Origin of the sequence: Pseudomonas sp. FP215 (assembly GCF_030687795.1) — a bacterium.
GTDB classification, from domain to species: Bacteria; Pseudomonadota; Gammaproteobacteria; order Pseudomonadales; family Pseudomonadaceae; genus Aquipseudomonas; species Aquipseudomonas salmasensis.
In genome coordinates this window covers 5,438,566-5,667,712 of sequence record NZ_CP117447.1, presented here as the reverse complement: position 1 = coordinate 5,667,712, position 229,147 = coordinate 5,438,566, and the positions used below count along the sequence as shown (strand labels likewise).

General features: G+C 58.9%; 201 protein-coding genes, 5 tRNA genes, 3 rRNA genes and 9 pseudogenes (1 of these 218 cut by a window edge). 142 read left to right on the top strand and 76 right to left on the bottom strand.

The features are described from left to right. Positions 1-104 precede the first annotated feature (104 nt). From carB to PSH76_RS25670, 3 genes are read left to right on the top strand one after another with little or no spacing between them, the layout of a single operon-like run. Positions 105-3,326 (top strand): carbamoyl-phosphate synthase large subunit, encoded by a 3,222-nt coding sequence (gene carB / locus PSH76_RS25680; RefSeq protein WP_003194205.1) that lies wholly within the window; start codon positions 105-107, stop codon positions 3,324-3,326. Further along, positions 3,323-3,799 (top strand): transcription elongation factor GreA, encoded by a 477-nt coding sequence (gene greA / locus PSH76_RS25675; RefSeq protein WP_003194203.1) that lies wholly within the window; start codon positions 3,323-3,325, stop codon positions 3,797-3,799. Before carB ends, greA begins: the two co-directional genes overlap by 4 nt. Positions 3,800-3,827: 28 nt before the next feature. Further along, positions 3,828-4,232, top strand: coding sequence for an MFS transporter (locus PSH76_RS25670; RefSeq protein ID WP_305493103.1), 405 nt, complete (start codon positions 3,828-3,830; stop codon positions 4,230-4,232). A 9-nt stretch (positions 4,233-4,241) separates the two neighbouring features. Here the strand turns inward: PSH76_RS25670 and PSH76_RS25665 are convergent, their stop codons facing one another. After that, a complete protein-coding gene (locus PSH76_RS25665; RefSeq protein ID WP_003176146.1) occupies positions 4,242-4,550 on the bottom strand; it encodes a YhbY family RNA-binding protein in 309 nt (102 codons plus the stop codon). A gap of 107 nt (positions 4,551-4,657) precedes the next feature. Here PSH76_RS25665 and rlmE point away from each other — a divergent pair, with 107 nt between their 5' ends. The 16 genes from rlmE to PSH76_RS25585 all read left to right on the top strand — a co-directional run bounded on the left by rlmE (position 4,658) and on the right by PSH76_RS25585 (position 20,874). After that, entirely contained in the window at positions 4,658-5,308 is a 651-nt protein-coding gene (gene rlmE / locus PSH76_RS25660; protein ID WP_003194199.1) for a 23S rRNA (uridine(2552)-2'-O)-methyltransferase RlmE, read from the top strand. 200 nt (positions 5,309-5,508) lie between these two features. After that, on the top strand, positions 5,509-7,419 hold the full coding sequence (gene ftsH / locus PSH76_RS25655; protein ID WP_032895273.1) for an ATP-dependent zinc metalloprotease FtsH: 1,911 nt from the start codon (positions 5,509-5,511) through the stop codon (positions 7,417-7,419). 8 nt (positions 7,420-7,427) lie between these two features. Continuing rightward, positions 7,428-8,279: a dihydropteroate synthase gene (gene folP / locus PSH76_RS25650; RefSeq protein ID WP_032895274.1), complete on the top strand. Its 852-nt coding sequence runs from the start codon at positions 7,428-7,430 to the stop codon at positions 8,277-8,279. A gap of 16 nt (positions 8,280-8,295) precedes the next feature. Next, positions 8,296-9,633 (top strand): phosphoglucosamine mutase, encoded by a 1,338-nt coding sequence (gene glmM, locus PSH76_RS25645; RefSeq protein WP_003194195.1) that lies wholly within the window; start codon positions 8,296-8,298, stop codon positions 9,631-9,633. 66 nt (positions 9,634-9,699) lie between these two features. Further along, the gene (gene tpiA, locus PSH76_RS25640; protein WP_003194193.1) at positions 9,700-10,455 is read left to right on the top strand and encodes a triose-phosphate isomerase; all 756 of its coding nucleotides are present in this window, start codon (positions 9,700-9,702) and stop codon (positions 10,453-10,455) included. A 4-nt stretch (positions 10,456-10,459) separates the two neighbouring features. After that, the gene (gene secG, locus PSH76_RS25635; protein WP_003194191.1) at positions 10,460-10,843 is read left to right on the top strand and encodes a preprotein translocase subunit SecG; all 384 of its coding nucleotides are present in this window, start codon (positions 10,460-10,462) and stop codon (positions 10,841-10,843) included. Positions 10,844-10,865: 22 nt separating this feature from the next. After that, positions 10,866-10,951: transfer RNA gene (locus PSH76_RS25630), tRNA-Leu, on the top strand. Positions 10,952-11,047: 96 nt separating this feature from the next. Then, positions 11,048-11,124 (top strand) — tRNA-Met (locus PSH76_RS25625). A 140-nt stretch (positions 11,125-11,264) separates the two neighbouring features. After that, positions 11,265-11,723, top strand: a complete 459-nt coding sequence (gene rimP / locus PSH76_RS25620) for a ribosome maturation factor RimP (protein WP_032897769.1) — start codon at positions 11,265-11,267, stop codon at positions 11,721-11,723. Between the two features lie 47 nt (positions 11,724-11,770). Next, positions 11,771-13,252, top strand: coding sequence for a transcription termination factor NusA (gene nusA / locus PSH76_RS25615; RefSeq protein ID WP_003194187.1), 1,482 nt, complete (start codon positions 11,771-11,773; stop codon positions 13,250-13,252). Between the two features lie 27 nt (positions 13,253-13,279). Continuing rightward, entirely contained in the window at positions 13,280-15,796 is a 2,517-nt protein-coding gene (gene infB / locus PSH76_RS25610) for a translation initiation factor IF-2 (protein WP_003194185.1), read from the top strand. A gap of 159 nt (positions 15,797-15,955) precedes the next feature. After that, positions 15,956-16,351 (top strand): 30S ribosome-binding factor RbfA, encoded by a 396-nt coding sequence (gene rbfA, locus PSH76_RS25605; RefSeq protein WP_098950351.1) that lies wholly within the window; start codon positions 15,956-15,958, stop codon positions 16,349-16,351. 3 nt (positions 16,352-16,354) lie between these two features. Then, positions 16,355-17,272, top strand: a complete 918-nt coding sequence (gene truB, locus PSH76_RS25600) for a tRNA pseudouridine(55) synthase TruB (RefSeq protein WP_014719950.1) — start codon at positions 16,355-16,357, stop codon at positions 17,270-17,272. A 115-nt stretch (positions 17,273-17,387) separates the two neighbouring features. Next, the gene (gene rpsO / locus PSH76_RS25595) at positions 17,388-17,657 is read left to right on the top strand and encodes a 30S ribosomal protein S15 (protein ID WP_003177875.1); all 270 of its coding nucleotides are present in this window, start codon (positions 17,388-17,390) and stop codon (positions 17,655-17,657) included. A 195-nt stretch (positions 17,658-17,852) separates the two neighbouring features. Then, on the top strand, positions 17,853-19,958 hold the full coding sequence (gene pnp / locus PSH76_RS25590; RefSeq protein WP_003194180.1) for a polyribonucleotide nucleotidyltransferase: 2,106 nt from the start codon (positions 17,853-17,855) through the stop codon (positions 19,956-19,958). Positions 19,959-20,253: 295 nt separating this feature from the next. Further along, complete coding sequence (locus PSH76_RS25585) at positions 20,254-20,874, top strand: BON domain-containing protein (RefSeq protein WP_278917871.1); 621 nt, start codon at positions 20,254-20,256, stop codon at positions 20,872-20,874. Between the two features lie 887 nt (positions 20,875-21,761). Here the strand turns inward: PSH76_RS25585 and PSH76_RS25580 are convergent. The 13 genes from PSH76_RS25580 to dksA form a co-directional block, all read right to left on the bottom strand. Continuing rightward, the gene (locus PSH76_RS25580; protein WP_138761957.1) at positions 21,762-24,683 is read right to left on the bottom strand and encodes a DUF748 domain-containing protein; all 2,922 of its coding nucleotides are present in this window, start codon (positions 24,681-24,683) and stop codon (positions 21,762-21,764) included. Between the two features lie 88 nt (positions 24,684-24,771). Continuing rightward, complete coding sequence (locus PSH76_RS25575) at positions 24,772-25,788, bottom strand: class I SAM-dependent rRNA methyltransferase (protein WP_089042459.1); 1,017 nt, start codon at positions 25,786-25,788, stop codon at positions 24,772-24,774. A gap of 92 nt (positions 25,789-25,880) precedes the next feature. Next, a complete protein-coding gene (gene acs, locus PSH76_RS25570; RefSeq protein WP_305493102.1) occupies positions 25,881-27,818 on the bottom strand; it encodes an acetate--CoA ligase in 1,938 nt (645 codons plus the stop codon). A 105-nt stretch (positions 27,819-27,923) separates the two neighbouring features. After that, positions 27,924-29,588 (bottom strand): glucose-6-phosphate isomerase, encoded by a 1,665-nt coding sequence (gene pgi, locus PSH76_RS25565; protein WP_056785050.1) that lies wholly within the window; start codon positions 29,586-29,588, stop codon positions 27,924-27,926. Positions 29,589-29,811: 223 nt separating this feature from the next. After that, a complete protein-coding gene (gene panC, locus PSH76_RS25560; protein ID WP_032895282.1) occupies positions 29,812-30,663 on the bottom strand; it encodes a pantoate--beta-alanine ligase in 852 nt (283 codons plus the stop codon). Further along, the gene (gene panB / locus PSH76_RS25555; RefSeq protein WP_032895284.1) at positions 30,660-31,460 is read right to left on the bottom strand and encodes a 3-methyl-2-oxobutanoate hydroxymethyltransferase; all 801 of its coding nucleotides are present in this window, start codon (positions 31,458-31,460) and stop codon (positions 30,660-30,662) included. Before panB ends, panC begins: the two co-directional genes overlap by 4 nt. Positions 31,461-31,824: 364 nt before the next feature. Further along, positions 31,825-32,310 carry a 2-amino-4-hydroxy-6-hydroxymethyldihydropteridine diphosphokinase gene (folK, locus tag PSH76_RS25550; protein WP_138761959.1) on the bottom strand — a complete coding sequence of 162 codons (486 nt, stop codon included), beginning with the start codon at positions 32,308-32,310 and terminating at the stop codon, positions 31,825-31,827. A 2-nt stretch (positions 32,311-32,312) separates the two neighbouring features. Further along, entirely contained in the window at positions 32,313-33,716 is a 1,404-nt protein-coding gene (locus PSH76_RS25545; protein WP_098950355.1) for a polynucleotide adenylyltransferase PcnB, read from the bottom strand. Between the two features lie 697 nt (positions 33,717-34,413). Beyond that, positions 34,414-35,850, bottom strand: coding sequence for a sigma-54 dependent transcriptional regulator (locus tag PSH76_RS25540; protein ID WP_003194155.1), 1,437 nt, complete (start codon positions 35,848-35,850; stop codon positions 34,414-34,416). A gap of 22 nt (positions 35,851-35,872) precedes the next feature. After that, positions 35,873-38,827: a sensor histidine kinase gene (locus tag PSH76_RS25535; RefSeq protein ID WP_162259478.1), complete on the bottom strand. Its 2,955-nt coding sequence runs from the start codon at positions 38,825-38,827 to the stop codon at positions 35,873-35,875. Beyond that, positions 38,811-38,987, bottom strand: coding sequence for a hypothetical protein (locus tag PSH76_RS25530; protein WP_003176118.1), 177 nt, complete (start codon positions 38,985-38,987; stop codon positions 38,811-38,813). Before PSH76_RS25530 ends, PSH76_RS25535 begins: the two co-directional genes overlap by 17 nt. 62 nt (positions 38,988-39,049) lie before the next feature. Next, positions 39,050-39,937: a tRNA glutamyl-Q(34) synthetase GluQRS gene (gene gluQRS, locus PSH76_RS25525; RefSeq protein ID WP_098950357.1), complete on the bottom strand. Its 888-nt coding sequence runs from the start codon at positions 39,935-39,937 to the stop codon at positions 39,050-39,052. Between the two features lie 83 nt (positions 39,938-40,020). After that, entirely contained in the window at positions 40,021-40,464 is a 444-nt protein-coding gene (gene dksA, locus PSH76_RS25520; protein ID WP_003194150.1) for an RNA polymerase-binding protein DksA, read from the bottom strand. Positions 40,465-40,784: 320 nt separating this feature from the next. On the opposite strand from dksA, the gene PSH76_RS25515 reads away from it, so the two are divergent. Beyond that, positions 40,785-41,957 (top strand): pyridoxal phosphate-dependent aminotransferase, encoded by a 1,173-nt coding sequence (locus tag PSH76_RS25515; protein WP_305493101.1) that lies wholly within the window; start codon positions 40,785-40,787, stop codon positions 41,955-41,957. After that, the gene (gene sfsA, locus PSH76_RS25510; RefSeq protein ID WP_305493100.1) at positions 41,957-42,670 is read left to right on the top strand and encodes a DNA/RNA nuclease SfsA; all 714 of its coding nucleotides are present in this window, start codon (positions 41,957-41,959) and stop codon (positions 42,668-42,670) included. The genes PSH76_RS25515 and sfsA overlap by 1 nt, the downstream gene beginning before the upstream one ends. Here the strand turns inward: sfsA and PSH76_RS25505 are convergent. Next, complete coding sequence (locus PSH76_RS25505; protein ID WP_032895290.1) at positions 42,667-42,984, bottom strand: Rieske (2Fe-2S) protein; 318 nt, start codon at positions 42,982-42,984, stop codon at positions 42,667-42,669. The two genes, sfsA and PSH76_RS25505, sit on opposite strands and share 4 nt — an antisense overlap. 156 nt (positions 42,985-43,140) lie before the next feature. Between PSH76_RS25505 and PSH76_RS25500 the strand changes: the two genes are divergently transcribed. Genes PSH76_RS25500 through PSH76_RS25490 form a run of 3 tightly spaced genes read left to right on the top strand, consistent with a single transcriptional unit; the run spans position 43,141 to position 45,820 of the window. Then, positions 43,141-44,019, top strand: coding sequence for a hemin ABC transporter substrate-binding protein (locus tag PSH76_RS25500; RefSeq protein WP_305493099.1), 879 nt, complete (start codon positions 43,141-43,143; stop codon positions 44,017-44,019). Further along, positions 44,016-45,053: an iron ABC transporter permease gene (locus PSH76_RS25495; RefSeq protein ID WP_032895292.1), complete on the top strand. Its 1,038-nt coding sequence runs from the start codon at positions 44,016-44,018 to the stop codon at positions 45,051-45,053. The genes PSH76_RS25500 and PSH76_RS25495 overlap by 4 nt, the downstream gene beginning before the upstream one ends. Then, the gene (locus PSH76_RS25490) at positions 45,053-45,820 is read left to right on the top strand and encodes a heme ABC transporter ATP-binding protein (RefSeq protein ID WP_047711787.1); all 768 of its coding nucleotides are present in this window, start codon (positions 45,053-45,055) and stop codon (positions 45,818-45,820) included. The genes PSH76_RS25495 and PSH76_RS25490 overlap by 1 nt, the downstream gene beginning before the upstream one ends. A gap of 243 nt (positions 45,821-46,063) precedes the next feature. Here the strand turns inward: PSH76_RS25490 and PSH76_RS25485 are convergent, their stop codons facing one another. The 3 genes from PSH76_RS25485 to PSH76_RS25475 all read right to left on the bottom strand — a co-directional run bounded on the left by PSH76_RS25485 (position 46,064) and on the right by PSH76_RS25475 (position 48,533). Next, entirely contained in the window at positions 46,064-46,336 is a 273-nt protein-coding gene (locus tag PSH76_RS25485; RefSeq protein ID WP_044268551.1) for a TfoX/Sxy family protein, read from the bottom strand. 203 nt (positions 46,337-46,539) lie between these two features. Continuing rightward, on the bottom strand, positions 46,540-46,884 hold the full coding sequence (locus PSH76_RS25480; protein ID WP_138761966.1) for a pentapeptide repeat-containing protein: 345 nt from the start codon (positions 46,882-46,884) through the stop codon (positions 46,540-46,542). Positions 46,885-46,976: 92 nt separating this feature from the next. Further along, complete coding sequence (locus PSH76_RS25475) at positions 46,977-48,533, bottom strand: bifunctional aminoglycoside phosphotransferase/ATP-binding protein (RefSeq protein ID WP_305493098.1); 1,557 nt, start codon at positions 48,531-48,533, stop codon at positions 46,977-46,979. A 118-nt stretch (positions 48,534-48,651) separates the two neighbouring features. Between PSH76_RS25475 and mrcB the strand changes: the two genes are divergently transcribed. From mrcB to PSH76_RS25380, 19 genes and pseudogenes are all read left to right on the top strand, one after another. Further along, positions 48,652-50,976: a penicillin-binding protein 1B gene (mrcB, locus tag PSH76_RS25470; RefSeq protein WP_032895297.1), complete on the top strand. Its 2,325-nt coding sequence runs from the start codon at positions 48,652-48,654 to the stop codon at positions 50,974-50,976. A gap of 16 nt (positions 50,977-50,992) precedes the next feature. Further along, positions 50,993-51,727, top strand: a complete 735-nt coding sequence (locus PSH76_RS25465; RefSeq protein WP_069558114.1) for a M48 family metallopeptidase — start codon at positions 50,993-50,995, stop codon at positions 51,725-51,727. Further along, positions 51,727-52,056 (top strand): YqcC family protein, encoded by a 330-nt coding sequence (locus PSH76_RS25460; protein WP_098950361.1) that lies wholly within the window; start codon positions 51,727-51,729, stop codon positions 52,054-52,056. The genes PSH76_RS25465 and PSH76_RS25460 overlap by 1 nt, the downstream gene beginning before the upstream one ends. 431 nt (positions 52,057-52,487) lie before the next feature. After that, a complete protein-coding gene (locus PSH76_RS25455; protein WP_003194133.1) occupies positions 52,488-54,212 on the top strand; it encodes an acetolactate synthase 3 large subunit in 1,725 nt (574 codons plus the stop codon). 2 nt (positions 54,213-54,214) lie between these two features. Continuing rightward, positions 54,215-54,706, top strand: coding sequence for an acetolactate synthase small subunit (gene ilvN, locus PSH76_RS25450; RefSeq protein WP_003176102.1), 492 nt, complete (start codon positions 54,215-54,217; stop codon positions 54,704-54,706). A 46-nt stretch (positions 54,707-54,752) separates the two neighbouring features. Further along, complete coding sequence (ilvC, locus tag PSH76_RS25445) at positions 54,753-55,769, top strand: ketol-acid reductoisomerase (RefSeq protein WP_003194132.1); 1,017 nt, start codon at positions 54,753-54,755, stop codon at positions 55,767-55,769. A gap of 145 nt (positions 55,770-55,914) precedes the next feature. Beyond that, entirely contained in the window at positions 55,915-56,772 is an 858-nt protein-coding gene (gene pssA / locus PSH76_RS25440) for a CDP-diacylglycerol--serine O-phosphatidyltransferase (RefSeq protein WP_032895300.1), read from the top strand. A gap of 63 nt (positions 56,773-56,835) precedes the next feature. After that, positions 56,836-57,849: a protein-methionine-sulfoxide reductase catalytic subunit MsrP gene (msrP, locus tag PSH76_RS25435; protein WP_032895301.1), complete on the top strand. Its 1,014-nt coding sequence runs from the start codon at positions 56,836-56,838 to the stop codon at positions 57,847-57,849. Beyond that, on the top strand, positions 57,849-58,469 hold the full coding sequence (gene msrQ / locus PSH76_RS25430) for a protein-methionine-sulfoxide reductase heme-binding subunit MsrQ (protein WP_056785095.1): 621 nt from the start codon (positions 57,849-57,851) through the stop codon (positions 58,467-58,469). Before msrP ends, msrQ begins: the two co-directional genes overlap by 1 nt. Positions 58,470-58,957: 488 nt before the next feature. Further along, positions 58,958-60,493 (top strand): 16S ribosomal RNA (locus PSH76_RS25425). A gap of 80 nt (positions 60,494-60,573) precedes the next feature. Further along, a tRNA-Ile gene (locus tag PSH76_RS25420) sits at positions 60,574-60,650 on the top strand. A gap of 30 nt (positions 60,651-60,680) precedes the next feature. Further along, positions 60,681-60,756 (top strand) — tRNA-Ala (locus PSH76_RS25415). A gap of 247 nt (positions 60,757-61,003) precedes the next feature. After that, positions 61,004-63,895 (top strand): 23S ribosomal RNA (locus tag PSH76_RS25410). Positions 63,896-64,053: 158 nt separating this feature from the next. Further along, positions 64,054-64,169, top strand: a 5S ribosomal RNA gene (gene rrf / locus PSH76_RS25405). The 16S, 23S and 5S rRNA genes sit together here with 2 tRNA genes alongside, the layout of an rRNA operon. A 160-nt stretch (positions 64,170-64,329) precedes the next feature. Further along, on the top strand, positions 64,330-67,782 hold the full coding sequence (recC, locus tag PSH76_RS25400) for an exodeoxyribonuclease V subunit gamma (RefSeq protein ID WP_305493097.1): 3,453 nt from the start codon (positions 64,330-64,332) through the stop codon (positions 67,780-67,782). Then, positions 67,779-71,450, top strand: coding sequence for an exodeoxyribonuclease V subunit beta (gene recB, locus PSH76_RS25395; protein WP_305493096.1), 3,672 nt, complete (start codon positions 67,779-67,781; stop codon positions 71,448-71,450). Before recC ends, recB begins: the two co-directional genes overlap by 4 nt. After that, positions 71,447-73,516 (top strand): exodeoxyribonuclease V subunit alpha, encoded by a 2,070-nt coding sequence (gene recD, locus PSH76_RS25390; protein ID WP_305493095.1) that lies wholly within the window; start codon positions 71,447-71,449, stop codon positions 73,514-73,516. The genes recB and recD overlap by 4 nt, the downstream gene beginning before the upstream one ends. Before the next feature lie 141 nt (positions 73,517-73,657). Continuing rightward, on the top strand, positions 73,658-74,224 hold the full coding sequence (locus PSH76_RS25385) for a YfiR family protein (RefSeq protein WP_032895306.1): 567 nt from the start codon (positions 73,658-73,660) through the stop codon (positions 74,222-74,224). Then, a pseudogene (locus tag PSH76_RS25380) lies at positions 74,221-74,391 on the top strand (diguanylate cyclase); the annotation flags it as partial. The gene PSH76_RS25385 and the pseudogene PSH76_RS25380, both read left to right, overlap by 4 nt. A 35-nt stretch (positions 74,392-74,426) precedes the next feature. On the opposite strand, the gene PSH76_RS25375 reads toward PSH76_RS25380, so the two are convergent. From PSH76_RS25375 to intI1 (PSH76_RS25365), 3 genes and pseudogenes are all read right to left on the bottom strand, one after another. Next, entirely contained in the window at positions 74,427-77,393 is a 2,967-nt protein-coding gene (locus PSH76_RS25375) for a Tn3 family transposase (protein WP_003090772.1), read from the bottom strand. 3 nt (positions 77,394-77,396) lie between these two features. Beyond that, entirely contained in the window at positions 77,397-77,957 is a 561-nt protein-coding gene (locus PSH76_RS25370) for a recombinase family protein (RefSeq protein ID WP_003090771.1), read from the bottom strand. A gap of 374 nt (positions 77,958-78,331) precedes the next feature. Continuing rightward, positions 78,332-78,907, bottom strand: a pseudogene (gene intI1 / locus PSH76_RS25365) (class 1 integron integrase IntI1); the annotation flags it as partial. Between the two features lie 60 nt (positions 78,908-78,967). Here intI1 (PSH76_RS25365) and PSH76_RS25360 point away from each other — a divergent pair. Continuing rightward, on the top strand, positions 78,968-79,948 hold the full coding sequence (locus PSH76_RS25360) for an IS5-like element ISPa16 family transposase (RefSeq protein ID WP_038410028.1): 981 nt from the start codon (positions 78,968-78,970) through the stop codon (positions 79,946-79,948). Positions 79,949-80,091: 143 nt separating this feature from the next. Here PSH76_RS25360 and intI1 (PSH76_RS25355) read toward each other — a convergent pair. Continuing rightward, positions 80,092-80,541, bottom strand: a pseudogene (intI1, locus tag PSH76_RS25355) (class 1 integron integrase IntI1); the annotation flags it as partial. Between the two features lie 101 nt (positions 80,542-80,642). On the opposite strand from intI1 (PSH76_RS25355), the gene folP (PSH76_RS25350) reads away from it, so the two are divergent. From folP (PSH76_RS25350) to PSH76_RS25340, 3 genes and pseudogenes are all read left to right on the top strand, one after another. Beyond that, positions 80,643-81,626, top strand: coding sequence for a dihydropteroate synthase (gene folP / locus PSH76_RS25350; RefSeq protein ID WP_023835631.1), 984 nt, complete (start codon positions 80,643-80,645; stop codon positions 81,624-81,626). Between the two features lie 216 nt (positions 81,627-81,842). Then, entirely contained in the window at positions 81,843-83,057 is a 1,215-nt protein-coding gene (locus tag PSH76_RS25345) for a chloramphenicol/florfenicol efflux MFS transporter FloR2 (RefSeq protein ID WP_000214125.1), read from the top strand. 93 nt (positions 83,058-83,150) lie between these two features. Further along, positions 83,151-83,267, top strand: a pseudogene (locus tag PSH76_RS25340) (DUF3363 domain-containing protein); the annotation flags it as partial. Here PSH76_RS25340 and tetR(G) read toward each other — a convergent pair. Further along, positions 83,264-83,890: a tetracycline resistance transcriptional repressor TetR(G) gene (tetR(G), locus tag PSH76_RS25335; protein ID WP_000163574.1), complete on the bottom strand. Its 627-nt coding sequence runs from the start codon at positions 83,888-83,890 to the stop codon at positions 83,264-83,266. The pseudogene PSH76_RS25340 and the gene tetR(G) sit on opposite strands and share 4 nt — an antisense overlap. Positions 83,891-83,993: 103 nt before the next feature. Here tetR(G) and tet(G) point away from each other — a divergent pair, with 103 nt between their 5' ends. Together tet(G) and PSH76_RS25325 are read left to right on the top strand one after the other, a co-directional pair. Further along, positions 83,994-85,169 (top strand): tetracycline efflux MFS transporter Tet(G), encoded by a 1,176-nt coding sequence (tet(G), locus tag PSH76_RS25330; protein ID WP_001257840.1) that lies wholly within the window; start codon positions 83,994-83,996, stop codon positions 85,167-85,169. Positions 85,170-85,189: 20 nt separating this feature from the next. After that, positions 85,190-85,981, top strand: a complete 792-nt coding sequence (locus tag PSH76_RS25325; protein ID WP_001253717.1) for a LysR family transcriptional regulator — start codon at positions 85,190-85,192, stop codon at positions 85,979-85,981. Positions 85,982-86,072: 91 nt separating this feature from the next. Here PSH76_RS25325 and PSH76_RS25320 read toward each other — a convergent pair whose 3' ends face one another. The 3 genes and pseudogenes from PSH76_RS25320 to intI1 (PSH76_RS25310) all read right to left on the bottom strand — a co-directional run. Beyond that, positions 86,073-87,557, bottom strand: a complete 1,485-nt coding sequence (locus tag PSH76_RS25320; protein ID WP_022742855.1) for an IS91 family transposase — start codon at positions 87,555-87,557, stop codon at positions 86,073-86,075. A 274-nt stretch (positions 87,558-87,831) separates the two neighbouring features. Next, positions 87,832-88,182: pseudogene (locus PSH76_RS25315) on the bottom strand (TCP-1/cpn60 chaperonin family protein); the annotation flags it as partial. Positions 88,183-88,185: 3 nt separating this feature from the next. Continuing rightward, positions 88,186-88,485, bottom strand: a pseudogene (gene intI1 / locus PSH76_RS25310) (class 1 integron integrase IntI1); the annotation flags it as partial. 101 nt (positions 88,486-88,586) lie between these two features. On the opposite strand from intI1 (PSH76_RS25310), the gene sul1 reads away from it, so the two are divergent. The 4 genes from sul1 (at position 88,587) to PSH76_RS25280 (ending at position 93,381) form a co-directional block, all read left to right on the top strand. Further along, positions 88,587-89,438 (top strand): sulfonamide-resistant dihydropteroate synthase Sul1, encoded by an 852-nt coding sequence (gene sul1, locus PSH76_RS25305; protein WP_000946487.1) that lies wholly within the window; start codon positions 88,587-88,589, stop codon positions 89,436-89,438. Positions 89,439-89,565: 127 nt separating this feature from the next. After that, positions 89,566-90,066, top strand: a complete 501-nt coding sequence (locus PSH76_RS25300) for a GNAT family N-acetyltransferase (protein ID WP_000376623.1) — start codon at positions 89,566-89,568, stop codon at positions 90,064-90,066. Positions 90,067-90,572: 506 nt separating this feature from the next. Next, complete coding sequence (locus PSH76_RS25290; RefSeq protein ID WP_001389365.1) at positions 90,573-91,337, top strand: IS6-like element IS6100 family transposase; 765 nt, start codon at positions 90,573-90,575, stop codon at positions 91,335-91,337. Positions 91,338-91,893: 556 nt separating this feature from the next. Continuing rightward, positions 91,894-93,381 carry a SulP family inorganic anion transporter gene (locus PSH76_RS25280; protein ID WP_003090759.1) on the top strand — a complete coding sequence of 496 codons (1,488 nt, stop codon included), beginning with the start codon at positions 91,894-91,896 and terminating at the stop codon, positions 93,379-93,381. Between the two features lie 62 nt (positions 93,382-93,443). Here the strand turns inward: PSH76_RS25280 and PSH76_RS25275 are convergent, their stop codons facing one another. Then, positions 93,444-96,329, bottom strand: a complete 2,886-nt coding sequence (locus PSH76_RS25275) for a Tn3 family transposase (protein WP_010794533.1) — start codon at positions 96,327-96,329, stop codon at positions 93,444-93,446. Between the two features lie 125 nt (positions 96,330-96,454). On the opposite strand from PSH76_RS25275, the gene PSH76_RS25270 reads away from it, so the two are divergent. The 8 genes and pseudogenes from PSH76_RS25270 (at position 96,455) to PSH76_RS25235 (ending at position 102,760) form a co-directional block, all read left to right on the top strand. Continuing rightward, positions 96,455-97,069: a recombinase family protein gene (locus PSH76_RS25270; protein ID WP_000904906.1), complete on the top strand. Its 615-nt coding sequence runs from the start codon at positions 96,455-96,457 to the stop codon at positions 97,067-97,069. Between the two features lie 65 nt (positions 97,070-97,134). Next, positions 97,135-97,938, top strand: coding sequence for an aminoglycoside O-phosphotransferase APH(3'')-Ib (gene aph(3'')-Ib, locus PSH76_RS25265; RefSeq protein ID WP_010794532.1), 804 nt, complete (start codon positions 97,135-97,137; stop codon positions 97,936-97,938). Beyond that, a complete protein-coding gene (locus PSH76_RS25260) occupies positions 97,938-98,774 on the top strand; it encodes an aminoglycoside O-phosphotransferase APH(6)-Id (protein ID WP_000480968.1) in 837 nt (278 codons plus the stop codon). The genes aph(3'')-Ib and PSH76_RS25260 overlap by 1 nt, the downstream gene beginning before the upstream one ends. A 108-nt stretch (positions 98,775-98,882) precedes the next feature. After that, positions 98,883-99,722, top strand: coding sequence for a universal stress protein (locus PSH76_RS25255; protein ID WP_026014172.1), 840 nt, complete (start codon positions 98,883-98,885; stop codon positions 99,720-99,722). Next, positions 99,722-100,081: a TraR/DksA family transcriptional regulator gene (locus PSH76_RS25250; protein ID WP_003090764.1), complete on the top strand. Its 360-nt coding sequence runs from the start codon at positions 99,722-99,724 to the stop codon at positions 100,079-100,081. The genes PSH76_RS25255 and PSH76_RS25250 overlap by 1 nt, the downstream gene beginning before the upstream one ends. Positions 100,082-100,126: 45 nt before the next feature. Beyond that, positions 100,127-101,089, top strand: coding sequence for an SdiA-regulated domain-containing protein (locus tag PSH76_RS25245; RefSeq protein ID WP_010794530.1), 963 nt, complete (start codon positions 100,127-100,129; stop codon positions 101,087-101,089). An 82-nt stretch (positions 101,090-101,171) separates the two neighbouring features. After that, positions 101,172-102,266: pseudogene (locus PSH76_RS25240) on the top strand (diguanylate cyclase domain-containing protein); the annotation flags it as partial. 5 nt (positions 102,267-102,271) lie between these two features. Continuing rightward, complete coding sequence (locus PSH76_RS25235) at positions 102,272-102,760, top strand: OmpA family protein (RefSeq protein WP_032895308.1); 489 nt, start codon at positions 102,272-102,274, stop codon at positions 102,758-102,760. Between the two features lie 127 nt (positions 102,761-102,887). Here the strand turns inward: PSH76_RS25235 and PSH76_RS25230 are convergent, their stop codons facing one another. Continuing rightward, the gene (locus tag PSH76_RS25230) at positions 102,888-103,835 is read right to left on the bottom strand and encodes a LysR family transcriptional regulator (protein ID WP_305493094.1); all 948 of its coding nucleotides are present in this window, start codon (positions 103,833-103,835) and stop codon (positions 102,888-102,890) included. A 131-nt stretch (positions 103,836-103,966) separates the two neighbouring features. On the opposite strand from PSH76_RS25230, the gene PSH76_RS25225 reads away from it, so the two are divergent. Then, on the top strand, positions 103,967-105,484 hold the full coding sequence (locus tag PSH76_RS25225) for a CoA-acylating methylmalonate-semialdehyde dehydrogenase (RefSeq protein WP_098950368.1): 1,518 nt from the start codon (positions 103,967-103,969) through the stop codon (positions 105,482-105,484). A gap of 15 nt (positions 105,485-105,499) precedes the next feature. Further along, positions 105,500-106,387, top strand: coding sequence for a 3-hydroxyisobutyrate dehydrogenase (mmsB, locus tag PSH76_RS25220; RefSeq protein ID WP_305493093.1), 888 nt, complete (start codon positions 105,500-105,502; stop codon positions 106,385-106,387). Between the two features lie 48 nt (positions 106,388-106,435). Here the strand turns inward: mmsB and PSH76_RS25215 are convergent, their stop codons facing one another. Continuing rightward, entirely contained in the window at positions 106,436-107,146 is a 711-nt protein-coding gene (locus PSH76_RS25215; RefSeq protein ID WP_098950369.1) for a Sir2 family NAD-dependent protein deacetylase, read from the bottom strand. Between the two features lie 151 nt (positions 107,147-107,297). On the opposite strand from PSH76_RS25215, the gene PSH76_RS25210 reads away from it, so the two are divergent. Together PSH76_RS25210 and PSH76_RS25205 are read left to right on the top strand one after the other, a co-directional pair. After that, positions 107,298-107,834, top strand: coding sequence for a hypothetical protein (locus tag PSH76_RS25210; RefSeq protein WP_032895313.1), 537 nt, complete (start codon positions 107,298-107,300; stop codon positions 107,832-107,834). A 41-nt stretch (positions 107,835-107,875) separates the two neighbouring features. Next, positions 107,876-108,043: a hypothetical protein gene (locus PSH76_RS25205; RefSeq protein WP_305493092.1), complete on the top strand. Its 168-nt coding sequence runs from the start codon at positions 107,876-107,878 to the stop codon at positions 108,041-108,043. A 65-nt stretch (positions 108,044-108,108) separates the two neighbouring features. Here the strand turns inward: PSH76_RS25205 and PSH76_RS25200 are convergent, their stop codons facing one another. Then, the gene (locus tag PSH76_RS25200) at positions 108,109-108,453 is read right to left on the bottom strand and encodes a cupin domain-containing protein (RefSeq protein ID WP_003194115.1); all 345 of its coding nucleotides are present in this window, start codon (positions 108,451-108,453) and stop codon (positions 108,109-108,111) included. 365 nt (positions 108,454-108,818) lie between these two features. Here PSH76_RS25200 and kynB point away from each other — a divergent pair, with 365 nt between their 5' ends. Together kynB and kynA are read left to right on the top strand one after the other, a co-directional pair. Further along, entirely contained in the window at positions 108,819-109,469 is a 651-nt protein-coding gene (gene kynB, locus PSH76_RS25195) for an arylformamidase (protein WP_034133668.1), read from the top strand. Next, positions 109,466-110,338, top strand: coding sequence for a tryptophan 2,3-dioxygenase (kynA, locus tag PSH76_RS25190; protein WP_305493091.1), 873 nt, complete (start codon positions 109,466-109,468; stop codon positions 110,336-110,338). The genes kynB and kynA overlap by 4 nt, the downstream gene beginning before the upstream one ends. 84 nt (positions 110,339-110,422) lie before the next feature. On the opposite strand, the gene PSH76_RS25185 is transcribed toward kynA, so the two are convergent. The 4 genes from PSH76_RS25185 to antA all read right to left on the bottom strand — a co-directional run bounded on the left by PSH76_RS25185 (position 110,423) and on the right by antA (position 114,934). Next, the gene (locus tag PSH76_RS25185) at positions 110,423-111,823 is read right to left on the bottom strand and encodes an amino acid permease (protein ID WP_005791366.1); all 1,401 of its coding nucleotides are present in this window, start codon (positions 111,821-111,823) and stop codon (positions 110,423-110,425) included. 71 nt (positions 111,824-111,894) lie between these two features. Continuing rightward, complete coding sequence (antC, locus tag PSH76_RS25180; RefSeq protein ID WP_305493090.1) at positions 111,895-112,902, bottom strand: anthranilate 1,2-dioxygenase electron transfer component AntC; 1,008 nt, start codon at positions 112,900-112,902, stop codon at positions 111,895-111,897. A 149-nt stretch (positions 112,903-113,051) separates the two neighbouring features. After that, complete coding sequence (antB, locus tag PSH76_RS25175) at positions 113,052-113,543, bottom strand: anthranilate 1,2-dioxygenase small subunit (protein ID WP_032895317.1); 492 nt, start codon at positions 113,541-113,543, stop codon at positions 113,052-113,054. Further along, complete coding sequence (antA, locus tag PSH76_RS25170) at positions 113,543-114,934, bottom strand: anthranilate 1,2-dioxygenase large subunit (RefSeq protein WP_138763273.1); 1,392 nt, start codon at positions 114,932-114,934, stop codon at positions 113,543-113,545. Before antA ends, antB begins: the two co-directional genes overlap by 1 nt. Positions 114,935-115,245: 311 nt before the next feature. Here antA and PSH76_RS25165 point away from each other — a divergent pair, with 311 nt between their 5' ends. Beyond that, positions 115,246-116,238, top strand: coding sequence for a helix-turn-helix domain-containing protein (locus tag PSH76_RS25165; RefSeq protein ID WP_078468027.1), 993 nt, complete (start codon positions 115,246-115,248; stop codon positions 116,236-116,238). A gap of 132 nt (positions 116,239-116,370) precedes the next feature. On the opposite strand, the gene PSH76_RS25160 is transcribed toward PSH76_RS25165, so the two are convergent. Beyond that, complete coding sequence (locus tag PSH76_RS25160) at positions 116,371-117,246, bottom strand: LysR family transcriptional regulator (RefSeq protein ID WP_032895320.1); 876 nt, start codon at positions 117,244-117,246, stop codon at positions 116,371-116,373. 114 nt (positions 117,247-117,360) lie between these two features. Between PSH76_RS25160 and PSH76_RS25155 the strand changes: the two genes are divergently transcribed. Genes PSH76_RS25155 through catA form a run of 3 tightly spaced genes read left to right on the top strand, consistent with a single transcriptional unit; the run spans position 117,361 to position 119,760 of the window. Further along, positions 117,361-118,488 carry a muconate cycloisomerase family protein gene (locus tag PSH76_RS25155; RefSeq protein WP_305493089.1) on the top strand — a complete coding sequence of 376 codons (1,128 nt, stop codon included), beginning with the start codon at positions 117,361-117,363 and terminating at the stop codon, positions 118,486-118,488. A gap of 12 nt (positions 118,489-118,500) precedes the next feature. Then, positions 118,501-118,791 carry a muconolactone Delta-isomerase gene (gene catC / locus PSH76_RS25150; RefSeq protein WP_032895322.1) on the top strand — a complete coding sequence of 97 codons (291 nt, stop codon included), beginning with the start codon at positions 118,501-118,503 and terminating at the stop codon, positions 118,789-118,791. A gap of 39 nt (positions 118,792-118,830) precedes the next feature. Further along, a complete protein-coding gene (catA, locus tag PSH76_RS25145; RefSeq protein ID WP_032895323.1) occupies positions 118,831-119,760 on the top strand; it encodes a catechol 1,2-dioxygenase in 930 nt (309 codons plus the stop codon). 99 nt (positions 119,761-119,859) lie between these two features. Here catA and PSH76_RS25140 read toward each other — a convergent pair whose 3' ends face one another. Beyond that, the gene (locus PSH76_RS25140) at positions 119,860-120,333 is read right to left on the bottom strand and encodes an Lrp/AsnC family transcriptional regulator (RefSeq protein ID WP_003176072.1); all 474 of its coding nucleotides are present in this window, start codon (positions 120,331-120,333) and stop codon (positions 119,860-119,862) included. Positions 120,334-120,477: 144 nt separating this feature from the next. On the opposite strand from PSH76_RS25140, the gene kynU reads away from it, so the two are divergent. Further along, positions 120,478-121,728 (top strand): kynureninase, encoded by a 1,251-nt coding sequence (gene kynU, locus PSH76_RS25135; RefSeq protein WP_305493088.1) that lies wholly within the window; start codon positions 120,478-120,480, stop codon positions 121,726-121,728. 164 nt (positions 121,729-121,892) lie between these two features. Next, complete coding sequence (locus PSH76_RS25125; protein WP_138763269.1) at positions 121,893-123,320, top strand: amino acid permease; 1,428 nt, start codon at positions 121,893-121,895, stop codon at positions 123,318-123,320. Positions 123,321-123,369: 49 nt separating this feature from the next. Here PSH76_RS25125 and PSH76_RS25120 read toward each other — a convergent pair whose 3' ends face one another. Beyond that, positions 123,370-124,248 (bottom strand): LysR substrate-binding domain-containing protein, encoded by an 879-nt coding sequence (locus PSH76_RS25120; RefSeq protein WP_305493087.1) that lies wholly within the window; start codon positions 124,246-124,248, stop codon positions 123,370-123,372. Between the two features lie 185 nt (positions 124,249-124,433). Here PSH76_RS25120 and PSH76_RS25115 point away from each other — a divergent pair, with 185 nt between their 5' ends. From PSH76_RS25115 to PSH76_RS25100, 4 genes are all read left to right on the top strand, one after another. Next, positions 124,434-125,198: a sulfite exporter TauE/SafE family protein gene (locus PSH76_RS25115; RefSeq protein WP_078468024.1), complete on the top strand. Its 765-nt coding sequence runs from the start codon at positions 124,434-124,436 to the stop codon at positions 125,196-125,198. Positions 125,199-125,240: 42 nt separating this feature from the next. Beyond that, positions 125,241-126,137: a LysR family transcriptional regulator gene (locus tag PSH76_RS25110; protein WP_305493086.1), complete on the top strand. Its 897-nt coding sequence runs from the start codon at positions 125,241-125,243 to the stop codon at positions 126,135-126,137. Positions 126,138-126,240: 103 nt separating this feature from the next. Further along, a complete protein-coding gene (locus PSH76_RS25105) occupies positions 126,241-127,134 on the top strand; it encodes an NAD-dependent epimerase/dehydratase family protein (protein ID WP_305493085.1) in 894 nt (297 codons plus the stop codon). A gap of 198 nt (positions 127,135-127,332) precedes the next feature. Beyond that, positions 127,333-128,778: a SulP family inorganic anion transporter gene (locus PSH76_RS25100; protein WP_305493084.1), complete on the top strand. Its 1,446-nt coding sequence runs from the start codon at positions 127,333-127,335 to the stop codon at positions 128,776-128,778. 36 nt (positions 128,779-128,814) lie between these two features. Here PSH76_RS25100 and PSH76_RS25095 read toward each other — a convergent pair whose 3' ends face one another. Beyond that, a complete protein-coding gene (locus PSH76_RS25095; protein WP_032895330.1) occupies positions 128,815-129,189 on the bottom strand; it encodes a lysozyme inhibitor LprI family protein in 375 nt (124 codons plus the stop codon). A 189-nt stretch (positions 129,190-129,378) separates the two neighbouring features. Between PSH76_RS25095 and PSH76_RS25090 the strand changes: the two genes are divergently transcribed. From PSH76_RS25090 to PSH76_RS25075, 4 genes are read left to right on the top strand one after another with little or no spacing between them, the layout of a single operon-like run. Further along, positions 129,379-130,782: a gluconate:H+ symporter gene (locus PSH76_RS25090; protein WP_032895331.1), complete on the top strand. Its 1,404-nt coding sequence runs from the start codon at positions 129,379-129,381 to the stop codon at positions 130,780-130,782. 20 nt (positions 130,783-130,802) lie between these two features. Further along, on the top strand, positions 130,803-131,663 hold the full coding sequence (locus tag PSH76_RS25085; protein ID WP_003194093.1) for a MurR/RpiR family transcriptional regulator: 861 nt from the start codon (positions 130,803-130,805) through the stop codon (positions 131,661-131,663). Position 131,664: 1 nt separating this feature from the next. Continuing rightward, on the top strand, positions 131,665-133,128 hold the full coding sequence (locus tag PSH76_RS25080) for an amidohydrolase family protein (protein WP_138763261.1): 1,464 nt from the start codon (positions 131,665-131,667) through the stop codon (positions 133,126-133,128). Between the two features lie 29 nt (positions 133,129-133,157). Continuing rightward, the gene (locus PSH76_RS25075) at positions 133,158-133,526 is read left to right on the top strand and encodes a glyoxalase superfamily protein (RefSeq protein ID WP_305493083.1); all 369 of its coding nucleotides are present in this window, start codon (positions 133,158-133,160) and stop codon (positions 133,524-133,526) included. Between the two features lie 628 nt (positions 133,527-134,154). Here PSH76_RS25075 and PSH76_RS30850 read toward each other — a convergent pair. Both PSH76_RS30850 and PSH76_RS30845 read right to left on the bottom strand, forming a co-directional pair. Beyond that, entirely contained in the window at positions 134,155-134,859 is a 705-nt protein-coding gene (locus PSH76_RS30850) for a methyl-accepting chemotaxis protein (RefSeq protein WP_370874670.1), read from the bottom strand. 198 nt (positions 134,860-135,057) lie between these two features. Next, a pseudogene (locus PSH76_RS30845) lies at positions 135,058-135,939 on the bottom strand (methyl-accepting chemotaxis protein); the annotation flags it as partial. 390 nt (positions 135,940-136,329) lie between these two features. On the opposite strand from PSH76_RS30845, the gene PSH76_RS25065 reads away from it, so the two are divergent. Further along, positions 136,330-136,947 (top strand): FKBP-type peptidyl-prolyl cis-trans isomerase, encoded by a 618-nt coding sequence (locus tag PSH76_RS25065; RefSeq protein WP_305493081.1) that lies wholly within the window; start codon positions 136,330-136,332, stop codon positions 136,945-136,947. A gap of 60 nt (positions 136,948-137,007) precedes the next feature. Here the strand turns inward: PSH76_RS25065 and PSH76_RS25060 are convergent, their stop codons facing one another. From PSH76_RS25060 to PSH76_RS25050, 3 genes are all read right to left on the bottom strand, one after another. Continuing rightward, positions 137,008-137,265, bottom strand: a complete 258-nt coding sequence (locus PSH76_RS25060; protein WP_003194088.1) for a hypothetical protein — start codon at positions 137,263-137,265, stop codon at positions 137,008-137,010. Between the two features lie 160 nt (positions 137,266-137,425). Then, positions 137,426-137,767, bottom strand: a complete 342-nt coding sequence (locus tag PSH76_RS25055; RefSeq protein ID WP_003194087.1) for a zinc ribbon domain-containing protein YjdM — start codon at positions 137,765-137,767, stop codon at positions 137,426-137,428. Between the two features lie 170 nt (positions 137,768-137,937). Then, the gene (locus PSH76_RS25050) at positions 137,938-138,906 is read right to left on the bottom strand and encodes a polyprenyl synthetase family protein (protein ID WP_003194086.1); all 969 of its coding nucleotides are present in this window, start codon (positions 138,904-138,906) and stop codon (positions 137,938-137,940) included. Between the two features lie 239 nt (positions 138,907-139,145). Here PSH76_RS25050 and rplU point away from each other — a divergent pair, with 239 nt between their 5' ends. From rplU to PSH76_RS25015, 7 genes are all read left to right on the top strand, one after another. Then, positions 139,146-139,460 carry a 50S ribosomal protein L21 gene (gene rplU / locus PSH76_RS25045; protein ID WP_007950961.1) on the top strand — a complete coding sequence of 105 codons (315 nt, stop codon included), beginning with the start codon at positions 139,146-139,148 and terminating at the stop codon, positions 139,458-139,460. Positions 139,461-139,494: 34 nt separating this feature from the next. Further along, on the top strand, positions 139,495-139,752 hold the full coding sequence (gene rpmA, locus PSH76_RS25040) for a 50S ribosomal protein L27 (protein WP_003176049.1): 258 nt from the start codon (positions 139,495-139,497) through the stop codon (positions 139,750-139,752). A 192-nt stretch (positions 139,753-139,944) separates the two neighbouring features. Further along, a complete protein-coding gene (gene cgtA, locus PSH76_RS25035; protein ID WP_003194084.1) occupies positions 139,945-141,168 on the top strand; it encodes an Obg family GTPase CgtA in 1,224 nt (407 codons plus the stop codon). Between the two features lie 109 nt (positions 141,169-141,277). Then, complete coding sequence (proB, locus tag PSH76_RS25030; RefSeq protein WP_003194083.1) at positions 141,278-142,396, top strand: glutamate 5-kinase; 1,119 nt, start codon at positions 141,278-141,280, stop codon at positions 142,394-142,396. Positions 142,397-142,412: 16 nt separating this feature from the next. Next, positions 142,413-142,877: a CreA family protein gene (locus PSH76_RS25025; protein ID WP_032895338.1), complete on the top strand. Its 465-nt coding sequence runs from the start codon at positions 142,413-142,415 to the stop codon at positions 142,875-142,877. A gap of 102 nt (positions 142,878-142,979) precedes the next feature. Further along, positions 142,980-143,462 (top strand): glutathione peroxidase, encoded by a 483-nt coding sequence (locus tag PSH76_RS25020; protein WP_305493080.1) that lies wholly within the window; start codon positions 142,980-142,982, stop codon positions 143,460-143,462. Positions 143,463-143,680: 218 nt separating this feature from the next. Beyond that, entirely contained in the window at positions 143,681-144,784 is a 1,104-nt protein-coding gene (locus tag PSH76_RS25015; protein ID WP_305493079.1) for an NADH:flavin oxidoreductase, read from the top strand. Here PSH76_RS25015 and PSH76_RS25010 read toward each other — a convergent pair. Further along, positions 144,753-145,955 carry a glycosyltransferase family 1 protein gene (locus PSH76_RS25010; protein WP_098950390.1) on the bottom strand — a complete coding sequence of 401 codons (1,203 nt, stop codon included), beginning with the start codon at positions 145,953-145,955 and terminating at the stop codon, positions 144,753-144,755. The genes PSH76_RS25015 and PSH76_RS25010 overlap by 32 nt on opposite strands. Positions 145,956-146,009: 54 nt before the next feature. After that, positions 146,010-146,774 carry a sulfate transporter CysZ gene (cysZ, locus tag PSH76_RS25005; RefSeq protein ID WP_019817478.1) on the bottom strand — a complete coding sequence of 255 codons (765 nt, stop codon included), beginning with the start codon at positions 146,772-146,774 and terminating at the stop codon, positions 146,010-146,012. 294 nt (positions 146,775-147,068) lie between these two features. Here cysZ and trxB point away from each other — a divergent pair, with 294 nt between their 5' ends. Further along, the gene (gene trxB / locus PSH76_RS25000; RefSeq protein WP_003194076.1) at positions 147,069-148,031 is read left to right on the top strand and encodes a thioredoxin-disulfide reductase; all 963 of its coding nucleotides are present in this window, start codon (positions 147,069-147,071) and stop codon (positions 148,029-148,031) included. Between the two features lie 687 nt (positions 148,032-148,718). Here the strand turns inward: trxB and PSH76_RS24995 are convergent. From PSH76_RS24995 to PSH76_RS24955, 9 genes are all read right to left on the bottom strand, one after another. Continuing rightward, positions 148,719-149,057, bottom strand: a complete 339-nt coding sequence (locus tag PSH76_RS24995) for a HopJ type III effector protein (RefSeq protein ID WP_098950391.1) — start codon at positions 149,055-149,057, stop codon at positions 148,719-148,721. A 92-nt stretch (positions 149,058-149,149) separates the two neighbouring features. Next, positions 149,150-149,926 carry a TorF family putative porin gene (locus tag PSH76_RS24990; RefSeq protein WP_098950392.1) on the bottom strand — a complete coding sequence of 259 codons (777 nt, stop codon included), beginning with the start codon at positions 149,924-149,926 and terminating at the stop codon, positions 149,150-149,152. A gap of 105 nt (positions 149,927-150,031) precedes the next feature. Continuing rightward, complete coding sequence (locus tag PSH76_RS24985; RefSeq protein ID WP_305493078.1) at positions 150,032-151,759, bottom strand: amidohydrolase; 1,728 nt, start codon at positions 151,757-151,759, stop codon at positions 150,032-150,034. A gap of 178 nt (positions 151,760-151,937) precedes the next feature. Beyond that, positions 151,938-152,822, bottom strand: coding sequence for a helix-turn-helix domain-containing protein (locus PSH76_RS24980; RefSeq protein ID WP_305493077.1), 885 nt, complete (start codon positions 152,820-152,822; stop codon positions 151,938-151,940). 57 nt (positions 152,823-152,879) lie between these two features. Then, positions 152,880-153,176 carry a DUF1244 domain-containing protein gene (locus PSH76_RS24975; RefSeq protein WP_032895346.1) on the bottom strand — a complete coding sequence of 99 codons (297 nt, stop codon included), beginning with the start codon at positions 153,174-153,176 and terminating at the stop codon, positions 152,880-152,882. Positions 153,177-153,191: 15 nt separating this feature from the next. After that, complete coding sequence (gene folX, locus PSH76_RS24970; RefSeq protein ID WP_305493076.1) at positions 153,192-153,563, bottom strand: dihydroneopterin triphosphate 2'-epimerase; 372 nt, start codon at positions 153,561-153,563, stop codon at positions 153,192-153,194. Between the two features lie 2 nt (positions 153,564-153,565). After that, positions 153,566-154,126: a GTP cyclohydrolase I FolE gene (gene folE / locus PSH76_RS24965; RefSeq protein WP_305493075.1), complete on the bottom strand. Its 561-nt coding sequence runs from the start codon at positions 154,124-154,126 to the stop codon at positions 153,566-153,568. Between the two features lie 20 nt (positions 154,127-154,146). Further along, the gene (gene folM, locus PSH76_RS24960) at positions 154,147-154,857 is read right to left on the bottom strand and encodes a dihydromonapterin reductase (protein ID WP_305493074.1); all 711 of its coding nucleotides are present in this window, start codon (positions 154,855-154,857) and stop codon (positions 154,147-154,149) included. 57 nt (positions 154,858-154,914) lie between these two features. After that, complete coding sequence (locus tag PSH76_RS24955; RefSeq protein ID WP_305493073.1) at positions 154,915-155,472, bottom strand: antibiotic biosynthesis monooxygenase; 558 nt, start codon at positions 155,470-155,472, stop codon at positions 154,915-154,917. Positions 155,473-155,685: 213 nt separating this feature from the next. On the opposite strand from PSH76_RS24955, the gene PSH76_RS24950 reads away from it, so the two are divergent. Beyond that, a complete protein-coding gene (locus PSH76_RS24950; RefSeq protein ID WP_305493072.1) occupies positions 155,686-156,654 on the top strand; it encodes a MerR family transcriptional regulator in 969 nt (322 codons plus the stop codon). Here PSH76_RS24950 and PSH76_RS24945 read toward each other — a convergent pair. Then, the gene (locus PSH76_RS24945; protein WP_032895350.1) at positions 156,645-157,250 is read right to left on the bottom strand and encodes a hypothetical protein; all 606 of its coding nucleotides are present in this window, start codon (positions 157,248-157,250) and stop codon (positions 156,645-156,647) included. The two genes, PSH76_RS24950 and PSH76_RS24945, sit on opposite strands and share 10 nt — an antisense overlap. Positions 157,251-157,308: 58 nt before the next feature. Continuing rightward, the gene (locus PSH76_RS24940; protein ID WP_098950398.1) at positions 157,309-157,776 is read right to left on the bottom strand and encodes a PAS domain-containing protein; all 468 of its coding nucleotides are present in this window, start codon (positions 157,774-157,776) and stop codon (positions 157,309-157,311) included. Between the two features lie 129 nt (positions 157,777-157,905). Here PSH76_RS24940 and PSH76_RS24935 point away from each other — a divergent pair, with 129 nt between their 5' ends. The 7 genes from PSH76_RS24935 to PSH76_RS24905 all read left to right on the top strand — a co-directional run bounded on the left by PSH76_RS24935 (position 157,906) and on the right by PSH76_RS24905 (position 168,075). After that, positions 157,906-158,361, top strand: a complete 456-nt coding sequence (locus PSH76_RS24935; protein WP_032895352.1) for a flavodoxin — start codon at positions 157,906-157,908, stop codon at positions 158,359-158,361. Between the two features lie 175 nt (positions 158,362-158,536). Next, the gene (locus tag PSH76_RS24930) at positions 158,537-159,319 is read left to right on the top strand and encodes a class II aldolase/adducin family protein (protein WP_044268349.1); all 783 of its coding nucleotides are present in this window, start codon (positions 158,537-158,539) and stop codon (positions 159,317-159,319) included. Continuing rightward, positions 159,319-160,221, top strand: coding sequence for an alpha/beta fold hydrolase (locus PSH76_RS24925; protein ID WP_305493071.1), 903 nt, complete (start codon positions 159,319-159,321; stop codon positions 160,219-160,221). Before PSH76_RS24930 ends, PSH76_RS24925 begins: the two co-directional genes overlap by 1 nt. Before the next feature lie 118 nt (positions 160,222-160,339). Further along, positions 160,340-161,251 carry an SDR family oxidoreductase gene (locus tag PSH76_RS24920; RefSeq protein ID WP_032895355.1) on the top strand — a complete coding sequence of 304 codons (912 nt, stop codon included), beginning with the start codon at positions 160,340-160,342 and terminating at the stop codon, positions 161,249-161,251. Positions 161,252-161,732: 481 nt separating this feature from the next. After that, the gene (locus PSH76_RS24915) at positions 161,733-163,523 is read left to right on the top strand and encodes a DUF1302 domain-containing protein (RefSeq protein WP_137203867.1); all 1,791 of its coding nucleotides are present in this window, start codon (positions 161,733-161,735) and stop codon (positions 163,521-163,523) included. 27 nt (positions 163,524-163,550) lie between these two features. After that, positions 163,551-164,909 carry a DUF1329 domain-containing protein gene (locus PSH76_RS24910; protein ID WP_098950403.1) on the top strand — a complete coding sequence of 453 codons (1,359 nt, stop codon included), beginning with the start codon at positions 163,551-163,553 and terminating at the stop codon, positions 164,907-164,909. A 670-nt stretch (positions 164,910-165,579) separates the two neighbouring features. After that, positions 165,580-168,075: a LuxR C-terminal-related transcriptional regulator gene (locus PSH76_RS24905; protein WP_305493070.1), complete on the top strand. Its 2,496-nt coding sequence runs from the start codon at positions 165,580-165,582 to the stop codon at positions 168,073-168,075. Here the strand turns inward: PSH76_RS24905 and PSH76_RS24900 are convergent. Beyond that, positions 168,072-168,947, bottom strand: coding sequence for a helix-turn-helix domain-containing protein (locus tag PSH76_RS24900; RefSeq protein ID WP_305494492.1), 876 nt, complete (start codon positions 168,945-168,947; stop codon positions 168,072-168,074). The two genes, PSH76_RS24905 and PSH76_RS24900, sit on opposite strands and share 4 nt — an antisense overlap. Positions 168,948-169,083: 136 nt before the next feature. Here PSH76_RS24900 and PSH76_RS24895 point away from each other — a divergent pair, with 136 nt between their 5' ends. Further along, positions 169,084-169,986 carry a DMT family transporter gene (locus tag PSH76_RS24895; protein ID WP_305493069.1) on the top strand — a complete coding sequence of 301 codons (903 nt, stop codon included), beginning with the start codon at positions 169,084-169,086 and terminating at the stop codon, positions 169,984-169,986. 313 nt (positions 169,987-170,299) lie between these two features. Here the strand turns inward: PSH76_RS24895 and norR are convergent, their stop codons facing one another. Continuing rightward, on the bottom strand, positions 170,300-171,847 hold the full coding sequence (gene norR / locus PSH76_RS24890) for a nitric oxide reductase transcriptional regulator NorR (RefSeq protein ID WP_305493068.1): 1,548 nt from the start codon (positions 171,845-171,847) through the stop codon (positions 170,300-170,302). A gap of 147 nt (positions 171,848-171,994) precedes the next feature. Here norR and hmpA point away from each other — a divergent pair, with 147 nt between their 5' ends. The 8 genes from hmpA to queC all read left to right on the top strand — a co-directional run bounded on the left by hmpA (position 171,995) and on the right by queC (position 180,359). Continuing rightward, positions 171,995-173,176: an NO-inducible flavohemoprotein gene (gene hmpA / locus PSH76_RS24885; protein WP_305493067.1), complete on the top strand. Its 1,182-nt coding sequence runs from the start codon at positions 171,995-171,997 to the stop codon at positions 173,174-173,176. 221 nt (positions 173,177-173,397) lie between these two features. Further along, positions 173,398-173,904 carry a disulfide bond formation protein B gene (locus tag PSH76_RS24880; protein WP_003194055.1) on the top strand — a complete coding sequence of 169 codons (507 nt, stop codon included), beginning with the start codon at positions 173,398-173,400 and terminating at the stop codon, positions 173,902-173,904. Positions 173,905-174,698: 794 nt separating this feature from the next. After that, positions 174,699-175,640: a ubiquinol oxidase subunit II gene (gene cyoA, locus PSH76_RS24875; protein WP_003194054.1), complete on the top strand. Its 942-nt coding sequence runs from the start codon at positions 174,699-174,701 to the stop codon at positions 175,638-175,640. A gap of 3 nt (positions 175,641-175,643) precedes the next feature. After that, positions 175,644-177,662 carry a cytochrome o ubiquinol oxidase subunit I gene (gene cyoB / locus PSH76_RS24870; RefSeq protein WP_003194053.1) on the top strand — a complete coding sequence of 673 codons (2,019 nt, stop codon included), beginning with the start codon at positions 175,644-175,646 and terminating at the stop codon, positions 177,660-177,662. Positions 177,663-177,665: 3 nt separating this feature from the next. Continuing rightward, a complete protein-coding gene (locus PSH76_RS24865; protein WP_003194052.1) occupies positions 177,666-178,292 on the top strand; it encodes a cytochrome o ubiquinol oxidase subunit III in 627 nt (208 codons plus the stop codon). Continuing rightward, positions 178,292-178,627, top strand: a complete 336-nt coding sequence (cyoD, locus tag PSH76_RS24860) for a cytochrome o ubiquinol oxidase subunit IV (protein ID WP_003194051.1) — start codon at positions 178,292-178,294, stop codon at positions 178,625-178,627. Before PSH76_RS24865 ends, cyoD begins: the two co-directional genes overlap by 1 nt. 11 nt (positions 178,628-178,638) lie before the next feature. Then, positions 178,639-179,526 (top strand): heme o synthase, encoded by an 888-nt coding sequence (cyoE, locus tag PSH76_RS24855; RefSeq protein WP_003194050.1) that lies wholly within the window; start codon positions 178,639-178,641, stop codon positions 179,524-179,526. A gap of 134 nt (positions 179,527-179,660) precedes the next feature. Beyond that, complete coding sequence (gene queC / locus PSH76_RS24850) at positions 179,661-180,359, top strand: 7-cyano-7-deazaguanine synthase QueC (RefSeq protein WP_138763241.1); 699 nt, start codon at positions 179,661-179,663, stop codon at positions 180,357-180,359. Positions 180,360-180,465: 106 nt separating this feature from the next. On the opposite strand, the gene PSH76_RS24845 is transcribed toward queC, so the two are convergent. Then, positions 180,466-181,329 carry a queuosine precursor transporter gene (locus tag PSH76_RS24845; RefSeq protein ID WP_305493066.1) on the bottom strand — a complete coding sequence of 288 codons (864 nt, stop codon included), beginning with the start codon at positions 181,327-181,329 and terminating at the stop codon, positions 180,466-180,468. Continuing rightward, complete coding sequence (locus PSH76_RS24840; RefSeq protein WP_305493065.1) at positions 181,316-181,921, bottom strand: helix-turn-helix transcriptional regulator; 606 nt, start codon at positions 181,919-181,921, stop codon at positions 181,316-181,318. The genes PSH76_RS24845 and PSH76_RS24840 overlap by 14 nt, the downstream gene beginning before the upstream one ends. A 212-nt stretch (positions 181,922-182,133) precedes the next feature. Here PSH76_RS24840 and PSH76_RS24835 point away from each other — a divergent pair, with 212 nt between their 5' ends. The 3 genes from PSH76_RS24835 (at position 182,134) to PSH76_RS24825 (ending at position 185,384) form a co-directional block, all read left to right on the top strand. After that, entirely contained in the window at positions 182,134-183,216 is a 1,083-nt protein-coding gene (locus PSH76_RS24835) for a pyridoxal phosphate-dependent aminotransferase (protein ID WP_305493064.1), read from the top strand. Positions 183,217-183,337: 121 nt separating this feature from the next. Next, on the top strand, positions 183,338-184,009 hold the full coding sequence (locus PSH76_RS24830; RefSeq protein ID WP_305493063.1) for a helix-turn-helix transcriptional regulator: 672 nt from the start codon (positions 183,338-183,340) through the stop codon (positions 184,007-184,009). Positions 184,010-184,184: 175 nt separating this feature from the next. After that, the gene (locus PSH76_RS24825; RefSeq protein WP_169918578.1) at positions 184,185-185,384 is read left to right on the top strand and encodes an MFS transporter; all 1,200 of its coding nucleotides are present in this window, start codon (positions 184,185-184,187) and stop codon (positions 185,382-185,384) included. A 49-nt stretch (positions 185,385-185,433) separates the two neighbouring features. On the opposite strand, the gene PSH76_RS24820 is transcribed toward PSH76_RS24825, so the two are convergent. The 7 genes from PSH76_RS24820 to PSH76_RS24790 form a co-directional block, all read right to left on the bottom strand. After that, the gene (locus tag PSH76_RS24820; RefSeq protein ID WP_098950412.1) at positions 185,434-186,150 is read right to left on the bottom strand and encodes a hypothetical protein; all 717 of its coding nucleotides are present in this window, start codon (positions 186,148-186,150) and stop codon (positions 185,434-185,436) included. A gap of 84 nt (positions 186,151-186,234) precedes the next feature. Beyond that, the gene (locus PSH76_RS24815; RefSeq protein ID WP_305493062.1) at positions 186,235-187,488 is read right to left on the bottom strand and encodes an aspartate aminotransferase family protein; all 1,254 of its coding nucleotides are present in this window, start codon (positions 187,486-187,488) and stop codon (positions 186,235-186,237) included. A gap of 109 nt (positions 187,489-187,597) precedes the next feature. Further along, positions 187,598-188,611 (bottom strand): sensor domain-containing diguanylate cyclase, encoded by a 1,014-nt coding sequence (locus tag PSH76_RS24810; protein WP_305493061.1) that lies wholly within the window; start codon positions 188,609-188,611, stop codon positions 187,598-187,600. Positions 188,612-188,748: 137 nt separating this feature from the next. Then, positions 188,749-190,650 carry an alkaline phosphatase D family protein gene (locus tag PSH76_RS24805; protein ID WP_305493060.1) on the bottom strand — a complete coding sequence of 634 codons (1,902 nt, stop codon included), beginning with the start codon at positions 190,648-190,650 and terminating at the stop codon, positions 188,749-188,751. A 441-nt stretch (positions 190,651-191,091) separates the two neighbouring features. Continuing rightward, a complete protein-coding gene (locus PSH76_RS24800; RefSeq protein ID WP_305493059.1) occupies positions 191,092-193,320 on the bottom strand; it encodes an ATP-binding protein in 2,229 nt (742 codons plus the stop codon). Next, a complete protein-coding gene (locus tag PSH76_RS24795; RefSeq protein ID WP_138763234.1) occupies positions 193,317-193,931 on the bottom strand; it encodes a biliverdin-producing heme oxygenase in 615 nt (204 codons plus the stop codon). Before PSH76_RS24795 ends, PSH76_RS24800 begins: the two co-directional genes overlap by 4 nt. A 212-nt stretch (positions 193,932-194,143) precedes the next feature. Further along, positions 194,144-194,506: a response regulator gene (locus PSH76_RS24790; RefSeq protein WP_044268271.1), complete on the bottom strand. Its 363-nt coding sequence runs from the start codon at positions 194,504-194,506 to the stop codon at positions 194,144-194,146. A 163-nt stretch (positions 194,507-194,669) separates the two neighbouring features. Between PSH76_RS24790 and PSH76_RS24785 the strand changes: the two genes are divergently transcribed. The 3 genes from PSH76_RS24785 to PSH76_RS24775 all read left to right on the top strand — a co-directional run bounded on the left by PSH76_RS24785 (position 194,670) and on the right by PSH76_RS24775 (position 196,017). Next, positions 194,670-195,101: a VOC family protein gene (locus PSH76_RS24785; protein WP_305493058.1), complete on the top strand. Its 432-nt coding sequence runs from the start codon at positions 194,670-194,672 to the stop codon at positions 195,099-195,101. A gap of 30 nt (positions 195,102-195,131) precedes the next feature. Next, positions 195,132-195,506 carry a cytochrome c family protein gene (locus PSH76_RS24780; protein WP_138763232.1) on the top strand — a complete coding sequence of 125 codons (375 nt, stop codon included), beginning with the start codon at positions 195,132-195,134 and terminating at the stop codon, positions 195,504-195,506. 247 nt (positions 195,507-195,753) lie between these two features. After that, on the top strand, positions 195,754-196,017 hold the full coding sequence (locus PSH76_RS24775; protein WP_370874611.1) for a hypothetical protein: 264 nt from the start codon (positions 195,754-195,756) through the stop codon (positions 196,015-196,017). A gap of 274 nt (positions 196,018-196,291) precedes the next feature. On the opposite strand, the gene PSH76_RS24770 is transcribed toward PSH76_RS24775, so the two are convergent. Beyond that, positions 196,292-196,663: a PH domain-containing protein gene (locus PSH76_RS24770; RefSeq protein ID WP_014719840.1), complete on the bottom strand. Its 372-nt coding sequence runs from the start codon at positions 196,661-196,663 to the stop codon at positions 196,292-196,294. A 156-nt stretch (positions 196,664-196,819) separates the two neighbouring features. Here PSH76_RS24770 and PSH76_RS24765 point away from each other — a divergent pair, with 156 nt between their 5' ends. Further along, positions 196,820-197,455, top strand: a complete 636-nt coding sequence (locus PSH76_RS24765) for a LysE family translocator (RefSeq protein ID WP_278917722.1) — start codon at positions 196,820-196,822, stop codon at positions 197,453-197,455. Between the two features lie 8 nt (positions 197,456-197,463). Here the strand turns inward: PSH76_RS24765 and PSH76_RS24760 are convergent, their stop codons facing one another. Beyond that, entirely contained in the window at positions 197,464-198,156 is a 693-nt protein-coding gene (locus tag PSH76_RS24760; protein WP_305493057.1) for an NBR1-Ig-like domain-containing protein, read from the bottom strand. Positions 198,157-198,385: 229 nt separating this feature from the next. On the opposite strand from PSH76_RS24760, the gene PSH76_RS24755 reads away from it, so the two are divergent. After that, positions 198,386-199,192, top strand: coding sequence for a 2OG-Fe(II) oxygenase family protein (locus PSH76_RS24755; protein ID WP_305493056.1), 807 nt, complete (start codon positions 198,386-198,388; stop codon positions 199,190-199,192). 26 nt (positions 199,193-199,218) lie between these two features. Beyond that, positions 199,219-199,857, top strand: a complete 639-nt coding sequence (locus PSH76_RS24750) for a LysE/ArgO family amino acid transporter (protein ID WP_032895380.1) — start codon at positions 199,219-199,221, stop codon at positions 199,855-199,857. Here PSH76_RS24750 and PSH76_RS24745 read toward each other — a convergent pair. Beyond that, the gene (locus PSH76_RS24745) at positions 199,828-200,157 is read right to left on the bottom strand and encodes a hypothetical protein (RefSeq protein WP_034133612.1); all 330 of its coding nucleotides are present in this window, start codon (positions 200,155-200,157) and stop codon (positions 199,828-199,830) included. The genes PSH76_RS24750 and PSH76_RS24745 overlap by 30 nt on opposite strands. Before the next feature lie 222 nt (positions 200,158-200,379). On the opposite strand from PSH76_RS24745, the gene PSH76_RS24740 reads away from it, so the two are divergent. The 3 genes from PSH76_RS24740 to PSH76_RS24730 all read left to right on the top strand — a co-directional run bounded on the left by PSH76_RS24740 (position 200,380) and on the right by PSH76_RS24730 (position 204,323). Continuing rightward, positions 200,380-201,699 carry a tyrosine-type recombinase/integrase gene (locus tag PSH76_RS24740; protein ID WP_028624202.1) on the top strand — a complete coding sequence of 440 codons (1,320 nt, stop codon included), beginning with the start codon at positions 200,380-200,382 and terminating at the stop codon, positions 201,697-201,699. Between the two features lie 291 nt (positions 201,700-201,990). Next, a complete protein-coding gene (mobC, locus tag PSH76_RS24735) occupies positions 201,991-202,365 on the top strand; it encodes a plasmid mobilization relaxosome protein MobC (protein ID WP_033050921.1) in 375 nt (124 codons plus the stop codon). Between the two features lie 11 nt (positions 202,366-202,376). Next, a complete protein-coding gene (locus PSH76_RS24730; RefSeq protein ID WP_161781308.1) occupies positions 202,377-204,323 on the top strand; it encodes a relaxase/mobilization nuclease domain-containing protein in 1,947 nt (648 codons plus the stop codon). Positions 204,324-204,338: 15 nt separating this feature from the next. On the opposite strand, the gene PSH76_RS24725 is transcribed toward PSH76_RS24730, so the two are convergent. Then, complete coding sequence (locus PSH76_RS24725) at positions 204,339-204,563, bottom strand: hypothetical protein (RefSeq protein WP_143129380.1); 225 nt, start codon at positions 204,561-204,563, stop codon at positions 204,339-204,341. Between the two features lie 400 nt (positions 204,564-204,963). Then, on the bottom strand, positions 204,964-205,401 hold the full coding sequence (locus tag PSH76_RS24720) for a hypothetical protein (protein WP_305493055.1): 438 nt from the start codon (positions 205,399-205,401) through the stop codon (positions 204,964-204,966). Positions 205,402-205,483: 82 nt separating this feature from the next. On the opposite strand from PSH76_RS24720, the pseudogene PSH76_RS24715 reads away from it, so the two are divergent. Next, positions 205,484-206,461: pseudogene (locus tag PSH76_RS24715) on the top strand (IS5 family transposase). 134 nt (positions 206,462-206,595) lie between these two features. Here the strand turns inward: PSH76_RS24715 and PSH76_RS24710 are convergent. The 3 genes from PSH76_RS24710 to PSH76_RS24700 all read right to left on the bottom strand — a co-directional run bounded on the left by PSH76_RS24710 (position 206,596) and on the right by PSH76_RS24700 (position 209,291). Continuing rightward, positions 206,596-207,738 (bottom strand): replication endonuclease, encoded by a 1,143-nt coding sequence (locus PSH76_RS24710; protein ID WP_305493054.1) that lies wholly within the window; start codon positions 207,736-207,738, stop codon positions 206,596-206,598. Positions 207,739-208,425: 687 nt separating this feature from the next. After that, positions 208,426-208,782: a hypothetical protein gene (locus PSH76_RS24705; RefSeq protein WP_143129379.1), complete on the bottom strand. Its 357-nt coding sequence runs from the start codon at positions 208,780-208,782 to the stop codon at positions 208,426-208,428. A 424-nt stretch (positions 208,783-209,206) separates the two neighbouring features. Beyond that, positions 209,207-209,291, bottom strand: a tRNA-Leu gene (locus tag PSH76_RS24700). 108 nt (positions 209,292-209,399) lie between these two features. Here PSH76_RS24700 and queA point away from each other — a divergent pair. From queA to PSH76_RS24670, 6 genes are all read left to right on the top strand, one after another. Continuing rightward, entirely contained in the window at positions 209,400-210,449 is a 1,050-nt protein-coding gene (gene queA / locus PSH76_RS24695; protein ID WP_305493053.1) for a tRNA preQ1(34) S-adenosylmethionine ribosyltransferase-isomerase QueA, read from the top strand. 5 nt (positions 210,450-210,454) lie between these two features. Further along, entirely contained in the window at positions 210,455-211,570 is a 1,116-nt protein-coding gene (gene tgt, locus PSH76_RS24690; RefSeq protein WP_032803964.1) for a tRNA guanosine(34) transglycosylase Tgt, read from the top strand. 43 nt (positions 211,571-211,613) lie between these two features. Beyond that, complete coding sequence (gene yajC, locus PSH76_RS24685; protein WP_003175975.1) at positions 211,614-211,952, top strand: preprotein translocase subunit YajC; 339 nt, start codon at positions 211,614-211,616, stop codon at positions 211,950-211,952. Positions 211,953-212,014: 62 nt separating this feature from the next. Beyond that, positions 212,015-213,883 (top strand): protein translocase subunit SecD, encoded by a 1,869-nt coding sequence (gene secD / locus PSH76_RS24680; RefSeq protein ID WP_305493052.1) that lies wholly within the window; start codon positions 212,015-212,017, stop codon positions 213,881-213,883. Positions 213,884-213,892: 9 nt separating this feature from the next. Then, a complete protein-coding gene (secF, locus tag PSH76_RS24675; RefSeq protein ID WP_032895384.1) occupies positions 213,893-214,807 on the top strand; it encodes a protein translocase subunit SecF in 915 nt (304 codons plus the stop codon). A gap of 123 nt (positions 214,808-214,930) precedes the next feature. Then, complete coding sequence (locus PSH76_RS24670) at positions 214,931-215,473, top strand: glycine zipper 2TM domain-containing protein (RefSeq protein WP_003194023.1); 543 nt, start codon at positions 214,931-214,933, stop codon at positions 215,471-215,473. 206 nt (positions 215,474-215,679) lie between these two features. Here the strand turns inward: PSH76_RS24670 and suhB are convergent, their stop codons facing one another. Beyond that, a complete protein-coding gene (gene suhB, locus PSH76_RS24665; protein WP_005791195.1) occupies positions 215,680-216,495 on the bottom strand; it encodes an inositol-phosphate phosphatase in 816 nt (271 codons plus the stop codon). Positions 216,496-216,640: 145 nt separating this feature from the next. Between suhB and trmJ the strand changes: the two genes are divergently transcribed. From trmJ to hisS, 16 genes are all read left to right on the top strand, one after another. Next, entirely contained in the window at positions 216,641-217,411 is a 771-nt protein-coding gene (gene trmJ, locus PSH76_RS24660; RefSeq protein WP_305493051.1) for a tRNA (cytosine(32)/uridine(32)-2'-O)-methyltransferase TrmJ, read from the top strand. Between the two features lie 2 nt (positions 217,412-217,413). Next, entirely contained in the window at positions 217,414-218,199 is a 786-nt protein-coding gene (gene cysE / locus PSH76_RS24655) for a serine O-acetyltransferase (protein ID WP_032895385.1), read from the top strand. A 287-nt stretch (positions 218,200-218,486) separates the two neighbouring features. Next, the gene (gene iscR, locus PSH76_RS24650) at positions 218,487-218,978 is read left to right on the top strand and encodes a Fe-S cluster assembly transcriptional regulator IscR (RefSeq protein ID WP_003194020.1); all 492 of its coding nucleotides are present in this window, start codon (positions 218,487-218,489) and stop codon (positions 218,976-218,978) included. 50 nt (positions 218,979-219,028) lie between these two features. Further along, positions 219,029-220,243, top strand: a complete 1,215-nt coding sequence (locus PSH76_RS24645; protein WP_003194019.1) for an IscS subfamily cysteine desulfurase — start codon at positions 219,029-219,031, stop codon at positions 220,241-220,243. Positions 220,244-220,342: 99 nt separating this feature from the next. Next, positions 220,343-220,729: a Fe-S cluster assembly scaffold IscU gene (gene iscU, locus PSH76_RS24640; protein WP_003175965.1), complete on the top strand. Its 387-nt coding sequence runs from the start codon at positions 220,343-220,345 to the stop codon at positions 220,727-220,729. 28 nt (positions 220,730-220,757) lie between these two features. Further along, positions 220,758-221,081, top strand: a complete 324-nt coding sequence (gene iscA, locus PSH76_RS24635; RefSeq protein WP_003175963.1) for an iron-sulfur cluster assembly protein IscA — start codon at positions 220,758-220,760, stop codon at positions 221,079-221,081. An 8-nt stretch (positions 221,082-221,089) separates the two neighbouring features. After that, on the top strand, positions 221,090-221,611 hold the full coding sequence (gene hscB / locus PSH76_RS24630) for a co-chaperone HscB (protein ID WP_032895386.1): 522 nt from the start codon (positions 221,090-221,092) through the stop codon (positions 221,609-221,611). 51 nt (positions 221,612-221,662) lie between these two features. Further along, complete coding sequence (gene hscA / locus PSH76_RS24625) at positions 221,663-223,525, top strand: Fe-S protein assembly chaperone HscA (RefSeq protein WP_003194017.1); 1,863 nt, start codon at positions 221,663-221,665, stop codon at positions 223,523-223,525. Positions 223,526-223,528: 3 nt separating this feature from the next. After that, positions 223,529-223,870 carry an ISC system 2Fe-2S type ferredoxin gene (fdx, locus tag PSH76_RS24620; RefSeq protein WP_032895388.1) on the top strand — a complete coding sequence of 114 codons (342 nt, stop codon included), beginning with the start codon at positions 223,529-223,531 and terminating at the stop codon, positions 223,868-223,870. A 14-nt stretch (positions 223,871-223,884) separates the two neighbouring features. After that, complete coding sequence (iscX, locus tag PSH76_RS24615; protein ID WP_003194015.1) at positions 223,885-224,085, top strand: Fe-S cluster assembly protein IscX; 201 nt, start codon at positions 223,885-223,887, stop codon at positions 224,083-224,085. Positions 224,086-224,176: 91 nt separating this feature from the next. Further along, on the top strand, positions 224,177-224,602 hold the full coding sequence (gene ndk, locus PSH76_RS24610) for a nucleoside-diphosphate kinase (protein ID WP_003175956.1): 426 nt from the start codon (positions 224,177-224,179) through the stop codon (positions 224,600-224,602). A 29-nt stretch (positions 224,603-224,631) separates the two neighbouring features. Further along, entirely contained in the window at positions 224,632-225,780 is a 1,149-nt protein-coding gene (rlmN, locus tag PSH76_RS24605) for a 23S rRNA (adenine(2503)-C(2))-methyltransferase RlmN (RefSeq protein WP_003194014.1), read from the top strand. Positions 225,781-225,792: 12 nt separating this feature from the next. Then, the gene (gene pilW, locus PSH76_RS24600) at positions 225,793-226,551 is read left to right on the top strand and encodes a type IV pilus biogenesis/stability protein PilW (RefSeq protein WP_305493050.1); all 759 of its coding nucleotides are present in this window, start codon (positions 225,793-225,795) and stop codon (positions 226,549-226,551) included. Continuing rightward, entirely contained in the window at positions 226,551-227,546 is a 996-nt protein-coding gene (locus tag PSH76_RS24595; RefSeq protein WP_305493049.1) for a RodZ family helix-turn-helix domain-containing protein, read from the top strand. The genes pilW and PSH76_RS24595 overlap by 1 nt, the downstream gene beginning before the upstream one ends. A gap of 2 nt (positions 227,547-227,548) precedes the next feature. Continuing rightward, positions 227,549-228,658, top strand: a complete 1,110-nt coding sequence (ispG, locus tag PSH76_RS24590; protein ID WP_003175952.1) for a flavodoxin-dependent (E)-4-hydroxy-3-methylbut-2-enyl-diphosphate synthase — start codon at positions 227,549-227,551, stop codon at positions 228,656-228,658. Positions 228,659-228,681: 23 nt separating this feature from the next. After that, a protein-coding gene (hisS, locus tag PSH76_RS24585) for a histidine--tRNA ligase (RefSeq protein ID WP_032895392.1) crosses the window boundary here: on the top strand, positions 228,682-229,147 show its start. The gene runs 824 nt beyond the window's last position; only the first 466 of its 1,290 coding nucleotides appear in the window; it begins with the start codon at positions 228,682-228,684; its stop codon lies beyond the right edge, outside the window.

Below are 229,147 nucleotides of genomic sequence, written 5' to 3'. Positions count from 1 at the left end.
TGAGTGGCCTGCGGGCGGCCCCGGATCGCGGTGGCCCCCGCAGGCTCTTCAAAGATTGTTCAAGACGGCTTGCCGACTGACCTGCGGATTTGAGTGACAAACCCATGCCAAAACGTACAGACATAAAAAGCATCCTGATTCTCGGCGCTGGCCCGATCGTGATCGGCCAGGCCTGCGAATTCGACTACTCCGGCGCCCAGGCCTGTAAAGCCCTGCGCGAGGAGGGCTACCGCGTCATCCTGGTGAACTCCAACCCGGCCACCATCATGACCGACCCGGCCATGGCCGACGCCACCTACATCGAGCCGATCAAGTGGCAGACCGTTGCCAAGATCATCGAAAAGGAGCGTCCGGACGCGCTGCTGCCAACCATGGGCGGCCAGACCGCTCTGAACTGCGCCCTGGACCTGGAGCGCGAAGGCGTCCTGGAAAAATTCGGCGTAGAGATGATCGGTGCCAATGCCGACACCATCGACAAGGCTGAAGACCGTTCGCGTTTCGACAAGGCCATGAAGTCTATCGGCCTGGCGTGCCCACGTTCCGGTATCGCCCACAGCATGGAAGAGGCCAACGCGGTCCTCGAGACCCTGGGCTTCCCGTGCATCATCCGTCCGTCCTTCACCATGGGCGGCACCGGTGGCGGTATTGCCTACAACCGTGAAGAGTTCGAAGAAATCTGCGCTCGCGGCCTGGACCTGTCGCCGACCAAAGAGCTGCTGATCGACGAATCCCTGATCGGCTGGAAAGAATATGAGATGGAGGTTGTCCGCGATAAGAAGGACAACTGCATCATCGTCTGCTCCATCGAAAACTTCGACCCGATGGGCGTGCACACCGGTGACTCGATCACCGTGGCGCCAGCACAGACCCTGACCGACAAGGAATACCAGATCCTGCGTAACGCCTCCCTGGCGGTATTGCGTGAGATCGGCGTTGAAACCGGCGGTTCCAACGTTCAGTTCGGCATCTGCCCGGACACCGGCCGCATGGTCGTGATCGAGATGAACCCACGTGTATCGCGTTCTTCGGCGTTGGCCTCGAAAGCGACTGGCTTCCCGATTGCACGTATCGCTGCCAAGCTGGCTATCGGCTACACCCTGGACGAGCTGCAAAACGAAATCACCGGCGGCGCGATGCCGGCGTCTTTCGAGCCGTCTATCGACTACGTCGTGACCAAGCTGCCGCGCTTTGCCTTCGAGAAATTCGCCAAGGCGGATGCACGCCTGACCACCCAGATGAAGTCGGTCGGTGAAGTCATGGCAATCGGCCGCACTTTCCAGGAATCCCTGCAGAAAGCCCTGCGCGGTCTGGAAGTGGGTGTTTGCGGCCTAGACGAGAAGCTCGACCTGAGCAACCCGGAAAGCATGAGCATCCTCAAGCGCGAGCTGACCGTGCCGGGCGCCGAGCGTATCTGGTACGTGGCGGACGCCTTCCGTGCCGGCCTGAGCGTCGAAGATATCTTCGGCATGAACATGATCGACCCGTGGTTCCTGGTGCAGATCGAAGATCTGATCAAGGAAGAAGAGAAGGTCAAGACGCTGGGTCTGTCGTCTATCGACCGCGACTTGATGTTCCGCCTCAAGCGCAAAGGCTTCTCCGACCAGCGTCTGGCCAAGCTGCTGGGTGTGACCGAGAAGAACCTGCGTACTCATCGCCACAAGCTGGATATCTTCCCGGTCTACAAGCGCGTTGACACCTGCGCCGCGGAATTCGCCACCGACACGGCCTACATGTACTCCACCTATGAGGAAGAGTGCGAAGCCGCGCCGACGGGTCGCGACAAGATCATCATTCTGGGTGGCGGTCCGAACCGTATCGGCCAGGGTATCGAGTTCGACTATTGCTGCGTACACGCCGCCCTCGCCCTGCGCGAAGACGGGTACGAGACCATCATGGTCAACTGCAACCCGGAAACGGTTTCCACTGACTACGACACTTCCGACCGCCTGTACTTCGAGCCGGTAACCCTGGAAGACGTCTTGGAAATCTGCCGCGTCGAGAAGCCTAAAGGCGTGATCGTCCAGTACGGCGGCCAGACCCCGCTGAAACTGGCGCGTGCCCTCGAAGCCGCTGGCGTGCCGATCATCGGTACCAGTCCGGATGCAATCGACCGTGCCGAAGACCGTGAGCGTTTCCAGCAAATGGTTGAGCGTCTGAACCTGCGTCAGCCGCCGAACGCCACCGTGCGCAGCGAAGACGAAGCCATCCGTGCGGCCAGCAAGATCGGCTACCCGCTGGTGGTGCGTCCGTCCTACGTACTGGGCGGCCGAGCGATGGAAATCGTCTACGAAGAAGAAGAACTCAAGCGCTACCTGCGTGATGCGGTGAAAGTCTCCAACGACAGCCCGGTGCTGCTGGACCACTTCCTCAACTGCGCCATCGAAATGGACGTGGATGCGGTCTGCGACGGCACCGATGTAGTGATCGGCGCCATCATGCAGCACATCGAACAAGCTGGTGTTCACTCCGGTGACTCGGCCTGCTCGCTGCCGCCGTACTCGCTGCCGGCGCACATCCAGGACGAGATGCGCGAACAGGTCAAGAAGATGGCCCTGGAGCTGGGCGTTGTCGGCCTGATGAACGTACAGTTGGCGCTGCAAGGCGAAGACATCTACGTCATTGAAGTCAACCCGCGTGCTTCGCGTACCGTACCGTTCGTGTCCAAGTGCATCGGTGTGTCCCTGGCGATGATCGCTGCGCGTGTGATGGCCGGTAAGACCCTGAAGGAAATCGGCTTTACCAAGGAAATTATTCCAAACTTCTACAGTGTGAAAGAGGCGGTGTTCCCATTCGCCAAATTCCCTGGCGTGGACCCGATCCTGGGCCCGGAGATGAAGTCCACCGGTGAAGTGATGGGCGTGGGCGATACCTTCGGTGAAGCATTCGCCAAGGCCCAGATGGGCGCCAGCGAAGTGCTGCCGACCGGCGGTACTGCGTTTATCAGCGTGCGTGATGACGACAAGCCACTGGTTGCAGGGGTTGCCCGCGATCTGATCAACTTAGGCTTTGAAGTCGTGGCTACCGCCGGGACCGCCAAGCTGATCGAAGCTGCCGGCCTGAAAGTACGCCGCGTGAACAAGGTGACGGAAGGCCGTCCGCATGTGGTCGACATGATCAAGAATGACGAAGTCACCCTGATCATCAACACCACCGAAGGTCGTCAGTCGATCGCGGACTCCTATTCCATTCGTCGTAATGCCTTGCAGCACAAGATTTACTGCACCACTACCATTGCTGCTGGCGAAGCTATCTGTGAAGCGCTCAAGTTCGGTCCGGAAAAGACCGTGCGTCGCTTGCAGGATCTACACGCAGGATTGAAGGCATGATCAAATACCCAATGACCGTCCAGGGCGCTAAGGCCCTGGAAGAGGAACACGCCCATCTGACCAAGGTCGTACGTCCAAAGCTGAGCCAGGACATCGGTACGGCCCGCGAGCTGGGTGACTTGAAGGAAAACGCCGAATACCACGCTGCTCGCGAGCAGCAGGGTATGGTTGAGGCGCGGATTCGTGACATCGAGGGTCGGATTCAGAATCAGGTCATCATTGATGTCACCTCCATCCCTCATACCGGTAAAGTGATTTTCGGCACCACTGTTGAGATCGCCAACGTCGAGACTGATGAGCGCGTTGTCTATCACATCGTGGGTGAGGATGAAGCTGACTTCAAACTCGGCAAGATCTCTGTTGGTTCGCCGCTGGCCCGCGCCTTGATTGCCAAGGAAGAGGGTGATGTGGTGGCCGTCAAGACGCCGGGTGGCGTGATCGAGTACGAGATTGTCGAAGTTCGTCACATCTGAAAGACGGCGCCCGCTGCGTGCGGGCGCCATGCTTTGGCAGCTCTCTCAGATGCTTTGGGTGGGCGGCCTATGGCTGTTACATATTGGTGTATTGCCGGCGTTGGGCCTGATCGGCCTGGCGCCGCTGCTGATCGATGAGATCGACGGATTGCTGAGTGCGCTGCTGGTGGGTTTTGCGGCGGCGTGCGTGATGCTTCAGGTGTTGGTGCTGGTCAAGGCTGAAGGCCTGAAGAGTTTGTGGCGGGATATTCGCGGGCAACTGCTGTTGATGGCGCTGTATGCATGCGCAATGTTTTGCGTGGTGTATGTGTGGCTGCCGCAAGCGTTGCGCTGGCAGTTATTCAGCTATCTTGTGCTAGGGTTCTCTGGCCTGGTGCTGGTTATGCAACCTGCGCCGGGATGGAGTGGCGGGGCGCGCGAAGCACGCCCTTGACCCTTTTCATCATTTGAAGCGATGAACGTTCGACAGTTGCTTGTTGACGCTGAAGTTCTTGCGATACAGCAGCGCCATCTTGCCGATGACCTGAACCAGGTCCGCTTTGCCCACCTTGCACAATTCTGCAACGGCGGCCAGGCGCGCTTCGCGATCAAGGATGTTGACCTTGATCTTGATCAGTTCGTGATCGTTCAGTGCGCGCTCGAATTCGGCTAGCACACCCTCAGTCAAACCGTTGTCTGCCACAATCAGAACTGGTTTCAGATGGTGGCCAATGGATTTGTACTGTTTCTTCTGCTCTTGAGTGAGCGGCATAATCTGACCCCTGCGTCTGATCTTGTAAAAAGCGGCGGCCAGTTTACCCGAGCGAGTCCGGGACCGCCCAGTTAATCACGACCCGTTTTATTTTTTCGAGGTGGCCCGTGGCCCGTTCCAAAACCAGCCTTAAGTGGCTACAAGAACATTTCAATGATCCTTACGTCAAAAAGGCGCAAAAGGACGGCTATCGTTCCCGTGCCAGCTACAAGCTGCTGGAGATCCAGGACAAGGACAAACTGATCCGTCCAGGCATGAGCGTTATCGATCTCGGTGCGGCCCCCGGTGGCTGGTCCCAGGTGACCAGTCGTCTGATTGGTGGGCAAGGCCGATTGATCGCTTCGGACATCCTTGAGATGGACAGCATCCCGGACGTGACCTTTGTTCACGGCGATTTTACCGAGGACAAGGTATTGGCCGAGATCCTGGAGGCTGTGGGAAATTCGCAGGTAGACCTTGTGATTTCCGACATGGCCCCCAATATGAGTGGATTACCGGCTGTTGATATGCCGCGTGCCATGTTCCTGTGTGAACTGGCGCTGGATTTGGCAGGTCGGGTGTTACGTCCGGGTGGTGATTTCCTGGTGAAGGTGTTCCAGGGCGAAGGTTTCGACGAGTACCACAAGAACATTCGCAAGTTGTTCGACAAGGTGCAGACCCGCAAACCGGACTCTTCCCGTGACCGGTCCAGGGAGCAGTATCTGCTGTGCCGTGGCTACCGCGGCGTCGAAGGCGCGGCGAGCGAAGAGCGTTTTTGAGAAATTCGAGGAGGGCGATAGGTTTTTTTATATCGCTTTCGTCACGAAGCTTTACGAATATTGCGTAGTCAAAGTTTCACAAAGGGTTACAGACGGCGCCTGCCAGAGTTGTAGGTAATGTAGTAAGTTAGGCCGGTGAATATCATGCGAAGCGCGCGCCAGTAGCGGAGCTTGCTTCAGAGGGTAGTTAATTGAACGATATGGCAAAGAATCTGATCCTGTGGTTGATCATCGCGGCTGTCCTGGTGACGGTGATGAACAACTTCTCCAGCCCTAACGAGCCGCAGACCCTCAACTATTCCGACTTCATCCAGCAAGTTAAGGATGGCAAGGTCGAGCGCGTAGCGGTTGATGGCTACGTGATTACCGGTAAGCGCAACGATGGCGACAGCTTCAAGACCATTCGTCCTGCCATTCAGGACAACGGTCTCATCGGTGACCTGGTGGATAACAAGGTCGTTGTGGAAGGCAAGCAGCCTGAACAGCAAAGCATCTGGACTCAACTCCTGGTGGCCAGCTTCCCGATCCTGGTGATTATCGCCGTGTTCATGTTCTTCATGCGCCAGATGCAAGGCGGTGCGGGAGGCAAGGGCGGGCCGATGAGCTTTGGTAAAAGCAAGGCGCGCCTGCTCTCCGAAGACCAGGTAAAAACCACTTTGGCTGACGTTGCAGGTTGCGACGAAGCCAAGGAAGAAGTCGGCGAGTTGGTCGAGTTCCTGCGTGATCCGGGCAAATTCCAGCGCCTGGGTGGCCGTATTCCTCGCGGTGTGCTGATGGTGGGGCCACCGGGTACCGGTAAAACCTTGCTGGCCAAGGCGATTGCCGGCGAAGCCAAGGTGCCTTTCTTCACAATTTCCGGTTCTGACTTCGTCGAAATGTTTGTCGGCGTCGGCGCCAGCCGTGTTCGCGATATGTTCGAGCAGGCCAAGAAGCACGCGCCATGCATCATCTTCATCGACGAAATCGATGCCGTTGGTCGCCATCGTGGCGCTGGCATGGGTGGCGGTCACGATGAGCGTGAGCAGACCCTCAACCAGTTGCTGGTAGAGATGGATGGTTTCGAGATGAATGACGGCATTATCGTCATCGCCGCAACCAACCGTCCGGACGTGCTGGACCCTGCGTTGCTGCGTCCGGGCCGTTTCGACCGCCAGGTTGTGGTCGGCCTGCCGGACATCCGTGGCCGTGAGCAGATCCTGAAAGTACACATGCGCAAGGTGCCGATGGGTGACGACGTAGCTCCGGCTGTGATCGCCCGTGGTACTCCTGGCTTCTCCGGTGCTGACCTGGCAAACCTGGTCAACGAGGCTTCGCTGTTCGCTGCCCGTACTGGCAAGCGCATCGTTGAGATGAAAGAGTTCGAATTGGCGAAAGACAAGATCATGATGGGCGCCGAGCGCAAATCCATGGTCATGTCCGAGAAAGAGAAGCAGAACACCGCTTATCACGAGGCCGGTCACGCCATTGTAGGTCGCGTTGTGCCAGAGCATGACCCCGTCTACAAAGTGTCGATCATTCCCCGTGGTCGGGCACTGGGCGTGACCATGTTCCTGCCGGAAGAGGATCGCTACAGCCTCTCCAAGCGTGCGCTGATCAGCCAGATCTGTTCGCTGTATGGTGGCCGTATTGCTGAAGAAATGACCCTCGGCTTCGACGGTGTGACCACTGGCGCCTCCAACGACATCATGCGTGCCAGCCAGATCGCACGAAACATGGTGACCAAGTGGGGCTTGTCGGAAAAACTCGGCCCATTGATGTACGCCGAAGAAGAAGGCGAAGTGTTCCTGGGTCGTGGCGGCGGTGGGCAAAGCGCCAGCTTCTCGGGTGAGACAGCCAAACTGATCGACTCCGAGGTTCGCAGCATCATTGACCAGTGCTACGGCACGGCCAAGCAGATCCTGACTGACAACCGTGACAAGCTGGACGCCATGGCTGATGCGTTGATGAAGTACGAAACCATCGACGCCGACCAGATCGACGACATCATGGCGGGCCGTGCGCCGCGTGAACCGCGTGACTGGGAAGGTGGTTCGGGTACTTCGGGCACTCCGCCTGTGGTGCAAAATGAGCGCCCTGAAACGCCTATCGGCGGCCCGGCAGCTGATCACTAAGGTTTGAAATGACTTCTGCTTTGTCCTCTACCCGGTTGCCTTGCGGCAACCGGGTTCTTGATTTGGCCCGGACGCATGTCATGGGCATCCTCAATGTAACCCCTGACTCCTTTTCCGACGGTGGCCGCTTCAGCCAGCTGGACGCCGCGTTGCGCCACGCCGAGGCGATGGTGGCTGCCGGTGCGACGTTGATTGATGTGGGAGGGGAATCGACCCGCCCTGGCGCCCGCGTTGTTTCTCCATTGGAGGAACTGGAGCGGGTGGCGCCGGTGGTTGAGCGTATTGCCCGTGAGCTGGATGTCATCATCTCGGTAGACACCTCCACCCCGGCAGTGATGCGCGAAACCGCGCGTCTCGGAGCGGGGTTGATCAATGATGTGCGTTCGCTTCAGCGCGACGGCGCCCTTGATGCGGCCGCTGCAACCGGCTTGCCTGTCTGCCTGATGCATATGCTGGGTGAGCCCGGCAACATGCAGGACAATCCGCATTACGACGACCTGGTTGGCGAGGTGAGTGGGTTTCTTGCTGAGAGGGTTGCCCAGTGTGTAGCTGTGGGTATTGCGCCCGAACAGATCATCCTTGATCCGGGGTTTGGCTTTGCCAAGACCTTGCAGCACAATCTAAGCCTGTTCAAACACATGGAAGCCTTGCACGCCCTTGGTCGCCCGCTGTTGGTCGGCGTTTCGCGCAAGAGCATGATAGGGCTCGCCTTGAATCGCCCGGTCGGCGAACGCCTGTATGGCGGCCTGGCGCTTGCGGCGCTTGCCGTGACCAAGGGCGCACGTATTTTGCGTGTGCATGATGTCGCCGAAACGGTCGATGTGGTGCGCATGCTCGCTGCTGTAGAATCAGCCGAATAAGAATGATGGAGCACTTATGACTAAGAAATATTTTGGCACCGACGGCATTCGTGGTCGGGTCGGCGAATTCCCGATCACCCCTGACTTCATGCTCAAGCTGGGTTGGGCGGCAGGCATGGCGTTCCGTAGCATGGGCGCGTGTCGCATCCTGGTGGGCAAGGACACCCGTATTTCGGGCTACATGTTTGAATCCGCGCTGGAGGCCGGCCTGTCCGCCGCCGGCGCCGACGTGATGCTGCTGGGCCCTATGCCCACGCCGGCAATCGCTTACCTGACGCGTACCTTCCACGCTGAAGCCGGTATTGTGATCAGCGCCTCCCACAATCCTCATGATGACAATGGCATCAAGTTTTTCTCGGGCCAGGGTACCAAACTGCCTGACGAGATCGAGCTGATGATCGAAGAGCTGTTGGATGCGCCGATGACGGTGGTTGAGTCCAGCAAGCTGGGCAAGGTGTCGCGCATTAACGACGCGTCAGGTCGCTATATCGAATTTTGTAAAAGCAGTGTTCCGAGCAGCACCAATTTTGCAGGCTTGAAGATTGTTGTCGATTGCGCCCATGGGGCGACCTACAAGGTGGCGCCGAGCGTCTTCAAGGAACTGGGTGCACAGGTCACCGTGCTGTCGGCTCAGCCTAACGGCTTGAACATCAACGACAATTGCGGTTCCACCCACATGGAGCAGCTGCAGGCTGCTGTGCTGGCTGAGCATGCGGACCTGGGCATCGCTTTTGACGGCGATGGCGACCGCGTCCTGATGGTGGATCACACCGGCACGATCGTGGATGGTGATGACCTGTTGTTCATCATTGCCCGTGACCTGCATGAGCGTAACAAGCTGCAAGGTGGCGTGGTCGGCACCCTGATGAGTAATCTCGGGCTGGAATTGGCGTTGGCAGAACTGGGGATTCCCTTTATTCGCGCCAATGTCGGTGACCGCTACGTGATCGCCGAGCTGCTGGAGCGTAACTGGTTGGTTGGCGGTGAGAATTCCGGTCATGTGGTCTGCTTCCAGCACACCACCACGGGTGACGCGATCATCGCCGCGCTACAGGTGCTGTTGGCCCTGCGTCGCCGCGAGGAGAGCCTGGCCCAGGCACGCCAAGCCCTGCGCAAGTGCCCGCAAGTGCTGCTCAATGTGCGTTTTGCCGGTGGCGAAAACCCCATCGAGCACCCTGCTGTCAAAGAGGCTTGCGAACGCGTGACCCAGGCAATGGCGGGGCGCGGGCGTGTGTTGCTGCGCAAGTCCGGCACAGAGCCGTTGGTGCGCGTGATGGTCGAAGGCGAGGACGAAACACAGGTTCGCGGCCATGCCGAAGACCTGGCAAAACTGGTAACTGAAGTTTGCGCCTGAATTCGGCTTGCCAGTGGTGATGTGGTTGGGTAACATCTGCGCCCACTTTGACCGACGGGGTACAGCATGCGTCGCACTATGGTAGCTGGTAACTGGAAGATGCACGGTACCCGCGCCAGTGTCGCTGAGCTGATCAACGGCCTTCGTCACTTGGCCTTGCCTAGCGGTGTTGACGTCGCGGTGTTCCCGCCTTGCTTGCATATCAACCAAGTGGTTGATGGCTTGAAAGGTAAGTCGATTCAGGTCGGCGCGCAGAACTCTGCGGTAGAGCCGATGCAAGGTGCGTTGACCGGCGAGATTTCGCCGAGTCAGCTGGTTGATGCGGGTTGTTCCTATGTGCTTGTCGGGCACTCCGAGCGTCGCCAGATGATGGGCGAGCGGGATGGGACGCTCAACCGCAAGTTCGCCGCAGCACAGGCTTGTGGCTTGATTCCGGTGTTGTGCATTGGGGAGACCCTTGAGCAGCGCGAATCGGGCAAGACTCTTGAAGTTGTCTCGCGTCAGCTGGGCAGCATCATCGAGGAGCTGGGTGTAGGTGCATTTGCAAAAGCAGTTATTGCTTACGAGCCGGTCTGGGCCATTGGCACCGGGCTGACTGCTACACCGCAACAGGCGCAGGATGTGCACGCAGCCATCCGCGCGCAGTTGGCGGCAGAGAATTCTGAAGTCGCACAAGGTGTGCGGCTTCTATACGGCGGCAGCGTGAAGGCGGCCAATGCGGTCGAACTGTTCGGCATGCCGGATATCGATGGGGGGCTCATTGGTGGAGCTTCCCTGAATGCAGATGAGTTCGGTGCGATTTGTCGCGCCGCGGGAAACTGAAAAAATGCTGGAAACAGTCGTAGTCGTTTTTCATCTGTTGGCTGCCCTGAGCGTAGTTGCTCTGGTTTTGTTGCAACAGGGTAAAGGTGCGGATGCTGGTGCGTCTTTCGGTGCAGGTGCTTCAAATACTGTGTTCGGAAGCCAAGGTTCCTCTACCTTTCTTAGTAAGTTTACTGCTATACTTGCCGCAGGTTTCTTCATAACCAGCTTAGGGTTAGGTTACTTTGCTAAAGAGAAAGCTCATGTGCTGACTCAAGTAGGTTTGCCAAACCCAGCAGTGTTGGAAGTTCCAAAAGCAAAACCGGCTTCTGATGATGTCCCGGTGCTTCAAGAGCAAAAGTCGGCTACTCCAGCGACTGACGTACCTCCAGCTCAAGAGCAGAAGTAAGAAGGGTTGTAAACGCTGTATTGCCGAGGTGGTGGAATTGGTAGACACGCAACCTTGAGGTGGTTGTGCCCATAGGGTGTAGGGGTTCGAGTCCCCTTCTCGGTACCAATTATCAGGAGAGCCCGCTGTTGCGGGCTTTCTTGTAGGTGGAAGGTTACATTGACCCTGTAAGGGATCGGTCGTATACTTCCGCCCCAGCTTTGTCGCGGGGTGGAGCAGTCTGGTAGCTCGTCGGGCTCATAACCCGAAGGTCGTCGGTTCAAATCCGGCCCCCGCAACCAGTTTTAGCGGAGCCCCTTTTAAGGGGCTTTTTGTTAGCTGGACACTTTCAACGCCGCTGTTCGACGGCGTTTCAAGGATGGGCGTTTCGCCCATTTTTTTATTTTGCACAGCATGCACATACATGCACGAGGGGGTTCAGGTGTCGAGCAAGCTAGAAGAGTTGCAGGCCTTGTTGGCCCCGGTGGTCGTGGCCCTAGGCTATGAATGCTGGGGTATTGAGTTTTCGGCTCAAGGTCGCCACTCAATGTTGCGCGTTTATATCGATAAAGAGGGCGGCGTGCTGGTGGACGATTGTGCCATCGTCAGCCGTCAGATCAGCGGTGTGCTGGATGTTGAAGATCCAATCTCCGTTGAATACACCCTTGAGGTTTCCTCGCCAGGCATGGAACGCCCACTGTTCACTCTCGAGCAGTTTGCTAAATATGCCGGTGAACAAGTGAAGATCAAGCTGCGCTCCCCCTTTGAAGGGCGACGCAACTTTCAGGGCCTTCTGCGCAGTGTAGAAGATCAGGATGTCGTGGTGCAGGTAGAAGACCATGAGTTCCTGTTGCCGATCGATATGATCGACAAGGCCAACATTATTCCCAGTTTTGACTGAGACGCGGATCCCGCGGATCCAATGGCTTGCGAAAGGCGAGGCGTACGATGAGCAAAGAAGTACTGCTGGTTGTTGAGTCGGTATCCAATGAAAAGGGTGTACCGGCAAGCGTGATTTTTGAAGCGTTGGAGCTGGCCCTGGCCACTGCTACCAAGAAACGTTTTGAAGACGAAGTAGATCTGCGTGTGGAAATCAACCGCCACACCGGTGCCTATGAGACTTTCCGTCGCTGGACGGTGGTCGAAGAGGACGATCTTGATGATCCGGCCATCGAAACCTGGCCAAGCAAGGTTGCGCAAACGCATCCGGGCGCTCAGGTTGGCGATGTTGTCGAAGAAAAGATCGAGTCGATCGAATTCGGCCGTATTGCTGCACAGACCGCCAAGCAGGTCATCGTGCAGAAGGTTCGCGAAGCCGAGCGCGCTCAAGTCGTTGACGCCTATCGCGAACGCCTGGGTGAAATCATCTCTGGCACCGTGAAAAAAGTTACCCGCGACAACGTGATCGTCGACCTGGGCAACAACGCCGAAGCGTTGCTGGCCCGCGAAGACATCATCTCTCGCGAAACCTTCCGTGTCGGCGTGCGCTTGCGTGCGCTGCTCAAGGAAATCCGCACCGAGAACCGCGGCCCACAGTTGATCCTGTCGCGTACCGCGCCGGAAATGCTGATCGAGCTGTTCCGTATCGAAGTGCCGGAAATCGCCGAAGGCCTGATCGAAGTGATGGCTGCGTCCCGTGACCCGGGTTCGCGTGCCAAGATCGCGGTCCGCTCCAAGGACAAACGCATCGACCCGCAAGGCGCTTGCATCGGTATGCGCGGTTCGCGCGTCCAGGCAGTGTCGGGCGAATTGGGCGGTGAGCGTGTGGACATCGTCCTGTGGGACGATAACCCGGCGCAGTTCGTGATCAACGCCATGTCGCCAGCTGAAGTGGCGGCAATTATCGTTGACGAAGATGCCCATGCAATGGACATCGCCGTTGGCGCAGACAATCTGGCTCAGGCCATTGGTCGTGGTGGTCAGAACGTGCGTCTGGCCAGCCAACTGACCGGCTGGACCCTGAACGTGATGACCGAATCGGACATCCAGGCTAAGCAGCAAGCTGAAACCGGTGACATCCTGCGCAACTTCATCGAAGAGTTGGAAGTCGATGAAGAACTGGCACAGGTGCTGGTAGATGAAGGCTTCACCAGCCTGGAAGAGATTGCCTACGTACCGTTGGAAGAAATGCTCAACATCGACGGCTTTGACGAGGATATCGTCAACGAGCTCCGCGCTCGGGCCAAGGATCGTTTGTTGACTAAAGCCATCGCTACTGAGGAAAAGCTGGCAGACGCCCATCCGGCCGAAGACCTGCTCTCGCTTGAGGGTATGGACAAGGATTTGGCGATGGAACTGGCGGTGCGCGGCGTAATTACCCGCGAAGACCTGGCCGAGCAGTCTATTGACGATCTGCTCGACATCGACGGCATTGACGAAGATCGTGCCGGCAAGTTGATCATGGCCGCCCGAGCCCATTGGTTCGAGTAATTAGGCGCGGCCTGAGGAGAGAAGTGCATGACGCAAGTCACGGTGAAACAACTGGCCGATGAGGTCAAAACACCGGTAGAGCGCCTGTTGCAGCAGATGCGTGAGGCAGGTCTGCCGCACACCGCCGCCGATGAAGGTGTGAGCGATAGTGAGAAGCAGTCTTTGCTGACTCACTTGAAGAGCAGCCACAAGGCGAAAGTGGAAGAACCGCGCAAGATTACATTGCAGCGCAAAACCACCAGCACCCTGCGGGTTGCGGGTAGCAAGAGCATCAGCGTTGAAGTACGCAAGAAGAAAGTCTTCGTACAGCGCAGCCCGGAAGAAATCGAAGCCGAGCGCAAACGCGAGCTGGAAGAACGTCGCGCAGTAGAAAACGCTGCACGTCAGAAGGCTGAAGAAGAAGCCAAGCGTCGCGCCGAAGAAGAAGCGCGTCGCCAGCCTGCTGCTGCGCAACCTGCTGCCACTGACGCGGTCGCCGCCCCTGTTGAAGCTGTGCGTGAGGCTGCCCCGGCTGCCGCTGCACCTGCTCCTGCAGCAGACGCCCGCAAGCGCGACGAACCTCGTCGTCCGGACAAACCACGTGCTGACGACAACAATCGTCGCGGTGGTGGTGGCGATGGCGAGCGTAAAAACGCTCCGCACCGCGCCTCGGTCAAAGAGAAAGCGCCTGCGCCACGCGTTGCCCCACGTACCACCGACGAAGAAAGCGATGGCTTCCGTCGTGGTGGTCGCGGCAAAGCCAAGCTGAAGAAGCGCAACGCCCACGGTTTCCAGAGCCCAACCGGCCCTGTCGTGCGTGAAGTGAAGATCGGCGAGACCATCACTGTGGGCGATCTGGCCCAGCAGATGTCGGTCAAGGCTGCTGAAATCATCAAGTTCATGTTCAAGCTGGGCACTCCAGCCACCATCAACCAGGTACTGGACCAGGAAACTGCCCAGTTGGTTGCTGAAGAGCTGGGCCACAAAGTGACCCTGGTCAGCGACACCGCCCTGGAAGATTCCCTGGCCGAGTCCCTGAAGTTTGAAGGTGAAGCGGTATCCCGTGCGCCGGTTGTGACCGTAATGGGCCACGTTGACCACGGTAAGACTTCCCTGCTCGACTACATCCGTCGTGCCAAGGTTGCCGCAGGCGAAGCCGGTGGTATTACCCAGCACATCGGTGCATACCACGTTGAAACCGAGCGCGGCATGGTCACCTTCCTCGACACCCCAGGTCACGCCGCGTTTACCGCAATGCGTGCCCGTGGTGCCAAGGCGACCGACATCGTGATCCTGGTGGTTGCAGCGGACGACGGCGTAATGCCGCAGACCATTGAAGCTGTCCAGCACGCCAAGGCTGCCGGTGTTCCTCTGGTCGTTGCCGTGAACAAAATCGACAAGCCGGGCGCTGATCTCGATCGCATCCGTAGCGAACTGTCGGTTCACGGCGTGACGTCCGAGGAATGGGGTGGCGAGACGCCATTCGTATCGGTCTCGGCGAAAATGGGTACCGGCGTTGACGAACTGCTCGAAGCAGTCCTGTTGCAAGCCGAAGTCCTGGAACTGACCGCTACTCCATCGGCTCCTGGCCGTGGCGTCGTGGTTGAGTCCCGTCTCGACAAGGGCCGTGGCCCGGTTGCTACCGTGCTGGTTCAAGACGGTACCCTGCGCCAAGGCGACATGGTGCTGGTCGGTTCGAACTACGGCCGTGTACGTGCCATGCTCGACGAGAACGGCAAGCCAATCAAGGAAGCCGGTCCTGCCATCCCAGTCGAGATTCTCGGCCTGGACGGTACGCCGGACGCTGGCGACGAGATGAGCGTAGTGGCTGACGAGAAGAAAGCCCGTGAAGTGGCTCTGTTCCGTCAAGGCAAGTTCCGCGAGGTCAAGCTGGCCCGTGCTCACGCCGGCAAGCTGGAAAACATCTTCGAGAACATGGGCCAGGAAGAGAAGAAGACGCTTAACATCGTCCTCAAGTCTGACGTTCGTGGTTCCCTCGAAGCGTTGAACGGCGCCTTGAACGGCCTGGGTAACGACGAAGTGCAAGTGCGCGTTGTCGGTGGCGGTGTCGGTGGTATCACCGAATCCGACGCCAACCTGGCACTGGCTTCCAACGCTGTACTGTTCGGCTTCAACGTGCGTGCCGATGCTGGCGCTCGCAAGATCGTCGAGCAGGAAGGCCTGGACATGCGTTACTACAACGTCATCTACGACATCATCGAAGACGTCAAGAAAGCCCTTACCGGCATGCTTGGCAGCGACGTCCGGGAGAACATCCTGGGTATCGCCGAGGTGCGTGACGTGTTCCGCTCGCCGAAATTCGGTGCGATCGCCGGCTGTATGGTGGTTGAAGGCACTGTGTACCGTAACCGTCCAATCCGTGTACTGCGTGAAGACATCGTTATCTTCGAAGGCGAGCTGGAATCCCTGCGCCGCTTCAAGGATGACGCTGCCGAAGTACGTGCCGGCATGGAATGCGGTATCGGCGTCAAGAGCTACAACGACGTCAAGGTTGGCGACAAGATCGAAGTCTTCGAGAAGGTTCAGGTTGCTCGCAGCCTCTAACTCGCGCACTTCAGGAGCCGCGCAGCGTGTGGGCATGCAGATGCCCCGCGCAGCGTCAGGACTCTAAACGCAACGCCCGGTCTGGCTTTTGTCAGGCCGGGCGTTTGCCGCTTTCAGACCCCACGGGTTTCACCGTGTGGCAGTAACAGGTAACAAGACATGGCAAAAGAATACAGCCGTACCCAGCGTATCGGCGATCAGATGCAGCGTGAGCTGGCCCAGCTGATCCGCCGCGAAGTCAAAGACCCACGCGTTGGCCTGGTCACCATTACCGCTGTTGAAGTGAGCCGTGACGTGGGTCACGCCAAGATCTTCATCACCGTGATGGGGCAGGACAACAGCGAAGAAATCGCGCAAAGCATCAAGGTGCTCAACTCTGCCGCAGGCTTCCTGCGTATGCAGTTGGCCCGTGAAATGAAGCTGCGCAGCGTTCCGCAGTTGCACTTCCACTACGACGAAAGCGTCGTGCGTGGCGCGCACCTGTCGGCCCTGATCGAACGCGCCGTGGCTGAAGACAGCCAGCATCCGTCCACACCTGACGACGCCAAGGAGTAAGCGGTGGCTCAGGTCAAACGTATCCGTCGCAACGTCAGTGGCATCATTCTGCTCGACAAACCCATTGGCTTTACCTCCAATGCCGCGTTGCAGAAGGTTCGCTGGCTGCTCAATGCCGAGAAGGCCGGGCATACCGGCAGCCTTGATCCATTGGCCACCGGTGTATTGCCGTTGTGCTTTGGCGAGGCCACCAAGTTTTCGCAATACCTGCTGGATTCCGACAAGGGTTACGAAACCCTGATGCAACTGGGCAAGACCACCACCACGGCAGATGCCGAAGGTGATGTTTTGCAGGTTCGCGACGTGACCGTTGGTCGTGCGGATATCGAAGCTGCCTTACCCGCTTTTCGTGGGCAAATCAGTCAGATACCGCCGATGTACTCGGCACTCAAGCGTGATGGCCAGCCACTTTACAAGCTGGCACGTGCGGGCGAAGTAGTGGAGCGCGAACCGCGTTCTGTTACTATTGCGCGCTTGGAATTGCTCGCTTGTGAAGGCGACACTGCCCGTTTGGCCGTGGACTGCAGCAAAGGCACCTATATCCGTACCCTGGTGGAAGATATTGGTGAAAAGCTCGGTTGCGGCGCGTACGTTGCAGAACTGCGACGCACCCAGGCCGGGCCTTTCAGCCTGGCCCAGACGGTCACGTTGGAAGAGTTGGAAGCGGTACATGCCGAAGGCGGCAATGAAGCGGTTGATCGCTTCCTGATGCCATCGGACAGCGGTTTGCTCGATTGGCCGCTGCTGCACTTCTCGGAGCACAGCGCGTTCTACTGGCTCAACGGCCAGCCGGTACGCGCCCCGGATGCCCCGAAGTTCGGCATGGTGCGAGTACAGGATCATAACGGTCGCTTTATCGGTATCGGTGAAGTGAGCGAAGACGGGCGCATCGCGCCGCGTCGGCTGATTCGGTCAGAATGACCGGACGAGTGTGGCTGTTAACAGGCATGGTCACTACTCATTTTTAGATACAGGGATTTGTCCCTGGCCTGTTGAAACTGCCCTTTGGGTGGTTTCCTGAAAAAAGGATTGCCTCATGGCTCTCGACGTTCAAGAAAAAGCACAAATCGTAGCTGACTATCAGCAAGCTGTTGGTGACACTGGTTCGCCAGAAGTGCAAGTTGCACTGCTGACCCACAACATCAACAAACTGCAAGGTCACTTCAAGGCCAACGGTAAAGACCACCACTCCCGTCGTGGTCTGATCCGCATGGTAAACCAGCGCCGTAAGCTGCTGGACTACCTGAAAGGCAAGGATCTGGGTCGTTATCAGACTCTGATCGGTCGCCTGGGTCTGCGTCGCTAATAAGCGATTGCGCTAGAGGTTGGTTGTCTGCCGCGTGTCATCGGGATTCCCGTTGGCCCGTGGTAGGCTCCCAGCCTCAAGTTTTATCTGGATACACGTTTTACCCTGGACGAGCGTCGGGCCGATTCCCGGCATTGCCCAAGAATTTCGCAAGAAGACAAGTTCCCCCAAGAGCCACAAAGAAGGTAGGACACCGTGAACCCGGTTATCAAAAAATTCCAGTTCGGTCAGTCGACCGTTACCCTCGAGACAGGCCGTATCGCCCGTCAAGCCTCCGGCGCAGTGCTGGTTACCGTTGACGACGACGTGACCGTATTGGTGACCGTTGTTGGCGCCAAGACCGCTGACCCGAGCAAGGGCTTCTTCCCTCTGTCCGTTCACTACCAGGAAAAGACTTACGCTGCCGGTAAGATCCCTGGCGGTTTCTTCAAGCGCGAAGGCCGTCCTTCCGAGAAAGAAACCCTGACTTCCCGACTGATCGACCGTCCGATCCGTCCGCTGTTTCCAGAAGGCTTCATGAACGAAGTGCAGGTTGTCTGCACCGTCGTTTCCACCAGCAAGAAGACCGATCCGGACATCGCTGCGATGATCGGTACCTCGGCTGCCCTGGCCATCTCCGGTATTCCTTTCGATGGCCCGATCGGCGCTGCCCGCGTTGCGTTCCACGAAAGCACCGGCTACCTGCTGAACCCGACTTACGAGCAACAGAAAGCCTCGAGCCTGGACATGGTCGTTGCCGGTACGTCCGAAGCCGTATTGATGGTTGAATCGGAAGCCAAAGAGCTGACCGAAGACCAGATGCTGGGTGCCGTACTGTTTGCTCACGACGAGTTCCAGGTTGTGATCAACGCGGTTAAAGAATTGGCTGCCGAAGCTGCCAAGCCAACCTGGACCTGGGCTGCTGCCCCGGAAGCCACCGAGCTGCTGGGCGCTATCCGCTCCGAGTTCGGCGCTGCCATCTCCGACGCCTACACCATCACCGTCAAGGCCGACCGTTACGCTCGCCTGGGCGAGTTGAAAGACCAGGTCGTGGCCAAGCTGTCCGGCGAAGAAGGCCAGCCTTCCTCCAGCGAAGTCAAAGCGGCTTTCGGTGAGATCGAATACCGCACCGTTCGCGAAAACATCGTTAACGGCAAGCCACGTATCGACGGTCGCGACACCCGCACCGTACGCCCGCTGAACATCGAAGTCGGCGTACTGCCCAAGACCCACGGTTCGGCGCTGTTCACCCGTGGCGAAACCCAGGCCCTGGTCGTTGCGACCCTGGGTACTGCCCGTGACGCACAACTGCTGGACACCCTGGAAGGCGAGAAAAAAGACCCCTTCATGCTGCACTACAACTTCCCTCCGTTCTCGGTGGGCGAGTGTGGTCGTATGGGCGGTGCAGGTCGTCGCGAAATCGGTCACGGCCGTCTGGCCCGCCGTTCGGTTCAGGCCATGCTGCCTGCCGCTGACGTGTTCCCGTACACCATCCGTGTTGTATCGGAAATCACCGAGTCCAACGGTTCCAGCTCCATGGCTTCGGTCTGCGGTGCTTCCCTGGCACTGATGGACGCTGGTGTGCCAATGAAGGCGCCGGTTGCCGGTATCGCCATGGGCCTGGTTAAAGAAGGCGAGAAGTTCGCCATCCTGACCGACATCCTGGGTGACGAAGACCACCTGGGCGACATGGACTTCAAAGTAGCCGGTACCGCTAAAGGTGTGACCGCGCTGCAGATGGACATCAAGATCAAGGGCATCACCGAAGAGATCATGGAGATCGCCCTGGGCCAAGCCCTGGAAGCGCGCCTGAACATCCTCGGCCAGATGAACCAGATCATTGGTCAGTCCCGCACCGAACTGTCGGAAAATGCTCCGACCATGATCGCGATGAAAATCGACACCGACAAAATCCGTGATGTTATCGGTAAAGGCGGCGCGACCATCCGTGCGATCTGTGAAGAAACCAAGGCTTCGATCGACATCGAAGACGACGGCTCGATCAAGATCTTCGGCGAAACCAAGGAAGCGGCTGAAGCAGCACGCCAGCGGGTCCTGGGTATCACCGCTGAAGCCGAGATCGGCAAAATCTACGTCGGCAAGGTTGAGCGCATCGTCGACTTCGGCGCGTTCGTCAACATCCTCCCGGGCAAAGACGGTCTGGTTCACATCTCCATGCTGAGCGATGCTCGCGTTGAGAAAGTGACCGACATTCTGAAAGAAGGCCAGGAAGTGGAAGTGCTGGTACTGGACGTGGACAACCGCGGCCGTATCAAGCTGTCCATCAAGGACGTAGCAGCAGCCAAGGCTTCGGGCGTTTAAACACCCGCAGGCTTTACGCTGAAAAAAAGGACTCTTCGGAGTCCTTTTTTTATGGGCGCAAGAAAATGAAGCAGAATCAGCTGTTTAGCGCAGCCCAAAAGCCGCAACTTGCATGCAGGCACGATGCGCTTCATGCAAGTTGCACGATTTCGAAAATTCATGATTTTCATAAGTCATTGTTTAATAAGGGATTTAATCTGCTCGGTAACTTGGCACACTGCCTGCAATATCCCTGGTAGCGCTGCAGCATGAAGGTATACGTCTGCAGACTTTTAATAAAACAGGAGTTACTCGTATGAAGAAGTTCGCTCTCGCTACTGCTACCGCTCTGACCCTGGCCATGGGTGCTAACGTAGCCTTTGCTCAGACTTCCCAAGCCCCTATGACTTTGGCGGCCGGTGAAGCGACCAAGGCTAAGGAAAGCGTTTCGGATACTTGGATCACCACTAAAGTCAAAGCTGACCTGCTGACCGAAAAAGGCATTCCAGGTTCGGACATCAAGGTTGAGACCAACAAAGGTGTGGTTTCCCTGTCCTCCGACGTAGCAATCTCGGATTCGCAGAAAGAAATGGCTGTAGGCATCACCAAGAAAATCAAAGGCGTGACTGCAGTTTCCGCTGACGGCCTGCTGGCTGGCGGTGCTACCAAGGCTGACGGCATCGACAAAACCAAAGGCGCTGCCCACGACGCTAAAGAGACCACCAGCGATACCTGGATCACTACCAAAGTGAAGGCTGACCTGGTAACTGAAAAAGGTATTCCTGGCACCGACATCAAGGTTGAAACCAACAAGGGTGTTGTATCCCTGTCGTCGCCTACCGCTGTGACTGCTGCGCAGAAAGCAACCGCTGTAGAGATCACCAAGAAAATCAAAGGCGTTAAAGCTGTATCGGCCGATGGCCTGAAAGCAGAGTAATGCTGAACGTTTCGTTTGGACTGAATAGCGGCGGCTTAGGGTGAGTTAGATATCCACCTGACGCACCTCTGGAGTTCATGCGACCGACCACACGGATGTGGTCATTACAGGCCCCGGCACTTGTGTCGGGGCCTGTTCTATTTCAGGCTGAAACAGAATGATCAGGCCCAAAAAATGTGGGAGCTGCCTGCGATACGCATAGGTGTCTACACAACTTCGCAGCGACGCTGAACCTGTGGCGAGGGAGCTTGCTCCCGTGACGACCTACCAACCGACGCAGATGTGCCTGACACACCACGATCCAAATGTGGGAGCTGGCTTGCCTGCGAAGACGGCCTGACAGCCGACGCCCAGCTACCTGACACTCCAACGATCCTACTGTGGGAGCGGGCTTGCTCGCGAAGGCGGCCTGGCAGTCAACACAGTTGGATTGTGTACATATCCATTGCTGCGGTAACGGCCACCTAGGGTTCCGCTCTGACAGCGGGTCACTTTTGGAAGGACCCAAAAGTAACCAAAAGGTCCTCGCCCCACCACTCGGCACCTCGCTTAGGCTCGGTGTGCCCGTAATCCGCCAGTGATTTGGGGGGCCGCCGCCACGCGCCATCCATGGCGCGGGGCGGCTAAACCGGCATCCCTGCCGGTTTACCCCCCAAATCCCTGTCGAATTCCGGCCAGCGTGGTTTGATGGGGCGCTTAAGATCAAGATCAAAAGCAGATCAAGATCAAGAGCGGCTCGCTTCGCATCGTGGTTACTGTCGGCTGCTGCAACCTACAAAATTGCGTAGATACCTATGCTGCGATGCGGGCACCTCGGTCATTCAGTTGCACCGAGGTGATGCTATCGCAGGCAAGCCATACACATTAGGATGGGCGGTGCTTAGAAGTTACTCAGCATCCAGGTGCATAGGAGTGATCACTCGGCCATCTTTCTCGGCCTGCCCCAGCTGCGCATCGATGAAGTACACGCGGTCATCTTCCAACTGGCCCTTGTCTACCAGGTAATCCTTGATAGTGCTGGCTCGGTCTTGCCCCAACTGGCGCAGTAGCACATCACTACCACTCCAGAACTTGATCACACCGTCCTTGAGCTTCGCCGAGCGCTCATCGCTGCCCAGGTCCTTCCATTCGGCCGGGGGTTGCTGTTTGAGACGGGTGCGGTAGATGCCTTCCAGCAAGGGTGCTTTTTCCTTCTCTGGCACTTCAAGCAACGAGGCCTGGGCCGGGACTTTGTCGCCACGGCGCTGGAGGATCTTGTAGTAGTTGTATTGGTATTCACGTTCCAGTCGCTGTGCGGCCAGGAATGGCCCGTCGCTGCTGGCAGCGGCCGTGCCTTCAATTTCCAGGCGCAGGGCAGGGCGTTCTTTCAGCGCCTTGGCCAGGGTGTTCAGGGCGCCTTCGGCGTCTTTGTTCAGCTCACTGGAGCCTGCGGCGAACGACACATTGCCCAAGTCTTCAGAGCCGCCACCGGTGACCAGCCCGCCAATGAACTTGAAGGGCGCTGTTGCCGCGCGCACCACGAGGTTACGCAGGGTCTGCCATACAATCGGCATCACGCTGAATTGTGGGTTGTTCAGGTCGCCGCTTACCGGCAGTTCGATGGAGATCTTGCCGTCGGAGTCCTTGAGCAGGGCGACAGCCAGGCGAATCGGTAAGTCGACGGCATCGGAACTGTCGACCTTCTCACCCAGTTGCAGTTGCTCGACCACCACTTTGTTTTCAGCCTTCAACTGGCCTTTGGTGATCACGTAGTGCAAATCGAGATTCAAGCGGCCCTTGCGGATGCGGAAGCCTGCGAACTTGCCCGAGTAAGGTGTCAGGTTGGTCAGCTCGACACGCTTGAAGCTGGTGGCGATGTCCAACGCGGCCATCGGGTCAAACGGGTTCACGCTGCCTTTGATCGTCACTGGCGCGTAACGGTCCACCTTGCCCTTGATGTCGACGCTGGCCGGCTTGGCTTGGCGGCTGTCGATGGTGCCAATCTGGCCGTTGAGCTGTTGAATTGCGGTGGCAAAGTTGGGCGTGAGGCTGAAGTCGGCAAAGTTGGCCGAACCGTCGTTGATCGCGATCTGGCCGATATGAATGCCCAAGGGCTTCTCGTTGCTGGCTGCAGGTTTGGCGGCCGATTTGCCGCCGCTGTCGGCGGGCTGCGGGATCAGCAGGTCGTCGATGTTGGTGGTGCGATCTTCGTTGATCATGAAGCGCGCATACGGCTGCAACAGGTTGACCTTGTCGATCGACAGGCTTTGGCCGTGCTGGTAGTTCACGCCCTCCAGCACCAGGCGTTGCCATTTGAGGAAGTCGCGGGTCTTGAGGGTGTCCAGGGTATGCAACTGGTCAACCTGGGCGCGGCCGGTGACTTGAAGGGCCAGTGGCTCGGTGCTTTTGAGGTTCACGTCCAGGTTGCTGCCCAGCATGCCGCTGCGCAATTCCAGGCGAATAAACGGGCTGATATAGGCCTGGGCGACCCGCAGGTCGATGTCCTGGGTGTTCACTTTCAGCTTGGCGCTGACGGGGTTGAGGTTAACCTCGCCGGTTGCCTGGATCTTGCCTTGTTTGCCCAGGCCGGTGTCGATCTTCAAGGCAAAGGGGCTCTGGTTGAGGCTGTCGAAGTTCTGTACGTCGACATTCAACGGGCCCAGTTCCAGCGCGACAGCGGGTTTAGCCTGGCGGTCGGCCAGGTGCACCTGGTAGTTACGCAGTTGCACATCCTTGAGCAGCACTTGCCACGGCTTGCTCGGGGCCGCCGGTTGCGCCGAAGGCGCGTCGGCAGCGGCTGGCTCCGATGCCTTGGCAGGCTTGCTCGGTTGGCTGGCGAATAGTTTTTGCCAGTCCAATTGGCCATCGGCCTCACGGGCGGCCCAGGTTTCCAGCTTGTTGCTGCGGATCTTGCCGACAACCACCTGCTGCTTGGCCAGGTCTACCGTGGTTTCGCTGACGTCCAGGCGTTCCAGGCGTGCCAGTGGCCGACCATCGGGGGCCTTGATCGCAAAGGGGGCGATGCTGGCGGCGGTGTTGGTCAGGTTCAGCTCGGTCTCTTTGGCCAGGCTGAATTTGTAGTCAGTGCTGAAGTTGAGCACCCCGTCTTCCAGCACCAGTGGCAGGGCGTCACGCACATACGGCCACCAGGCTTTCATCTTGCCGTCGGTAACCTTCAAGGTGCCTTCGGAGGTGATCGGTACCAGGCTGAAGTTGCCTTTCCAGTCGATCTGACCCCCTTCGGGGCCCGCGGCGACCAGGGTCATGTCGGCATTGTCGTCGGGCAACGTGCTGAGGTTTTTCAGCTCGAAGTCGAGTTCGTCGTAGAGGAATTCGATGGGTTCGCTAGGGCGCAAGTCCTGGAAATGCACGTTACCACCGGCCAGCTTGATGCTGTCGATACGCAGTGGGAACGGCTTGGCATCAGGATCGGCCGGGGTTGGCTCGCTCGGCGGCAGTTTGAACAGCTGCGCCAGGTTCAGTTGGCCGGACTTGTCGAACAGCAGTTCGGTCTTGGGCTTGTCCAGTTGCACATCGGCCAGGTGCAGGGCGCGGGTCCAGAGGCTGTCGATCTGCAGGTTGGCGTAGAGGCGTTCGAAACCCACTTGCTCTTTGCCCGGCTCACCAATCTTCAGGCCCCACAGCGTCAGTTCCAGGCTGAAGGGGTTGAGTTCGATACGCTCGATTCGCGCCGGCACTGTGGCGTAGTTGGCCAACTGTTGGTTGGCAATGCGAAGGGCGATGCCGGGTAATATCAGAAAGCCCAGCAAGCTGTACAAAGCAAGGGCGGTCAACAAGGCGCCTACGGCGCGGATCAATCCTTTGGGCATGGGTGAACGCCATCTATGTCGAACGAGAGTGCCTTGGAGTATGGCACGGGAATTCGGTTCCGAAGAACCGTGGGCGCTGGGAAACTTCCTACAAGTGCAGGATCAGGGTCTTCAGCGGAGGCTGTTGGTCCCTGGAAGGAAAGTCGGCCCCGGGTGTTATCACTTGCCACTCGCGTACCGGGCGCCCGGCTTTTTCTGCGCAGCGCAGCACCTGCTCACGCCAGTCCTCCATGCTGACCTTTGCCAGGTTGTTGCAGCAAATCAGCACGCCATTGTCGGCGGTGGCCAGCAGTGCGGGTTTGAGCAGGCTTTGATAGTCGCGCAACAAATCGACGGTGCCGAAAGCGCTCTTGGCCCAGGCGGGAGGATCGAGCAGTACCAGGTCGTACTGGCGCTGCTCCAGGCGTGGATAGCTCGGCAGTTTCTGCCCGCGCCGCTGGGTGATGGGCAGGCCCGCCAGTTGACGAATCGCCGGGAAGTAATCGGACTGCACAAACTCCATGCTCGGCAACTGCGGGTTGAGCTGGCCGTTTTCACGCCCCACCGCCAGGTTGCCCTCGGCAAAATCCAGGTTGCACACCTCGCGTGCGCCGCCTGCTGCAGCGCTCAAACCGACGCCGCAGGTATAGGCGAACAGGTTCAGCACGCTTTTGCCGGCGCTGTGGTCCTTGACCCAGCCCCGGGTGTTACGCAGGTCTAGGAACAGCAGCGGGTCTTGCCCGGCGTGGCGCCCACGCACACGGTAATTGAGGCCCCACTCGTGGCCTACCAGGTCTTCCAAAGCGCCAGGCTCGGCGCGGTACACCGTGTCTTCGCGGTCGATACGCGAGTTGCCGCGGGCACGGTCGTTGTACACCAGCAACAATTCCAGGCCCATGTATTGGTTGATCAATTGGTGCAGGTCCAGCAGGTCTGCCGTTTCCAGGGACTGGTGGAAGCTTTGTACCAGCAATTGCGGGCCGTAGCGGTCGATGGTCAAGCCACCAGCGCCTTCCTGGCTGCCGTGGAATAGCCGATAGCAGTCCGTACCCTGAGCATGCAGCGTGTTGATCAGGTCTTGGCGGTGATCGAGGGCGGCGCGCAGCGCCTGATTCAAGGGAGTCATGGAGCGCGCCTTGCTTGCAGATGAATAAGAAAAAGGGGGCGCGAAGTTTAACAGCTAACCCCGACCTGCACAGGCCGGGGATTATCCTGGCGCTACCGGTTGAGGCGTTTGTCGATCAAACCGTCCACCACGCTGGGGTCGGCCAGGGTCGAGGTGTCGCCCAGGCTGTCCAGTTCGTTGCAGGCGATCTTGCGCAAGATACGCCGCATGATCTTGCCAGAGCGGGTTTTCGGCAGGGCAGGCGCCCATTGGATCAACTCCGGTTTGGCGAAGCTACCAATCTCCTTGCTGACCAACTCCAGCAGGTGTTTTTTCAACGCGTCGCTGGGTTCGACGCCATTCATGGGGGTGACAAAGGCGTAGATGCCCTGGCCTTTGACGTCGTGGGGGTAGCCCACCACGGCGGCTTCGGCGACCTGATCATGCAGCACCAGGGCGCTCTCCACTTCAGCGGTGCCAATGCGATGGCCCGAGACGTTGATCACATCGTCGATGCGCCCGGTGATCCAGTAGTCACCGTCTTCATCGCGCCGTGCGCCATCCCCGGTGAAGTAGTAGCCGGGGTAGGGCTTGAAGTAGGTGTCGATCATGCGCTGCGGGTCGCCGTAGACGCTGCGAATCTGCCCAGGCCAGCTGGCCTTGATCGCCAGGACGCCACTGCCGGCGCCACTGATTTCCTTGCCCTGTTCATCGAGCAACACCGGTTGTACGCCGAACATGGGCTGTGTCGCGCAGCCCGGTTTGATGCGCTGGGCGCTGACCAACGGGCTGAGCATGATGCCGCCGGTTTCGGTCTGCCACCAGGTATCGACAATCGGGCAGCGCTGTTCGCCGACGGCGTTGAAATACCAGTCCCAGGCTTCCGGGTTGATCGGCTCACCCACGCTGCCCAGCAGGCGCAGGCTGGCGCGGGACGTGCTTTGCAACGGGCCGTGGCCTTCACGCATCAGGGCGCGCAGGGCGGTGGGCGCGGTGTAGAAAATATTCACCTGGTGTTTATCGATGACCTGCCAGAAGCGCGAACTGTCCGGATAACTCGGCACGCCTTCGAACATCAGGGAGGTGGCGCCATTGGCCAGCGGGCCATACACGATATAACTGTGACCGGTGACCCAGCCCACGTCGGCGGTGCACCAGAACACTTCGCCCTCTTGGTAGTCGAGCACGTACTTGAAGGTCATCGCCGCTTGCAGCAGGTAGCCAGCGGTGGTGTGCAGCACGCCTTTGGGTTTGCCGGTGCTGCCGGAGGTATAGAGGATGAACAGTGGGTCTTCGGCGTCCATCGGCTCGGGTGGGCAGTTGTCGCTGGCGGCGTCCAGGGCGGCTTGGTACTTGAGGTCGCGGCCTTCGTGCCAAGTCACGCTCGCTCCGGTGCGCTCCACCACCAGTACCGTGCTGACATTCGGGCAACTGGCCAGGGCTTTGTCGACGTTCTGCTTCAGCGCCACGGGCTTGCCACCGCGTACGCCCTCGTCGGCGGTGATCACGGTGCGGCAATCGGCGTCGAGAATGCGGTCACGCAGGGCGTCCGGGGAGAAACCCCCAAACACCACCGAGTGCACCGCGCCGATTCGCGTGCAGGCCAGCATGGCGTAGGCCGCTTCGGGGATCATCGGCATGTAGATACACACGCGATCACCTTTGTTCACGCCACGGCTTTTCAAGACGTTGGCCAGGCGGCTGACGTTTTGGTGCAGTTGACGGTAAGTAATCGTGCAGGATTTTGACGGATCATCGCCTTCCCAGATGAAGGCCGGCTGATCGGCGCGTTGCGCCAGGTGGCGGTCGATGCAGTTGTAGCTGACGTTCAACTGACCACCGGCAAACCATTGGGCGGCACCGGTGTGGATGTCTGACTGCTGGACGCTGTGCCAGGGTTTTATCCAGTCGAGAAAGCCCTTGGCCTGTTCGGCCCAGAAGGTGTCTGGCTGGTCGATGGATTGGCGATAGAGGCGCTGGTAGTCCTCTTGACGCAGTTGCGCAGCCCGGCGGACGGCATCGGCGGTGGGAAAGGTGCTGATATCGAACATGAGCGCTCCTTATTCTTGTTTTTGCGACAAGTCATAAAGATGCACCCTGGGGCGGGAGGGTTCAAGGCCAACGTCCAAACGGACGTTGGCCTTGAATGCACGGCTTCAGCCGCGGTGACGACCGCGGAAGTAGTTGATCAGGCCTTGGGTCGAAGCATCCTCGGCCAAGGTTTCTTCGGCGCCGGTCAGGCGGTTGTACACGCCTTTGCCCAGCTCCTTGCCCAGTTCCACGCCCCATTGGTCGAAGGCATTGATGCCCCACACCACGCTCTGCACGAACACCTTGTGTTCATACATCGCCACCAATGCGCCCAGGCGACGCGGGCTGATGCGCTCGACCACCAGGGTGTTGCTCGGACGGTTGCCCGGGATCACCTTGTGCGGTGCCAGCTTCTGTACGTCGGCTTCCGGCAGGCCCTTCTCACGCAGCTCGGCTTCGGCCTCGCTGCGGGTCTTGCCGAGCATCAGCGCCTGGCTCTGGGACAGACAGTTGGCGTACAGCCACTGATGGTGGTCGGACACCGGGTTGAAACTGACAATCGGCACGATGAAGTCGGCCGGGATCAATTGAGTCCCTTGGTGCAGCAACTGGTGGTAAGCGTGCTGGCCGTTGCAGCCTACGCCGCCCCAGATCACCGGGCCGGTATCGGTGGACACGGGCGTGCCGTCCTGGCGCACGCTCTTGCCATTGGATTCCATGTCCAGCTGCTGCAAATGCTTGGTGATGTTACGCAGGTAGTGGTCGTACGGCAGGATCGCATGGCTCTGCGCACCCCAGAAGTTGCCGTACCACACGCCCAGCAAGCCCAGCAGCACGGGCATATTGGCTTCGAACGGTGCGTTCAGGAAGTGCTGGTCCATGGTGTAGGCACCCGACAGCAGTTCCTTGAAGTTGGACATGCCGATAGCCAGGGCGATTGGCAAGCCGATGGCCGACCACAGCGAGTAACGCCCACCGACCCAGTCCCACATTGGGAAAATGTTCTCTTCGCGGATACCGAACGCCACGGCCGCGGCATTGTTGCTCGAGACGGCGATGAAGTGGCGATACAGCTCGGCTTCCGAGCCCCCCTGGGCCAGGTACCAGGCGCGGGCGGCCTGGGCGTTTTTCAGGGTTTCCAGGGTGTTGAAGGATTTGGACGAGACGATAAACAGCGTGGTCTCGGCGCGCAGCTTCATGGTCAGCTCGTGGAACTCGCTGCCGTCGATGTTCGCCAGGTAATGGCAACGCACGCCTTTATGGGCGTAGGACAGCAAGGCCTCGGAGACCAGCTCCGGGCCGAGGAACGAACCACCGATGCCGATGTTCACCACGTCGGTGATCGGTTTCTCGGTGTAGCCACGCCACAGGCCGTCGTGGATACGGCCGACCAGGTCAGTGATCTGGTTCAGCACCTTGTGCACGTCCGGCATGATGTTCACGCCGTTGACCGACAGCTTGTCGCCCACCGGGCGGCGCAGGGCGGTGTGCAGGGCAGGGCGGCCCTCGGAGGAGTTGACCGGTTCGCCAGCGTACTGCGCGTCGATCGCCGCCTTGAGATTGACTTCCTTGGCCAGGCCCACCAGCAGGTCGCGGGTTTCGCTGGTGATCAGGTTTTTCGAGTAATCGAGGAAAAGTCCGCAGCTGCTCAAGGTGAACTGGGAAAAACGCTGAGGATCGGCATTGAACGCCTCGCGCATGCTGAAATCCTGCATGGCTTGGCGATGTTGAACAAGCGCTTGCCAGGCGGGCAGCGCGGTAACGTCATGAGGGGTGCGGTAGTACGCCATCGCTGCGGGTTTCCTTTTATTACGGGGACTGCCTTTAGGACACTTCAAAGCCCGGAACATCCAGTCTTATCGCAAGGATTGGGTTCCAGACAGCGCTAACCATAGCGCAGGGCAGTTACATTAAACCTAGCGTGTGGATATGTCTTGGCTTTGTCTGCGCTGTGGCCGGTACTTTTTTATACCGGCACAGCCGTCGGGGCAACAGGTTGAAGGTAAAGCGGGGTCAGGCGAGGTTCAGGTGCAGGTTATCGATCAGGCGTGTCGCCCCCAGATAAGCGGCGACCAGGATCACCACATCACGATCTTCAGCCGTGGCCGGGCGCAGATGCACGCCTTGGCGCACTTCCAGGTAGTCCATGCGCAGCCCTGCGGCTTCAATCTGCTGGATGTGCTCGGCGCGAAGCCTGGCGAAATCATGATCACCGCCCTTGATGGCCGTGGCGATCTGGCTGAGCGCGCGGTACAGCACTGGCGCGACCGCCCGTTGCTCCTCGGAGAGGTAACCGTTGCGTGATGACAGCGCGAGGCCGTCCTCGGCGCGCACGGTGGGCTCGCCGATGATCTGGATCGGCATGTTCAGGTCGCGGACCATGGCGCGGATCACCGCCAACTGCTGGTAGTCCTTCTGGCCAAATACGGCCATGTCCGGCTGGACCATGTTGAACAGCTTGCTGACCACCGTGGCCACGCCTTCGAAGTGCCCTGGGCGGCTGGCACCACACAAACCTTCAGACAGTTGTGGCACGCTGACACGGGTCTGGCCGTTCATGCCATCGGGGTACATTTCCTCCACCGTGGGCGCAAACAGCAGGTTGCAGCCGGCCTGCAGAAGTTTTTCCTGGTCGGCGGCCAATGTGCGCGGGTATTTGTCCAGGTCTTCGCCAGCGCCGAATTGCAGCGGGTTGACGAAAATGCTCGCCACCACAAAATCCGCTTGCTGCGCGGCCTTGGTCACCAAGGTGGCGTGGCCGCTGTGCAGGTTGCCCATGGTGGGTACAAAACCGATGCGCTTGCCGGCGCTGCGGGCGTGGGTTACGGCAGCCCGCAGTTCGCGGACGGTTTTAACGGTGTTCATGCCGAGAATCCGTGTTCAACGCTTGGGAACGTCACGTTTTTGACTTCACTGACGTAGGCGCTCAGGGCGGCGTGGATGCTGTCCTGGCCGGCCATGAAGTTCTTCACGAACTTCGGCACGTGGCCGGTGATCGACAGGCCGAGCATGTCGTGCAGGACCAGCACCTGGCCGTCGGTGGCGGAACCTGCGCCAATGCCGATCACGGGCACTTTGACGGCCTGGGTGATTTCGGCGGCCAGTTCGCTCGGCACGCACTCCAGCAGAATCATCGCCGCACCGGCTTGTTCCAGGGCGATGGCATCGGCGCGCATCTGGCGGGCCTGGGCTTCATTGCGGCCCTGGACCTTGTAGCCACCGAGGATATTGACCGACTGCGGCGTCAGGCCCATGTGTGCGCACACTGGCACGCCGCGCTCGGCCAGCAGCCGGATCGACTCGGCCAGCCATACGGCACCTTCGACTTTGATCATGTGCGCGCCGGCCTGCATCAGCTTGCCGGCGTTCAGGAAGGTTTGCTCAAGGGTGGCGTAACCCATGAACGGCAGGTCGGCGATGATAAAGGCGCCCTTGTTGCCACGCTTGACGCTGGCGGTGTGGTAGGCCAGTTCATCGGTGGTCACGGGCAGTGTGCTGTCATTCCCTTGGAGAACCATGCCCAGGGAGTCGCCCACCAGCAGCACTTCGACGCCAGCCTTGCAGCTGGCGTGGGCGAAAGTGGCGTCATAGCAGGTCAGCATGGTGATTTTTTCACCTTTGAGCTTGAGGCTCTGCAAGGTGGTCAGGGTAATGTCTGGCATGAAAAGGGTCCTCGTTCAGGCGCTTGGAAACAGCGAGTAACGCGCGTGAGTCTTCGTTTATACAGGCGCACTGTCTTGAAAGCAGTGCTTATAAGGCCTGGATTGCGCCCTGTCGCGCCGGGTTGGCGGCAGCGGGACGCCTATAGTCGTGAGGAGGACACGGGAAGTCAATTGGATGTGTTACCGCATTGTTACGATGGCGGTGTTACCGCTGTTACTGAAGCGATTGCGCAACGGGTGCGCGGTATTCCGGCCAAAGAAGATCAAAGGTGGGAGCTGGCTTGCCTGCGATGGCATCCATTCGGTGTGGCTGATACACCGAGTCGCTTGCATCGCAGGCAAGCCAGCTCCCACATTGACCGAGTCATTCTTGCGGGAGGCGTTCCAGGCCGACGAATGGGCAGGCTGTGAGCAGGTCGCTCAAGCGTTGGCCGTCAGGCAGCTGCAGGTCTGCCGGCGCTAGTTCGGCCAACGGATACAGCACAAACGCGCGCAGATGCATCTGGTAGTGCGGCACCTTCAGGCGCCGCTCGTCGATCAGGCGATCACCGAACAGCAGGATATCCAGGTCCAAAGTGCGCGGGCCCCAGCGTTCCAGGCGTTCGCGGCCCTGATCGTTCTCGATGGCTTGCAGCGCATCGAGCAGGTCCAACGGCGCCAGGTGGCTGTCCAGCGCCGCAACGGCGTTGGTGTAACGCGGTTGGCCTGGCAGCAATGAATCGCTTTGGTAGAAGGCGGACACACCGGCGAGCTGGGTGCCAGGCAATTGCGCCAGCGCCTCGATCGCGCTGCGCAATTGTTGCTCCGGGGCAGCCAGGTTGCTGCCCATGCCGATGTAGATACGTTCCACGTTTATTCGCCCGCAGCGCCCGAGGCATCGACACTGCTGCGTTTACGCTTGGTACCGCTGCGGCGACGCTTTTTCGGGCCTTCGCCAGCGCCATCACCTTTGCTGCCTAGCTCACGAATCATCTCGCGGCGCTGGCTGTCATTGGCGTCCTGATAGTCGGTCCACCATTCGCCCAGGCCATCGGTCTGCTCGCCCGCGCTTTCACGTAGCAGCAGGAAGTCGTAGCCGGCACGGAAACGCGGGTTGTCCAGCAACAGGTCGGCGCGCTTGCCGCTGCGGCGTGGCAGGCGCTCCTGCATGTCCCAGATCTCACGGATCGGCATGGTGAAACGTTTGGGGATGGCGATGCGTTGGCACTGTTCGGCGATCAGCTCGTGAGCCGCTTCCTGCATGGCCGGGATCGGCGGCATGCCACGGTCCTGCAAGCGCAGTACGCGTTTGGGCAGGGCCGGCCACAACAAGGCGGCAAACAGGAACGCCGGGGTCACCGGCTTGTTCTGCTTGATGCGCAGGTCGGTGTTGATCAGGGCTTCGCTGATCAAAGTGTGGGTGTACGTCGGGTTGTACTCCAAGGCCTCGGCGCTGGCCGGGAACAATGGGTCGAACAACTGCAGGTCCACCAGCATTTCAAAGGTGTCGGCGGCGTAGCCCGAAAGGAACAGCTTGAGCACTTCTTCGAACAGGCGCGCCGAGGGGATTTCCCGCAGCATCGGCGCCAGTTCGCGAATCGGCGCGGCGGTGTGCTTTTCGATGCCGAAGTTGAGCTTGGCGGCGAATCGCACGGCGCGCAGCATGCGCACCGGGTCTTCCTGGTAGCGCTGCGTCGGGTCGCCGATCAGGCGGATCAGGTTGTTGCGGATGTCGTGTACGCCGTTGGCGTAATCGAGGATGCGCTCGCTGACCGGGTCGTAATACAAGGCATTGATGGTGAAGTCGCGACGTTGCGCGTCCTCTTCCAGGGTGCCATAGACGTTATCGCGCAGGATGCGCCCGCTCTCGTTGCGGGAGGACTGGTTGGTGTCTTCCTCTTCATCGTTTTGCGGGTGCCCGGCGCGGAAGGTCGCGACCTCAATGATTTCGCGACCAAAGTGGATATGCACCAGCTTGAAGCGCCGGCCGATGATTCGTGCATTACGAAACTCGGCGCGCACTTGTTCAGGCGTGGCGCTGGTGGCGACGTCGAAATCCTTGGGCGTGATGTTGAGCAACATGTCGCGTACGCAGCCACCCACCAGGTAGGCCTGGTAGCCGGCGTTCTGCAAACGTTCGACGATGTTCACTGCATAACGGCTGAATTGAGCGCGCTGCAGCGAATGCTGGCTGCTATTGAGCACTTCAGGCGTGCTGCGTTTGTGTTGCGTTCGACGCAAGGGAGAACGGAATGACTGGAACAACTTCTTCAGCATGGGATGCACTGTTTGAAGGAATGTTCGGCCATAACGAAGAATGACCGCATGATGGGCGGGGATTCTAGCATTTAGTCGGGGGATGGTGTAGGAACAAGCTAAAGGCATTGCGCCACAAGCGTTTGACGGTCAAATCCCGGAAACTACAAGGGGAGCCGAAGCTCCCCCAGAAGTAGTTGCGTGCTCTATTTTTATTATTGGTGTCGGGCTTCTTGTTTTTGTTGATCGCCCTCGCCACGAAGCTTCACCTTCATGACACTCCCAATCGGGAGTCAAGAGCAAACGGATTGCTTTGGTCGCTGTGTTGCTGATCTACGATCCAACCAGTTCAGGCTCTGCCTTAGGGCAGTTTTTGTTGTTCTCGGCCTGGTTGCGGGGCAAGCCCCAAATGCAACGCCTCTCCAAAAGAATCAGTTAGCTGCGCCTCCGCCGTGTTGTTTTTGTTATGCGTGAGTCGATTCGTCTTATTTTTATTGTCTTGTACAAAGCTTGTTATTGTTTTTGTACTAAGCATATAGCAGGGTGCGTGCCAACTTTTGCGCCGACCAGCAAAACCGGGGGGTTGGTCTGGTTTTGCCGGTTTGAGGGCCAAAAAAAAGCCGGGGCTTCGTTACCGTAAGCCCCGGCTTTTGTTACGTGAAAAGTCAGCGGTAACAGTTTTTTCACATCAACAGGTGTTACCTGTGGGGCTGCGCCCTCAGCTTTCGCTGGCCACCCCGGTCTTGCGCCGTGGAATGCCCAGGCGCTGACGCCGTTCCCACAGGCATTTGCGACTCACGCCCAGCTTGCGTGCCAGCTCGGTCTCGGTCATATGGTCCTGATGCTCGAGCACGAAGTGCTGGAAGTAGTCTTCCAGTGACAAATCTTCCGTCGGTTCATGGCTGGTATTGCTGGCCCCACCCTGCTGCGGGGCCAGGCCGATGAAGTCGTCGTCATCCAGGTCACTGAGCTCAATGTCGATGCCCAGCAACTCGGCGGAAATCTCCGGGCTCTCCGACAGAATCACCGCGCGCTCGACGGCGTTCTCCAGCTCACGCACGTTCCCTGGCCAGGAGTAGTGACGGATCGCCTGCTCGGCGTCGGCGGCAAACTTCAGGTCGGTGCGGTCAATACGTGCGCCCTGACGCAACAGGAACGCGTTGGCGATCTCGTTGACGTCGGCGCCACGCTCGCGCAGGGCTGGCAATTTAAGTGCGATGACATGCAGGCGGTAATACAAGTCTTCACGGAACTGGCCAATCTTGGCCAGGCTCTTGAGGTCTCGGTGTGTCGCCGCGATCAATCGAACATCGACCTTCTGCGATTGCACCGAACCGACGCGGCGAATTTCGCCTTCCTGCAGTACGCGCAGCAAACGCGCCTGGGCTTCCAGGGGCAGCTCGCCAATTTCATCGAGGAACAAGGTACCACCGTCCGCGGCTTCCACCAGGCCCGCACGCCCGGCGCTGGCGCCGGTGAACGCACCTTTCTCGTGGCCGAACAACTCGGACTCGATCAGGGATTCGGGGATCGCCGCGCAGTTCACCGAGATCATCGGTGCCTTGGCACGCTTGGACAGGTTGTGCAGGGCGCGGGCCACCAGTTCTTTACCGGTGCCCGATTCGCCCTGGATCAATACATTGGAGTCGGTCGGTGCCACTTTGCGGATCTTGCTGTACAGGTCCTGCATCGGTGGGCAGGAGCCGATAATGCCGATCTCGCCGTTGCTGTTGTCGACACCCGGTTTTTCGCCGGCGCTGGCCTTGCCGGTGGGGCGCTGCTCGGCAGGCGCGCTGCTGGCCGACACACGGTCGCGCAGGATGCGCGCCACGGCCTGGAGCATCTCATCGTGATCGAAAGGCTTGGCGATGTAGTCCACCGCGCCCATCTTCATTGAGTCCACCGCCGAACGCAGGCTGGCGTAGCTGGTCATGATCAGCACCGGGGTGCCCTGGCCCAGCTTGATCAGCTCGGTGCCCGGGGCGCCGGGCAGGCGCAGGTCGCTGACAATCAGGTCGAACGTGGGAATGCTGAATCGCTCTTGGGCTTCCTGCACCGAGCCGGCTTCGCTGACCTGGTACTGATTACGTTCAAGCAGGCGTCGCAAGGCAGAGCGGATAATGGTTTCGTCTTCGACGATCAAAATGTGCGGCATTGATTCAATTCTCTCGACGGTCTCAGTTCACAGCGGACGTCGCTTCGACATGACGCGGCAAGGTCACCCGTATACGGGTGCCGCGTTGGCTTTGTGTGTCAGCCGGGCTGTCGATGGTGATTTGTCCATAATGCTCTTCAACGATGGAATAGACCAGTGCAAGGCCCAGACCGGTACCTTCACCGGGGTCCTTGGTGGTGAAGAAGGGTTCGAACAATCGGTCCATGATGTTCTGTGGAATGCCGCTGCCTTCGTCTTCCACGATCAGGTCGACCGTGTGCTCGAAAGCCTCGCTCTTGACACGTACAGCACTGCCGGCCGGCGACGCGTCGCGGGCGTTGGACAGCAGGTTGATCAGCACCTGGGCCAGGCGTTGTGAGTCGCCATCGACCCAATGGTCCGGATCGCACAGGTTAAAGAACTGTACTTCGAAATTGCGCCGGTTCAAGGCCAACAGCCCAATGGCATCCTGCGCCACTTCGGCCAGGCACACCGCTTCGTCCTGATTCTGATGGGCGCCGGAGTGGGCAAAGCTCATCAACGACTGAACGATGCGTGAAACCCGCTTGGTCTGTTCGAGGATCTGCCCGCTGATTTCGGTGATTTCCCCGTCTTCTTCGCGCTCTTCGCGCAGGTTTTGCGCCAGGCAGGCGATACCGGTAATCGGGTTGCCGATTTCATGGGCCACGCCGGCCGCCAGGCGGCCAATACTGGCCAGGCGTTCGGAGTGCACCAGCTTGTCTTCGAGCATCTGTGTATCGGTCAGGTCTTCCACCAGCAGCACCAGGCCGCTGTTGCCTGGCGCCAAGGGTTCGTCGATGGCAGCTTTGTGCAAGTTGAGCCAGCGGGTTTGGCCGTCGAGGGCCAAGTGTTGCTTGTGCAAGTGCTCGTCCGGCAGGTTAATAAAACCTTGCAGCAGCTCTCTCCATGGATCGCCCAGGGTATTGAGGCGCGAACCCACCACCCGCTGGGCGGCGATGCCGGTGAGTTCTTCCATGGCCTTGTTCCACATCAGGATTTCCTGGTCCTTGGCCAGGGAGCAGACGCCCATCGGCAGTTCCTGCAAGGTTTGGCGGTGGTAGCGGCGCAGGGCGTCGAGTTCGGCCGCCAGACCTGTGAGGCGCGAGTGGTAATCCTCCAGCCGGCTCTCGATGAAGTGGATGTCTTCGGTAACGTAGTTTTCGCCACCGGCCTTGTAGGGCAGGAAGGTTTCGACCATGTCCTGGGACACGCTGGGGCCCATCAAACCGGACAGGTTGGCCTCGATACGGTCACGCAGACGGCGCAGGGCATAGGGCCGGCGCTCGTCAAACGGCAGATAGAGGTCGCGCAGTGCCTGTTCGACTTCCTTTTGTGCGGCCTTGGCGCCCAGGGGCTTGGCCAGTTGCGTGGCGAACTCCTGGGGCGAGGCTGCGTGCAGTTCGCGGCGTTGCGGGCGGCGCACGTTATCCACCGCGCAGGCTTCGGCGGCGCTGGTTTCTTCGGCGCTGGCGTTGGTGAACAGCGAGATCAGGGTAAACATCAGTACGTTGGCGGCCAGCGAGGCGATGGCCGCCATGTGCCAACTGGTGTCGTCCAGCACGTAAATCATGTTCAGCAACGGGATATAGAAGCCCTGCAGGTTGCCGACCAGCGGTAGCAGCATGGTCACGGTCCACACCAGGATCCCGGCCAGCAGCCCGGCAATAAAGCCACGGCGATTGGCGGTCGGCCAGTACAGCACCGACAACACGCCCGGCAGGAACTGCAAGGTGGCGACAAACGCGACGATGCCGAGGTTGGCCAGGTCTTGCCCGGCGCCCAGCAGCAGATAAAACGCGTAGCCGGCCATGATGATCGCGACGATCAGCGCGCGTCGGGTCCATTTCAACCAGCGGTAGATATTGCCTTCAGCCGGCGGCTGGTACAGCGGCAGTACCAAGTGGTTGAGCGCCATGCCCGAGAGTGCCAGGGTGGTGACGATGATCAACCCGCTGGCGGCCGACAACCCGCCTACATAGGCCAGCAGTGCCAGGGCCGGGCTGTTGGCAGCAATACCGATGCCCAGGGTGAAATACTCAGGGTTGGTGGTGGCCCCCAGTTTCAGGCCGGCCCACAGGATCAGCGGCACCGCCAGGCTCATCAGCAGCAGGAACAGCGGCAAGCCCCAGCTGGCGCTGACCAGCGAGCGCGGGTTGAGGTTCTCGGTGAAGGTCATGTGGTACATGTGCGGCATCACGATCGCCGAGGCGAAGAACACCAGCAGCAGCGTACGCCATGGGCCTTCCTGCAAGGGGGTATGCAAGGCGGCGAGGGCGGTCTGGTTTTGCAGCAGCCACAGCTCCAGCTGTTGCGGCCCGTCGAATACGCCGTAGAGCGCATAAAGGCCAACGCCGCCGATGGCGATCAGTTTGATGACCGACTCGAAGGCAATCGCAAACACCAGGCCTTGGTGTTTCTCGCGGGTGGCGATATGGCGAGACCCAAAGAAGATGGTGAACAAGGTGATCAGCGCGCAGAACGCCAGGGCAACCCGATGTTGCACGGGCTCGCGGGTCAGGATGCTGATGGAGTCGGCCACCGCCTGGATCTGCAGGGCCAGCAACGGCAGCACGCCGATCAACATGAAGATGGTGGTCAGCGCGCCGGCCCAGGTGCTGCGAAAGCGAAAGGCAAACAGGTCGGCCAGGGAAGACAGCTGGTACGTCCGGGTGATTTTCAGGATCGGGTACAGCAGCACCGGCGCCAGCAGGAACGCGCCCGACACCCCAAGATAACTGGAGAGAAAGCCGTAGCCGTACTGATAGGCCAACCCCACCGTGCCGTAGAACGCCCAGGCACTGGCGTATACGCCCAGGGACAAGGTGTAGGTCAACGGATGGCGAATGATCGCCCGCGGAATCATTCCGCGCTCACTGATCCAGGCCACGCCGAATAACGCAGCCAGGTAGGCGGCGCTGATCAGCAGCATCTGGGTGAGACTAAAGCTCATCGGCATCTTTTTGGCTCTGCAGGATGAAGGTCACGACGATCAGGATCAGCCATAGCAGATAAGGGCGATACCAGGCGCCCGTGGCGTCGATCCACCAATCCATGATGGCGGGGGAGAACAGGTAGATCCCGACGACCAGCAGCAGGACCAAACGATAGATGTACATGTTGGCCTCTGATTAAAAATCTGCCGCGATGTTAACGGATGATGGGCAACCTGCAAGCGCCTTCAACTCAATTGCGCTTCGGCCAGGGTCAGTGTGCGCGGGATGCGCGTGGCGTCCCAGTGCGCAATGCCCCAATCCAGCAGTTCTCGTGGGCTGGCGTACAGCAGCTGCGCGTCGGGCTGTTGGCCAAGGGCACGCAGCGCTCTGAGCAGCAAAGGCGTGGCCTGGTCGGCTGTCAACGGTGGGGAGCGGTAGGACTTGCCCAGTTTGTTGCCGTCTGGCTGCACGATCAGCGGTACATGCAAGTAACGTGGCTGGCGCAGGCCGAGCAGTTCTTGCAAGTAAAGCTGGCGCGGTGTGGAGTCGAGCAGGTCGGCGCCGCGTACGATATCGGTTACACCTTGCCAGGCGTCGTCGAGCACCACCGCCAGTTGGTAGGCGTAGAGGCCGTCGCGGCGACGGATGATGAAGTCGCCGGCATCACGGCCCAGATGCTGGCGGAACTCGCCCTGCACACGGTCGGTAAAGTGGTATTCCAACTCGGGCACGCGCAGGCGAATGGCGGCATCCTGCTGTTCGTGGCCGGCATTGCGGCACAAGCCTGGGTAAATCCCGTTGTAGGGCTCCAACTGCTTGCGCGAGCAGGTGCAGGCGTAGGCCAGACCGTGGTTGAACATATCGTTCAGCACTTTGGCGTAGGCATCATGCCGCTCGCTCTGGCGAACCAGTTCGCCATCCCATTCAAAGCCGTAGCTTTCCAGCGCATGCAGAATCGCCGCCTGGGCGCCGGGCTCTTCACGGGGAGGGTCGAGGTCTTCCATGCGCATCAACCAACGGCCCTGGTGGGCGCGTGCGTCGAGGTAGGAGGCGAGGGCGGCAACCAGGGAACCGAAGTGCAAATGGCCGCTGGGCGTGGGGGCGAAGCGCCCGATATAAGTAGAGGCTGTCATGGCCCGGATACTACTGCATAACCGGTAAACGCCAGAAACAAAAATGGAGCGTTCGCACGCTCCATTCGTTCAACTCGGCAAAGTTACTTGCCGACCTGTTTTTCCTTGATTTCAGCCAAGGTCTTGCAGTCTACGCACAGGTCCGCGGTTGGGCGGGCCTCCAGGCGACGAATACCGATTTCGACGCCGCAGGATTCGCACCAGCCGTATTCTTCGTCTTTGATCAGTTGCAGGGTCTTGTCGATCTTCTTGATCAACTTGCGCTCGCGGTCGCGGGCGCGCAGTTCGAGGGCGAACTCTTCTTCCTGGCTGGCACGATCGGCCGGGTCAGGGAAGTTGGCCGCTTCATCCTTCATATGGTCAACCGTACGGTCGACTTCCTGCATCAAGTCCTGTTTCCACTTGTTGAGGATCTTGGTGAAGTGCTCGCGCATGGGCTCGCCCATGTACTCCTCGCCCTTTTTTTCGACATAGGGTTCGAAGCCGCCGAGGCCTTGAGTCTGCTGTTGCTTTGCTTGGGTGGACATGAATAGACCGCCTCTCACTCTTCTAATCCATTGCGCAGGATTGCAACGTCACCGACACCTGCCGGCCCTGCGGCTGCAAGCGGGCGAACTTACCAGATAGATTCAGGGTGCGCTACTCCCGGTTGTCGAGGTCCAGGGCAAAGGGGTTGCAAACCGTAGCAGCCCGCCATGACTGGGTATGTATCGCCTCGAATGTTGATTTTAGCTGTTTTACGAGCGCGCGCAGGGTGCACTTGCAGCCCCAATCAGGCAATAGAGCATGTTTTACCGTGAGGGTTCGGTAGAATCCAGATTTTGTCCTCACCGTCTAAGGAAGGCTAATGGCTCAGCCCTACAGTGCGCGCAGTCGCGCCATCGAACCTTTTCATGTCATGGCGTTACTGGCGCGTGCCAATGAGCTGCAGGCCGCCGGTCACGACGTGATCCACCTGGAAATCGGCGAGCCGGACTTCACCACCGCCGCGCCGATCATCCAGGCCGGCCAAGCCGCGTTGGCAAACGGTAAAACCCGCTACACCGCCGCCCGCGGCCTGCCCGAGTTGCGCGAAGCCATCAGTGGTTTCTACCAGCAACGCTACGGTTTGAGCATCGACCCGCAGCGTATTCTGATCACGCCCGGTGGCTCCGGTGCGTTACTGCTGGCCAGCAGTTTGCTGGTGGATCCGGGCAAACACTGGCTGCTGGCGGACCCAGGCTACCCCTGTAACCGACACTTCCTGCGCCTTGTAGAGGGCGCTGCGCAGTTGGTGCCGGTCGGCCCGGACGTACGCTACCAGTTGACCGCCGACTTGGTGGCCAGGCATTGGGACCAGGACAGTGTCGGCGCACTGGTGGCATCGCCCGCCAACCCCACCGGCACGATCCTCACCCGGGACGAGTTGGCTGGGCTGTCGGGCGCCATCAAGGCGCGTAACGGGCACCTGGTGGTCGACGAGATTTATCACGGCCTCACCTACGGCACGGACGCCGCCAGCGTGCTGGAAGTCGATGACGACGCCTTTGTCCTGAATAGTTTTTCGAAGTATTTCGGCATGACCGGCTGGCGCCTCGGTTGGCTGGTGGCGCCGCCTGAAGCGGTGGGTGAGCTGGAGAAATTGGCGCAGAACCTCTACATCAGTGCGCCAAGCATGGCCCAGCACGCCGCGTTGGCCTGTTTCACCCCGCAAACCCTGGAGATCCTGGAGCAGCGCCGTGCCGAGTTTGGCCGCCGTCGTGACTTCCTGCTGCCGGCCCTGCGTGAGCTTGGGTTCGGTATCGCGGTGGAACCCGAAGGCGCCTTCTATCTGTATGCCGATATCAGCGCGTTCGGCGGCGATGCCTTCGCGTTTTGCCGGCATTTCCTCGAAACCGAGCATGTGGCCTTTACGCCCGGGTTGGATTTCGGTCGCTACCAGGCGGGCCATCACGTGCGTTTTGCCTACACGCAAAACCTCGATCGGCTGCAAGAAGCGGTGGAGCGGATCGCCCGTGGTTTGCGGAGCTGGCAAGGCTGATGCGTTTTAATCCTCCTCTTGAAGAAGGGCGGCTGATCCGCCGCTACAAGCGCTTTCTCACCGATATCGAAACCGTTACCGGCGAGTTGCTCACCATTCACTGCCCGAACACCGGCTCGATGCTCAACTGCATGGTCGAAGGTGGCCAGGTCTGGTTCAGCCGTTCTACGGACCCCAAGCGCAAGTTGCCGGGCACCTGGGAGGTTGCCGAAACGCCTCAGGGCCGGCTGGCGTGTGTCAACACCGCGCGTGCCAATCAGTTGGTGGAAGAAGCCTTGCTGGCGGGTGTGATCACTGAGCTCAACGGCTTTACTGCGTTGAAGCGTGAGGTGCCTTATGGCCAGGAGAAAAGCCGCATCGACTTTCGCCTGGATTACCCCCAGGGCGCTGCGTTTGTCGAGGTTAAAAGCGTCACCTTGGGCTTTGATGGCAGCTCGGTGGCGGCTTTCCCCGATGCGGTGACCCAGCGCGGTGCCAAGCACTTGCGTGAGCTGGCGCACCTGGCGCGCGACGGTATACGGGCCGTGCAGTTGTATTGCGTGAACCTGTCGGGGATCGACGCGGTGCGCCCGGCGGTGGAAATCGACGCCGGTTATGCGGCAGCGCTACGTGAGGCCAAGGCTGCCGGTGTAGAGGTGTTGGCCTATGGCGTAAGGGTCACGCCGCAGGAGATTTACGTCGAACGTCGGCTGAAGGTGCTGCTGGGCGACTAGAGATCGACCCACAATCCCTGTTCGTCTTCGCGGCCGGGCAGGGTGGTGAGGCTTTGGCCTGCGCAAGGTCCGGCGATGCACTCGCCGCTTTCAATCAGGAACAGCGCGCCATGGGTGGCGCATTGGATCAGGCTGGCGCTTTCATCGAGGAAGCGATCTGGCTGCCATTCCAGCGGGATGCCGCGATGGGGGCAGCGGTTGAGATAGAAGTACGCAATGCCGTCCCGGCGCACCGCCAACAGCCTGTGGCCATCGATATCAAAACCGCGGCTGCTGTTGGGGGCGAGGTCACTTGAGGCGCAGAGAAACTTCATTTCAATCCTTAAGTGCCTTGACGTGCAAATGCAAACAATTATCAAATGCCTGCTTCGCCCGTCAGCTGATTGGGTGCTCAATACGATGCCTGGCAGCGGTTATCTGTCACATCAATGAGTGCTTGAGTGGCCCTGCCCTAGGAAGGAAACCCTGTTATGCGCCTGAGTACCAGCGCTATTGCGCTTGTTGCCTCACTGCTGGTCAACCCTGGGGTGCATGCCTCCGAACTGCCGCAACGCTGGGTCAGTGCCGGCGGCGCGCTGTCGGAATGGGTGACGGCCCTGGGCGGTGAGTCGAAGTTGGTGGGGGTGGACACCACCAGTCAGCATCCGGCGTCGCTCAAGGCCTTGCCGAGCATTGGTTACCAGCGGCAGTTGTCGGCCGAAGGCATTCTCAGCCTGCGCCCGAAAATCCTTGTGGGTACGGAGGAAATGGGGCCGCCGCCGGTGCTGGCACAGATTCGCAACGCCGGGGTGCAGGTGGATATGTTCTCGGCCCAGCCGGATTTGCCCACGCTCAAAAGCAACCTTGAACACCTGGGGAAACTGCTCGGCAGTGAGGCTAAGGCTGATGCCTTGTTTGCCGGGTATGAACAGGCGCTGGCACAGCAGAAAAACTGGGTGGCCAAGGCCCAGGCTACGCAAAAGGCTCCACGCGTGCTGTTGCTGCTCGGTCATGCCGGTGGCAAGCCGCTGATCGCGGGCAAGGACACGGCCGCTGATTGGATGTTGCAGCAGGCTGGGGGGCGTAATCTCGCCACGCATGTGGGCTATAAACCGTTTTCGGTGGAATCGCTGGCGGGTTTGAGCCCTGAGGTGCTGGTGTTTGCCGATCGCGCCCTGAGCGGGGACGCGGCGCGTGCCGCCTTGTTCAAGGAAAATCCGATCCTTGCCTCTACGCCGGCAGCCAAGAGCGGCCGCGTCTTTGAGCTGGATCCGACCTTGCTGGTAGGCGGCCTGGGGCCTCGATTGCCGCAAAGCCTGGAGAAACTGTCTGCCGGTTTTTATCCGTCCCAGCCTAAGCCTGCGCCATGACCACTCTGGTTAAGCCAAAAACGCTGTTTATCGGGCTGTCGCTGCTGTGTGTATTGGCGATCTGGCTTTCATTGGCACTGGGGCCGGTCAGCCTGCCGTTAGTGGACACGCTCAGGGCTGCGCTAAAACTGATGGGCGTTCCGATAGAGGCCCAGGGGTTGGAGCAGGCAGAGTTGATCCTGGGGCAGATTCGCCTGCCGCGTACCCTGTTGGGGCTGGCGGTCGGCGGTGTGCTGGCATTGTCGGGTGTGGCGATGCAGGGGTTGTTCCGCAACCCGCTGGCCGACCCTGGCTTGGTCGGTGTGTCCAGCGGTGCCGCGCTGGGAGCGGCGGTGGCGATTGTCGGTGGCTCGTTCTTTGGCGGGCTGCCGGATGCCTTCGGGCCATACCTGTTGTCGCTGTGTGCATTCCTTGGTGGCTTGGGCGTCACGGCGCTGGTCTATCGGCTGGGGCGTCGCAATGGCCAGACCAATGTCGCGACGATGTTGCTTGCCGGTATCGCGCTGACGGCCCTGGCCGGTTCTGCGGTGGGGCTCTTTACCTATTTGGCTGACGACGCCACCTTGCGCACGCTGACGTTCTGGAACCTGGGCAGCCTCAATGGCGCAAACTACTCGCGGTTGTGGCCCTTGCTGCTGGTGAGTGCGGGCGTGGCGCTGTGGTTGCCGCGCCGGGCCAAGGCGCTGAACGCGCTGCTGTTGGGTGAGTCTGAGGCCAATCATCTGGGTATTGATGTTGAAAGGCTCAAGCGTGAGCTGGTGTTCTGTACGGCTTTAGGTGTTGGCGCTGCAGTGGCGGCGGCGGGCATGATTGGTTTTGTCGGGTTGGTGGTACCCCATCTGGTGCGGTTGCTGGCGGGGCCGGATCATCGGGTGTTGTTACCGGCCTCGGTGTTGGCTGGCGCCAGTTTGCTGTTGTTTGCAGACCTGGTGGCGCGCCTGGCGTTGGCGCCGGCGGAACTGCCGATTGGTATTGTCACTGCGTTTATCGGTGCGCCGTTTTTCCTCTATTTATTATTACGAGGGCGCGCCTGATGTTGCGGGTAGAAGCGTTGCAGATCCGGCGCGGTGGGAAAACCGTGCTGGCCGATATCACCTTGGACCTATTGCCAGGCGAAGTGCTGGGCGTTCTGGGCCCCAATGGCGCCGGCAAAAGTACCTTGCTTGGGGCGCTGTGCGGGGAGTTGCAGCCGGATCAGGGCAAGGTCTGGCTGGATCAGCAGGCGCTCAAGCACATGACCGGCGCGCAGCGTGCCCAGCGCCTGGCGGTGCTGCCACAATCTTCCACCCTGGATTTTGCTTTTCGTGTCGAAGAGGTGGTGGGCATGGGTCGCTTGCCTCATCAGACCGGGCGAGTGCGCGACGACGAAATCATCAGCGCGGCCCTGCAAGCGGCGGATGTGGGCCACCTGAGTGGCCGCAGTTACCTGGCGTTGTCCGGCGGCGAGCGGCAACGTGTGCACCTGGCGCGGGTATTGGCACAGTTATGGCCGGGTGAAGCGGGGCAGACATTGTTGCTGGATGAACCCACGTCGATGCTCGACCCTCTGCACCAACACACCACCTTGCAAGCTATCCGACATTTCGCCGACAGAGGCGCTGCGGTGCTGGTCATCCTGCATGACTTGAACCTGGCAGCGCGTTACTGCGACCGGATTCTATTGCTGGAAAACGGCCGCCCCCACGCGTTGGATACGCCCTCCAAAGTCCTGCAACCTGAGCCGCTCAAGGCTGTATTTGGTCTGGATGTGCTGGTTCAGCCGCATCCGGAGCGTGGGCATCCGCTGATCATTGCGCGCTGAGGCCGGTTAATTCACGGGCAAAAAAAGACCCGGCAAGAGCCGGGTCAAATAACCGTGATTAGCCTGATGAGGAGATAATCTGAGAGTCCGAACCAATGGTCTTTCAGTTATCGGCTGATCTCGCGACCAGTTGTGATAATCATAACGATTATCATTTGAGAGTCAATATTTGTTTTTCTGCCTCATCCAGTTTTCTCAAACGCTCGTTTGTAATGCCCGTAAACATTGGGTTTGAGTGCCGCTCTAGTTCTTCTGATGCACTGAAATCGCTTCCAACTGACGGTTCAAGGCCTCCTTGCGCTCCGCGGGTATGTCGTTCCAGTGCACATCCATCAATGCCCCTTCAATCGCATACAGCAGAACCTTCGAGGCTCGAAACCCGCGCGTGCGCACGGCTCGGTAGGCATCGACCGCCCCCAGCCGACGCAAGTCGGACGCGCTGTGGATGCCCACCGCATGCAGCCACTGCGCTGACGTCTTGCCAAGGTTTTTCAGGTGTTGCAGCTCATCGTTCATCAAGCCTCCTTGCGTTGGCTGAATGGTGCGGTGGGTGTCGTGACCAGGCAGCCTGAAAATGAGTGTAGCGCTCAGTAGGAAAAGCGTGGTTCTTTGGTCAGGAAGGGCTGAAAAGCTTATAAGAATGGCGCGACGGCGCTCGCTCGCAGGCAGGCGCAAAGCGCCCGCCAGGCGGGGATGTGGTCAGCACGCGGTGTGTGGGGTTACTTGGTGCGGTAGCGCAGGCGAGTACCGAAATTGACCGACATGAGTATTTCGTCAGCCGTGAGTTCTGGCGGGAAATAAGCACCCGAAATCTGCGCATGGGCCAGGCTGGCGCCTTCCAGTGAGCAGCCACGCAAGTCCAGGCCGCGCAGGTCGGCAGAGCGAAAATAGGCGTCGGTGAAGTCAATACCGGTGGCGTTCAGGTCGCGCAGGTCCAGCCCGCGAAAGTCACCACCGCGCATATCGATGGTGCCGCCTTCAGGACGTTCCTGGTTGAAACCGCGAATGTCGTCCTTGTGCAGGAGGGCGTAGAGCGGGGTATCAAGAAGCTTGGGCTGACTCATGATCGCGACTCTGGCTGGCGTTATGGAGCCAGTATAGTGCCACTATCGCGAGGTCGCGCGCCGAAGACGGCGACGCGACCAAGAAATATTTCTTACAGGCCCGGCAGGCGCTGGCGGATATGCCCGACCAAGGCGTCGAGCGTCCCGCTTTCATTGGTCTCCACACGCTTGCTCAACAACAACTCCTCGGCGGTCAGCGGGTCACGACTGGCTTGTTGCTCTTCGATAACGGCCAGCGTGGCGTCGGAAGGATCGTTTTTATCCGCCTGGCGTTGTGCCAACCAACTGGTGATAACGGCTTGCGGGGCGTTGCAGTCCAGGATCAGGAACGGCGCCCCAGTGGCTTCGGCAACCTGAGCGGCGGCGTCACGCTGTGCGCGTTTCAGGAACGTGGCATCCAGCACCACCGGGTAGCCGGCGCGCAGCACAGTCTCGGCAATCTCATTCAGGCGTGCGTAGGTGGCAGCGCTGGCATCCTGATTGTAGATGCCGGCCTGCAGGGTGTTCTCTACCTGCTGTTCGCCAAACAGGCGCTTGCGCTCTACATCCGAACGCAGGCGTACCGCGCCCAGGGCTTCGACCAGGCGCATGGCCACGTGGCTCTTGCCCACGGCTGACACACCGTGGGTAATTGCCAGGAAGCGCGAGGGAATGGTGCTGTAGCTTTCCGCCAGGTTGGCGTAGTTGCGGTATTGGCGCAGGGTGGTAGCGCGTTGTACCGGGTTGGCTTCGCTCGGCATGCTGAACAGCGCAACCTTGGCGCGCACCAGCGCACGGTAGGCTTTATAGAAGTTCAGCAGTTCCAGGCCCTGGTAGTCACCGGTCAGTTCCAGATACTGGCTGATAAAACGCCGTGCCAGGCATTTGAGGCCGCGATCTTCCAGGTCCATGGCCAAAAAGGCGGTGTCGGCGTACACGTCGGTAAAGCGGAAAGGCTCGTTGAACTCGATGCAGTCGAAGATCACCACGCGGCCATCGATCAGGGTGGCGTTGCCCAGGTGGATATCGCCGTGGCATTCACGGGTATAGCCCTCTAGCTTGCGCTGGGAAAGCAGAGGCTTGAGGCGTTCGAAGCTGCTTTCGGCCCAGGCTTGCAGAGCCTCCAGTTGCGTCAGGTCGGCCTTGTCGCTGAGGAACGGGCGGATCTGGTCAAAGTTCTGGCGTACCGGCGCCATTACTTCCTGCGGCGTGCCGGCCGGGTGATCTTGCGAAACTTGGGGGGCGCTGAGGTGGAACTGGGCAATCTGCTTGGCCATCTCATCGATGTGCGCACTGGTCAGTTCGCCGTTGGCTTGCAGCGTGCTGAGCATCTGGCTTTGCGGGAACTGACGCATTTTCAGCGCGTACTCGATGGCCGGGCCGTCGCCACCCAGTTGCGGCGCCTCGGCAGTGCCGGTAATCGGCAACACTTCAAGATACAAATCTTCGGTCAGGCGCTGGTTGAGGCGCAGTTCCTCGCGGCAGAAATGCCCGCGGTCGTCCATATTGGTGAAGTCCAGGAAGCCGAAGTTCATCGGTTTCTTCAGCTTATATGCATAGGGGCCCGTCAGTATCACCCAGGAAATATGGGTCTCGATGACTTGAAACGCGTCAACCGGATGAGGGTACAAGGCCGGGTTTTGCAGGGCAGCGATCAGGGTCTGGCTCACGGGCGATCCTTCAAAGTCTGGGGAAAATCATGGGGGGCATTATGGCTGCTGATGCCAGTCGTGCAAACCGCTGTCCGGCTCATGTTGATCATCAATAAAGTGCGTATAATCCGCCGCCATGACTCGAACCCGATCTCCCCGTTCCCGTAAAAAACCTCCTTCCCGCGGCCCGCGCCCTTGGCTGGGCTGGGTGATCAAGCTTGGCCTGGTGGGCCTTGTGGCAGTCGCCGGCCTTGCGGTGTACCTCGATGCCGTGGTGCAGGAAAAATTCTCCGGCAAGCGCTGGACCATTCCGGCCAAGGTGTATGCACGCCCGCTGGAACTGTTCTCTGGCCAGAAGCTCAGCAAGGAAGACTTCCTCACCGAACTCGACGCGCTGGGCTACCGCCGCGAACCTGTGAGCAATGGCCCCGGCGCTGCGGCGGTCAGCGGTAATACCGTCGACCTGAACACCCGTGGTTTCCAGTTCTACGAAGGCCTGGAAAAAGCCCAGCCGGTGCGCGTGCGTTTCTCTGGCGACTATGTGGCTGAGCTGTCGTCGCTCAATGGCTCCAAGCTGCCGGTGGTGCGTCTTGAACCGTTGCTGATCGGCGGTATTTACCCGAAAAACCTTGAAGATCGCATCCTGATCAAGCTCGATCAGGTGCCGCCGTACCTGCTGGAAACCCTGGTCGCTGTCGAAGACCGCGATTTCTATAGCCACTGGGGTGTCTCGCCGAAGTCGATCGCCCGCGCTATCTGGGTCAACACCTCCGGCGGCAAGATGACCCAGGGCGGCAGTACGTTGACGCAACAATTGGTCAAGAACTTCTACCTGACCAACGAACGCAGCCTCACCCGTAAACTCACCGAAGCCATGATGGCGATGTTGCTGGAGCTGCATTACAGCAAGCAGGAAATCCTCGAGGCCTACCTCAACGAGGTATTCGTCGGGCAGGATGGCCAGCGCGCCGTGCACGGTTTCGGCCTGGCCAGCCAGTTCTTCTTCGGGCAGCCGTTGTCCGAGTTGAAGTTGCATCAGGTCGCGTTGCTGGTGGGGATGGTGAAGGGGCCGTCCTATTACAACCCGCGCCGCAACCCGGAGCGTGCGCTTGAACGTCGCAACCTGGTGCTCGATGTGCTGGAACAGCAGGGCGTCGCCACCGCTGAACAGGTGGCCGCTGCGAAGAAAATGCCACTGGGTGTGACCACCCGCGGCAAGCTGGCGGATAGCTCATTCCCCGGCTTTATCGACCTGGTCAAGCGCCAGTTGCGTGAAGACTACCGCGACGAAGACTTGACCGAAGAGGGCCTGCGGATCTTCACCAGCTTCGACCCCATCCTGCAGATGAAGGCCGAAGCGTCGGTCAACGACACCTTCAAGCGCCTGACCGGCCGTAAAGGTTCGGATGAAGTCGAAGCAGCCATGGTCGTGACCAACCCGGAAACCGGCGAAGTCCAGGCCATGATCGGCAGCCGCCAGGCCAGTTTCGCCGGTTTCAACCGCGCACTGGATGCCGTGCGGCCGATTGGCTCGCTGGTCAAGCCCGCGGTCTACCTCACAGCACTGGAAAAACCCAGCAAGTACACGCTAACCAGTTGGCTGTCCGATGACCCGCTGTCGGTCAAAGGTGCGGATGGCCAGGTGTGGACCCCCAAGAACTTCGACCGCCGCTCCCATGGCACGGTGTTCCTGTATCAAGGGTTGGCGCATTCCTACAACATCTCGACCTCGCGCCTGGGGCTTGAGGTCGGTGTGCCAAATGTCCTGAAAACCATAGCGCGACTGGGGGTGGAGCGTGAGTTCCCTGCATTCCCATCCATGCTTTTGGGCGCTGCGGCCATGACGCCGATGGAAGTGACCACCATGTACCAGACCCTGGCCAATGGTGGCTTCAATACGCCGATGCGCGGTATTCGCAGTGTGCTGACCGCCGATGGCGAGCCGCTCAAGCGCTACCCGTTCCAGATTCAGCAGCGCTTCGATGCGGGCTCCATTTACCTGATCCAGAACGCCATGCAGCGCGTGATGCGTGAGGGTACGGGGCGTTCGGTCTACAGCGTGCTGCCGTCGAACCTGACCCTGGCGGGCAAGACCGGTACCAGTAACGACTCCCGCGACAGCTGGTTCGCAGGGTTCGGCCAGGATGTACTGGCCGTGGTGTGGCTGGGGCGCGACGATAACGGCAAGACGCCGTTCACCGGTGCGACCGGCGCGTTGCAGGTATGGACCAGTTTCATGCGCAAGGCTGACCCGTTGCCGCTCAACATGCCGCAGCCGGACAATATCGTGCAGGCCTGGATTGATCCGCACACCGGCCAAGGCTCCGATGCCAACTGTCCGGGCGCGGTGCAGATGCCGTATATTCGCGGCAGCGAACCACCACCCGGCCCTGCGTGCGGTGGCAGTGCCCCTGCTGACGCGGATTCGGTGATGGATTGGGTCAAGGGCTGGATGAATTAAGCAAAGAGGGTTTCAAGTGAACAAGTTGTGGATTCCAGCAATTACGGCTCTGGCTTTGCTCGGCGGTTGCTCCAGCGTGCAGCGCGGCTCTATCCCTGTGGTGGACTCAAGCACGTCCGTCTCCAATAACGACCGCATTTCGGCCAATGGCGGCTTCCGTCAGACCGTGGTCAAACGGCCTGCCCAAGCTGCAACCCAGGCAATTCCCCAGGATTCCGGCGTCGTGGTGATGGTGCCCGGCAGTGGGGCTGCAACCTCGGCGCCTATCAGTGCCGAGCCATGGACCCCTGGCCCGAGCACTTCCGGGCCGGTGAACTCCACGCCGATTCAAACCGCGCCGGTCAACCAAGGCACCTACAACATGCCTTCGACGCCGAGCGGTATTCCGTCATCGTCCAATACGGGCGGGTTGTCGGCAGACGAACAACTCGATGGCCCGGTGCTGGCGTTGCTCACCACCGCTCAGCAGCAGCAGGCGGGTGGCGATTTGAATGGCGCCTCGTCGAGCCTTGAACGTGCCCAGCGCGTGGCGCCGCGTGAGCCGCAAGTGCTCTATCGCCTGGCCCAGGTGCGCATGGCCCAGGGCGATGCGCCCCAGGCGGAGCAGTTCGCTCGTCGCGGCCTGAGCCTGGCCAATGGCCGTCCAGACCTGCAAGCCAGCCTGTGGGCCTTGATCGGTGATGCACGTGCCGCCCAAGGGGATGCAGCCGGTGCAGCCCAGGCGCGGCAAAAAGCCAAGGTCAGCCTCTGATGGATGCACGTTTCCCCGCGATTGCCGAGCAGTTATTGCTGATCGAGCGCGAACTGCGCGTGCAGGGCTGGTGGGATGAAGTCTCCCCCAGTGTTGAAGCCCTCAGCAGTGCCGAGCCCTTTTCCGTCGATACCCTAGACTTCCACCAGTGGCTGCAATGGATCTTCCTCTCACGTATGAAGCAGATCCTTGAACAGGACCTGCCCTTGCCGAGTGCGTCAGGGATCCTGGAAATGGCCGAGATGGTCTACGCCGACCGACCGCGGGAGAGCCTCGGCTTGCGTAACGCGCTGAAAAAGTTCGATCAATTGATCGTCGACGCTCGTTAATTGCCTGACTGCCGGTTTTTCCGGCAGTCTTGCGCACATTTCTACCGCTTGACGACATTCAGGCGAGTTTTATCCCTCCTCAAAGCCCTTTCTTCTACGTTCTCATGCGCTTAGTTGGAAAAAAGCGCAATTATTGCTTGACTTGAAGGGCGTGAAACAGAAGAATCCAAAGTCCGCTGTATCGGGACTGCCAGAAGCAGGCCCGCTCAGCAGATCATGAGGCGCACATCCGCGCCGACCTGTAACACCCGCAACGCGTTACCTCGCGCTGGGTGGGAAAAGCCCGCAATACTTGGGACGATCCCAATACTTGCTCAGTCAGTGCTGACGTAGTCGGCGACCACCGTCGCTCATGCTCTGTTGAGAAGTAAACCTATTAAGACCCGTCGGTTTTTAACGGACGGTATTCTGGCGTTTTAGAGGTGAACAACGTGGAGCTTTTATCTGGCGGTGAGATGCTCGTCCGCTTTTTGCGTGACGAAGGCGTCGACTATATCTACGGGTACCCAGGTGGTGCTCTGCTGCATGTCTACGACGCACTGTTCAAGGAACCGGCTGTTACCCACATCCTGGTTCGCCACGAACAGGCCGCGACCCATATGGCTGACGGTTACGCCCGTGCCACCGGTAAAGCCGGCGTGGTACTGGTAACGTCTGGCCCAGGCGCAACCAATGCCATTACCGGCATCGCGACTGCCTATATGGACTCCATTCCGATGGTAATCATCTCTGGCCAGGTGCCTAGCACCATGGTCGGTACCGATGCATTCCAGGAAACCGACATGATCGGTATTTCCCGGCCGATCGTGAAACACAGCTTCATGATCAAGCATCCTTCGGAAATCCCGGATGTCATGAAAAAGGCGTTCTACCTCGCTCAGTCCGGTCGCCCGGGCCCGGTGGTGGTCGATATCCCGAAAGACATGACCAACCCGGCCGAGAAGTTCGAATACGTCTTCCCGAAAAAAGCCAAGCTGCGTTCCTACAGCCCGGCCGTGCGTGGGCACTCGGGGCAAATCCGCAAGGCAGCAGAAATGCTCCTGGCGGCCAAGCGCCCGGTGCTGTACTCCGGCGGTGGCGTGATTCTGGGCGGCGGTTCCGCTCCGTTGACCGAACTGGCCAAGTTGCTCAACCTGCCGGTGACCAACACCCTGATGGGCCTCGGCGCATTCCCGGGTTCGGACCGTCAGTTCGTCGGCATGCTCGGTATGCACGGCAGCTACACCGCCAACCTCACCATGCACCACGCCGATGTGATCCTGGCCGTGGGCGCACGGTTCGATGACCGGGTGATCAACGGTGCGAGCAAGTTCTGCCCGAATGCCAAGATCATCCACATCGACATCGACCCGGCGTCCATCTCCAAGACCATCAAGGCCGATGTGCCAATCGTGGGTCCTGTAGAGAGCGTACTGACCGAAATGGTCGCTGCACTCAAGGACATCGGCGAAACGCCGAACAAGGAATCCGTTGCCAGCTGGTGGAAGCAGATCGACGAATGGCGCGGTGATCGCGGCCTGTTCCCTTATGACAAGGGCGACGGCAGCATCATCAAGCCGCAAACCGTGATCGAAACCCTGTGCGAAGTGACCAAGGGCGACGCCTTTGTGACCTCCGACGTAGGCCAGCACCAGATGTTCGCGGCGCAGTACTACAAGTTCGACAAGCCTAACCGCTGGATCAACTCCGGTGGCCTGGGCACGATGGGCTTTGGTTTCCCTGCGGCCATGGGTGTGAAGCTGAGCTTCCCGGATGCCGACGTTGCCTGTGTGACGGGCGAAGGCAGCATCCAGATGAACATCCAGGAACTGTCGACGTGCCTGCAGTACGGCCTTCCGGTGAAGATCGTCTGCTTGAACAACGGCGTACTGGGCATGGTTCGTCAGTGGCAGGACATGAGCTACGGCAGCCGTCACTCCCATTCCTACATGGAATCGTTGCCAGACTTCGTCAAATTGGTTGAAGCCTATGGCCACGTCGGCATTCGTATCAACGATCTGAAAGATCTGAAGCCGAAAATGGAAGAGGCGTTCGCCATGAAGGACCGCCTGGTGTTCATCGATATTCAGGTGGATACCAGCGAGCACGTCTACCCGATGCAGATCAAAGACGGCTCTATGCGCGACATGTGGCTGAACAAGACGGAGCGTACTTAATCATGCGGCATATTATCTCCCTGCTTCTGGAGAACGAACCCGGCGCTCTGTCTCGTGTTGTCGGCCTGTTTTCGCAACGCAACTACAACATCGAAAGCCTGACCGTGGCCCCAACCGAAGACCCGACCCTGTCGCGCCTGACGTTGACCACCGTGGGCCACGATGAGGTGATCGAGCAGATCACCAAGAACCTCAACAAGCTGATCGAAGTGGTCAAGCTGGTCGACTTGTCGGAAAGCGCTCACATCGAGCGCGAACTGATGCTGGTCAAGGTCAAGGCCACGGGTGCCCAACGTGCCGAGATCAAACGCACTACCGATATTTATCGCGGGCAGATCGTCGATGTGAGCGCCAGCGTTTATACCGTTCAACTGACCGGTACCAGCGACAAACTGGACAGCTTCATCCAGTCGATCGGGACGGCCTCGATTCTGGAAACCGTACGCAGTGGTGTCACCGGGATTGCCCGTGGCGACAAAGTACTCAGCATCTAACCCAATTAGCGAATGGCCTTACGGCCTGGATATATAGAGGAACCTCATGAAAGTTTATTACGATAAAGATTGTGACCTGTCGATCATCCAGGGCAAGAAAGTCGCCATCATCGGCTACGGTTCCCAGGGCCACGCCCAAGCGTGCAACCTGAAAGATTCCGGCGTTGACGTGACTGTTGGCCTGCGTAAAGGCTCGGCCACTGTTGCCAAGGCTGAAGCTCATGGCCTGAAAGTGACTGACGTTGCTTCTGCTGTTGCGGCTGCCGACCTGGTCATGATCCTGACCCCGGACGAGTTCCAGTCCTCGCTGTACAAGAACGAAATCGAGCCGAACATCAAGAAGGGCGCCACCCTGGCCTTCTCCCACGGCTTCGCGATTCACTACAACCAGGTTGTGCCACGCGCTGACCTCGACGTGATCATGATCGCGCCGAAAGCACCGGGCCACACCGTGCGTTCCGAGTTCGTCAAAGGCGGCGGTATCCCTGACCTGATCGCGATCTACCAGGACGCGTCGGGCAATGCCAAGAACGTTGCACTGTCCTACGCTGCTGGCGTAGGTGGCGGTCGTACCGGCATCATCGAAACCACTTTCAAGGACGAGACCGAAACCGACCTGTTCGGCGAACAAGCCGTTCTGTGCGGTGGTACCGTTGAGCTGGTAAAAGCTGGTTTCGAAACCCTGGTTGAAGCTGGCTACGCGCCGGAAATGGCCTACTTCGAATGCCTGCACGAACTGAAGCTGATCGTTGACCTCATGTACGAAGGCGGCATCGCCAACATGAACTACTCGATCTCCAACAACGCCGAATACGGCGAGTACGTGACTGGCCCTGAAGTAATCAACGCCGAGTCCCGCCAGGCCATGCGCAACGCCCTGAAACGTATTCAGGACGGCGAATACGCCAAAATGTTCATCAGCGAAGGCGCTACCGGCTACCCTTCGATGACCGCCAAGCGCCGTAACAACGCCGCTCACGGTATCGAAGTCATCGGCGAGCAACTGCGCTCCATGATGCCGTGGATCGGTGCCAACAAGATCGTCGACAAAGCCAAGAACTAAGTCGAACGCATCAAGGGAAAACGCGGCTTAGGCCGCGTTTTTTCGTTTGGAGGGCCGGTTCTGGTATAAAGCTGCATCGTTTGCAGGCGAACACTCGCTGCAAGTATCTGTCGAATTTTTTTCACACCGTTGCAAGGTAAAGTCCATGAGCGAACGTCCCGAAGAGCCAAACCAGGCTTCCGACGCCGAAAGCATGCTGCCGATCGATGAACATGTCGAAGAAGGGCATGACGCCGAAGGCCGCAAGGTCCGGCATCGTGGCATCTATCTGCTGCCTAACCTGTTCACCACGGCGAATCTGTTTGCCGGCTTCTACTCCATCATCAACTCCATGAGTGCCCAGAGTGCGCTGGCGGCGGGTGATGCGGCGAGTGCCAGCAAATACTTCGGTTTTGCCGCGATCGCAATCTTCGTGGCCATGGTGCTCGACGGCCTGGACGGGCGTGTGGCGCGTATGACCAATACCCAAAGTGCCTTCGGCGCCGAGTACGACTCGCTGTCGGACATGGTTGCCTTTGGTGTCGCTCCCGCACTGCTGGCGTTTGCCTGGGCGTTGGGTGACATGGGCAAGGTCGGCTGGATGGTTGCCTTCATCTATGTCGCGGGCGCCGCTTTGCGCCTGGCACGCTTCAACACCCAGGTGGGGACTGCCGACAAACGCTACTTCATCGGCCTTGCCAGCCCGGCAGCGGCGGGTGTTGTCGCGGGGATTGTCTGGGCGTTCAGCGACTACGGGATTCAGGGGTCGAAGATGTCGTTCCTGGTTGCCCTGATGGTGGCGGCGGCCGGCATGCTGATGGTCAGCAACATCAAGTACAACAGCTTCAAGGAGTTCGACCTCAAGGGGCGCGTGCCTTTCGTGGCCATCCTTGTGGTGGTGCTGGTGTTTGCGGTGGTGTTCAGTGATCCGCCGCGTATTTTGCTGCTGGCGTTCCTGGCCTATGCCGCTTCGGGCCCGATTCAATACTTGTTGCGTCTGCGTCGGGACAAAACATTGCCTTAATGTAATTTCCCCCATACTCCGCAGTCTATTGGTGCATCAGTTCTCCAACGCTGCGGAGTTACCATGTTAATCAAATTACCCAAAGCGTCCGATTGTCACGAATCGGATGTCACGCCTGAATCCTTCTACCTCTCTCGCCGTAGCCTGCTCGGCGGCGCGCTTGCCGGTATTGCCGCCAGCAGCTTGCCGCGTTGGGCCAGTGCGGGTGATGCTTCGCGGTATGCCGACGTCGAGCCCGGCAGCGCACCCAACTGGTTTACGGAAAAACTACCGGGTACGAAATGGCAGGCGGTGACGGTCAAAGATGAGGCCATCACGCCTTTCAAGGACGCCACCCACTACAACAACTTCTATGAGTTCGGGACAGGCAAGGGCGACCCGGCGACGAATGCGGGCTCGCTCAAGACGCAGCCCTGGAGCGTGGTGATAGATGGTGAAGTCGCAAAGCCTGGGCGCTATGCCCTGGAGGACTTCATGAAACCCTATGAGCTGGAAGAGCGCATCTACCGTCTGCGCTGTGTCGAGGCATGGTCCATGGTGATTCCGTGGATAGGCTTTCCCATCTCGGCGTTGCTCAAGCAGGTCGAGCCTACCTCTAAAGCCAAGTACATCCGTTTTGAAACCCTTCAGGATCCCAAGAGCATGCCTGGGCAACGCTCAAGTTTCGGCTTGATCGACTGGCCTTATGTAGAAGGGCTGCGCCTGGATGAGGCGATGAATCCGCTGGCGATCCTTGCTGTGGGTATGTATGGGCGGGAGTTGCCTAACCAGAACGGCGCGCCGTTGCGCCTGGTGGTGCCGTGGAAGTATGGCTTCAAGAGTGTGAAGTCCATCGTGCGGATCAGTCTGGTCAGTGAGCAGCCGAAAACCACCTGGCAGAGTATTGCGGCTGATGAGTATGGGTTTTATGCGAATGTGAACCCTACGGTCGATCATCCACGCTGGACCCAGGCGCGTGAGCGCCGTCTGCCGAGCGGCCTGTTTAGTCCGAATGTGCGCGAGACGCAGATGTTCAATGGCTATTCAGATGAGGTCGCTTCTTTATATACCGGTCTCGATCTGCGGAAGAACTACTGATGCGCTATCCCATCTGGCGCATCGGCGTGTTTGTAGCCGCCGCAGTGTGGCCATTGCTCTGGTTGTATGAGGCGTGGAGTTCTGCGCTAGGGCCTGACCCTGGCAAGGTGCTGGTTGATCGCCTGGGTTTGGGCACGTTGATTCTATTGCTGATCACGCTTGCCATGACGCCGCTGCAGAAGTTGAGCGGTTGGGCGGGGTGGATAGCGGTGCGTCGACAGTTGGGGTTGTGGTGCTTTGCTTATGTCGTGCTGCACCTGGCGGCCTATTGCGTGTTTGTCCTGGGGCTGGATTGGTCGCAGCTCGGCGTAGAGTTGAGCAAGCGGCCCTACATCATTGTGGGTGCGCTGGGGTTTGTTGCTCTCCTGATGCTGGCCGTCACGTCGAACCGCTACAGTCAGCGCCGGTTGGGGAGCCGCTGGAAGAAGCTGCACCGCTTGGTCTATGTGATTCTTGGGCTCGGTTTGCTGCACATGTTATGGATAGTGCGAGCGGATCTGAAGGAGTGGGCTATCTACGCTTCTATAGGTGCGCTGCTTCTATTGCTGCGGGTGCCCCCAGTAATGCGCCGGATCCCTCGCCTTATTGCTAAAAAACCGCCTTCTGCAACAAAAGCGTAATTAAGCCTTGACGGCAGATTCTGGAAGCCTATAATTCGCCCCACTTCCGGCGCAGTCGAAACGGAAAACTCCTTGGTAATCAATGAGTTACGTAGTTCTCGACAGCAAGTTGCTTCAGTTCATCGAAGCCAAAAGGAAGTTGAAAAAGAGGTGTTGACAGCAGCGTGTAACGCTGTAGAATTCGCCTCCCGCTTACGAGAGATCGCAAGCGCAAGTGGTTGAAGTTGTTGAAGAATTCTTCGAAAACTTCTGAAAATAACCACTTGACAGCAAATGAGGCTGCTGTAGAATGCGCGCCTCGGTTGAGACGAAAGATCTTAACCAACCGCTCTTTAACAACTGAATCAAGCAATTCGTGTGGGTGCTTGTGGAGTTAGACTGATAGTCAACAAGATTATCAGCATCACAAGTTACTCCGCGAGAAATCAAAGATGTAACCAACGATTGCTGAGCCAAGTTTAGGGTTTCTTAAAAACCCAAAGATGTTTGAACTGAAGAGTTTGATCATGGCTCAGATTGAACGCTGGCGGCAGGCCTAACACATGCAAGTCGAGCGGTAGAGAGAAGCTTGCTTCTCTTGAGAGCGGCGGACGGGTGAGTAATGCCTAGGAATCTGCCTGGTAGTGGGGGATAACGTTCGGAAACGGACGCTAATACCGCATACGTCCTACGGGAGAAAGCAGGGGACCTTCGGGCCTTGCGCTATCAGATGAGCCTAGGTCGGATTAGCTAGTTGGTGAGGTAATGGCTCACCAAGGCGACGATCCGTAACTGGTCTGAGAGGATGATCAGTCACACTGGAACTGAGACACGGTCCAGACTCCTACGGGAGGCAGCAGTGGGGAATATTGGACAATGGGCGAAAGCCTGATCCAGCCATGCCGCGTGTGTGAAGAAGGTCTTCGGATTGTAAAGCACTTTAAGTTGGGAGGAAGGGTTGTAGATTAATACTCTGCAATTTTGACGTTACCGACAGAATAAGCACCGGCTAACTCTGTGCCAGCAGCCGCGGTAATACAGAGGGTGCAAGCGTTAATCGGAATTACTGGGCGTAAAGCGCGCGTAGGTGGTTTGTTAAGTTGGATGTGAAATCCCCGGGCTCAACCTGGGAACTGCATTCAAAACTGACTGACTAGAGTATGGTAGAGGGTGGTGGAATTTCCTGTGTAGCGGTGAAATGCGTAGATATAGGAAGGAACACCAGTGGCGAAGGCGACCACCTGGACTAATACTGACACTGAGGTGCGAAAGCGTGGGGAGCAAACAGGATTAGATACCCTGGTAGTCCACGCCGTAAACGATGTCAACTAGCCGTTGGAAGCCTTGAGCTTTTAGTGGCGCAGCTAACGCATTAAGTTGACCGCCTGGGGAGTACGGCCGCAAGGTTAAAACTCAAATGAATTGACGGGGGCCCGCACAAGCGGTGGAGCATGTGGTTTAATTCGAAGCAACGCGAAGAACCTTACCAGGCCTTGACATCCAATGAACTTTCTAGAGATAGATTGGTGCCTTCGGGAGCATTGAGACAGGTGCTGCATGGCTGTCGTCAGCTCGTGTCGTGAGATGTTGGGTTAAGTCCCGTAACGAGCGCAACCCTTGTCCTTAGTTACCAGCACGTATGGTGGGCACTCTAAGGAGACTGCCGGTGACAAACCGGAGGAAGGTGGGGATGACGTCAAGTCATCATGGCCCTTACGGCCTGGGCTACACACGTGCTACAATGGTCGGTACAGAGGGTTGCCAAGCCGCGAGGTGGAGCTAATCCCATAAAACCGATCGTAGTCCGGATCGCAGTCTGCAACTCGACTGCGTGAAGTCGGAATCGCTAGTAATCGCGAATCAGAATGTCGCGGTGAATACGTTCCCGGGCCTTGTACACACCGCCCGTCACACCATGGGAGTGGGTTGCACCAGAAGTAGCTAGTCTAACCTTCGGGAGGACGGTTACCACGGTGTGATTCATGACTGGGGTGAAGTCGTAACAAGGTAGCCGTAGGGGAACCTGCGGCTGGATCACCTCCTTAATCGACGACATCAGCTGCTCCATAAGTTCCCACGAATTGCTTGATTCATTGAAGATGACGAAAAGAAGCAGCCCGAAATTGGGTCTGTAGCTCAGTTGGTTAGAGCGCACCCCTGATAAGGGTGAGGTCGGCAGTTCGAATCTGCCCAGACCCACCAATTTTGTGTGGGAAACGCCTGTAGAAATACGGGGCCATAGCTCAGCTGGGAGAGCGCCTGCCTTGCACGCAGGAGGTCAACGGTTCGATCCCGTTTGGCTCCACCACTACTGCTTCTGTTTGTATAAAGCTTAGAAATGAGCATTCCATCGTTGTGATGGTGAATGTTGATTTCTAGTCTTTGACTAGTTCGTTCTTTAAAAATTTGGGTATGTGATAGAAAGATAGACTGAACGTTACTTTCACTGGTAACGGATCAGGCTAAGGTAAAATTTGTGAGTTCTCTTAATTGAGAAATTCGAATTTTCGGCGAATGTCGTCTTCACAGTATAACCAGATTGCTTGGGGTTATATGGTCAAGTGAAGAAGCGCATACGGTGGATGCCTTGGCAGTCAGAGGCGATGAAAGACGTGGTAGCCTGCGAAAAGCTTCGGGGTGTCGGCAAACAGACTTTGATCCGGAGATGTCTGAATGGGGGAACCCAGCCATCATAAGATGGTTATCTTGTACTGAATACATAGGTGCAAGAAGCGAACCAGGGGAACTGAAACATCTAAGTACCCTGAGGAAAAGAAATCAACCGAGATTCCCTTAGTAGTGGCGAGCGAACGGGGACTAGCCCTTAAGTGGCTTTGAGATTAGCGGAACGCTCTGGAAAGTGCGGCCATAGTGGGTGATAGCCCTGTACGCGAAAATCTCTTAGTCATGAAATCGAGTAGGACGGAGCACGAGAAACTTTGTCTGAATATGGGGGGACCATCCTCCAAGGCTAAATACTACTGACTGACCGATAGTGAACTAGTACCGTGAGGGAAAGGCGAAAAGAACCCCGGAGAGGGGAGTGAAATAGATCCTGAAACCGTATGCGTACAAGCAGTGGGAGCCCACTTTGTTGGGTGACTGCGTACCTTTTGTATAATGGGTCAGCGACTTATTTTCAGTGGCGAGCTTAACCGAATAGGGGAGGCGTAGCGAAAGCGAGTCTTAATAGGGCGTCTAGTCGCTGGGAATAGACCCGAAACCGGGCGATCTATCCATGGGCAGGTTGAAGGTTGGGTAACACTAACTGGAGGACCGAACCGACTACCGTTGAAAAGTTAGCGGATGACCTGTGGATCGGAGTGAAAGGCTAATCAAGCTCGGAGATAGCTGGTTCTCCTCGAAAGCTATTTAGGTAGCGCCTCATGTATCACTGTAGGGGGTAGAGCACTGTTTCGGCTAGGGGGTCATCCCGACTTACCAAACCGATGCAAACTCCGAATACCTACAAGTGCCGAGCATGGGAGACACACGGCGGGTGCTAACGTCCGTCGTGAAAAGGGAAACAACCCAGACCGTCAGCTAAGGTCCCAAAGTTATGGTTAAGTGGGAAACGATGTGGGAAGGCTTAGACAGCTAGGAGGTTGGCTTAGAAGCAGCCACCCTTTAAAGAAAGCGTAATAGCTCACTAGTCGAGTCGGCCTGCGCGGAAGATGTAACGGGGCTCAAACCATACACCGAAGCTACGGGTATCACGTAAGTGATGCGGTAGAGGAGCGTTCTGTAAGCCTGTGAAGGTGAGTTGAGAAGCTTGCTGGAGGTATCAGAAGTGCGAATGCTGACATGAGTAACGATAATGGGTGTGAAAAACACCCACGCCGAAAGACCAAGGTTTCCTGCGCAACGTTAATCGACGCAGGGTTAGTCGGTCCCTAAGGCGAGGCTGAAAAGCGTAGTCGATGGAAAACAGGTTAATATTCCTGTACTTCTGGTTATTGCGATGGAGGGACGGAGAAGGCTAGGCCAGCTTGGCGTTGGTTGTCCAAGTTTAAGGTGGTAGGCTGGAATCTTAGGTAAATCCGGGATTCTAAGGCCGAGAGCTGATGACGAGTTAACTTTTAGTTAACGAAGTGGTTGATGCCATGCTTCCAAGAAAAGCTTCTAAGCTTCAGGTAACCAGGAACCGTACCCCAAACCGACACAGGTGGTTGGGTAGAGAATACCAAGGCGCTTGAGAGAACTCGGGTGAAGGAACTAGGCAAAATGGCACCGTAACTTCGGGAGAAGGTGCGCCGGTGAGGGTGAAGGACTTGCTCCGTAAGCTCATGCCGGTCGAAGATACCAGGCCGCTGCGACTGTTTATTAAAAACACAGCACTCTGCAAACACGAAAGTGGACGTATAGGGTGTGACGCCTGCCCGGTGCCGGAAGGTTAATTGATGGGGTTAGCTAACGCGAAGCTCTTGATCGAAGCCCCGGTAAACGGCGGCCGTAACTATAACGGTCCTAAGGTAGCGAAATTCCTTGTCGGGTAAGTTCCGACCTGCACGAATGGCGTAACGATGGCGGCGCTGTCTCCACCCGAGACTCAGTGAAATTGAAATCGCTGTGAAGATGCAGTGTATCCGCGGCTAGACGGAAAGACCCCGTGAACCTTTACTATAGCTTTGCACTGGACTTTGAATTTGCTTGTGTAGGATAGGTGGGAGGCTTTGAAGCGTGGACGCCAGTCTGCGTGGAGCCATCCTTGAAATACCACCCTGGCAACTTTGAGGTTCTAACTCAGGTCCGTTATCCGGATCGAGGACAGTGTATGGTGGGTAGTTTGACTGGGGCGGTCTCCTCCTAAAGAGTAACGGAGGAGTACGAAGGTGCGCTCAGACCGGTCGGAAATCGGTCGTAGAGTATAAAGGCAAAAGCGCGCTTGACTGCGAGACAGACACGTCGAGCAGGTACGAAAGTAGGTCTTAGTGATCCGGTGGTTCTGTATGGAAGGGCCATCGCTCAACGGATAAAAGGTACTCCGGGGATAACAGGCTGATACCGCCCAAGAGTTCATATCGACGGCGGTGTTTGGCACCTCGATGTCGGCTCATCACATCCTGGGGCTGAAGCCGGTCCCAAGGGTATGGCTGTTCGCCATTTAAAGTGGTACGCGAGCTGGGTTTAGAACGTCGTGAGACAGTTCGGTCCCTATCTGCCGTGGACGTTTGAGATTTGAGAGGGGCTGCTCCTAGTACGAGAGGACCGGAGTGGACGAACCTCTGGTGTTCCGGTTGTCACGCCAGTGGCATTGCCGGGTAGCTATGTTCGGAATAGATAACCGCTGAAAGCATCTAAGCGGGAAACTAGCCTCAAGATGAGATCTCACTGGAACCTTGAGTTCCCTGAAGGGCCGTCGAAGACTACGACGTTGATAGGTTGGGTGTGTAAGCGCTGTGAGGCGTTGAGCTAACCAATACTAATTGCCCGTGAGGCTTGACCATATAACACCCAAGCAATTTGACTACTCTAACGAGCATCAGATTGCGGTGTGTGAAGACGAAAATGAACCGAAAGTTCGACGCTCACAAAACACCGAGATCTATCACTTACCCAATTTGCTGAAGCGAGGCCAGCTGGCCACGACTCAGTACCCGAATTTCTTGACGACCATAGAGCATTGGAACCACCTGATCCCATCCCGAACTCAGCAGTGAAACGATGCATCGCCGATGGTAGTGTGGGGTTTCCCCATGTGAGAGTAGGTCATCGTCAAGATTAAATTCCGAAACCCCAATTGCGAAAGCAGTTGGGGTTTTGTTTTGGGCGCTCGAAAAGTGTCCACCTTGTCCCCGTACACCTGTTCGTCCTGTGTCCGCCCCGTGCACCACAGTGCTAAAGTCCATCCCTCGATTTTGCTTTTCCCAAGGAAGCCGTTATGCCGGACGCGACGTCCCTCAGCCCTGGATTCATGGTGGTTCATGGCAACCGCCTGGACGAGCTGCGAAGCCTGGTGGTCAGTTGGATGCGCCGTTACCCACTGGCGCCTTTGGAAAACGAAATCGCCCTGGTACAAAGCAACGGCATTGCCCAGTGGCTCAAGCTGGCCTTGGCCGAAGACCCGCAAGCCGATGATATGGGCGGCTGTGGCATTGCCGCAGCCATCGACGTGCAACTGCCTGGCAGCTTTATGTGGCAGCTTTATCGCATGGTCTTGGGCCGTGATGAGATCCCGCCCAAGTCCCTGCTTGATAAAGCCCCGCTGACCTGGCGCCTCATGCGCCTGTTACCCGAGCTGATCGATCAACCGCACTTCGAGCCGCTGCAACGCTTCCTGACGCAAGATACCGATCTGCGCAAACGCTACCAACTCGCCGAGCGCCTGGCTGACTTGTTCGACCAATACCAGGTCTACCGTGCTGACTGGCTGGAAGATTGGGCCGCAGGCCGGCACCAACTGCGCAATGGTCGAGGCGAGTCCAAACCGCTCAACCCAGCCAACTGTTGGCAAGCCGAGCTATGGCGCGCGCTGCTGTTGGATGTAGGTGAAGCAGGCATGGCCGAAAGCCGGGCCGGCGTTCATCAGCGCTTCATCGAGCGCATCAACAGCCTTGAACAAGCACCTCCCGGCTTGCCTCCCCGGGTGATTGTCTTCGGCATCTCATCGCTGCCGGCCCAGGCGCTGGAAGCCTTGGCGGGCCTGGCCCGTTTCAGCCAAGTCCTGCTCTGCGTGCATAACCCCTGCCGCCATCATTGGTCGGACATCGTCGCCGACAAAGACTTATTGCGTAACGAATACAAACGCCAGGCGCGCAAAGCGGGCATGCCCGTCACTATCGACCCACAAACCTTGCACCAGCACGCCCATCCGCTGCTTGCTGCCTGGGGCAAGCAGGGCCGTGATTACATCAGTTTGCTGGACAGCTACGATGACCCCAACAGCTACCGTGCGGCATTCCGCGACGGTCGTATCGACCTGTTCAGCGACAGCGAACCCACCACGCTACTCAACCAACTCCAGGACGATATCCTCGAACTGCGACCGTTGAATGAAACCCGTGAACGGTGGCCCGCTGTCGACTTGCAACGCGATACTTCGATCCGTTTCCATATCGCCCACAGCGCCCAGCGCGAAGTGGAAATCCTCCACGACCAATTACTTCATCGCTTCAGCGCTGACCCCACACTGCGTCCTCGGGACATCATCGTCATGGTCCCCGACGTCGACAGCTACGCGCCGCATATTCGCGCGGTCTTCGGCCAGCTCGAACGCCATGACCCACGCTTCATCCCCTTCACCCTCACAGACCAAGGCCAACGCGGTCGCGACCCGCTGTTGATCGCCGTCGAGCACTTGCTCAAACTTCCCGACAGCCGCTTCCCTGTCAGCGAAATCCTCGACCTGCTTGACGTCCCCGCCTTGCGCGAACGCTTCGCCATCAAAGAGCGTGATCTGCCCACCTTGCATCGCTGGATCGAAGGCGCCGGCATCCGCTGGGGCCTGAATGCCGAGCAACGCGCCGGTTTAGGCCTGCCCACGGAACTGGAGCAAAACAGTTGGCGATTCGGCCTGCGCCGTATGCTGCTGGGCTATGCCGTCGGCACTGGCTCGGCCTGCGACGGTATTGAGCCTTATGACGAAATCGGTGGCCTCGATGCGGCCTTGATCGGCCCGCTGGTCGCCTTGCTTGACGCCTTGAACGATGCCCATCAAGCGTTATCGGAAGCCGCCTCGCCGCAAGCCTGGGGCGAGCGTCTACAGCGCTTGATGCAGCTGTTTTTCCTGCCCAGCAGCGAGCACGATGACTACCTGCTCGGCCAGCTCGAGCAGTTAAGAGAAACCTGGCTGGAAACTTGCGAGTCCGTCGGCTTGCAAGACGAGTTACCCCTCACGGTAGTACGTGAGGCATGGCTGGCCGGATTGGATCAGGGGCGCCTGTCCCAGCGCTTCCTGGCGGGAGCGGTCAATTTTTGTACGCTGATGCCCATGCGCGCGATCCCGTTCAAGCTGGTTTGCCTGCTGGGCATGAACGACGGCGATTACCCGCGGGCCCAGCCACCCCTGGATTTTGACCTGATGGGCAGTGATTACCGCCCCGGCGACCGTTCTCGCCGCGAAGACGACCGCTACTTACTGCTCGAAGCGCTGCTGTCGGCCCGTGACCAGCTGTATATCAGCTGGGTAGGCCGCAGCATCCGTGACAACAGTGATCGCCCGGCCTCGGTGCTGATCGGCCAACTGCGCGACCACTTGGCCAGCGGCTGGCAGCACACCAGCGACGATCAGCCGCTGATCGACGCAATGACCCAGGAGCACCCGCTGCAACCCTTCAGCGCCCGCTACTTCCACGAAGGTGACCCGCTGTTCAGCTATGCCCGCGAATGGCAATTGCTACATCAGGCGCCGGCGGTCATCACCCAAGAGCAAGGCTTGGCCCCTCACCAACAGGAAGAACCCCTGAGCCTTGGCCAGTTACAGGACTTCCTGCGCAATCCGGTCAAACACTTCTTCAGCCAGCGCCTGAAAGTATTCTTCGAAGCCGCCGAAGTGCCCCTGGCTGACGAAGAACCCTTCGTGCTGGACGCGTTGCAACGTTACAACCTCAGCGACAGCCTGTTGAACGCGGCGCTTACTCAACCCGATCAGCTTGATCAGGCGCTCAACGCCCAGGCCCTGCGCCTGCAAGGCAGCGGCCTGCTGCCGATGGTGGGTTTCGGTGAATGCCTGCGTAACGAGCTGATCGAGCCGTTGCCGGACCTGGTGCAACGCTACCAACACCTTCTGGCGCTGTGGCCCACCCCGCATACCGGCGCTGAACCGATCAGCTTTGCGTACCAGGGCATCCAGCTCGAAGGTTGGATCAGCGGCCTGCACCGACGCAGTGATGGCGGACTGTTGAGTGTCACCACCATCCCCAATAGCATCGGCTCAATCAAGACACGCAAGTGGCATCGCCTCATCCGCCCCTGGGTCAATCACGTGGTGGCCTGCGCCTGTGGCCTGCCCTTGAGCACCAGTCTGGTAGCCAGTGACGACACCTTGTTGTTGGCCCCGCTGGACAAGGCCAGCGCCGAGGACATCCTCGGCAACCTGCTTTTGGCCTGGCACACGGGCATGAGTGCGCCGCTACCGGTCGCAGTGAAAACCGCGTTCGCCTGGCTCGGCCAGACTGATCCCGCCAAGGCCCAAGCGGCTGCGAGCAAAGCCTATGAAGGCGATGGCATCACCACTGACGGCGAACGCCGCGAAACGCCCGCCCTCACGCGGCAATTTCCCGACTACGCGGCCTTGGTCGCCAGCGAAGAATTCGAAGGCTGGTGCGAAACCTTGTATCGCCCGCTGATCAACGCCCCCTGGCGATCGCTTTCCAGCACGGAGGCCAACGCATGATCGGCAAACCCTTGGCCCTGGCGTTCCCGCTCAAAGGCAGCCAGTTGATTGAAGCCAGTGCCGGCACCGGCAAGACCTTCACCATCTCCGCCTTATACCTGCGCCTGGTGCTCGGCCACGGCGGCGATGAATCCGGTTTCGGCCGCGAGCTGCTGCCACCGCAAATCCTCGTGGTGACGTTCACCGACGCGGCCACCAAAGAGCTGCGAGAACGCATTCGCATCCGCCTGGCCGAAGCCGCGCGCTTCTTCCGTGACGAAATCGAACAGCCCGATACGCTGATTGCCGACCTGCGCGAGCACTATGATCCGCAGCAATGGCCGGCCTGTGCCAATCGCCTGGACATCGCCGCGCAATGGATGGATGAAGCGGCGGTTTCGACGATCCACAGTTGGTGCCAGCGCATGCTGCGCGAACACGCGTTCGACAGTGGCAGCCTGTTCACACAAACCCTGGAAACCGACCATAGCGACCTGCTGGGCGAAGTGCTGCGCGACTACTGGCGCTTGTTCTGCTACCCAATGCATGACGATGCCCTCAACTGGGTGCGCAATAATTGGGGCGGCCCCGCGGCCCTGATGCCACGGGTGCGTGCATTGTTCGGCAGCGAGCGGCCCTCCGACGAAACCCGCGAGCCAGCCGAACTGATCAGCACCTGCCTGCAAGAGCGCCGCGCCGCGCTGGTTACCCTCAAGGCACCTTGGCAACAATGGGCCGCCGAGCTGCGGGATATCTGCCTGCAAGCCGTCGCCGCCAAAGCGGTCGATGGGCGCAAGATGCAAGCGCGTTACATCGAACCCTGGTTCGAAAAGATCAGCGCCTGGGCCGCTGACGAAACCCTGGAACAACTGGATATCGGCACCGGCTTTACCCGCCTGACGCCCGATGGCATGGCCGAAGCCTGGAAAGGCGAGCCGCCGCAGCACCCCGGCATCCAAGCCATGGCCGGCCTCAAAGCCAGCCTCGACGCCTTGCCAACGCCTGACGCCGCGGTGCTGCAACACGCTGCCGGTTGGGTTGGCAAACGCTTCGAAGAAGAGAAACGTCGCCGCGCCGAGATGGGGTTTGACGACATGCTGATCCGCCTCAACGCCGCCCTCCAGGCAGACGGGGGCGAGCGCCTGGCCAGTGTGATCCGCGAGCAATTCCCGGTGGCCCTGATCGACGAATTCCAAGACACCGACCCGGTGCAATACAGCATCTTCGACAGCATCTACCGCATCGAGGAAAACCACCTCGACAGCGGCCTGTTCTTGATCGGCGACCCCAAGCAGGCGATCTACGCCTTTCGCGGCGCCGACATCTACACCTACCTGCGCGCCCGGCAGGCCACCACCGGCCGCCATCACACCCTGGGCACCAACTTCCGTTCCAGCCATGCGATGGTCGAGGCGGTGAACCATGTGTTCCAGCGTGCCGAAACCGGCCGTGGTGCGTTCCTGTTTCGCCAGCCCAGCGGCGATAACCCGGTGCCGTTCCATTCGGTACTGTCCCAAGGCCGTAGCGAGCAGTTGCAGGTCGACGGCCATACGCTGCCGGCCATGAACCTTTGGCACCTGCCCACCGACCAGCCGATTTCCAACGCGGTTTACCGTCAGCAACTGGCCGCCGCCTGCGCCACGCAGATCGTTGCGTTGCTCAATGGTGGCCAGCAAGGCAGCGCAGGTTTTGTCAAAGCGGGGCGCTTGAAGGGCGTGTTGCCGTCAGACATCGCCATCCTCGTGCGCGACGGCAAGGAAGCCCAAGCCGTACGTGCCGAACTGGCCAGCCGTGGCGTGCGCAGTGTGTACCTGTCGGATAAAGACTCGGTGTTTGCCGCCCAGGAAGCCCATGACCTGCTGGCCTGGCTCAAGGCGTGCGCCGAGCCGGACGTCGAACGGCCATTAAGGGCGGCCCTGGCCTGCGTCACCCTGAACCTGTCCCTGGCGGAGCTGGAACGTCTGAACCAGGACGAACTGGCGTGGGAATCGCGGGTGATGCAGTTTCGTGGCTACCGTGCCATCTGGCGTACCCAAGGCGTGTTGCCGATGCTGCGTCGCCTGCTCCACGACTTCAAGCTACCGCAAACCCTCATCGCCCGCAGTGATGGCGAGCGGGTGCTGACCAACCTGTTGCACCTCAGTGAGTTGTTGCAACAGGCCGCCTCGGAACTGGATGGCGAGCAGGCGTTGATCCGTCATTTGGCCGAGCATCTGGCGCTGTCGGGGCAGGCCGGTGAAGAGCAGATCCTGCGTCTGGAAAGCGATGAGCAACTGGTCAAAGTGGTGACCATCCACAAATCCAAGGGCCTGGAATACGACTTGGTGTTCTTGCCGTTCATCTGTTCGGCCAAGCCCGTGGATGGCAGTCGCTTGCCGCTGCATTACCACGATGAACAGGGCAAGTCCCAGGTTAGCCTACGACCCACGGCCGAGCTGATCGCCCAAGCCGATGACGAGCGTCTGGCGGAAGACCTGCGTTTGTTCTACGTGGCCTTGACCCGCGCCAAACACGCCTGCTGGCTGGGCATCGCCGACCTCAAGCGCGGCAATAACAGCAGCTCGGTCTTGCACCTGTCGGCATTGGGCTATTTGCTCGGTGCCGGCGCGTCGTTGGGCGAATCAGCGGGTCTGGCGCGCTGGTTGTTGGACTTGCAGCAAGGCTGCGCGGCCATCCGTTATGACCTTGTGCCAGACGCCCAAGACATCCAGTTCCACCCGCCGCGCAACCAAGCGACCTTGCTTGCGCCGTTGCTGCCTGTACGCAAGGCCGCGGAAAACTGGTGGATTGCCTCCTACAGCGCCTTGCGCATCGGCGACAGCATGAGCGCCGCCAGCCTCGAAGCGCCCGAAAGCCCACAGGCCCAGAAGCTGTTCGATGACGAACGCCTCGACCCCGATGCCCCTCGAGAAACGGTCGCCTCCGGTGGGGATATTCACCGTTTTCCACGCGGTCCCAACCCAGGCACCTTCCTTCACGGCTTGTTGGAATGGGCCGGTGAAGAAGGTTTCAACGTGACCCCGGAGGCGATCGAAAAAGCCGTGGGCGCACGCTGCAACCGCCGCAACTGGGAAGGCTGGATCGTCACTCTCAGCGGCTGGCTGGAGCACCTGCTGCAAACGCCGCTGCCGCTGCACAACGACCGCTTCACCCTCAGCGGCCTGCAGCAGTACCAGATCGAGATGGAATTCTGGTTCGCCAGTCACACCGTCGACGTGCTCGCCCTCGACAAACTGGTGTGCCAGCACACCCATGGCGGCGTGTCCCGCGTGGCCGCCGAGCCCGTCCTGCTCAACGGCATGTTCAAAGGCTTTATCGACCTGACGTTCGAGCACGATGGCCGTTACTACGTGGCCGACTACAAATCCAATTGGCTTGGCCCAGACGACTCGGCCTACACCCAGGACGCCATGGAACACTCGATCCTCGAGCATCGGTACGACCTGCAATACGTACTTTACCTGCTGGCCCTGCACCGCCAACTCAAGGCGCGCCTGCCGCATTACGATTATGACCAGCACGTCGGCGGTGCCCTTTACTTGTTCCTGCGCGGTAGCCAGTCGGTGAGCCAGGGCGCGTATTTCACCCGCCCGCCCCGTGAGTTGATCGAAAGCCTGGACCTGTTGTTCCAGGGCAAGCCCATCCCGCCCAAGGTTGAGCCCGCCTGGGAACAAGGAGTGTTGTTATGAGCCTGTCGCCGTTACCGCTGGAGGCGCTTTTGCCGCTTGATCGCGCCGCCGACCTGATGCAGTTGCTTGCGCGTTGGGTCGAGCGGGGTTGGCTGCGGGCCTTGGACAAAGCCTTCGTCGGCTTCCTGTACGAGCTGGACCCAAACGCCGATCCGCTGGTGCTGCTGGCGGCGGCCTTGACCAGCCATCAATTGGGCCATGGCCACGTCTGTCTGGATGTGTTCGAAACCCTCAAGGCGCCGGATTTCGCCCTGTCACTGCCACCCGAAGGCGACCTGCACACCGGCGCCATGCTGCTACCCTCGCAGTTGCTGCACGGCCTGGATGGCGGCCATTGGTGCCATGCCCTGGCTTCAAGCCCGTTGGTCGCGCTGGCCGTCGATGGCAGCGAGGAGGCCCGCAGCCGTCCGTTGGTGTTGTCCGGCAAGCGCCTGTACTTGCGCCGTTACTGGACCTACGAGCGGCGTATCGACCACGCCCTGCGCCTGCGCCTGGCCAGCGTGGAAGACGCCGCCGCCGACCTGCCGCAACGCCTCAATCGCCTGTTCGACCAACCGGCGCCCGATGGGGTGATTGACTGGCAAAAGCTCGCCTGCGCCCTGGCGACCCGCGGCGCCTTCAGTATCGTCACCGGCGGCCCCGGTACCGGCAAGACCACCACCGTGGTGCGCCTGCTCGCGCTGTTGCAGGCGCCGGCCGTGGAGTCCGGCAGCCCGTTGCGCATCCGCCTGGCCGCGCCCACCGGTAAAGCCGCTGCCCGCCTGACCGAATCCATCAGCCAGCAAGTGCTGTCACTGACAGTGCCCGACAACGTGCGGGAAAAAATCCCCACCCAGGTCACCACAGTTCACCGTTTGTTGGGCAGCCGTCCGGGCACCCGGCACTTCCGTCATCACTTGGGCAACCCGTTGCCCTTGGATGTGCTGGTGGTGGATGAAGCCTCGATGATCGACCTGGAAATGATGGCCAACCTGCTTGACGCCTTGCCGCCCCACGCACGCCTGGTATTGCTGGGCGACAAGGACCAACTGGCCTCGGTAGAAGCGGGGGCCGTACTCGGCGATTTGTGCCGCGATGCCGAAGCTGGCTGGTACAGCCCGCAGACTCGCCACTGGTTGCAAGCCGTCAGCGGTGAAGACCTCGGCACCAGCGGCCTGCAAGAGGACCTCAATGGCAGCCATCCCCTGGCCCAGCAAGTGGTGATGCTGCGCTATTCGCGCCGCTTCGGTGAGGGTAGCGGTATCGGCCAACTGGCGCGTTGGGTCAACCAGCAAAACGCTGAAGAGGCTCGCCAGCTGCTGGCCGCAGGCCGCCACGACGACCTGTTTTGTGTCAGCCTCAAGGGCGAACATGACCACGCCCTTGAGCGCCTGGTATTGGATGGGCAGGGCGATGGCGCCCAGGGTTACCGCTACTACCTGAACCTGCTGCAATCGGCGCGTCCCTCTGCCGATACACCGCGTGACGATCCAGCCTGGACCGCTTGGGCGCAACAATTGCTGCACGCCTTCGACGCGTTTCAGCTGCTGTGCGCGGTGCGCAAAGGCCCCTGGGGCGTCGAAGGGCTCAACCTGCGCATCACCGCCGCGTTGCGCAAAGTCCGCCTGATCGAGGGTGACGAGCAGTGGTACGAAGGCCGCCCCGTGCTGATGACCCGCAATGACTACGGCCTGGGCCTGATGAACGGCGACATCGGCATCGCGCTGAAATTGCCCGAAAGCGATGGCGGCCCCCACGTGCTGCGGGTGGCCTTTCCACGTAACGATGGCCAGGGCGGCGTGCGCTTTGTATTGCCCAGCCGCTTGAATGATGTGGAAACCGTGTACGCCATGACCGTGCACAAATCCCAGGGCTCGGAGTTCACTCACACCGCGCTGATCCTGCCGGATGCCCTCAACCCGGTGCTGACCAAAGAGCTGATCTATACCGGTATCACCCGTGCCAAGCGCTGGTTCAGCCTGATCGAGCCCCGGGGCGGCGTGTTTGAGGAAGCGGTGCGGCGCAAGGTCAAGCGCCTAAGTGGATTGATGTTGGAGTTGGACCATCTGTCTGAAAAAAATGACTGATAGGTCAGGCAATATTTCTCATTCAGACGTCTGATTTTTCTGAAAAAATAGCGAACCCCTCGAATGCTGTGCTTCGTGGGGATGTCCGCCGCTGTGCTATCGTTGCGGCATCACCCTGAAAACCCTTGAGAGTATCGCTGCATGAACGTGGCTGTCTCGCCCAAAGTGCGCAGTATGAGTTGGAGACGCCTGTTACTGGTGACGGTGCTGTGCCTGCTTGCGCCGCGCGTATTTGCGCAGACGCCCAGCCTGGCCGAGCACCGTGCCCAGGCCGTCACCCAAGTGGTGCTCGGCATCCTCAGCTACGCCCGTTGGCCGGTTGAGCCGCAGACGTTGCGCTTGTGCATCGTCGGGCCCACCCAGTACACCGACGACCTGATCAAGGGCACCACACAGGCCACTGGCCGTCCGGTGTCGGTGCGCCGTTTGCTGTCCGACCATCCCGATATCGTCAGTGCCTGCGACGCGGTCTACATCGGCAAGCTGAGCATGGATGAACGCAACCGGCTGTTCACGTCGTTGATTGGCCACCCGGTTCTCAGCATCAGCGAAGGCGGTGACCAATGCACCGTAGGCAGCCTGTTTTGCCTGCGGGTGAGCGATGAGCAAGTATCGTTCGAAGTCAACCTGGACTCCGTTGCCCGCAGCGGCGTGCGCATTCACCCCAGCGTACTGCAACTGTCCCGCCGTCGAGCGCCTGCGCCATGAGGTTTACTAAAGGGCGGCCGACTCTGCGCTCGGTCATTGGCCGGGGGCATATGATCCTGGCGCTGGTGGCGGTGACCCTGGCCAGCGTCTCCCTGACTTTGCTCGGCGTGCTGGCGTTACGCGTTTACGCCGAGCATAACTTGCATTTGATCGCACGCTCCATCAACTAGGGGCGAATAGAGAAAACGGAAAAAATCGTACGCTAAGGTTTTCCGGGCAGCCTTAGCGGCCGAAACTTCCCGTCCTCCAGCCTGCGGCTCTGCCGCCAGACATAATCGCCGGTCAGATTGATGTGCTCCCACCCCAGCGGCGACAGGTATTGCAGCAGCTCACCATCCACCGACTTCCCCGCATCGCCCATCGCCTGGGTGGCGCGCTCCAAGTACACCGTGTTCCACAACACGATGGCGGCCGTCACCAGGTTGAGGCCACTGGCCCGGTAGCGCTGCTGCTCGAAGCTCCGATCCCTGATCTCGCCGAGGCGGTTGAAGAACACCGCCCTGGCCAGGGAGTTGCGGGCTTCGCCCTTGTTCAGTCCAGCATGCACGCGCCGGCGCAGCTCGACGCTTTGCAACCAATCGAGGATGAAAAGCGTGCGCTCGATCCGGCCCAGCTCGCGCAGGGCCACGGCCAGGCCGTTCTGGCGCGGATAGCTGCCGAGCTTGCGCAGCATCAGCGAGGCGGTGACCGTGCCCTGCTTGATCGAGCTGGCCAGGCGCAGGATGTCGTCCCAATGGGCGCGGACGTGCTTGATGTTCAGGGTGCCGCCAACCATTGGGCGCAATGTCGGGTAGTCCTGGACGCTATTCGGAACATACAGCTTGGTTTCTCCGAGGTCGCGGATGCGCGGTGCGAAGCGGAAGCCCAGCAGGTGCATCAGGGCGAAGACATGATCGGTGAAGCCAGCCGTGTCAGTGTAGTGCTCCTCGATCCGCAAGTCGGACTCGTGGTACAGCAGACCGTCGAGCACATAGGTAGAGTCGCGCACGCCGACATTCACCACGCGGGTGCTGAACGGTGCGTACTGGTCGGAGATGTGGGTGTAGAACAGCCGCCCCGGCTCGCTGCCGTACTTCGGGTTGACGTGGCCGGTGCTTTCGCCTCGACCACCCGCCCGGAAGCGCTGGCCATCGGAAGAAGAGGTCGTGCCGTCGCCCCAGTGAGCGGCGAAGGTATGACGGTACTGGTGGTTGACCAGCTCGGCCAGGGCCGCCGAGTAGGTTTCGTCTCGGATGTGCCAGGCTTGCAGCCAGGACAGCTTGGCGTAGGTCAGGCCGGGGCTCGACTCGGCCATCTTGGTCAGCCCGAGGTTGATTGCATCGCCCAGGATCGCTGACAGCAGCAATGTCCGGTCTTTGGCCTCGGCACCGTCCTTCAGGTGTGTGAAGTGGCGGCTGAAGCCCGTCCAGTCGTCCACGTCCATCAGCAGTTCGGTGATCTTGATGCGCGGCAGCAAATGGCTGGTCTGGTCGATCAGCGCCTGCGCGGTATTGGGCACCGCGGAATCCAGCGGGGTGATCTTCAGCCCGGACTCGGTGAGGATGGCATCGGGCAGCTCGTTGTCCTTGGCCAGGCGGGTGACGGTGGCCAGCTGCTCGTCCAGCAGCTGCAAGCGCTCTTCCAGGTACTGGTTGCTGTTCGGGTTGATCGCCAGGGGCAGAGCCTGCGCATGCTTGAGCGCGGCGAACCTCTCTGCCGGCAGCAGGTAGTCGTCGAAGTCGCGGAACTGCCGCGAGCCCTTGACCCAGATGTCACCGGAGCGCAGCGCGTTCTTCAGCTCGGACAGGGCGCAGATTTCGTAGAAGCGCCGGTCGAGGCCTTCCGGGGTTATCACTAGCGGCTTCCAGCGCGGCTTGATGAAGGCGGTGGGCGCATCGGCCGGCACCTTGCGCAGGTTGTAGGCGTTCATCTCGCTCAGGGTCTGCACGGCTGCCAGCACGCCTTGCGCAGCCGGGGCAGCGCGCAGTTCCAGCACCTCCAGCAAGGCCGGCGTGTAACGGCGCAGAGTGGCGAAGTTCTCGCCGACCAGGTGCAGATGGTCGAAGCCTTCCGGCCGGGCCAGCAGCTCGGCCTCGCTGACGCTCTCGGTGAACTCGTCCCAGGGAATCACCGCCTCAATGGCGGCATAGGGATCGCTACCGCTTTCCTTGGCTTCCAGCAGAGCCTGGCCGATCTTCGAGTACAGGCGCACCTTGTCGTTGATCGCCTTGCCCTGCTTCTGGAACTGCTGCTGATGCTTGTGCTTCGCGCTGCTGAACAGCTTGACCAGGATACGGTCGTGCAGATCGACCAACTCATCAATCACCGTCGCGGTGCTCTCCAGCACCACGGCGGCCAGGGTCGCGTAGCGTCGCTGCGGCTCGAACTTGCCGAGGTCTTTGGGCGTCATCTGCCCACCCTCGCGGGCCAGCTTGAGCAGGCGGTTCTGGTGGATGTGTCGGCCCAGGCCTTCGGGCAAGTCCACCAGCTGAAATGTCTTCAGCCGCTCGATGTGTTCGAGCATGTGGCGGGAGTTCGGTTTCAGCGGTGCCTGTCGCAGCCAGGTCAACCAGGTGATGCTGCTGCCGGCCTTGAGCTTCAACAGCTCGTCCAGCTTGGCCCGATGCGAGTCCGTGAGTGGTTCGACCAGGGCGCGGTAGACTCGGCGATTGGCCCGCGCAATGGCCTCCGAACAAGCTCGATCAATTACGCTCAACGCCGGCAGAATGCGCCGCTTCTGTCGCAGGCTCTCCAGGGCCTGACCGGCCAGCAGTAAGCCCTTGTCGGTCTGCTGGGCCAACTCGGTCAGCTCGCGCACCAGGGCGCGGAAGTCGGACAGGCCGAACGGGGCCAGTTGTAGGTAGGTGCGCAGTTCCTGGGCGTGCTCGCGGCGAGTCACGTCGCGTTCGCCGTACTTCAACCAACTCGCCGGGTCGGCCTGAACTTGCTTGGCCACCCACTGGATGACCGGCTCGGGCGGCTCGCTGTCGGTGCCCAACGCATAGCCGGGGTAGCGCAGCAGGCTGAGCTGCACCGCGAAGCCCAGGCGGTTGGCGTCGCCGCGCCGCTGGCGGATCAGCGACAGGTCGGAGTCGTTGAAGGTGTAGTAGCGGATCAGGTCATCCTGGCTTTCCGGCAACGCAAGCAAGGTGTCGCGCTCCGTAGCCGAGAGAATCGAGCGACGCGGCATGGTTCAGTCGTCCTTGCGAAGGTACTGATAGAGGGTTTCTCGGCTGATGCCGAACTCGCGGGCGAGCTGCGCCTTCGGCTCGCCCGCAGCGGCCCGCTGCCGCAGCGTGATGGCTTGCTCGTCGGAGAGGGCTTTCTTGCGGCCCCGGTAGGCACCGCGCTGCTTGGCCAGGGCGATGCCCTCGCGCTGCCGCTCGCGAATCAGGGCGCGCTCAAACTCGGCAAAGGCCCCCATGACCGACAGCATCAGGTTGGCCATCGGCGAGTCCTCGCCGGTGAACACCAGGCCTTCCTTCAAGAACTCGATGCGCACACCGCGCTGGGTCAGCTTCTGCACCAGGCGGCGCAAATCATCGAGGTTTCGTGCCAGGCGATCCATGCTGTGCACCACCACGGTGTCGCCTTCGCGAACGAAACCGAGCATGGCCTCCAGCTGGGGACGCTGGGTGTCCTTGCCCGAGGCTTTGTCGGTGAACAGCTTGCCGACCTCGACCTGTTCAAGTTGGCGTTCCGGGTTCTGGTCGAAGCTGCTGACCCGGACGTAACCGATGCGTTGTCCCTGCAAGATGCCTCCATGGGCTGGATGGGCGGCAGGGCTTGCGTTGGTTTTTGGTTCCATTGCGCCCGAAGCCTTGAATTTGTCAGGCTGAAATCTATGACCTTGGCAAGCATGTGTCAAAGAATGTGAAAGCGGACTCTATTCTGACGGCGTGATGCGCCTTGCCTGACATCCAGTTTGTCGTTTTCAGAAGACGGCTGCACTGAACGTCAGAAGCCGACTGCACTATAGCAGCGGAGGGGTTGGATCCATCAGGCAACGACGGGCTGCTGCCGGCCATCAGCGGACGCAGGGAGGACTTTCCGCAACCGGCCGTTCGATGCGGCACCGATGGCCTTCGCGCAGGGGTAGTGAATCCGCCAGGATTGACTTGCGCTGCCCTACCTCTCACTAGTGAGGGGCGGCAGCGCATCAAGCGGTGAGCGCACTCCGGCACCGCCAACTTTCAGCACATGCGTGTAAATCATCGTCGTAGAGACGTCGGAATGGCCGAGCAGATCCTGCACGGTTCGAATGTCGTAACCGCTGCGGAGCAAGGCCGTCGCGAACGAGTGGCGGAGGGTGTGCGGTGTGGCGGGCTTCGTGATGCCTGCTTGTTCTACGGCACGTTTGAAGGCGCGCTGAAAGGTCTGGTCATACATGTGATGGCGACGCACGACACCGCTCCGTGGATCGGTCGAATGCGTGTGCTGCGCAAAAACCCAGAACCACGGCCAGGAATGCCCGGCGCGCGGATACTTCCGCTCAAGGGCGTCGGGAAGCGCAACGCCGCTGCGGCCCTCGGCCTGGTCCTTCAGCCACCATGCCCGTGCACGCGACAGCTGCTCGCGCAGGCTGGGTGCCAAGCTCTCGGGTAACATCAAGGCCCGATCCTTGGAGCCCTTGCCCTCCCGCACGATGATCGTGCCGTGATCGAAATCCAGATCCTTGACCCGCAGTTGCAAACCCTCAGGAAGGTCTGAAAAAGACTTCCCGAATCTGGTGAAATACGCCGATCCCGCCAGCCGAGTTTTTCCATGAAGCAGATGACCTTCGCCGACGCCGAGTACGCCGGCAAGCGCAAGCAGACCCGTAAGGAATTGTTCCTGATCGAGATGGATCAGGTGGTGCCGTGGAAGGGATTGATTGCCCTGATCGAGCCACACTACCCAAAGGGTGAAGGTGGTCGTCCAGCCTATCCGCTGATGGCCATGTTACGTATCCATCTGATGCAGAACTGGTTCGGCTACAGCGACCCGGCCATGGAAGAAGCGCTCTACGAGACGACCATCCTGCGTCAGTTCGCCGGGCTGAGCCTGGAGCGCATTCCCGACGAAACCACCATCCTCAACTTCCGTCGTTTGCTGGAGAAACATGAGCTGGCAGCCGGCATCCTCGGCGTAATCAATGGCTACCTGGGGGATCGCGGCCTGTCGCTGCGCCAGGGCACTATCGTCGATGCCACACTGATCCACGCACCCAGCTCGACCAAGAACCAGGACGGCAAGCGCGACCCGGAAATGCACCAGAGCAAGAAAGGGAACCAGTATTACTTTGGCATGAAGGCGCACATCGGCGTGGATGATGAGTCGGGGCTGGTACACAGCGTGGTAGGCACGGCAGCCAACGTGGCGGATATCACCCAGGTCGACAAACTGCTGCACGGTAACGAGAACGTCGTCTGCGCCGATGCCGGCTACACCGGCGTCGAAAAGCGCCCCGAACATGCGGGCCGCGAAGTGATCTGGCAGGTCGCAGCACGCCGCAGCACCTACAAGAAGCTCGATAAACGCAGCGCCCTGTACAAAGCCAAGCGCAAGATCGAGAAGGCCAAGGCACAAGTGCGAGCGAAGGTCGAGCACCCGTTTCGAGTGATCAAGCGCCAGTTCGGTTACGTGAAGGTGCGCTTCCGTGGCCTGGCCAAGAACACCGCTCAGCTGGTGACGCTGTTCGCGCTGTCGAACCTATGGATGGCGCGCCGACATTTGCTGACTACCGCAGGACAGGTGCACCTGTAATGCGGAAAATGGCTGCTGCGAGGTGCTCGCGGCGGCCAAAAACGGAGAACTGAGCGGGTTACCTGGTCGATTTTGATCGACGGCCCGCTTTCAAAAGCAGCAAGGGCTGAAGTCGACCGGAAATACAGGGTTACTTCAGACCTTCCCTCACTGATCCGCATGCCCGTTCCATACAGAAGCTGGGCGAACAAACGATGCTCGCCTTCCAGAAAACCGAGGATGCGAACCACTTCATCCGGGGTCAGCACCACCGGCAAGCGCCGCGACGGCCGAGGTCTTCCGATCTCCTGAAGCCAGGGCAGATCCGTGCACAGCACCTTGCCGTAGAAGAACAGCAAGGCCGCCAATGCCTGACGATGCGTGGAGACCGAAACCTTGCGCTCGTTCGCCAGCCAGGACAGAAATGCCTCGACTTCGCTGCTGCCCAAGGTTGCCGGGTGACGCACACCGTGGAAACGGATGAAGGCACGAACCCAGTGGACATAAGCCTGTTCGGTTGGTAAGCTGTAATGCAAGTAGCGTATGCGCTCACGCAACTGGTCCAGAACCTTGACCGAACGCAGCGGTGGTAACGGCGCAGTGGCGGTTTTCATGGCTTGTTATGACTGTTTTTTTGTACAGTCTATGCCTCGGGCATCCAAGCAGCAAGCGCGTTACGCCGTGGGTCGATGTTTGATGTTATGGAGCAGCAACGATGTTACGCAGCAGGGTGACGGTGTTCGGCATTCTGAATCTCACCGAGGACTCCTTCTTCGATGAGAGCCGGCGGCTAGACCCCGCCGGCGCTGTCACCGCGGCGATCGAAATGCTGCGAGTCGGATCAGACGTCGTGGATGTCGGACCGGCCGCCAGCCATCCGGACGCGAGGCCTGTATCGCCGGCCGATGAGATCAGACGTATTGCGCCGCTCTTAGACGCCCTGTCCGATCAGATGCACCGTGTTTCAATCGACAGCTTCCAACCGGAAACCCAGCGCTATGCGCTCAAGCGCGGCGTGGGCTACCTGAACGATATCCAAGGATTTCCTGACCCTGCGCTCTATCCCGATATTGCTGAGGCGGACTGCAGGCTGGTGGTTATGCACTCAGCGCAGCGGGATGGCATCGCCACCCGCACCGGTCACCTTCGACCCGAAGACGCGCTCGACGAGATTGTGCGGTTCTTCGAGGCGCGGGTTTCCGCCTTGCGACGGAGCGGGGTCGCTGCCGACCGGCTCATCCTCGATCCGGGGATGGACCGGCGATTGGTCCATGGCGAAACGGCCGACCTTGCGCCGACCGGCTTCGGGCAACAGGTCCGCGAAGCCATGGACCAGCGCCGCGAGCATCATATCGAACAGCGCGACGCCACGCGCAACAGGGACGGCCGAATCTTCTACCGGCGCAATCTTCTCGCCACCCTGCGCGAGCGGGAAGTTGCGCGCGCCGGTGCGGAGATGGCCGAGGGCAAGGCGCTGCCGTTCCGCGCCGCCAAGGATGGTGAGAGTGTCAGCGGCAAGTTCACCGGGACTGTCCAGCTAACGAGCGGCAAGTTCGCCATCGTGGAAAAGAGCCACGAGTTCACCCTTGTCCCGTGGCGGCCGATCATCGACCGCCAGCTCGGCCGCGAGGTCGCGGGTATCATGCAGGGCGGTTCGGTGTCGTGGCAGTTAGGGCGGCAGCGGGGGTTGGGGCTATAGGAGCCAACGATACCGCATTGCAACGCAACAACTAATTCGATAAGAGCTGCTATTCAATTTCGTAATCGTGGAGCCATCAGCATGGGAAATTCCAAGTCAGCAGACAAGTAAGCCGCAACATCAGAATTGTTGTTGCGGCGCTCTGTAAGACCAATCCCATCTGATTGCTGACGAGCAGACGCTGCCCGGTATCCTTAATCGAGCGGTTGATTCGTCATGACCACCACACGCCCCGCGTGGGCCTATACGCTGCCGGCAGCCTTGCTGCTTATGGCTCCCTTCGACATCCTCGCCTCGCTGGCGATGGATATTTATCTTCCAGTCGTTCCGGCGATGCCGGGCGTCCTGAACACGACTCCATCCATAATCCAACTCACGTTGAGCCTCTACATGGTGATGCTCGGTGTGGGCCAAGTGATCTTTGGGCCACTCTCCGATCGCGTCGGGCGACGGCCGATCCTGCTTGTAGGCGCAACGGCTTTCGTTGCTGCGTCTCTGGGAGCGGCTTGTTCTTCAACTGCATTAGCCTTTGTTGCGTTTCGTCTGGTTCAGGCTGTTGGAGCATCGGCCATGCTGGTGGCCACCTTCGCGACCGTGCGCGACGTATATGCCAATCGTCCCGAAGGTGCCGTCATCTACGGCCTTTTCAGTTCGATGCTGGCGTTCGTGCCTGCGCTCGGCCCTATAGCCGGTGCGCTGATCGGCGAGTTTTGGGGATGGCAGGCGATCTTCATCACACTGGCTGCACTGGCTTCGCTCGCACTCTTAAACGCCAGTTTCAGGTGGCATGAAACCCGACCGTTGGATCAGGCCAGAACGCAACGATCTGTTTTGCCGATCTTCGCGAGTCCGGCCTTTTGGGTTTACACGGTCGGATTTAGTGCCGGCATGGGCACATTCTTCGTTTTCTTCTCGACAGCCCCCCGTGTTCTCATAGGCCAAGCCGGCTATTCCGAGATCGGATTTAGCTTGGCCTTCGCGACTGTCGCGCTGGTCATGGTCACGACAACCCGCTTCGCAAAGTCCTTCGTTGCCAAATGGGGTATCGCGGGATGCGTAGCGCGCGGGATGGCGTTGCTCGTTTCCGGCGCGATCCTGTTGGGGATCGGCCAACTTTTCGGATCGCCGTCATTTTTCAGCTTCATCCTGCCGATGTGGGTTGTCGCGGTCGGCATTGTCTTCACGGTGTCCGTTACCGCCAACGGCGCACTTGCGCAGTTCGACGACATCGCTGGATCAGCGGTTGCGTTCTACTTCTGCATCCAAAGCCTGATAGTCAGTATCGTCGGGACATTGGCGGTGACGCTGTTAAACGGCGATACAGCGTGGCCCGTGATTTGTTACGCCACGGCAATGGCAGTGCTGGTGTCGTTGGGGCTGGCGCTCCTTCGATCCCGTGATGCTGCCACCGAGAAGTCGCCAGTCGTCTAGCCGACGACTGGAAGCAAGCCCGCTCCGATGCGGCGCAATAATCTTCGAAACCTCGTGAATGGCGGTATCCTGTCTGGCAAGATACCGCTCATTTCCCTTGTCCCGTGGCGGCCGGTCATCGACCGCCAGCTCGGCCGTGAGGTCATGGGCATCGTGCAAAGCGGATCGGTGTCGTGGCAGTTGGGGCGGCAAAGGGGCATAAGCCTCTAATCTGTTGTAGATGAACGCAGCCGCTCGAAACCAGCGATGAGGCTGTCGAGTCCGAAGTTGAACGCAGCATCCATGCCGTCTGTTTCCAACTCGTGAAACAGATCGTGCAGGAAGGACGACGGTGCTTGCTCGGACACATCTGGCCTGTCCGGAACTCTCTCATCGGCATCAGATGCCTGCTGCTCGAGAACGGAACCGACCACATAGTGACTGACCGCCCGGAGCGCCCAAACGGCGCGCTTCGGACAAAAGCCCTCCGCGCAGAGAAAGCGTATTTGCGTCTCGGCGGTGCCAAAATTCGGTTCTGTCGGTCGAGTGCCGGCATGGATACGCGCGCCGTCCCGATAAGAGAGCAACGCCGTTCTGAAGCTCAGGGCATTCTCTTTCAGGAACACCCGCCAGTCCTCATTCTCTTCGGGTAGCGAGCGGGTATGGCGTTCCGCCAGCATCGCCTCGGCGAGCGCATCAAGCAGCGCTCGCTTGTTCTGGAAATGCCAGTAAAGCGCAGGCTGCTGAACCTTGAGGCGTTCAGCGAGCTTCCGCGTCGTCAGGCTGTCCATGCCAACCTCGTTCAACAGCTCTAGCGCCGCCGCGATCACGGTGCCCTTGTCCAGTTTGGTCATTCACGTTCCTTCGCCAGTGCTTGACAATTTATCACCGATAAGTTATATGTCCATCTCCTTATCGTTGATAAAGTCGCTCCATTGAGCGGCGCTGGAGTTTCAGGTGCGCAGCTCTGCCATCATTGCCCTGCTGATCGTGGGTCTTGACGCCATGGGTCTCGGCCTCATCATGCCCGTCCTTCCGACGCTTCTGCGTGAGCTTGTGCCAGCAGAGCAGGTCGCTGGACACTATGGTGCCTTGCTGTCGCTCTATGCATTGATGCAGGTCGTCTTCGCGCCCATGCTTGGACAGCTTTCGGATTCTTACGGTCGGCGTCCGGTACTTCTGGCTTCTCTTGCAGGAGCCGCAGTCGATTACACGATTATGGCATCAGCGCCGGTCTTATGGGTGCTCTATATCGGCCGACTCGTGTCCGGCGTCACGGGCGCAACCGGAGCTGTAGCAGCCTCAACCATTGCCGATTCGACGGGGGAAGGTTCTCGCGCACGCTGGTTCGGCTACATGGGGGCCTGTTATGGGGCGGGCATGATTGCCGGGCCAGCACTTGGTGGCATGCTCGGTGGTATCTCTGCTCATGCCCCGTTTATCGCCGCCGCCCTTCTCAACGGGTTCGCGTTCCTGCTTGCCTGCATTTTCCTCAAGGAGACTCATCACAGCCATGGCGGGACCGGAAAGCCGGTTCGCATCAAACCATTCGTTCTGTTACGGCTGGATGATGCATTGCGCGGGCTAGGTGCGCTTTTCGCAGTTTTCTTCATTATTCAACTGATCGGCCAAGTGCCTGCAGCCCTATGGGTCATATATGGCGAGGACCGTTTTCAGTGGAACACCGCGACCGTTGGTTTGTCGCTCGCGGCGTTTGGGGCAACACATGCGATCTTCCAAGCGTTTGTTACCGGCCCGCTTTCAAGCCGGCTTGGAGAGCGGCGCACGCTGCTGTTTGGCATGGCTGCGGATGCGACTGGCTTCGTTCTTCTGGCTTTTGCCACGCAGGGATGGATGGTGTTCCCGATTCTGTTGCTGCTTGCCGCCGGGGGTGTTGGCATGCCGGCCTTGCAGGCAATGCTCTCAAACAATGTCAGCAGTAACAAGCAAGGGGCTTTGCAAGGAACGCTAACGAGCCTCACCAATCTAAGCTCTATCGCAGGACCGCTTGGCTTCACAGCACTCTATTCTGCCACCGCCGGGGCATGGAACGGTTGGGTTTGGATTGTCGGCGCGATCCTCTATTTAATATGTCTGCCAATACTACGCAGACCATTCGCAACTTCATTGTGATTTAGTCATGGCGATTTGGCATGCGTAGACTTAGGAGAAATGACGGATTAAATCTGTTGAGCAATCATCTCCTTTCGGGGCGAGTGCCAATGATGACCTTAGTTCACACTCTCGCTGTCGCCGAATATCTCAACTTCCGTCACGCCGCCAACGCGCTCGGCGTTGCACAGTCCAGCGTCAGCGCCCGCGTGAAGGCACTGGAAGAAGACCTCGGCATCCTCTTGTTCGAGCGTCATGCGCGCGGCGTTCGGCTGACCGAGGCCGGACGCCATTTCGTCGAGCGGATAGCCGTAGGTATTGACCAACTCGACCATGCGGTGAAAACCGCCGGCATGGCGGCAGCCGGAGAAAGCGGCCGGCTTCGTATCGGTATCCATGCCCTGATTCCGCATAGCTTCCTCGCAAAGCTGATCGGCCAATACCGCAAGGATTACCCCGATGTTGAAGTCGAGATCGCCGAAGGCCCGGCCCGTGAAGCGGTGGTGCAGCTTCGCGCCGGCAGGTTGGACGTGGCGTTCGTCGCGGGCACGCCCCAACCACCCGACTGCCATTCCCGTCGCACATGGACCGAACCGCTCTTGGCGGTGCTACCGGAACGGCATCCGCTCGCCAAGCGGTCAGCCGTCACATGGCCCGATTTGGCAGGCGAGACGTTCCTTGCGTATAGGAAGTTCAAACGCCCTTTTCGGGCAGTCTGCTGGGTAGGCGGCGGTCGCGCAAGCCCCGTTTTGGGCACGGATCGGACGTCTGTGAGTGGGATTTCGGCATCGCGGGGCCACGCAGCGGCGTTGTCAGCAGCCATGCTTCGCTGATTCCCGACAGCGGGCCGAGCGCCGCCCTGCGGATCGTGGCCGCATCGGCTCGGATTCCGGTTTCGCCGTCGGCTGTGCAGCCGGCAGATCGTCACGCGGCTTGCACTGGCGGCGCGCGCGCTGCGGGCCTGTAGTGCGCTTCTTCCCGCGCGCCGTGCTTCTCGAAGTGGGCGAGGATGGCGCGGATGGCGGTGGGTTCCTCGATGCTGGCGACGATCCGCACGGTGCCACCGCAGTGGACGCAGGCGGTGACGTCGATGGAAAAGACCCGCTTGAGCCGTTGCGCCCAGCTCATCGCACGGCGCTTCTCCTCGGGGCTGCGCGGCGCGTCGTGGGCGCTGACGTCCACTGGCGCCGCATCGCCCGCAGGCCGCTTGCCGCGCCCCGAGGGCGTCAGCTGCGCACGCAGGTTTGCATTCGGGGCGAATACGCCGTGGAAGCGGGTGAGATGCGCGCGAGGTGGCGGGACCAGCGCCGCCAGCTTGGCGATGAAATCCACCGGATCCCATTCCACATGCGTGGTGCCATTGCGCCACGGGGTCTTGAGCTGGTAACGCACCCTGCCCTGGAGCGCTATCGACAGCCGCTTCTCGCTGATCGCCGGGCGCGTGATGTAGCGGCACAGCTTTTCCAGCTTGTGGCTTTCGTGTGCTTCGGCCGCCACGCCGGCATGCAGTGAGAAGCCGCCGACCTTGCCGGCTTCGCCCTCCAGCGAACCGGCGTCACCGGGCAGCGTTTGCAGCGTGACGACCTTGCAGCCAGCGTCGCGGCCGGTGGCGATGCGGTAGGTGATCGAACTCATCCGCAGCCCATCCATGCTGTCGTCGCCTGCAGCGCTGTCTGCCAGGAAGGCCGATTCGCCCTCCCCTTCGAGCCAGCCTTTGCGCGTCAGGTGCCGACACACCCGGTGCGCGATGGTAGCTGCCAGCTGGGTCAACTGCGCGGTGGTGGGCGCACGGGCGCGGTGCAGGCGCAGTTCGCGCCGCGGCAGCTCGGTGGCTTCCACGTACACGCCGTCGAGCCACAGCATGTGGAAGTGGATGTTCAGGTTCAGCGCGCTGCCGAAACGCTGGATCAGCGTCACCGCGCCGCACTGGGCGCTGGCGCGGTCGATGCCGGCTTGATCGGCCAACCAGCCGGCGATCACGCGCTGCACGATGCCCAGCACCGGGCCAATGGCTTCTGGCTTGCTGGCGAACAGGAAACGCAAGGGGTACGGAAAGCTCAGCACCCATTGCCGCACAGGCCGCGGGCCGAACACCTCCTCGACCAGGTGCCGCGCACTCTCGGCCATGCGTCGCGCGCCGCAACTCGGGCAGAACCCGCGCTTCTTGCAGGAGAAGGCCACCAGCCTCTCTGCACGGCAGTGCTCGCACACCACCCGCAGGAAGCCGTGCTCGAGTACGCCGCAACGCAGGTAGGCATCGAACGCCTCGCGGACATACCCGGGCAGCGAGCGGCCCTCCGCTTCGATCCGTGCAATGAAGTCCGGGTAGTGCGCCTCTACCAACGCGTACAGCAGCGTGCGCTCGGGCGCGTGGCGCGCGTACCGCGAACCGGTGTGGGCGGACGGCAGTGGCGCGCATCCCGCGGCTTGCCGCCGGGATGTGGCGAGGCGCGGCACGCAGCGCTCCGGTGCGGGGACGGCTGCTCAGTGTTGCGCCTGTGTTCGCACGTTCGTATCGGTGCGTTCTGATCTTCGCGTCAGACATTGCCGCGGCGCGGGCACAACAAAAAGCCCGGCATCGCTGCCGGGCTCCGGCCCCGTCCTTGGGGCCTTGATGTCGGGTCGTTGCCGGGATCGGACCGCGCTGGCGCGGTCCGGTTCCCTGACGACCGGGCCAACCGGATCAGAAATCCATGCCGCCCATGCCGCCCATACCGCCAGCACCCGGCATGGCCGGCTCTTCCTTCTTCGGCACTTCGGCCACGACCACTTCGGTCGTGATCGCAAGGCCGGCGACGGAAGCGGCGTGCTGCAGGGCCGAGCGGGTCACCTTGGTCGGGTCCAGGATGCCCATGGCGATCATGTCGCCGAACTCGCCGGTGGCGGCGTTGTAGCCGTAGCTGCCTTCGCCGGCCTTGACGTTGGCCACGATCACGCTCGGTTCTTCACCGGCGTTGGCCACGATGGCGCGCAGCGGGGCTTCCAGCGCACGGCGGGTGATGGCGATGCCCAGGTTCTGGTCTTCGTTGATGCCCTGCCAGGGCAGATCCGTGCACAGCACCTTGCCGTAGAAGAACAGCAAGGCCGCCAATGCCTGACGATGCGTGGAGACCGAAACCTTGCGCTCGTTCGCCAGCCAGGACAGAAATGCCTCGACTTCGCTGCTGCCCAAGGTTGCCGGGTGACGCACACCGTGGAAACGGATGAAGGCACGAACCCAGTGGACATAAGCCTGTTCGGTTGGTAAGCTGTAATGCAAGTAGCGTATGCGCTCACGCAACTGGTCCAGAACCTTGACCGAACGCAGCGGTGGTAACGGCGCAGTGGCGGTTTTCATGGCTTGTTATGACTGTTTTTTTGTACAGTCTATGCCTCGGGCATCCAAGCAGCAAGCGCGTTACGCCGTGGGTCGATGTTTGATGTTATGGAGCAGCAACGATGTTACGCAGCAGGGTGACGGTGTTCGGCATTCTGAATCTCACCGAGGACTCCTTCTTCGATGAGAGCCGGCGGCTAGACCCCGCCGGCGCTGTCACCGCGGCGATCGAAATGCTGCGAGTCGGATCAGACGTCGTGGATGTCGGACCGGCCGCCAGCCATCCGGACGCGAGGCCTGTATCGCCGGCCGATGAGATCAGACGTATTGCGCCGCTCTTAGACGCCCTGTCCGATCAGATGCACCGTGTTTCAATCGACAGCTTCCAACCGGAAACCCAGCGCTATGCGCTCAAGCGCGGCGTGGGCTACCTGAACGATATCCAAGGATTTCCTGACCCTGCGCTCTATCCCGATATTGCTGAGGCGGACTGCAGGCTGGTGGTTATGCACTCAGCGCAGCGGGATGGCATCGCCACCCGCACCGGTCACCTTCGACCCGAAGACGCGCTCGACGAGATTGTGCGGTTCTTCGAGGCGCGGGTTTCCGCCTTGCGACGGAGCGGGGTCGCTGCCGACCGGCTCATCCTCGATCCGGGGATGGGATTTTTCTTGAGCCCCGCACCGGAAACATCGCTGCACGTGCTGTCGAACCTTCAAAAGCTGAAGTCGGCGTTGGGGCTTCCGCTATTGGTCTCGGTGTCGCGGAAATCCTTCTTGGGCGCCACCGTTGGCCTTCCTGTAAAGGATCTGGGTCCAGCGAGCCTTGCGGCGGAACTTCACGCGATCGGCAATGGCGCTGACTACGTCCGCACCCACGCGCCTGGAGATCTGCGAAGCGCAATCACCTTCTCGGAAACCCTCGCGAAATTTCGCAGTCGCGACGCCAGAGACCGAGGGTTAGATCATGCCTAGCATTCACCTTCCGGCCGCCCGCTAGCGGACCCTGGTCAGGTTCCGCGAAGGTGGGCGCAGACATGCTGGGCTCGTCAGGATCAAACTGCACTATGAGGCGGCGGTTCATACCGCGCCAGGGGAGCGAATGGACAGCGAGGAGCCTCCGAACGTTCGGGTCGCCTGCTCGGGTGATATCGACGAGGTTGTGCGGCTGATGCACGACGCTGCGGCGTGGATGTCCGCCAAGGGAACGCCCGCCTGGGACGTCGCGCGGATCGACCGGACATTCGCGGAGACCTTCGTCCTGAGATCCGAGCTCCTAGTCGCGAGTTGCAGCGACGGCATCGTCGGCTGTTGCACCTTGTCGGCCGAGGATCCCGAGTTCTGGCCCGACGCCCTCAAGGGGGAGGCCGCATATCTGCACAAGCTCGCGGTGCGACGGACACATGCGGGCCGGGGTGTCAGCTCCGCGCTGATCGAGGCTTGCCGCCATGCCGCGCGAACGCAGGGGTGCGCCAAGCTGCGGCTCGACTGCCACCCGAACCTGCGTGGCCTATACGAGCGGCTCGGATTCACCCACGTCGACACTTTCAATCCCGGCTGGGATCCAACCTTCATCGCAGAACGCCTAGAACTCGAAATCTAACGTCCGTTCGGGCATCGAGGTCCATGTCGGGGTGGGACGGGCCCGTGGCTTCAAGATCACTTGCAGTCCGACCGCGATGTCTTGGTTGCGCGAGAGGTTGTCGATATCCTCCACTTCCATCATCAACCCTGGATAATGCCGCCGCCGTCATCGCCGCCGACGCCCGTGCCGGGCTTTTCGGGCCTGTCAGGCTTGCTCGGCCTTCAGCCTGCCTGGGCGAGATCTCCGGCGGACGGATTAACGGCGGAGCTTCGCCGCCTTTCGTGCGTGTGAAGGCCGAAGATAGTTCTCTCAAAAACATCCGTTTATGAGAGATACCAAATGTCATTTTCAGAAGACGACTGCACCAGTTGATTGGGCGTAATGGCTGTTGTGCAGCCAGCTCCTGACAGTTCAATATCAGAAGTGATCTGCACCAATCTCGACTATGCTCAATACTCGTGTGGGCTCTGTTGCAAAAATCGTGAAGCTTGAGCATGCTTGGCGGAGATTGGACGGACGGAACGATGACGGATTTCAAGTGGCGCCATTTCCAGGGTGATGTGATCCTGTGGGCGGTGCGCTGGTATTGTCGCTATCCGATCAGCTATCGCGACCTTGAGGAAATGCTGGCGGAACGCGGCATTTCGGTCGACCATACGACGATCTATCGCTGGGTCCAGTGCTACGCCCCGGAGATGGAGAAGCGGCTGCGCTGGTTCTGGCGGCGTGGCTTTGATCCGAGCTGGCGCCTGGATGAAACCTACGTCAAGGTGCGGGGCAAGTGGACCTACCTGTACCGGGCAGTCGACAAGCGGGGCGACACGATCGATTTCTACCTGTCGCCGACCCGCAGCGCCAAGGCAGCGAAGCGGTTCCTGGGCAAGGCCCTGCGAGGCCTGAAGCACTGGGAAAAGCCTGCCACGCTCAATACCGACAAAGCGCCGAGCTATGGTGCAGCGATCACCGAATTGAAGCGCGAAGGAAAGCTGGACCGGGAGACGGCCCACCGGCAGGTGAAGTATCTCAATAACGTGATCGAGGCCGATCACGGAAAGCTCAAGATACTGATCAAGCCGGTGCGCGGTTTCAAATCGATCCCCACGGCCTATGCCACGATCAAGGGATTCGAAGTCATGCGAGCCCTGCGCAAAGGACAGGCTCGCCCCTGGTGCCTGCAGCCCGGCATCAGGGGCGAGGTGCGCCTTGTGGAGAGAGCTTTTGGCATTGGGCCCTCGGCGCTGACGGAGGCCATGGGCATGCTCAACCACCATTTCGCAGCAGCCGCCTGATCGGCGCAGAGCGACAGCCTACCTCTGACTGCCGCCAATCTTTGCAACAGAGCCTCCGTCGCCATGCTCACCTCGCTTTGGTGCACACGAGTATTGAGCATAGTCGAGATTGGTGCAGATCACTTCTGATATTGAACTGTCAGGAGCTGGCTGCACAACAGCCATTACGCCCAATCAACTGGTGCAGTCGTCTTCTGAAAATGACACAGTTAGGGTATAGCTCAGGCTGACATCCAAACAGGACGCCCTAGTCCGGGGGTGACTCGCAGAAATTGCCCTCTTCCTGTAGACTGTTGCGGCCATTGAGTTACTAAAGACACTCGATAAGACCTCATGCTTACCCTGCAAAACATGATCTGGCTGCCTACGCCGCCATAGCGCTTCGCCCCCCCGCATCATCTGTGACTGCTTGCTCTGCCAGCGGTCGCTTTCTGCTGTGCTTTAGGTTTTAACACCCGCCACAGCTCCTCTACATCCGACATTTGACCTCGTATCGACCAGCTGCACTTGGCCTGCGCCATGCTGTGCTGCGCGATCCATTGCCTTGGGAATTCTGATGCTCCACTCGTTAAAACAAACCTGGTTATCCAACATCCGTGGCGACATCCTCGCCGGTCTTGTGGTCGCACTGGCCCTAATCCCTGAAGCCATCGCCTTCTCGATCATTGCTGGCGTTGACCCTAAGGTCGGCCTTTACGCCTCTTTCTGTATCGCTGTGGTGATCGCCTTTGTCGGTGGCCGCCCAGGCATGATTTCGGCCGCAACGGGTGCCATGGCACTGCTGATGGTGACTCTGGTCAAGAACCATGGTCTTGAATATCTGCTGGCCGCCACGCTGCTATGTGGCGTGCTACAAATTGCTGCTGGCTACCTGAAGCTCGGATCGCTGATGCGCTTCGTCTCGCGCTCGGTGGTGACCGGTTTTGTCAATGCACTGGCGATCCTGATTTTCATGGCTCAGCTGCCCGAGCTGACTAATGTCACCTGGCACGTCTACGCCATGACAGCCGCAGGCCTCGGCATCATCTATCTGTTCCCCTATGTCCCCAAGATCGGCAAGCTCATCCCATCGCCGCTGGTGTGCATCATCGTGCTGACCGCCGTCGCCATGTCGGTTGGTCTGGATATCCGCACGGTCGGTGATATGGGTGAACTGCCGGATACGCTACCGATCTTCCTCTGGCCTGATGTGCCGCTGACATTCGAGACGCTGGCCATCATCTTTCCTTATTCGGCAGCACTGGCTGTGGTCGGTCTGTTGGAGTCGATGATGACCGCGACCATTGTCGACGACCTGACCGACACCCCGAGTGACAAGAACCGCGAGTGCAAGGGCCAGGGCGTGGCCAACATTGCTTCGGGTCTGATCGGCGGTATGGCTGGCTGCGCGATGATTGGTCAGTCGATCATTAACGTGAAATCCGGCGGTCGTTCTCGCCTGTCGTCTCTTGCCGCAGGCGTATTTCTGCTGCTGATGGTGGTTTTCCTCGGCGACTGGCTGAAGCAGATCCCAATGGCTGCGCTGGTGGCAGTGATGATCATGGTGTCCATCGGCACCTTCAGTTGGGATTCGCTGCGCAACCTGAAGAAGCATCCGTTGTCGACCAACATTGTCATGGTCGTCACCGTGGTGGTCGTGGTGGCCACCCACAACCTGGCCTTCGGCGTGTTAGCCGGCGTGCTACTGGCTGCGATGTTCTTCGCCAACAAGGTTGGCCATTACATGGCGATCAGTTCTTCGCTGGACGAAGCCGGCGAGCATCGTAGCTATAACGTCACCGGTCAGGTGTTCTTCAGCTCGGCTGACAAGTTCGTCGCAGCCTTCGACTTCAAGGAAGCCCTGAACAAGGTAACCATCGACCTGAATCGTGCACACTTCTGGGATATCACCGCTGTTGCAGCCCTGGACAAGGTAGTCATTAAGTTCCGCCGTGAAGGTACTGAAGTCGAAGTGCTGGGCTTAAACGAGGCCAGCGCCACTATCGTGGATCGCTTTGGTGTTCACGATAAACCTGACGCCATTGATCAACTCATGGGCCACTGAGAAGGAGAACAACAATGACCCACGTAATTGGGGTCGTTTGCGGGAGGGGGCGGAATCCTACGCTAAGGCTTTGGCCAGCGATATTCTCCGGTGAGATTGATGTGTTCCCATCCGAGCGGCGAAACATGGGCCAAGAGATCGGGCGATAGCAGCTTTCCATCGCGTTTCTGGTTTGCAACGACCTCGCCGAGCTTCATGGTGTTCCAGAAGATGATGATGGCGGCGAGCAGATTCATGCCGGCGATGCGGTAATGCTGGCCTTCGGCGGAACGGTCGCGGATTTCACCGCGGCGGTGGAAGCTGATTGCCCGCTTCAGCGCATGATGAGCTTCGCCTTTGTTGAGCCCGATCTGGGCACGCCGTTGGAGTTCGGCATCCAGAATCCAGTCGATCATGAACAGGGTGCGCTCGACGCGACCGACTTCCCGCAGGGCTGTCGCGAGCTCGTTCTGCCGCGGATAGGAGGCGAGTTTCCGCAGAATCTGGCTTGGCGCGACGGTCCCGGCAGCAATGGTGGCGGCGATGCGCAGGATGTCGGGCCAATTGCGCTCGATCATGGCTTGGTTGACCTTTCCGCCGATCAACGCTCGCAGGTGCGCCGGGGCGGCCGACGGATTGAACGCGTAGAGCCGTTTGGATGGCAGGTCGCGGATGCGCGGAGCGAACCGGTAGCCGAGAATGGCACATGCGGCAAAGACGTGATCGGTGAAGCCGCCCGTGTCGGTGAACTGCTCGCGGATATGGCGTCCAGCATCGTTCATCAGCAGGCCATCGAGGATGTAAGCCGCTTCGCTTGCCGTTGCAGGAATCACCTGGGTTGCGAACGGCGCATATTGGTCGGAGACGTGGCTATAGGCTTTCAGGCCCGGGGTATTGCCATATTTCGCGTTGACCAGGTTCATGGCCTCACCTTGCTCTGTAGCGACGAAGAACTGTCCGTCGCTCGAAGCCGACGTGCCCATGCCCCAGAACCGGGCCATGGGTAACGCTGCCTGTGCCTCGACCACCATGGCCAGCGCCCGGTCATAGGCTTCGCCCTCGACATGCCACCGTCCAATGCGGATCAATTCCCAGAAGGTGTGGGTGTTTGTCGCATCCGCCATTTTGCGCAAGCCGAGGTTGATCCCTTCCGCCAAGATAACGTTCATTAGCCCGATCCGGTCAGCGCAGGGTGCTCCTGTGCGCAGATGGGTGAACGCTTCGGTGAAGCCGGTCGCCGCATCCACCTCCAGCAGGAGATCGGTGATGCGCGTGGGCGGGATCTGCTTGTAGAGATCGAGCACCAGATCTTCGGCGCCTGTCGGCGCGGCGGCTTCGAGTTTCTCGATATGCAGAACGCCGTTCTCAATCGACCCGCCCGGGATCGTGCCTGCGCGAGCGGCACGGCCAAGCTCGCGCAACCGCATGTCGAGGCGAGCTTGCCGGTCTGCCAGCCATTCCTCCGGCCGCAATGGCACAGCGAGACGACCGCCTTCCGCGATGGCTTGTGCCGGAACGAGTGCGTGTTTCAGATCGCCATAGCGCCGGGACCTAGTAAGCCAGACATCTCCGGAGCGGAACGCATCGCGCAGATGGAACAGCACCGCGATCTCCCATAGGCGAGCGTCGCCAGCCCTCTGGGCCCGAAGGTGGCGATGCCATTTCGAGCTGGGCCGCAAGAAGCTGGTCATCGCGGCATCGTTCAAACCGGTACGAAGGACCGTCACCGCTTCCAGAAGCGGCAGTGCAACGGGCGCAGCTCGCAGATCGAGCAGGCGCAACATGCGTGGAGTGAATCGGCGGAAGCGGTGATAACCGTCGAGCACATGATTGAGCGGATCGTCGGCCATGGTGGCGGTCAGCCTGATTGCCATTGCAACAAGGGTTTTTAAGCCGTCCCACCCTGACCCACTCGCGATGACATCGCCCAGCGGCTGGCCATCATCCTGTGCATCGACCAGGGCGCCCCCGATCTCGGCGAAGGATTTCAGGGTGTCACGCACCACCCCCGCTTCGTCTGCGACCTTTGCATGGCAAATACGCTCCGAAGCACGGTAGAGACGGCCGACGATCCGGTCGTGGGTTTCGACCACTGCGTCGGCCAACATCGCCTGCCATTCCGAGACGCAAACAGCCAAGATCGCAAGCCGCCTGTCCTCCGGGAGATCGCGCATGCCGTCGGCATAATACCGTTCACCCTGCCTGCGCAGACGAGTCACCCGATGGGCAGGAACGCCGGCAAGCAGATCCTCGGGGAGATCGACGCGTTGCAGATATTCGAGCCGGTCGAGCAGCCGGTTGGCCGACGAAGAGTTCGAGCCAGGCTCGAACTGGCGCAGCCACACAAAACGGGTCACCCGATCATCAGCCGTCTCCTCGAGCAATGCCAGCAACTGTTCTCGGATCGGCATAGGCAGCCGACTGGCGATCCTCGTCTCGATGCGTCGCTCGGCATCGACGAGAGCCGCGGCACAAAGCCGCTCGATCGTGGATGTCGCGGGAAGGACAGTGCGGGTGCGTCGGCACTCGGCTACGAAGCGACGGGCGATATCCTCGTTCGACACCGCCATCTCGGCTTCTCGGAACAACCATTCCTTCAGCTCCCTCGCACCACGTCCGGAGAAGGTGCGGAAGCCGTAGAGCCCCCGTAACTCGGCAAGATGCTCGTGCCGTGTTTCCTCGCGGGCAGCATAGTCTACGAGATCGTCGGCACCCAGGCCAAGCTGCGCTCCGATAAATTCGATGACCTCTGCAGGGATCAGTTCGCCTGGAGCCAGCACCCGGCCGGGATAGCGCAGGACACACAATTGCAGGGCGAAGCCGAACCTGTTGTGAGCGCGCCGACGCAGCCTGATATGCCCAAGGTCTTCATCACTCAGCGTATAGTGCTTGAGCAAATCCGTCTGTGAAGTCGGCAAGCGCAACAGCGCGTCTTTCTGCCGATCGGTTAGAGTGACGCGACGCGGCATACATGTTCCTTTTTCAAAATCTGATAGCGTTCAAGACGCTTTATTTATGAAGCTGGTTGAGATACATTTCCAGAGGTCAATGCAATCGTGGCCGAAGCGCCGCCTCAAACCAACGTTTGTGATACATGCTGATCGGATATGCCCGCGTCTCCAAAGCCGATGGCTCGCAGTCTCTCGACCTGCAGCACGACGCCTTGCGCGCCGCAGGTGTCGAACGGGACAATATCTATGATGATCTTGCTTCCGGCGGTCGTGATGATCGCCCTGGCTTGACTGCCTGCCTCAAGTCATTGCGTGACGGCGATGTGCTGGTGGTCTGGAAGCTCGATCGCCTCGGACGATCGCTTGCCCATCTGGTCAACACGGTGAAGGAGCTGTCAGACCGCAAGATCGGCCTGCGGGTTCTGACTGGAAAGGGCGCTCAGATCGACACCACGACTGCGTCCGGTCGCATGGTGTTCGGAATCTTCGCCACCTTAGCCGAGTTCGAGCGGGATCTGATCCGAGAGCGCACCATGGCGGGTCTCGCCTCCGCGAGAGCGCGCGGTCGCAAGGGCGGACGAAAATTCGCGCTCACCAAAGCTCAGGTGCGTCTCGCGCAAGCCGCCATGGCCCAGCGCGATACTTCAGTTTCCGATCTCTGCAAGGAACTCGGCATCGAGCGCGTCACTCTCTACCGATATGTCGGTCCCAAAGGCGAGCTCAGAGACCATGGAAAGCATGTTCTCGGACTTACGTAGCAACTCGTTTCTTTTCGCAGGTTGAGCCACCTCCGCGCTTCATCAGAAAACTGAAGGAACCTCCATTGAATCGAACTAATATTTTTTTTGGTGAATCGCATTCTGACTGGTTGCCTGTCAGAGGCGGAGAATCTGGTGATTTTGTTTTTCGACGTGGTGACGGGCATGCCTTCGCGAAAATCGCACCTGCTTCCCGCCGCGGTGAGCTCGCTGGAGAGCGTGACCGCCTCATTTGGCTCAAAGGTCGAGGTGTGGCTTGCCCCGAGGTGATCAACTGGCAGGAGGAACAGGAGGGTGCATGCTTGGTGATAACGGCAATTCCGGGAGTACCGGCGGCTGATCTGTCTGGAGCGGATTTGCTCAAAGCGTGGCCGTCAATGGGGCAGCAACTTGGCGCTGTTCACAGCCTATTGGTTGATCAATGTCCGTTTGAGCGCAGGCTGTCGCGAATGTTCGGACGCGCCGTTGATGTGGTGTCCCGCAATGCCGTCAATCCCGACTTCTTACCGGACGAGGACAAGAGTACGCCGCAGCTCGATCTTTTGGCTCGTGTCGAACGAGAGCTACCGGTGCGGCTCGACCAAGAGCGCACCGATATGGTTGTTTGCCATGGTGATCCCTGCATGCCGAACTTCATGGTGGACCCTAAAACTCTTCAATGCACGGGTCTGATCGACCTTGGGCGGCTCGGAACAGCAGATCGCTATGCCGATTTGGCACTCATGATTGCTAACGCCGAAGAGAACTGGGCAGCGCCAGATGAAGCAGAGCGCGCCTTCGCTGTCCTATTCAATGTATTGGGGATCGAAGCCCCCGACCGCGAACGCCTTGCCTTCTATCTGCGATTGGACCCTCTGACTTGGGGTTGATGTTCATGCCGCCTGTTTTTCCTGCTCATTGGCACGTTTCGCAACCTGTTCTCATTGCGGACACCTTTTCCAGCCTCGTTTGGAAAGTTTCATTGCCAGACGGGACTCCTGCAATCGTCAAGGGATTGAAACCTATAGAAGACATTGCTGATGAACTGCGCGGGGCCGACTATCTGGTATGGCGCAATGGGAGGGGAGCAGTCCGGTTGCTCGGTCGTGAGAACAATCTGATGTTGCTCGAATATGCCGGGGAGCGAATGCTCTCTCACATCGTTGCCGAGCACGGCGACTACCAGGCGACCGAAATTGCAGCGGAACTAATGGCGAAGCTGTATGCCGCATCTGAGGAACCCCTGCCTTCTGCCCTTCTCCCGATCCGGGATCGCTTTGCAGCTTTGTTTCAGCGGGCGCGCGATGATCAAAACGCAGGTTGTCAAACTGACTACGTCCACGCGGCGATTATAGCCGATCAAATGATGAGCAATGCCTCGGAACTGCGTGGGCTACATGGCGATCTGCATCATGAAAACATCATGTTCTCCAGTCGCGGCTGGCTGGTGATAGATCCCGTCGGTCTGGTCGGTGAAGTGGGCTTTGGCGCCGCCAATATGTTCTACGATCCGGCTGACAGAGACGACCTTTGTCTCGATCCCAGACGCATTGCACAGATGGCGGACGCATTCTCTCGTGCGCTGGACGTCGATCCGCGTCGCCTGCTCGACCAGGCGTACGCTTATGGGTGCCTTTCCGCAGCTTGGAACGCGGATGGAGAAGAGGAGCAACGCGATCTAGCTATCGCGGCCGCGATCAAGCAGGTGCGACAGACGTCATACTAGATATCAAGCGACTTCTCCTATCCCCTCGGAACACATCAATCTTACCGGAGAATATCGTTGGCCAAAGCCTTAGCGTAGGATTTCGCCCTCTCCCGCAAACGACCCCTAATTGCCTGTATCGACGGTTCCACCTCGGCTCCAGCTGTTTGCGACTACGCGGCCTGGGCCAGTCTGAGCCTGGAAGCGCCGCTGACCTTCCTGCATGTGCTGGATCAGCGCCAGTATCCGGTTGCAGCAGATTTGAGTGGCAACATTGGCCTTGGCAGCCGCGAGCACCTGCTTGATGAGCTTGCTTCCCTGGATGAACAGCGCGGCAAGTTGGCCCTTGAACAAGGGCGAATCATGCTTGCAGCCGCGAAAGAACGGGCCGTGAATGATGGTGTGCGCGCACCGGAGTCCAAGCAGCGACATGGCGATTTACTGGAGAGCTTGCAAGAGCTGCAAAGTGAAACGCGCTTGCTGGTTATCGGTCGCCAGGGCGAGTCTAGTGGCGGTCTGAGTCAGCATGTCGGAAGCCAGCTGGAAAGCGTTATTCGTATCATGCACCGGCCAATCCTGGTCACCCCGGCCAACTTCCAAAAGCCCAAGAGCGCGATGCTGGCATTCGATGGCGGCGCTACAACCCGCAAGGGTGTGGAGATGCTGGCAGCCAGCCCGCTGCTGAAGGGGCTGCCGATCCATCTGGTCATGGTTGGGCCCGTGAACGACGAAGCGTCCGCGCAGCTGGACTGGGCGCAGAAAGTGCTGATCAACGCCGGATTTACCGTTCGCGCTGAGACTCGGAGCGGTGAAATAGAACGTACCCTGCACGCCTATCAGAAAGAGCATGGCATCGATCTGCTAGTGATGGGGGCTTATGGACACTCACGTATCCGGCAGTTCCTGGTCGGCAGCACCACTACCAGCATGCTCCGTACCACCACCAGTCCGCTGTTACTGCTGCGCTAATGAGCCTGGACGACGCCCTCGATCTTGCCCATTTCAAGACCCTACTGGAACAGCGGGCTGCCGAGCTGGATCGATTGCTGGGAGACGCTGAGTCTCGCTCGCAATCGGTAGAGCTGGATCAAAGCAAGGTGGGGCGTCTATCGAGAATGGACGCACTCCAGCAACAAGCGATGAACGATGCGATCCGCAGTCGTGCACGGCATGAACGTGTCCGTCTCCAACTGGCCCTCAAGCGCTGGCACGAGGGCGACTATGGCTGGTGTAACCAATGCGGCGAGTTGATCGCCTCGGGCCGTCTGGAGTTCGATCCGGCCACGCCGTTGTGTATCACCTGTGCCAGCCGCGCCGAGTCGGGTTGAAACCATCACGGCTCGTGGCGTCAGTCTGATTTAACGAGGCTTCTAATGTATTTGATGGCTAAAAACTGGCTGGGCCGAACACGGAAAGTAAGTGTTTGGATGTGGGCGCTTGTATGCCTTGTGTTGCTCACCGTATTCCAAGTACGTACTCATCACCTTGATGATCGTCTGTACTTTTGGATCAAGACCCACTGGCACACAGACGATTGGCAGGAGCGCTCTGTGTGGCTGCCTGGCTATCGGGTTGAGCTGGATGCTAAGGCGGTTCCCGGTGTGGACAACAACCTTTCGGGCCTGACCTTCGATCCTGACCTAAATCTGCTGTGGGCGGTTACCAATGGCCCGAACGAGCTGCTGGCCCTCAGTCGTGACGGTGACGTGGAGCGACGTTACAGCCTGGATGGCTTCCACGACGTGGAAGCGGTGTCCTATGCCGGCAACGGTCAACTGGTCATTGCCGAAGAGCGGCGGCAGAGCCTGGTTATCGTGGATATCCCCATCGACGAATACGGTAAGCTTTCTCCTGATCGACCATTGAGCCTAGACCAGTATTCAGCGCTAACCTTGGCGCTTGGCAAGGAGGACAACAAAGGCCTTGAAGGGCTCGCCTACGACCTAAAAGGTGATCGTTTGTTTGTGACCAAGGAGCGTGACCCCCGGCAATTACTGGAAGTGAGCGGCCTTCGTGCCAGCCTGGAAGGAGGCGTTTCCCTGCACGTCCGCGACATGTCCAACCTAGTAAAAGACAAGGTGTTTGCCACTGACTTGTCTTCGGTTGTATTCGATCAACAGAGCGGCCATCTGATCCTGCTCAGCGACGAGTCGAAACTGCTGATTGAAATGACCGACGAGGGCAAGGTGGTGAGTTTCCGCTCCTTGGCGAGGGGGTTTGCTGGTTTGCTGAAAGGTATACCCCAAGCCGAAGGCGTAACCATCGACGATGAAGGGTATTTGTACGTGGTCAGCGAGCCGAACTTGTTCTATCGCTTTACCCGCGAGACAGATTGACCAGTCAACAAGCTACAGTCAGGCGTGGCCGGGACGCTTGAACTGTTAGCGTACGATTTTTTCCGAATTCTGCGGGCTCCCCAACTACACCGTGGAAGCGGCCGTGGTGTTCAACGACAGTTCGGCGGCCACCGAAGCCTTGAGCCTGATCGCCTCCACCGAAGAGGTTGCCCAGGCCGAAGTCTTCGACGATGAAGGCAAACTGCTGGCGCAATGGGTGCGGCCGAACACTGGCATGTTGTCGCAGGTTGAGCTTCAGCTGGCGCGTGCCTTGCTCGAGCAGCCCATCAACCAACCGATTCTCCATCAAGGGCAAACGGTCGGGAGTATCCACCTGACTGGGCATGGCGGTAGCCTGCTGCGCTTCTTGCTCAGTGGCCTGGCGGGGATTCTGATTTGCACCGCCCTGAGTGCATGGGTGGCCTTGCACTTGTCGCGACGCCTGCTGGACGGTATTACCGGGCCGCTGCAAAGCCTCGCCACCGTGGCCCATGCCGCTCGCAGCGAGCGTGACTTTGACCGCCGTGTGCCCCCGGCAGAGATCGCCGAACTCGACAGCCTGGGCAGCGACTTCAATGCCCTGCTCGGCGAGATGGGTGCCTGGCAGACTCACCTGCAAAGCGAAAACGAAACCCTGGCCCACCAGGCCAGCCACGACAGCCTCACCGGCCTGCCCAACCGCGCGTTCTTCGAAGGCCGGCTGATCCGCGCCTTGCGCAGCGCGGCCAAGGTCAACGAGCGGGTGGCGGTGCTGTTCCTCGACAGCGACCGCTTCAAAGACATCAACGACCGCTTTGGCCATGCCGCCGGCGACGCCGTGCTGGTGGCCGTTGCCGACCGCGTGCGGGCGCAACTGCGCGAAGACGATCTTGTGGCGCGCCTGGGTGGTGATGAATTCGCGGTATTGCTGGCGCCCCTGCACAAGGCCGAAGACGCGCAGCGCATCGCCGACAAAATCATTGCCAGCATGGACATGCCGATTCCACTGCCTGGAGACACCCAGGTGTTGACCTCCCTCAGTATCGGCATTGCGATTTATCCCGAGCATGGCGCCACACCCGGCACCTTGCTCAACGCCGCCGACGCGGCGATGTACCAGGCCAAACGACTGTCCTCGGGCGGCCAGCAAACGGCGGAGTCGGAGCACTCCGTCGCCAACGTTCAACACAGGAGTTGATTCCCTTGTTCGCTAACACACGCGTTTTATTTATTTCTTTGCTCGTGGCCTTCCTGGCCCTCAGCGGCTGCCAGACGCCACCCAAAGGCCTGACCCCGGCGCAAGTCGCCGTGCTCAAGCAACAAGGTTTCGAGCTGACCGATGAAGGCTGGGCCTTCGGCCTGTCCGGCAAAGTGCTGTTTGGCAGCGACGTCGAAACCCTCAACAAGCCCAGCACCGACATCGTCGAACGCATCGGTAGCGCCCTGGTTGGCGCCGGCATCGAGCGCGTGCGCGTTGACGGCCACACCGACGCCTCCGGCAAAGAGCCCTACAACGTGGCCCTGTCCCTGCGCCGCGCCAAAAGCGTGGGCAAGGTGCTGACCCGCGTGGGCATGAAAGAAGAAAACATCCAACTGCGCGGCCTGGGCAGCAGCGAGCCGGTGGCGTCGAACACGACCCCAGCAGGCCGCACCGAGAACCGCCGGGTGTCGATTGTAGTGATCGCAGACTAAGTGGTTTCACCTTCCCCCAGCTGAAATGCGTTCAAAATGTGGGAGCTGGCTTGCCTGCGATGGCGGTTGATCTGTAGATATAGCTTCTGCTGATACACCGCTATCGCAGGCAAGCCAGCTCCCACATTTAGTCTGCAAACCGCATTTCCCTCGTCTCTCCCATCAACAACCCTCGGTTCTGCTCTGTTACCTCTCGAATGTAATCCCACAACAACGTAATCCGCTTCAACTTCCTCAAATCCTCCCGGCAATACATCCAGAACTGCCGCGTAATCGTAATCTGCTCTCCCAGCACCGGCAGCAAGCGCGGGTCCTGCGCGGCCAGGAAGCACGGCAATATCGCCATCGACCGGCCTTGCTGGGCCGCCACGTACTGGGCGATCACGCTGGTACTGCGCAGGCTGGCGCTGGCGCCGGGCACCACATTGGCCAGGTACAGCAACTCCGAGCTGAAGGCCAGATCATCCACATAGCTGATAAACGGATGCTCGGCCAAATCCGCAGGTTTGCCGATCGGCGGGTGTTGGTCGAGGTAGTCCTGGGTGGCGTAGAGCTGCAATGTGTAGTCGCACAGTTTGCAGCACACATACGGCCCGTGTTCCGGGCGTTCCAGGGCGATGACGATGTCGGCTTCGCGCTTGGACAGGCTGATGAAGTGGGGCAGGGGCAGGATGTCCACCGAGATCGCAGGATAAGTGTCGACGAAATGGCTCAGTTGCGGGGTGACGAAAAAGCTGCCGAAACCTTCGGTGCAGCCCATGCGTACGTGGCCCGACAGCGCCACGCCGGAGCCGGACACCTGTTCGCAGGCCATGTGCAGCGTGCTTTCGATGGATTCGGCGTAACCCAGCAACCGCTGGCCTTCGCTGGTGAGCACGAAGCCGTTGGTCCGGGATTTTTCGAACAGCAGCGTACCGAGGGACACTTCCAGAGAGCTGATGCGCCGCGACACGGTGGTGTAGTCCACCGCCAGGCGCTTGGCGGCGACGCTGGCCTTGCGGGTGCGGGCCACTTCGAGGAAAAACTTCAGGTCGTCCCAGTTCAGGGCGCCCAGGGAGGTGATGTTTTTTTGCATATTGGACCGGCTTTTATGTGCGTTCTTATTAGAGATTTGCACATCTATACTCCAAAAACAGTCCGAACGCCTCATTCTTCAAGGCGATTCACGCGCCTTGTCTCTGTATAAATATAAGAGTTGGAGACCACATGAACGCATCTGCCGATATTTCCGTGCAACCGGTCAAGTTGCTGATCAATGGCGAGTGGGTCGAGTCCAAGACCACCGAGTGGCAAGACATCGTCAACCCCGCCACCCAGCAAGTGCTGGCCAAAGTCCCGTTTGCCACGGCCGATGAAGTCAACGCGGCCATCGACGCTGCCCATCAAGCGTTCCAGACCTGGAAACTCACGCCGATCGGCGCACGCATGCGCATCATGCTCAAGCTGCAAGCCTTGATCCGCGAACATTCCAAGCGTATCGCCGTGGTCCTTAGCGCCGAGCAGGGCAAGACCATTGCCGATGCCGAGGGCGATATTTTCCGTGGCCTGGAAGTGGTGGAGCACGCCTGTTCCATCGGCACCCTGCAAATGGGTGAGTTCGCCGAGAACGTGGCCGGCGGCGTGGATACCTACACCCTGCGCCAGCCTATCGGCGTGTGCGCCGGCATTACCCCGTTCAACTTCCCGGCGATGATTCCGCTGTGGATGTTTCCGATGGCGATTGCCTGCGGTAACACCTTCGTCCTCAAACCTTCCGAGCAAGACCCGCTGTCGACCATGCTGCTGGTAGAGCTGGCGCTGGAAGCCGGTGTACCGGCCGGCGTGCTCAACGTGGTGCATGGCGGCAAGAACGTGGTGGATGCGCTGTGCACTCACAAAGACATCAAGGCGGTGTCCTTCGTCGGTTCGACGGCTGTGGGCACCCATGTCTACGACCTGGCCGGCAAACACGGCAAGCGCGTGCAATCGATGATGGGCGCCAAGAACCATGCAGTGGTGCTGCCGGATGCTAACCGAGAACACACCCTCAACGCCCTGGTCGGTGCCGGTTTCGGCGCGGCGGGCCAGCGTTGCATGGCCACCTCGGTGGTGGTGCTGGTGGGCGCGGCCAAGCAGTGGCTGCCAGACCTCAAGGCCCTGGCACAAAAGCTCAAGGTCAACGCCGGCAGCGAAGCGGGCACGGATGTCGGCCCGGTGATCTCCAAACGCGCCAAGGCACGTATCCTGGAACTGATCGAAAGCGGCGTGAAACAAGGCGCCAAGCTGGAACTGGACGGCCGCGACATCAAAGTGCCGGGCTTTGAGCAAGGCAACTTTGTCGGCCCCACCCTGTTCTCGGGCGTGACCACCGACATGCGCATCTACACCGAAGAAATCTTCGGCCCGGTACTGGTGGTGCTGGAAGTCGATACCCTCGATGAAGCCATTGCTCTGGTCAACGCCAACCCGTTCGGCAACGGCACGGGCCTGTTCACCCAGAGCGGTGCGGCGGCGCGTAAATTCCAGAGCGAAATCGATGTGGGCCAGGTCGGCATCAACATCCCGATTCCGGTGCCAGTGCCATTCTTCAGCTTCACTGGCTCGCGCGGTTCCAAGCTCGGCGACCTCGGCCCGTACGGCAAGCAAGTGGTGCAGTTCTACACCCAGACCAAAACCGTCACCAGCCGCTGGTTCGACGACAACACGGTCAACGATGGCGTCAACACCACCATCAACCTGCGCTGAACCTGGGAGACGACCATGAAGATTGCATTTATCGGCCTGGGCAACATGGGCGCGCCCATGGCCCGCAACCTGATCAAGGCTGGCCACGCGCTGAACCTGTTCGACCTGAACCAGGCCGTACTCAAGGAACTCGCCGAACTGGGCGGCACCATCAGCAGCTCACCGCGTGACGCCGCCCAAGGCGCCGAACTGGTGATTACCATGCTGCCGGCCGCCGCCCATGTACGCAGCGTGTGGCTCAAGGAAGACGGCGTGCTCGCCGGCATCGGCAAAGGCGTGCCGGCGGTGGACTGCAGCACCATCGACCCGCAAACCATCCGTGATGTAGCGGCTGCGGCAGCCAAACAAGGCGTGGCAGTGGCCGATGCGCCGGTGTCCGGTGGCACCGGCGGTGCCCAGGCCGGGACGCTGACCTTCATGGTCGGCGCCAACCCGGAACTGTTCGCCACCCTGCAACCGGTGCTGGCGCAGATGGGCCGCAACATCGTGCACTGTGGTGATGTCGGCACTGGGCAAATCGCCAAGATCTGCAACAACCTGCTGCTGGGTATCAGCATGGTCGGCGTCAGTGAGGCCATGGCCCTGGGCGATGCCTTGGGCATCGACACTCAAGTGTTGGCGGGCATTATCAACAGCTCCACCGGGCGTTGCTGGAGCTCCGACACCTACAATCCTTGGCCAGGCGTGATTGAGACCGCGCCATCATCGCGTGGTTATACCGGTGGTTTTGGTGCCGATCTGATGCTCAAGGACCTGGGCTTGGCCACCGAAGCTGCACGCCAGGCACACCAACCGGTGATCCTCGGCGCGGTGGCCCAGCAGTTGTACCAGTCGATGAGCCAGCGCGGGGAGGGGGGCAAGGACTTCTCGGCGATCATCAACAGCTATCGCAAGCCCAAATAGAACGCCTTTTTCCTGGGGCCAGCAGAGGGTTGGCTCCTGGTTTTATACTTAGCGTGCCTTCTGGCCGTTGAGCCAGCATCCGACGACGTAAGGCACCAGGCTTGTTGCTTTTCCTCGCATGAACGCATAGCCGTAAGGCTTGCGCGAAATCTCCAGCGCAATCAGGACCTTCTCCGCCGTGTGTCTGGCTTTGGTAACTAAGCCAGCGGCCGGCTGAGTGGTCAGTGATGTTCCCACGACCAGCACTTTCTTCGCACTTTTGAAAAGCAGCTGTGCTTTCTCGATATTTGGTACGTTTTCGCCATACCAGACGATATGGGGACGTAATTGGCTGCCTTTTTCGCAGAGGTCGCCCAGAAGGATCGGGGACTCGTCAATCTTATAGATCAATTGTTCATCGACGGTGCTTTGCGCCAAGTTGATTTGGCCATGCAAATGTAGAACGCACTTAGAGCCTGCACGCTCATGCAGATCGTCGACGTTTTGAGTAATGACTACAACATCAAATCGGGACTCTAACGCAGCGATGGCGAGGTGCGCGGCATTGGGCTGTGAGTTACAGGCCTTCATCCTCAATTCGTTATAGAACGCTAGAACCTCTTGAGGATGCCTATGCCATGCCGTCGGGGTGGCTACGTCTTCAATACGATGATTCATCCACAGGCCAGTTTGGTCGTTAAACGTGTCCAGGCCACTTTCGGCACTGATGCCGGAGCCGGTGAAGATGACGATCTTTGTTTTCTCGTGTTCATCGATCATCGGAGGGACCAGTGTTCATGGCGAATACGCCTGAAAGATCTTGAATTCATCGTTGGCCCAAGGCTACACCCGATCTTGCTAACGTTTCCTCCTTTTCGCTGCTAGGGCTACCTCGTGATCATTCCACTGTACCCGTAAAAATCAGGTCTTTATGGCACGTCGATACTCAAGCTCCCTTAAATATCTGGTCTTCCAATCTCAAGCGAGAAAGTCTGCGCTGGCGTCATTTTCCGAGCTATGGGCTTCATCGGGCCATCAGTTGCTCGATGCTTCAAAAGTGCGTTTCGACGTTATTGACGGGCGAGCGGTTGACGCTTTTTATCTTTGGGGAGGCGACGCCCAATTTCCCTGGGAGGATGTTCCTGCTTGGAAGGCGTTGGACGCCCGAGGGTTTGATCTGTCGATTTGGCACGACCAGCAATTGTGTGGCCTGTGTTATGCGACGCCTCGTAACAGTAAAGTCACGATCAAGATAGTGCTACTCGAAGGGAGCTCAGATAGCGAGCATCCCTTGAAGGGCTTGATTGCTGCGCTTGCACTAGGCGCTATCGATTCATACGCACGAATTATTGGCTGTTCTCGTATCGAAATTCAGGAGCCACGTCCTGACGTCGTACCGACATACGAGCGACTTGGGTTCAGCTATGACGAAAGTCAGCGCCTTGTGATTTCAGTTGAGCACACCTAGTATGGGGCGCATGTACAAGGCTTGGACAGAGGCTTGGTTTAATGAAAGCGACTAACCAGAAAGATGCGCAATGGGTCGAGATGTTTTGCGCCGAGGCTAAAAAGCTTGGCGGATCTACGTCGGCCAATCAGAAACGATTTTTCAACGCAGCTGTTGAGCACGGCAAGGACATGGAGCCAGCAGGCCCCTTGGCTGGCCAGTGCCGCTAAGCCGCACTATAAAAAACCGCCGTTAAGGGCGGTTTTTTTGTTTGTGAGCATGTCTGATCGCTAACTCATGCAAACACAAAATACTTACGCACCGTCTCGACCACTTCCCACGTTCCTTTCATCCCCGGTTCCACCACAAAGATATCCCCAGCCCGCAGATGGATCGGCGCCATGCCTTCAGGCGTGATCACGCAGTAACCTTCCTGGAAATGGCAATATTCCCACTTCACGTATTCCACGTACCACTTGCCCGGTGTGCAGATCCAAGTGCCCATGATCTTGCTGCCGTCTTCGCTGGTGTAGGCGTTGAGGTTGACAGTGTGCGGGTCGCCTTCGAGCTTTTCCCATTTGCAGGCATCCAGGACCGGCAGTGGGTGGGTGTCGCGCAGTACGGTGATGGGCTTGGACATGATGACTCCGAGGCAAGGTAAGAAGATTCGAACCCTATAGCGTCGCAGCCAAGGCGGGTGGTCTGGACTCGACATCGGTATGCCCAGAAGCGCAGCAGAATGCGATCCCCGGGGCAGAGTGCAAATCCATGTGGGAGCGGGCTTGCTCGCGAAAGCGGTGTGACAGTCAAACAAATTATTGACTGACACACCGCTTTCGCGAGCAAGCCCGCTCCCACAGGGGGCATCAAATGAAATTTCCCAGCGTGAATAAATCAATTCCTCGCAGTAACTGCGAAAGATTTCCGATGTCGCGCCAGAATTCGCAAGAAAATTCAGAGCTGGCCCTCGTATCATTCACCTCAGTACCCCGTGAGAGCCTTGCAATGAACCCAATAAAAACGTGGTGGGATATCAGCCCGCCCTTGAGCACGGCCACCCCGACCTGGCCGGGTGATACGCCGTTTCAGGAAGAGCGCGTGTGGCAGTTCGGCCCGGAGTGCCCGGTGAATGTGGGGCGCGTGACGCTGTCGCCGCACACGGGCGCCCATGTGGATGCGCCGCTGCATTACAGCGCAGACGGTGCGCCGATTGGCGAGGTGTCGCTGGACGTGTACATGGGCCCTTGCCGAGTGTTGCATTGCCTGGGCAGCGGCGCGTTGGTTGAGCCCCATCAGTTGCAAGGGCGTGTGGATAACGTGCCCGAGCGTGTGCTGCTGCGTACTTATCCACAAGCGCCGCTCACTGAATGGGATTCGAATTTCACCGCCATCGCCCCACAGACCATTGAGCTGCTGGCCAGCCTGGGGGTGCGCCTGATCGGTATCGATACGCCGTCCCTGGACCCGCAACAGTCCAAGACCATGGATTCCCACAACGCCGTGGCTCGTCATGGTATGGCGATCCTCGAAGGCATCGTGCTCGATGACGTACCGGAGGGCGACTATGAATTGATCGCGCTGCCGCTGCGCTTCGCCAACCTGGACGCGAGCCCTGTGCGCGCCATTCTCCGCCCGCTCAAGGAGCCCACGCGATGAGCCAATGTCCTTTCTCACCAGACTATAAGCCTGCCGATAACCAGCCCACGGAAGAATGGCATAACGCCGAATTGAATTTCTCCGAGTCCATGAGCTATGGCGACTATCTGGACCTGGGCAAAGTCCTCAGTGCCCAGCACCCGCTGTCGCCGGACCACAACGAAATGCTCTTCATCATCCAGCACCAGACCTCGGAGCTGTGGATGAAGCTGATGCTCCACGAACTCAAGGCCGCCCGCGAACACGTGCGCCTGGGTGAGCTGCCGCCGGCGTTCAAGATGCTGGCGCGGGTGTCGCGCATCTTTGATCAACTGGTGCACGCCTGGGCGGTGCTGGCCACCATGACACCCTCGGAATACAAGGCAATTCGCCCGTTCCTGGGACAGTCGTCGGGGTTTCAGTCGTTCCAGTACCGCGAGATCGAATTCATCCTCGGCAACAAAAGCCCGGCGCTGCTGCGGCCCCATGCCCATCGCCCGGAATTGCTGCAGCAATTGCAGGTGGCGATTGCCACGCCGTCGCTGTATGACGAAGCGGTGAACCTGATGGTCAAGGCGGGGCTGGCGATTGATCCCAAGCGCGCCGAGCGCGACCCGACCGCCGCCACGGTGCACGATGAATCGGTGGAAGCGGCCTGGCGCGAGGTGTATCGCGACCCGAGCCGTTACTGGGATTTGTACCAGTTGGCCGAGAAGTTTATCGACCTGGAAGATTCGTTCCGCCAGTGGCGCTTCCGGCATGTCACCACGGTGGAGCGCATCATCGGCTTCCAGCCGGGTACGGGCGGTACGGAAGGCGTGGGGTATTTGCGCAAGATGCTCGACACGGTGTTGTTCCCCGAACTTTGGCGAGTACGCTCCACGCTCTAAACAAAAAGCCCCGGATTACCGGGGCTTTTTTCTAGGTGAAATACAGTCAACTGTGGGAGCAGGCAAGCCAGCTCCCACAGGGGGTTACTGGGTTACTGCAACCTTCCCGTTTCTGATCCTAAACCGGTAGGCGATATAGATAATCCCCACCCACACCGGCATCGCATACACCGACTCGCGAATCCCCGGAATCGCCAGCATCACCCCGATAATCATCACCATGAACGCCAGGCACAGGTAGTTGCTGAACGGGAACCAGAAGGTCTTGAACGACGGCGTCACGCCTTGCTCGCCCATGGCCTTGCGGAACTTGATGTGGGTGAGGCTGATCAGCGCCCAGTTGATCATCAACGAGGCAACCACCAACGCGAACAGCAACTCCAGCGCACTGTGCGGCGCCACGTAGTTGACCACCACGCACAGCATCGTCACCAGCGCCGAAATCGCCAGCGCCCGCAACGGCACGCCTTGTTTGTTGAGCTTCATCAGCGCCTTGGGCGCATCACCTTGTTCGGCCAGGCCGAACAGCATGCGGCTGTTGCAATACACGCCGCTGTTATACACCGACAACGCCGCGGTCAGCACCACGAAGTTGAGGATGTGGGCGGCAGTGTCGTTGCCGATCAGCGAGAAGATCTGCACAAACGGGCTGCCGCTGTAGGCATCGCCTGACGCGCCGAGGGTTTGCAGCAGTTGATCCCACGGGTACAGCGACAACAGTACGGTGAGTGCGCCGACGTAGAAGATCAGGATGCGGTACACCACTTGGTTGATCGCTTTGGGGATCACCTTGCGCGGTTCGCTGGCCTCGGCGGCGGTGATGCCGACCAGCTCCAGGCCACCGAATGAGAACATGATGAAGGCCATCGACATCAACAGCCCCATGCCGCCATTGGGGAAGAACCCACCGTGGCTCCACAGGTTGCTGACCGAGGCTTGCGGGCCGCCGGTGCCGCTGAACAGCAGGTAGCAGCCGAGCACGATCATGCCGACAATCGCCACCACCTTGATGATCGCAAACCAGAACTCGGCCTCCCCGAAGAACTTCACGTTCAGGGTGTTGATCAGGTTCACTGCGACAAAGAACACCAGCGCGCTGACCCAGGTTGGAATCTCTGGCCACCAGAACTGGATGTACTTGCCCACGGCCGTCAACTCGGCCATGCCCACCAGCACGTAGAGCACCCAGTAGTTCCAGCCCGCCAGGAAGCCTGCGTAACCGCCCCAGTATTTGTGTGCGAAGTGGCTGAAGGACCCGGCCACCGGCTCTTCGACGATCATCTCGCCGAGCTGGCGCATGATCAGGAACGCGATAAACCCGGCCACCGCATACCCCAGGATCATCGACGGCCCCGCCGACTTGAGTACCCCGGCCGAGCCGAGGAACAAGCCTGTACCAATCGCCCCTCCCAAGGCGATCAGCTGAATGTGCCGGTTCTTCAGGCCTCGCTTGAGGCCCACCGGGTTAACCATGTCATCCGCCATTAACATTCCCTTCTACTTGTTTTTCTCAAGGGTGATTGCACGCCGCATCGGCCCCTCAGAACTGCTGAGGGTCAGATATTACTCTGCGTAAACTTTTCGTAATACAGCTGAACGCCATCAAGTGCCTGATCCACCAGCCATTGTTGGATGGATTCGACCATCGGAGGGGGGCCGCACACGTACATATCCGCCGATCTGTCCCGCAATTCGGCCAGGTCGAAATGCTCGGTGAGGTAGCCGCGTTTGCCCGTCCACTCGGCGCAGGCGTCGCTCAGCACTTCGGTGTAGCGAAAGTTCGGGATTTTCGCCGCGTAGGCGTGGATACGCGCCGCTTCACATAAATCTTCGGCGCCGCGCACGCCGTAGTACAGGTGCACAGGTTGTGTGCAGCCGTTGACGGCCAGCTCATCGAGCATGCCCAACAACGCCGACAACCCGGTGCCGCCCGCCACCAGTACCAACGGTTGGGTGACGTGGCGCAGATAGAACGCACCCAAGGGCGCCTCCATCAGCATTTCATCACCCACCTGGCAGCGTTCACGCAGGTAGTTGCTCATTACTCCATCGGGCAGCAGGCGTACCAGAAACTGCAATTGACTGCCCGGCCGGTTGGCGAAGGAGTAGGAGCGCCAGCTATCGGTGCCGGGCACCGACAGACGCGCGTATTGGCCCGGCAAAAAATCCAGTGGCTGGTCCAGTTGCACCTGCAAGATGGCGGTGCTGGTCGAGACCTGCTGCACCGCGCTCACCGTGCCGCGCACCTGCACGGGGCCTGGGGCGTTGCACAGGCTTGAATCGAAGTCGAAATAGAAGGTGGCGTCGGACTTCACCCGGGTCTGGCAACTGAGCATCTTGCGTTGTTGCAGGTCGAGGCTGGAGAGGGCTTCCTCGTCGACGTAGTCCTGGGTGTACTCGCCGGATTCGCAACGCCCCTGGCAGGTGCCGCACACGCCTTCGCGGCAATCGAGCGGGATCTTGATGCCGTTGCGCAGGGCCGCGTCCAAAAGAATTTCGTGGGCGCCCACCGGGAAGAACAGGGTTTTGCCATCGGCAAAGCTGAAGGCCACTTTGTGATTCATTCACATAACTCCGGGGATAAGTATGAACCCCTTGTAGGAGCGAGCTTGCTCGCGAAGAACGTCAACGATGACGCGGGACATCCTGAATGAACGCGGCGTACTTACGTTTTTCGCGAGCAAGCTCGCTCCTACAGGGCGATGCACCACCGTTACAGGTGGTAGAAATCCAGCACCGAGTTAATCGTGTCGTTGAGCAGCAAGGCGTGCTTGCGCATGATCAACCAGCTGTCGCCCGCAGGCTTGAGGCGGTAAGTGGCATGCCCGTAGAACTGCTCTGACGTGGCCAGGCGATAAAATAACGTGTGCCAGTTCAAACGCACCTCCAACGTGCCGTCGGCCTGCTCGGCAATGCGTACGTTATTGATCAGGTGCAAGGTGCGCGGCATCGGCGTGGCGGAGGCGGCTTTGCCGGTGCGCAGGCGGAACACGCGGTCTTCCAGGCCCGAACGGTTGGCGTAGTAGATCAACGACATCTCGCGCTTGGGGTCTTGGGTGTAGACGTGTTCCGAGTCCCATTGCGGCAGGTGGAATTCACTCTGTGGGTCAAATAACTCCACGTAGGCGTCCCAGTCCTGGGCGTCGCACAGCTCGGACTTGCGGTAGAAGAACTGCTCGATCTGGTACTGCAATGGCGCATTCATCACTTCACCTCCCGCAATGTCAAAGCTCGCTGGTCCAAACCCTTGAGCAGAAACTGCTGCCAGTTGCGATGCTGGTTGACGTACAGGCCTTCATGGGTGAATTCGGTGCCGGTCATCGCCGGTTGGATGCCGATGGCCTCGCTGTTGGGTGTCGGCCCGGTTTCCCAGCGGTGGCTGCCGCGGGAAATATCACTCCAGCGTTCCAGGCGGCCCTGGAAGCCGCGCTGGGCCTCGCGAAACTCCACCAGGTCATCGGGCGTGCCCATGCCGGAAACGTTGAAGAAGTCTTCGAACTGACGAATCCGGTTTTCGCGGTCGGCGTCGGACTCACCCTTAACGCCCAGGCATTGGCTGATGATCTCAGTCTTGTTCCAGGCCACCGGGCGGATAATGCGCAACTGCGAACTGATCTGGTCGAGGAAAAACAGGCTGGGGTAGATGTTCAGGTTGCGTAGGCGGTGCATCATCCACTCGGCCTTCTGCTGGCCGTGTTCTTGCACCAGGCGCGGCATGATGGTGGCGTAGCCGGAGCGCACGCTGGGGTTGGGCATATCGCTGAACAGCACGCTGTGGCCGTTGTTGAAGGCGAACCAGCCGTCGTCGGTATTCGCGTCACCGGCGCCGAGCTTGCTGTAGTCCAGCGTGGTGCTGGAACCTGCGCCGTTCTCGGTGTTGACCTGCTGGCGATGCTGCACGGTGGCCACGTAGTTGTAGTGCACGGTGCTGACGTGATAACCGTCCAGGCCGTTTTCGTTTTGCAGCTTCCAGTTGCCGTCGTAGGTGTAGGCGGACTTGCCCGGCAGCACCTCCAACTCACCGGTGGCCGATTGCGCCACCATCATGTCGAAGAACACTTTGGCGTCGCCCAGGAAGTCTTCCAGGCTGTTAGTGCCGTTCACGTCCAGGCTGATAAACACAAAGCCCTTATAGCTTTCGATACGCGCTTTTTTCAGGCCGCGGGTGGCCTTGTCGAAACCTTCCGGGTATTCCCCCGGCGCCTTGACCTTTACCAGTCGGCCATCGCTCTTGTAGCACCAGGCGTGGAACGGGCAGGTGAAGGTCGACTGGTTGCCCTTGCCCACGCGGGTGAGGGTGGTACCGCGATGCTGGCAGGCGTTGATCAACGCGTTGAGCCGGCCTTCGCCGTCACGGGTGATGATCATCGGCTGGCGCCCAGCGCGCATCGTCACGAAGTCGTGGTTATTGGCCAGTTCGCTTTCGTGGCAGGCGTAGATCCAGTTCTTCTCGAAGATCAGCTCCATCTCCAGGTCGAACAGCTCGGGCTCGGTGAACATGTCGCGGGCGATGCGGAACACTTCATCCGCCGGGCGAAAGTCCAGGCAGCTTTCGATAAAGGATTTCCATTGCTCGACGGTTCTTGCACCACTCATGGGAGGCACCTTTTGATCATGGCTAAACGGTGAGCCATTAAGCGGCTGCGATGCGGTGGCGGGCTATCCGCTTAATGGGGGAACGTAGGCCGCAAAGTTGGGCAGCAAATACCCATGGCGGTGCGCGCCGGTGACGGCATGCGCTACTGTGATAGCGGGCGATGGTGGTAAAACCCTGGGGTTTATCCACATAGTCGACCGTTGCTATCCACCCAGTGAGAACTGCGCTGGCGTGGCCTGGAACTTGCTGTCGAGGTTCAACGACGCGCCGTCAGAGCGCGCAAACGCCTAACCGCCGTGGGTGCACCCTGATGACTAGTCAGACACGCGATATTCATATTCAACGCTTCGACCTGGAGGGCGCGTGCAGCTGGATGTCCGGCATCTGCGGGCCCCATCGCCTGGCGACGGCAACGCCCGAGCGCCTGCGCTTTCACCACAGCGCCAACGTGTTCAAATCTCGCGCCACCACCCTGGGCGTGATCGAGTACGGTACCGATGTGACCATCGACATCGAAGACGCCGAGCACTTCAGCAGCTACAGCTTGAGCCTGCCGTTGGTGGGCGAGCAGGAGCTGAGCAAGAACGGTGAGCGTCTTAGCTCCAACCGCGACCAGGGCGTGATCATTTCACCCAATGAGCATCAGGTGCTGGCGATTTCCGGTGACTGTCGCAAGTTACAGGTGGTGATCACCCGTGCGGCGATGAGCGAGTCGCTGGAAGGTTTGCTGCAACGGCCCATCGATGCGCCGCTGCGCTTTGAGTCGGTGATGGATGCGGTGGACGGGGCCCCGGCTTCGTGGTGGCGCATGGCGCGTTACTTCATCGCCGAACTGGAATGCAGCAGCGAATTGTACGAACAGGCGGCGTTTACCCGCGACCTGGAAAGCTCACTGATCAAGGGCCTGATCCTGGCCCAACCAAATAACTACTCTGAAGAACTGCGCGACGTGCTGGGGGTGAAACTGCCGCACTACCTGATCCGCGCGCGGCAATTTATCCATGACAACGCCCGTGAAGCGCTGCACCTGGAAGACCTGGAAGCGGCGGCGGGCGTGTCGCGGTTCAAACTGTTCGATGCGTTTCGCAAGTACTTTGCACTCTCGCCCATGGCGTATCTAAAGAAGCATCGGTTGGGGGCGGTGCGCCAGGAAATTCTGGAGCAGGGCTCGATCCGCACCATCTCTGAAATCGCCCTGGGTTGGGGGTTTACGCATTTGGGGCGGTTTTCGGCGGAGTACCGCAAGCTGTTCGATGAGTCGCCCAGCCAGACATTGCAGCGCAAGCGCCTGCGCGTTACTTGAACCGGCTGGGGATCAAAATGTGGGAGCTGGCTTGCCTGCGATAGCGGTCGGCCAATCAATACGATGCCAACTGATCCAACGCCATCGCAGGCAAGCCAGCTCCCACATGGACTATGGGGTGCCTGGAAAATCTCAGATCAACTCTTCAACCAGTTGCAGGCAATGAGTCAGCCCCGGCGACTGATCATTCACCCGTCGGCTCAGAATGATCGGCGAGCTCGCCGTCGCCTCCACCACCGGCGTATAGCCAATATCCGCCCGATGCAGCACCTGCACCGACGCCGGCACCAGCGTCACACCCATGCCTGCACCCACCAGGCCAATAGCGGTCTGCAATTCGTTGGTCCACTGCGCCACCTTCACGCTCAAGCCATGGGCGTCGAACAGTGCGATCACATGGTCGGCATAACTGGGGCGCGGGTTGCCGGGGTAGAGCACAAAGGGTTCGGCGGCCAACTGGGCGAGGGTGGCCGGGGCGCCCAGCAACCGGTGACCGCTGGGCAGCACGGCCACCAGGCGGTCTTCCACCAATACACGCTGGACGATGGCCGGGTCGTCAATGCGAATACGCCCGAAGCCCACGTCAATGCGGCCCGCCTTGAGTGCTTCGACCTGCTGCAAGGTGGTCATCTCCGACAAACCCAACTCCAGCTCCAGGGCCTCGTGCGTGCGCAGGCGCCGAATCAGCTCCGGCAGCACGCCGTACAAGGTCGAGGGCGCAAAGCCGATGCCCAGCCAGGTTTTCTCGCCTTGGCCGATGCGCCGGGTGGTGTCGCAGACCTTGCCCAGTTGTTCGAGCAACACATTGGCATGCTCATAGAAAAACCTCCCGGCCTCTGTCAGCCGCAAGGGCCGGCTGCGTTCCAGCAGCACCACTCCGAGCTCATCCTCCAGTTGCTGGATCTGCCGGCTCAACGGCGGCTGGGCGATGTGCAAACGTTCGGCGGCGCGGGTGAAGTTGAGGGTCTCGCCCAACACCTGGAAGTAGCGCAGGTGACGCAGTTCCATATCGACTCCTTTCATACCTTAAGAGTATTGCACGAGACCAATTCTATATTGGAAGCCCGAAAAAATGCGGAACAGAATCGACGCAAATCTAAAAAGAACCCAACGGGTATTGCCATGCCGATTTGCGCCATCGAGTCGATCGAAACTGTCATCGTCGACCTGCCCACCATTCGCCCGCACAAGCTGGCGATGCACACGATGCAAAACCAGACCCTCGTTATCATCCGCCTGCGGTGTACCGACGGTATCGAAGGCATTGGTGAAGCCACCACCATCGGTGGCCTGAGTTACGGCAACGAGAGCCCCGACAGCATCAAGGTCAACATCGACCGCCACTTCGCGCCGCTGCTGATCGGCCAGGACGCGAGTAACGTCAACGCGGTGATGTTGCGCCTGGAGCGCAGTATTCGCGGCAACACCTTTGCCAAGTCCGGTATCGAAAGCGCCTTGCTCGACGCCCTCGGCAAACGCCTCGGGCTGCCGGTCAGCGAGCTGCTTGGCGGACGTGTGCGTGATGCGTTGCCAGTGGCCTGGACCCTGGCCAGCGGTAATACCGAACAAGACATCAGCGAGGCCGAGAAGATGCTCGACCTGCGCCGTCACCGCCTCTTCAAACTGAAGATCGGCGCGGGCGAGGTCGACCGCGACCTGGCCCATGTGATCGCGATCAAAAAAGCCCTGGGCGAGCGCGCCAGCGTACGCGTCGACGTCAACCAGGCCTGGGATGAAGCCGTGGCCCTGCGGGCGTGCAAGGTGCTCGGTGACCACGGTATCGACCTGATCGAACAACCGATCTCACGCAATAACCGTGGCGGCATGGCCCGGCTCAACCTGTCGAGCCCGGTGCCGATCATGGCCGATGAATCTATCGAATGTGTGGAAGACGCCTTCAACCTGGCGCGTGAAGGTGCGGCCACGGTGTTCGCCCTCAAGATCGCCAAGAACGGCGGCCCTCGCGCCGTATTGCGCACGGCGGCGATTGCCGAAGCGGCTGGCATCGGCCTGTACGGCGGCACCATGCTTGAAGGTGGCATTGGCACCCTGGCCTCGGCCCATGCCTTTCTCACGCTGGACACCCTGACGTGGGGCACCGAACTGTTCGGCCCGCTGTTGCTCACTGAAGACATTCTTGCCGAGCCACCGGTGTACCGCGATTTCCAGCTGCATGTGTCCACTGCGCCAGGCCTGGGCCTGACGCTTGATGAAGAGCGCCTGGCGTTCTTTCGCCGTGACAAACACTAAGAGGCCCTTGCCATGTTGTTCCACGTAAAAATGACCGTGAACCTGCCCCTCGACATGCACCCCGAGCGTGCCGCCAGCCTCAAGGCCGAGGAGAAAGCCTTGGCGCAGAGCCTGCAAGAGGAGGGCAAATGGCGCCACCTGTGGCGCATCGCCGGGCATTACGCTAACTACAGCGTGTTCGATGTCGACAGCGTGCAGGACCTGCACGACCTGCTGATGCAACTGCCATTGTTCCCCTACATGGCCATCGAAGTGAATGCGCTGTGCCGCCATCCGTCGTCGATCCATACGGACGACCGCTGAGCCGGCTTGCACCTATAACTACAAGATGAGGAATGCACCATGTCCATCCGCCTGTCCCAGACTGCCCACGCCCAACAGTTTCTCGAAGAAGCCAGCGGTAACCTCAATGACGCGGGCAACCCACGCACCAAGGCGCTGATCTATCGGATCCTGCGCGACACCGTGAACATCATCGAAGACCTGGAAGTGACCCCGGAAGAGTTCTGGAAGGCGGTCAACTACCTCAATGAGCTGGGCAAAAACCAGGAGGCTGGCCTGCTCGCCGCCGGCTTGGGCCTGGAGCATTACCTGGACCTGTTGATGGATGCCGCCGACGAGCAGGCCGGCAAGTCGGGTGGCACGCCGCGCACCATCGAAGGCCCGTTGTACGTGGCCGGTGCGCCGCTGTCCAAGTACGAGGCACGGCTGGATGACGGCAAGGACGACGCGGTGCCGTTGTTCATGCGCGGGCAAGTGCGCGATACCGAGGGCAAGCCGTTGGCAGGGGCAATTGTGGATGTGTGGCAGGCCAACACGGGCGGGACCTATTCGTGGTTCGACCCGAATCAGTCTGAGTTCAACCTGCGCCGGCGCATCGAGACCGACGCCCAGGGCAACTATCGTTTTCGCAGCATCGTGCCTTCGGGCTACGGCTGCCCACCGAGCGGGCCGACGCAACAGTTGCTCGACCAACTGGGGCGCCACGGGCAGCGGCCGGCGCATATCCACTTCTTCATCTCGGCGCCGGGGCACCGGCACCTGACCACGCAGATCAACCTGTCGGATGACCCGTACCTGCATGATGACTTTGCCTATGCCACCCGGGATGAGCTGATTGCCGAGATTCGCTTCAGCGACGACCCGCAACTGGCGCGGGAGTTTGGCGTGCAGGGGCGGTTTGCGCAGATTGATTTTGACTTTGAGTTGCAGGTGGCGGATGCGCCAATAGAGCAGCAGCGCATGCAGCGAGTCCGCGCCCTCGAAGACTGATCAACTCGGTCAACTGTGGGAGCTGGCTTGCCTGCGATAGCGGTGGAACATTTACCACCGCTATCGCAGGCAAGCCACATTGTTTTTTTGGTGATTTAGTTATTTGCGCACGACCAGGTCCAACACCTCATCCCGGTCCTTGATCTTCTGCAGCACGATCTCCGAACGGATATCCATCACCCCCGCCGTGCGGTTCAGGTGGTTCACGATAAAGTCTGAAAAGTGCTTGAGGTTGCGCGCCTGCACCCGCAGCACATAGTTGCTGGCGCCGGTGATCACATAGGCACTCGCCACCTCCGGCCAGCCTTGCACCTTCTTGATGAACGTCTCATGCCAGTCCTCCACATCCTGGCGCAACGACAGGTGCACGATGGCTTCCAGCTCGATCCCCAACTGCTCGGCGTTCAATACCGCGCGGTAACCGCTGATGATTCCTTCGCTCTCCAACAGGCGCAAACGGCGCAGGCACGCCGACGGCGAAAGCGCGACTTTTTCCGCCAGTTCCTGGTTGCTGATGCGGCCATCCTGTTGCAGGAAATGCAGGAGGCGCAGGTCGGTGGCGTCGAGAATCATGCTTGGAAGATATCCGCGTATTTGGAGGTTAAATTCGAATTTCCTACAGCTTAAATAGCCGTTTACCCACCACTTTGCACGAAAATTCTCTAAAAGTTCGTTCATTATTTGGTCCATCCTCACTTATAAAAACCAGGACGACCCATGACCACTCGAAGCCATTGCCAAGCCCTCGACGCCCAGGACCCGTTGGCCTCCCTGCGTGCCCAATTCGCCTTGCCCGAAGGGGTGATCTACCTCGACGGCAACTCCCTCGGCGCGCGCCCGGTGGCGGCGCTGGAGCGGGCACAACAGGTGATCGCCGAGGAGTGGGGCAATGGCTTGATTCGCAGCTGGAACAGCGCCGGTTGGGCGGATTTGTCCCAGCGCCTGGGCAATCGCCTGGCGCCATTGATTGGTGCGCGTGACGGCGAGGTGGTGATTACCGATACCACCTCGATCAACCTGTTCAAAGTGCTCAGCGCCGCCTTGAGTGTGCAGCGCCAACGTACGCCGGCGCGTAAGGTCATCGTCAGTGAAGCGAGCAATTTCCCGACCGATTTATATATCGCCGAAGGCTTGGCCGAATTGCTGCAGCAAGGCTATTCCCTGCGCCTGGTGAACAGCCCGGCCGAACTGCCCCAGGCCATCGATGCAGACGTGGCGGTGGTGATGCTCACCCACGTCAACTACAAGACCGGCTACATGTATGACATGGCGGCGCTGACCGCACTGAGCCACGAGTGCGGCGCGCTGAGCATCTGGGACCTGGCGCATTCGGCAGGCGCGGTGCCTGTCGACCTGCACCAGGCCAAGGCGGATTATGCGATTGGCTGCACCTACAAATACCTCAACGGCGGCCCGGGCTCCCAGGCGTTTGTGTGGGTCAACCCGTCGTTGGTGGATGTGGTGCGCCAGCCATTGTCCGGATGGTTCGGGCATACCCGGCAGTTCGCCATGGAGTCCACCTACGCCCCCAGCGCCGGCATTGCCCGCTATCTGTGCGGTACCCAGCCGATCACCTCGTTGGCCATGGTGGAATGCGGCCTGGAGATCTTTGCCCAGACCGACATGGCCCGCCTGCGGACTAAATCCCTGGCGTTGACCGACCTGTTCATCGCATTGGTCGAAAGCCGCTGCGCCGCCCACGGCCTGGAACTGATCACCCCGCGTGAACACGCGCGGCGCGGCAGCCACGTCAGCTTTGAACACCCCGAAGGTTACGCGGTGATCCAGGCCCTGATCGCCCGGGGCGTGATCGGCGATTACCGTGAGCCGCGGATCATGCGCTTTGGTTTCACGCCGTTGTACACAAGCTTCACCGAGGTATGGGACGCCGTGGAAATCCTCGGTGAAATTCTCGACAACGCCACCTGGGACCAGCCGCAATTCAAAGTTCGCAACAGCGTCACCTGACAACAACACAAACCCACTGTAGGAGCGAGCTTGCTCGCGAAGATCGTCAACGATAACGCGCGAATGCTGAATGCACGCGGCGTTCTCAGGTTTTTCGCGAGCAAGCTCGCTCCTACAGAAAACAAGCGCTTCCTGTGCAATCACAATAATAAAGGGGCACACCAGTGACCACGCCAGACAACGGCTTTGCAGAGATTACCCACCGTGAACTGGGCCTGAGGCGCCAGCTCACTTCCGGCCAGATGAGCATGATCGCCATCGGTGGCGCCATCGGCACCGGGCTGTTCATGGGCAGCGCCTACGCCATCGGTTATGCCGGGCCGAGCGTGCTGGTGAGCTACGCCATCGGCGCGTTGATTACCTTGCTGCTGATGGGCTGCCTGGCGGAGATGACGGTGGCCCATTCCACCTCCGGTTCCTTTGGCGCCTATGCCGAGTTCTACATCAGCCCATTGGCCGGGTTCCTGGTGCGGTATGCCTACTGGGCGGCGATTGTGCTGGCGGTGGGCGCCGAGGTCACGGCGGTGGCGATGTACATGAAGTACTGGTTCGCCAACGTGCCGGAGTGGGTGTGGATCGTGTCGTTCTCCAGTGTGCTGATTGTGCTCAATGCGATCAGCGTGAAGACCTTCGGCAACTTTGAATACTGGTTCTCGACGATCAAGATCAGCGCCATTGTCGGTTTCATCATCCTGGCAGTGTATGTGGTGTTCGGCTCCGGCAACCCTGACTACGGGGTGCAGAACTACACGGCCCACGACGGCTTTTTCCCCCATGGCTTGAGTGGCATGTGGATCGCGGTGATCGTGTCGATCTTCAGCTACCTCAGCGTCGAGATGATCGCCGTGGCCGCCGGTGAAGCCGCCGACCCGGAGCAGGCGGTGAAGAAAGCCTTTCGCGCTACCATCGTGCGGTTGGTGGTGTTCTACCTGCTGACCCTGGCGCTGATGCTCGCCATCGTGCCCTGGAACCAGGCCGGCCAGGCCCAGAGCCCGTTTGTCACAGTGATGCAGACCATCGGCATTCCCGGCGCCACCGGGGTGATGAATTTCGTGATCCTGATCGCGGCGCTGTCGGCCATGAACAGCCAGCTCTACATCACCACGCGCATGATGTTCAGCCTGTCGCGCGCCGGTTTTGCGCCCAAGTCCATGGGCGCGTTGAGCAAGAACGGCATCCCGCTGAATGCGCTGCTGCTGTCCAGTTCAGGCATTGCCCTGGCGACGTTGCTCAACGTGGTGTACCCGGAAAGCTCGTTCACCCTGATGATGGCGATCTCGATGTTTGGCGCGATCTTCACCTGGTTCATGATCTTTCTCACACACCTGTTTTTCCGCCGCTATCGCAAGCGTCATGGCGGGGCGAAGCTGTCGTTCCAGTTGCGGTTTTTTCCCTACAGCACGTTGCTGGGGCTGGTGCTGATGGGGGCGGTGATGATCACCACCTATTTCACCGACGCATTCAAGATGACGCTGGTGTTTGGCGTGCCGTTCCTGCTGATTCTGTCGGCGGTCTACTACACCTTCTTCCACAAACGTACATCATCTGTAGGAGCGAGCTTGCTCGCGAAAAACCCGAGAGCCCCACGTTAAACCAGATAGCTCGCGTTATCGTTGACGATCTTCGCGAGCAAGCTCGCTCCTACAGGGGGGCGGTGAGCGCAGCGAGTAAGGTGTTGGCGTAACCAGGTAATTGCTCGAACGAGCGTGCGCATAACAACAGTTTGCGGCAGGCCCATTCTTCTTGCAGGGGGTGGGCCTTGAAGCGGCGCGCAGGTGGCCAACGGTCCAAGGCGGCCTGAGGCACAATGCCCAGGCCGGCACCGCCGGCAACCATGCGAATCACCCCGTCAAAGCTATCGGCGCGGATACGTGTGTGCAGGCGAAAGCCTGCGTGCAAGGCTTGTTCCTCCAGGTACACCGCCAGCGCGCTGTTGGCTGCCAGGCTGACGTAATCGTATTGCAAGCTGTCGATAAACCCCGCAGCAGTCAGCGGATGGTCGAGGGGCGTGATCAGCACCAGCGGGTCGTCGCGAAACGCCAGGGTCTGCAAGCCGTGGGTGTCTACCGCATCGGAAATAATCCCCAGGTCGGCGGTGCCCTGGCGCAAGGCGTGGGTAATGCGCAGGCTGGGCAACTCTTGCAGGTCGATATCCAGGTTGGGGTGTTTGCACAGAAACTCTGCGAGCAGTTCCGGCAGGTATTCGCTCAGGGCGGTGGTGTTGCACAGCAAGCGTACCTGGCCTTTGACGCCGTTGGCGTATTCGGCCAGGTCTTGTTGCAGGTGGTCGGCCTGTTGCAACAGCAGGCGAGCGTGTCGGGCCAGGGCTTTGCCCGCAGGTGTTGGGGTGACGCCACGGCGGCCGCGCTCGAGAAACGCAATACCCAGTGAAGATTCCATTGCCCGGATGCGGGCGCTGGCGGCAGCCAGGGACAGATGGCTGCGGGCCGCGCCGGCGGTGATATTGCCGGTGTCCAGGATGTGCAGGTAGAGGCGCAGGTCGATGAGGTCAAAGTGCATGAAGTTTCCCAGTGACTGGAAGGGCCTCATCGCAGGCAAGCCAGCTCCCACACTTGAATGTATTCACAATTCCAAATGTGGGAGCTGGCTTGCCTGCGATAGCGTCATCAGCCTCACACAAAACAAGAGGCTGGCTCAGTATATGGCGAATTTTCAGCCACTCTCCAGCCCTGCACAATCGGTGCATGAATACCTTCCTCGCGTTCTACCAAAACCTCGGCCCCGCCCTCACAGCGCTGGTCATCACCACCTTCCTGCTGGCCGGTACGGTGAAGGGTGTCATCGGCCTGGGCTTGCCCACTGTAGCCATGGGCATGCTTGGCCTGGCTATGTTGCCCGCGCAGGCTGCGGCATTGCTGATCATTCCTTCGACGGTGACCAACCTCTGGCAACTCACTTGTGGCGGCCACTTGGGTGCCTTGCTCAAACGCCTGTGGCCGATGCTGTTGCTGATTTTCCTCGGCACCGGGCTGGGCACTTTGTGGCTGGGCATGGGCAGTGGGCCTTGGGTGGTGCGTGCCTTGGGCGCGGCGTTACTGGTGTATGCCTTGAGCGGGTTATTCCTGCCGACCTTCAGGGTCGAACCCCGCACTGAGCGTTGGCTGGGGCCCTTGTGCGGGCTGCTCACCGGCATCATCACCTCGGCCACCGGTGTCTTCGTGATCCCTGCGGTACCGTATCTGCAAGCATTGGGCTTGAGCCGTGATCAGTTGGTGCAGGCGCTGGGGCTGTCATTCACCGTGTCGACACTGGCGCTGGCCGCCGGGCTGGCTTGGCGTGGTGCGTTGGGCGGCGCTGAAGTCGGTGCGTCGGTGTTGGCGCTATTGCCGGCCTTGCTGGGGATGTGGCTGGGCCAGGTGGTGCGTCGGCGCATCAGTGCCTTGTGGTTCAAACGTGGATTTTTCACCGGCATGGCGTTGTTGGGAGGCCATTTGTTGCTGGCTGGTTAATAATGACCGGGCATTTGTCAGCCGTTTAATGAAGGACTGCCCGTGAAAGCCCGATCTGATGAGCTACAGATTTTTGTCAGCGTGATCGAGTGCGGCTCGATTTCCGCCGCCGCCGAAAAAGTCGGGCAAACGCCATCGGCGGTCAGCCGCACGTTGTCGCGCCTGGAAGCCAAGCTCGACACCACCTTGATCAACCGCACCACGCGGCGCATGGACCTGACCGAGGAGGGCAAGTACTTCTTCGAACAGGCCAAGCTGATCCTGGCGCAAATGGACGAGCTGGAAGAGCGCCTGTCCTCGCGCCAGAAAAAGCCGGCCGGGCGCCTGCGTATCAACGCCGCCGTGCCGTTCATGCTGCATGGGATCGTGCCGTACATCGCCGAGTTTCGCAGTCTCTATCCGGATATCCAACTGGAGCTCAACAGCGATGACTTGATCATCGACCTGCTGGAGCAAAGCACGGACATCGCCATTCGCATTGGCGCCCTGGCCGACTCGACCCTGCATGCGCGCTTTCTGGGCAGCACGCCGCTGCATGTCCTGGCCAGCCCCGACTACCTCAAGCAGTACGGCACGCCGACGACCGTTGCCGAGTTGGCTGATCACACCTTGCTGGGCTTCACCCACACCGAAACCCTCAACCACTGGCCGCTGCGCCATGGCGAAGGTGACCGCTGGCTGATCCAGCCCGGCGTCAGCGCCTCCAGTGGTGAAACCTTGCGGCAGTTGGCGCTGGAAGGGCAGGGCATTGCTTGCCTGTCCAATTTCATGACGGTGCACGACCTCGAAGCCGGGCGCCTGGTGCCGTTGCTGGAGTCGTTCAACAGCGGCTATCGCCAGCCGATCCACGCCGTGTTCTACCGCAACTCGCAATTGGCGTTGCGCATCCAGTGCTTTCTGGACTTTATTCAGGCCAAGCTGGCGCGGTATGCGCGCTGATTCGTGACCTGAGCGCAAGAGTGAATTGGGCCGCACGGGGTTATTCAGGCAGCAGTGGGGCTGGATACTGGGCGCATCACTTACCCAGTCAGGAGCAACCTCCATGAATGTATTCGTTACCGGCGCTGCAGGGTTTATCGGCGGTTCGATCGCTACCGGCCTGGTCAACGCCGGCCATCACGTCACCGGCCTGGTGCGCAGCGCTGAACAATCCGCCGAAATGACCGCCCTGGGCATCACGCCCGTGATTGGCACCCTCGATGACGCCGTTGTATTGACCGAGCAGGCGCAGAAAGCCGATGCGGTAATCAATGCCGCCAGCAGCGACCATCGCGGCGCCGTGCAAACCTTGCTGGCCGCGTTGAAAGGTTCGAACAAGCCGTTCCTGCATACCAGTGGTTCGAGCATCGTGGGCGATGCCTCAGGCGGCAAGGCCAGCGATGTCATCTACTTCGAAGACAACCTGCCTGAGCCGACCGTCGACAAGGCCGCCCGCGTGGCCATCGACAACCTGATCCTCGCGGCCGCCAACGACGGCGTGAATTCGGCGGTGATCTGTAACACCCTGATTTACGGCCACAGCCTGGGCGTAAAGCGTGACAGCGTGCAATTGCCGCGTTTGCTTAAGCAGGCACGCAAGAGCGGTGTAGTACGCCATGTGGGTCCTGGCCAGAACATTTGGTCCAACGTGCATATTGAAGACGTGGTGGCCTTGTATCTGCTGGCGTTGACCAAGAACGTACCCGGCACTTTCTATTTTGTGGAAAGCAGCGAAGCGGCGTTTATCGACATGACCACGGCGATTGCCCAAGCCCTGGACCTGGACGAGCCACAAGACTGGCCATTGGCCGAGGCTGAGGCCGAGTGGGGCTATGAAATGGCCAACTACGGGTTGGGCTCCAATAGCCGAGTACGTGGCAAGCAGGCCCGTGAACTGTTGGGGTGGGCGCCTCAGCGCACGTCGGTGGTGGAGTGGATTCGCGACGAGATGGTGTGATGTTCGCTTAGCACCGCGGTGCGGCCATCGCAGGCAAGCCAGCTCCCACATTGTTCAGGTGTGAACCCTGTCAAATGTGGGAGCTGGCTTGCCTGCGATAGGGGCGACTCGGTGCATCGGACCTGACACTTCACTAGCCCCACCCGCCGCAATTTCGTACCATTCCCCGCCTTATCCCCCGCAATTCCCTGGTACTCCATGAACCTCACCCGTCTGCGCGCCGACGCCCTGGCCGGCCTCACCACGTCTTTCGCCTTGCTGCCCGAATGCATCGCCTTTGCGCTGGTGGCCCATCTCAACCCGCTGATGGGCCTCTACGGCGCTTTCATCATTTGCACCCTCACCGCATTGTTCGGCGGCCGTCCCGGCATGGTGTCCGGTGCGGCAGGTTCCATGGCAGTGGTGATCGTCGCGTTGGTGGTGCAACACGGCGTGGAGTATTTGCTGGCGACGGTGTTGCTCGGCGGGCTGATCATGGTCGCTTTCGGCCTGCTGCGCCTGGGCAAGCTGGTGCGCATGGTGCCGCATTCGGTGATGCTCGGCTTCGTCAACGGCCTGGCGATCATCATTGCGCTGGCGCAACTGGAGCATTTCAAGAGCGGTGAAACCTGGCTCAGCGGCACGCCGTTGTACGTAATGGCTGGGCTGGTGGCGGCAACCATGGCCATTGTGTACCTGTTGCCGCGCCTGACCCGTGCCGTACCGCCCGCGCTGGTGGCGATTCTGGGGGTGGGCCTGGCGGTGTACCTGCTCGGTTTGCCGACCCGCACATTGGGGGATATGGCGCATATCGCCGGTGGCTTGCCGACCTTCGCCCTACCGCAGATCCCCTGGACCCTGGAAACCCTCGGCATCATCGCGCCGTACGCGTTTTTGATGGCGATGGTCGGCCTGTTGGAAACCCTGCTGACCCTCAACCTCACCGACGAAATCACCGAGACCCGTGGTTATCCCGACCGCGAAAGCGTGGCCCTGGGCGCGGCGAATATGGTCTCGGGCCTGTTCGGCGGCATGGGCGGTTGCGCGATGATCGGGCAAACCGTGATCAACCTCAGCTCCGGCGGGCGCGGGCGTTTCTCCGGGGTGTTTGCCGGGGTGATGATTCTGTTGTTCATTCTGTTTCTGTCGCCACTGATCGAGCGGATTCCGCTGGCGGCGTTGGTGGGCGTGATGTTCGTGGTGTCGCAACAGACCTTCGCCTGGGCGTCGCTGCGGGTGATCAACAAGGTGCCGCTCAATGATGTGCTGGTGATCATGGCGGTGACGATCATTACCGTGTTCACCGACCTGGCCACCGCCGTGCTGTGCGGTATCGTCATCGCCGCGCTGAACTTCGCCTGGCAGCAGGCGCGGGAGCTGTACGCCGATGAACACCTGGAGGCCGACGGCAGCAAGCTCTATCGGCTGCATGGCACGTTGTTCTTCGCCTCGACCACGCCGTTTTTGAATCAGTTCGACCCCGCCAACGACCCGGCCCAGGTCACGCTGGATTGCCGTCACCTGAGCTTTGTCGACTATTCGGCGATTGCCGCGTTGATGACCCTGCGCGAGCGCTACACCAAGGCCGGCAAGCACCTGCGGGTGCTGCATTTATCCGAGCGCTGCAAAAAGCTGCTCAAGCGCGCCAAGGTTCACCACGAGTAGGAGCGAGGTCGTTATGACGAGGGGGCGAGGTCGTTATTACGGGCCGACCAGGTCTTCCAGCTCCTGGGCGCGGGTCTGGGTCATGTCCAGCACGCAGCCTGTGCCATTGACCTGATCAATCGTGCCGCCAGTGGCACTGCCGGCGAAGGCGCAATTGGCGTCGCGGTATTTGATCCACAGGCGCTGCACGTCTTGCAGTTGCTGTTTGCGCGCGCCTTCCTGGGCGGCGAGGGCGGTCTTGTAGGCGCGGTTCAGGCGGTCGTCCTGCACCTTGGTTTGCTTGGCGTTGCAATTGACCATGTCTGCGGTGGTATTGGCGCTGTCCATGCATGTTTTCAAGGCCGCGTTGTCGGCGGCATAAGCGCTGCCGCACAAGAGCAAGACGCTGGCGACGATTGTGGTGCGAATCATGAGCGGTTTCCTGGGCAGTGGATGCGCAGTCTATGACTCAAGGGCGGCGTTTGAGTTTCCGCCTTCTCTGATCTTCATGTAAGAACACCCCCCGAATTTTCATCCGCCACCGTCGGGCATGTCCCCCAGCGACAGCGCTTATCCGTGGGCGAAAATTACTTTCATAAAAATTGAAAATGCTCCTCGGGAATGATTTATGAGTTTCACAACCAATTCGACGTGACCCTTTCCGAGGAGTACCGCATGGCCGCATTACCGGGCTTCGGGCTGTTGGCATACGCTGCCATCGCCATCATTGCATTGATCGTGCTGATTGCACGCTACCGACTCAACCCCTTTATCGTGATTACCCTGGTGTCCATCGGCCTGGCGCTGATGGCCGGGATGCCAGCGGACACCATCATGGGTTCGTACGAGGCGGGTGTCGGCAAGACCCTGGGGCATATCGCCCTGGTGGTGGCGCTGGGCACCATGCTCGGCAAGATGATGGCCGAGTCCGGTGGTGCCGAGCAGGTCGCGCGCACGCTGATCAACCGCTTCGGTGAGCGCAATGCCCACTGGGCGATGGTGTGCATTGCGTTCCTGGTGGGGCTGCCGCTGTTTTTCGAAGTCGGCTTTGTGTTGCTGGTGCCGATTGCCTTTACCGTGGCGCGGCGCGTGGGCGTGTCGATTCTGATGGTCGGGCTGCCGATGGTCGCTGGCCTGTCGGTGGTGCATGCGTTGGTGCCGCCGCACCCGGCGGCGATGATGGCGGTGCTGGCCTATAACGCCTCGGTCGGGCAGACGGTGCTGTATGCGATCCTGATTGGCATCCCCACGGCGATCATTGCCGGGCCCGTCTATGCAAAGTTCATCGTGCCGCACATTCATTTGCCAGCGGAAAACCCGCTGGAGCGCCAGTTTATCGAGCGTGAACCGCGTACGCGCCTGCCCAGTTTTGCACTGACCATGGGCACTATCCTGTTGCCGGTGGTGTTGATGATGATCGGCGGCTGGGCCAACGTGATTTCCACGCCGGGCAGCGGTTTCAACCAGTTCCTGTTGTTTATCGGCAACTCGGTGATCGCACTGTTGGTAGCGACCCTGGTGAGCTTCTGGACCTTGGGCCTGGCCCAGGGCTTTAACCGTGAGTCGATCCTCAAGTTCACCAACGAATGCCTGGCGCCGACCGCCAGCATCACCTTGCTGGTGGGGGCGGGCGGCGGGTTGAACCGCATCTTGGTGGATGCCGGGGTCACCCATGAAATCCTCGGCCTGGCCCATGCGTTTCAGTTGTCGCCGCTGGTGATGGGCTGGCTGTTCGCCGCGTTGATGCGCGTCGCCACCGGCTCGGCCACGGTGGCCATGACCACTGCGTCCGGGGTGGTCGCGCCGGTCGCCTTGGGCCTGGGTTATCCACACCCTGAGTTGCTGGTGCTGGCGACCGGTGCGGGTTCGGTAATCTTTTCCCACGTGAACGACGGCGGCTTCTGGCTGATCAAGGAATACTTCAATATGACAGTGATCCAGACCTTCAAGACCTGGACCGTACTGGAGACCCTGATTTCGCTGGTCGCCTTCGGCCTGACCTACGGCCTGTCCCTTGTTTTATGAGCCTGTAACCCGGAGCCCCCATGGACATCCTCTATCAGATCCGCGCCCGCCAGGACGCTTTCAGTGCCGGCGAAGGGCGTATCGCCAAGCTGATGCTCGAGGATGTGGGCTTTGCCGCCTCCGCCAGCCTGGAGGAACTGTCGCAACGGGCCGAGGTGAGTACCGCCACCTTGTCACGCTTTGCCCGCAGCGTCGGCTGCCGTGACTTGCGCGATTTGCGCCTGCAATTGGCCCAGGCCAGTGGTGTGGGCAGCCGCTTCCTCGACCCGGCGGGCAAGCCAGAACAGTCAGCGTTTCATCGGCAGATTCTGGGGGACATCGAGGCGACGTTACGTCAGCACCTGTCGGGCTTCAACCAGCGCAGCTTTGGCGATGCGGTCAAACTGTTGGGCAAGGCGCGGATGATCCATGCGTTCGGCATGGGCGGGCCGTCGAGCCTGTGCAGCGATGAGTTGCAGGTGCGCCTGGTGAGGCTGGGCTATCCGATTGCCGCCAGCCATGACCCGGTGATGATGCGTGTCACGGCGGCGACCCTGGGGCCCGAACATGCCGTCATTGTCTGCTCGCTCACGGGCCTGACCCCCGAGTTATTGGAAGTGGTGACGCTGGCGCGCAACTACGACGCGCGCATCATTGCCATCACCCTTGCCGATTCGCCCTTGGCGCAATTGGCGGATGTCGTGCTGCCGCTGCAATCGGCGGAAACCAGCTTTATCTACAAGCCCACTGCTGCGCGCTACGGCATGCTGCTGGCTATCGACCTGCTCGCCACCGAACTGGCGCTGGCCCTGCCGGACGACAACCAGGAACGCCTGCGCCGGATCAAACTGGCCCTCGACGATTACCGCGGCGGCCCTGGCAGCCTGCCGCTTGGAGACTGATATGAAGTACGACACGCTGATTCGCCAGGCGCTGATCATCGATGGCAGTAACACCCCCGGGTATATCGCCGATGTGGGTGTGCACGCAGGGCGCATCCGCACGATTGGTGACTTGTCCACAGCCCAGGCCGAGCAGGTCATCGACGCCCATGGCCGAGTGTTGGCGCCGGGCTTTATCGACGTGCACACCCACGATGACACGGTGGTGATCCGCCAGCCGCAGATGCTGCCCAAGCTCAGCCAGGGCGTGACCACGGTGATAGTCGGCAACTGTGGTATCAGCGCCGCGCCGGTCAGTTTGCGCAGCGACCCGCCAGACCCGATGAACTTGCTGGGCACCCGCGAGGCGTTCTCTTATCCACGGTTTGCCGATTACCGCGCCGCGGTGCAACGGGCCTGCCCGGCGGTGAACGTCGCCGCGTTGATCGGCCACACGGCGCTGCGCAGCAACCATATGGACGACCTGCACCGCACCGCCAGACCCTATGAAATCGCGGCCATGCGCGTGCAGTTGCAGGAAAGCCTGGAGGCCGGTGCCCTGGGGTTATCCACAGGCCTGGCCTACGCCAGCGCGTTCAGCGCCGAGACCGATGAGGTGCTGCAACTGACCCAAGAGCTGACGGCCTACGGCGCGGTGTACACCACCCATCTGCGCAGCGAGTTCGAACCGGTGCTGGAGGCGATGGATGAGGCGTTCTTGATCGGCCGCGAGGCGAGGGTGCCGGTGATCATTTCCCACCTTAAATGCGCCGGCGCCGGTAATTGGGGGCGCAGCCCGCAGCTGTTGGCGGCCCTGGAAGCGGCGGCAAAAGATCATCCGGTGGGCTGCGATTGCTACCCCTATGCCGCCAGCTCCTCGACTCTGGACCTCAAGCAAGTCACCGACGCGTTTCGCATCACTATCACTTGGTCCACACCGCACCCGGACATGGGCGGGCGCGATTTGCAGGACATCGCCGCCGAGTGGGGCGTTTCACTGATGGATGCCGCCCGCCGTTTGCAACCTGCGGGCGCGGTGTACTACGGCATGGATGAGGCAGATGTACGGCGCATTCTTGCGCACCCGTTGTCGATGGTCGGGTCGGATGGGTTGCCTGAAGACCCGTTTCCTCACCCACGTTTATGGGGCGCCTTCCCTCGCGTACTGGGGCATTTCAGTCGGGATGTCGGTTTGTTCCCGCTGCACACGGCGGTGCACAAGATGACCGGCTTGTCGGCGGCGCGCTTTGGGCTGGCCGAGCGTGGTGAGATCCGTGAAGGACATTGGGCCGACCTGGTGTTATTTGACCCACTGCGGGTGCGGGATGTGGCCGATTTCAAGGCACCCCAGCGCGCCGCTGAAGGGATTGAGGGAGTGTGGGTCAATGGCGTATTGAGCTATCGCGAGGGGCAGGCCAACGGTGAGAGAGCAGGCCGGTTCCTGGCGCGCAACGGGGATTTGCGTGGCGGTTTTTCGTCTCTATAGTTGGGGTTCTTTTAGATGGAGCTGTTGCCATGCACTTAGGAAAAGTCACCCCCATCCTGCGGATGTTCGACGAGGCCAAGGCGTTGGAGTTCTACGTCGATTTTCTGGGGTTCAAGGTTGATTGGCAGCATCGCTTCGAGGCGAATTTTCCGTTGTACCTGCAAGTGTCGCTGGGGGAGTGTGTGCTGCATTTGTCCGAGCATCATGGCGATGCTTCGCCAGGGGCGGCCGTGCGGATCCTGGCCCAAGGAGTCGATGCGTATCAGCAGCAGTTGCTGGGCAAAGCGTACCGTTATGCCAAGCCTGGGGTTGAAGACACGCCTTGGGGGACGCGGGAGATGAGCATCAGAGACCCGTTTGGGAATCGGTTGGTGTTTGTTGAGGACAGCGAGGGCTGAGTGGCAAATTGCGGGCAATAAAAAACCGCCTTAGTAGGGCGGTTTTTTTTGCAAACCCAGTTAGTGGCTGGGGTTGCGGCTTCACAGGAGCACTGACGTGGTACCGATACTACTGTTGCTTTAGGGCCTTATGCAACACTCGACGACAAGCGGTTTTCCACCGCAGTACACATCTTTTTTATTAGTTAAATCTGCAAAAAACAGCAACAACTTTTAAGGCGAACTGAGTGGTGTTTGTCACACCTTGGTGCAGAGTGCTGAGCTAGTATCGCTCTCGTTCTGGGTACATCGTGAAGTAGGTTGACTGGGTTAGCGCGCAAATTTTGGACCGACCGCCACGGGCTAGTAATCCGTGCCGGATTCATGCGGGAGGACCATAAACCCAGCCGCCTCACAGGAGCACTGACGTGCATCCAAAGGCTCACATGTTCCGGTAAGTGCGCTGGAGGTAAGGCCCAACTCACGGAGGGCCGAGTATGTCTAAGTTTGCACGACGTACATGGAGCCTCGCAGTGAACTGCCTACGTGCTTATCACGTATGGAAGTTTCTGCGGGACAGCTTCGATGACCGTTAAGGTCTGAAAAGTTGGAGCCGCCTCGGTTCAGGCCGAGGCGGCTTTTTGGTGTTTTACACCCGGAAATGACTGACCATCTGCTGCAACTGGCTGCCCAACCGTGCCAGTTCCACACTCGACTTGGCCGTCTCATCACTGGCAGTCGCGGTCTGCTCGGACACGTCCCGCACGTTCACGATACTGCGGCTGATCTCTTCCGCCACGGCGCTTTGCTGTTCGGCGGCCGCGGCAATCTGCTGGTTCATCGACTGGATATTGGACACTGTGCGGGTGATGTTTTCCAAGGATACCCCGGCCTTGCGCGTCAGTTCGACACTGCTGTCGGTCAGGCTGCGGCTGTTGTTCATCACGCTGGCGACTTGTTGGGTGCCGTTCTGCAAGCCTGCCACCAGGCCTTCGATTTCCTCGGTGGACTTCTGTGTACGCTGCGCCAGGCCGCGTACTTCGTCGGCGACCACGGCAAAGCCACGGCCGGCTTCACCGGCACGCGCAGCTTCAATGGCGGCGTTGAGGGCCAGCAGGTTGGTCTGTTCGGCCACGGCCTTGATCACATCCATCACGCTGCCGATCTTGTTGCTCTCTTGTTGCAGGTGCGTCATGGCATCGGTGGAACGCGCCACTTCGGCCGCCAGGCGTTCGATCTGGGCGATGGCTTCAGCCACCACTTTATCGCCTTCGCGGGCTTGGCCGTCGGCGTCGGAAGCGGCTTGGGAAGCTTGCTCGGCATTGCGTGCAACTTCCTGCACAGTGGCAGTCATTTCATGCATCGCGGTGGCGACCTGATCGGTCTCGATCTTCTGGCTGTTCACACCGGCGCTGGTTTGCTCGGTCACGGCTGACAACTCTTCGGCGGCGCTGGCGATCTGAGTGACGCCGTCGCGAATGCCGCTGATCAGCTCGCGCAAAGTGGTGCCCATGCGCTGGATGCCTTGCTGCAACACGCCCAACTCATCACGACGGGTCACCTGGATGTTGTGGCTCAGGTCACCCGAAGCGATGCGTTCCACCACGGCCAGCGTCTCCTGAATCGGACGGGTGATCTGGCGCGTGATCACCCACGCGGCAATCACGCCGACCAACAGGGCCAGCAAGGTGCTGATCAACTGCAGGCTACGGGCCTGGGCGCTTTCAGCGTCGCGACGTTCCAGTTGGATGTCGTACAGTTTGTCGCTGATCGTCACGATATCGGCGCCCTGGGTGGTCATTTCGGCACGGGCGGTGACGATATTGGCGTTGGCCGCTTTGTAGCTCTGCACCGCACTGCGATAAGCAACGAGGGCGGTTTCCAGTGCGGACAATGCGCTTTGCTGCCCAGTACCGAAGGCAACGCTGAGGCCTTTCAAACCCGCAACAGCTTTTTCCAGCTGTGTAGCCGCGCGCGCTTCGCTTTCTGCGTTGGGGCTATTGGTATAGCCGCGTACTTCGTAGCGAGCCTGCAGGAATTCGTTCTTGGCCTGGGTCACGGCCACGAACTGCGTGAAGCGTTCCGGGCTGTCGGGTGACTGCTGCACGCTGGTTTCCAGCGCATTGATTTGGGCGTTGGCGATGTCGGCCTTGGCGCCCATGACGTCGCGCGCAGCGTTGCCATTGCGGTAGGCCTCGCGCATTTTGTTCAGGGACTGGCGGTAAGCGGTAATGACGGCTTTCTGCTCATTGAGCAGTTTGAGGTTTTCCGGGCTCTTGAAGCTGTCCAGCAGCTTCTGTTGCTGGGCGGCGAAGGCATCGAGACTGGTCTGCACGTTCTGCGCCACGGCTTCGTCACCGTTGGCCAGCATGTATTGCAAGCGCACGATACGCAGCTTGGTCAACGAGGCGTTGAGCTGGGTGATGTCGCTCATCCAATTGCTACGGTCGATCAAGCCGCCCAGGCTGGTCCAGCCCGTGAGTGCGAGGACTGAAGTGAGGACCAATACCAGGCCGAAGCCCAGGCCGAGTTTGAGATTGACACTGATGTTACCGAACCAGCTGTTCATCGAAAGCTCCTTGAAGAGTGATGTCTGTCTGCTGGACGGTGTGTTTTTGTTTGAGCCAGCCAAGATGTGTAGGGCTGTATCGGCGGGAAAGGATGATTCTGAAATACTTTTATTGGTCGTCGACGAAGGGGCGCTGGCGCGCTACGGCAAAGCCGGGGTGGGGCTGATCACGGCCCGCTCATGTGTGCTAGTCTGCGGGCCCTTTTAGTTCTGGGCGGCGCGGGAAACCGTGGCGTCCTACAGCGGAGCCTCTTCATGTCCGAAGTTAATCTGTCCACCGACGAAACCCGCGTCAGCTACGGTATCGGCCGTCAGTTGGGCGACCAACTGCGTGACAACCCGCCACCGGGCGTCAGCCTGGACGCGATCCTGGCCGGCCTGACCGACGCGTTCGCAGGCAAGCCTAGCCGTGTTGACCAAGAACAAATGGCGGCCAGCTTCAAAGTGATCCGTGAAATCATGCAAGCCGAAGCCGCTGCCAAGGCTGAAGCTGCAGCAGGCGCTGGCCTGGCTTTCCTGGCGGAAAACGCCAAGCGTGATGGCATCACCACCCTGGCTTCCGGCCTGCAATTTGAAGTGCTGACGGCTGGTACCGGCGCCAAGCCGACCCGTGAAGACCAAGTGCGCACTCACTACCACGGCACCCTGATCGACGGCACTGTGTTCGACAGCTCCTACGAGCGCGGCCAGCCTGCAGAATTCCCGGTTGGCGGCGTGATCGCCGGCTGGACCGAAGTCCTGCAACTGATGAATGCCGGCAGCAAATGGCGCCTGTACGTGCCGAGCGAACTGGCTTACGGCGCTCAAGGCGTTGGCAGCATCCCGCCGCACAGCGTTCTGGTATTCGACGTCGAGCTGCTCGACGTTCTGTAAGACCCGCTGGTTACCTGTTGGGACGAACGCGTTCGCCCCAACAGGCGTTTGCCAGTTTCTTCATGGATGGAACTTGCCATTGAGCTCCGTCGCCGGGCGCAACGCTCGTGCATAGCAGAACAGAAACAGATTCCTCACCACTTCCTTCAGCACCCCAGGCTCACTGGAACTCAGGCCGTTTACGTCCAGATCGCCCTGGTCCTGCAGCTCGTTCAGCGCTTCTTCTTCAAGCACCGCACAGACTTCACCGGTTTCCCGATGCAGGATTCGCAGGTAAGGGTGAGGGCGATCCAGCCAGGCATCTATCAAATAAGTCATGGTCGTTCTCCTTGATGGGTTTCAATGAGAATAATTCTTATTCGTAGAATAGCAAGCGTCTATTGGCAGTTTCTGTTTTTTTCTGTGTGGGTATTGCGTTCGATCAACGCAGAGGGCAAAACGCCACCCCGCGGCGGGCGCGGGATGGAATGCAGCAGGATCAGACTTTGCGCACGAACTCGGACTTGAGCTTCATCGGGCCGATACCGTCGATCTTGCAATCGATATCGTGGTCGCCGTCGCACAGGCGGATGTTCTTGACCTTGGTGCCGACTTTGACCACCAGGGAAGTGCCCTTGACCTTGAGGTCTTTGATCACGGTGATGGTGTCGCCGTCCTGCAGGACGTTGCCCACAGAGTCTTTCTTCACGGTTTCATCGCCAACCACTTCGGCCTCGCCAGTGGCGGACCATTCATGGGCGCATTCCGGGCAGATCAGCTGGGCGCCGTCTTCGTAGGTGTATTCGGAATTGCATTTGGGGCAGGGAGGCAACGTGCTCACTAAAGCTCCTAGAAAGTCAGGGATGGCTAAAAGTCGCACATTATATAGGGTTTTAAACGCGGGTGGGGTTGGACTCGTTCTAATGTGGGAGCTGGCTTGCCTGCGATAGCGGCAGTGAATTCACTACAGTCATCGCAGGCAAGCCAGCTCCCACATTAAAAAGTGCTAGATCAGTGAGTACGGGCGACCGCAAACTCACTCAGCTCAACCAGGGCATCCCGGTATTCGCTGGCCGGCAGCGCTTCCAAGCATGTGATCGCCCGCGCCACGTAGTCACGCGCCAGTTGCGCGGTGTACTCCAGGGAACCCGAGGCTTCCACAGCGGCACGGATGGCTTCCAGGTCTTCGATCCCGCCTTTCTGGATCGCCTTGCGCACCAGGGCAGCCTGTTCCGGCGTGCCTTCGCGCATGGTGTAGATCAGCGGCAAGGTCGGCTTGCCCTCGGCCAGGTCGTCACCGACGTTCTTGCCCAGGGTTTCGGCGTCGCCCTTGTAATCGAGCAGGTCATCCACCAGTTGGAACGCCACGCCCAGGTGATCACCGAACGTGCGCAGCGCCTCGGCCTGTTCGGCGGTGGCGCCACACAGCGCGGCGGCACTGTGGGTCGAGGCTTCGAAGAGCATCGCGGTTTTGCCGCGAATCACTTCCATATAGGTTTCTTCGGTGGTGCTGGCGTCGCGGACTTTGGACAGCTGCAACACTTCGCCTTCGGCGATGATGCGTGTGGCCTGTGAAAGAATCTTCATCACCGGCATCGAGCCCAGCTCGACCATCATTTCGAACGAACGCGAATACAGGAAGTCGCCCACCAACACGCTGGGCGCATTGCCCCACATGGCGTTTGCGGTCTCGCGACCACGGCGCATGCCGGACATGTCGACCACGTCGTCATGCAGCAGGGTGGCGGTGTGCAGGAATTCGATGGTGGCGGCCAACAGGCGCAGGTCATCGCCTTGACGGCCCAGGGCCTTGCCACACAGCAACACTAATAAAGGACGCAGGCGTTTGCCGCCCGCCGACGTAATGTAGTCGCCAATTTTGGAGACCAGCGGCACTTTAGACGTCAGCTGCTGCTTGATGATGCCGTCGACGGCGCTAAAATCGTCCGCGACCGCGCGGTAGAAAGCTTGGGGTTGCATCAGCGACAGTCGCTCCAGAAGGGTTGCGCGGCATGCTAGGACCCTCACCCCCGGGTGTCAAGGCGCGATAGACGGCCCCTTGCAAGCCTCCCATAGCTTGCGTACAATCGCGCACCCTGAACTTCCTGGGCAGCACCTGCCTTACGCAATTGCATTCGGGACGTCCATCCCATGCAGCCATGCCAGCCAATACCTCTTCTTATAAAGCGCTGGGTGAGCAGGATTATCGGAGAAATACCATGTCGTACGCAGTAATTGTTACTGGTGGCAAGCAATACAAAGTCGCCCCAGGTGAATACCTGAAGATCGAGAAACTGGAAGTCGCTACTGGCGAATCCGTTACTTTTGATCGCGTTCTGTTGGTCGCCAATGGCGATGACGTGAACATCGGCGCTCCAGTTGTTGCTGGCGCTACCGTTGTGGCTGAAGTGATCTCCCAAGGTCGTCACGATAAAGTCCGCATCATCAAGTTCCGTCGTCGTAAGCACCACATGAAGCGTATGGGCCACCGCCAGTGGTACACCGAGATCAAAATCACCGGTATTCAGGCTTAATTTCAGCCTAATTCCTCACTAGGAGAATTGACTCATGGCACACAAAAAAGCTGGTGGTAGTACCCGTAACGGTCGCGACTCAGAAGCCAAACGCCTTGGCGTGAAGATGTATGGCGGCCAGAAAATCATTCCGGGCAACATCATCGTGCGTCAGCGCGGCACCCAATTCCACGCCGGTTACGGTGTTGGCATGGGTAAAGATCACACCCTCTTCGCTAAAATCGAAGGCGTGATCAAGTTCGAAGTAAAGGGCGCGTTCAACCGCCGTTACGTGAGCGTTGTCGCAGCTTAATTGCGAGATCGCTGGAAAAGCCCTGTCTTGCGACGGGGCTTTTTCGTTTGTGGAGTGAGTCTCTTGCAAAGCTGTCTGTGATGAGCTCAGGCGCTGGTTTGCGGTCGCTGATTGAGGTCGCTGCGCTCATTTTTGCAAGAGTCTTATGTCTTGGTTTCTTAAGCTCGTCCATGCGGCGAGAGGCGTTTTGTTATGAAGTTCGTTGATGAAGTTTCCATCCGAGTAAAAGCAGGCGACGGCGGTAACGGTTGCATGAGTTTCCGTCGCGAAAAATTCATCGAAAACGGTGGCCCGAACGGCGGTGACGGCGGTGACGGCGGTTCCATCTACATGATGGCCGACGAGAACCTCAACACCCTGGTCGACTACCGTTACACCCGGCACTTCGATGCCGAGCGTGGTTCCAACGGCGGCAGCACCGACTGCACCGGTAAAAAAGGTGAAGACCTGGTACTGCGCGTACCGGTCGGCACCACGATCATCGACTCCGCGACCCAGGAAGTGATTGGCGACCTGACCAAGGCCGGCCAGAAGCTGATGGTTGTGCAGGGCGGCTGGCACGGTCTGGGCAACACCCGATTCAAGTCCAGCACCAACCGTGCACCGCGCCAGACCACGCCGGGCAAGCCGGGCGAGCAGCGCGACCTGAAGCTGGAAATGAAAGTACTGGCGGACGTGGGCCTGCTGGGCCTGCCGAACGCGGGTAAAAGTACCTTCATCCGCTCGGTATCGGCCGCCAAGCCGAAAGTCGCCGACTACCCGTTCACGACCCTGGTGCCAAACCTGGGCGTGGTCAGCGTAGACCGCTGGAAAAGCTTCGTGGTTGCCGACATTCCTGGCTTGATCGAAGGCGCTTCCGACGGCGCAGGCCTGGGTATCCGCTTCCTCAAGCACTTGTCCCGCACCCGTTTGCTGCTGCACCTCGTCGACATGGCACCGCTGGATGACACCAGTGCCGCCGATGCCGCCGAAGTCATCGTCAGCGAGCTGACCAAGTTCAGCCCGGCCCTGGCCGAGCGCGATCGCTGGTTGGTACTGAACAAGTGCGACCAGATCCTCGAAGAAGAGCACGAAGAGCGCGTCAAGGAGATCGTTGACCGCCTGGAGTGGGAAGGTCCGGTCTACGTCATCTCGGCCATCGCCAAAGAAGGCACCGAGCGCCTGACCCGCGACATCATGCGTTACCTGGAAGACCGTGCCGACCGCCTGGCGGCCGACCCGGTGTACAAGGCCGAACTCGCCGAGCTCGACCAGCAGATCGAAGACGAAGCCCGTGCCCAGTTGCAGGCCCTGGACGACCAGCGTGCCCTGCGCCGCAGCGGCGTGAAGTCGGTCCACGACATCGGTGACGATGATTGGGACGAAGAAGACGTGGATGATGAAGACGGTCCGGAAATCATTTACGTGCGTGACTGATCCGTTGCGATAAACTTGAACGCCGCTCCCTGGAGCGGCGTTTTGGTATCCGGGTATAACGTTATGGGCAGCGCTGGGTCGCGCGGCCCTCACTCTAAGGTTGAAGATGATGCGGAGCAAAGTGACAGGTGCGCAGCGCTGGGTCGTGAAAATCGGCAGTGCGCTGTTGACGGCGGATGGCAAAGGTCTGGATCGTGCAGCCATGAGCGTCTGGGTCGAGCAGATGGTGGCCTTGCATGAAGCAGGCGTTGAGTTGGTGCTGGTGTCGTCCGGAGCGGTTGCCGCCGGGATGAGCCGCCTCGGCTGGACCGCGCGACCCAGCGCGATGCACGAACTGCAAGCCGCCGCCGCCATCGGCCAGATGGGCCTGGTGCAAGCCTGGGAGTCCAGCTTTGCCGAGCACGGCCGCCACACGGCGCAGGTGCTGCTGACCCACGACGACCTGTCCGACCGCAAGCGCTACCTCAACGCCCGCAGCACCTTGCGCGCGCTGGTGGAGCTCAAGGTCATCCCGGTCATCAACGAAAACGACACCGTGGTCACCGACGAAATCCGCTTCGGTGACAACGACACCCTGGCCGCCCTGGTGGCCAACCTGGTCGAGGCCGACCTGTTGGTGATCCTCACCGACCGTGATGGCATGTTCGACGCCGACCCGCGCAACAACCCCGATGCCCAGCTTATCTACGAAGCCCGCGCCGATGATCCGGCGCTGGATGCGGTCGCCGGCAGTGTCGGCGGTGCCCTGGGCCGCGGTGGCATGCAGACCAAGCTGCGCGCTGCGCGCCTGGCGGCGCGTTCGGGGGCCCACACCATTATCGTCGGCGGGCGCCTGGAGCGCGTGCTCGATCGCCTCAAGGCCGGTGAGCGCATCGGTACGCTGCTGTCGCCGGAACGCGGCATGCTGGCGGCGCGCAAGCAATGGCTGGCCGGTCATCTGCAAACCCGTGGCACCCTGGTGCTGGACGCGGGCGCAGTAGCAGCGTTGTCCCAGGGCAACAAGAGCCTGCTGCCGGTGGGGGTGAAGTTGGTGCAGGGCAGCTTCCGCCGTGGCGAGATGGTGGTGTGCGTTGCGCCAGACGGTCGCGAGATTGCGCGCGGCCTGGCCAATTACAGCGCCCTGGAAGCACAGAAGATTATTGGACAACCCTCCGACGCCATTGTCGGACTCTTGGGTTATATGGCAGAACCGGAACTGGTTCACCGCGACAACCTGATCCTGGTCTAACCATAGGAAATACACGATGCGCGTGATGAAGGGATTGCTCGGCCTGCTGTTGGCCGTGCCGCTGCTGGCCTCGGCCGAAGAGGTCGGCCAGGTGTCGACGGTGTTCAAGTTCGTCGGCCCTAACGACCGGATTGTGGTCGAAGCGTTTGACGACCCCAAGGTCGATGGCGTGACGTGCTACCTGTCCCGCGCCAAGACCGGCGGGGTAAAGGGCGGCCTGGGCCTGGCCGAAGACCGTGCCGAAGCCTCGATCGCCTGCCGCCAAGTGGGCCCGATCCACTTCAAGGGTGAGCTCAAGGACGGCGACGAAGTGTTCAAGGAGCGCACCTCCCTGGTGTTCAAGACCATGCAGGTCGTGCGTTTCCTCGACAAGAAGCGCAACACCCTGGTGTATCTGGTCTACAGCGACCGCCTGATCGAAGGCAGCCCGCAGAATGCGGTGACGGCGATTCCTATTCTGCCCTGGCCGACCGCTCAGTAACCTGCAGGCGAGTTTCGTCACTGGCGTCTATGATTGCAGCTTTGCCGGTTGTAAGCTCCGAAGGGCTGCAATGCAAAGAACATGGGATATCTGGAGTTCGTCATGAGTGCTTTCCACGATCTGAAACTCAAAGCCTTGGACGGACAAGCACTACCGCTGGCGCCTTTCAAGGGCCAAGTCGTGCTGGTGGTCAATGTGGCGTCCAAATGTGGTTTGACCCCGCAATATAGGCCGTTGGAGAGCCTCTACCAGCAGTACAAGGACCAAGGGTTCACAGTGCTAGGCTTGCCATGCAACCAGTTTGCAGGCCAGGAGCCCGGCACCGAGGAAGAAATTCAGCAGTTCTGTGACCTGAACTACGGCGTGACCTTTCCACTGGGCAGCAAGATCGAGGTCAACGGCCCTGATCGGCACCAGTTGTACCGCTTGCTGGCGGGCGAGGGCGCTGAATTCCCCGGGGATATCACCTGGAACTTCGAGAAATTCCTGTTAGGTAAAGATGGCCGCGTACTTGCGCGCTTCTCACCCCGTACGTCCCCTGACGATCCCTCCATCATCCAGGCGATCGAAAAAGCCCTGAGCTGACTCCAATCCACTGTAGGAGCGAGCTTGCTCGCGAAAAACACCAACGATAACGCGTCCTTCCTTAAGTACGCGACGTCCTCAGGTGCTTCGCGAGCAAGCTCGCTCCTACAGGTATTCGGGTGCTTCTGTACCTTAATCATTTAGATCAATAGTGCTATGAGTGGCGCTGTGGTCTGCATATTATCCACGTCATAAATTTCTTTGCCGTGGAGCGTTCCATGCCCGTCCAAGCCTTGTTCAAACCCTTCCAGCTCGGTGCATTGCAACTGTCGACCCGCGTGGTGATGGCGCCCATGACCCGCTCGTTCTCCCCGGGTGGCGTGCCCAATTCCAAAGTCATTGAGTACTACCGCCGCCGTGCGGCTGCGGGTGTGGGCTTGATCATCACTGAAGGCACCGTGGTCGGGCACCAGGCCTCAAACGGCTATCCCAACGTGCCGCATTTCTACGGCGAAGCCGCCTTGGCTGGCTGGAAGAAAGTGGTCGATGCGGTCCACGCCGAAGGCGGCAAGATTGTCCCGCAGCTGTGGCATGTGGGCAGTGTGCGCCGTATCGGCACCGAGCCTGACGCCAGCGTGCCGGCTTATGGCCCGACGGAAAAGCTCAAGGACGGCAATGTCGTTGTGCACGGCATGACCAAGCAAGACATCAAGGACGTGATCAACGCCTTCGCCCAGGCCGCCAAGGATGCCCAGGCGATCGGCATGGACGGCGTGGAAATCCACGGTGCCCACGGCTACCTCGTCGACCAGTTTTTCTGGGAAGGCAGCAACCAGCGCACCGACGAATACGGTGGCAGCCTGGCCAACCGTTCGCGCTTTGCCATTGAACTGATCCAGGCGACCCGCGCCGCTGTCGGCCCGGACTTTGCGATCATCTTGCGTTTCTCCCAGTGGAAGCAGCAGGACTACACCGCGCGCCTGGTACAAACCCCTGAAGCGTTGGGTGAGTTCCTCAAGCCACTGGCTGACGCCGGTGTGGATATTTTTCACTGCTCCACTCGCCGTTTCTGGGAGCCGGAATTTGAAGGCTCTGACCTCAACCTGGCCGGCTGGACGCGTCAGCTCACCGGCAAGCCAACCATCACCGTGGGCAGCGTGGGCCTGGATGGCGAGTTCCTGCAGTTCATGGTCAACACCGACAAGGTTGCCCAGCCTGCCAGTCTGGAGAAACTGCTGGAGCGCCTGAACAACGATGAGTTCGACCTCGTAGCCGTGGGCCGTGCGTTGCTGGTGGACCCGGATTGGGCCGTGAAGGTGCGCGAAGGGCGCGAGGGCGACATCTTGCCCTTCAGTCGTGAGGCGTTGATGACCCTGGTGTGAGCGGTGAGAGGGCAGGCACTCGCTGACCGTCCTCGCATACTCCACGCAACTGGCGCTCGAATTGCTCGATAATCGCCGGCCAGCCCTGACGGCTGGCATGTTGTCGGGCATTCAAGCGCGCTCTGCGTAGCGTTTCGCGCTCCTCCAGCAGCCAGATGGCCGCATCGCAAAACGCGTTTTCATCCCCAGGCATTGCCAGTGCGCCGCTATAGCCATGACGCAGATGCTGGCTTGCGGCTGCTTGATCATAAGCCACCACGCCCAGGCCTGAAGCCATCGCTTCAAGTACCACATTGCCGAAGGTTTCGGTCAGGCTTGGGAACAGGAACAAATCCCCTGAGGCGTAATGCTTTGCCAACTCTTCGCCGCGTTGAGCTCCGCAGAACACCGCATCGGGCAAGTCACGTTCCAGTGACGAACGCTGGGGGCCGTCACCGACGATAATCAGCTTCATGCGCCGCATGGGGTAGGTGTCTTGCAATGCCTCAAAGCAGCGCTTGAGCAGCCCCAGATTCTTCTCCTGAGCCAGGCGTCCCACATGCAGCACGGCAATATCGTCGTTCGCCAAGCCCCAATCATCACGCAAGGCGTTATTGCGTTTGGCTGGATGGAACAGTTGGCTGTCCACCCCCCGCGACAACATGCCCAGACGCTCGAAATGTCGACGCTCCAACTCCAGGCGCTGACTGGCGCTTGGCACCAGGGTCAGGCTTGAGCGGTTATGAAACCAGCGCAGGTAATGGGTGACCACGCGGCTCAACAGGCTCAAGCCATACTGGTTCGAATACTGCTGGAAATTGGTATGAAAGCCGCTGACCACGCTGATGCCCAGGCGCCGCGCGGCGCGCAACGCCGAAAGCCCCAGCGGCCCTTCGGTGGCGATATACAGCACATCGGGGCGCTGGCGCGTCCAGCGGCGCAGTAACTTGCGCATTGACGATTGGCCCCATTGCAGGCCTGGATAGCCGGGCAGTGGCCAGCCGCGGCACAGCAGCAGTTCATCGTCGCTGGGGCGGCTTTGGTCGGCACTTTGGCGTGGGCGTACCAGCTCGACCTGATGGCCGCGTGAGCGCAAACCTTCGCACAGGCGGCCAAGGGTATTGGCCACCCCGTTGATTTCCGGCGGGAAGGTTTCGGTAATGAGGGTGATGTGAAGCGAGGCTGTCGTCATGACCCACAGTGTCGGCGTGGGCCATGTCGCCATTGTGTCAGTGCGATGATGGATTTATGACTTGGCCACCGCTTGCTGCGCCATCGCTTCGGCGCCTTGTTCACGCACCCAGAACAACGTCGCCCCGGCCACCGCCGCTGGCATCATCAACAGGTTGACCACCGGCACCAGCAGCACCAGGTAAACAATGCCGCCAAAGCTCATGCTCTGCCAGCGCTTCTGGCGCAGCCACGCCAGCATCTCGTTCCAGCCCAGCTTGTGGTTATCGGCCGGGTAGTCGATGTACTGGATCGCCATCATCCACACGCCAAACAACAGCCACAACGGCGCCGCGATCAGGTTGACCACCGGGATGAACGACAGGATAAACAGGCCGATGGCACGTGGCAGGAAGTAACCCAGCTTGCGCATCTCCCGCGCCAGGGTGCGCGGGACCATGGCGGCCAGTTCAGCCCAACTGAACGGCGGGAAGTCATCGGTGCCCCGTACCACCACCTCGACTTTCTCGGCAAGAAACCCGTTGAACGGCGCGGCGATGATATTGGCGAGCATGGTGAAGGTGAAAAACACCATCAGCACCACCAGCACCACAAACAGCGGCCACAACAGGTAATTCAAAAAGCCTAGCCAGTGGGGCAGCGTTGGCATCAAGCTATCGACCCACAGGCTGAACTGATGGCCGGCGAAATAGATCAACCCGACGAACAACACCAGGTTGATCGCCAACGGCAGCAACACGAACAGGCGCAGGCCAGGGCTCAACACCAGTTTGAGGCCTTCACGCAGGTATTGCGGGCCGGAAAGAGCAGGGGCGGGCATGGAGTACTCCGAGCAAAATGGCGAACGCGCCGACCTTACCGGCTTTGCACCTGATGTGAAAGCGTGGGCAGGTAAGCGACATCCAGGGTTACAAAGGGGTCGATTAACTTGAATGCGCGCATAGAGAACACCTATGAGCTGGATTGTTAATGCGTATTTCCTTAATCTTGCCCCCCTCGATACGCTGCACCCATTATTTTTCAGGACCTGGCGAGTTAAAGCCTTCCCCAAGTGCTTCGCCGTCCTTTTTTATTCCCGCCGCCCTGTGGTCTGGGCGGTCGGTAGGAGTGAGTCATGTCAGATACCCGTCATTCCCGAGTGATTATTCTCGGTTCCGGCCCTGCCGGTTACAGCGCCGCTGTCTACGCTGCCCGGGCCAATCTCAAGCCGCTGCTGATCACCGGCATGCAGGCGGGCGGTCAGTTGACCACCACTACTGAAGTCGACAACTGGCCGGGCGACGTGCACGGCTTGACCGGCCCGGTGCTGATGGAGCGTATGAAAGAGCACGCCGAGCGCTTTGAAACCGAGATCGTCTTCGACCATATCAACAAGGTCGACTTCTCGAAGAAGCCTTACAGCCTGACCGGTGACAGCGGTGTGTACACCTGCGACGCGCTGATCATCGCCACCGGCGCCAGTGCTCGTTACCTGGGCCTGCCGTCGGAAGAAGCGTTCATGGGCAAGGGCGTTTCGGCCTGCGCCACCTGCGACGGTTTCTTCTACCGCAACAAGCCGGTTGCCGTGGTCGGCGGTGGCAACACTGCCGTGGAAGAGGCGCTGTACCTGGCCAACATCGCCAGCACCGTGACCCTGGTTCACCGCCGCGAGACCTTCCGCGCCGAGAAAATCCTGATCGACAAGCTGCACGCCCGTGTCGCTGAAGGCAAGATCATCCTCAAGCTCAACGCCACCCTGGATGAAGTCCTGGGCGACAACATGGGCGTGACCGGTGCCCGCCTGAAAAACAACGACGGCAGCTTCGACGAGCTGAAAGTCGACGGCGTATTCATCGCCATTGGCCACACCCCGAACACCTCGCTGTTCGAGGGCGTGCTGGAAGCCAAGGACGGGTACCTGGTGGTGCAGGGCGGCCGTGAAGGCAATGCGACTGCGACCAACATCGAAGGTATCTTCGCTGCTGGCGACGTGGCAGACCACGTCTACCGCCAGGCCATCACCTCGGCCGGCGCCGGTTGCATGGCGGCCCTGGATGCCGAGCGTTACCTCGACGGTTTGAAGGACGCTTCGTTCTAAACCCGTTGACTTAAAAAAAGCCGGCTGCGAAGCCGGCTTTTTTATGCCTGCGATCTAGCCTACACCGCTAAACAAATGTGGGAGCTGGCTTGCCTGCGAAGGCGGCCTAACAGCCGACGCCAATCTACCTGACACCTCGCAATCAAACTTTGGGAGCGGGCTTGCTCGCGAAGGCGGTCTGGCAGTCAACACAGCTGGATTGTGTGTATATCCATTCCTGCGGTAACGGCCCCCTAGGGTTCCGCCCTGACGGCGGGTCACTTTGGAAAAGCCCCAAAGTAACCAAAGGGCTCTTGCCCCACCACTCGGCACCTCGCTTGGGCTCGGTGTGCCCGTAATCCGCCAGTGATTTGGGGGGCCCCCGCCACGCGCCATCCATGGCGCGGGGCGGCTAAACCGGCATCCCTGCCGGTTTACCCCCCAAATCCCTGTCGAATTCCGGCCAGCGTGGTTTGATGGGGCGCCTAAGATCAAAAGCAGATCAAGAGCGGCTCGCTTCGCATCGTGGTTACCGGTCAGTTAAGCGGTCATCGCGTTCTGTAGGAGCGAGCTTGCTCGCGAAAAACGTTAACGATAACGCGTGCTTGCTGAATGAGCGCGGCGCCTTTGAGTTTTTCGCGAGCAAGCTCGCTCCTACAGGCATCAGGGCACGCCCGGCGCCCACATTGAGCGGGGTCGACGATAAAATCAGCGGCGGGTCAGAGGCTGTTCAGCAAACTTCACTGCGGCCAACCCATGGGCAATCAACGCCCGAATATTGCCATGGTCACTGCCGTCCGGAGTGGCCACCACCGACCGGTAATGCTCACCAAACGCCAGCAGTGCTTCCTGATCACTCAACCCTTCCAGCAGCGCCAGACCCAAGGTCTTGCACGACCCTTCATTTTGCCCGGCGGCATTTTCCACACCGCCGTTGGTGAAGGCTTGCGGTTGGTAGTCGTAACCGGCGGCGATAAAGGCCAGGGTGTCGGCAAAGACATGTTCGCCGCTGTTGAGGCTGGCGCGCAGGGTATTCAAATCAGTCATCGGTTCTGGCTCTTTCTTAACGGGTGTAGGTGAGATTACCTATAGTAACTTTTTCAAGGTTATTTCGAACCACATGCAAGCTGACGGGCGGGTTAGAACGTCTTACTTGCGCCGGCCACTATTGTTGCGCTGCACAGGTTGTCGAAGCCAGTAAAGCTGGTGCATTCGGCTTTCGAGAGGTCGGTGTCGATATAGCTCAGCGACCAGTTAACGCCGACCAACTCGCGGCTGAGCTTGATTTCCCAGTTGTGATAATCGGCACGGCCGTTGCCGTTGTTACTGAAAAATACGTCGTCTTTGTAGTCCACGTATTCATAGCGAGCTTCCAGGCCGACCTCTGCGGGCAGCACGGTGTGGTAACCGATGAACCACGATGACAGGTCCTCGTCTTGTTTACCCTTGTGGAACTCGCCATGTTCATCCTCGTAGTCAGGGCCTTTCATGTTGCGCACGTATTTGCCGCCAAGCAGAACGCCGTAAACATCCAGGACAGTCTTGAGTTCGCCCTGGTTGTAATCGCTTTGGCGCGGGTACTCATACTGCGTGTAGAAGCTGTCCAGGCTGATGCGGTCATGGATTTGCCAAAAATAGCCGGCGAAATATTCGATCTCCTGGCGCGTTTTGGAGCCATTGCCAAAGTCGACATTCGAGGTCCAGACGCCGGCGTACAAACCACTGGCGTGGTTGAGGGTAACCCCCAGTTGTGCGGCAGGGTCACCCAGGGTTTGCGAGATGCCACTGGTGCGATAGTCGCTGACCAGCGCGGGGTTGATGATGAGCTCGAAGCTGTCGTTGAGCTCGACGGCTTGAGCGTTGATCAGGGGCGTCAAGGCGAGCGCTGCAAGCGTGAAGACGGAAAGTGCGTTCATAGGAGTCTCTTATTGTTATGAGTGTGTGAGTTATTCCAGGCGCGACCGTGCCCAGCGCCGCTCTGGGAGCGGCGTCAGGTGTTTGCGTAATATTGAGCGAGTGAGTCAGATCTGTTTGCCGGAGAAGAAGGTGTTCAGGACCTTGGTCTCGAATAGCTCGTCGTCGCTGACCTTGAACACATCGCGATCAAGGACGATCAGGTCAGCCTGCTTACCGGGTTCCAAAGAGCCGATCTGTTGATCCAGGCGAAGGGTTTTGGCGGCATTGATGGTGTAGGCGTAGAACATGGCCTGGCGATCAAGGCTTTCCTTGGCGTTGAGCACCCCCAACGGGCCTTTACGCGTGCTGGCCTGAGCAATGGCATTCCACGGGTTGGGGCCAGAGACGGGCCAGTCACTGCCGCCCGCGATGGTTGCACCCGCGTCATGCAGGGATTTGGCGGGGTACAGGTGATCGTAGGCAGACGTACTGATGTAAGGCTTGACCAGTTCTTCGGTGTAACTCTCGCTGGTGGCCCACAGCAATTGCATGGAGGCAATGACCCCCAGTTGCTTGAAGCGAGGGAAGTCTTCTGGATCGACCACTTGCAAGTGGGCGAGGCTATGGGCCACAGGCGTCGGGTTGAGGCGGCGCGCATAATCGAAGCCATTGAGGGCTTCACGTACGGCGCGGTCACCGTCCGCGTGTACATGCATGATCCAGCCGCGCTTTTCCGCAGCCACCACCAACTCACCGAAATGCTTCGGATCGATCAGCAACTGACCGCGTTTATTAGTGTTTTTGTAGGGGGCGATGACCGCTGCGGTCTGCCCTGGAAACTCCATGATGCCGTCAGCAAAGATCTTGATGCCGGGGAATGTCAGATTGGGCACGCCCTCGAATTTTTTCATCACTTTGGCCACGACTTCCAGGTCGGCCGGCTTGCTTTTGGAGTTGGTCAGCATCAAGGCGGCGACGTGGGCACTGAGTTCGCCCTTCTCGGCCAGTTCGCGGTAGAACGGCAGCACGCCGTAGCTCTGCTCCGTGGCGGTGAAGTCGAACAGCGAGTCGCCATTGCCGGCGTTTGATGCCGCATCCATCCACGCGGTGACGCCATAACCATTATTGACCTTCACCGCTTCGCGGGCAGCCTTGAGCATGATCTCTTTGCTCGGTGCAGGAACCTTATTGCGCACCTGATCCCAGCGAGACTCGGCAAAATAACCGGTGGGGGTGAAGTCGTTTTCGTGACCGATGTAGTCACGCTCGTTCGCAGGCAGGCCTTTTACCAGTGCTGCATCGACTTTCACACGCTTGAGCATGGCGTTGTTGGCCCAGCCGGTGTGGCCGTCGATGCCACTGAGCACCAGCGGTTGGTCGGCCCAGCGGCCGTGGTTGAAGATCTTGCCCAGTTCGCGGCTTTTATCCCAATAGGCCGAGCTGGTGCCGGCAATTAAGATGACGTCCCCGGATCTGGCCCGGCCTGCCTTATCTTGCTCGATGATCCATTGCTCAAGCTCGGGCAATGGCTTTTCTTCATCCAGCAAGTTGGCACCCAGACTCGCGAGGCCCGCAGACACCGGATGGCTGTGAGTATCAATCATGCCGGGCATCAACACCTTGCCCGCAAGGTCGAACCGTTGAGTGGTGGCATCGGCGAGGGCATTGATCTGCGCATCACTGCCGACTTTGAGGATTTTTCCGTTTTCCACCGCCACCGCTTGAGCCAGCGCTTGGCCGGGGACACCGGTGAAAACCTTGCCATTGGTGAATACCAGATCGGCTGCTGCCATGGCCTGCAGTGAGGGCACCGTTAACATCGCGGCCAGAACACAGGGGGTCAATCGCTTCATTCAAAGGTCCTTTATTGATTTTGTTCTATTGAGGTTTTAGCGACGCAGCACATCAATGGCCGGCGAACGCACGGTTCCTTGTTTGAAGTCGATAATGCGGGCGCAAGAAGGCTGGCCTCTATCCGATTTACGCTTGCGTGCGCGCCTCATTTTGGTGCGCAAGCGCTTGGGGGCCGATTCAGCGGGGACGTAAGAGTGTGCGGCTGGGGAGTTCGCCAAAAAGCTGGTAATAGGCCTGGGAGAAACGGCCCAGGTGCCAGAATGACCAGCGCATGGCGATTTCCGCCACGGTCGTCTCTGCGGGCACCCTGCGCAGTAAGTCGCGGCGGGCAAAGTTCAATCGGCGTAACCGCTGCCATTGGCTGGGTGATACACCGATAGAAGACGTGAAGCGTTGTTGCAACTGACGAACAGACACCCCCGCGCCGTTGGCCAGTTGCAACACATTGAAGTGTTCTTGCGGGCTGGCCATGACCAGGTCGAAAACCCGTTGGATAAGGCGGCGGTCATGGGCTCGGTGTTTCAGGCTTGCCAGGTCCGGCGTCTGACTCGGGCAATCGAGGATATACAGGCAATCGTCGACCAGCTGTTGTGCCAGCCCTGCTTCAGGCACCGGGGATTGCCCCACGGCCAACCGTTGAAGCGTGCTGCTTAACCAGTGGCCAAAAACCTGGCTCTGCCGGGAAACCAGCGGGGTGAGGAGCATGCCATCCAGGCTGCTCAAGTTCAGGCAATCAAGTTGCTTGAGGTATTGAGGGCCGATCACCACCGCGACTTCTTTATAGTTTTGCGGGGTCACCCAGGTGTTCTGACTGTCCTCGTTGAGCAGGTACAGCGATCCGTCACCCGTATCAAAACTAAAGACCAATGAACCGGCGGGCGCATGGAAATGCTGCTCCACCCGCGTGTTCATCTGCTCTTCATACACCTCGATGCCGTCCAACTGCATGTACACAACTTTGCCCTGGAAATACCCCGGGGACATTTGCTGGTAGTGCTCCTGCCAGCCGGAAATCGCCAGTTGCTGATCCACATCCGCAGTATCAAAGGTTTGAATCTGCATGCTTTTGCTTTCCTGGTTTTTCCCGCGGGCGGGTCGCACGTCGTGAGGGCTTAGCGCCTAACCCTGTGGGTTGCCTTTGGCAAACGCGGCCTGTTGGTCGGCGTTGGCTTCTTGCTGGTAGTGGGCTTTCCACTCGGCGTACGGCATGCCGTACACCACTTCACGGGCGTCATCGAGGCTGAGCTCGATCTGGCGCTCGTCGGCTTCGGCTTTGTACCACTTGGACAGGCAGTTGCGGCAGAAGCCGGCAAGGTTCATCAGGTCGATGTTCTGCACATCCTTGCGGCTGTCCAGATGGGCCACCAGTCGGCGAAAGGCGGCGGCTTCGAGTTCGAGGCGTTGTTGGTCGTTCATAAGGCTCACTTGCTATCAGCGGCTGGCGGCCAGAGTGATCGAAACCGACTCGGCAAAGCGCAGCGCGTGGGGTTTGTCTACTTCGACTTCGGCGTACAGTACCGATTCGTTGCTCATCACCAGGTCCAGCAGTTCCTGGGTCAGGCGCTCCAGCAGGGCAAAGCGATTGCCTTCGACGTGAGCGATGATGGTCTTGGTGATGGTGCGGTAGTTCAGGGCGTGGTCGATGTCGTTGTCACGTACGGCTTCCTGGGCGGCATACAGGATGGTCAGGTTGATCAGCACATCCTGCTTGTTGAGGATCTCGTCCTCGTTGATGCCGATAAAGGTGCGCAGGCACAGGTCCTTGACCCGGATACGCGCCATGCCTGGTTGAAGTTGTGGCATTGCTACTTGCTCCGTCCAATCAGTTGCAGGAACTCCATACGGGTGGTGTTCGACTCGCGAAAGGCGCCGAGCATCACCGAGGTGTTCATGGTTGAATTCTGTTTCTCCACGCCGCGCATCATCATGCACATGTGCTTGGCTTCGATCACCACCGCCACGCCGGCGGCCTGGGTCACGTCCTGGATGGCGTCGGCGATTTGCCGTGTGAGGTTTTCCTGGATCTGCAGGCGCCGGGCGAACATGTCGACAATGCGCGCCAGTTTTGACAGGCCCAGCACCTTGCCGGTCGGAATATAGGCCACATGGGCCTTGCCGATAAAGGGCAGCAGGTGATGCTCGCACAACGAATACAACTCGATGTCCTTGACGATCACCATCTCGTCATTGTCAGACGCAAACAGCGCGCCGTTGACGATTTCTTCCAGGTTCTGCTCATAGCCATGACACAGGTACTGCATGGCCTTGGCGGCACGCTTGGGCGTATCGAGCAGGCCCTCGCGCTGTGGGTCTTCGCCCAGGCCCTTGAGGATTTCGCGGTAGTGGTGGGGCAGGGATAAGGTCATACAACATCCTCAAAAACGGCTTACTTGATATGCCGCCCACCGTTGACGGTCAGGGTGGTACCGGTGACATAGGGGTTGTCCAGCAGGTAACGCACGCTCTGGTAGATCACCTCGGGCCCGGGCTCGATGCCCAGGGCTGACTTGGCCAGGACCTTGGTGCGATAGGCCGCGTCATCGCCTTCGTTGAACATCACCATCGCCGGGGCGATGCCGTTGACCTTGATCAGCGGCGCAAACTGCGCGGCAAACGATAACGTGAGGCTGTCGAGCCCGGCCTTGGTGGCGCAATAGGCGATGTGCTGCCGGCTGCCCTTGCGCACCACGTCATCGCTGATATGCACGATATCGGCGGGTGTCGAACGTTGCAGCAAAGGTGAACAATGCAGGTTGATCAGGTACGGCGCAAGCATGTGCACGCTGAACATGTCGATAAAGGCACGGCTTTCGTCGCCTGGGGTTTCGGCGACCCAGGTTGAAGCGTTGTGGATGATTGCGCGCAGGCTTTGGGTATGGGTTTTGACTGCGCCAATGAAAGCCAGCACGCCGGCTTCGCTGGAGAAGTCGGCAAACACGCCGATGGCACCCCGTTCACGTAGCGCCTGCACGCCGGGGCGTTCGCTGCGGTAGCTGAACATCACGGCTTGGCCTTCATCCAGCAGGCGCTCGGCGCAATGCAGGCCGACACGCTGGCCGGCACCGGTGATCAGGATCGGAGCGTTGGTTGCATTCATGGGAGGCTCAAGTCGCTGGCAGGCTCAAACTATACCAGCGCCCCGGCCTCCCTGTACTCAAGCGGCGGCTTCGGTGACCTTGCGAGTGGGCGAGGGGTGCAGCCAATTCGCCAGCAGATGGGTCGACAGCGGTATAAAGAGGTAGACCATCAACGGGGTCAGGGCAGCGGTGCTGACCAGTACGCGGCTGAACAGGTCCAACTCGCTGAGCAGCGGCCCCAGGCCGAAGTTGAACAGCAACGATACCGGGAAAAATGCCAACCAGATGGCCACGGCCTGTTTCCAGCGTGGCGGGCGGGCACCTACTGCGCCAAACCAGCCATCGATACCGCTGACACGGTGCTCCGACGGGTCGGCAAACAGCTCGCTGCCTCGGCTCAGCCACGCGCTGCGCGAAGCGGAGAACTCCCACGCATGCAGGGTTTTTTCATCGGCAAAGCGGAAGATGATCTGGAACTCATCATCATGAGGCGGCGGGGCCAGCACGCCGGAACCCAGGTAACCGGGGAAGTCAGTCGCCAATTGCTCGCCTTCGCGCAGCCAGGCCATCAACTCTTCGTAGCGACCCTTGGCCACGCGGCGCGCAACCATCAAGGTGACGGGTGAGGTAGACATCGTATATCTCCAAATCAGCAAGTGCGCCGAGCCGGGTAGGCTGTGCACGGGCGAAGCTGCGGGGTGGTGCAGCGACGCAAAAGAACAGGCAAGGATTATTCCGGATTTGCCCAAATACGCCAGAAACTTCGGATGGATCGCCGTAGATCTTGAATCATTCAGTTCAATCGGCGTTAAATGGTATTCAAATTCATACAAGTTTTTTGACCGCTGATGCCCGAAATCACTGCGCCTCTTCGCGAAACGACACCCGACAGCCACACTGACTGCGAGGGGCTGTTTCCGATTCGTGAAGTGGCAAGACTCACAGGCGTAAACCCGGTGACCTTGCGTGCCTGGGAGCGTCGCTACGGTTTGATCCAGCCGGTACGCACCGAAAGTGGGCACAGGCTGTACTCAAGCACCGATATCGACACCGTGCACCGCATCCTCGACTGGATCGAGCGGGGCGTGGCGGTGAGCAAAGTCGGTAAGCTGCTGGCGCGCGACCCACAGGCCAACGAACCGGCCACGGCGTCACGCAGCGATACTGAACTGGAGTGGCGCCAGTGGCAGGCGCAACTGCGGCTGGCCATCAGTGCCTTTGATGATCGTGAGCTCGACCGGTTGTACGGCCAGATCTTCAGCGTCTATTCGACGACCGTGGTGTTCCAGGACATTTTGGTCCCGCTGTGGCAACAGTTGTTACGTCACCAAGGCCGCTTTGGCCAAGCCAGCGAGTGGCTGTTCTTCGACAATTTCCTGCGCTCGCGCGTCGCACGGTGCCTGCAAGTGGCCAGTGCCTCGCCAGCGCCCAGGGTGATGCTATCAGCCATTGCCGGAGAGTGCCGTGAGCTGGAGTTACTGGTGGCGGGCTTGTTGATGTCGAGCGAGAAGCTGGCGGTCAAGGTCCTGGGCGTTGGCCAGCCACTGGATGAGTTGACGCTGATCTGCGAGCGCACCCGGCCGCGAGCCCTGGTGCTTTTTTCCAACCATGCCCCTGGCACAGAGTTGGCGTCGCGGCTCAATCGCCTGGCCTTCACCCTCGATTGCCCGTTGTTACTGGCTGGAGAAGCGTCGGACCTGGCAGAACACAGCCTGGCAGGGTCGTCGATTGGTTGCCTGGGCAATGATGGACGCTTGATGCCGCGCCGCTTGCAGCAACTGCTCAGCGGCCATCCGGGTACCGAGCCTCAGGCGTGAACGTGAGGATGCACCAGGCGGTGTTGGTGCAGGATGAACTGGCGTAGCCGTTCGATCTCATCGGCATCGCTCTGGCTCAGGCGATAAGCGAACAGGCCTCGGGCGGTTTCGCGCTCCAGCGTGCCGCGCAGGGCGATGCGCTCGTAGCCGGAAGGGCTGAACCACAGGGAAAAGGTCTTCGGCGGTTTGACCCGGCCACGCACTTCTACCAACACACCTTTGAATGACACTTCGTGCACCCACAACGCGCTGGGGTAGCCCTTGATGTTTTCCAGCGCCACCGGCGTTTCAAGGGCCAGGCGCCACGGGCGGATCATCGGCCCGTCTTCAAAAATGCTCGGTACGCCCAGGCGCAAATGCACGGCATGGAACTCATCTTCCACCAGGTGCAACGGGAAGGTGAGTTGCTGGTTGTCGAACTGCGCCTGGATGGTGACCTGGTCGTGAGCCGCTAGCCGCGTGAGCAGGTCGCGAATCTGAGCGCCGCCATTAACCGTCAGGCTCGACCATGCATCCCGCAGGTTGAGCTGCGGGTTGTGTTGCATGTCCTGGATAAAATCCAGTTCGTCCTGCGTCAATAGCGTGTCGCGTTGCATTGATCTAGCTCAAGGCTGAGGCATTAAAAAGCCATTATCGCTCTAAAGACCGCGTTTTTTACAGTTTGTTAAATCCACTCGTCGCCTTGAGTGCCGCGAGCTCGCTCTTGAGCTCGGCTAACTGGGCTTCCAGTTGGGCGACGCGCTGTTGGGCTTTGACTTGAGTGGTGACGTCTTTTTGCACGCCGACGAAATACGTTTGCTTGTCGACCTCGTTGTACACGGTCGAAAGCGACAGTTCGTTCCAGAAAGGTGTGCCGTCCTTGCGGAAGTTGCGCAGGATCTCTCGGCAGGCGCCGCCGCTGTCGAGCGCGTCACGAATGGCCATCAAGGCCGGTTGGTCGCGGTCGCCCGCCTGCAGGAAACGGCAGTCCTGATAGAGAATCTCGTCCAGCGTGTAGCCGGTCATCCGTTCGAAGGCCGGGTTGACGTAGATCAGTGGTTTGTCCCGGCCTTCGCGTTCGGCAACGACGATCCCGTCATTGGACGCATTGACGACCATTTGCAGCAGTTTGGCGTTAATCATAGAGCGGTCCCTGGCCTGATTTTGACCTTGCCAGTTTATGGCAAGTCTCGAATGTTGCACGGTGCGCACTGAAATATTGGCACAGGCTGCTAATATCCCACGCTTTCACTCAACTACAGGATCAGATTGATGAAAGTCGCCATCCTTTCCGGCTCGGTCTACGGTACGGCTGAAGAAGTCGCTCGCCACGCGCAAGACATCCTCAAGGACGCAGGTTTCAACGCCTGGCACAATTCTCGTGCCACGCTGGCAGAGGTGCTGGCCTTTGCTCCCGATGCATTCCTTGCCGTGACCTCGACCACCGGCATGGGCGAGCTGCCCGACAATCTGATGCCCCTGTATTCGACCATTCGTGACCAACTGCCCCCCGCCTGGCGCGGCCTGCCAGGTGCAGTCATCGGCCTGGGCGACGCCAGCTATGGCGATACCTTCTGTGGCGGTGGTGAACAAATGCGCGAATTGTTCGCCGAACTGGGCATCCGCGAAGTGCTGCCAATGCTGCGCCTGGACGCCAGCGAGAGCGTCACCCCGGAAGCTGACGCCGAGCCTTGGCTGGCCGAGTTGGTCACTGCACTGCGAGGCTGAACCCCAGGGAGCGCCGTTATTGACGGCGCTTGTTTGACCCATATCTGTACTATTCTCATGACTGACTCGCTCAGTCATCAAGCTGGCTGCCAAGGCAACTCCTTGCACCTCGGCGTCTGACTAGACTGGCTCTCACTTTAGACACCCTAAGAAGTGCGCCAAGGAGGTCATTGCCATGAGCCTAGCCCCTGCTCCATCGCCACAAAACGTCAAAGCCCAGGTCAGCGCTGCCGAATGGCAAACCCGCGTGGACCTGGCGGCCTGTTATCGGCTGGTGGCCATGCACGGCTGGGATGACCTGATCTTTACGCATATTTCGGCCAAGGTGCCGGGCACTGAAGATTTCCTGATCAACCCCTATGGGCTGATGTTCCATGAGATCACCGCGTCGAGCCTGGTCAAGGTTGATCAGGCCGGCAATAAGCAAATGGACAGCCCCTACGAGATCAACCCGGCGGGCTACACCATCCACAGCGCCATCCACGAAGTGCGCCATGACGTGACCTGCGTGCTGCATACCCACACCGCTGCGGGTGTGGCGGTATGTGCGCAAAAGCAGGGCGTATTGCCCATCAGCCAGCAATCGCTGTTCGTGCTGTCCAGCCTTGGCTATCACGCCTATGAAGGCGTGGCGCTCAATCACGAGGAAAAGGCCCGCCTGCAAGCGGATCTGGGCCAGAATAATTTCCTGATGCTGCACAACCACGGCCTGCTGACCTGCGCCGGTAGCATCGCCGACACCTTCCTGATGATGTTCACCTTCCAGCGCGCCTGCGAGATCCAGGTACTGGCCCAGAGCGGCGGCACCGAGTTGATCGCCATCGAGCCGCAGATTCTGGCCGGTGCCAAGGCGATGGTGGCAGCTGTCACAAAAAGCGCCCAAGGTATGGGCGGTGCGCTGGCTTGGCCGGCACTGCTGCGCAAATTGGACCAACAGGACCCCGGGTATAAAAGCTGATGCCACTCGCCGAGATACCGCTCAGAGCCTGGCGCAAGCGCGGCCAGGACTTCGTCTTTCGTGGCCACACCGTGCGGTATTGGGTGGCCGGGCAGGGCGAGCCGTTGCTGCTGATTCATGGTTTCCCTACGGCCAGTTGGGACTGGCACTACCTGTGGCAGCCCCTGGCCCAGCGCAACCTGGTGATCGCCTGCGACATGCTCGGCTTTGGCGACTCGGCCAAACCCTTGAACCACGAGTATTGCCTGCTGGAACAGGCCGATCTGCAACAGGCGCTGCTTGAGCATCTGCGGGTAGAGCGGCCGGTGCATGTGTTGGCCCATGATTATGGAGACAGCGTCGCCCAGGAATTATTGGCCCGGCATTACGAGGGGCGGTTCCAGATGGCGAGCTGTGTATTTCTCAACGGCGGGCTGTTTCCGGAGACCCATCGGCCGGCGCTGGTGCAAAAGCTATTGCTCAGCCCGTTGGGCTGGATGATCGGCCGGGCCTTTGGGCGCAATGCCTTGGCCAGCAGTTTCAACCAGATCTTCGGCCCCCAGACGCGACCCAGTGAAAGTGTGCTGGATGATTTCTGGAGTTTGATCAGTTGCAACGACGGCCCGCGTATTCTGCACAAACTCATCGCCTATATTCCCCAACGCCGTCGCCTGCGCGAGCGCTGGCTGGCGGCCATGCAGCGAGGCGAAGTGCCGCTGCGGGTGATCGACGGCGAGGTAGACCCGATTTCCGGTGCCCATATGGTCGAGCGCTATCGCCAACTGGTGCCCGAGCCCGACACGATAAGGCTGGCCAATATCGGCCACTACCCGCAGATCGAGGCGCCGGTCCAGGTACTCAGGCACTACCAGGCGTTTCGTGAGCGCATCGGCCAGCCTTCACCGCGTGCGGCCTATTCCTGAGCCTGCGCATCATCCCGCTGCCTTATCAGGCACCATTCAGCCTTGGCCGTCTTTATTGTGACCAAAGGCTGCGTGCGTGACACTCTGCCTATTCCCATTGTCGCCAGCGGAGTTCGGTATGAGTGAGTCAGTGCAGTTCCAGGATAAGGTCGTGATCGTCACCGGTGCCGGTGGTGGCTTGGGCCAGGCCCATGCGCTGCTGTTCGCCAAGCACGGGGCCAAAGTGCTGGTCAACGACCTGGGGGGCTCAACCCAAGGCGAGGGCGCCAATGCCTCGGCGGCCGACCGGGTGGTGGCGCAGATTCGCGCGGCGGGCGGCATTGCCGAAGCCAACCATGACTCCGTCACCGACGGCGACAAGATCGTACAGAACGCCCTGGATGTTTTCGGCCGGGTCGACGTGGTAGTCAACAACGCCGGGATCCTGCGCGACAAGACCTTCCATAAAATGGATGACAGCGACTGGGACCTGGTTTACCGGGTGCATGTCGAAGGCGCCTACAAAGTCACCCGCGCCGCCTGGCCGCATTTGCGCGAGCAGGGTTATGGCCGGGTGATCTTTACGGCGTCGACGTCCGGTATCTACGGCAACTTTGGCCAGTCCAACTACGGCATGGCCAAGTTGGGCCTGTATGGCTTGACCCGCACCCTGGCGCTGGAAGGGCGCAAGAACAACATCCTGGTCAATGCGATTGCCCCCACCGGTGGCACGCGCATGACCGAAGGGCTGATCCCGCCGCAGGTGTTCGAGCGCCTCAAGCCGGAACTGGTCAGCCCACTGGTGGTTTACCTGGGCAGTGACGCCTGTGAGGAAACCGCAGGCTTGTTTGAAGTGGGTGGCGGCTGGATCGGCAAGACCCGTTGGGAGCGCAGCCTGGGCGTGGGCTTTGACCCCGAGGCCGGTTTTTCGCCGGAGGATGTGGCCGCGCATTGGCAGCAAATCTGCGACTTTGAAGGGGCTGCGCACCCCAAGGACAACATCGAGGCGTTGAAGGAAATGATGGCTAACTTGCAGAAGTTCAGCCTCTGATCATTGCCGGTAAATCAATGAATCCCACGGGGCGTCGATGACGCCCCGTTTTATTTTTGGCATAAAAAAGGCCGCTGCATAGGCAGCGGCCGAAGTAAGACGTTGGATCAAGGAGCGACAAATCAACGTCAGTGAACACCGGGAACAGACTGATTACTGGATCAATCCGCTATAAATCAGCTTTTCTCCCCAATGCGGGAGCGGGCTGTTTGCCCTGAAAGCCAGGCAAGAATAATCGGTTGTAACAGAATGAGTAATAGCAAATCGGGACAAGGACTGTTACCGGATCGGCAATAATTACAAGGCGTCATCGATTCTTCTGATAACCCTTCATCCATCGCATGCATGCCACCAGGCCAACGCCCGGCCAGAGAACCCCATCATCCTTTCGGGCGACAACACGAATACCTCCTTGGTGCGCTTATCGCTCCTCAAGGGCGGCAGTAGGGTGGGGCCTTCTGTCACTCACCGGGGAAGACGCATGACAAAAACAATAATGCGCGCCATCTTCACGCCACAGGCGCTGGCCACTGCGGTTGCGCTGGGCTGCTGTGCCCAGGCGCAGGCTGTTTCGTTCAACATCGGCGAGATCGAAGGGCAATTCGACTCCTCGCTGTCGGTCGGCGCTAGTTGGGGCATGCGCGATGCCGATAAAAGCCTGGTCGGCACCGTCAATGGCGGGACGGGCCAGGCGTCCACCGGGGATGACGGGCGCCTCAACTTCAAGAAGGGCGAGACCTTCTCCAAGATCTTCAAGGGGCTGCACGACCTTGAATTGAAGTACGGCGACACCGGCGTGTTCGTGCGTGGCAAGTATTGGTATGACTTCGAACTCAAGGACGAAGACCGCGAGTTCAAGCCCATCAGCGACCACAACCGCAAGGAAGGCGCCAAATCCAGCGGTGCGCAGATCCTCGATGCCTTCGTCTATCACAACTACTCCCTGGGCGACCTGCCCGGCACCGTGCGTGCCGGCAAGCAGGTGGTCAGTTGGGGCGAAAGTACCTTCATCGGCAACTCCATCAACAGCATCAACCCGATCGACGTGTCGGCGTTCCGCAGGCCCGGTGCCGAGATCAAGGAAGGCTTGATCCCGGTGAACATGCTGTTTGCCTCCCAGAGCCTGACCAATCAACTGACCGTGGAAGGTTTCTACCAACTGGAATGGGACCAGACGGTACTCGACAACTGCGGCACCTTCTTCGGCGGGGACGTGGCGGCGGATGGCTGCACCAATAACTACACCGTCGGCAGCCCGGCGATCCGACCGCTGCAACCGGTGGCGGCGGCCTTTGGCCAAGGGTTTGGCGTGACCAATGAAGGCGTGATTGTGCGGCGTGCCGGTGACCGCGATGCGCGCGACTCCGGCCAGTTCGGCGCGGCCCTGCGCTGGCTGGGCGATGACACTGAATACGGCCTGTACTTTATGAACTACCACAGCCGCACACCCACCGTCGGCACCCTGACCGCCAATACCAACCTGGCCACCATCGGGCGCATCATCAACACTGCCAACGCCCTGGCACCCGGTTCCGGGGGCGGTTTGGCGCAAAGCACCATGCTCGGCCGCGGCCAGTACTACCTGGATTACCCGGAAGACATCCGCCTGTTCGGCGCGAGTTTCTCCACCACCTTGCCCACGGGCACGGCGTGGACCGGCGAAATCAGCTATCGGCCCAATGCGCCGGTGCAGCTCAACACCACCGACCTGACCCTGGCCCTGGTCAACCCTATTGCGGGCCAACTCGCCTCACCCATCCGCAGCAATTTCGGCGATGACAACAAAGGCTACCGCCGCAAGGAAATCACCCAGATCCAGAGCACCATGACCCAGTTCTTCGACCAGGTACTGGGCGCCGAGCGCCTGACCCTGGTGGGCGAAGCGGCGGTGGTGCACGTCGCCGGCCTGGAAGACAAAAGCAAACTGCGCTACGGCCGAGACTCGGTATACGGCGCCTATGGTTTTCAAGGTGACACCGACGGTTTTGTCACCTCCACCTCGTGGGGCTACCGGGCGCGGGCGATCCTTGACTACAACAACGCCATTGCCGGTGTGAACCTCAAGCCCAACCTGTCCTGGTCCCATGACGTGGCCGGTTACGGCCCCAACGGGCTGTTCAACAAAGGGGCCAAGGCCATCAGCGTCGGCGTGGATGCGGACTATCGCAGCACCTACACCGCAAGCCTGAGCTACACCGATTTTTTTGGCGGTGACTACAACACCCTGACCGACCGCGACTTCCTCGCCCTCAGCTTCGGCGTGAACTTCTGATCTGGCTTAAAAGAAGGACAAGACCCTATGCGTAAGATGATTGCAGTGTTGGCCCTGAGCGTATTGGCCGCCAACGTAATGGCGGCGGTATCGCCCGAAGAAGCCGCCAAGCTCGGCACTACCCTGACCCCGGTCGGCGCCGAAAAAGCCGGCAACGCCGATGGCTCGATCCCTGCCTGGACCGGCGGTATCCCGAAAAACGCCGGCGCAGTGGACAGCAAGGGCTTCCTGGCTGACCCCTTCGCCAACGAAAAACCGCTGTTCGTGATCACCGCCGCCACGGTGGAAAAGTACAAGGACAAACTCTCCGACGGCCAGGTGGCGATGTTCAAGCGTTACCCCGAGACCTACAAGATTCCGGTGTACCCCAGCCACCGCACGGTCAACTTGCCGGCGGACATTTACGAGTCGATCAAGCGCAGCGCCGTGAATGTGAAGGCGATCAACGATGGCAACGGCCTGGAGAACTTCACCGGTAACCGTTACTACGCGTTCCCCATCCCGAAGAATGGCGTGGAGGTGCTGTGGAACCACATCACCCGTTACCACGGCGGCAACCTGCGGCGCATCATCACCCAGGCCACGCCCCAGACCAATGGCAGCTACACGCCGATCCGCTTCGAAGAGGAAGTGGCGGTGCCGCAAGCCATCCCGGATATCGACCCGGCCAAGGCCGCCAACGTGCTCAGCTATTTCAAGCAATCGGTCACCGCCCCGGCGCGGCTGGCGGGCAACGTGCTGCTGGTGCATGAAACCCTCGACCAGGTGAAGGAACCGCGCCTGGCCTGGATCTACAACGCCGGCCAGCGCCGGGTGCGGCGCGCGCCGCAGGTGTCCTACGACGGCCCAGGCACCGCCTCCGACGGCCTGCGCACCACCGACAACTTCGACATGTTCTCCGGCGCGCCCGACCGTTATGACTGGAAACTGGTGGGCAAGAAGGAGATGTACATCCCCTACAACAGCTACAAGCTCGACTCGCCGAGCCTCAAGTACGACGACATCATCAAGGCCGGGCACATCAACCAGGACCTGACCCGTTACGAACTGCACCGCGTGTGGGAAGTGGTCGGCACCGTCAAACCCAGCGAGCGGCACATCTACGCCAAGCGCCACATGTACATCGACGAAGACAGCTGGCAAGTCGCGCTGGTGGACCACTACGACGGCCGCGGCCAACTGTGGCGCGTTGCCGAAGGCCATGCGCAGTTCTACTACGACCACCAGGTGCCGGCCTACACCGTGGAAACCCTGTACGACCTGATTGCCGGGCGCTACATCGCGCTGGGCATGAAGAATGAAGAGAAGAGCAGCTTCGTGTTCGGCTTCGCGGCCAAGGCGGCGGACTACACCCCGGCGGCGTTGAGGACGGAGGGCGTGCGCTGATTGCGCATCGAAGTGAGGTTGAAAATGTGGGAGCTGGCTAGCCTGCATTAGCCATAGGTCTCTACACAACGCTGTCGCAATCAACGGTAACCACGATGCGAAGCGAGCCGCCCTTGATCTTGCTCTTGATCTGCTTGTGATCTTGATCTCAGGCGCCCCGTTAAACCACGCTGGCCGGAATTCGACAGGGATTTGGGGGGTAAACCGGCAGGGATGCCGGTTTAGCCGCCCCGCGCCATGGATGGCGCGTGGCGGCGGCCCCCCAAATCACTGGCGGATTACGGGCACACCGAGCCCAGGCGAGGTGCCGAGTGGTGGGGCAAGAGCGCTTTGCTTACTTTCGCGCTTTTCGAAAGTGAGCCGCCGTCAGGGCGGAACCCTAGGTGGCCGTTACCTAAATAACGGATATGTACCCGGTCCAACTGTGTTGACTGTTAGGCCGCCTTCGCAGGCAAGCCAGCTCCCACATTTGGACTGCGGCGCGTCAGCTAGATCAGCGTCGTACCGAAGTGGTGTAGATACCGATGGCCATCCCAGGCAACCCAGCTCCCACACCGAATGGTGTCCACCGCGATTTTTATGGTCTTCAATCACCCCGCTGAATACTTCTTCAACAACCGCCAACCACAGGTCTAGGGTGACGCAACAATAAAAACAGCAGGATGCAGCAATGACCGCCATGACCCGCTGCCTGGACCGTCCTGGATGCATGCCACGGCTGTCCGCCCACCACCTGTTGCGTCCGCGCTTGTCACAGCCTTTGCTCGCGGCGCAGGCGCGTGTGAAGTTGCTGTGCGCGCCGGGTGGCAGTGGCAAGAGTGCACTGCTCGCCGAGTGTGCATTGCAGGCGCCGGCGGGGTGCCTGGTTCATTGGATGCCGCTCCATGGCGCAGCGCTCAGCCCGTTGGAGTTGTGCACACGGCTGGCGCAACACCTGGGCCTGGTGTTTGTCGATGAAGCCACCTTATTGCTCGACCTCAGCCACTGGTCCAATCCTGCATGGCTGTTTCTGGATGATTTCTGCCGCCTGCCGGCTCCCGAATTGGACGCGTTGCTCGACCGTCTGCTCAGCGCCAGCAGTGCGCAACTGACGTGGTGGCTGGGTGCGCGACGGCGCCCGGTGTGCAACTGGCCGCGCCTGTTGTTGGAGGACGAACTGCTGGAATGCAGTGAGTTGTCGTTCAACGCTGCGGAGGTCCAGGCACTGCTCGCCCCAGGGCAGAGCGTTGACAGCGTGATGCAGTTCAGCGGCGGTTGGTGTGCCGGTGTACGCATCGCCGCGCTGGGCGATAACCACCCCGACAAGACCTTGCTGGATTACCTGCAACACGAACTCTTCAGTACCTTGCCGGCGCCATTGGTCGAAGCCTGGCATGTATTGGCCCACCTGCCACGCTTCAACCCAGGCTTGTGTGAACACCTGTTCGGCCATGGTGACGGCGAACAGTACCTGCGCGAGCTACAAGCACTCGGTGCATTTATCCAGCCCTGGGAAGGCACTGGCGACTGGCTGCAGGTGTTTGCACCGCTGACGCGACTGCTGCGCGACGAACCCTGGCCGGCCAAGCGTTCGTGGCACCGCCGCGCCTGCCAATGGTTCAGCGCCGAGCGCGACTGGCAAGCCGCCTTCGAGCAGGCGTTGCTGGCGCAGGAATATGAAGTGGCGGTGAGCCTGTTGCAGCACTTCAGTTTCGAGGATTTGTTTCGCCAGCAGAACGCCGTACTACTGTTGCGCCTGCATGAACAGCAGGGCGGTGAACTGATGTTGGGCTCGGCGCAGTTGGTGGGGCTGCTCACGGCCGCGTTGTTGTTTGCCGGGCGCTTCGAACAGGCAGCCTTGTGCATCGACCAACTGGCCCGCTTTGCCCCGCAACCCACGGCCGCCGCGCAGCGCTATCTGCTGGCGCGCTGGCAGGCGCAATGGGGCTGGTTGCTGCATTTGAGCGGCGATGCCGAACGCGCCAGCGAGCATTTTCTTGAAGCCCTGCAAGCGCTACCCGACAGCGCCTGGACATCGCGTCTGATGTGCCTGTCGGGCTTGACCCAACAAGCCTTGCTGCGCGGTGAGTTGGAGGCCGCCCAACGCTTGAACCGTGAAGCACTGTGCCTGGCTCGGTCCCACGGTTCGCTGGTAATGGAGGCCCTGCTGGAGTTGGATCACGCCCAATTGCTGGAGCAGCGTGGCGCGCCGTACCGGGCACAGAGCCTATTGGAGACGGTGCAGGCGATGTTGGCCGGGCAACGGCTCACCGCCGGGCCGTTGGTGGGGCGTATTGTCTTGCGCCGCGGGCATCTGGCTTTGCGTCAGGGCCAGGACGGCCTGGCCGCCGAATGTTTCGAGGCTGGCTTGAGCATGTGCCTGCAGAGTCAGGACAAGCGCGTGTTGTATGGTTTTCTGGGCCTTGCGTTGTTGGCAGCCAATCGTGGCGACTACGCCCAGGCGTTCATTCAACTGCGCGACGCCGAGCGGCTGATGCAGCAGCGTCAGGTCCCCGACACGGTGTACCGCGCGGTACTGCTATTGGTCAGTGGGCACTTCTGGTTGCAGCAAGGTCGCGCCGAGTTGACGGTGCAAGCCGTGCGCCGGGTGTTACGCCACTTTCGCGGACCTTGCGCCAAGCAGGCACCGCCGGCCACCTTGGAGCTGATCCCGCGCCTGGAGTATTTGCTGGTGCTGGCCGAGGTCAAGCTGGGTTGTGCCGAGCAACCTATCGCGCGGCTTAATGCTTTGCTCGACACCTCACGGCAACGCGGCATGTTGTGCCTGGAAACCGAATTGCACCTGGTGCTCGGTGAAGTGACCTGGCAGCTTGGCGACCCGGCGTTGGCGCGCCGGTCGCTGCAAGCTGGCTTGGCGCTGGCGGAGCGTTGCCAGGTGCAGCAGGCGGTTCGCGAGTTGCGTTTGCGCGCGCCGGGGCTTTTAAGTGAGCTGGGCCTGGAGCCCCAGGCTGCGCCTGCCGGGGCGGCGCAAAACCCGCTGAGCCAGCGTGAGCTGGAGGTGCTGCAACTGATCGCGCTCGGCAACTCCAACCTGGAAATCGCTGATCGCCTGTATATCTCCCTGCACACCGTCAAGACGCACGCGCGGCGTATCCACAGCAAACTCGGGGTAGAGCGACGCACCCAGGCGGTGGCCAAGGCGAAGACGTTGGGCTTGATGGTCTAGGCGCAGAATGCCTGGCGGTATTGACTCGGCGTGGCGCCCATAGCGTGGCGAAAACGCTGGTTGAAATGGCTGGCGCTGGAAAAACCGCACAGCAAGGCCACCTCACTGATCGGCAAAGCACTGCTGCGCAGCAGGTTTTGCGCTCGTGCCAGGCGCCGTGCCAGCAGGTACTGATGGGGCGGCACGCCGAAGCTCTGGCGGAACATCCGGGCGAAATGGTATTCGGACAGCGCGCACATGGCGGCCAACTGGCCGAGGCTGATGGCGTCTTCCATATGCTGGTCGATGTACTCCACCAACCGCCGTCGTTGGTGCGCGGCCAGCCCGCCTTTCAAGCGCAAGCCTTCGCGGGCGCCGACCTGGCTGAGCAAGGTATGGCTGAGCAGTTCATGGGCCAGGCTGCTGGTCAGCAGGCGCTCGCCGGGCTCGTGCCAGTTGAGGCTGACCAACTGGTGAAAACGCCGGGCCTGGAAGGGGTCTTCGAGGAAGGTGCCCTCACGCAAGTGCAGCTCCCGTGGCTCACGGTCCAGCAGGGTGACGCAGCCGAGGGCAAATTGTTCCGGGCTGAAATACAGGTGGGCCAGGCGAATATCGCCATTGATCACCCAGGCCGACTGATGCTCGGCCGGCAGGATGCACAGTTTGTCGGGGCCGCCCTTGAGGCTCGGCTGATCACGCCGAAAGGTGCCCGTGCCGCCGCCGATGTAGCAGGACAAAGTGTGATGGCTGGGGGCCTGGTAATCCTGGGCGTCATGGTGGTTGCTCCACACGGCCGCAGCCAACCCGTCACCGAGCTCGGCGCAAGCTTGCAAGCGTGCGTGGGGCGAGCGGTTGAGGGCTTGGAAGACGTGCAGCGATTGCAGCTCTGGCATGGTGTGTTCTCCGACGCCTTGCATCCTACGCTCCACCGCTGGCGCTGTGAGCCCATCGCCCGACAAAAGCGCAAGAATGTGCAAGAACGTTATCCGGGGGGAGGACCACACTGTGGCTCAATCGACGGAGCCGGCTATGAATCTTTTCCTGTATTTACTCACGGTGCTCATCTGGGGCACCACCTGGATCGCCCTCAAGTGGCAGTTGGGCGTGGTGGCGATTCCGGTGTCGATTGTCTATCGCTTCGGCTTGGCCGCCCTGGTGCTGTTCGTGCTGTTGTTGCTCAGCCGCAAGTTGCAGGTGATGAACCGACGCGGGCACCTGATCTGCCTGGCGCAGGGGTTGTGCCTGTTCTGTGTCAATTTCATGTGTTTTCTCACCGCCAGCCAATGGATCCCCAGTGGCCTGGTGGCGGTGGTGTTTTCCACGGCGACCTTGTGGAACGCGCTCAATGCCCGGGTGTTTTTCGGCCAGCGGGTGGCGCGCAACGTGCTGATGGGCGGGGCGCTTGGGCTGCTGGGGCTGGGCTTTTTGTTCTGGCCGGAGCTGGTTGGGCATACCGCCAGCCCGCAAACGCTGCTGGGCCTGGGCTTGGCGCTGCTGGGCACCCTGTGCTTCTCGGCGGGCAACCTGCTGTCCAGCCTGCAACAGAAGGCCGGGCTCAAGCCGCTGACCACCAATGCTTGGGGCATGGCCTATGGGGCGGCGATGCTGGCGACCTATTGCGTCGTGCGTGGCATTCCCTTCGGGATGGACTGGAGTGCACGGTATATCGGTGCGCTGTGGTACCTGGTGATCCCGGGCTCGGTGATTGGTTTTACCGCTTACCTCACCCTGGTGGGCCGCATGGGGCCGGAGAAGGCGGCGTATTGCACGGTGCTGTTTCCGGTGGTGGCGCTGAATGTATCGGCAGTGGCCGAGGGTTACCAGTGGACGGCGCCGGCGTTGATGGGGCTGGTGCTGGTGATGCTGGGGAATGTGCTGGTGTTTCGTAAGCCTCGGGCCATCGTGCCAGACCTTAAGGCTAGCCAAGCCTGAATGTGGGAGCTGGCTTGCCTGCGAAGACGGCCTCACAGTCAACGCAGCTGGATTGTGTGTATATCCATTGCTGCGGTAACGGCCGCTTAGGGTTCCGCCCTGACGGCGGGTCACTTTTGGAAGGACCCAAAAGTAACCAAAAGGTCCTCGCCCCACCACTCGGCACCTCGCTTGGGCTCGGTGTGCCCGTAATCCGCCAGCGTGGTTTAACGGGGCGCTGAGATCAAAAGCAGATCAAGATCAAGAGCGACTCGCTTCGCATCGTGGTTACCGTTGGCTGCTACAGCCCCGACATTTGACTGAGGTGCCTGCTTTATTTGAGGCCCAGCCGCTTGGCCATGCGTCCCAGGTTGGCGCGGTCCAGGCCCAGTTCGCGGGCGGCGCTGGCCCAGTTGTGCTGATGACGCTCCAGGCAGGCGCTGATGAGTTGGCGCTGGTAGTGCTCGGTGGCCTGGCGCAGGTCGCCGCTGACCATGGGCAGGGCTTGGTCCGGTGCTTGTTCGGCCACCGCCGCAGCCACGTCGGGCAAGTCCAGGTCCAGGGCGCTCAGGCTGAGAATCTTCGGGCGCTCGCGGCAGTTGCCCAGGGCTTTCAACGCGCTGCGCCCGATCAAATGCTCCAGCTCGCGCACATTGCCGGGCCAGTTGTAGGTCAGCAGTGCCGCCTGGGCGTCGCCGGTCAGGCGCAGGCTGCCCAGGCCCATGCGCGAACGGTTCTGTTCGAGGAAGAAGCCTGCCAACAGCAGCACATCACGCCCGCGCTCGCGCAGCGCCGGCACTTGCAGCGGGTAGACGCTCAAACGGTGGTAGAAGTCGGCGCGGTAGCGGCCATTGCGTACCTCTTCGGCAAGGTCGCGGTTGGTGGCGGCAATCAGGCGCACATCCACTTGGTGCTCCTTGTCCGAGCCCAGGCGCTGCAACTGGCCGCTTTGCAGCACGCGCAGCAGCTTGGCCTGCACGGTCAACGACAACTCACCCACTTCGTCCAGGAACAAGGTGCCGCCATTGGCCAGTTCGAACTTGCCTCGGCGCTCGTTCAACGCGCCGGTAAAGGCGCCGCGCACATGCCCGAACAGTTCGCTTTCGACCAAGGTCTCGGGCAGGGCGGCGCAGTTGAGGCTGATCAGCGGTTTGTCGGCGCGCGAAGAGGCGGCGTGGATCGCCTGGGCCACCAACTCCTTGCCGACCCCGGTTTCGCCGGTAATCAGCACGGTCAGGTCGCTGCCGCCGACCAAGTTGATTTCCTCGACCAGGCGCTTGTGCGCTTTGCTCTGACCGATCATTTCCTTGTGCTGCTGGCCGCTGGCCTGGCGATAGATCTCGGCGCGCTGATGCTCGTCTTCGGCCCGCAGTGCCAGGCGTTCGATGCGTTCAGCCACGTTGACGGTGGCCGCGGCGAGGCTGGCGAAGGCTTGCAGGGCGTCCAGCTCGACCCGTTCAAACCGCTCGGTATCGAGGGCGTCCAGGGTCAGCAGGCCCCAGGGCTGGTCGTCGATAAACAGCGGGCAGCCCATGCAGTCGTGGACTTCCAAGTGGCCATGCAAACCGGCGACCAGGCCGTCATAGGGGTCGGGCAATTCGCTGTCACTGTCGAAGCGGGTAGGGCCGGGGCTGCTCAGCAGGATCTCGAAGCGCGGATGTTCGCTGACCTTGAAGCGTCGGCCCAAGGTATCGGCGCTCAAGCCGTCCACGGCCAACGGCACCAACCACTCGCCATCCAGGCGTAACAACGCGGCGGCGTCGCAGGGCAGCAGGGCGCGCATGGCTTGCAGCAGGCGTCGGTAGCGCTCGCCTTCGGGCAAGTCCCGGGACAGGTCAGCGACCAGTGGCAGCAAGGTGGTGAGCAGGGGTTGTGCAGTCATAATGACTCCTTGTAGTCCTTATGACTATAAAGTGTAGGAAGTCATACTGACTACAGAATATTTAACTTGTTGAAATTAAAGGATTTATAAGTTGGCACGATTACTGACTGCTTTAAGGCAATCAGTAAGAAGACCCAGGAGTCTCCCATGCTTAGTGCCCAAGACCGTGCAATCATCAAATCTACCGTGCCCCTGCTGGAAAGCGGCGGCGAAGCGCTGATCACCCACTTTTATCGCATGATGCTGTCCGAGTATCCCGAGGTCCGCCCGCTGTTCAACCAGGCCCACCAGGCCAGCGGTGACCAGCCTCGCGCCTTGGCCAATGGCGTGCTGATGTACGCGCGGCATATCGACCAGTTGGACCAATTGGGCGACCTGGTGGCCAAGATCATCAACAAGCACGTGGCCTTGCAGATCTTGCCGGAACACTACCCTATCGTTGGGGCGTGCTTGCTGCGGGCTATTTCTGAAGTGCTGGGCAGCGAGATTGCCACCCCCGAGGTCATGAGTGCCTGGGGCGCGGCCTACGGCCAGTTGGCAGACATTCTGATCGGCGCCGAAGCGGCTATCTACGACGAAAAAGCCCAGGCGCCCGGCGGCTGGCGGGGTGCGCGGCCGTTCCTGCTGGTCAAGCGCGTGGAGGAGAGCGACGAGATCATCTCCTTCTACTTCGCACCGGTGGACAACGGCCCGATCCTGGCCGCAGCCCCCGGCCAGTACATCGGCCTGAAACTGGTGCTCGATGGCGAGGAAGTGCGCCGCAACTATTCCCTGTCGGCCCTCACCGACACTGGCCTGTACCGCATCAGCGTCAAGCGCGAAGCGGGTGGGCGGGTCTCCAATTACCTGCATGACCAGATGCATGTCGGCGCGACCATTGACCTGTTCCCACCGTCGGGCGAGTTCACCCTGGCTGCCAGTGATAAACCGCTGGTGCTGATCAGCGGCGGGGTAGGCATTACGCCCACACTGCCGATGCTCGAAGCCGCCCTGGCAACCGAGCGCCCGGTGCACTTCATCCATTGCGCCCGTAACGGCGGGGTGCATGCGTTCCGTGACTGGGTGGACGCCCTGGCGGCCCAGCATCCGCAGCTCAAGCGTTTCTACTGCTACGCCGAGGATGACGGCATCAGCCCGGCGGCAGACAAGGTCGGCATGCTCAACCAGGAGCAACTGGCAGCCTGGTTGCCCGAGCAGCGCGACATTGATGCCTACTTCCTGGGGCCCAAGGGCTTCATGGCGGCGATCAAGCGCCATCTCAAGGCGCTGGGCGTGCCGGAGAAGCAGGCGCGGTATGAGTTCTTTGGGCCGGCGGCGGCGCTGGAATAAAGTTGGCCAATTGACCGTATCGGCATCATCGCGGGCAAGCCCGGCTCCCACAGAGGATTGCATTCCAATGTGGAAGCCGGGCTTGCCCGCGATGGCGTCCGCGCAATCACTACATTTACCACCATTAATCCGCCGTTAACCCCTCTCTGTTTTAACCACTGCCTGTGTGTAAACTTGTTGCCATCAGGCACAACCATAATCAGAGAAAGGGAAAGACGGGGATGATTGACGACATGCGTTTAGGCAGGGAGCGGCGCTTTCTGGTGTTGCTGGGCATCATCTGCCTGGCGCTGATTGGCGGGGCGCTGTACATGCAAGTGGTGCTGGGCGAAGCACCGTGCCCGCTGTGCATTCTGCAACGCTACGCCTTGCTGCTGATTGCGCTCTTCGCGTTCATTGGCGCCGCCATGCGCACCAAGGGCGCGCTGACGTTCTTTGAAGGGTTGGTGGTGCTCAGCGCCTTGGGTGGCGTGGCTGCGGCCGGCCACCATGTGTACACCCAGTTCTTCCCCCAGGTCAGTTGCGGTATCGATGTGTTGCAACCGATCGTCGACGACCTGCCCCTGGCCAAGGTGTTTCCCCTGGGCTTCCAGGTCGATGGCTTCTGCAGCACTCCTTACCCGCCGATCCTCGGCCTGTCCCTGGCCCAATGGGCGCTGGTGGCATTCGTGCTGACGGCGATTCTGGTGCCCCTGTGCATCTATCGCAACCGTCACCCCAAAGCCTGAGTCACTGCGGTTGCCAAACGCTCCGTTCCTTCTGAATGAAGGCCGGAGCGTTTTTGTTTGTAGGGATTTGTGAAAGCACCGTGACGAGGGGCAACGGAAGGTGCGCGCAGCGTGCGACATGTTGTCACACGGACGCTGTCGCAGGACGTTTCTGACCCGCCAAATCGGCCCTTAAATTTGCACCCAGCGCACAAATTGTGCTGTCAGTTCGTGGTTCGTGCGGTGGCCCGATTTGTGTGCGGCCCCAACCCCTGCAGCCTCTATGAATGCCTTGTTTTATGGGGACTTGGACGGCATCCGCATGCCCTTACAAGCCGTAAGGGAAGTGGCACTGTGCCCAATAACACGGCAATTTTTGTGGTTTTTGTTGAGAATCGAACACGATAAGATCGCGAATCTTTGCAACTTTGGTGAAGGATTGTTGCTGGAATCGATAAAAATTATTTCTTTATAAGACATGGTTTATACATCGCTAGCTAACTACAATCGCCCGCACTGAATGTCCGGTGCTGTTCAATATTTGAGCATTGGAGCGGTCGAGGAGCAGATGGAAGGCTCAATGCGACCCCAGGTTCCGGCAGCCTTTCAACTATCCGCACCAAATGGAATTGGTCTGTAACAAGGCCTTTAGCCACGAAATCGAATAAGAACTCACTGCAGGTCCGTGAAACGTACAGTCATGACGTGTCGGACAGGCTCTTATTCAATCGAAGAGAAATGCCAACCCTTGGCAGGGTGAAGTGTTGGCGATCAAAACCCAACTGCATTGCGCAAGCTGCTTTAGAGGTCGTGAGATGAGTAAAAACAGGTACCCCCGATTACTAGGCTTTTTGCCGCTGCTTGGCATGATGTTAATGCTGGGAGGCTGCAAGTGGACCTTGCTCGACCCAAAAGGACAGGTCGGTCTGGATGAACGAAACCTGATCATCACCGCTACCCTGCTGATGCTGCTGGTTGTGGTGCCTGTGATCGTGATGACCTTCGCCTTCGCCTGGAAATACCGCGCGTCCAACACCAGCGCTACCTACGCGCCGAAGTGGTCGCACTCCACCAAGATCGAGATCGCGGTGTGGCTGGTTCCGATCCTCATCATCATCGCCCTGGGTTACATCACCTATAAGTCGACCCACGCGCTGGACCCGTACCGTCCGCTGGAATCCGACGTCAAGCCTGTGAACATCCAAGTGGTCGCGCTGGATTGGAAGTGGCTGTTCATCTACCCGGACCTGGGTATCGCCACTGTCAACGAGATCCGCTTCCCGGAGCACACCCCGCTTAACTTCCGGATCACCTCCGACGCCGTGATGAATTCGTTCTTCATCCCTGCACTGGGCGGCCAGATCTACGCGATGGCAGGCATGCAGACCCGCCTGCACCTGATCGCCAACCAGAAAGCTGAAATGGAAGGCATCTCCGCCAACTACAGCGGCGCTGGCTTCACCGGCATGAAATTCAAAGCGATCTCGACAAGCCAGGAAGATTTCGACGCCTGGGTAGCTGCAGTCAAGGCCGCACCTAAACAGCTTGATCAAGCTGAATACGACGCTCTGACCAAACCGAGCCAGAACAACCCTGTCGCCTTGTACTCCGCGTATGAGCCGGACCTGTTTCAGAAAATCGTCGACAAGTACGAAGGTATGAAGCCAGGCAAGCCGGTCAAGCACGAGAAGAAAGAAGTGGCCGTGGTTGAAGGTTCTGATACGGGCGCGCATTCAACTGCTGGGGCAGAGGAGTAAACGATGTTTGGTAAATTAAGTTGGGACGCGGTCCCATTCCACGAGCCGATCGTAATGGTGACTATCGCCATGATCGCGCTGGGTGGTTTGGCGCTGGTTGCGGGTATCACCTATTTCAAGAAGTGGTCCTACCTGTGGACCGAGTGGTTGACCTCGGTCGACCACAAGAAAATCGGCGTCATGTACGTCATCGTTGCCATGGTCATGCTGCTGCGTGGTTTTGCCGACGCCATCATGATGCGTACCCAGTTGGCCATGGCCACCGAGGGTTCGCCTGGCTACCTGCCACCTGAACACTATGACCAGATCTTCACCGCCCACGGTGTGATCATGATCATCTTCATGGCGATGCCTTTCTTCACCGGCTTGATGAACCTTGCCTTGCCGCTGCAGATCGGTGCGCGTGACGTTGCCTACCCGTTCCTGAACTCCCTGAGCTTCTGGCTGCTGGTGTCCGGCGTGGTGCTGATCAACGTTTCCCTGGGCGTCGGCGAATTCGCCAAGACCGGTTGGGTTGCGTATCCGCCATTGTCGGGGCTGCAGTACAGTCCGGGCGTGGGTGTGGACTACTACATCTGGGCGCTACAGTTATCAGGGCTCGGGACGACATTGACGGGGGTCAACTTCCTGGCCACCGTCCTGAAAATGCGCGCCCCTGGCATGAAACTGATGGACATGCCGATCTTCACCTGGACCTGCACCTGGGCAAACGTCCTGATCGTGGCTTCGTTCCCGATCCTGGCCGCTACCATGGCGCTGCTGTCGCTTGACCGTTACCTGGATTTCCACATTTTCACCAATGAACTTGGTGGCAATCCAATGATGTACGTGAACCTGTTCTGGGCATGGGGTCACCCTGAGGTGTACATCCTGATCCTGCCAGCGTTCGGTATCTTCTCCGAAGTGATCTCGACCTTTACCGGCAAGCGCCTGTTCGGTCACCACTCGATGGTCTACGCCTCTGGCGCGATCTCCGTACTGGGCTTCATGGTGTGGCTGCACCACTTCTTCACCATGGGTTCGGGGGCCAGCGTCAACGCCTTCTTCGGCCTGGCGACGATGCTGATTTCCATCCCGACGGGGGTGAAGCTATTCAACTGGCTGTTCACCATCTACCACGGTCGTCTGCGCATGACCAGCCAGGTCCTGTGGACCCTGGGCTTCATGGTGACTTTCGCCATCGGCGGCATGACCGGCGTACTGCTGGCCATCCCGGGTGCTGACTTCGTGCTGCACAACAGCCTGTTCGTGATCGCCCACTTCCACAACGTGATCATCGGTGGTGCGGTATTCGGCTACATCGCTGGTTTCAGCTTCTACTTCCCGAAAGCGTTCGGCTTCAAGCTGCACGAAGGCTGGGGCAAGGCTGCGTTCTGGTTCTGGATCTCGGGCTTCTTCGTCGCGTTCATGCCGCTCTATGCACTGGGCTTCATGGGCATGACCCGTCGTCTGAACGCCACCACCAACCCTGAGTGGGTACCGTACCTGTACGTTGCCATGTTCGGTGCGGTGATGATCGCTGTGGGTATCGCCTGCCAGCTGATCCAGCTGTACGTCAGCGTGCGTGATCGCAAGCAGAACATGTGCGAATCCGGCGACCCATGGAACGGCCATACCCTGGAATGGTCGACCTCGTCGCCACCACCGTTCTACAACTTCGCCGTGATCCCTACTGCGAACACCATTGATGCGTTCACCGAAGCCAAGGAAGACGGTACTGCGTACCAGAAGCCTAAGCACTACGAACCGATCCACATGCCAAACAACACCGCCACTGGCGTGGTGATGGGTGCGCTGTTGACCGTGTTCGGTTTCGCGATGATCTGGCACATCTGGTGGCTGGCAATCGCGAGTCTGGTGGGCACTATCGGTTACTTCATCATTCACGCTGCCCGTGATGATCAAGGCTACATGGTGCCGGTCGAAACGATCGAACGCATCGAAGCCGAGCAGCACGCTCGCCTGGTAGCCGAGAAGAAGATCCCGGCCAACCGTGTAGAAACCTCGTTGGAACAGGCTTAAACCATGTCGAACTTAGTGACCAATGCTGGACACGCCCATGTCGATGACCATGGGCACGATGACCACCACCACGACTCGGGGCCGATAACCGTCTACGGTTTCTGGCTCTACCTGATGACCGACTGCATCTTGTTTGCGTCGATCTTCGCGGTGTACGCGGTACTGGTAAACAACGTAGCGGGTGGCCCGTCGGGCCACGACATCTTCGAACTGCCTTACGTGCTCGGCGAAACCGCCTTGCTGTTGTTCAGTTCGATCACCTACGGCTTCGCCATGTTGGCCTTCTACAAGGGCAACAAGAAGGGCGTACTGAGCTGGCTGGGCCTGACCTTCCTGTTCGGCCTGGGCTTCATCGGCATGGAGATCAACGAGTTCCACCTGCTGATCTCCGAAGGCTACGGCCCGCACCGTTCCGGTTTCCTGTCGGCGTTCTTCACGCTGGTCGGCACCCACGGTCTGCACGTATCCGCTGGCCTGCTGTGGATGGCGGTGATGATGTATCAGGTCAATAAGCACGGCCTGACCAACACCAACAAGACCCGCCTGAGCTGCCTGAGCCTGTTCTGGCACTTCCTGGATGTGGTCTGGATCTGCGTATTCACCGTCGTTTACTTGATGGGGACTCTGTAATGGCTAATGCACACTCCCATGACAGCCACGATTCGAGCCACGGCAGCGTAAAGTCTTACGCCATCGGCTTCATCCTGTCGGTCATCCTTACCCTGATCCCGTTCGGCCTGGTGATGTACCCAACCTTGCCGAAGTCGATCACCTTGATGATCGTCCTGGCGTTCGCGGTGATTCAGGTGCTGGTTCACCTGGTGTACTTCCTGCACCTGGACCGCTCCAAAGAGCAGCGCGAGAACGTGATCGCGTTTGTGTTCGCAGGCCTGGTGATCGTTCTGCTGGTTGGTCTGTCGCTGTGGATCATGTTCAGCATCCACACCTACATGATGGCGAAGTGAGGTAAGACCCGATGTCGCTTAAGCACTTTATCCAAATCACCAAACCGGGGATCATTTTCGGTAACGTGCTTTCTGTGGCGGGCGGTTTCTTCCTGGCCTCCAAGGGACATGTCGATCTGGCCATCTTCCTGGCGGCAATGATCGGTACGTCCCTGGTGGTTGCTTCCGGTTGCGTATTCAACAACTGCATCGACCGTGACATCGACATCAAGATGGAGCGCACCAAGAATCGCGTGCTGGTCCAGGGCCTTATCTCCCTGAAGCTGGCACTGATCTACGCGACCGTCTTGGGTGTTGCCGGTGTGGCCCTGTTGTACAAGGTGGCCAACCCGTTGGCGGCGCTGTTTGCCGTGATCGGCTTTGTCATCTACGTCGGCCTCTACAGCCTGTACCTCAAGCGCAAGTCGGTTCACGGCACGCTGGTGGGCAGTCTGTCGGGGGCGATGCCGCCGGTGATTGGTTATGTGGCTGTGACCAATAGCTTCGACATGGCCGCGCTGACGCTGCTGGTGATGTTCAGCCTGTGGCAGATGCCGCATTCCTACGCCATTGCGATTTTCCGCTTCAATGACTACCTGGCTGCGTCGATTCCGGTATTGCCGGTCAAACGTGGCATCCAGGTGGCCAAGAAACACATCCTGCTCTACATCCTGGCCTTCCTCGTGGCGACCTTGATGTTGACCTTCAGTGGCTACGCCGGCATGAGCTACCTCGCTGTCGCCGCGGCCATGGGCATGTACTGGTTGTACATGGCCTGGACCGGCTACAAGGCGGTGGACGACACCGTCTGGGCGCGCAAGCTGTTCGTGTTCTCGATCTTCACCATCACCGCGCTCAGCGTGATGATGTCCCTGGATTTCCAAGTGCCGAAAGAGCTGTTGCTGACCTACGCTCACTGAGTGGTCTTGCAGTAAAAAAGCCCCGCCTTCGAAAGTCGCGCGGGGTTTTTTATTGAGCGCTGCGTTATCGTTGACGTTTTTCGCGAGCGAGCTCGCTCCTACACCCTAATTCTTCGAATGCAGGAAGCAATGCAATGAGTAAAAAAGCCGTGATGGTCTTCAGTGGCGGGCAGGATTCGACCACCTGCCTGATCCAGGCCCTGCCGCTGTATGACGAAGTGCACTGCATTACCTTTGATTACGGCCAGCGCCACGTGGCAGAAATCGAAGTGGCCCAGAAGTTGGCCAAGCAGTTGGGTGCCACCGTGCACAAAGTGATGGATGTGTCCCTGCTCAATGAGCTGGCGATCAGCAGCCTTACCCGTGACAACATTCCGGTGCCGACCGTGAACAGCTCGGGTGAAAGCCTGCCGAGTACCTTTGTGCCGGGGCGCAACATCCTGTTCCTGACCCTGGCAGCGATCTACGCCTATCAAGTGAAAGCCGAGACTGTCATCACCGGCGTGTGCGAAACCGACTTCTCAGGCTACCCCGATTGCCGGGATGAATTTGTCAAAGCACTGAACCAGGCCCTCAAGCTGGGCATGGAATACGACGTGCGCCTGGACACCCCGTTGATGTGGCTGAACAAAGCCGAGACCTGGGCCCTGGCCGATTACCACGGGCAACTGGAGCTGGTGCGCGAGCAGACGCTGACCTGCTACAACGGCGTGATTGGCACCGGCTGCGGCAACTGCGATGCATGCAACCTGCGCGCCCGTGGCTTGAATGACTACCTGCAGAACAAGACCCATGTCATGCAGAGCCTCAAGCACAAGTTGCAACTCAAATAACCCTTGTAGGAGCGAGCTTGCTCGCGAAGAACGTCAACGATAACGCAGCACATCGGGTTGAACGCGGCGTTCTCGGGTTCTTCGCGAGCAAGCTCGCTCCTACAAGTTATTGATAGCGTTTGAATAATGAGCGTGCGCCATAGGCGGGCAGGATATTGAAGAACGCAAAGCCGACTTTGATCGCGATTTGCACGTAAATCATGCTGAGGATATCGCTGGTCTGCATCGCCCCGTAGAAGGCAATGAAGCAGAACAGGAAGCTGTCGATAATCACCGCGAAGAACGTACTGAGGAATATCCGCAAGTACAGGTACCTGGAGTTGGTCAGCTCCTTGATCTTGCACAGCAGGTAGGAATTTATGTTCTCCGACACCAGGAACGACACCGAAGAGGCCACCAGCACCGACGACACTTGCAGGATCACGTCGGTATAAGGCCCATCCAGCTTCCAGCCCGGTAGCCCCGGCAGGAACGTCGAGCCATACAGCAGGATGATGATCATCGCGTTGCTGGCAAACGCAAACAGAATGGCTCGCCTGGCCAGGCGCAAGCCGAAATTTTCGTTGAGCAAGTCCACGATCAAAAAGGTCAGCGGGTACAGGAACGTGCCCGGCGTGACGATGATGCCCAAGGACTCCAGGTAAATCGGCTTAGTCGCGGCAATGCTGGTGAAGATATAGAAGGTGAACAGCAGCAAGTTCAGGATGATGTAGATCATCCAGGAGTTTTCATTGCGGTCGTTTATCTCGTAAGCGGTCAGCGCTCCGCCTTGGGAATAGAACTTCTTGTACAGGTTCTTGATTTCCATCTTGTTGAAGTTGTCCATCATTTCACTGCTGAGCACTTCACTCAGCTTGATCTTGAGGACCTTGCCGGTGGCGATCACCATGATCACCGCCAGGCGCTTGTCATTTTCAAAGCCCAGCAACTTGTATTTGCTGTTTTCAATGGCGCCCTCAGACGTTGTCATTGAAGCGCTCCTCAAGGATGTCGCCGATGACACACAACCGCTCTGAGTTCCCGCAGGGTTCGAGGGTGATGAACAGCTTCTTGGTGGCGCGGTCGTACACCAGCTTTTCTTTATCGTCGCTGGATGAGCCTTTCTGCACGATCAGCAAGTCCCCAGGCTCATTAAGGCCGGGAATCCCGTGCTCCAGGCGCACGCCAATCAGGTTGCAGGCGCTGCCGAAGTAGTAGGTCAGCGGATGAAGCGTGGTCAGTTCACCGATGCGCTTGCCCAGGTTCTGCATGAGCAGGCTTTCCTTGAGCACAGGCACTGCCGCCGGGTTCTTGTTACCCAGCGGGGAAACGTTGCTCTCGATGACTTCCTTGGCCTCAAAACTGATGGTCTCGATTTCTTCGTAGGAGACGCCGAAGAAGTCCGAGATCTTGCGAATCGTCGACTGCTGTACGTTAACGACCTTGCCTTCCAGGATGTTGTAGATAGTCGTCCTGGTCAGGCCGGCGGCACTGCTTAGCGAAAGCTGGGTTTCGCCACGACTCTTGATCAAGTACTTGATGTTGCTCTTCAAGTGCTCGGTTTTTTCCCGTCTGTGTATCAAGTGCTCACCACTTCCATTTAGTCATCAGTCCATGCCGGCACAACCCAATGTTGCGGGTTTGGCGGCAGTGAAAGTGTTGCATGCGCCCGCTATAACAATAAAGTACTGAGTGCAGGGATACGCCTTGGTGGTAAATCAGGCAACGGCTTTCTCGTCATACTCTTCTGAACGGCCCGCGCGAATCCCTCGCGCCTCTACAAGGAGTAGTCACCATGGTGCGTGTCAGTCGTCGATCCCTTCTCGCCCTGGGCGCGGCCCTGCCTGTGATGGGGCAGCTCAATTGGGCCGTCGCCAGCCCGGCGCCGACGAAATCTGACAAGGTGCTGCTCAATTACAACGAAAGCCCCTACGGCCCTTCAGACGCGGCTCGCCAGGCGATGCAGCGCGCGATTGCAGCCTCCGGGCGGTACCCTTACCCGGACATGTATGCATTGGCCGCGCTGTTCGCCCAACAACAGGGCATAGCCGAAGACAGCGTCGGAGTGTTTGCCGGCTCGATGGCCGCCCTGCGTTACGCGGTGCTGGCGTTCACCAGTCAGACCCGCGGCCTGGTGATGGCCACGCCGTCCTACGAAGTACCGCGCCAGGCGGCCGAGTCGATCAAGGCGCCGGTGCAAGAAGTGAGCCTGAACGCCCAGCATGCCCACGATGTGCCTGCCATGCTCGCGGCGGACCCACAGGCCGGCATGCTGTACCTGTGCAACCCCAACAACCCGACCGGTACGCTCACCTCGACCGAGGCCATTCGCCAAGCCCTGGCGCACAAACCCAAGGGCAGCGTGCTGGTCGTGGACGAGGCTTATATCGACTTCTGTGACGCCCCCAGTTGCGTGAGCTGGGTCAACGATCATGACGACCTGCTGGTGCTGCGCACGTTCTCCAAGATCTACGGCATGGCCGGTGCGCGCCTGGGCCTGGCGATCGGCCACCCGGCGCTGCTGGAGCGGTTGGCGGTGTTTGGCGGCGATAATGTCCCGGCCGGCGCCAGCTTGCTGGCCGCCCGTGCCAGCCTGGAAGATTCGCAACTGGTGGGCCAACGCAAAGCGCGCAATGCCAGGTTGCGCGATGAGACGATCGTCTGGCTCAAGGGCCGGGGCTTTACCTGCACCGCTTCCCACAGCAATTGCTTCATGATCGACGTGAAGCACCCGGCAGAGCAGGTGATTGAGCAGTTGGCGGCACAGGGTGTGCTGGTTGGGCGGGTGTGGAAGGACTGGCCGCATTGGGTACGGGTGACGGTGGGCAACCCGCAGGAGATGCAGCGCTTTCGCGAGGCGTTCGCGGCGCAGGTCTAGGCCCAGTGTTTGTCATCCGCTGCCTGGACAGGTAAGCCAGGCATGCTTCATGCTCGACCGGGTCGAATGCTCAAGGAAGATACCCGTGGGACCTAATGGCCAACCCGATAAGAAATCGCCCATGCTGCCCGAGGATATGCGCCGCTTGCTCGATACCGAGCTGAGCCGCCGTGGCCTGGGGCACTTTGAGGTCTACCAGTGTGGGCCGCCGATGGACCAAGCGCAGATTGTGTCCAATTACCCTGAGGCCATGGAGCCTTCCGACACGGCCGACGATTTCTACCGGCGTGGCGAGCTGGTTACATTGACCCGCACCCGGATCAAACCGTTTTTCTGGAGTGATGAACACCTGCTGGCCGTGGCCGATGAAGCGGTGCCGGTGCCGGGCCCCTACAAACCCGTTGGCGAGGGCGCCAGTTTTATCGTGCATGGCAATCGCGGCTTCTATTCGGTGCTCAATCTGTGCAGTTTCGGCGAAGACCAGCAGTTTCGCGAGACCGTGCTGGCCCATCAAAGTGAACTGCAGATGCTGTTGGTCTCGATGTACGACGAGGCCCTGGAAGATCACGCCGCGCCGGTCGCGCAACAGACGGTGCTGACCCCACGGGAAACCGAAGTATTGTCCTGGGTCAGCCTGGGCAAGACCTACAACGAAGTGGCGCTCCTGACCTCGATGACCTCCCATACGGTCAAGTTTCACATGAAGAATATCTTCGGCAAATTGCAGGTCACCAACGGCAAGTCAGCAATCGGCAAGGCCCTGCAATTGGGCTATATCCGCCACCCGGCCTGAGGTCGCAATCAGCACCTACCTGTCCAAATGGGTAGCTTGTTCGCCGCACAGTGCTGCATTAGGTTGCCCAGCTATGGAGTTTGGCGTCGGACACACCGGCGCCGCCATTGCCAAAGGACATTCGGATGAGCCGCTCTGTAGCTTTGCTCCACACCTGTGCCAGCGTGTTGCGCTGATGGGCACTTTTCACGCCTTGCGCGGCCTTAATGCGCGGTTGCAAGCACTGTTCATGATCACGCTGGTGTTCCGCATGGGCACTCTGGCGTTTCCTTTCTACGCGGCGTACCTGATTCATCAACACGCGATATCGGCGGGCACGGCTGGCCTGTTGGTCGGGGTATATGGCGCGGGCGCCCTGTGTACCGACCTGGTCATCGGCGCCGTGATCAAGCGGTTTTCGGCCAACCGGGTCATCCTCGGTTCGTTGGTGTTCAACGCGGCGTTGCTGCTGGTCATTCCCTCGGTGGAAAACCTGCTCGCGCTGTTCCTGTTGTCGTTTCTCTGGGGCGCTTGTTACGAAGCCTTCACACCGGCCGCGTTCTCCGAGACGGTGGCTCACAGCAACCTTGAGTCACGCAAAGTGGCGTTTTCGTGCAACCGGCTGGCGATCAACATCGGCATGGCCATCGGGCCGTTGCTGGGCAGCTTGATCTTTCTGCGCAATGCCGATGCGGTGTTCTACATCAATGCCGTGTTGTCCTTGCTGGCCTTCGCCGCCTGCCTGCGGTTCGGACGGCCCCGGCCAGCCACCCAAGACGCGCCCGTCGCCGGCAAGGGCGAGGGCTTGCCCGAGGTGGCGGCCCATGAGCGTTCGCGACTGCTGGTGATCCTGTTGGCGGCGCTGCCGGTGCACGTGGCATACGCACTGCCGCCGACTTTTCTGTCGGCGTACATCATCAACTACACCCAATTGCCGGCCTATTACGTGGGCATCATTTTCTTTATCAATGCTTTGCTGGTGATTGTGTTTGAAGTGCCGATCAACCTGCGCATGGCGCACTTGTCGAGCAGCCGCTCGCTGATCATCGGCTTCTTGCTGGCAGGCAGCGGTTTCTTCTTGATGGGCTTTGGTCAGGTCGGCGCGCTGTTAATGCTGGCTACGGTGTTGTGGAGCCTGGGCGAGATGATTGTGTTCCCCGCGATCACCCACTATGTCAGCAGCATTTCCAGCCGCGACAGCGTGGGCCGCAACCTTGGCTATTACTCGGCAGGCGTCAACATCGGCGTGATGATCGCGCCCTCGTTGGCGTTCATGTTATTGGCCCGGCCAACCTTGCCGTCACCGTGGCTGCTGACAGGCTGCGTGTTGGTGCTGTTCGCAATCGCCGTGGGGATGATGAAAAGCTCGGCGGTGTTGTGGAACAAATCGGCGTAGACGGCAACCGGCGCTGCGCCTTGCACGCGCGCCGGGTTGCGTCAGCTACTTACTGGGCGGCGATGGCGTAGCCGTCAAACGCGCTTTGCTGTTGCAGCGCGGTCACGATGCTCTTGCGCGTGACCGGCTGCTCGGCGCCGCTGTTGTCGATGAAGGTTTCGCTCGCAAGCTCCGCCTCGCTGCCTTCGCCCACAAAGGTGAAGCCCAGGAATTCCAACGCTTCGCGGTCCACATTGAGCTTGGAGCGCGGCGTGCGCAGCGGCAGGGTGACGCTGATGCCATCCTTGCTGATCACAAACACTTCGGTGTCTTTCTTGGCTCGTGCTGCCTTGCCCTTGCCGGCGCTCGGGTTGCTGATGGCCTGGTGCGACTGGTTGAGCACCTTGAGGGCCAGGCCGTAGACCAGTTCCTGGAATTCGGGGTCGTCCTTGAAACTGGACAGGATGCGGCTGATCGAGAACTGGCTGCTCAGGTGTTCCAGGGCGGCGTTGTCTGCGGCTTCGGCGTCTTTCAATTGCTTGAGCTGGCCCATCAGCTCATAGGCTTTGTCATCGTCGAAGGCATCATGGGCCTGGCGGATGGCAACCCGCAGCTCGCGGATCTGGTCGCTTTCCTTGGAGGTGTGAAACGCGTCCAGCACCATCTCGCTGATGATCTTGGCGGCTGGCACATGCTGTGAAAGATTGATGGCGTTTTCGTATTCGGCTTTGGCGTGCAGGGCGACTACGGATTCTTCGGCGGATTTTTCGGTGTAGGAATCAGGCATTAAAATTTCACTGCGTAGTAAGCGGAGAGACAAAAAAACGTCGGGCATTTTCAGCGGGTGAGGGGATCAGGTCAAGGCAGACCGCTATTCGTCCAACTGTGTGAGACACGCCTGGAGAATATCCAGGCCTTCCTCCAACACCCCAGGCTCAATGGTCAGCGGGGCCAGCAAGCGCACGATGTGTCGCGACTTGCCGCTGGGCATCAGCAGCAAGCCAGCCTCTCGCGCCAGATCCAGCAGTCGCGCCAGTTGCTGGGTGGCGGGTGTGCCGTCGGCATGCGCCAGTTCAATGCCCCGCATAGCGCCGACACCGGTGAGGCGGCCCAGGTAGGGCGACAGTTGCTGTGCGCGCCAGGCTTCATAGCGGCCCACAATCGCGGCCTCCTGCGCAACGCCCCATGCGTGCAGGTTTTTGTCGCTCATCAACTCAAGGGTCGCCAGCGCCGCCGCACAGGCGATGGGGTTACCCGAGTACGTACCTCCCAGCCCACCTTTAGGCAGGTTATCCATCAGCGCCTTGCGCCCGACCACCGCCCCCAATGGCATGCCGCCGGCGATGCTTTTGCCGAGCAGCAGCAGATCCGGCTCGATGCCCAGCCGCGAGAAGGCAAAACGCTGGCCGGTGCGCCCGAAACCCGATTGGATTTCATCGATGATCAGCACAATGTTGTGCTCGTCGCAGAAGCGCCGCAGAGCCTGGGCGAACTCAGTATCCAAGGCGAGAAAACCGCCTTCGCCCTGCACCGGCTCGATGATGAAGCAGGCTACATCGTTTACGTCGATTTCCACGCTGAACAGACGGTCCATGGCCTTCAGCGCTTCGGTGCAGGTCACGCCGTTATCGGTACTGGGGTAGGGCAGGTGATACACAGGGCCGGGCAGTACGCCCACCTTCTGTTTGTAGGGCGCGACCTTGCCATTGAGGTTGAGGGTTGCCAGGGTGCGCCCGTGGAAGGCGCCGTCAAAGGCGATCACCGCTGTGCGCCCGGTGGCACCACGGGCGATCTTCAACGCGTTCTCCGCCGCCTCGGCGCCGCTGTTGGTGAGCATGCCGCTGACCGGGTATTCCACCGGGATAAAAGCGCTGAGGCGTTGCATCAATTCGATGTAGGGCGTATGCGGTGCGGCGTTGAACGCGTAATGAGTAAGCCGGGTGGCTTGCTCGCAAATCGCCGCCACCACGGCCGGGTGGCAATGGCCCAGATTGAGTACGCCGATACCGCCGACAAAGTCGATGTAACGCTTGCCCGCCGTGTCCCAGACTTCGGCGTTTTTACCGTGGCTCAGGCTGATGGGGTGAACGATGGAAATCGACTGGCTGATGCTAGCGTGGCTCATGACTCTGGGACTCGGCAGTGGTGGGCGCAGCGCTATCTAAGCCGCGCGCCCGGCCTTGCCGCAAACGAAATAAAGTTGCCGGGTCATTCCACCTTGGAAGGAGCTGCGGCTATTCCGACACCCCATCCTTGCCCGCCGCCTTGGACCGGTACAAGGCTTGATCGGCCCGCGCCATCAGCGCAGCCGGCGATTCACCCATGCGCCGCTCCACCACGCCCAGGCTCAGGGTAACGTTCACGGCGCCCACGGGGGCCGCCTCCTTGATTTTACGGCGAATCCTTTCGGCCAGCTCTTTGGCCGTGTCCAGGCTGCTTTTGGGCAGCACCACCATAAATTCATCGCCGCCCCAGCGCGCCAGCAAGTCGCTTGCGCGTACGCAGGTTTCCAAGGTTTCCACCACCCGTATCAGTGCCTGGTCGCCGACGCCGTGGCCGTATTGGTCATTGATCGGCTTGAAGTCATCGACATCCATGGCCAACAGCGCCAGTGGCAGGCGGAAGCGCTCGGCACGGTCGCATTCTTCCAGCAGTACTTTTTCCAGGCGGTACCGATTGGCGATGCGCGTCAGGGCGTCACGCTCGGCCAGGGAGCGGTTTTCGTCCAGTTGCAATTGCAGTTGCTGGTTGACGCGTGACAACTCAAGGGTGCGCTCCGCGACCAGCGCTTCCAGGGACTGGTTGCGCTTTTGCAGCTGTTCGATGGAGCATTTGCGCGTATGAATATCGCGGTGTGCGCCCACCATGCGCGCCACGGAACCGTCTGGATTACGGGCAATGACGTAGCCACGGTCCTCGATCCACAGGTACGTACCGTCTTCTTTGCGACAACGGTATTCGGCCCGGTAATGAGGGGCGCTTTGGCTGATGTAATCATCGAACACTGCCATCACGCAGGGGTAATCCTCGGGATGGATCACGTTCTCCCAGGTGAACACGCTGTTTTCCAGGGAGTGGTGGGAGTAGCCAAGCATTTCGTACCAGCCGGGGTTGCGGTAGACGAAGCCGGTGTTGGCGTTCCAGTCCCAGATGCCATCACTGACCAGTTCCATGATGGCGTGCAACAGGTCGACGTTAAGGTCGGACACCTCATTGCGTAGCGGTTCTTTGCCGGATGTATCGTCCATCTGCGCGCTTCCTGCGGGGGCTGGCGCCCAAGGCCAGTCATGGTTGACGCCGATACTCCGTGGCTGGGGCTACTGTACATCGGCGCTTGCGCGCTTTGAATAGGGCAGGTGTGCTGCTTTTGACGAGTGGCGAAACGCTATTTTTCTGGCGCCATCATCTTTGTCCGAGGCCTTCCATCCGCGTTGTGCTGGTAAATGGCCTGTGGTTGGCCCTGCTCATTGAAAAACACCTGGCCAATGCCAGCCGAGTTCCACAATCGCTCACCCGCTTCGGCGTGCTCGGGAATATAGGGCACCACCTGCATGGTGCGCCGGCGGGTAAACCAGTTGAGCGGCGAACGCGGGGAGTAGAGCCAGCGGTTGAGGCGATCGAACCATTCCAGCAGGCGCGGCGGGAACTCGTTCTTGATGCCGCTGCTGGTGATTTGCCAGATCTTGGGGCCGCCGTTGCGATGGCGGATCAGCACTTGATAGACAAACGAGTAATGCACATCGCCGGAGAGGATCACGTAGTTACCCGGCGTGCGTGAATGGCGGAAGATATTCAAAATCACTTGAGCGGCGCCGCGGTGGGCCATCCAGTTCTCAGCGTCCACCAGCAGGGGAAAGCCGCACCAGCTGAAGACCTTTTGCACCGTCTCGATCAGCTTGACGCCAAAGACTGGCGCGGGCGAGACAATGATGGCTGACGGGTGGTCCAGCAGCGCTTGTTGCAGTTCGCTCAAGGCTTCCCAGTCCAGCAGGCCAGAGGGTTGCTTGAGGGTGAACTCGCTGCGCCAGCGTCGGGTGCGGGTGTCGAGTACCACCAGTGCCGGGCTGGTGGGCAATACGTAGTGCCACTGCTGGAATTTCAGCAGGGCCTCCAGCAACGCGTCTTGCGCCGCCGCGTCGAGATGATTGGCCTGTACCTGGCCGGTCAGTGCCTGGGTTTGCCCCAGCAGTTCGCCAAATACCTGGGGCTGGTTGCCCCAGCCTTGGCATAGCAGATACGCCAGCAAGGCATTGCCGATGATGCGTTTGGAAAAGGGATGGCCGTAGGCGGTTTCCTCCCACTGCGCGCTGAGGTTCCAGTCGTCGGTGATGTCGTGATCGTCGAACATCATCAGCGTCGACAGGTGCGCGAACACCCGGGCCACTCCAGGCAGACCGTCGCGGAACTGGTCGATGTGAACCTGTTCGCGGGCGTAGCGTTGTTGCTCTTGCGCGTTCAGCGGCGGCGGTTCTGGCGTGATCAGTGTCCAGGGTGCTGGCGACCAGGCCAGCAGGTACATCGCGATCACTTCGGCGAAGGTCACCAGGTGATTGTCGGCGGTGCTGCTGGTGAAGATCGGCTTCTTCACGCCGCCGAAAAAGCGTTCGCGCAAGGTCTCGTTACTGTCCAGCGCAGGGAGCAGGTCGGCCCGGTGGTAATAGCTGGCGTGATGCCCATAAAGGCTGGCGCTGTCGCTCACCACCGCGCCCTCCAGGTACTCATCGAACAGGCCCAGGCGCGCAATCAGCCCATGAATGGCGCGTAGCATGGGCCCTGCGACATCGTCGGCGTAGATCTGGTCGCCATTCATCATCAATAAGGCTGGGCGGTCGAGCGGTGTACGAGCATCTGCCAACAGGCGGTCGACACACAACAAGCCTTCGTCGGCGCGGTGGTGGGGTTTGCGGCACGAGCCATGCACCAAGTGGTGGATGCGGCTATGCAGCACGAAGCTGGGCGTAGTGGCGTCGCCATACAGCAAGTGCGGTGCCCATTGTGCAATGCCGAGGCCGTCAATCAACAGGTCGTAACCGATGATTTCATCCTGTGGCAGGGCGTGGCTCAGGGCGATGTCGATCAGGTGGATAAAGGCGTGGCGCCCGACGGGCACAACTTGGCAGTGCGTTGCATCGAGTGGGTTATCCAGCGCCTCGCCCGAGGGTAATTGCAGCCTCAAGGACAGTGGCAGGGCACGACTGCCCACCAACCAGATAACCAGGCGCTGCGGCTCCAGGCGCCGTAGGAGCGGGCCGGCAATGACCGCGGGCAAAGTGTCGGGTTGAAGCATGAAGAATGCTGCTCATTCCAAGTGGAACTGGGGAGGATAGCGCAGAGGATGTCAGTGTTTTGTTAACGGAGTGCAGCGCTGTGCGCTGCACTTGTTGCCGGTGTCCGGTCACGATTTAAAGCAGTTTGCCTCCGCCAAGAGAGGTCGTACTCGAATATTTAGGTTTTGGTCGCGTGTTCTGCCCCTGTGAGAGGGTGTCAGTCTGCGAAGAGGTTGATTCGGGATTGGCAGGGGGCTGAGTATCTTTTACGGATTGCTCGATGTTATAGGTGAGATTGCTAAACGAATTGCCGATGATCATGGTAAACCTCTTACTCAATTAAAGGATTGTTGTCGCATCAATAATCCCTTTGACTGCGCACTGATTGAGTGGGGCTGGCCGGTTTTTTCGTTCCCGGCCATAAGTAACCATATGTTGAACTTGTAGGATTTGTACGCGTTTCAAGCAGGCTTTGGCACCGTAAACCTGAATTCACTGCCGCGGCCCAACTCGCTTTCGGCCTCGATGCGCCCACCATGGGCCTGGACAATCCCCTGGGTGATATACAGCCCGAGTCCGCTGCCGGTGGGGTTGTTTTCAGTCTGGGTCCAATAGCGATCGAACACATGGGGCAGGTCGTGCGGCGCAATGCCTTCACCGGAGTCGCGCACCGAAAATACAATCTCCTCGCCGTTGCTCATGGCGCTGATGCCGATGTTGCCCTGACGCGGGGTGAACTTGATCGCGTTGCCGATCAAGTTTGACAGCACTTGGAACAAGCGCTCCGGGTCGGCTTTGATCTGCAGGCCAGGCTCGACATTGAACGACAGGTCGATGCCCTTTTCCGAGGCCAGAGGCGCCAGCAGCGAATACGCCTCTTCAAAAATTTGGCTGACGTCCAGCGCCACCGGCTTGACCACATAGCGCCCGGCCTCGATTTTCGAGGTGTCGAGCAAATCCTCCAGTAACACGTTCATGCGCCCGGCAGCCTGTTGCATGGTGTCGATGGCGGAAGAGATGCGCCGTGAAGTGTGGGGGCCATCGGAGCTGAAGGCTTTTTGCATCATGCCGCAGAGCATGGAGATGACGGTCATGGGGTTGCGCAGATCGTGGGAAACCACCGCGACCAGCTCGTCCCGCGCACGCACCGCTTGTTGCTCGCGCAGCACCTGCCGGGACAGGTCGTTCTCCAGGGCCGAGCGGCGCAAATCATTGGCGGCAAACAGGTCGCCATGGCTCCATTTGGTGGAGATGCCGGCCATTTCCACTTTCCAGATTTCAAACGAGGTGCGTGGGCGAAGGCGCATGCCCGCGTCGCAGGTTTCCAGATTCAGCGGCTTCTCCGGGTCGCCACTCCAGTGGATGTTCTCTTTGACTTCCGGGCGAAACCACAACACACCGTTATCCACAGGCTTGGGCAAGCTCATGGCGAGCACGCCGCTGGCCACGCTCTGATACTCGGCGGCAGGCGGATAAACCGAGGCCAGGTTATGGCTGGAAAATACCGGTGCGCCGTTGCCCTGCAACCACTTGTGCAGCGCGCGTATCTGCGCCGGTTCCGGGCAGTTGCCGTAGCGGTGCAATTGTTTATCTTCGATGATCGCCACGCCACCAGAGAGGGTCAGGTTCATCAGCATTCGGCCTTGCTGGGCCAGGCCGTCGAATACGTTATTGGCAGAGGCCTTCATCGCCAGGTCCAGCAGCGCCAGCGCTTCGACTTTTTCTTCGCGCTGGCGGGTCAGCTCCAGGGTCTCCATGGCACTGATCTGCAATGACAGCACCTGGCCGATGGTCTGGCAGGCCATGCGCAAATCGTTAGGCACCAGCAGTGGCTCGCGGTTGCCGCAGCTGATCAAGCCCCATAGTTTGTCGCCCTTCATCAGTGAAATACTCATGGACGACAACACGCCCATGTTCTGCATGTACTGGCAGTGAATCGGCGACACGCTGCGCAGGGTGGCGAAGCTCAGGTCCAGGGGCAGGCCCGTGTCCGGGCGCAATTTGGGCAGCAGCGGTACCGGTTCGTAGGACGCATTCGGGATGATCCGTAGCCAGTTGGTGCGATACAGCTCGCGGGCCTGCTCGGGGATGTCGGACGCGGGGAAGAACAGCCCGTTGAACAATTCCATGGAAGGTGCCGAAGCTTCGGCGATCACTTGGCCATGGCCTTCTTCTTCGAAGCGATAGATGAGCACCCGGTCATAGCCGGTCATGGCCTGGATTTCGTTGACGGTGATGGTGTAGAGCGACTGCAAGGTCTTTGCCGATTGCAGGCGATGCAGCATTTTGCCCAGGTCGCTGGTGCGGCCATTGTGCGCACGGGGTTTGAAATCCTTGAGCCGTGGTTCGAATTCCAGCACCAGTACGCCCTGGTGGCGATGCAACAGGCCTTCGAACTGCTCACCCTTGAAGGTGATGAGCAGGGGCGGCGAGTCCAGGAATGCGCTGTCCTCGGCCATGGTTTGCACGGCCTGGGCGTACTCCTCGCCAATCAACCTGTGCAGTGGTTGATTCAACAGCGCCTCGGGGGCGTGGCCGAACAACGTACCGACGTTGGCACTTACCTGAATGATGTTCAGGCCAGGTTCCGACAAGGTCAGCAGCACGCCGTGGGGCTGGATGGCCCCCGGAAAACGAATGGGTTCGTCGGCGCAGTTGGCAAGCAGCTCTTCAAAATCTTCGGGTTTCATAGCAATACCTCCTGGCTGTCGAGCCATTGCTCAAAGCCGCTGAATGTCGAACGGGCCGCCATCACCGCGCGCGCGGCGGCATGTGTGTCCAGTGGCTGGCGGCCCAGATAATCGAGGAAATCTTTCCAGCGCCGTCCGGTCTCGGCGCCGTATACATTGAGAAAAGCACCGCCGTTGTCGGCGTTCACACCCAGGCGCAAGGCCATTTCCCGGCGCAGCACTTGGCCGCCCAGGGTGGCGCCTTCCAGCACATACAGGGCGCCGAGGCACGCAGCCGGTGTGTCTAATGCGGGGAGTTGAGTGCAGCGAGGCAGGGCATGAATGGCATTGTCGGTCAGGCCGAGTGCATGCAGGTCATGCACCAGTGTTGGCGTTTTCACACGCAACGCAGACTCATATCCATCGGGAATCAAGCCGCTTTCGTACAGCGCCGCTTCCATTGGCTGATAAAAGCCGTAGTACGCCTGCAGCAAGCGCCGATACCACTGGGCATCCAGGCGCTCGGAAAAAAACGGCAGACGCTGTTCCAACGCCACATGCAGCAGGCCCGTGCCCGTGCGCAACGTTTCCAACAAGGAGGGCGCACTAACGTCATGGGCCTGTGAATGCATTCAATGAGCTCGAACTGTGGGCCTGTCGGCCATGAATGACGCGTGAAAATGGGCGACGATTCTACACAACTCATTGTCGTCAGCTGAACGCAGAAGCGAAAAGGCTGACCAGCGGATCAGAAAAGTCGCTCCCTGCACATTACATGACCGCAGACCGGGCCCTCAAGTTCGGTTGAAATGATATCGAGCTGCTATCAATGCAGGGGCAGGCCCTAGTGCATCAATGCCGTCTGCACGCACTCGAGCAAGTGGTCGGTACTCCACGGTTTGGGCAGAAACCGCACCGAACTGCCCAACTCGGCGGCGATTTTCGTGTTGCCTGAGGTCAGCACCACCTGCACTTCAGGCCAGCGATGGGCGACCACACGGCTCAAGTCATAACCATTGAGCAAACCGGGCATTTGAATATCACTGACAATCAAATCCACGGGGTCATCGCCGCGCTCCAGGTAAATCATCCCTTCGTCTGCCGATGCAAACGATGTCACCACCGCACCAAAGTCTTCCAGCACATCCACCATCAACGCCCGAATGATCTCGTCGTCTTCCAATACCAAAATCGATGGCTGAGCCATGATCCTTACTCCACCATCAGGGGGTTCAGTAAGGTGGAGTGGAAGGTGGCCGGATAGGTTCGATTGGATGTTTTTTAATCGATGGGTGGTCGTTTGGCCGCTTGTGAGCCATGGGCACCACAATCCGTTAAGGTGAACGCCACCCTGCCGCCCAAGGAATGCCATGTTTAACCGTAACCCGCTCGTGCCGGAACTGATCGTCACCCGCCTCAGCGCCAGCCTGGCGTTCTGGGTCGAACAGTTAGGTTTCGCCATTGCCTATCAGCGCGCAGAAGAAGGCTTTGCCTACCTCGACCTGCACGGCGCGCACATCATGCTCGAACAATACGACCCCGATGCCGGCCAGTGGCTCACCGCACCGTTGCAGTCACCGTTCGGGCGCGGCATCAACCTGCAAATCGATGTGCCCGCCGTGACGCCCATTCTGCAACGCCTGGCGCAACTCGGCTGGCCATTGTTCCGCGATGTAGAAGACGCCTGGTACCGAGCCGGTGACGTGGAGGCCGGGCAACGCCAGTTTATCGTGCAAGACCCGGACGGTTATCTGGTCCGCCTGGTGCAGCGGCTGGGGGAAAGGCCGGTCGAACAGGCATAATCGACGGCAACAGCCGATAGGGAGACCTGAATGAAGTATGTGTTATTGACCCTCGCCCTCACCGTTATCGCTGCCCCCGCGCTCGCTGCGGGCGACGCCGAGGCGGGCGGCAAACTCTTCACCAAGACTTGCGGCGGCTGCCACAGCATCGGTGAAGGCGCGCGGGGCGGTTTTGGCCCGGAACTGAACGGCATCATTGGCCGGCCTGCCGGTACCACCACGGACTACCAGTACTCGGATGCGATGAAAAATTCGGGCGTGGTGTGGACGCGGGAAAAACTGGCGGCCTACATTGAAGACCCGAAGGCGGTGGTCAGTGGCACGCGGATGATCTTCTGGGGGATCAGTGACCAGGAGAAAATTGAAAATATCCTGGCGTACTTAGCGACATTCCAGCCCAAGTGAGGCGCCCAGGCTGACACGCATCACCGCGCTCTGTCCTCTGTAGGAGCGAGCTTGCTCGCGAAAAGCTCACAGGCGTCGCATTCATTCAGGAAGCACGCGTCATCGTTGACGTTTTTCGCGAGCAAGCTCGATCCTACAAAAAAGCACAGTGTGAGCCTTAGCTTGCATCCAAAGCCTACACACAAGTAGGACCGTTCTGATTTGCGCCTGACCTCACCATTATCGGCAAAGCGTTTGCTACGTTCGTGTGAAAAATACGCTGGTTTTAGAAGGTCATATGACGCTGGTTAAGGGCGTGGTGTTTGTCGTCGGGGTGGTTTTAGTGGCGCTCGGAGTGTTTAACGGTTTGGTGGTGGCCGTGTCTGCGTATTTTGGGCCGTTTTACCAAGGGGATGCGGATCAGAGCAGGAATTTTGGGTTTTGGTTGGTTGGGAATGGGGTTGTGGTTTTGGGAGCGGCGTTGAGCGGGGCGGTTTGGTATGGCAGGCGTTTGAGTCGGGGGCGGGAATGATGGTGTACTTCGACGGGGTTGAGGGGCGACTTAAAATTAGGCGAGCTGCCCGGCTGTGCGACGCTGAACCTGTGGCGAGGGAGCTTGCTCCCGTGACGGCCTGACAGCGGGCGTTGGTCTAGCTGACGCGCTGCGATCCAAATGTGGGAGCTGGCTTGCCTGCGAAGACGGCCTGACAGCTGACACAGTTATACCGAGTACATATCCATTCCTGAGGTAACGGCCACCTAGGGTTCCGCCCCAACGGTGGCTCACTTTTGAACAGCGATGTGGATCAACTCAGCAGATGCTTGGAAATCAGCCGGGAGATTTCCACGATCGAGGTCTTGCCGGTGAATTCGAATTTCACCTTCCCCAACGAAGAAAAGTAAATCTCCAACTCCGAATCCAGATCAAACGTCCCTGAAGTTTCCACCGAGTACGCCACGATGTTCTTGTACGGCAATGAAGTGAAGTCCTTCTTGCTGCCGGTAATCCCCTGCACATTCACCGCGATGATGCGCTTGGTGGTGAACACGACGCCGTCGCGCATGGCTTTGTACGCGTCGACCACTTCTTCGCCGTCCAGCAGCAGGGCCGCTACGCGTTCGGCGTATTCGTTGTTTTGCTTGAGTTTGAAGAAGCCTTTGTTGTTGAAGTCGATCATGTGCCTGTCCTGGGTAAGTGGTGGTGCCGGTGTATGACGTTTTACTTGCGGATCTGTATCTAACGCCTGGGCCTGCAAGCCCCTAGCATGACGCTCAACACGACCGCGTCGGCGAAGGATTTCACGCTGGCAGCCTAAAAAACCAGGAGCCAATCCATGCCTGATATGTCCAGCTTGCTCGCCTACGGCCTGATTTCACTCGGCATGGTACTGACACCCGGGCCGAATATGATTTACCTGATTTCCCGCTCCATCTGCCAGGGGCGCACGGCCGGGTTGATTTCCCTGGGCGGCGTGGCGCTGGGGTTTGTGGTGTATATGGTGTGTGCGGCGCTGGGTATCACGGCGTTGGTGATGGCGGTGCCGTTTGCCTACGACGCGCTGCGGGTCGGCGGGGCGCTGTATCTGGTGTACCTGGCCTGGCAGGCGGTCAAGCCGGGTGGGCGCTCGCCATTCCAGGTGCGCGACTTGCCCAAGGACAGCCCGCGCAAGTTGGTGACCATGGGCTTGGTCACCAATCTGCTCAATCCCAAAGTGGCGGTGATGTATTTGTCGTTGCTGCCGCAGTTCATCGAGCCGAATGGGCATGGCAGTGTGCTGATGCAATCCCTGGCGCTGGGCTCCCTGCAGATTGTTATCAGTGTGAGCGTCAACGCGGTGATTGCCTGCATGGCGGGTTCCATCGCGGTGTTCTTCGTCACCCGGCCAGGTTGGCAGGTGCTGCAGCGCTGGCTGATGGGGTCGGTGTTGATGGGCTTGGCGGTGCGGATGGCGGTGGAAGGGCGGCGCTAAATCTGCTTTCAGCGTGCCATGACGTTGACGATCACATGCAGGATGAATGCAGGCCCGTAGCAGGGGCGCCCGTGTTCATCTTCGATACGCCAGATCGAGGTGACCGTACAGGTCTCCCGCGGCGCTCCAAACTCCACCGTGATATGCACCGGCTGCCCAGGCAGGGTTTCGGCGATCGGCACCTCGCTGTCAAGGCTGCGCAGGTGGCTGTCCATCACCACTTCCAGGGGCGCGCCTGTAGCCGTTCGACGGGCGATGACGTATTCACCGTCTACTCGTACCAATCGTCGACCGCGCCAGGCGCGGGTGCCGACATTCTGGATCTCCCAGGTTTTCTGAAATGTTTCGCCTGGCAACACGACGGTCTGGTCGGGGGTGGTGACATCGGCGTTGAATACCACAACGTCGCCAGGATGATGCAGGCCGATGGCTCGGTTGGTGGTTGCCATTGAATGGGCATCGACCGGCGAGCCGGACAAATCGGCGAAGTAGCGGAACAGCATTAAGGGGGATACCTGCAGCGCCTTGGCCAATTTGATCAAGGTGCGTACCGACGGATCTTTTGAAATACCACCCGCCAATCCGTACAGATAGGTTCGTGAAATACCGGCTTCCTTAGCCAGGGTTGTCATGGACTTTCCCAGTTCCCGACTGCGTCGTATGACCAGTGCCTGGAGGGTGTCGCGGGTTTTGATGCTCATGTCCGTATGTGATCCCAATCCTTGAAAAAAAGTCGTCAACTTGTTCGCCAAAAAGGACAACTTGCTCGCCGTCGCGTGTATTGAACCGTGCACACTCGCAACCTGCTAGCGACGTTGTGAAGGACATGGATCAGTCCCTTTCTGTTTGACTATATCCAGTGTCGCGGTTTCTCGCATGCTTGCGAACCTGGTGTGTTGCATTCCTTTACAACTATCTTTGGATATAGCTATGTCTCAATTTAAAGCATGCTGCGAATCCATAGCCCGATCAGGCTTTGGCATCCTGCAAATTCCTGATGCGATGTTGCAGGACTACAAAAAGATCATTGATGGGTATTCGGCCATTCCCCAGGCCATCAAGGATGAATTTTCCTTTGCCCAGGACACGGATGGGTTTTTCCCTTTTGGCGCCGAGTACTCCCTTGCCGAGGATCACCCGGACCTGTGCGAGCGGTTTTGTTACTGGCCCTCGCACGCTTCAAAAAGAACCGCTTTCGAATTCACTCGAAGTACTTTCGTTGCCGCAGTCGGCAGTTATGAGCGACAGATGAGCGAGTTGGCCCAGGGAGTGATGGATGGCATTTGCGCGGAGTTTGGCGTTCAAACCTTGGCCCCCTTTCGCTCGGCATCGTACATCCAGTTGTGTGTCTATGGTCCACAGGCCAAAGACAATTCTCGTAAATATGCCCAGGACCCTCATGAAGACGGGCATATGCTTTCGTTTATCAAGCCTACCCGCGAAGGGCTGGTTTTGATGAAAGGACGATCGTTGGAGCCGGTACGCCTTCTGGAGAATGAGGTCGCGGTGCTGGCGGGCTCCTTGCTGACAGAACTTTCTGATCATGCCGTGCCTGCCGCCTACCATGCTGTACTTGCACCCAGCAAACCGGTTGCCAGAAGCTCATTGATCTACTTTGCAAACCCCAATCCGGATCAGTTGCTAACGACCTTTTACCGCCAGAAACCCATTGATCTGGGCAGTACTGTGAATGCTCGTCATACCGGTTTCGGTAATCAACCGATTCAACTGCGCTAAATAGTCCTGGAGGGCTCGAACAGTCCATGTTTCCTCACTTCAATGCCCTTTACCTCGAAGGTTTGCTCTTGGGTATCGGACTGTTCGCCGCCCCTGGCCCGAAAGACACCTTGGTGATCCGCCAAGGTGTCGGTCGCGGGCCGATCTGGGGCGTTGTCGCTATTTGCGTCTTGGCCGATATTCTCCTGATCGCTTTCGGGGTCACGGGTTTAGGTTCGTTGTTGGGAAGTCGGCCTGAGGTGATGGCACTATTGCTGTTGTCCGGCGCGGCCTATCTGCTTTGGTTTGGTGGCCAACGTCTGTTGGCTTGTATCCGGGATCAGTCCATGCCGGATGCTCAAGGCGGCAACTCGCAAAGAGGGCTGTTGCGCTCGGCGGTCATACTCGGCTTTGCCAACCCTTACGCCTGGCTCGATACCGTGGTGCTGATTGGTTCCATCGGTGCCACGAAACCTGCGGGCCAACAGGCGCTGTTCGCGACAGGCGCCATGACGGCATCACTCGTGTGGTTCGTGGTGTTGGCGCTGTGCTGTCAGCGATTGACGGTATTGTTTCGCAAGCCTGCGGTCTGGCGCTGGCTGGATGCAGGGGTGGCGGTGTTGATGGTTTACCTGGCCGTTATGCTGATCAATGATTCATTGCACATCTTTCAGATAGCCCTTTAGTACGGTCAGCGGGCAGGTCAACTCATCAAGACGAGCGATGTTTTGCACATCGGTGGATAGCCTTTGCAATTCACGCCCGAGAACGCTGTCCGCTCCACCCAATGCAATCAACGCCTGGGTGATGCACTCATCGAGCTTCAACTGGATCTCGGCCAGGTTTCCCTGGCGCACTAACAACCCGAACACTTCGCGATCATAGCCCTCCATCACGGGATCATCGCGCAGCAATGGGCTGCCGTGGTCAGTCTCATGCACCAGCTTCAACGCGAACAACGCAACCGCTTCAAGCGTCAACTCCATGGTCCCGCTACCTCCACTGCCACGCCTGGCACTTTTTTGCAGGCGAAAAAAAAGACCTTGAATTTCAAGGTCTTTCTTTAAGATGGTGCCCCGAGGGAGACTCGAACTCCCTCAAAAACATCATAAGACCCAGCAATGCCGCGAGTTTAAAGGCTTTCAGTGGCTTTGGGTAGAAATTTTGGGTAGAATTTTGGGTAGAAATGACTAGCGAAGGCTTTTGCTATGACCGATTTTTTAGTCCTGAAATCCGGCACCTACTACGTCCGTCTGGACGTTCCAGAAGACGCACGGGAAGCCTTTTCCGGGCGTAAGGTTTTGACTAAAAGCCTCAAAACTGGCAATCGTTCGGAAGCCCATATTTTCAAACTACGATGGTTGCAGCAGTGGAAAACCGAAATCGAAAAAGCCCGTAGGGGTGAAATCGGCAATTTCCGTGATGATGTTCTTCAAATAGTTGAAAAGCATCAAAGGGCCATAAACCAAGATAAAATTAAGGGGAAACCCGCAAACAATGAAACAAAAATGGGTTTTGAAGTAATCCAATATACACAAGATAAGAAGTTAAGCATCGACCTTGTTAATGAAGCAATTGATATTGCAGCAGGTCGTTCGGACTACTCACCAAAAACCCCATTTTTCAAAAGTCGCCTTGATGGTTTCTATAACTATGAATTAAATCAACGAAAAGTAGACTTGAATACAGTTGATAGACATATAAAGAGAATTAAAGCACTTGATGCCTTTTTGAAAGCTGAGGACTTATTGCTGGATTATGAGGCAGTTGCTTCATTCTTGATTTCAAAAAATCTGGAATCGAAGACAAAGAAACAATATTTGTTTTCGTTTAATGCCTTCTATAATTTCTTGATTAAAAAAGAACCACCATTCAAAGAACGTTATCCAATCAATCCTTTCAAAAGTCATGAATTGAGCCAAGTTAGACGTGGAACACTCAAAAAAGATGAAAGACGTGCTTTTACGGCGGAAGAGGTTGAAACCTTGCATAGTAAAGCAGTTGAAAAAGGAAAGCGTCAATTAGCCGATTTGATTAAGATAGCGGCCTATACGGGAGCACGCATTGAAGAAATATGCCGTTTAAAAACATCGTCAGTTGTTAAAGAGGATGGTGTGGATTGTTTTCATATTACAGAAGGTAAAACACAAGCATCCGTTCGTTTTGTGCCAATTCATCCGGTTCTCATGGAAACGGTCAAACGGCTTGTTAGTTCATCGGACGATGGGTATTTGTTGAAGACAAGCAAAGGTGGGAAGTATGAAACCAAATCGAAAGGTTTAGGTAATCAATTTTCAATCTTCAAGACAGATTTAGGTTTTGATAAAAAATGTGTTTTCCATAGCATTCGCAAAACTGTAATCACTACATTAGAGCGTGCTGATGTTAAGAACCTTGTCATCATTTCGTTGGTTGGCCACAAAGCTGATGGACTGCTAAGAATGACTTTCGATAGATATTCGGAAGGCCCAACCCCAGCATCTAAAATGGATGCTGTTAAACACCTACAATATAAATTCTCAGTATAATTTTTTATTGTTGTCATCATTCATGAGGCTACCTAATTAGGTGGCCTTTTTAATGCCTGCTATACGTTGCTATACGTTGCTATACACTTTCATTCTTTGTTATCTGGCTTATTGAAAGCTATACAACTTGAAAACATTTTAATATATGTTAACTTGATATTAGTAGTTCGAAAACATTACAGGCGAGCAATGTAAATGTATAGCAAGTTCACTTCGTTCACTTACTAACATTTACGCTCGATTTTTCGCACTACGTTTGAAAAATGTATAGCAATCAATATGGAGGATTGTATGAGTGATAAAGAAAGAAAAAGTAATCAGTTAAATTTTAGACTTCCAAAAGATGATATTCAGCTACTCGAAACACAAAGAGCAGCATTAAAGATGACACAGGTAAAATTTATTTCCCATATTATAAATAATGGAATAAATGAAGTCATAGAAGTATGTAGTCCAAAGTTAAGAGAGGATATAGTCACCATTGAAAAAATATTCAGTCAGATTGGCAATAACCTTAATCAAATAGCAGCAGCGTTGAATTCAGGGAAGCAACCAAACCAAGACATTTTAGATGTTCTGAGCAAATTAGATAAGAACATGGGCGTATTGACAAATAGACTTGAAAGTTTGAAAAAGGAGAAAATAACAATCAAAGGCGATATATGATAAGGAAAAGATTGAGCACCCAGAAAAGCAGGTCAGGAGTATATAAGGCTTCTAAATACTTTCACAAAGATGAGGGATGTGTATTGTTCGAAAGCAACATCTACACACCTATGAACTCATCCAAAAGACAAATTGCGAATGCTATTGCAACATCCATCGAAAATGATGTTGCTGTTAGAACAAAGGGCAGAAAGCAATCAGTTAGAAGTCAGCACGATATGGTCAGCTTTCATACCAATGATAACGTTACCCCTGAACAAGCGAAGCAGATAGTAAAAGAACTCTATGAACAAACGCACAACCTTTCAAATAGAAAGTATGCGTTGGGTGTTCACATTGATACAGATGAGGTTCATGTTCATATTGTGTGGGCTTTAAAAGATTTTAATGGCAAGTGTTACAACGTCAGCAATGACTACCGTGTTATTGAAAGAGAATGTGAAAAGCTTGAACAAAAATACAATCTAATAGTTCCCGAAAATCGAATTTCAAGAGACATGGATGAACTCGACAAAATAAAAGAGCTAACACTGCAAGATAAGAAAGACATTATCAACAAGAAATACAAAGACAAGCATCCATCAACAAAAGAAAGAATGCTTGACGTTCGTGGCGTTATTTCTAACAAGAAACAAATGAAAGACGCTTTGAGTGATTTCCTTAACAATGCTTCCAGCCCATCCGACTTCATCAACCAGATAACCGAGAATGGTTTCAATGTCATTCACAATGGCAAATCATCTTTCTCCATTCAACATGAAGACCAGATATTCAAAGCATCCGAGCTTGGCCTATCTTACAAAACACTTAAAGCGAAACTAGGTGATGACACTGGCTTTGAGCAGACTTTAAAAAATAAGCACAACGTAAAGGAATACGAAAATTGTTCAATCGCTTCAACCGAAGCAGAACCCGACTACATGAAAAAGATTAAACCAAACTCAGTGCTTGCTACTAAGTTCAAGTTTATTCAGCATAGTGACAAGGTTGAATATTTCTATAATTCAGCCAGTAGCAAGAAATCATTCGAGTATTACAAAGACCCATCAAAAGTTTCATTCCATGATTTATCAAGACAGTCAGCAAAGGCTGGCATTCAAAGACTTGTTGCCGACGCCAAACCACCACAATCATTTACAGTGAATGGCCCTGATTACTTCAAGAAGAATGTATGGCTCGAATTTCAGCTAATGGGATTGGAAGCCAAAGGCTTCAAGCTTGAAGGCTACAAACCTACCCCAGCAGATTTAGACGAATTGAAGAAAATTCAGGAGCAATATGCTTCGATGAATAAGAAGGCCGATCCTAAACCGCAACCAGCACCAGAAGCCCCTACGGTGGCCGTAGAAGCACCTAAACCAGTTGAGCCTGTCATGCCTATACCTCTTCAAAAAGCTCCTGAGAAGCCACCAGAGCCTACAAAGCAGGTTGAACAAGAACAGGTAGCACCTACCAACGATGACTTGATTGATGACTTGATGAAAGAGTTTGAGCCATCCAACCCTACACCTGTCGCAGAAGCTCCTACAAAGGCCTTAGAGACACCTACACCAGTAGAGCCTGCCGTAGATGACATTTACGCACCGATGACACCGGAGCCGATTCCAGAGCCTGAAAACCATAAGATTGATGGCGACTATTCAACATATTCGAATGATGAAATTGTTGAAGAATTTGAATGGTTGCAACCGAGACTAACGAAAAGTTTATTTCCGGGCAACAGCACACGAGACATCGCGGGGCATAGAGAAATGGACAACATTCCAGACAATCGTAATGGCATAAAAACTGGAGAGGTTAAGCGTCAATATGAATTAAGACAGAAATTATATAATCTATTTGATGAAATTAAAGAAAGAGACCCGTCAGCCGCAAAACAGCTTGAACAAGCTTTTAAAGCACAGATGGCAAACAAAAGAGCGGTTACGTTTGACTTAAAACCACAGTTAACAAAATAGCCCTATCAGGGCTTTTTATTTGTCTTGGATTTGAAAGTTTCTAATTCCAACTTGTAGCGTTACATCTTTGTTGAACCCGTTAACTTTGCTTACATTTAAGTATTCTTTCATACAATCATTTATAAAGCGTGACAACGGAAATTTGTGAGTATTGGCAATTTCTCTAAATTGATTATGTGTTTCAGCGTCGAGTGTGATGGTGCAAACTTTAAGATTTGCTTTTGCTTTTGGTTTTTTCATTAGTGTCCCTTTCTTATTTATATATATTTATTAGAGCACAAATAAAAGCAAAGTCAAATAAATACATATTTTTCTTGACAAAATTCAGGCACAAAAAAACCAGCATTAGCTGGCTTTGTTATAAGTCCCTTATACATTCGTCTTGATATTCGTAAGGAACTCTACTTTGGTCTACCAGCACCTTGAATGTGTAATCTAATGGGTCAAAAATCAAATGACAAACACTTTTGTCATGTGCATTCTTAACATCTTTATATAAACCATAAAGACCTAGTTTTTTTGTATATTTTAAGATTTCTTTTCTTTTGCTAGTTACCCTTATTAGTTGCATGCTCATAATCTCCTGTTCTTGATAACAATATAACATGCGATTATAAATAATCAATAGATAAGTATTTATTTATTGCAACTCGGCAGCATCAAGCAATGCAGTATCAACAATTTTGTAATTTGCTTTTATATCAATCATTTCTTTTGTGCTCAAATCAATTATGTATTTACCTATTAGTCTTTTTCCGAAAACATCACCGAGCAGGTCATTCTTAAATACTTGTATTTTGCTGTATAGCCTCATTATTTTTAGGTTTCCATTTACAAATATAGAGAACCCAATGAAATCGTTCTTGTCCACAAATGCGAACGCCTTATCAATAACGTCATTCTTGCCTTTCAAGAATGATTTTCTTTTCAGCTCTCTCCACAATGAAAGCGTATTCTTAACGCCGAACATTGCATATCTACGCACAGACCACAGTGCTTGAACTGCTCTAACTTTTTTGTGATTTGAGATTTCCAACTTATCTACATTTAGGACGCCGCCTTTTAACTCGAATTCCAAATTGAATGACTTAGTTAGGGAAACTCTGAAAAAGACTTTCTGATTTGGCAAAATACCGCGACCCCACCCACCGAGTTTCCCGATGAAGCAGATGACCTTCGCCGACGCCGAGTACGCTGGCAAGCGCAAGCAAACCCGCAAGGAGTTGTTCCTGATCGAGATGGATCGGGTGGTGCCGTGGAAGGGCTTGATTGCTTTGATCGAGCCACATTATCCGAAAGGTGAAGGTGGCCGTCCGGCCTACCCGTTGATGGCGATGCTGCGTGTGCATCTGCTGCAGAACTGGTTCGGCTACAGCGATCCAGCGATGGAGGAAGCGCTGTACGAAACCACGATCCTGCGCCAGTTTGCCGGGCTGAACCTGGAGCGCATCCCCGACGAAACCACCATTCTCAACTTCCGCCGCTTGCTGGAGAAACACGAGCTGGCGGCCGGCATCCTCGCTGTCATCAATGGCTATCTGGGCGACCGCGGCCTGTCGCTGCGCCAGGGCACCATCGTCGATGCAACGCTGATCAATGCGCCCAGTTCGACCAAGAACAAGGACGGCAAGCGCGACCCGGAAATGCACCAGACCAAGAAGGGAAACCAGTATTATTTTGGCATGAAGGCCCACATCGGCGCCGATGACGAATCGGGTCTGGTGCACAGCGTAGTGGGCACGGCGGCCAATGTGGCGGATGTCACCCAGGTGGACAAATTGCTGCATGGCGACGAAAACGTGGTCTGCGCCGATGCAGGCTACACCGGTGTCGAAAAGCGGCCGAGCATGAAGGACGTGAAGTTATCTGGCAGGTGGCGGCACGCCGCAGCACCTACAAAAACTCGATAACGCAGCGTGCTGTACAAAGCCAAGCGCAAGATTGAAAAGGCCAAGGCTCAGGTGCGCGCCAAGGTCGAGCATCCGTTCCGGGTAATCAAGCGCCAGTTCGGTTACACCAAGGTGCGCTTTCGCGGCTTGGCCAAAAACACGGCGCAACTGGTGACACTGTTCGCTCTGTCGAACCTGTGGATGGCGCGCCGACATTTACTGACGAATGCAGGAGAGGTGCGCCTGTAATGCGGGAAATGGCCACCGGAGTGGGGTCCGGGTGGCGAAAACGTAAGAAATACTCGTCGAATTGATTGTTTTTTGATCATTTGGCGAGTTTAAAAGTTGCGCTAGGTGGTATGCCGGGGAAATACATGGCTACTTCAGACCATCCTTAGATACTTCATCACGTATGATGTTGCCTTGCTTTTCTTTGCGTCAATTTCTTCAATTCTTACGGCGTTTTCCGAGTGTCTAAAATGCTTGTTAATCAAGATTACTAATTCGTCATAATGTTTCTTATTAACATACATTAAAGCGTGCTTATGAAAGCACTGGTCTTTGTGAGGTTCGACTGCCCAGAAACCATTCATCTCAATCTTATGTCTATGGATGTCTTTTCTAAAAGCATTCCATAAGCCTTTCAAGTAATCATTGCTATCCTTTGGGGTTGAACCGTCCCAAGAACTAACGCCTTTCGACGGCTTTGGATGAAATCTTGCCGGAGCGGTAAAAGTTATGAAAAGAGGCTTATAGTTAAGTTGTTTGGCATAGGCGTCCAACGATGAGACTTGGATAAATATCTCAGCAAATCTTTGCTTTTCAGTGCTTGCTACTTTCCATAGTGGGATTTTCTTGTTGTTTTCATTAACAAGAGATTTCTTCATTATGTAATCAAGCTGGCTGGCTTCGTCAGCTTCTCTATTGCGAACAACTTCATCACTACAAATCTCAAATGCTCGACCGGAACCAATCAAACCTGAGTGCAGCTTTAAAAGTTCGCTTCTTTGTTTTTGTATTCTTTTTATTTGTGATTTAAGTCTTTTCTCATCAGCAATGTTGATGAGCTTGTCTTTTATAGTTGACCCTTTAATGTCCTTTATTTTGATACCATAACCGATATCCCAATCATTCTTTATGCGTGAAAAAATACTCTCGCCGGAGTCATCGTTGTCGAGGTTTCTCTGCTTTATTATTAGTTGCTCTTGAATTCTCTCGAAAACAAACGTGATATTTTTGACGATTTCGTCCAAATCGCCAGCTAGAATGTATTTATGTCGTATCTTCCAGCATCTATATTCACTGCAAGTGGCAACCCAAGTGAATTTATTTTTGAGGTTTCTTATTTCTTTGGCTATGTTTTCACGCTTTCTTTTTGATGAGTTATTTAACTTATTTTCAAGACATTCCTTTGCAATCATCTTTTTTTCGATGGCTCGCTCAAAAAAATACTGCCTTTCACATTCTGCAAAGAAAAATTCAGGAGTAAGATTTTTAAGGATTATGCGTTGTGGAATAAATATCATGAAAGTTATTATTGTTCGTTACTAATACAAATACCATGCCGTGCATGGTTGTCAAATAAATAAATATTTTTACTTTCTAACCTGTAAAAAAGCTGATTTTTTTAAAAATCAAAAACGGTCAAAAAAACCTATAAAATCAACTTGCGACACTTATTTAAGAGTTATCCAAGAAGAGCAAAAGCAAAAGCCCGCCCTAACAGGCGAAAAGCATCTGGGTATTGCGAACAAAGTTCGCATATCAAAATCAAAAGCGTAGAACTCAAATTTTTATATTCAATAAATTTTGAGTAGCAAAACTTTCAAAAATCAAAACCTTTGAAATTGCCGTTTTTAGACGATTTACCATCTTGTGCGTATGGTAATACCGGGAATTAAAACACGCCGTTTTTAGCTTGTTTCTGTTGACGCACTAGAAAAGTGCATTGAGTTTTTTCTACGTTTTTTGTCGGTTTTTTGAGTTTCAATTTTCTTGGATAGTCGTTTTTTGGCTTAAAATCAATGAAAAACGTTGTCAATAGAAAACCGAAAATATATTTAAGGTGGGACCTTAATTATCAAATAGAGGTCAACCATATTCTTTAAATTTCACAGAATATGAAATGACCATCCACCGCGTTCATCTGGTAATTTTTCAAGCTTGAACAACTTCAACCGCTAAAAACGACCTAGCAGGCCAATATGTTGTATTCAGTCTTTGGTAGGCAGAACATAACTTGATAGCCCTGTATTCACGTAATTCCAGATTTTTTTTGATATTAAGCCGCGATCTAAAAAATACTCAGCAGCAAATAGAACTCTTGGAGCTAATTGTTTTGCATCTTGTATATGGCCATTGGCTGCCAAGTTAACACAATATCTGGTCACAACTTTTAATGCGACCTCTTCATCATTTATCTCATCACGAACAGCTTCATCAACTATGCTTTTATAATCGGATAGCGAAATAAAATTTGGATTCAACTCGTTATCAACTTTATAGTCTTGCCATAATATCTGTTTGACTATTTCGTAATGCTTCTGTCTATTTTTATAGTGCCCAAACATATTAGTTACCTACACCGATGAACCCAGCGAAATAACACAAACACTAACCCATGGCGTGTCATTTTGCCATCATGCTTTTTGTCGCTTTTTATGTAGAGGTTTTTGCAGAGCTTAGTGGCAATCTAAATAGTAAATGGTCTGATAATCATTCTTAGGCTAATCCTCACCTGAGTATGAGACACATTCGATCCATGGTTGACCCTTTCCCGCACTGCTGCAGAGCCGCAGCACGTCAAACGGTCTGGATAAGAAGGATAGCTTCAATACACCGTTTCAGGTGTGCAGAGCGAAGCCGAAGCGGACGCCACCGGGAGGCGGTTTTTCCCAAGAAAAGGGTATGAGAAGGGTAGATTTTTTGGATAGAAAAAGGGGTAGAAATTTCTTTCTACCCCTTTTCTAAGTCCTTGATTTACAAGGAAAATTATGGTGCCCCGAGGGAGACTCGAACTCCCACTCCTTTCGAAAACGGATTTTGAATCCGCCGCGTCTACCAATTCCGCCATCAGGGCTCAATGGCGGCGAAGTATAGAGATGAGATTACCGTTGGTCAATCACGTTTCATGGTCTATTTTCACTATTTCCGCTAGACTTCCCGGCCCTGCTAGACGAACCCCATCATGCGCGTTGCTGACTTTACTTTTGAGCTCCCTGATTCGCTGATCGCTCGCCACCCTTTGGCCGAGCGTCGCGCCAGTCGACTGCTGACCCTTGACGGGCCCAGCGGTGCCCTCGCACACCGTCAATTCACTGATTTGCTTGAGCATTTGCGCCCAGGCGATCTGATGGTTTTCAACAATACCCGGGTGATTCCGGCGCGGCTGTTTGGCCAGAAGGCTTCCGGCGGCAAGCTGGAAATCCTGGTGGAGCGGGTGCTGGACAGCCATCGCGTGCTGGCCCATGTGCGCTCCAGCAAGTCGCCCAAACCGGGGTCGAGCATCTTGATCGAGGGCGGTGGCGAAGCCGAGATGGTCGCGCGCCACGATGCCTTGTTCGAGCTCAAGTTTGCCGAAGAAGTGTTGCCGCTGTTGGAGCGCGTCGGCCATATGCCGTTGCCTCCTTATATAGACCGCCCCGACGAAGACGCGGACCGCGAGCGCTATCAGACCGTGTACTCACAGCGCCTCGGCGCCGTCGCCGCACCGACTGCCGGGCTGCATTTCGACCAGCCACTGCTGGATGCGATTGCCGCCAAGGGCGTCGACACCGCCTATGTGACCCTGCACGTGGGGGCCGGTACGTTTCAGCCGGTGCGTGTGGATAACATCGAAGACCACCATATGCACAGCGAATGGCTGGAAGTCAGCCAGGACGTGGTGGATGCGGTGGCGGCGTGCAAGGCGCGGGGCGGTCGAGTGGTGGCCGTGGGCACTACCAGTGTGCGTTCGCTGGAGAGCGCAGCACGTGATGGCGTGCTCAAACCGTTCAGTGGCGACACCGATATCTTCATTTTCCCAGGGCGGCCATTCCATGTGGTCGATTGCCTGGTCACCAACTTCCATTTGCCCGAATCCACGCTGTTGATGCTGGTGTCGGCATTTGCCGGTTACCCGGAAACCATGGCCGCTTATCAAGCCGCCATCGCTAACGAGTACCGTTTTTTCAGCTACGGTGATGCGATGTTTATCACCCGTAACCCGGCGCCGCGCGGCCCTGAGGACCACTTATGAGTCGTATGTCGTTTGAATTGCTCGCTACGGACGGCAAAGCCCGTCGCGGTCGGCTGACCTTCCCGCGTGGCACTGTGGAGACCCCGGCGTTCATGCCGGTCGGCACCTATGGCACCGTCAAAGGCATGTTGCCCCGTGACATCGTCGCCACTGGCGCCGAAATCATTCTGGGCAACACCTTCCACCTGTGGCTGCGCCCGGGCACGGAAGTGATCAAGAAGCATGGCGACCTGCATGACTTCATGAAGTGGCAGGGCCCGATTCTCACCGACTCCGGTGGTTTCCAGGTGTTCAGCCTGGGCGCCATGCGCAAGATCAAGGAGGAGGGCGTGACCTTCGCCTCGCCGGTCGACGGCGCCAAGGTGTTCATGGGCCCGGAAGAGTCGATGCAGGTGCAGCGCGACTTGGGTTCGGACATCGTGATGATTTTTGACGAGTGCACACCGTACCCGGCCGATGAAGACGTGGCGCGTATCTCCATGGAGTTGTCGCTGCGTTGGGCCCAGCGTTCGAAGAACGCCCATGGCGATAACACGGCGGCGCTGTTCGGTATTGTCCAGGGCGGCATGCATGAAAGCCTGCGCAAACGCTCGTTGGAAGGCCTCGACAAGATCGGCTTCGACGGCCTGGCCATCGGCGGTTTGTCGGTGGGCGAGCCCAAGCACGAAATGATCAAGGTGCTGGATTACCTGCCGGGCCTGATGCCCGCAGACAAACCTCGTTACCTTATGGGCGTTGGCAAACCGGAAGATCTCGTAGAGGGTGTGCGCCGCGGTGTGGACATGTTCGATTGCGTGATGCCAACCCGTAATGCCCGCAATGGGCATCTGTTCATCGATACAGGCGTGCTGAAGATCCGTAACGCGTTCCATCGCCATGATGATTCGCCGCTGGATCCTACCTGTGACTGCTACACCTGCCAGAACTTCTCCCGTGCTTATCTGCACCATCTGGACAAGTGCGGGGAAATGCTGGGTAGCATGTTGAATACCATCCACAATTTGCGTCACTACCAAGTCCTGATGGCTGGTTTGCGCGAGGCTATTCAACAGGGTACATTGGCCGCCTTCGTCGATGCCTTCTATGCCAAGCGTGGCCTCCCTGTGCCGCCCTTGGACTGAGTTTTCCGACCCTAAGATTCACTATTTGCAACTGGAGTGCTAAATGAGCTTTTTTATCTCTAACGCCATGGCTGACGCCGCTGCGCCTGCTGCTGCCGGCCCTATGGGCGGTGGTTTCGAGTGGATTTTCCTGGTCGGCTTCCTGGTCATCTTCTACCTGATGATCTGGCGTCCACAGGCCAAGCGCGCCAAAGAGCAGAAAAACCTGCTGGGCAGCCTGCAAAAAGGCGACGAAGTCGTGACCACTGGCGGTATCGCCGGCAAGATCACCAAGGTTTCCGATGCTTTCGTGGTACTGGAAGTCTCCGACACCGTGGAAATGAAGTTCCAGAAGGGCGCCATCGCCGCCACGCTGCCTAAAGGCACGCTCAAAGCGATCTGAGTAACAACCTTTACCAATCGACGGGGCGCGCAAGGCGCCCCGCGTTATAAGCGGGCGGCGTGATGCTGAACAAATACCCTCTGTGGAAATACGTACTGATCCTGGCGGTGCTGGCGATCGGTTTTATTTATTCCGCTCCCAATCTCTATCCTGATGACCCGGCGATCCAGATCTCTGGCGCCAGCACTTCGCTGCAAGTCAATCAGGCAGACCTGGACCGTGCGAGCAAAGCGCTCAATGACGCGGGTATCCAGGTTAAAGCGGCAACCTTGGCGGCTGGATCCAAAGGCGGCTTGTTGCGCCTGACCAAGCAAGAAGACCAATTGCCGGCCAAAGATGTCGTACGCAAGGCCATGGGTGACGACTACGTTGTCGCGCTCAACCTGGCCCAGACCACGCCACAATGGCTGCGCAGCATTGGCGCGCACCCGATGAAGCTGGGTCTGGACTTGTCCGGTGGTGTGCACTTCCTGCTGGAAGTCGACATGGACAAGGCCCTGGACGCACGTCTGAAAGTCTACGAAGGCGACGTGAAGAGCCTGCTGCGCAAAGAGAAGCTGCGCTATCGCAGCCTGCCGCAGCTCAACGGTGCCATTCAGCTGGGCTTTGCTGACGAAGCATCCCGCGAACAGGCCCGTGCGCTGATCCGCAAGAACTTCAATGATTTCGACATCGTGCCTGCCGACCTCAATGGTCAAGCGGTACTGCGTCTGGCGATGAGCCCGGCCAAGATCGCGGAAATCCGCGAATACTCCATCAAGCAGAACTTGACCACGGTGCGTAACCGCGTCAACGAGCTGGGTGTGGCCGAGCCGATCGTGCAGCGCCAGGGCGCCAACCGCATTGTGGTTGAGCTGCCGGGCGTACAGGACACCGCTGAAGCCAAGCGTATCCTCGGCAAGACCGCCAACCTGGAGTTCCGTCTCGCGGCAGACCCAGGCGCTACGCGTGCCACTTCCGAAGAATTCGAATTCCGTGAAGGCAACCGTCCTCCTGCGTTGATCGAGCGTGGCTTGATCATCACCGGTGACCAGGTGACCGACGCCAAGGCTGGTTTCGGCGAGCACGGCACGCCGGAAGTGAACATCCGCCTGGATGGCCATGGCGGCGAACTGATGAGCCGCGCCACGCGCAGCAACGTCGGTCGCAGCATGGCGGTGATCTTCATCGAGCAGCGCCCGGTGACCACCTACACCAAGCAGATGGTCAACGGCGTCGAGAAAGACGTGCCGGTGCAGACCTTCAAGGAAGAGAAGAAGATCATCAGCCTGGCGACCATCCAGTCGCCGCTGGGTGCTCAGTTCCGTATCACTGGCCTGAACGGCCAGGGCGAGTCGTCCGAGCTGGCGTTGCTGCTGCGTGCCGGTGGCCTGGCGGCACCGATGTACTTCGCTGAAGAACGTACCATCGGCCCGAGCCTGGGTGCCGACAACATCACCAAGGGTGTCGATGCGGCGCTGTGGGGCATGTTGTTCGTGTCGCTGTTCATCATCGCCATCTACCGCTTCTTTGGTGTGATCGCCACCGTTGCCCTGGCGGGCAACATGGTGATGCTGCTGGCCCTGATGTCGTTGCTGGGTGCCACACTGACCCTGCCAGGTATTGCCGGTATCGTACTCACCATGGGTATGGCGGTGGACGCCAACGTGCTGATCTTCTCGCGGATTCGTGAAGAGATCGCCGCCGGCATGACCGTACAGCGTGCAATCAACGAAGGCTTCGGCCGGGCATTTACCGCGATCCTCGACTCCAACCTGACCACACTGTTGGTCGGCGGGATTCTCTTCGTCATGGGCACCGGCCCGGTGAAAGGCTTTGCGGTGACCATGTCCCTCGGGATCTTTACCTCGATGTTCACGGCCATCATGGTGACCCGCGCAATGGTCAACCTGATCTTTGGCGGGCGTGACTTCAAGAAGTTGTGGATTTAAGGGGCTGCCATGTTACGTACAATCAACTTCATGGGCGTTCGCAACGTTGCGTTCGGCGTCACCGTGCTCCTTACCGTTCTGGCGTTGTTCAGCTGGTTCCATAAGGGCCTGAACTACGGCCTGGACTTCACCGGCGGTACGCTCATCGAGCTGACCTACGAGAAGCCGGCCGACGTTACCCTGGTGCGCAACGAGTTGGTCAAGGCCGGCTATCACGAAGCCGTGGTACAGAGCTTTGGTGCCACCACCGACTTGCTGGTGCGCATGCCTGGCGAAGACCCGCAACTGGGTCACCAGGTAGCCGAGGCCTTGCAGAAGGTGGGCGGCGACAACCCGGCGTCGGTCAAGCGCGTCGAGTTCGTCGGCCCGCAAGTGGGTGAAGAGCTGCGCGACCAGGGCGGCCTCGGCATGCTGATGGCGCTGGTCGGCATCATGATCTACCTGGCGTTCCGCTTTCAGTGGAAGTTCGGTGTCGGCGCCATTGTGTCGCTGATCCACGACGTGGTCGTCACCGTGGGTATCCTGGCCTATTTCCAGATCACCTTCGACCTGACCGTATTGGCGGCCGTGCTGGCGATCATTGGTTACTCGCTCAACGACACCATCGTGGTATTCGACCGGGTTCGTGAGAACTTCCGTGTACTGCGCAAGGCGACGTTGATCGAGAACATCAACATCTCCACCACCCAGACCCTGCTGCGGACCATGGCGACGTCGATCTCCACCTTGCTGGCGATTGCTGCGCTGATGATCTTCGGCGGCGACAACCTGTGGGGCTTTTCCCTGGCGCTGTTTATCGGTGTTCTGGCGGGTACCTACTCGTCGATCTACATCGCCAACGTGGTGCTGATCTGGCTGAACCTCAACAGCGAAGACTTGATCCCTCCTGCGGCTACCGACAAGGAGGTCGACGACCGTCCTTGATGGGCGCTTGTTGATCCGCTGTTACAAGAAAGGCGCGAGTATTGAACTCGCGCCTTTTTTTTTGCTCCAAGGCTGGGTATAGCGCGGATCTTTCGGTCCGCTTGTGATGGTCAGGAGGTTCATGTGAACAAGTCGTTGCTGGTTGGTGCGGTATTGGGTGCTGTCGGTGTGACTGCCGGAGGCGCTGTTGCCACCTACAGCCTGGTAAAAAGCGGCCCTGAGTATGCGCAAGTGCTGGCGGTACAGCCGGTGAAAACCCAAATCAAAACTCCTCGTGAGGTCTGCAAGGACGTCACTGTGACCCGGCAGCGTCCGGTGCAGGACCAACATCAAATCGCCGGTACTGTGGTGGGTGCCCTTGCGGGTGGCCTGCTAGGCAACCAGATTGGTGGCGGTAACGGTAAGAAGCTGGCTACCGTGGCCGGTGCGGTCGGTGGTGGCTACGCCGGTAACAAGGTTCAGGAAGGCATGCAGAACCGCGATACCTACACCACCACGCAAACTCGCTGTAACACTGTTAACGACATCAGTGACAAGGTGGTCGGTTATGACGTGCGTTACAACCTGGATGGCAAGGAAGGTACCGTGCGTATGGAGCGCGACCCTGGCAGCCAGATTCCGGTGGACAAGGAAGGCCGTTTGATCCTGGGTCAGAACCAGCAGTAATCCCCAGGTCTGGTTTCGATCCAAATGTGGGAGCTGGCTTGCCTGCGATAGCGGTGGGTCAGTAACTAATCCGTTGGTTGGCAGCCCGCCATCGCAGGCAAGCCAGCTCCCACATTGGATTGTATTGAGTCAGTTGGAATTGGTTTTTTGCTAAATCCCGCGCATAAAAAAGCACCCCGAGGGGTGCTTTTTTTGTGCTTGCTCGCTTAACGCTTCAGCGAAGCCGGCAGGTGCGGCTGGATCGCCGTCAGTACTGCCTTGAAGCATTTGGTGTTGCCAGCCACGACGTGGCCTTTCTCCAGGAAGTCGTGACCACCGGTGAAGTCGCTCACCAGGCCGCCCGCTTCTTGAATCAGCAGGGCGCCAGCAGCCATGTCCCACTCGGACAGGCCCGACTCCCAGAACGCATCAAAACGACCGGCGGCTACATACGCCAGGTCCAGGCTGGCTGCACCGGCGCGGCGGATGCCGGCGGTCTGGCCAACCAGAGCGCGGAACATGCCCAGGTAGTTTTCCAGGTTGTCCATCTGGTCGTCACGGAACGGGAAGCCGGTACCCAGCAGAGCGCCTTCCAGGCTGGTACGGCCGCTGACACGCAGGCGGCGGCCGTTCAACTGGGCGCCACGACCACGGCTGGCGGTGAATTCTTCCTGGCGAACCGGGTCCAGCACAACGGCGTGTTCCAGGCGGCCACGGTATTTGCAGGCGATGCTCACGGCAAAGTGTGGGATGCCGCGCAGGAAGTTGGTGGTGCCATCCAGTGGGTCGATGATCCACAGGTAGTCTTCGCCTTCGCCGCTGCCTTTATGCAGGCCGGTTTCTTCGCCGAGGATGCCGTGGGTAGGGTAGGCCTTGCGCAGGGCGTCGATGATTTTCTGTTCGGCGGCGCGATCCACCTCGGATACATAATCCTTGGCGTCTTTTTCGTCGACCTTGATGGTATCCAGGCGCTCGATGGAGCGGAAAATCAATTCACTGGCGCTGCGGGCGGCGCGCAGCGCGATATTCAGCATGGGCTGCATGGATAGGTCACCTAAGGTTGTTAAAGAAAGCCGAGCATTCTAGCAGAAACTTTCTTCAGGTGAAGGACGACGTTCGCTTTCATGGCATAACCTTAGGCGGTTCTGTAAGATTTGCTCCCCTTTCCTGTGTCCGAGAGCGCCTCCCTTGCTGCAAAACATTCGTGTCGTCTTGGTCAATACCAGTCATCCCGGCAACATCGGCGGGGTGGCGCGAGCCATGAAAAACATGGGGCTGACGCGCCTGGTGCTGGTCGAACCGCGGATATTCCCGCACCACGAGGCGGATGCCCGTGCGTCCGGCGCCAATGACTTGCTTGAAAATGCCCAGGTGGTCGCCACCTTGGAGGACGCCTTGGTCGGCTGCAATCTGGTGCTCGGCACCAGCGCCCGTGACCGGCGTATCCCTTGGCCGCTGCTGGACCCCCGTGAGTGCGGCACCAAAGTGGTGGAGGAGGCTGTTGGCGGCGCTGAGATCGCCTTGGTATTTGGTCGTGAAGACTCCGGCCTGACCAACGAAGAGCTGCAGCGATGTCATTATCACGTGCATATCCCCTCAGACCCTGAGTTCAGCTCGCTGAACCTCGGGGCGGCGGTGCAGGTGCTGACTTATGAAGTGCGCATGGCCTGGCTGGCCGCTGCCGGCCAACCAAGCAAAATGGAAAAGGACGAGGTTGCATCGACCAAAAGTGGCGAGTTGGCCACCATGGACGAGCTGGAGCGGTTCTATGAGCACCTGGAGCAAACCCTGGTCGCCATCGAATTTCTCGACCCTGAAAAGCCACGGCACTTGATGGCGCGCCTGCGTCGCCTGTACGGCCGCAGCTCGGTGAGCCGGGCTGAAATGAACATATTGCGTGGCATCCTCACGGAAACCCAGAAAGCGGCCCGTGGTGAGCTTCTTAAGCGGAAGGATTAAAAATGTTCGAGCGTTTGCGAGAAGATATCCAAAGTGTTTTCCACCGTGACCCGGCGGCGCGCAACGCCTTTGAAGTGCTGACCTGCTACCCGGGCATGCACGCGATCTGGATCCACCGCCTGTCCGGCGCCCTGTGGGGCATGGGCTGGAAATGGTTGGCGCGGCTGGTATCGAACTTCGGGCGCTGGTTGACCGGTATCGAGATCCACCCGGGTGCCAAGGTGGGCCGTCGGTTCTTTATCGACCACGGTATGGGCATCGTGATTGGCGAGACGGCCGAGATCGGCGATGACGTCACCCTCTATCAAGGCGTGACTCTGGGCGGCACCACCTGGAACAAGGGTAAGCGCCACCCAACGCTGGGCGATGGTGTGGTGGTAGGGGCGGGCGCTAAGGTGCTCGGGCCGTTTACCGTGGGGGCTGGTGCGAAGGTTGGCTCCAATGCGGTAGTGACCAAGGCTGTGCCGCCGGGTGCCACGGTTGTGGGTATTCCAGGCCGCATCATCGCCAAGCCGCAAGTTGGTGATGAGCAAGAGGCCAAGCGCAAGGCCATGGCCGAGAAGATTGGCTTCGATGCCTACGGCGTCAGTGAAGACATGCCCGACCCGGTGGCTCGTGCGATTGGTCAATTGCTCGATCATCTGCAGGCGGTGGATGGCAAGCTGGAGGGCATGTGCGGTGCGCTTAAGGAGTTGGGCAGCCCGTACTGTGCCAAAGACTTGCCTGAACTGCGCGAAGAAGATTTTGCTGAGATCAAGGACGAAACCGCTACCACCAAGGCAGGCTGAGCGCGGTCCCTTGTGGGAGCTGGCTTGCCTGCGATTGCGGTGGGCCAGCAACCTATAAGCAAGCTGATGGGCCGCTATCGCAGGCAAGCCAGCTCCCACATTTGAGCTCTATTGGCTCAGTGGTCTTGCAGCAGGCCTGTTCCCGCTGGTCCATCCCACCCCACCCTGCTATGATTCGCGCGCCCTTTTTACGGGTAATCCTGACTAAAGTACTAGGTCTTATAGTTGACTTAAATACTCGGGAATCGCATACTTGCTCCCATTCTGAAACACCTTGGTACTTGTCCATGAGACTGACTACAAAAGGCCGATACGCGGTGACCGCCATGCTCGACTTGGCCTTGCACGCGCAAACTGGGCCGGTGTCCCTGGCCGATATCTCCGAGCGCCAAGGCATTTCCCTGTCCTATCTCGAGCAGTTGTTCGCCAAATTGCGCCGTAGCAATCTGGTTTCCAGCGTTCGCGGTCCGGGTGGTGGCTATCAGTTGTCCCGCGACATGCAGGGCATTCAGGTGGCCCAGGTGATCGACGCGGTCAACGAATCCGTCGATGCCACCAAATGCCAGGGTTTGGGTGACTGCCATGCCGGCGACACCTGCCTGACGCACCACTTGTGGTGTGACTTGAGCCTGCAGATCCATGAGTTTTTGAGTGGTATCAGCTTGGCTGATCTTGTGACTCGCCGTGAGGTGCAAGAAGTAGCCCAGCGTCAGGACCAGCGCCGTTGCAATACCAAGGCGCCGCGTCTGGACAAGATTGAAGCGTCCGCCGTCGAGTGACAGCCGAAGAGCTAACGGCACGCCAGCCAGCCTGATTTAGGAGAAAGTCCATGAAATTGCCGATTTACCTTGATTACTCAGCGACCACCCCGGTTGATCCGCGTGTCGCGCAAAAAATGAGCGAATGCCTGCTGGTCGACGGAAACTTCGGCAACCCGGCCTCCCGTTCCCACGTATTCGGCTGGAAAGCCGAGGAAGCGGTCGAGAACGCTCGTCGCCAAGTCGCTGACCTGGTCAATGCCGACCCGCGCGAAATCGTCTGGACCTCCGGTGCCACCGAGTCCGACAACCTGGCTATCAAGGGCGCGGCGCATTTCTACGCGACCAAAGGCAAACACCTGATCACCACCAAGATTGAGCACAAGGCTGTCCTGGACACCATGCGCCAACTGGAGCGTGAAGGTTTCGAGGTCACCTACCTCGAGCCGACCACCGACGGTATCGTCACTCCGGCCATGATCGAAGCTGCGATGCGTGAAGACACCATCCTGGTTTCGGTGATCCACGTGAACAACGAAATCGGCACCATCAACGACATCGCCGCCATCGGCGAGCTCACCCGCTCCAAGGGTGTGTTGCTGCACGTCGACGCTGCTCAGTCCACCGGCAAGGTCGATATCGACCTGTCCAAGCTGAAAGTCGACCTGATGTCGTTCTCTGCCCACAAGACTTACGGCCCTAAAGGCATCGGCGCGCTGTACGTGAGCCGCAAGCCTCGCGTGCGCATCGAGGCGACCATGCACGGCGGCGGTCACGAGCGCGGCATGCGTTCGGGCACCCTGGCGACCCACCAGATCGTCGGCATGGGCGAAGCCTTCCGTGTAGCCAAGGAAGATATGGCTGCCGAAAACGTGCGTATCAAGGCTCTGAGCGATCGCTTCTACAAGCAGGTCGAAAACCTTGAAGAGCTGTACATCAACGGCAGCATGACCGCCCGTGTACCGCACAACCTGAATTTGAGCTTCAACTACGTCGAAGGCGAGTCGCTGATCATGGCGCTCAAGGACCTGGCGGTATCGTCCGGTTCGGCCTGCACCTCGGCGTCCCTTGAGCCTTCGTACGTACTGCGCGCCCTGGGCCGCAACGACGAACTGGCCCACAGCTCGATCCGCTTTACGTTCGGCCGCTTCACCACCGAAGAGCAAGTCGACTACGCCGCGCAGAAGGTCTGCGAAGCCGTCAACAAGCTGCGCGTTCTGTCGCCGCTGTGGGACATGTACAAAGACGGTGTCGATATTTCCAAGATCGAGTGGGCGGCACACTAACTATAGAAGCCGCCACCCAAGCTCTGTAGGAACGTGGCGGAAAACGCAGGCGTTTCTACAGGGTTCCAGAGCGGCCCTGATGAGTGAGGATTCAGTACCATGGCTTACAGCGAAAAGGTCATCGACCACTACGAAAACCCGCGCAACGTCGGCAAGATGAACGCGGAAGATCCTGATGTCGGCACCGGCATGGTCGGCGCTCCGGCGTGCGGCGATGTGATGCGCCTGCAGATCAAGGTCAACGATGCTGGCGTTATCGAAGACGCCAAATTCAAGACTTACGGCTGCGGTTCGGCCATCGCCTCCAGCTCCCTGGCGACCGAATGGATGAAAGGCAAGACCCTGGATGAGGCTGTCACCATCAGCAACACCCAGCTGGCCGAAGAACTGGCGCTGCCGCCAGTGAAAATCCACTGCTCGGTACTCGCTGAAGACGCCATCAAGGCGGCGGTTCGCGACTACAAGCAGAAGAAAGGCTTGATCTAAGCATTTGGCGACGAGTAAGGAGTCAACGATGGCTATCAGCATGACAGAAGCGGCTGCGCAGCACATTCGCCGCTCCCTGAATGGGCGCGGTAAAGGTGAGGGGATTCGTCTGGGTGTACGCACCACGGGCTGTTCCGGCCTTGCCTACGTGCTGGAGTTTGTCGACGAGGTGGTTGCAGAGGATCAGGTGTTCGAAAGTCACGGCGAAAAGGTGATTATCGACCCGAAAAGCCTGACCTACCTGGACGGCACCGAACTCGATTTCGTCAAGGAAGGGTTGAACGAAGGCTTCAAGTTCAACAACCCTAACGTGCGCGGTGAATGTGGCTGCGGCGAAAGCTTCAACATCTGAGGCTACTCGTGGGTACTCCTTGTCATTTCGCTTTATTCGAGCTGCAGCCGAGCTTTCGGCTGGACCTTGAGCAGCTTGCTACGCGCTACCGTGAGTTGGCGCGTGGCGTGCATCCGGACCGCTTTGCCGACGCTTCCGAGCGTGAGCAACGCTTGGCGCTGGAGCAATCGGCCAGCCTCAACGAAGCCTATCAGACGCTAAAAAGCCCCCCGAAACGCGCGCGTTATTTACTGGCGATGAAGGGTGGTGAGTTGCCGATGGAAGTCACCGTGCATGACCCGGACTTCCTGATGCAGCAGATGCAGTGGCGCGAAGAGCTCGAAGACTTGCAGGACGAAGCCGATGTGGCTGGCGTCGTGGTCTTCAAGCGCCGTCTGAAGGCGGCCCAGGATGAGCTCAACGAAAGCTTCGCAGCCTGTTGGGATGATGCGGCGCAACGTGAGCAGGCCGAACGCCTGATGCGGCGCATGCAATTCCTCGACAAGCTCACCTACGAAGTGCGCCAGCTAGAAGAGCGCCTCGACGATTAACCCAGTGCTGCCCGTGATGCACGCCTGATAGACAGATAAGACCTGATTACCATGGCTCTACTGCAAATCGCCGAACCCGGCCAAAGCCCTCAACCGCACCAGCGTCGCCTGGCGGTCGGGATTGACCTGGGCACCACCAATTCCCTGGTTGCTGCCTTGCGCAGCGGCCTGTCCGAGCCACTGCCCGATGCCGATGGTCAGGTGATCCTGCCGTCCGCCGTGCGTTATCACGCCGACCGCACTGAAGTGGGCGAATCGGCCAAGCTGGCCGCTTCCGCCGACCCCTTGAACACGGTGTTGTCGGTCAAGCGCTTGATGGGTCGTGGGTTGTCCGACGTCAAGCAATTGGGCGACCAACTGCCGTACCGCTTTGTCGGCGGTGAATCCCATATGCCGTTCATCGACACCGTCCAGGGGCCCAAGAGCCCGGTTGAAGTGTCGGCCGATATCCTCAAAGTGCTGCGCCAGCGTGCAGAAAGCACCCTGGGCGGTGAGCTGGTAGGGGCGGTGATCACTGTTCCGGCGTATTTCGACGACGCCCAGCGCCAAGCCACCAAGGATGCAGCGAAGCTTGCTGGCCTCAACGTGCTGCGCCTGCTCAACGAGCCGACTGCGGCGGCGGTGGCCTACGGCCTCGATCAGCACGCTGAAGGCCTGGTCGCTATTTATGACCTGGGCGGCGGCACCTTCGATATTTCGATCCTGCGCCTAACCGGCGGTGTGTTTGAAGTGCTCGCGACCGGCGGCGACAGCGCCCTGGGTGGTGATGATTTCGATCACGCCATTGCTGGCTGGATCATCAGCAGTGCCGGCTTGTCGGCCGACCTGGACCCAGGCGCGCAGCGCAACCTGCTGCAAACGGCCTGCGCGGCCAAAGAAGCGTTGACTGACGCTGCTTCTGTTGAAGTGTCCTACGGTGACTGGTCGGCACAGCTGACCCGCGAAGCCTTTGATGCGCTGATCGAGCCGATGGTCGCTCGCAGCCTTAAAGCCTGCCGTCGCGCTGTGCGTGATTCCGGTATCGAGTTGGAAGACGTCGGTGCAGTGGTCATGGTCGGCGGTTCCACCCGCGTGCCGCGCGTGCGTGAAGCGGTCGCCGAGGCTTTTGGGCGTCAACCATTGACCGAAATCGACCCGGATCAAGTCGTCGCCATCGGCGCTGCCATCCAGGCCGATACCCTGGCGGGTAACAAGCGCGATGGCGGCGAATTGCTGTTGCTCGACGTGATCCCGTTGTCCCTGGGCCTGGAAACCATGGGCGGCCTGATGGAGAAGGTGATTCCGCGTAACACTACCATCCCTGTCGCACGTGCCCAGGACTTCACCACCTACAAAGACGGCCAGACAGCCATGATGATTCATGTGCTGCAAGGTGAGCGCGAGCTGATCAGCGACTGCCGCTCCCTGGCGCGCTTTGAGTTGCGTGGCATTCCAGCGATGGTGGCCGGTGCCGCCAAGATTCGCGTGACCTTCCAGGTCGATGCCGATGGCTTACTCAGTGTCGCAGCGCGCGAACTGGCCTCGGGCGTTGAAGCCAGCATCCAGGTGAAGCCGTCCTACGGCCTCACCGATGGCGAAATCGCCAAGATGCTCAAGGATTCGTTCCAGTATGCCGGTGACGACAAAGTCGCCCGCGTATTGCGCGAGCAACAAGTGGATGCCCAGCGCCTGCTCGAAGCGGTGCAGGGTGCCCTTGAAGCCGATGGCGAACGCCTGCTGGATGCCGAAGAGCGCATGGTCATTGACCTGCAGATGCAAGAACTGGCCGAACTGATGAAAGGCAACGATGGCTACGCCATCGAGCAACAGACCAAGCGCCTGTCGCAAGTGACTGATGCCTTTGCCGCCCGCCGTATGGATCAGACGGTTAAAGCCGCGCTGGCGGGCCGCAACCTGAATGAAATTGAGGAATAACTGATGCCGCAGGTCACTTTTCTACCGCACGCCGAACATTGCCCTGAGGGCATGGTCGTGGAGGCTGAGACCGGCAAGTCCCTGCTCGACGTCGCGCATGACAACCATATCGAGATCGAAAGTGCCTGTGGCGGCGTCAATGCCTGCACCACCTGTCACTGCATCATTCGTAAAGGTTTCGACAGCCTCAATGAGGCTGACGACCTGGAAGAAGACTATCTTGATCGGGCGTGGGGCCTGGAGCCGACGTCGCGCCTGAGTTGCCAGGCGAAAGTGGGGACTGAAGACCTCACCGTCGAAATCCCGAAATATTCGCTTAACCATGCGGCCGAAGCGCCGCATTGATTCAAGGAAGTGTCATGAGTCTTAAATGGGTTGATGTACAAGAGATCGCTATCCTGTTGGCTGATGGCAACCCGGATTTGGATCCTTACTCCCTGAACTTTGTAGCTTTGCGTGACATGGTCATGGCATTGCCCGGGTTCGAAGATGAGCGTGATCGTGGCGGTGAAAAGGTCTTGGAAGCTATCCAGACTGCCTGGAAAGAAGAACAGGACTGACGCCTCCCTCACGCAGTTAGGCAATACCCAATAACCCGCGTATAATTCGCGGGTTTAATTTTTCGTAAATTACCGTTTCTGGAGTTACACCATGGCTGTTCAACGTACTTTCTCCATCATCAAGCCTGACGCTGTTGCAAAAAACGTCATCGGCGAGATCACCACTCGTTTCGAAAAAGCCGGCCTGAAGGTTGTAGCTTCGAAACTCAAGCAACTGTCCAAGGCTGAAGCTGAAGGCTTCTACGCTGAGCACAGCGCTCGTGGCTTCTTCGGCGACCTGGTTGCCTTCATGATCTCCGGTCCTGTTGTTGTTCAGGTTCTGGAAGGCGAAAACGCCATCGCTCTGAACCGTGAGCTGATGGGCGCTACCAACCCTAAAGAAGCGGCTGCCGGCACCATCCGTGCTGACTTCGCTGAATCCATCGACGCCAACGCTGTTCACGGCTCGGACTCCGAAGCTGCTGCTGCTCGCGAAATCTCGTACTTTTTCGCTGCTACTGAAGTAACCGCTCGCTAAGCATCGGCTTAAAGAGTGAGGGTGAATCCATGACTACATCGACTGTTAAAACCAACCTGCTGGGTCTGACTCAGCCGGAAATGGAGAAATTCTTCGACTCAATCGGGGAGAAGCGTTTCCGTGCCGGTCAGGTAATGAAGTGGATTCACCACTTTGGCGTCGACGATTTCGACGCCATGACGAACGTCAGCAAGGCCCTGCGCGACAAGCTCAAGGCCATTGCCGAGGTGCGTGGTCCCGAAGTGGTCAGCGAGGACATCTCCAGCGACGGTACCCGTAAGTGGGTCGTGCGCGTGGCGTCTGGCAGCTGTGTCGAGACCGTGTACATTCCCCAGGGCAAACGCGGCACTTTGTGCGTTTCGTCCCAGGCAGGCTGTGCCCTGGACTGCAGTTTCTGCTCCACCGGCAAGCAAGGCTTCAATAGCAACCTCACCGCCGCCGAAGTCATCGGCCAGGTGTGGATTGCCAACAAATCCTTTGGCAGCGTCCCGGCGACCGTCGACCGTGCCATCACCAACGTGGTGATGATGGGCATGGGTGAGCCGCTGCTGAACTTCGACAACGTGATTGCGGCCATGCACCTGATGATGGACGACCTGGGCTACGGCATCTCCAAGCGCCGTGTGACCCTGTCGACCTCCGGCGTGGTACCGATGATCGATGAGCTGGCCAAGCACATCGACGTCTCCCTTGCGTTGTCGCTGCACGCACCTAATGACGCATTGCGTAACCAATTGGTGCCGATCAACAAGAAGTATCCGCTTAAGATGTTGCTCGAGTCGTGCCAGCGTTATATGGCGACCCTGGGTGAAAAGCGTGTGTTGACCATTGAGTACACCATGCTCAAGGACGTCAACGACAAGCTGGAGCACGCGGTCGAGATGATCGAATTGCTCAAGGACACCCCGTGCAAGATCAACTTGATCCCGTTCAACCCGTTTCCCCATTCTGGCTACGAGCGGCCGAGCAACAACGCCATCCGTCGTTTCCAGGATCAACTGCACCAGGCCGGCTATAACGTCACTGTGCGAACCACCCGTGGTGAAGACATCGATGCCGCGTGTGGCCAATTGGTAGGGCAGGTGATGGACCGCACCCGCCGCAGTGAACGTTATATCGCCGTGCGCGAACTTAACGCCGCTGAAGATTTACCGCAAATCGCTGTGAATCGAATCTGAGAGAGGATCTCTATGCCCTTGCGCCTTGCGCTGCTTTTACTCTTTACCGGCCTGGTGGCCGGTTGCGTTTCATCGGGCCATGACAGCCCGTTGCGCACTGATAAAGGCCGTGATGAGGCGCGAGTTGCCTATGTGCAACTGGGTTTGGGGTACCTGCGCCAAGGCATGAGCGAGCAGGCCAAGGTGCCCTTGAAAAAGGCCCTGGAGCTGGACGCCGATGATGCCGATGCCAATGCCGCGCTGGCCCTGGTGTTTCAGGCCCAGGCCGAGCCCGAGCTGGCCGACCGCTATTTTCACAAGGCCCTGGCCTCCCGTCCTGCCGACCCGCGGCTGCTGAACAACTACGGCAGTTTCCTGTTCGAGCAGAAGCGGTATGACCTGGCGTCACGTTATTTCCAGCAAGCTTCCATCGATACCCTCTACCCGCAGCGTTCGCGGGTGTTCGAGAACCTCGGTGTGACCTCGATGCGCCTCGGCCAACGCGACAGCGCCCGCCAGCAACTGGAAAAAGCCCTGCATTTGAATAGTCGCCAGCCACGGGCATTGCTCGAAATGGCTGAGTTGTCTTACGAAGACAGGCATTATGTGCCGGCACGTGACTATTACGAGCGTTTTAGCCTGCTCAGCGGGCAAAATGCACGTAGTCTATTGCTCGGTGTGCGCCTGGCGACGGTTCATGAAGAACACGACACGGCCGCACGTTTTGGCCAGCAACTCGAACGACTCTATCCCGGTACGCCGGAATATCAGCAATACCTGTCGGAGCAATGATGAAAGCCGCGCACCCGGAAGATGTAGCAGCTAATCGCGTCAACCCAGGCGAAACCTTGCGCCAGGCCCGCGAAAGCAATGGTTGGTCGCTGGCGGAAGTGGCCCTCAAGCTCAATTTGACCAGCACCTCCCTGGCCAACCTGGAAGCTGGCGCGTTCGACAAGCTGCCTGGGCACACCTTTGCCCGCGGCTATATCCGCGCCTATGCCAAATTGCTGGGTATCGACCAGGCCGTGCTGGTCCAGGAGTTCGACCAGTTCACCGGTACCGACGCCCAGGGCAGTAATGTCCATGGGTTGGGGCGTATCGAAGAGCCAACGCGGGTTTCCCACACCATTTTGCGGATTGTCAGCCTGTTGTTGCTGATTGCCGTGGTCGGCGGCGGTTTTGTCTGGTGGCAAGACCAGACCTCCCAGCGCAACAAAGACCTGACCAGCAACGCCATGGAACATGTCGAAGTCGAAAGCGCCGACGGCACCACCCAGATTCACCCCCTGGACGAGCCGGAACACCAGGCCGTGGTAGAAGGGCAAGCCGCGCCGCAAGCGCCTGCCACTGCCGAGCAACCCGCGCCAGACGCTGGCACGGCCCCGGCTGCGACGGCTGCGGTACCCGCCCCGGCTGCTCCGACCGCTCCAGCAGCACCCGTTGCCCAGGCTCCGGTGGTTCCGACACCAGCACCTGCGACCCCTGCGCCAGCCGCACCCGCAGCGCCGGCGATGTCGCCTCCCACCACCCCGGCATTGATCGCCGGTGACGGGCGCGTACAAATTACCTTCATCGCTGACTGCTGGACGCAGGTCACCGATGGCAACGGCAAAGTGCTGTTCAGTGGTTTGAAGCGTAAGGGAGATACGCTTGACCAGGGCGGCAAGCCTCCTTTGACGCTGCGTCTGGGCTTCGCCCGTGGCGCGCAAGTGGCCTACAACGGCCAGCCTGTAGACGTGGCGCCGTTCACCAGTGGCGAGACTGCTCGCCTCAAGTTGGGACAATAGTCATGCACGGCGAATCTCCAATTAAACGTCGCGTATCGCGCAAGATCTGGGTCGGCTCGGTGCCGGTGGGTGGCGACGCCCCCATCGCAGTGCAGAGCATGACCAACAGCGACACCAACGATGTGGCCGCCACCGTAGCCCAGATCAACCGTCTGGAAGCGGCGGGTGTGGACATCGTGCGGGTGTCCGTTCCGGACATGGACGCAGCCGAGGCCTTTGGTCGTATCAAACAGTTGGTCAAGGTGCCACTGGTTGCCGATATTCACTTCGATTACAAGATCGCATTGCGCGTGGCCGAATTGGGTGTGGACTGCCTGCGTATCAACCCCGGCAACATCGGGCGTGAAGATCGCGTGCGTGCCGTGGTGGACGCTGCCCGGGATCGTGGTATCCCGATCCGCATTGGCGTCAACGCCGGCTCCCTGGAAAAAGACCTGCAAAAAAAATACGGCGAGCCCACGCCGGCAGCCCTGGTTGAGTCTGCACTGCGCCACGTTGAACACCTGGAACGCCTGAATTTCCAGGACTTCAAGGTCAGCGTAAAGGCCTCTGATGTGTTCATGGCCGTAGAAGCCTATCGCCTGCTGGCCAAGGAAATCGTGCAACCGCTGCACCTGGGTATCACCGAAGCGGGCGGTTTGCGCTCAGGCACGGTGAAATCTGCGGTGGGTCTCGGTATGCTGCTCGCCGAAGGGATTGGCGATACTATTCGCATCTCCCTGGCGGCAGACCCCGTAGAGGAAGTGAAAGTCGGTTACGACATTCTCAAATCCCTGCGTTTGCGTTCCCGTGGTATCAACTTCATCGCCTGCCCGAGCTGCTCGCGGCAGAACTTCGACGTGGTGAAAACCATGAACGACCTGGAGTTGCGCCTCGAAGACCTGCTGGTGCCGCTGGATGTCGCAGTGATCGGTTGTGTGGTCAACGGGCCGGGTGAGGCCAAAGAGGCCCACGTGGGCCTGACCGGTGGTACACCGAACCTGATTTACATCGACGGCAAGCCGTCGCAGAAGCTAACGAATGACAATCTGGTGGATGAGCTGGAAAAGCTGATCCGCGAGAAAGCGGCCGAGAAGGTCGCCGCTGACGCAGCGCTGATCGCTCGCGGCTGATTGACCGAATTTAAGGATCTGATGTGAGCAAGTCTCTGCAAGCCATTCGTGGCATGAACGACATCCTGCCCGAGCAGACGCCACTGTGGCGCTACTTCGAAAGCACGGTCGCGCGCCTGCTGGATAACTACGGTTACAAGCAGATCCGCATGCCGATCGTCGAGTTCACCGAACTGTTCAAGCGCTCCATCGGTGAAGTGACCGACATCGTCGAAAAAGAGATGTACACCTTTGAAGACCGCAACGGCGACTCCCTGACCCTGCGTCCGGAAGGCACTGCCGCGTGCGTGCGCGCCGTACTGGAACATGGCATCACCGGTGGTGGCCAGACCCAGAAGCTGTGGTACATCGGCCCGATGTTCCGCCACGAGCGCCCGCAGAAAGGCCGTTACCGCCAGTTCCACCAGATCGGTTGCGAAGTGTTCAACCTGGACGGTCCGGACATCGACGCCGAGCTGATCGTGCTGACCTGGCGCCTATGGGGCCAGT

Excerpts from the sequence above, each read along its gene's own strand:
- carB (WP_003194205.1), top strand. The coding sequence starts at position 105 with ATGCCAAAACGTACAGACATAAAAAGCATCCTGATTCTCGGCGCTGGC.
- greA (WP_003194203.1), top strand. The coding sequence starts at position 3,323 with ATGATCAAATACCCAATGACCGTCCAGGGCGCTAAGGCCCTGGAAGAG.
- PSH76_RS25670 (WP_305493103.1), top strand. The coding sequence starts at position 3,828 with ATGCTTTGGCAGCTCTCTCAGATGCTTTGGGTGGGCGGCCTATGGCTG.
- PSH76_RS25665 (WP_003176146.1), bottom strand. The coding sequence starts at position 4,550 with ATGCCGCTCACTCAAGAGCAGAAGAAACAGTACAAATCCATTGGCCAC.
- ftsH (WP_032895273.1), top strand. The coding sequence starts at position 5,509 with ATGGCAAAGAATCTGATCCTGTGGTTGATCATCGCGGCTGTCCTGGTG.
- folP (WP_032895274.1), top strand. The coding sequence starts at position 7,428 with ATGACTTCTGCTTTGTCCTCTACCCGGTTGCCTTGCGGCAACCGGGTT.
- glmM (WP_003194195.1), top strand. The coding sequence starts at position 8,296 with ATGACTAAGAAATATTTTGGCACCGACGGCATTCGTGGTCGGGTCGGC.
- tpiA (WP_003194193.1), top strand. The coding sequence starts at position 9,700 with ATGCGTCGCACTATGGTAGCTGGTAACTGGAAGATGCACGGTACCCGC.
- secG (WP_003194191.1), top strand. The coding sequence starts at position 10,460 with ATGCTGGAAACAGTCGTAGTCGTTTTTCATCTGTTGGCTGCCCTGAGC.
- nusA (WP_003194187.1), top strand. The coding sequence starts at position 11,771 with ATGAGCAAAGAAGTACTGCTGGTTGTTGAGTCGGTATCCAATGAAAAG.
- infB (WP_003194185.1), top strand. The coding sequence starts at position 13,280 with ATGACGCAAGTCACGGTGAAACAACTGGCCGATGAGGTCAAAACACCG.
- rbfA (WP_098950351.1), top strand. The coding sequence starts at position 15,956 with ATGGCAAAAGAATACAGCCGTACCCAGCGTATCGGCGATCAGATGCAG.
- rpsO (WP_003177875.1), top strand. The coding sequence starts at position 17,388 with ATGGCTCTCGACGTTCAAGAAAAAGCACAAATCGTAGCTGACTATCAG.
- PSH76_RS25585 (WP_278917871.1), top strand. The coding sequence starts at position 20,254 with ATGAAGAAGTTCGCTCTCGCTACTGCTACCGCTCTGACCCTGGCCATG.
- PSH76_RS25580 (WP_138761957.1), bottom strand. The coding sequence starts at position 24,683 with ATGCCCAAAGGATTGATCCGCGCCGTAGGCGCCTTGTTGACCGCCCTT.
- PSH76_RS25575 (WP_089042459.1), bottom strand. The coding sequence starts at position 25,788 with ATGACTCCCTTGAATCAGGCGCTGCGCGCCGCCCTCGATCACCGCCAA.
- acs (WP_305493102.1), bottom strand. The coding sequence starts at position 27,818 with ATGTTCGATATCAGCACCTTTCCCACCGCCGATGCCGTCCGCCGGGCT.
- pgi (WP_056785050.1), bottom strand. The coding sequence starts at position 29,588 with ATGGCGTACTACCGCACCCCTCATGACGTTACCGCGCTGCCCGCCTGG.
- panC (WP_032895282.1), bottom strand. The coding sequence starts at position 30,663 with ATGAACACCGTTAAAACCGTCCGCGAACTGCGGGCTGCCGTAACCCAC.
- panB (WP_032895284.1), bottom strand. The coding sequence starts at position 31,460 with ATGCCAGACATTACCCTGACCACCTTGCAGAGCCTCAAGCTCAAAGGT.
- PSH76_RS25545 (WP_098950355.1), bottom strand. The coding sequence starts at position 33,716 with ATGCTGAAGAAGTTGTTCCAGTCATTCCGTTCTCCCTTGCGTCGAACG.
- PSH76_RS25540 (WP_003194155.1), bottom strand. The coding sequence starts at position 35,850 with ATGCCGCACATTTTGATCGTCGAAGACGAAACCATTATCCGCTCTGCC.
- PSH76_RS25535 (WP_162259478.1), bottom strand. The coding sequence starts at position 38,827 with ATGCCGATGAGCTTTAGTCTCACCCAGATGCTGCTGATCAGCGCCGCC.
- PSH76_RS25530 (WP_003176118.1), bottom strand. The coding sequence starts at position 38,987 with ATGTACATCTATCGTTTGGTCCTGCTGCTGGTCGTCGGGATCTACCTG.
- gluQRS (WP_098950357.1), bottom strand. The coding sequence starts at position 39,937 with ATGACAGCCTCTACTTATATCGGGCGCTTCGCCCCCACGCCCAGCGGC.
- dksA (WP_003194150.1), bottom strand. The coding sequence starts at position 40,464 with ATGTCCACCCAAGCAAAGCAACAGCAGACTCAAGGCCTCGGCGGCTTC.
- PSH76_RS25515 (WP_305493101.1), top strand. The coding sequence starts at position 40,785 with ATGGCTCAGCCCTACAGTGCGCGCAGTCGCGCCATCGAACCTTTTCAT.
- sfsA (WP_305493100.1), top strand. The coding sequence starts at position 41,957 with ATGCGTTTTAATCCTCCTCTTGAAGAAGGGCGGCTGATCCGCCGCTAC.
- PSH76_RS25505 (WP_032895290.1), bottom strand. The coding sequence starts at position 42,984 with ATGAAGTTTCTCTGCGCCTCAAGTGACCTCGCCCCCAACAGCAGCCGC.
- PSH76_RS25500 (WP_305493099.1), top strand. The coding sequence starts at position 43,141 with ATGCGCCTGAGTACCAGCGCTATTGCGCTTGTTGCCTCACTGCTGGTC.
- PSH76_RS25495 (WP_032895292.1), top strand. The coding sequence starts at position 44,016 with ATGACCACTCTGGTTAAGCCAAAAACGCTGTTTATCGGGCTGTCGCTG.
- PSH76_RS25490 (WP_047711787.1), top strand. The coding sequence starts at position 45,053 with ATGTTGCGGGTAGAAGCGTTGCAGATCCGGCGCGGTGGGAAAACCGTG.
- PSH76_RS25485 (WP_044268551.1), bottom strand. The coding sequence starts at position 46,336 with ATGAACGATGAGCTGCAACACCTGAAAAACCTTGGCAAGACGTCAGCG.
- PSH76_RS25480 (WP_138761966.1), bottom strand. The coding sequence starts at position 46,884 with ATGAGTCAGCCCAAGCTTCTTGATACCCCGCTCTACGCCCTCCTGCAC.
- mrcB (WP_032895297.1), top strand. The coding sequence starts at position 48,652 with ATGACTCGAACCCGATCTCCCCGTTCCCGTAAAAAACCTCCTTCCCGC.
- PSH76_RS25460 (WP_098950361.1), top strand. The coding sequence starts at position 51,727 with ATGGATGCACGTTTCCCCGCGATTGCCGAGCAGTTATTGCTGATCGAG.
- ilvN (WP_003176102.1), top strand. The coding sequence starts at position 54,215 with ATGCGGCATATTATCTCCCTGCTTCTGGAGAACGAACCCGGCGCTCTG.
- ilvC (WP_003194132.1), top strand. The coding sequence starts at position 54,753 with ATGAAAGTTTATTACGATAAAGATTGTGACCTGTCGATCATCCAGGGC.
- pssA (WP_032895300.1), top strand. The coding sequence starts at position 55,915 with ATGAGCGAACGTCCCGAAGAGCCAAACCAGGCTTCCGACGCCGAAAGC.
- msrP (WP_032895301.1), top strand. The coding sequence starts at position 56,836 with ATGTTAATCAAATTACCCAAAGCGTCCGATTGTCACGAATCGGATGTC.
- msrQ (WP_056785095.1), top strand. The coding sequence starts at position 57,849 with ATGCGCTATCCCATCTGGCGCATCGGCGTGTTTGTAGCCGCCGCAGTG.
- recC (WP_305493097.1), top strand. The coding sequence starts at position 64,330 with ATGCCGGACGCGACGTCCCTCAGCCCTGGATTCATGGTGGTTCATGGC.
- recB (WP_305493096.1), top strand. The coding sequence starts at position 67,779 with ATGATCGGCAAACCCTTGGCCCTGGCGTTCCCGCTCAAAGGCAGCCAG.
- recD (WP_305493095.1), top strand. The coding sequence starts at position 71,447 with ATGAGCCTGTCGCCGTTACCGCTGGAGGCGCTTTTGCCGCTTGATCGC.
- PSH76_RS25385 (WP_032895306.1), top strand. The coding sequence starts at position 73,658 with ATGAACGTGGCTGTCTCGCCCAAAGTGCGCAGTATGAGTTGGAGACGC.
- PSH76_RS25375 (WP_003090772.1), bottom strand. The coding sequence starts at position 77,393 with ATGCCGCGTCGCTCGATTCTCTCGGCTACGGAGCGCGACACCTTGCTT.
- PSH76_RS25360 (WP_038410028.1), top strand. The coding sequence starts at position 78,968 with ATGAAGCAGATGACCTTCGCCGACGCCGAGTACGCCGGCAAGCGCAAG.
- folP (WP_023835631.1), top strand. The coding sequence starts at position 80,643 with ATGTTACGCAGCAGGGTGACGGTGTTCGGCATTCTGAATCTCACCGAG.
- PSH76_RS25345 (WP_000214125.1), top strand. The coding sequence starts at position 81,843 with ATGACCACCACACGCCCCGCGTGGGCCTATACGCTGCCGGCAGCCTTG.
- PSH76_RS25325 (WP_001253717.1), top strand. The coding sequence starts at position 85,190 with ATGCGTAGACTTAGGAGAAATGACGGATTAAATCTGTTGAGCAATCAT.
- sul1 (WP_000946487.1), top strand. The coding sequence starts at position 88,587 with ATGTTACGCAGCAGGGTGACGGTGTTCGGCATTCTGAATCTCACCGAG.
- PSH76_RS25300 (WP_000376623.1), top strand. The coding sequence starts at position 89,566 with ATGGACAGCGAGGAGCCTCCGAACGTTCGGGTCGCCTGCTCGGGTGAT.
- PSH76_RS25290 (WP_001389365.1), top strand. The coding sequence starts at position 90,573 with ATGACGGATTTCAAGTGGCGCCATTTCCAGGGTGATGTGATCCTGTGG.
- PSH76_RS25280 (WP_003090759.1), top strand. The coding sequence starts at position 91,894 with ATGCTCCACTCGTTAAAACAAACCTGGTTATCCAACATCCGTGGCGAC.
- PSH76_RS25275 (WP_010794533.1), bottom strand. The coding sequence starts at position 96,329 with ATGCCGCGTCGCGTCACTCTAACCGATCGGCAGAAAGACGCGCTGTTG.
- PSH76_RS25270 (WP_000904906.1), top strand. The coding sequence starts at position 96,455 with ATGCTGATCGGATATGCCCGCGTCTCCAAAGCCGATGGCTCGCAGTCT.
- PSH76_RS25260 (WP_000480968.1), top strand. The coding sequence starts at position 97,938 with ATGTTCATGCCGCCTGTTTTTCCTGCTCATTGGCACGTTTCGCAACCT.
- PSH76_RS25250 (WP_003090764.1), top strand. The coding sequence starts at position 99,722 with ATGAGCCTGGACGACGCCCTCGATCTTGCCCATTTCAAGACCCTACTG.
- PSH76_RS25245 (WP_010794530.1), top strand. The coding sequence starts at position 100,127 with ATGTATTTGATGGCTAAAAACTGGCTGGGCCGAACACGGAAAGTAAGT.
- PSH76_RS25230 (WP_305493094.1), bottom strand. The coding sequence starts at position 103,835 with ATGCAAAAAAACATCACCTCCCTGGGCGCCCTGAACTGGGACGACCTG.
- PSH76_RS25225 (WP_098950368.1), top strand. The coding sequence starts at position 103,967 with ATGAACGCATCTGCCGATATTTCCGTGCAACCGGTCAAGTTGCTGATC.
- mmsB (WP_305493093.1), top strand. The coding sequence starts at position 105,500 with ATGAAGATTGCATTTATCGGCCTGGGCAACATGGGCGCGCCCATGGCC.
- PSH76_RS25215 (WP_098950369.1), bottom strand. The coding sequence starts at position 107,146 with ATGATCGATGAACACGAGAAAACAAAGATCGTCATCTTCACCGGCTCC.
- PSH76_RS25210 (WP_032895313.1), top strand. The coding sequence starts at position 107,298 with ATGGCACGTCGATACTCAAGCTCCCTTAAATATCTGGTCTTCCAATCT.
- PSH76_RS25205 (WP_305493092.1), top strand. The coding sequence starts at position 107,876 with ATGAAAGCGACTAACCAGAAAGATGCGCAATGGGTCGAGATGTTTTGC.
- PSH76_RS25200 (WP_003194115.1), bottom strand. The coding sequence starts at position 108,453 with ATGTCCAAGCCCATCACCGTACTGCGCGACACCCACCCACTGCCGGTC.
- kynB (WP_034133668.1), top strand. The coding sequence starts at position 108,819 with ATGAACCCAATAAAAACGTGGTGGGATATCAGCCCGCCCTTGAGCACG.
- kynA (WP_305493091.1), top strand. The coding sequence starts at position 109,466 with ATGAGCCAATGTCCTTTCTCACCAGACTATAAGCCTGCCGATAACCAG.
- PSH76_RS25185 (WP_005791366.1), bottom strand. The coding sequence starts at position 111,823 with ATGGCGGATGACATGGTTAACCCGGTGGGCCTCAAGCGAGGCCTGAAG.
- antC (WP_305493090.1), bottom strand. The coding sequence starts at position 112,902 with ATGAATCACAAAGTGGCCTTCAGCTTTGCCGATGGCAAAACCCTGTTC.
- antB (WP_032895317.1), bottom strand. The coding sequence starts at position 113,543 with ATGAATGCGCCATTGCAGTACCAGATCGAGCAGTTCTTCTACCGCAAG.
- antA (WP_138763273.1), bottom strand. The coding sequence starts at position 114,934 with ATGAGTGGTGCAAGAACCGTCGAGCAATGGAAATCCTTTATCGAAAGC.
- PSH76_RS25165 (WP_078468027.1), top strand. The coding sequence starts at position 115,246 with ATGACTAGTCAGACACGCGATATTCATATTCAACGCTTCGACCTGGAG.
- PSH76_RS25160 (WP_032895320.1), bottom strand. The coding sequence starts at position 117,246 with ATGGAACTGCGTCACCTGCGCTACTTCCAGGTGTTGGGCGAGACCCTC.
- PSH76_RS25155 (WP_305493089.1), top strand. The coding sequence starts at position 117,361 with ATGCCGATTTGCGCCATCGAGTCGATCGAAACTGTCATCGTCGACCTG.
- catC (WP_032895322.1), top strand. The coding sequence starts at position 118,501 with ATGTTGTTCCACGTAAAAATGACCGTGAACCTGCCCCTCGACATGCAC.
- catA (WP_032895323.1), top strand. The coding sequence starts at position 118,831 with ATGTCCATCCGCCTGTCCCAGACTGCCCACGCCCAACAGTTTCTCGAA.
- PSH76_RS25140 (WP_003176072.1), bottom strand. The coding sequence starts at position 120,333 with ATGATTCTCGACGCCACCGACCTGCGCCTCCTGCATTTCCTGCAACAG.
- kynU (WP_305493088.1), top strand. The coding sequence starts at position 120,478 with ATGACCACTCGAAGCCATTGCCAAGCCCTCGACGCCCAGGACCCGTTG.
- PSH76_RS25120 (WP_305493087.1), bottom strand. The coding sequence starts at position 124,248 with ATGCACTTTGACCTCATCGACCTGCGCCTCTACCTGCACATCCTGGAC.
- PSH76_RS25115 (WP_078468024.1), top strand. The coding sequence starts at position 124,434 with ATGAATACCTTCCTCGCGTTCTACCAAAACCTCGGCCCCGCCCTCACA.
- PSH76_RS25105 (WP_305493085.1), top strand. The coding sequence starts at position 126,241 with ATGAATGTATTCGTTACCGGCGCTGCAGGGTTTATCGGCGGTTCGATC.
- PSH76_RS25100 (WP_305493084.1), top strand. The coding sequence starts at position 127,333 with ATGAACCTCACCCGTCTGCGCGCCGACGCCCTGGCCGGCCTCACCACG.
- PSH76_RS25095 (WP_032895330.1), bottom strand. The coding sequence starts at position 129,189 with ATGATTCGCACCACAATCGTCGCCAGCGTCTTGCTCTTGTGCGGCAGC.
- PSH76_RS25090 (WP_032895331.1), top strand. The coding sequence starts at position 129,379 with ATGATTTATGAGTTTCACAACCAATTCGACGTGACCCTTTCCGAGGAG.
- PSH76_RS25085 (WP_003194093.1), top strand. The coding sequence starts at position 130,803 with ATGGACATCCTCTATCAGATCCGCGCCCGCCAGGACGCTTTCAGTGCC.
- PSH76_RS25080 (WP_138763261.1), top strand. The coding sequence starts at position 131,665 with ATGAAGTACGACACGCTGATTCGCCAGGCGCTGATCATCGATGGCAGT.
- PSH76_RS25075 (WP_305493083.1), top strand. The coding sequence starts at position 133,158 with ATGCACTTAGGAAAAGTCACCCCCATCCTGCGGATGTTCGACGAGGCC.
- PSH76_RS30850 (WP_370874670.1), bottom strand. The coding sequence starts at position 134,859 with ATGACTGCCACTGTGCAGGAAGTTGCACGCAATGCCGAGCAAGCTTCC.
- PSH76_RS25065 (WP_305493081.1), top strand. The coding sequence starts at position 136,330 with ATGTCCGAAGTTAATCTGTCCACCGACGAAACCCGCGTCAGCTACGGT.
- PSH76_RS25060 (WP_003194088.1), bottom strand. The coding sequence starts at position 137,265 with ATGACTTATTTGATAGATGCCTGGCTGGATCGCCCTCACCCTTACCTG.
- PSH76_RS25050 (WP_003194086.1), bottom strand. The coding sequence starts at position 138,906 with ATGCAACCCCAAGCTTTCTACCGCGCGGTCGCGGACGATTTTAGCGCC.
- rplU (WP_007950961.1), top strand. The coding sequence starts at position 139,146 with ATGTCGTACGCAGTAATTGTTACTGGTGGCAAGCAATACAAAGTCGCC.
- rpmA (WP_003176049.1), top strand. The coding sequence starts at position 139,495 with ATGGCACACAAAAAAGCTGGTGGTAGTACCCGTAACGGTCGCGACTCA.
- cgtA (WP_003194084.1), top strand. The coding sequence starts at position 139,945 with ATGAAGTTCGTTGATGAAGTTTCCATCCGAGTAAAAGCAGGCGACGGC.
- proB (WP_003194083.1), top strand. The coding sequence starts at position 141,278 with ATGCGGAGCAAAGTGACAGGTGCGCAGCGCTGGGTCGTGAAAATCGGC.
- PSH76_RS25025 (WP_032895338.1), top strand. The coding sequence starts at position 142,413 with ATGCGCGTGATGAAGGGATTGCTCGGCCTGCTGTTGGCCGTGCCGCTG.
- PSH76_RS25020 (WP_305493080.1), top strand. The coding sequence starts at position 142,980 with ATGAGTGCTTTCCACGATCTGAAACTCAAAGCCTTGGACGGACAAGCA.
- PSH76_RS25015 (WP_305493079.1), top strand. The coding sequence starts at position 143,681 with ATGCCCGTCCAAGCCTTGTTCAAACCCTTCCAGCTCGGTGCATTGCAA.
- PSH76_RS25010 (WP_098950390.1), bottom strand. The coding sequence starts at position 145,955 with ATGACGACAGCCTCGCTTCACATCACCCTCATTACCGAAACCTTCCCG.
- cysZ (WP_019817478.1), bottom strand. The coding sequence starts at position 146,774 with ATGCCCGCCCCTGCTCTTTCCGGCCCGCAATACCTGCGTGAAGGCCTC.
- trxB (WP_003194076.1), top strand. The coding sequence starts at position 147,069 with ATGTCAGATACCCGTCATTCCCGAGTGATTATTCTCGGTTCCGGCCCT.
- PSH76_RS24995 (WP_098950391.1), bottom strand. The coding sequence starts at position 149,057 with ATGACTGATTTGAATACCCTGCGCGCCAGCCTCAACAGCGGCGAACAT.
- PSH76_RS24990 (WP_098950392.1), bottom strand. The coding sequence starts at position 149,926 with ATGAACGCACTTTCCGTCTTCACGCTTGCAGCGCTCGCCTTGACGCCC.
- PSH76_RS24985 (WP_305493078.1), bottom strand. The coding sequence starts at position 151,759 with ATGAAGCGATTGACCCCCTGTGTTCTGGCCGCGATGTTAACGGTGCCC.
- PSH76_RS24980 (WP_305493077.1), bottom strand. The coding sequence starts at position 152,822 with ATGCAGATTCAAACCTTTGATACTGCGGATGTGGATCAGCAACTGGCG.
- PSH76_RS24975 (WP_032895346.1), bottom strand. The coding sequence starts at position 153,176 with ATGAACGACCAACAACGCCTCGAACTCGAAGCCGCCGCCTTTCGCCGA.
- folX (WP_305493076.1), bottom strand. The coding sequence starts at position 153,563 with ATGCCACAACTTCAACCAGGCATGGCGCGTATCCGGGTCAAGGACCTG.
- folE (WP_305493075.1), bottom strand. The coding sequence starts at position 154,126 with ATGACCTTATCCCTGCCCCACCACTACCGCGAAATCCTCAAGGGCCTG.
- folM (WP_305493074.1), bottom strand. The coding sequence starts at position 154,857 with ATGAATGCAACCAACGCTCCGATCCTGATCACCGGTGCCGGCCAGCGT.
- PSH76_RS24955 (WP_305493073.1), bottom strand. The coding sequence starts at position 155,472 with ATGTCTACCTCACCCGTCACCTTGATGGTTGCGCGCCGCGTGGCCAAG.
- PSH76_RS24950 (WP_305493072.1), top strand. The coding sequence starts at position 155,686 with ATGCCCGAAATCACTGCGCCTCTTCGCGAAACGACACCCGACAGCCAC.
- PSH76_RS24945 (WP_032895350.1), bottom strand. The coding sequence starts at position 157,250 with ATGCAACGCGACACGCTATTGACGCAGGACGAACTGGATTTTATCCAG.
- PSH76_RS24940 (WP_098950398.1), bottom strand. The coding sequence starts at position 157,776 with ATGATTAACGCCAAACTGCTGCAAATGGTCGTCAATGCGTCCAATGAC.
- PSH76_RS24935 (WP_032895352.1), top strand. The coding sequence starts at position 157,906 with ATGAAAGTCGCCATCCTTTCCGGCTCGGTCTACGGTACGGCTGAAGAA.
- PSH76_RS24930 (WP_044268349.1), top strand. The coding sequence starts at position 158,537 with ATGAGCCTAGCCCCTGCTCCATCGCCACAAAACGTCAAAGCCCAGGTC.
- PSH76_RS24925 (WP_305493071.1), top strand. The coding sequence starts at position 159,319 with ATGCCACTCGCCGAGATACCGCTCAGAGCCTGGCGCAAGCGCGGCCAG.
- PSH76_RS24920 (WP_032895355.1), top strand. The coding sequence starts at position 160,340 with ATGAGTGAGTCAGTGCAGTTCCAGGATAAGGTCGTGATCGTCACCGGT.
- PSH76_RS24915 (WP_137203867.1), top strand. The coding sequence starts at position 161,733 with ATGACAAAAACAATAATGCGCGCCATCTTCACGCCACAGGCGCTGGCC.
- PSH76_RS24910 (WP_098950403.1), top strand. The coding sequence starts at position 163,551 with ATGCGTAAGATGATTGCAGTGTTGGCCCTGAGCGTATTGGCCGCCAAC.
- PSH76_RS24905 (WP_305493070.1), top strand. The coding sequence starts at position 165,580 with ATGACCGCCATGACCCGCTGCCTGGACCGTCCTGGATGCATGCCACGG.
- PSH76_RS24900 (WP_305494492.1), bottom strand. The coding sequence starts at position 168,947 with ATGCCAGAGCTGCAATCGCTGCACGTCTTCCAAGCCCTCAACCGCTCG.
- PSH76_RS24895 (WP_305493069.1), top strand. The coding sequence starts at position 169,084 with ATGAATCTTTTCCTGTATTTACTCACGGTGCTCATCTGGGGCACCACC.
- norR (WP_305493068.1), bottom strand. The coding sequence starts at position 171,847 with ATGACTGCACAACCCCTGCTCACCACCTTGCTGCCACTGGTCGCTGAC.
- hmpA (WP_305493067.1), top strand. The coding sequence starts at position 171,995 with ATGCTTAGTGCCCAAGACCGTGCAATCATCAAATCTACCGTGCCCCTG.
- PSH76_RS24880 (WP_003194055.1), top strand. The coding sequence starts at position 173,398 with ATGATTGACGACATGCGTTTAGGCAGGGAGCGGCGCTTTCTGGTGTTG.
- cyoA (WP_003194054.1), top strand. The coding sequence starts at position 174,699 with ATGAGTAAAAACAGGTACCCCCGATTACTAGGCTTTTTGCCGCTGCTT.
- cyoB (WP_003194053.1), top strand. The coding sequence starts at position 175,644 with ATGTTTGGTAAATTAAGTTGGGACGCGGTCCCATTCCACGAGCCGATC.
- PSH76_RS24865 (WP_003194052.1), top strand. The coding sequence starts at position 177,666 with ATGTCGAACTTAGTGACCAATGCTGGACACGCCCATGTCGATGACCAT.
- cyoD (WP_003194051.1), top strand. The coding sequence starts at position 178,292 with ATGGCTAATGCACACTCCCATGACAGCCACGATTCGAGCCACGGCAGC.
- cyoE (WP_003194050.1), top strand. The coding sequence starts at position 178,639 with ATGTCGCTTAAGCACTTTATCCAAATCACCAAACCGGGGATCATTTTC.
- queC (WP_138763241.1), top strand. The coding sequence starts at position 179,661 with ATGAGTAAAAAAGCCGTGATGGTCTTCAGTGGCGGGCAGGATTCGACC.
- PSH76_RS24845 (WP_305493066.1), bottom strand. The coding sequence starts at position 181,329 with ATGACAACGTCTGAGGGCGCCATTGAAAACAGCAAATACAAGTTGCTG.
- PSH76_RS24835 (WP_305493064.1), top strand. The coding sequence starts at position 182,134 with ATGGTGCGTGTCAGTCGTCGATCCCTTCTCGCCCTGGGCGCGGCCCTG.
- PSH76_RS24830 (WP_305493063.1), top strand. The coding sequence starts at position 183,338 with ATGCTGCCCGAGGATATGCGCCGCTTGCTCGATACCGAGCTGAGCCGC.
- PSH76_RS24825 (WP_169918578.1), top strand. The coding sequence starts at position 184,185 with ATGGGCACTTTTCACGCCTTGCGCGGCCTTAATGCGCGGTTGCAAGCA.
- PSH76_RS24820 (WP_098950412.1), bottom strand. The coding sequence starts at position 186,150 with ATGCCTGATTCCTACACCGAAAAATCCGCCGAAGAATCCGTAGTCGCC.
- PSH76_RS24815 (WP_305493062.1), bottom strand. The coding sequence starts at position 187,488 with ATGAGCCACGCTAGCATCAGCCAGTCGATTTCCATCGTTCACCCCATC.
- PSH76_RS24810 (WP_305493061.1), bottom strand. The coding sequence starts at position 188,611 with ATGGACGATACATCCGGCAAAGAACCGCTACGCAATGAGGTGTCCGAC.
- PSH76_RS24805 (WP_305493060.1), bottom strand. The coding sequence starts at position 190,650 with ATGCTTCAACCCGACACTTTGCCCGCGGTCATTGCCGGCCCGCTCCTA.
- PSH76_RS24800 (WP_305493059.1), bottom strand. The coding sequence starts at position 193,320 with ATGAAACCCGAAGATTTTGAAGAGCTGCTTGCCAACTGCGCCGACGAA.
- PSH76_RS24795 (WP_138763234.1), bottom strand. The coding sequence starts at position 193,931 with ATGCATTCACAGGCCCATGACGTTAGTGCGCCCTCCTTGTTGGAAACG.
- PSH76_RS24790 (WP_044268271.1), bottom strand. The coding sequence starts at position 194,506 with ATGGCTCAGCCATCGATTTTGGTATTGGAAGACGACGAGATCATTCGG.
- PSH76_RS24785 (WP_305493058.1), top strand. The coding sequence starts at position 194,670 with ATGTTTAACCGTAACCCGCTCGTGCCGGAACTGATCGTCACCCGCCTC.
- PSH76_RS24780 (WP_138763232.1), top strand. The coding sequence starts at position 195,132 with ATGAAGTATGTGTTATTGACCCTCGCCCTCACCGTTATCGCTGCCCCC.
- PSH76_RS24770 (WP_014719840.1), bottom strand. The coding sequence starts at position 196,663 with ATGATCGACTTCAACAACAAAGGCTTCTTCAAACTCAAGCAAAACAAC.
- PSH76_RS24765 (WP_278917722.1), top strand. The coding sequence starts at position 196,820 with ATGCCTGATATGTCCAGCTTGCTCGCCTACGGCCTGATTTCACTCGGC.
- PSH76_RS24760 (WP_305493057.1), bottom strand. The coding sequence starts at position 198,156 with ATGAGCATCAAAACCCGCGACACCCTCCAGGCACTGGTCATACGACGC.
- PSH76_RS24755 (WP_305493056.1), top strand. The coding sequence starts at position 198,386 with ATGTCTCAATTTAAAGCATGCTGCGAATCCATAGCCCGATCAGGCTTT.
- PSH76_RS24750 (WP_032895380.1), top strand. The coding sequence starts at position 199,219 with ATGTTTCCTCACTTCAATGCCCTTTACCTCGAAGGTTTGCTCTTGGGT.
- PSH76_RS24745 (WP_034133612.1), bottom strand. The coding sequence starts at position 200,157 with ATGGAGTTGACGCTTGAAGCGGTTGCGTTGTTCGCGTTGAAGCTGGTG.
- PSH76_RS24740 (WP_028624202.1), top strand. The coding sequence starts at position 200,380 with ATGACCGATTTTTTAGTCCTGAAATCCGGCACCTACTACGTCCGTCTG.
- mobC (WP_033050921.1), top strand. The coding sequence starts at position 201,991 with ATGAGTGATAAAGAAAGAAAAAGTAATCAGTTAAATTTTAGACTTCCA.
- PSH76_RS24725 (WP_143129380.1), bottom strand. The coding sequence starts at position 204,563 with ATGAAAAAACCAAAAGCAAAAGCAAATCTTAAAGTTTGCACCATCACA.
- PSH76_RS24710 (WP_305493054.1), bottom strand. The coding sequence starts at position 207,738 with ATGATATTTATTCCACAACGCATAATCCTTAAAAATCTTACTCCTGAA.
- PSH76_RS24705 (WP_143129379.1), bottom strand. The coding sequence starts at position 208,782 with ATGTTTGGGCACTATAAAAATAGACAGAAGCATTACGAAATAGTCAAA.
- queA (WP_305493053.1), top strand. The coding sequence starts at position 209,400 with ATGCGCGTTGCTGACTTTACTTTTGAGCTCCCTGATTCGCTGATCGCT.
- tgt (WP_032803964.1), top strand. The coding sequence starts at position 210,455 with ATGTCGTTTGAATTGCTCGCTACGGACGGCAAAGCCCGTCGCGGTCGG.
- yajC (WP_003175975.1), top strand. The coding sequence starts at position 211,614 with ATGAGCTTTTTTATCTCTAACGCCATGGCTGACGCCGCTGCGCCTGCT.
- secD (WP_305493052.1), top strand. The coding sequence starts at position 212,015 with ATGCTGAACAAATACCCTCTGTGGAAATACGTACTGATCCTGGCGGTG.
- secF (WP_032895384.1), top strand. The coding sequence starts at position 213,893 with ATGTTACGTACAATCAACTTCATGGGCGTTCGCAACGTTGCGTTCGGC.
- suhB (WP_005791195.1), bottom strand. The coding sequence starts at position 216,495 with ATGCAGCCCATGCTGAATATCGCGCTGCGCGCCGCCCGCAGCGCCAGT.
- cysE (WP_032895385.1), top strand. The coding sequence starts at position 217,414 with ATGTTCGAGCGTTTGCGAGAAGATATCCAAAGTGTTTTCCACCGTGAC.
- iscR (WP_003194020.1), top strand. The coding sequence starts at position 218,487 with ATGAGACTGACTACAAAAGGCCGATACGCGGTGACCGCCATGCTCGAC.
- PSH76_RS24645 (WP_003194019.1), top strand. The coding sequence starts at position 219,029 with ATGAAATTGCCGATTTACCTTGATTACTCAGCGACCACCCCGGTTGAT.
- iscU (WP_003175965.1), top strand. The coding sequence starts at position 220,343 with ATGGCTTACAGCGAAAAGGTCATCGACCACTACGAAAACCCGCGCAAC.
- iscA (WP_003175963.1), top strand. The coding sequence starts at position 220,758 with ATGGCTATCAGCATGACAGAAGCGGCTGCGCAGCACATTCGCCGCTCC.
- hscA (WP_003194017.1), top strand. The coding sequence starts at position 221,663 with ATGGCTCTACTGCAAATCGCCGAACCCGGCCAAAGCCCTCAACCGCAC.
- fdx (WP_032895388.1), top strand. The coding sequence starts at position 223,529 with ATGCCGCAGGTCACTTTTCTACCGCACGCCGAACATTGCCCTGAGGGC.
- iscX (WP_003194015.1), top strand. The coding sequence starts at position 223,885 with ATGAGTCTTAAATGGGTTGATGTACAAGAGATCGCTATCCTGTTGGCT.
- ndk (WP_003175956.1), top strand. The coding sequence starts at position 224,177 with ATGGCTGTTCAACGTACTTTCTCCATCATCAAGCCTGACGCTGTTGCA.
- rlmN (WP_003194014.1), top strand. The coding sequence starts at position 224,632 with ATGACTACATCGACTGTTAAAACCAACCTGCTGGGTCTGACTCAGCCG.
- pilW (WP_305493050.1), top strand. The coding sequence starts at position 225,793 with ATGCCCTTGCGCCTTGCGCTGCTTTTACTCTTTACCGGCCTGGTGGCC.
- PSH76_RS24595 (WP_305493049.1), top strand. The coding sequence starts at position 226,551 with ATGAAAGCCGCGCACCCGGAAGATGTAGCAGCTAATCGCGTCAACCCA.
- ispG (WP_003175952.1), top strand. The coding sequence starts at position 227,549 with ATGCACGGCGAATCTCCAATTAAACGTCGCGTATCGCGCAAGATCTGG.